Origin of the sequence: Staphylococcus pseudintermedius, from assembly GCF_001792775.2 — a bacterium.
In the GTDB taxonomy this organism is placed as follows: Bacteria; Bacillota; Bacilli; order Staphylococcales; family Staphylococcaceae; genus Staphylococcus; species Staphylococcus pseudintermedius.
In genome coordinates, this window is sequence record NZ_MLGE02000003.1 from 57,672 (window position 1) to 243,043 (window position 185,372).

Annotated in this window: 191 protein-coding genes, 1 other RNA gene, 2 riboswitches and 2 other annotated features (1 of these 196 only partly in view); of the genes, 22 read left to right on the forward strand and 170 right to left on the reverse strand. The window is 36.8% G+C overall.

What is annotated here, in order from left to right; genetic code table 11:
- From BJK46_RS03095 to cmk, 4 genes are all read right to left on the reverse strand, one after another.
- A protein-coding gene (locus tag BJK46_RS03095) for an NAD(P)H-dependent glycerol-3-phosphate dehydrogenase (protein WP_014613884.1) crosses the window boundary here: on the reverse strand, positions 1–715 show its 5' portion. 284 nt of this gene lie to the left of the window's left edge; the window shows 715 of its 999 coding nt (coding positions 1–715); its start codon is at positions 713–715; the stop codon falls past the left edge of the window.
- Between the two features lie 15 nt (positions 716–730).
- Positions 731–2,041 carry a ribosome biogenesis GTPase Der gene (gene der, locus BJK46_RS03100; protein WP_014613883.1) on the reverse strand — a complete coding sequence of 437 codons (1,311 nt, stop codon included), beginning with the start codon at positions 2,039–2,041 and terminating at the stop codon, positions 731–733.
- Positions 2,042–2,407: 366 nt separating this feature from the next.
- Positions 2,408–3,592 carry a 30S ribosomal protein S1 gene (gene rpsA, locus BJK46_RS03105; RefSeq protein ID WP_099984953.1) on the reverse strand — a complete coding sequence of 395 codons (1,185 nt, stop codon included), beginning with the start codon at positions 3,590–3,592 and terminating at the stop codon, positions 2,408–2,410.
- Positions 3,593–3,680: 88 nt separating this feature from the next.
- A complete protein-coding gene (cmk, locus tag BJK46_RS03110) occupies positions 3,681–4,340 on the reverse strand; it encodes a (d)CMP kinase (protein ID WP_014613881.1) in 660 nt (219 codons plus the stop codon).
- A gap of 73 nt (positions 4,341–4,413) precedes the next feature.
- Between cmk and BJK46_RS03115 the strand changes: the two genes are divergently transcribed.
- Positions 4,414–5,382 carry an asparaginase gene (locus BJK46_RS03115; RefSeq protein WP_063284377.1) on the forward strand — a complete coding sequence of 323 codons (969 nt, stop codon included), beginning with the start codon at positions 4,414–4,416 and terminating at the stop codon, positions 5,380–5,382.
- 296 nt (positions 5,383–5,678) lie between these two features.
- Here the strand turns inward: BJK46_RS03115 and ypdA are convergent, their stop codons facing one another.
- The 4 genes from ypdA to BJK46_RS03135 all read right to left on the reverse strand — a co-directional run bounded on the left by ypdA (position 5,679) and on the right by BJK46_RS03135 (position 10,757).
- Positions 5,679–6,665, reverse strand: a complete 987-nt coding sequence (ypdA, locus tag BJK46_RS03120) for a bacillithiol disulfide reductase YpdA (protein WP_014613879.1) — start codon at positions 6,663–6,665, stop codon at positions 5,679–5,681.
- A gap of 245 nt (positions 6,666–6,910) precedes the next feature.
- Positions 6,911–8,266: an elastin-binding protein EbpS gene (gene ebpS / locus BJK46_RS03125; protein WP_099987111.1), complete on the reverse strand. Its 1,356-nt coding sequence runs from the start codon at positions 8,264–8,266 to the stop codon at positions 6,911–6,913.
- Positions 8,267–8,440: 174 nt separating this feature from the next.
- Positions 8,441–9,817 (reverse strand): RecQ family ATP-dependent DNA helicase, encoded by a 1,377-nt coding sequence (locus tag BJK46_RS03130; RefSeq protein WP_015729143.1) that lies wholly within the window; start codon positions 9,815–9,817, stop codon positions 8,441–8,443.
- Positions 9,810–10,757, reverse strand: coding sequence for a helix-turn-helix domain-containing protein (locus BJK46_RS03135; RefSeq protein ID WP_015729144.1), 948 nt, complete (start codon positions 10,755–10,757; stop codon positions 9,810–9,812). The genes BJK46_RS03130 and BJK46_RS03135 overlap by 8 nt, the downstream gene beginning before the upstream one ends.
- A 101-nt stretch (positions 10,758–10,858) precedes the next feature.
- Here BJK46_RS03135 and BJK46_RS03140 point away from each other — a divergent pair, with 101 nt between their 5' ends.
- On the forward strand, positions 10,859–11,107 hold the full coding sequence (locus BJK46_RS03140) for a ferredoxin (RefSeq protein WP_014613875.1): 249 nt from the start codon (positions 10,859–10,861) through the stop codon (positions 11,105–11,107).
- A 262-nt stretch (positions 11,108–11,369) separates the two neighbouring features.
- Here BJK46_RS03140 and BJK46_RS03145 read toward each other — a convergent pair whose 3' ends face one another.
- The 6 genes from BJK46_RS03145 to BJK46_RS03170 all read right to left on the reverse strand — a co-directional run bounded on the left by BJK46_RS03145 (position 11,370) and on the right by BJK46_RS03170 (position 16,860).
- Positions 11,370–11,915, reverse strand: coding sequence for an ECF transporter S component (locus tag BJK46_RS03145; protein WP_014613874.1), 546 nt, complete (start codon positions 11,913–11,915; stop codon positions 11,370–11,372).
- 65 nt (positions 11,916–11,980) lie between these two features.
- Positions 11,981–12,119, reverse strand: a riboswitch (FMN riboswitch).
- A 155-nt stretch (positions 12,120–12,274) separates the two neighbouring features.
- Positions 12,275–14,032 carry an ATP-binding protein gene (locus BJK46_RS03150; RefSeq protein WP_103263550.1) on the reverse strand — a complete coding sequence of 586 codons (1,758 nt, stop codon included), beginning with the start codon at positions 14,030–14,032 and terminating at the stop codon, positions 12,275–12,277.
- Positions 14,019–14,741 carry a response regulator transcription factor gene (locus BJK46_RS03155; RefSeq protein ID WP_026066968.1) on the reverse strand — a complete coding sequence of 241 codons (723 nt, stop codon included), beginning with the start codon at positions 14,739–14,741 and terminating at the stop codon, positions 14,019–14,021. The genes BJK46_RS03150 and BJK46_RS03155 overlap by 14 nt, the downstream gene beginning before the upstream one ends.
- A 111-nt stretch (positions 14,742–14,852) precedes the next feature.
- Entirely contained in the window at positions 14,853–15,599 is a 747-nt protein-coding gene (locus BJK46_RS03160; protein ID WP_063282605.1) for a pseudouridine synthase, read from the reverse strand.
- Positions 15,600–16,142 (reverse strand): SMC-Scp complex subunit ScpB, encoded by a 543-nt coding sequence (scpB, locus tag BJK46_RS03165; RefSeq protein WP_063284382.1) that lies wholly within the window; start codon positions 16,140–16,142, stop codon positions 15,600–15,602.
- Positions 16,132–16,860, reverse strand: coding sequence for a segregation and condensation protein A (locus tag BJK46_RS03170; RefSeq protein ID WP_065520493.1), 729 nt, complete (start codon positions 16,858–16,860; stop codon positions 16,132–16,134). Before BJK46_RS03170 ends, scpB begins: the two co-directional genes overlap by 11 nt.
- A 94-nt stretch (positions 16,861–16,954) precedes the next feature.
- On the opposite strand from BJK46_RS03170, the gene BJK46_RS03175 reads away from it, so the two are divergent.
- Complete coding sequence (locus tag BJK46_RS03175; RefSeq protein ID WP_096533738.1) at positions 16,955–17,461, forward strand: DUF309 domain-containing protein; 507 nt, start codon at positions 16,955–16,957, stop codon at positions 17,459–17,461.
- A gap of 286 nt (positions 17,462–17,747) precedes the next feature.
- On the opposite strand, the gene xerD is transcribed toward BJK46_RS03175, so the two are convergent.
- From xerD to BJK46_RS03190, 3 genes are all read right to left on the reverse strand, one after another.
- The gene (xerD, locus tag BJK46_RS03180) at positions 17,748–18,635 is read right to left on the reverse strand and encodes a site-specific tyrosine recombinase XerD (protein WP_014613866.1); all 888 of its coding nucleotides are present in this window, start codon (positions 18,633–18,635) and stop codon (positions 17,748–17,750) included.
- A 39-nt stretch (positions 18,636–18,674) separates the two neighbouring features.
- Entirely contained in the window at positions 18,675–19,130 is a 456-nt protein-coding gene (gene fur, locus BJK46_RS03185; protein ID WP_014613865.1) for a ferric iron uptake transcriptional regulator, read from the reverse strand.
- Between the two features lie 104 nt (positions 19,131–19,234).
- Positions 19,235–19,777 (reverse strand): NUDIX hydrolase, encoded by a 543-nt coding sequence (locus BJK46_RS03190; RefSeq protein WP_014613864.1) that lies wholly within the window; start codon positions 19,775–19,777, stop codon positions 19,235–19,237.
- Between the two features lie 79 nt (positions 19,778–19,856).
- Between BJK46_RS03190 and BJK46_RS03195 the strand changes: the two genes are divergently transcribed.
- A complete protein-coding gene (locus tag BJK46_RS03195; protein WP_103263549.1) occupies positions 19,857–20,777 on the forward strand; it encodes an aldo/keto reductase in 921 nt (306 codons plus the stop codon).
- Here BJK46_RS03195 and BJK46_RS03200 read toward each other — a convergent pair.
- On the reverse strand, positions 20,774–21,529 hold the full coding sequence (locus tag BJK46_RS03200; RefSeq protein WP_037542980.1) for an SDR family NAD(P)-dependent oxidoreductase: 756 nt from the start codon (positions 21,527–21,529) through the stop codon (positions 20,774–20,776). The two genes, BJK46_RS03195 and BJK46_RS03200, sit on opposite strands and share 4 nt — an antisense overlap.
- Before the next feature lie 85 nt (positions 21,530–21,614).
- Here BJK46_RS03200 and proC point away from each other — a divergent pair, with 85 nt between their 5' ends.
- The gene (gene proC, locus BJK46_RS03205; RefSeq protein ID WP_014613861.1) at positions 21,615–22,430 is read left to right on the forward strand and encodes a pyrroline-5-carboxylate reductase; all 816 of its coding nucleotides are present in this window, start codon (positions 21,615–21,617) and stop codon (positions 22,428–22,430) included.
- 124 nt (positions 22,431–22,554) lie between these two features.
- Here the strand turns inward: proC and rnz are convergent, their stop codons facing one another.
- Complete coding sequence (gene rnz, locus BJK46_RS03210; RefSeq protein ID WP_014613860.1) at positions 22,555–23,472, reverse strand: ribonuclease Z; 918 nt, start codon at positions 23,470–23,472, stop codon at positions 22,555–22,557.
- Positions 23,473–23,627: 155 nt separating this feature from the next.
- On the opposite strand from rnz, the gene zwf reads away from it, so the two are divergent.
- The 4 genes from zwf (at position 23,628) to BJK46_RS12395 (ending at position 27,483) form a co-directional block, all read left to right on the forward strand.
- A complete protein-coding gene (zwf, locus tag BJK46_RS03215) occupies positions 23,628–25,112 on the forward strand; it encodes a glucose-6-phosphate dehydrogenase (protein ID WP_014613859.1) in 1,485 nt (494 codons plus the stop codon).
- Positions 25,113–25,252: 140 nt separating this feature from the next.
- Positions 25,253–26,110 carry an AraC family transcriptional regulator gene (locus BJK46_RS03220; protein WP_014613858.1) on the forward strand — a complete coding sequence of 286 codons (858 nt, stop codon included), beginning with the start codon at positions 25,253–25,255 and terminating at the stop codon, positions 26,108–26,110.
- A 181-nt stretch (positions 26,111–26,291) separates the two neighbouring features.
- On the forward strand, positions 26,292–26,561 hold the full coding sequence (locus BJK46_RS03225; protein WP_226957563.1) for an MFS transporter: 270 nt from the start codon (positions 26,292–26,294) through the stop codon (positions 26,559–26,561).
- 148 nt (positions 26,562–26,709) lie between these two features.
- Positions 26,710–27,483 carry an MFS transporter gene (locus BJK46_RS12395; protein ID WP_241536905.1) on the forward strand — a complete coding sequence of 258 codons (774 nt, stop codon included), beginning with the start codon at positions 26,710–26,712 and terminating at the stop codon, positions 27,481–27,483.
- Positions 27,484–27,540: 57 nt separating this feature from the next.
- On the opposite strand, the gene gndA is transcribed toward BJK46_RS12395, so the two are convergent.
- Both gndA and BJK46_RS03240 read right to left on the reverse strand, forming a co-directional pair.
- Positions 27,541–28,944, reverse strand: a complete 1,404-nt coding sequence (gene gndA / locus BJK46_RS03235) for an NADP-dependent phosphogluconate dehydrogenase (protein ID WP_014613855.1) — start codon at positions 28,942–28,944, stop codon at positions 27,541–27,543.
- Between the two features lie 73 nt (positions 28,945–29,017).
- Positions 29,018–30,133: a tripeptidase T gene (locus BJK46_RS03240; RefSeq protein WP_063278760.1), complete on the reverse strand. Its 1,116-nt coding sequence runs from the start codon at positions 30,131–30,133 to the stop codon at positions 29,018–29,020.
- A 170-nt stretch (positions 30,134–30,303) separates the two neighbouring features.
- On the opposite strand from BJK46_RS03240, the gene prli42 reads away from it, so the two are divergent.
- Positions 30,304–30,405, forward strand: a complete 102-nt coding sequence (gene prli42, locus BJK46_RS12150) for a stressosome-associated protein Prli42 (protein ID WP_019165260.1) — start codon at positions 30,304–30,306, stop codon at positions 30,403–30,405.
- Between the two features lie 56 nt (positions 30,406–30,461).
- Here prli42 and BJK46_RS03245 read toward each other — a convergent pair whose 3' ends face one another.
- From BJK46_RS03245 to BJK46_RS03340, 20 genes are all read right to left on the reverse strand, one after another.
- Positions 30,462–31,439, reverse strand: coding sequence for an aromatic acid exporter family protein (locus tag BJK46_RS03245; RefSeq protein WP_014613853.1), 978 nt, complete (start codon positions 31,437–31,439; stop codon positions 30,462–30,464).
- Positions 31,440–31,449: 10 nt separating this feature from the next.
- Entirely contained in the window at positions 31,450–31,887 is a 438-nt protein-coding gene (brxB, locus tag BJK46_RS03250) for a bacilliredoxin BrxB (RefSeq protein WP_103263548.1), read from the reverse strand.
- 224 nt (positions 31,888–32,111) lie between these two features.
- Entirely contained in the window at positions 32,112–33,386 is a 1,275-nt protein-coding gene (locus BJK46_RS03255) for a dihydrolipoamide acetyltransferase family protein (RefSeq protein ID WP_103263547.1), read from the reverse strand.
- 12 nt (positions 33,387–33,398) lie between these two features.
- Positions 33,399–34,382, reverse strand: coding sequence for an alpha-ketoacid dehydrogenase subunit beta (locus tag BJK46_RS03260; protein WP_014613850.1), 984 nt, complete (start codon positions 34,380–34,382; stop codon positions 33,399–33,401).
- Positions 34,375–35,373 carry a thiamine pyrophosphate-dependent dehydrogenase E1 component subunit alpha gene (locus tag BJK46_RS03265; RefSeq protein ID WP_014613849.1) on the reverse strand — a complete coding sequence of 333 codons (999 nt, stop codon included), beginning with the start codon at positions 35,371–35,373 and terminating at the stop codon, positions 34,375–34,377. The genes BJK46_RS03260 and BJK46_RS03265 overlap by 8 nt, the downstream gene beginning before the upstream one ends.
- A 21-nt stretch (positions 35,374–35,394) precedes the next feature.
- Entirely contained in the window at positions 35,395–36,813 is a 1,419-nt protein-coding gene (gene lpdA, locus BJK46_RS03270) for a dihydrolipoyl dehydrogenase (protein ID WP_103263546.1), read from the reverse strand.
- Between the two features lie 10 nt (positions 36,814–36,823).
- Complete coding sequence (buk, locus tag BJK46_RS03275; protein ID WP_103263545.1) at positions 36,824–37,882, reverse strand: butyrate kinase; 1,059 nt, start codon at positions 37,880–37,882, stop codon at positions 36,824–36,826.
- Between the two features lie 573 nt (positions 37,883–38,455).
- On the reverse strand, positions 38,456–39,349 hold the full coding sequence (locus tag BJK46_RS03280; RefSeq protein ID WP_037542962.1) for a phosphate acyltransferase: 894 nt from the start codon (positions 39,347–39,349) through the stop codon (positions 38,456–38,458).
- A 6-nt stretch (positions 39,350–39,355) separates the two neighbouring features.
- Positions 39,356–41,038: a DNA repair protein RecN gene (gene recN / locus BJK46_RS03285; protein ID WP_103263544.1), complete on the reverse strand. Its 1,683-nt coding sequence runs from the start codon at positions 41,036–41,038 to the stop codon at positions 39,356–39,358.
- A 13-nt stretch (positions 41,039–41,051) separates the two neighbouring features.
- Positions 41,052–41,504 carry a transcriptional regulator AhrC/ArgR gene (gene ahrC / locus BJK46_RS03290; protein WP_014613844.1) on the reverse strand — a complete coding sequence of 151 codons (453 nt, stop codon included), beginning with the start codon at positions 41,502–41,504 and terminating at the stop codon, positions 41,052–41,054.
- Positions 41,505–41,786: 282 nt separating this feature from the next.
- Positions 41,787–43,655, reverse strand: a complete 1,869-nt coding sequence (gene dxs, locus BJK46_RS03295) for a 1-deoxy-D-xylulose-5-phosphate synthase (RefSeq protein WP_103263543.1) — start codon at positions 43,653–43,655, stop codon at positions 41,787–41,789.
- Between the two features lie 69 nt (positions 43,656–43,724).
- Entirely contained in the window at positions 43,725–44,606 is an 882-nt protein-coding gene (locus BJK46_RS03300) for a polyprenyl synthetase family protein (RefSeq protein WP_041613228.1), read from the reverse strand.
- A complete protein-coding gene (locus BJK46_RS03305; protein WP_014613841.1) occupies positions 44,587–44,811 on the reverse strand; it encodes an exodeoxyribonuclease VII small subunit in 225 nt (74 codons plus the stop codon). The genes BJK46_RS03300 and BJK46_RS03305 overlap by 20 nt, the downstream gene beginning before the upstream one ends.
- Complete coding sequence (xseA, locus tag BJK46_RS03310) at positions 44,795–46,141, reverse strand: exodeoxyribonuclease VII large subunit (RefSeq protein ID WP_014613840.1); 1,347 nt, start codon at positions 46,139–46,141, stop codon at positions 44,795–44,797. Before xseA ends, BJK46_RS03305 begins: the two co-directional genes overlap by 17 nt.
- Positions 46,142–46,149: 8 nt before the next feature.
- A complete protein-coding gene (gene nusB / locus BJK46_RS03315; protein ID WP_014613839.1) occupies positions 46,150–46,542 on the reverse strand; it encodes a transcription antitermination factor NusB in 393 nt (130 codons plus the stop codon).
- Positions 46,543–46,562: 20 nt separating this feature from the next.
- The gene (locus BJK46_RS03320; protein ID WP_014613838.1) at positions 46,563–46,937 is read right to left on the reverse strand and encodes an Asp23/Gls24 family envelope stress response protein; all 375 of its coding nucleotides are present in this window, start codon (positions 46,935–46,937) and stop codon (positions 46,563–46,565) included.
- A 20-nt stretch (positions 46,938–46,957) separates the two neighbouring features.
- Positions 46,958–48,313, reverse strand: coding sequence for an acetyl-CoA carboxylase biotin carboxylase subunit (accC, locus tag BJK46_RS03325; RefSeq protein ID WP_014613837.1), 1,356 nt, complete (start codon positions 48,311–48,313; stop codon positions 46,958–46,960).
- A gap of 1 nt (position 48,314) precedes the next feature.
- Positions 48,315–48,776, reverse strand: coding sequence for an acetyl-CoA carboxylase biotin carboxyl carrier protein (gene accB, locus BJK46_RS03330; RefSeq protein WP_037542948.1), 462 nt, complete (start codon positions 48,774–48,776; stop codon positions 48,315–48,317).
- Between the two features lie 332 nt (positions 48,777–49,108).
- A complete protein-coding gene (gene efp / locus BJK46_RS03335; protein WP_014613835.1) occupies positions 49,109–49,666 on the reverse strand; it encodes an elongation factor P in 558 nt (185 codons plus the stop codon).
- Between the two features lie 18 nt (positions 49,667–49,684).
- A complete protein-coding gene (locus BJK46_RS03340) occupies positions 49,685–50,755 on the reverse strand; it encodes a M24 family metallopeptidase (protein WP_096535711.1) in 1,071 nt (356 codons plus the stop codon).
- A gap of 94 nt (positions 50,756–50,849) precedes the next feature.
- On the opposite strand from BJK46_RS03340, the gene BJK46_RS03345 reads away from it, so the two are divergent.
- Both BJK46_RS03345 and BJK46_RS03350 read left to right on the forward strand, forming a co-directional pair.
- Positions 50,850–51,449, forward strand: coding sequence for a coiled-coil domain-containing 22 family protein (locus BJK46_RS03345; protein ID WP_014613833.1), 600 nt, complete (start codon positions 50,850–50,852; stop codon positions 51,447–51,449).
- A gap of 20 nt (positions 51,450–51,469) precedes the next feature.
- Entirely contained in the window at positions 51,470–51,694 is a 225-nt protein-coding gene (locus BJK46_RS03350; protein ID WP_014613832.1) for an SA1362 family protein, read from the forward strand.
- A 115-nt stretch (positions 51,695–51,809) separates the two neighbouring features.
- On the opposite strand, the gene BJK46_RS03355 is transcribed toward BJK46_RS03350, so the two are convergent.
- A complete protein-coding gene (locus BJK46_RS03355; RefSeq protein WP_103263542.1) occupies positions 51,810–52,640 on the reverse strand; it encodes a lipoate--protein ligase family protein in 831 nt (276 codons plus the stop codon).
- A gap of 159 nt (positions 52,641–52,799) precedes the next feature.
- On the opposite strand from BJK46_RS03355, the gene BJK46_RS03360 reads away from it, so the two are divergent.
- On the forward strand, positions 52,800–53,177 hold the full coding sequence (locus tag BJK46_RS03360; RefSeq protein ID WP_370498505.1) for a rhodanese-like domain-containing protein: 378 nt from the start codon (positions 52,800–52,802) through the stop codon (positions 53,175–53,177).
- A 355-nt stretch (positions 53,178–53,532) separates the two neighbouring features.
- Here BJK46_RS03360 and gcvPB read toward each other — a convergent pair whose 3' ends face one another.
- The 24 genes from gcvPB to BJK46_RS03485 all read right to left on the reverse strand — a co-directional run bounded on the left by gcvPB (position 53,533) and on the right by BJK46_RS03485 (position 74,026).
- Positions 53,533–55,005: an aminomethyl-transferring glycine dehydrogenase subunit GcvPB gene (gene gcvPB / locus BJK46_RS03365; RefSeq protein WP_014613829.1), complete on the reverse strand. Its 1,473-nt coding sequence runs from the start codon at positions 55,003–55,005 to the stop codon at positions 53,533–53,535.
- Positions 54,995–56,344, reverse strand: coding sequence for an aminomethyl-transferring glycine dehydrogenase subunit GcvPA (gene gcvPA / locus BJK46_RS03370; protein WP_014613828.1), 1,350 nt, complete (start codon positions 56,342–56,344; stop codon positions 54,995–54,997). The genes gcvPB and gcvPA overlap by 11 nt, the downstream gene beginning before the upstream one ends.
- A 12-nt stretch (positions 56,345–56,356) precedes the next feature.
- Positions 56,357–57,448: a glycine cleavage system aminomethyltransferase GcvT gene (gene gcvT / locus BJK46_RS03375; RefSeq protein WP_015729161.1), complete on the reverse strand. Its 1,092-nt coding sequence runs from the start codon at positions 57,446–57,448 to the stop codon at positions 56,357–56,359.
- Between the two features lie 75 nt (positions 57,449–57,523).
- A riboswitch (glycine riboswitch) is annotated at positions 57,524–57,619 on the reverse strand.
- A complete protein-coding gene (locus BJK46_RS03380) occupies positions 57,606–58,133 on the reverse strand; it encodes a shikimate kinase (protein WP_014613826.1) in 528 nt (175 codons plus the stop codon). Its footprint overlaps the riboswitch before it by 14 nt.
- A gap of 163 nt (positions 58,134–58,296) precedes the next feature.
- Complete coding sequence (locus BJK46_RS03390) at positions 58,297–58,782, reverse strand: competence type IV pilus minor pilin ComGF (protein ID WP_080552896.1); 486 nt, start codon at positions 58,780–58,782, stop codon at positions 58,297–58,299.
- The gene (locus BJK46_RS03395) at positions 58,688–58,921 is read right to left on the reverse strand and encodes a hypothetical protein (RefSeq protein ID WP_014613824.1); all 234 of its coding nucleotides are present in this window, start codon (positions 58,919–58,921) and stop codon (positions 58,688–58,690) included. Before BJK46_RS03395 ends, BJK46_RS03390 begins: the two co-directional genes overlap by 95 nt.
- Positions 58,922–58,992: 71 nt before the next feature.
- Positions 58,993–59,454 (reverse strand): competence type IV pilus minor pilin ComGD, encoded by a 462-nt coding sequence (gene comGD, locus BJK46_RS03400; protein ID WP_234984582.1) that lies wholly within the window; start codon positions 59,452–59,454, stop codon positions 58,993–58,995.
- Entirely contained in the window at positions 59,411–59,734 is a 324-nt protein-coding gene (gene comGC / locus BJK46_RS03405; RefSeq protein ID WP_015729165.1) for a competence type IV pilus major pilin ComGC, read from the reverse strand. Before comGC ends, comGD begins: the two co-directional genes overlap by 44 nt.
- A 12-nt stretch (positions 59,735–59,746) precedes the next feature.
- Complete coding sequence (gene comGB / locus BJK46_RS03410) at positions 59,747–60,814, reverse strand: competence type IV pilus assembly protein ComGB (protein WP_014613821.1); 1,068 nt, start codon at positions 60,812–60,814, stop codon at positions 59,747–59,749.
- The gene (gene comGA, locus BJK46_RS03415; RefSeq protein WP_014613820.1) at positions 60,783–61,757 is read right to left on the reverse strand and encodes a competence type IV pilus ATPase ComGA; all 975 of its coding nucleotides are present in this window, start codon (positions 61,755–61,757) and stop codon (positions 60,783–60,785) included. The genes comGB and comGA overlap by 32 nt, the downstream gene beginning before the upstream one ends.
- Before the next feature lie 160 nt (positions 61,758–61,917).
- On the reverse strand, positions 61,918–62,547 hold the full coding sequence (locus BJK46_RS03420) for an MBL fold metallo-hydrolase (protein ID WP_096535719.1): 630 nt from the start codon (positions 62,545–62,547) through the stop codon (positions 61,918–61,920).
- 12 nt (positions 62,548–62,559) lie between these two features.
- On the reverse strand, positions 62,560–62,871 hold the full coding sequence (locus BJK46_RS03425) for an MTH1187 family thiamine-binding protein (RefSeq protein ID WP_014613818.1): 312 nt from the start codon (positions 62,869–62,871) through the stop codon (positions 62,560–62,562).
- Positions 62,872–63,858 carry an ROK family glucokinase gene (locus BJK46_RS03430; RefSeq protein ID WP_065520488.1) on the reverse strand — a complete coding sequence of 329 codons (987 nt, stop codon included), beginning with the start codon at positions 63,856–63,858 and terminating at the stop codon, positions 62,872–62,874.
- The gene (locus tag BJK46_RS03435; protein ID WP_014613816.1) at positions 63,855–64,058 is read right to left on the reverse strand and encodes a YqgQ family protein; all 204 of its coding nucleotides are present in this window, start codon (positions 64,056–64,058) and stop codon (positions 63,855–63,857) included. Before BJK46_RS03435 ends, BJK46_RS03430 begins: the two co-directional genes overlap by 4 nt.
- 1 nt (position 64,059) lies before the next feature.
- Complete coding sequence (locus BJK46_RS03440) at positions 64,060–65,499, reverse strand: rhomboid family intramembrane serine protease (protein WP_103263428.1); 1,440 nt, start codon at positions 65,497–65,499, stop codon at positions 64,060–64,062.
- A gap of 18 nt (positions 65,500–65,517) precedes the next feature.
- Entirely contained in the window at positions 65,518–66,057 is a 540-nt protein-coding gene (locus BJK46_RS03445) for a 5-formyltetrahydrofolate cyclo-ligase (protein WP_103263427.1), read from the reverse strand.
- A 151-nt stretch (positions 66,058–66,208) separates the two neighbouring features.
- Positions 66,209–66,373, reverse strand: coding sequence for a 50S ribosomal protein L33 (rpmG, locus tag BJK46_RS03450; RefSeq protein WP_256726578.1), 165 nt, complete (start codon positions 66,371–66,373; stop codon positions 66,209–66,211).
- Between the two features lie 56 nt (positions 66,374–66,429).
- Entirely contained in the window at positions 66,430–67,080 is a 651-nt protein-coding gene (phoU, locus tag BJK46_RS03455; RefSeq protein WP_014613812.1) for a phosphate signaling complex protein PhoU, read from the reverse strand.
- Between the two features lies 1 nt (position 67,081).
- On the reverse strand, positions 67,082–67,924 hold the full coding sequence (gene pstB, locus BJK46_RS03460) for a phosphate ABC transporter ATP-binding protein PstB (RefSeq protein WP_014613811.1): 843 nt from the start codon (positions 67,922–67,924) through the stop codon (positions 67,082–67,084).
- A 17-nt stretch (positions 67,925–67,941) separates the two neighbouring features.
- A complete protein-coding gene (pstA, locus tag BJK46_RS03465; RefSeq protein ID WP_172426176.1) occupies positions 67,942–68,823 on the reverse strand; it encodes a phosphate ABC transporter permease PstA in 882 nt (293 codons plus the stop codon).
- Positions 68,823–69,749, reverse strand: coding sequence for a phosphate ABC transporter permease subunit PstC (pstC, locus tag BJK46_RS03470; protein WP_037542861.1), 927 nt, complete (start codon positions 69,747–69,749; stop codon positions 68,823–68,825). The genes pstA and pstC overlap by 1 nt, the downstream gene beginning before the upstream one ends.
- Before the next feature lie 117 nt (positions 69,750–69,866).
- Positions 69,867–70,826 carry a PstS family phosphate ABC transporter substrate-binding protein gene (locus BJK46_RS03475; protein ID WP_014613808.1) on the reverse strand — a complete coding sequence of 320 codons (960 nt, stop codon included), beginning with the start codon at positions 70,824–70,826 and terminating at the stop codon, positions 69,867–69,869.
- Between the two features lie 268 nt (positions 70,827–71,094).
- Complete coding sequence (locus tag BJK46_RS03480) at positions 71,095–73,134, reverse strand: peptidoglycan D,D-transpeptidase FtsI family protein (protein ID WP_063278771.1); 2,040 nt, start codon at positions 73,132–73,134, stop codon at positions 71,095–71,097.
- 292 nt (positions 73,135–73,426) lie between these two features.
- Positions 73,427–74,026: a superoxide dismutase gene (locus BJK46_RS03485; protein ID WP_014613806.1), complete on the reverse strand. Its 600-nt coding sequence runs from the start codon at positions 74,024–74,026 to the stop codon at positions 73,427–73,429.
- Positions 74,027–74,372: 346 nt separating this feature from the next.
- Between BJK46_RS03485 and ispG the strand changes: the two genes are divergently transcribed.
- A complete protein-coding gene (gene ispG / locus BJK46_RS03490; protein WP_020219631.1) occupies positions 74,373–75,479 on the forward strand; it encodes a flavodoxin-dependent (E)-4-hydroxy-3-methylbut-2-enyl-diphosphate synthase in 1,107 nt (368 codons plus the stop codon).
- Positions 75,480–75,752: 273 nt separating this feature from the next.
- On the opposite strand, the gene BJK46_RS03495 is transcribed toward ispG, so the two are convergent.
- From BJK46_RS03495 to BJK46_RS03515, 5 genes are all read right to left on the reverse strand, one after another.
- Positions 75,753–76,160, reverse strand: coding sequence for a Fur family transcriptional regulator (locus BJK46_RS03495; RefSeq protein WP_014613803.1), 408 nt, complete (start codon positions 76,158–76,160; stop codon positions 75,753–75,755).
- Positions 76,123–77,010: a metal ABC transporter permease gene (locus BJK46_RS03500; RefSeq protein WP_014613802.1), complete on the reverse strand. Its 888-nt coding sequence runs from the start codon at positions 77,008–77,010 to the stop codon at positions 76,123–76,125. The genes BJK46_RS03495 and BJK46_RS03500 overlap by 38 nt, the downstream gene beginning before the upstream one ends.
- Positions 77,007–77,777 (reverse strand): metal ABC transporter ATP-binding protein, encoded by a 771-nt coding sequence (locus BJK46_RS03505; protein ID WP_020219767.1) that lies wholly within the window; start codon positions 77,775–77,777, stop codon positions 77,007–77,009. Before BJK46_RS03505 ends, BJK46_RS03500 begins: the two co-directional genes overlap by 4 nt.
- A 184-nt stretch (positions 77,778–77,961) precedes the next feature.
- Positions 77,962–78,855 (reverse strand): deoxyribonuclease IV, encoded by an 894-nt coding sequence (locus BJK46_RS03510; protein WP_020219766.1) that lies wholly within the window; start codon positions 78,853–78,855, stop codon positions 77,962–77,964.
- A gap of 25 nt (positions 78,856–78,880) precedes the next feature.
- Entirely contained in the window at positions 78,881–80,215 is a 1,335-nt protein-coding gene (locus BJK46_RS03515; RefSeq protein WP_014613799.1) for a DEAD/DEAH box helicase, read from the reverse strand.
- Between the two features lie 180 nt (positions 80,216–80,395).
- Here BJK46_RS03515 and BJK46_RS03520 point away from each other — a divergent pair, with 180 nt between their 5' ends.
- Positions 80,396–81,364, forward strand: a complete 969-nt coding sequence (locus BJK46_RS03520; RefSeq protein ID WP_015729241.1) for a 4-hydroxy-3-methylbut-2-enyl diphosphate reductase — start codon at positions 80,396–80,398, stop codon at positions 81,362–81,364.
- Between the two features lie 153 nt (positions 81,365–81,517).
- On the opposite strand, the gene BJK46_RS03525 is transcribed toward BJK46_RS03520, so the two are convergent.
- From BJK46_RS03525 to ccpN, 6 genes are all read right to left on the reverse strand, one after another.
- Positions 81,518–82,621 (reverse strand): Nif3-like dinuclear metal center hexameric protein, encoded by a 1,104-nt coding sequence (locus BJK46_RS03525; protein ID WP_037542857.1) that lies wholly within the window; start codon positions 82,619–82,621, stop codon positions 81,518–81,520.
- Complete coding sequence (locus tag BJK46_RS03530; protein ID WP_014613796.1) at positions 82,618–83,295, reverse strand: tRNA (adenine(22)-N(1))-methyltransferase; 678 nt, start codon at positions 83,293–83,295, stop codon at positions 82,618–82,620. Before BJK46_RS03530 ends, BJK46_RS03525 begins: the two co-directional genes overlap by 4 nt.
- Before the next feature lie 515 nt (positions 83,296–83,810).
- Entirely contained in the window at positions 83,811–84,920 is a 1,110-nt protein-coding gene (gene rpoD / locus BJK46_RS03535) for an RNA polymerase sigma factor RpoD (protein WP_014613795.1), read from the reverse strand.
- A gap of 17 nt (positions 84,921–84,937) precedes the next feature.
- On the reverse strand, positions 84,938–86,725 hold the full coding sequence (gene dnaG / locus BJK46_RS03540; protein ID WP_014613794.1) for a DNA primase: 1,788 nt from the start codon (positions 86,723–86,725) through the stop codon (positions 84,938–84,940).
- 72 nt (positions 86,726–86,797) lie between these two features.
- The gene (locus tag BJK46_RS03545; RefSeq protein WP_014613793.1) at positions 86,798–87,625 is read right to left on the reverse strand and encodes a pyruvate, water dikinase regulatory protein; all 828 of its coding nucleotides are present in this window, start codon (positions 87,623–87,625) and stop codon (positions 86,798–86,800) included.
- Positions 87,626–87,639: 14 nt separating this feature from the next.
- Positions 87,640–88,260 carry a transcriptional regulator CcpN gene (ccpN, locus tag BJK46_RS03550; protein ID WP_112424779.1) on the reverse strand — a complete coding sequence of 207 codons (621 nt, stop codon included), beginning with the start codon at positions 88,258–88,260 and terminating at the stop codon, positions 87,640–87,642.
- A gap of 494 nt (positions 88,261–88,754) precedes the next feature.
- Between ccpN and BJK46_RS03555 the strand changes: the two genes are divergently transcribed.
- A complete protein-coding gene (locus BJK46_RS03555; RefSeq protein ID WP_014613791.1) occupies positions 88,755–90,149 on the forward strand; it encodes a glycine--tRNA ligase in 1,395 nt (464 codons plus the stop codon).
- A 215-nt stretch (positions 90,150–90,364) separates the two neighbouring features.
- Here the strand turns inward: BJK46_RS03555 and recO are convergent, their stop codons facing one another.
- The 20 genes from recO to lepA form a co-directional block, all read right to left on the reverse strand.
- Positions 90,365–91,135, reverse strand: coding sequence for a DNA repair protein RecO (gene recO, locus BJK46_RS03560; protein WP_015729246.1), 771 nt, complete (start codon positions 91,133–91,135; stop codon positions 90,365–90,367).
- A gap of 24 nt (positions 91,136–91,159) precedes the next feature.
- Positions 91,160–92,056, reverse strand: a complete 897-nt coding sequence (era, locus tag BJK46_RS03565; RefSeq protein ID WP_014613789.1) for a GTPase Era — start codon at positions 92,054–92,056, stop codon at positions 91,160–91,162.
- Positions 92,053–92,460, reverse strand: coding sequence for a cytidine deaminase (gene cdd / locus BJK46_RS03570; protein WP_014613788.1), 408 nt, complete (start codon positions 92,458–92,460; stop codon positions 92,053–92,055). The genes era and cdd overlap by 4 nt, the downstream gene beginning before the upstream one ends.
- Positions 92,461–92,475: 15 nt before the next feature.
- Complete coding sequence (locus tag BJK46_RS03575) at positions 92,476–92,823, reverse strand: diacylglycerol kinase family protein (protein ID WP_014613787.1); 348 nt, start codon at positions 92,821–92,823, stop codon at positions 92,476–92,478.
- Positions 92,823–93,284 (reverse strand): rRNA maturation RNase YbeY, encoded by a 462-nt coding sequence (gene ybeY, locus BJK46_RS03580; RefSeq protein WP_014613786.1) that lies wholly within the window; start codon positions 93,282–93,284, stop codon positions 92,823–92,825. The genes BJK46_RS03575 and ybeY overlap by 1 nt, the downstream gene beginning before the upstream one ends.
- A gap of 3 nt (positions 93,285–93,287) precedes the next feature.
- Positions 93,288–94,232 (reverse strand): PhoH family protein, encoded by a 945-nt coding sequence (locus BJK46_RS03585; protein ID WP_014613785.1) that lies wholly within the window; start codon positions 94,230–94,232, stop codon positions 93,288–93,290.
- A 350-nt stretch (positions 94,233–94,582) separates the two neighbouring features.
- Positions 94,583–95,197: a hypothetical protein gene (locus BJK46_RS03590; protein WP_020219764.1), complete on the reverse strand. Its 615-nt coding sequence runs from the start codon at positions 95,195–95,197 to the stop codon at positions 94,583–94,585.
- A 13-nt stretch (positions 95,198–95,210) separates the two neighbouring features.
- Positions 95,211–96,206, reverse strand: coding sequence for a flotillin-like protein FloA (gene floA, locus BJK46_RS03595; protein ID WP_014613783.1), 996 nt, complete (start codon positions 96,204–96,206; stop codon positions 95,211–95,213).
- Between the two features lie 18 nt (positions 96,207–96,224).
- Positions 96,225–96,875: an NfeD family protein gene (locus BJK46_RS03600; RefSeq protein WP_014613782.1), complete on the reverse strand. Its 651-nt coding sequence runs from the start codon at positions 96,873–96,875 to the stop codon at positions 96,225–96,227.
- Positions 96,876–97,259: 384 nt separating this feature from the next.
- On the reverse strand, positions 97,260–98,063 hold the full coding sequence (locus BJK46_RS12400) for a hypothetical protein (protein WP_242058974.1): 804 nt from the start codon (positions 98,061–98,063) through the stop codon (positions 97,260–97,262).
- Positions 98,064–98,368: 305 nt separating this feature from the next.
- Positions 98,369–98,545 (reverse strand): 30S ribosomal protein S21, encoded by a 177-nt coding sequence (gene rpsU, locus BJK46_RS03610; protein WP_002471046.1) that lies wholly within the window; start codon positions 98,543–98,545, stop codon positions 98,369–98,371.
- A gap of 208 nt (positions 98,546–98,753) precedes the next feature.
- Positions 98,754–100,103, reverse strand: a complete 1,350-nt coding sequence (gene mtaB, locus BJK46_RS03615) for a tRNA (N(6)-L-threonylcarbamoyladenosine(37)-C(2))-methylthiotransferase MtaB (RefSeq protein ID WP_015729250.1) — start codon at positions 100,101–100,103, stop codon at positions 98,754–98,756.
- A 4-nt stretch (positions 100,104–100,107) separates the two neighbouring features.
- Positions 100,108–100,860 carry a 16S rRNA (uracil(1498)-N(3))-methyltransferase gene (locus BJK46_RS03620; protein ID WP_014613779.1) on the reverse strand — a complete coding sequence of 251 codons (753 nt, stop codon included), beginning with the start codon at positions 100,858–100,860 and terminating at the stop codon, positions 100,108–100,110.
- Position 100,861: 1 nt separating this feature from the next.
- On the reverse strand, positions 100,862–101,794 hold the full coding sequence (gene prmA, locus BJK46_RS03625; RefSeq protein ID WP_014613778.1) for a 50S ribosomal protein L11 methyltransferase: 933 nt from the start codon (positions 101,792–101,794) through the stop codon (positions 100,862–100,864).
- Between the two features lie 3 nt (positions 101,795–101,797).
- The gene (gene dnaJ / locus BJK46_RS03630; protein WP_015729251.1) at positions 101,798–102,931 is read right to left on the reverse strand and encodes a molecular chaperone DnaJ; all 1,134 of its coding nucleotides are present in this window, start codon (positions 102,929–102,931) and stop codon (positions 101,798–101,800) included.
- Between the two features lie 109 nt (positions 102,932–103,040).
- The gene (gene dnaK / locus BJK46_RS03635; RefSeq protein ID WP_103263710.1) at positions 103,041–104,873 is read right to left on the reverse strand and encodes a molecular chaperone DnaK; all 1,833 of its coding nucleotides are present in this window, start codon (positions 104,871–104,873) and stop codon (positions 103,041–103,043) included.
- A 63-nt stretch (positions 104,874–104,936) separates the two neighbouring features.
- Positions 104,937–105,578, reverse strand: a complete 642-nt coding sequence (grpE, locus tag BJK46_RS03640) for a nucleotide exchange factor GrpE (protein WP_014613775.1) — start codon at positions 105,576–105,578, stop codon at positions 104,937–104,939.
- Positions 105,579–105,592: 14 nt separating this feature from the next.
- Entirely contained in the window at positions 105,593–106,582 is a 990-nt protein-coding gene (hrcA, locus tag BJK46_RS03645; RefSeq protein WP_037542851.1) for a heat-inducible transcriptional repressor HrcA, read from the reverse strand.
- A gap of 102 nt (positions 106,583–106,684) precedes the next feature.
- Positions 106,685–107,806, reverse strand: a complete 1,122-nt coding sequence (gene hemW, locus BJK46_RS03650; protein ID WP_037542850.1) for a radical SAM family heme chaperone HemW — start codon at positions 107,804–107,806, stop codon at positions 106,685–106,687.
- A gap of 67 nt (positions 107,807–107,873) precedes the next feature.
- The gene (gene lepA, locus BJK46_RS03655) at positions 107,874–109,697 is read right to left on the reverse strand and encodes a translation elongation factor 4 (RefSeq protein WP_070407407.1); all 1,824 of its coding nucleotides are present in this window, start codon (positions 109,695–109,697) and stop codon (positions 107,874–107,876) included.
- A 322-nt stretch (positions 109,698–110,019) separates the two neighbouring features.
- Here lepA and rpsT point away from each other — a divergent pair, with 322 nt between their 5' ends.
- Positions 110,020–110,268 (forward strand): 30S ribosomal protein S20, encoded by a 249-nt coding sequence (gene rpsT / locus BJK46_RS03660; protein ID WP_014613771.1) that lies wholly within the window; start codon positions 110,020–110,022, stop codon positions 110,266–110,268.
- 173 nt (positions 110,269–110,441) lie between these two features.
- On the opposite strand, the gene holA is transcribed toward rpsT, so the two are convergent.
- From holA to BJK46_RS03820, 32 genes are all read right to left on the reverse strand, one after another.
- Positions 110,442–111,416 carry a DNA polymerase III subunit delta gene (gene holA, locus BJK46_RS03665; protein WP_015729255.1) on the reverse strand — a complete coding sequence of 325 codons (975 nt, stop codon included), beginning with the start codon at positions 111,414–111,416 and terminating at the stop codon, positions 110,442–110,444.
- Between the two features lie 67 nt (positions 111,417–111,483).
- Positions 111,484–113,604, reverse strand: coding sequence for a DNA internalization-related competence protein ComEC/Rec2 (locus tag BJK46_RS03670; protein ID WP_228064218.1), 2,121 nt, complete (start codon positions 113,602–113,604; stop codon positions 111,484–111,486).
- Between the two features lie 107 nt (positions 113,605–113,711).
- Positions 113,712–114,173, reverse strand: coding sequence for a ComE operon protein 2 (locus BJK46_RS03675; protein WP_015729257.1), 462 nt, complete (start codon positions 114,171–114,173; stop codon positions 113,712–113,714).
- Between the two features lie 85 nt (positions 114,174–114,258).
- Positions 114,259–114,927, reverse strand: coding sequence for a helix-hairpin-helix domain-containing protein (locus BJK46_RS03680; RefSeq protein ID WP_014613767.1), 669 nt, complete (start codon positions 114,925–114,927; stop codon positions 114,259–114,261).
- 53 nt (positions 114,928–114,980) lie between these two features.
- The gene (locus tag BJK46_RS03685; protein ID WP_015729258.1) at positions 114,981–115,703 is read right to left on the reverse strand and encodes a class I SAM-dependent DNA methyltransferase; all 723 of its coding nucleotides are present in this window, start codon (positions 115,701–115,703) and stop codon (positions 114,981–114,983) included.
- A complete protein-coding gene (rsfS, locus tag BJK46_RS03690; protein ID WP_014613765.1) occupies positions 115,703–116,059 on the reverse strand; it encodes a ribosome silencing factor in 357 nt (118 codons plus the stop codon). The genes BJK46_RS03685 and rsfS overlap by 1 nt, the downstream gene beginning before the upstream one ends.
- A complete protein-coding gene (yqeK, locus tag BJK46_RS03695) occupies positions 116,060–116,644 on the reverse strand; it encodes a bis(5'-nucleosyl)-tetraphosphatase (symmetrical) YqeK (protein ID WP_014613764.1) in 585 nt (194 codons plus the stop codon). It abuts the gene before it with no gap.
- The gene (nadD, locus tag BJK46_RS03700) at positions 116,622–117,203 is read right to left on the reverse strand and encodes a nicotinate (nicotinamide) nucleotide adenylyltransferase (protein ID WP_014613763.1); all 582 of its coding nucleotides are present in this window, start codon (positions 117,201–117,203) and stop codon (positions 116,622–116,624) included. Before nadD ends, yqeK begins: the two co-directional genes overlap by 23 nt.
- Positions 117,204–117,205: 2 nt before the next feature.
- Positions 117,206–117,499, reverse strand: coding sequence for a ribosome assembly RNA-binding protein YhbY (yhbY, locus tag BJK46_RS03705; protein WP_014613762.1), 294 nt, complete (start codon positions 117,497–117,499; stop codon positions 117,206–117,208).
- A 10-nt stretch (positions 117,500–117,509) separates the two neighbouring features.
- Positions 117,510–118,322: a shikimate dehydrogenase gene (gene aroE, locus BJK46_RS03710; RefSeq protein WP_015729259.1), complete on the reverse strand. Its 813-nt coding sequence runs from the start codon at positions 118,320–118,322 to the stop codon at positions 117,510–117,512.
- A 15-nt stretch (positions 118,323–118,337) separates the two neighbouring features.
- On the reverse strand, positions 118,338–119,438 hold the full coding sequence (yqeH, locus tag BJK46_RS03715) for a ribosome biogenesis GTPase YqeH (protein ID WP_015729260.1): 1,101 nt from the start codon (positions 119,436–119,438) through the stop codon (positions 118,338–118,340).
- Positions 119,439–119,966, reverse strand: a complete 528-nt coding sequence (locus BJK46_RS03720; RefSeq protein WP_014613759.1) for a YqeG family HAD IIIA-type phosphatase — start codon at positions 119,964–119,966, stop codon at positions 119,439–119,441.
- 72 nt (positions 119,967–120,038) lie between these two features.
- A complete protein-coding gene (locus tag BJK46_RS03725; RefSeq protein ID WP_014613758.1) occupies positions 120,039–120,725 on the reverse strand; it encodes a 5'-methylthioadenosine/adenosylhomocysteine nucleosidase in 687 nt (228 codons plus the stop codon).
- A gap of 249 nt (positions 120,726–120,974) precedes the next feature.
- The gene (locus BJK46_RS03730; RefSeq protein WP_014613757.1) at positions 120,975–122,213 is read right to left on the reverse strand and encodes an NRAMP family divalent metal transporter; all 1,239 of its coding nucleotides are present in this window, start codon (positions 122,211–122,213) and stop codon (positions 120,975–120,977) included.
- A gap of 3 nt (positions 122,214–122,216) precedes the next feature.
- Entirely contained in the window at positions 122,217–122,975 is a 759-nt protein-coding gene (gene pxpA / locus BJK46_RS03735) for a 5-oxoprolinase subunit PxpA (RefSeq protein ID WP_014613756.1), read from the reverse strand.
- Positions 122,965–124,335 (reverse strand): acetyl-CoA carboxylase biotin carboxylase subunit, encoded by a 1,371-nt coding sequence (locus tag BJK46_RS03740; protein ID WP_014613755.1) that lies wholly within the window; start codon positions 124,333–124,335, stop codon positions 122,965–122,967. The genes pxpA and BJK46_RS03740 overlap by 11 nt, the downstream gene beginning before the upstream one ends.
- Before the next feature lie 13 nt (positions 124,336–124,348).
- Positions 124,349–124,795 carry an acetyl-CoA carboxylase biotin carboxyl carrier protein gene (locus BJK46_RS03745; protein ID WP_014613754.1) on the reverse strand — a complete coding sequence of 149 codons (447 nt, stop codon included), beginning with the start codon at positions 124,793–124,795 and terminating at the stop codon, positions 124,349–124,351.
- Positions 124,786–125,811 (reverse strand): 5-oxoprolinase subunit C family protein, encoded by a 1,026-nt coding sequence (locus tag BJK46_RS03750; protein ID WP_014613753.1) that lies wholly within the window; start codon positions 125,809–125,811, stop codon positions 124,786–124,788. The genes BJK46_RS03745 and BJK46_RS03750 overlap by 10 nt, the downstream gene beginning before the upstream one ends.
- The gene (gene pxpB / locus BJK46_RS03755) at positions 125,801–126,535 is read right to left on the reverse strand and encodes a 5-oxoprolinase subunit PxpB (protein WP_014613752.1); all 735 of its coding nucleotides are present in this window, start codon (positions 126,533–126,535) and stop codon (positions 125,801–125,803) included. Before pxpB ends, BJK46_RS03750 begins: the two co-directional genes overlap by 11 nt.
- 255 nt (positions 126,536–126,790) lie before the next feature.
- On the reverse strand, positions 126,791–127,267 hold the full coding sequence (gene greA, locus BJK46_RS03760; RefSeq protein WP_014613751.1) for a transcription elongation factor GreA: 477 nt from the start codon (positions 127,265–127,267) through the stop codon (positions 126,791–126,793).
- Positions 127,268–127,293: 26 nt separating this feature from the next.
- A complete protein-coding gene (gene udk, locus BJK46_RS03765; protein ID WP_014613750.1) occupies positions 127,294–127,917 on the reverse strand; it encodes a uridine kinase in 624 nt (207 codons plus the stop codon).
- Positions 127,918–127,920: 3 nt separating this feature from the next.
- Complete coding sequence (locus BJK46_RS03770; RefSeq protein WP_015729261.1) at positions 127,921–129,186, reverse strand: peptidase U32 family protein; 1,266 nt, start codon at positions 129,184–129,186, stop codon at positions 127,921–127,923.
- 18 nt (positions 129,187–129,204) lie between these two features.
- Positions 129,205–130,134: a peptidase U32 family protein gene (locus BJK46_RS03775; protein WP_015729262.1), complete on the reverse strand. Its 930-nt coding sequence runs from the start codon at positions 130,132–130,134 to the stop codon at positions 129,205–129,207.
- The gene (locus BJK46_RS03780) at positions 130,127–130,771 is read right to left on the reverse strand and encodes an O-methyltransferase (RefSeq protein WP_014613747.1); all 645 of its coding nucleotides are present in this window, start codon (positions 130,769–130,771) and stop codon (positions 130,127–130,129) included. Before BJK46_RS03780 ends, BJK46_RS03775 begins: the two co-directional genes overlap by 8 nt.
- A gap of 396 nt (positions 130,772–131,167) precedes the next feature.
- Positions 131,168–131,488 carry a DUF1292 domain-containing protein gene (locus BJK46_RS03785; protein WP_014613745.1) on the reverse strand — a complete coding sequence of 107 codons (321 nt, stop codon included), beginning with the start codon at positions 131,486–131,488 and terminating at the stop codon, positions 131,168–131,170.
- Positions 131,489–131,501: 13 nt separating this feature from the next.
- The gene (gene ruvX / locus BJK46_RS03790) at positions 131,502–131,930 is read right to left on the reverse strand and encodes a Holliday junction resolvase RuvX (RefSeq protein ID WP_014613744.1); all 429 of its coding nucleotides are present in this window, start codon (positions 131,928–131,930) and stop codon (positions 131,502–131,504) included.
- Entirely contained in the window at positions 131,923–132,195 is a 273-nt protein-coding gene (locus BJK46_RS03795; protein ID WP_014613743.1) for an IreB family regulatory phosphoprotein, read from the reverse strand. Before BJK46_RS03795 ends, ruvX begins: the two co-directional genes overlap by 8 nt.
- A gap of 62 nt (positions 132,196–132,257) precedes the next feature.
- The gene (gene alaS, locus BJK46_RS03800) at positions 132,258–134,888 is read right to left on the reverse strand and encodes an alanine--tRNA ligase (protein ID WP_015729263.1); all 2,631 of its coding nucleotides are present in this window, start codon (positions 134,886–134,888) and stop codon (positions 132,258–132,260) included.
- 245 nt (positions 134,889–135,133) lie between these two features.
- Entirely contained in the window at positions 135,134–137,533 is a 2,400-nt protein-coding gene (recD2, locus tag BJK46_RS03805; protein WP_014613741.1) for an SF1B family DNA helicase RecD2, read from the reverse strand.
- A 2-nt stretch (positions 137,534–137,535) separates the two neighbouring features.
- Positions 137,536–138,210, reverse strand: coding sequence for a tetratricopeptide repeat protein (locus BJK46_RS03810; protein ID WP_014613740.1), 675 nt, complete (start codon positions 138,208–138,210; stop codon positions 137,536–137,538).
- Between the two features lie 15 nt (positions 138,211–138,225).
- Entirely contained in the window at positions 138,226–139,338 is a 1,113-nt protein-coding gene (gene mnmA / locus BJK46_RS03815; protein WP_014613739.1) for a tRNA 2-thiouridine(34) synthase MnmA, read from the reverse strand.
- Positions 139,338–140,483 carry a cysteine desulfurase family protein gene (locus BJK46_RS03820; RefSeq protein WP_014613738.1) on the reverse strand — a complete coding sequence of 382 codons (1,146 nt, stop codon included), beginning with the start codon at positions 140,481–140,483 and terminating at the stop codon, positions 139,338–139,340. The genes mnmA and BJK46_RS03820 overlap by 1 nt, the downstream gene beginning before the upstream one ends.
- Positions 140,484–140,691: 208 nt before the next feature.
- Between BJK46_RS03820 and BJK46_RS03825 the strand changes: the two genes are divergently transcribed.
- Positions 140,692–141,708 carry an LLM class flavin-dependent oxidoreductase gene (locus tag BJK46_RS03825; protein ID WP_014613737.1) on the forward strand — a complete coding sequence of 339 codons (1,017 nt, stop codon included), beginning with the start codon at positions 140,692–140,694 and terminating at the stop codon, positions 141,706–141,708.
- A gap of 464 nt (positions 141,709–142,172) precedes the next feature.
- On the opposite strand, the gene BJK46_RS03830 is transcribed toward BJK46_RS03825, so the two are convergent.
- From BJK46_RS03830 to cymR, 3 genes are all read right to left on the reverse strand, one after another.
- Positions 142,173–142,358 carry a CsbD family protein gene (locus tag BJK46_RS03830; RefSeq protein ID WP_014613736.1) on the reverse strand — a complete coding sequence of 62 codons (186 nt, stop codon included), beginning with the start codon at positions 142,356–142,358 and terminating at the stop codon, positions 142,173–142,175.
- Between the two features lie 67 nt (positions 142,359–142,425).
- On the reverse strand, positions 142,426–143,256 hold the full coding sequence (locus tag BJK46_RS03835) for an aldo/keto reductase (RefSeq protein ID WP_015729264.1): 831 nt from the start codon (positions 143,254–143,256) through the stop codon (positions 142,426–142,428).
- A 40-nt stretch (positions 143,257–143,296) separates the two neighbouring features.
- Positions 143,297–143,716, reverse strand: coding sequence for a cysteine metabolism transcriptional regulator CymR (gene cymR, locus BJK46_RS03840; RefSeq protein ID WP_014613734.1), 420 nt, complete (start codon positions 143,714–143,716; stop codon positions 143,297–143,299).
- A 109-nt stretch (positions 143,717–143,825) separates the two neighbouring features.
- Between cymR and BJK46_RS03845 the strand changes: the two genes are divergently transcribed.
- The gene (locus BJK46_RS03845) at positions 143,826–145,100 is read left to right on the forward strand and encodes a replication-associated recombination protein A (protein WP_103263708.1); all 1,275 of its coding nucleotides are present in this window, start codon (positions 143,826–143,828) and stop codon (positions 145,098–145,100) included.
- A gap of 306 nt (positions 145,101–145,406) precedes the next feature.
- Complete coding sequence (locus BJK46_RS03850; RefSeq protein WP_096535728.1) at positions 145,407–146,156, forward strand: trypsin-like serine peptidase; 750 nt, start codon at positions 145,407–145,409, stop codon at positions 146,154–146,156.
- 311 nt (positions 146,157–146,467) lie between these two features.
- On the opposite strand, the gene BJK46_RS03855 is transcribed toward BJK46_RS03850, so the two are convergent.
- From BJK46_RS03855 to BJK46_RS03965, 24 genes are all read right to left on the reverse strand, one after another.
- Positions 146,468–147,235 carry a tRNA threonylcarbamoyladenosine dehydratase gene (locus BJK46_RS03855; RefSeq protein ID WP_096535730.1) on the reverse strand — a complete coding sequence of 256 codons (768 nt, stop codon included), beginning with the start codon at positions 147,233–147,235 and terminating at the stop codon, positions 146,468–146,470.
- Between the two features lie 82 nt (positions 147,236–147,317).
- Positions 147,318–147,510, reverse strand: a non-coding RNA gene (ssrS, locus tag BJK46_RS03860) — 6S RNA.
- 70 nt (positions 147,511–147,580) lie between these two features.
- Positions 147,581–149,347 carry an aspartate--tRNA ligase gene (gene aspS / locus BJK46_RS03865; RefSeq protein ID WP_014613731.1) on the reverse strand — a complete coding sequence of 589 codons (1,767 nt, stop codon included), beginning with the start codon at positions 149,345–149,347 and terminating at the stop codon, positions 147,581–147,583.
- The gene (gene hisS, locus BJK46_RS03870) at positions 149,347–150,618 is read right to left on the reverse strand and encodes a histidine--tRNA ligase (RefSeq protein ID WP_014613730.1); all 1,272 of its coding nucleotides are present in this window, start codon (positions 150,616–150,618) and stop codon (positions 149,347–149,349) included. Before hisS ends, aspS begins: the two co-directional genes overlap by 1 nt.
- Before the next feature lie 361 nt (positions 150,619–150,979).
- On the reverse strand, positions 150,980–151,855 hold the full coding sequence (locus BJK46_RS03875) for an N-acetylmuramoyl-L-alanine amidase family protein (RefSeq protein ID WP_014613729.1): 876 nt from the start codon (positions 151,853–151,855) through the stop codon (positions 150,980–150,982).
- Positions 151,852–152,304 carry a D-aminoacyl-tRNA deacylase gene (gene dtd, locus BJK46_RS03880; RefSeq protein ID WP_014613728.1) on the reverse strand — a complete coding sequence of 151 codons (453 nt, stop codon included), beginning with the start codon at positions 152,302–152,304 and terminating at the stop codon, positions 151,852–151,854. The genes BJK46_RS03875 and dtd overlap by 4 nt, the downstream gene beginning before the upstream one ends.
- Before the next feature lie 12 nt (positions 152,305–152,316).
- Entirely contained in the window at positions 152,317–154,506 is a 2,190-nt protein-coding gene (locus tag BJK46_RS03885) for a RelA/SpoT family protein (protein WP_014613727.1), read from the reverse strand.
- 356 nt (positions 154,507–154,862) lie between these two features.
- Positions 154,863–155,381 carry an adenine phosphoribosyltransferase gene (locus BJK46_RS03890; RefSeq protein ID WP_014613726.1) on the reverse strand — a complete coding sequence of 173 codons (519 nt, stop codon included), beginning with the start codon at positions 155,379–155,381 and terminating at the stop codon, positions 154,863–154,865.
- A gap of 11 nt (positions 155,382–155,392) precedes the next feature.
- The gene (recJ, locus tag BJK46_RS03895) at positions 155,393–157,678 is read right to left on the reverse strand and encodes a single-stranded-DNA-specific exonuclease RecJ (RefSeq protein WP_041614933.1); all 2,286 of its coding nucleotides are present in this window, start codon (positions 157,676–157,678) and stop codon (positions 155,393–155,395) included.
- 116 nt (positions 157,679–157,794) lie between these two features.
- A complete protein-coding gene (gene secDF, locus BJK46_RS03900; protein WP_014613724.1) occupies positions 157,795–160,074 on the reverse strand; it encodes a protein translocase subunit SecDF in 2,280 nt (759 codons plus the stop codon).
- A 141-nt stretch (positions 160,075–160,215) separates the two neighbouring features.
- Positions 160,216–160,479 (reverse strand): preprotein translocase subunit YajC, encoded by a 264-nt coding sequence (yajC, locus tag BJK46_RS03905; RefSeq protein ID WP_014613723.1) that lies wholly within the window; start codon positions 160,477–160,479, stop codon positions 160,216–160,218.
- A gap of 16 nt (positions 160,480–160,495) precedes the next feature.
- Complete coding sequence (tgt, locus tag BJK46_RS03910; RefSeq protein ID WP_014613722.1) at positions 160,496–161,635, reverse strand: tRNA guanosine(34) transglycosylase Tgt; 1,140 nt, start codon at positions 161,633–161,635, stop codon at positions 160,496–160,498.
- Between the two features lie 17 nt (positions 161,636–161,652).
- Positions 161,653–162,678, reverse strand: a complete 1,026-nt coding sequence (queA, locus tag BJK46_RS03915) for a tRNA preQ1(34) S-adenosylmethionine ribosyltransferase-isomerase QueA (RefSeq protein WP_037542836.1) — start codon at positions 162,676–162,678, stop codon at positions 161,653–161,655.
- A 17-nt stretch (positions 162,679–162,695) separates the two neighbouring features.
- Positions 162,696–163,694 (reverse strand): Holliday junction branch migration DNA helicase RuvB, encoded by a 999-nt coding sequence (ruvB, locus tag BJK46_RS03920; protein WP_014613720.1) that lies wholly within the window; start codon positions 163,692–163,694, stop codon positions 162,696–162,698.
- 13 nt (positions 163,695–163,707) lie between these two features.
- Entirely contained in the window at positions 163,708–164,307 is a 600-nt protein-coding gene (gene ruvA, locus BJK46_RS03925) for a Holliday junction branch migration protein RuvA (protein ID WP_037542835.1), read from the reverse strand.
- Positions 164,308–164,320: 13 nt separating this feature from the next.
- Positions 164,321–164,764 carry an ACT domain-containing protein gene (locus BJK46_RS03930; RefSeq protein ID WP_014613718.1) on the reverse strand — a complete coding sequence of 148 codons (444 nt, stop codon included), beginning with the start codon at positions 164,762–164,764 and terminating at the stop codon, positions 164,321–164,323.
- A 27-nt stretch (positions 164,765–164,791) separates the two neighbouring features.
- Positions 164,792–166,084 carry a GTPase ObgE gene (obgE, locus tag BJK46_RS03935; RefSeq protein WP_037542834.1) on the reverse strand — a complete coding sequence of 431 codons (1,293 nt, stop codon included), beginning with the start codon at positions 166,082–166,084 and terminating at the stop codon, positions 164,792–164,794.
- A gap of 128 nt (positions 166,085–166,212) precedes the next feature.
- Positions 166,213–166,497, reverse strand: a complete 285-nt coding sequence (rpmA, locus tag BJK46_RS03940; protein WP_014613716.1) for a 50S ribosomal protein L27 — start codon at positions 166,495–166,497, stop codon at positions 166,213–166,215.
- Between the two features lie 10 nt (positions 166,498–166,507).
- Positions 166,508–166,828 carry a ribosomal-processing cysteine protease Prp gene (locus tag BJK46_RS03945; RefSeq protein WP_014613715.1) on the reverse strand — a complete coding sequence of 107 codons (321 nt, stop codon included), beginning with the start codon at positions 166,826–166,828 and terminating at the stop codon, positions 166,508–166,510.
- Between the two features lie 2 nt (positions 166,829–166,830).
- Complete coding sequence (rplU, locus tag BJK46_RS03950; protein ID WP_014613714.1) at positions 166,831–167,139, reverse strand: 50S ribosomal protein L21; 309 nt, start codon at positions 167,137–167,139, stop codon at positions 166,831–166,833.
- Between the two features lie 11 nt (positions 167,140–167,150).
- Positions 167,151–167,224: a sequence feature (ribosomal protein L21 leader region), on the reverse strand.
- 35 nt (positions 167,225–167,259) lie between these two features.
- Positions 167,260–167,775: a rod shape-determining protein MreD gene (mreD, locus tag BJK46_RS03955; protein WP_015729271.1), complete on the reverse strand. Its 516-nt coding sequence runs from the start codon at positions 167,773–167,775 to the stop codon at positions 167,260–167,262.
- Positions 167,775–168,611 (reverse strand): rod shape-determining protein MreC, encoded by an 837-nt coding sequence (gene mreC / locus BJK46_RS03960; protein ID WP_015729272.1) that lies wholly within the window; start codon positions 168,609–168,611, stop codon positions 167,775–167,777. Before mreC ends, mreD begins: the two co-directional genes overlap by 1 nt.
- A 210-nt stretch (positions 168,612–168,821) precedes the next feature.
- Positions 168,822–168,962, reverse strand: a complete 141-nt coding sequence (locus BJK46_RS12155) for a hypothetical protein (protein WP_015729273.1) — start codon at positions 168,960–168,962, stop codon at positions 168,822–168,824.
- Between the two features lie 85 nt (positions 168,963–169,047).
- Positions 169,048–169,524 (reverse strand): DUF4930 family protein, encoded by a 477-nt coding sequence (locus tag BJK46_RS03965; RefSeq protein WP_020219739.1) that lies wholly within the window; start codon positions 169,522–169,524, stop codon positions 169,048–169,050.
- Between the two features lie 169 nt (positions 169,525–169,693).
- On the opposite strand from BJK46_RS03965, the gene BJK46_RS12160 reads away from it, so the two are divergent.
- Entirely contained in the window at positions 169,694–169,849 is a 156-nt protein-coding gene (locus BJK46_RS12160; RefSeq protein WP_015729275.1) for a hypothetical protein, read from the forward strand.
- Here BJK46_RS12160 and BJK46_RS03970 read toward each other — a convergent pair.
- The 5 genes from BJK46_RS03970 to BJK46_RS03990 all read right to left on the reverse strand — a co-directional run bounded on the left by BJK46_RS03970 (position 169,840) and on the right by BJK46_RS03990 (position 175,590).
- The gene (locus BJK46_RS03970) at positions 169,840–170,097 is read right to left on the reverse strand and encodes a hypothetical protein (RefSeq protein WP_063278920.1); all 258 of its coding nucleotides are present in this window, start codon (positions 170,095–170,097) and stop codon (positions 169,840–169,842) included. The genes BJK46_RS12160 and BJK46_RS03970 overlap by 10 nt on opposite strands.
- A complete protein-coding gene (gene radC / locus BJK46_RS03975) occupies positions 170,087–170,770 on the reverse strand; it encodes a RadC family protein (RefSeq protein WP_063278921.1) in 684 nt (227 codons plus the stop codon). The genes BJK46_RS03970 and radC overlap by 11 nt, the downstream gene beginning before the upstream one ends.
- Positions 170,767–171,492, reverse strand: coding sequence for a prepilin peptidase (locus tag BJK46_RS12585; RefSeq protein ID WP_242442428.1), 726 nt, complete (start codon positions 171,490–171,492; stop codon positions 170,767–170,769). Before BJK46_RS12585 ends, radC begins: the two co-directional genes overlap by 4 nt.
- 187 nt (positions 171,493–171,679) lie before the next feature.
- Positions 171,680–172,948, reverse strand: coding sequence for a bifunctional folylpolyglutamate synthase/dihydrofolate synthase (locus BJK46_RS03985; protein ID WP_063278922.1), 1,269 nt, complete (start codon positions 172,946–172,948; stop codon positions 171,680–171,682).
- An 11-nt stretch (positions 172,949–172,959) separates the two neighbouring features.
- Entirely contained in the window at positions 172,960–175,590 is a 2,631-nt protein-coding gene (locus tag BJK46_RS03990; protein ID WP_063278923.1) for a valine--tRNA ligase, read from the reverse strand.
- A 38-nt stretch (positions 175,591–175,628) separates the two neighbouring features.
- Positions 175,629–175,851 (reverse strand) — a binding site (T-box leader).
- A 58-nt stretch (positions 175,852–175,909) separates the two neighbouring features.
- Here BJK46_RS03990 and BJK46_RS03995 point away from each other — a divergent pair.
- Positions 175,910–176,458 (forward strand): DNA-3-methyladenine glycosylase I, encoded by a 549-nt coding sequence (locus tag BJK46_RS03995; RefSeq protein WP_063278924.1) that lies wholly within the window; start codon positions 175,910–175,912, stop codon positions 176,456–176,458.
- An 84-nt stretch (positions 176,459–176,542) separates the two neighbouring features.
- Here the strand turns inward: BJK46_RS03995 and BJK46_RS04000 are convergent, their stop codons facing one another.
- The 9 genes from BJK46_RS04000 to BJK46_RS04040 all read right to left on the reverse strand — a co-directional run.
- The gene (locus BJK46_RS04000) at positions 176,543–177,625 is read right to left on the reverse strand and encodes an AbrB family transcriptional regulator (protein WP_020219738.1); all 1,083 of its coding nucleotides are present in this window, start codon (positions 177,623–177,625) and stop codon (positions 176,543–176,545) included.
- A gap of 257 nt (positions 177,626–177,882) precedes the next feature.
- Positions 177,883–179,169, reverse strand: coding sequence for a glutamate-1-semialdehyde 2,1-aminomutase (hemL, locus tag BJK46_RS04005; protein WP_014613706.1), 1,287 nt, complete (start codon positions 179,167–179,169; stop codon positions 177,883–177,885).
- A 15-nt stretch (positions 179,170–179,184) separates the two neighbouring features.
- Positions 179,185–180,162, reverse strand: coding sequence for a porphobilinogen synthase (gene hemB / locus BJK46_RS04010; protein WP_014613705.1), 978 nt, complete (start codon positions 180,160–180,162; stop codon positions 179,185–179,187).
- A complete protein-coding gene (locus tag BJK46_RS04015; protein WP_101457794.1) occupies positions 180,162–180,839 on the reverse strand; it encodes a uroporphyrinogen-III synthase in 678 nt (225 codons plus the stop codon). The genes hemB and BJK46_RS04015 overlap by 1 nt, the downstream gene beginning before the upstream one ends.
- 3 nt (positions 180,840–180,842) lie before the next feature.
- Positions 180,843–181,772 (reverse strand): hydroxymethylbilane synthase, encoded by a 930-nt coding sequence (gene hemC, locus BJK46_RS04020; protein ID WP_037542832.1) that lies wholly within the window; start codon positions 181,770–181,772, stop codon positions 180,843–180,845.
- Positions 181,773–181,797: 25 nt separating this feature from the next.
- On the reverse strand, positions 181,798–182,469 hold the full coding sequence (ccsA, locus tag BJK46_RS04025; RefSeq protein WP_224397735.1) for a cytochrome c biogenesis protein CcsA: 672 nt from the start codon (positions 182,467–182,469) through the stop codon (positions 181,798–181,800).
- Positions 182,470–182,648: 179 nt separating this feature from the next.
- Positions 182,649–183,989, reverse strand: a complete 1,341-nt coding sequence (gene hemA, locus BJK46_RS04030; protein ID WP_015729283.1) for a glutamyl-tRNA reductase — start codon at positions 183,987–183,989, stop codon at positions 182,649–182,651.
- A gap of 154 nt (positions 183,990–184,143) precedes the next feature.
- Positions 184,144–184,740 (reverse strand): ribosome biogenesis GTP-binding protein YihA/YsxC, encoded by a 597-nt coding sequence (gene yihA, locus BJK46_RS04035; protein WP_014613700.1) that lies wholly within the window; start codon positions 184,738–184,740, stop codon positions 184,144–184,146.
- Positions 184,741–184,976: 236 nt separating this feature from the next.
- Positions 184,977–185,372: transposase (locus tag BJK46_RS04040; RefSeq protein WP_142671671.1), on the reverse strand; the 396-nt coding region annotated here is incomplete at its 5' end.

The following is a 185,372-nucleotide window of genomic DNA, read 5'->3' on the forward strand; positions in this document are numbered from 1 at the left end:
CTTGGAATGTGAGCGGATCGGCACCAAGTTTAACGCCTAAACGTGTAATTTCTGCTAAACCACGTGTCATTAAAGCAGCTTTTGCATTATCACCAAAGCCCATACCGGCAAGGACACCGCTCGCGATAGCAATAATATTTTTAAGTGCACCACCGAGTTCTACGCCGACAAGATCATCATTTGTATACACACGTAAATAATCCGTCATGAATAAATCTTGTATCAATTTGCGTAATTCTGGATTACTTGAAGCTGCTGATACGGTGGTCGGTTGTTTGATAACCACTTCTTCGGCATGACTTGGACCAGAAAGTACGCCAATGCCTGCGTTATATTCTGGTGAAATGGAGTCTTCCAACATTTCTGAAACACGCTTAAATGTTGCATTCTCAATCCCTTTAGTAACATGAATAAAAGATTTTTTTGAAATAAGCAATTGATTGACTTGCGACATGACCTCTCTAATCGCTTTTGTTGGCAGTGCGATTAAATAAATATCTGAATGGTCAATAGCGGTCTGAATATCTGTTGTCGCTTGAATTGTCGAATTAAGCGTAACCCCTTTTAAATAATTATGATTTGTATGTTCATGGTTGATTTCGTCTATTGTTGTTGATGTTTTACCCCACATTAATGTGTTGTGGCCATTGTCTGCAAGCACATTAGCCAATGCAGTACCAAAACTTCCTGTACCAAACACTGTAATGTTCGTCATGTTTATCCCCTCCATCTAATTTCGTTTGCGTGCAATGATGTGTACCGGTGTGCCTTCAAATCCAAATGCTTGTCTAATTTGATTTTCAAGATAACGTTTGTATGAGAAATGCATCAGTTCGACGTCATTCACAAAGACAACAAACGTCGGCGGTTCAATCGCAACTTGTGTCGCATAAAAAATATTCAGTCGACGGCCTTTATCCGTCGGCGTAGGATTCATTGCAATGGCATCCGTGATCACTTCATTCAATGTTGAACTTTGAACACGTTTTTTATGATTTTCGCTCGCTTCGTTAATTAATGGGAAAAGTGTACGTAAACGCATTTTTTCTTTTGCTGATACGAAAGCGATTTGTGCATAATCTAAAAATTGGAAGTTTTTACGTACCTCATCCATAAACTTTTTCATCGTATTGCTATCTTTTTCTAAAGTATCCCATTTGTTAACAACGATCACAATCGCTTTTCCTTCTTCATGGGCATATCCAGCAACACGTTTATCTTGTTCAATAATGCCTTGTTCTGCATCTAATACAACAAGAACGACATTGGAGCGTTCAATGGCTTTCAATGCACGTAATACGGAGTACTTTTCAGTTGATTCATAAACTTTCCCCTTTTTACGCATACCCGCTGTATCAATAAGTACATAATCTTGGCCTTCATAGCTATATACGGTATCGATGGCATCTCTAGTTGTACCAGCAATATTAGATACGATAACGCGTTCTTCGCCTAGAATGGCATTGATCAAACTTGATTTCCCTACATTAGGTCGACCGATTAATGACAAACGAATTGTATCATCGTCATATGGATCTGAAGTATCTTTTTTAAAGTGTTTTGCGACCTCTTCTAATAAGTCCCCTAAACCTAGACCGTGTGAGCCCGAAAGTGGGAAAGGTTCTCCAAAACCGAGTGAATAGAAATCATAAATATCATTACGCATGTCTGGATTATCGACTTTATTAACAGCTAATACAACAGGTTTTTTAGATTTATAAAGTATTTGAGCCACAAGTTCATCATTTTGCGTGACCCCTTCACGTACATTAACCATGAATATGATAACATCAGCTTCGTCAATTGCGATTTCAGCTTGTGCGCGAATTTGAGTTTGGAATGGTGCGTCTCCGATCTCGATACCACCTGTATCAATCACATTAAATTCATGTGTGAGCCATTCACCGCTTGAATAAATACGGTCACGCGTCACACCAGGTGTATCTTCAACAATAGATACACGTTCTCCGACGATGCGGTTAAAAATTGTAGATTTTCCTACGTTAGGACGCCCCACGATAGCAACTACAGGTTTCGTCATGCTTGTTCTTCCTCTCTATGAATAACTTAAATATTAAATATATCAGTCTGTGCAAGTATATTTCGCAATGTACGATACATAACAACGTTATTATATCACGTGAAGTGTAGCGAACAAAAGCATTGGTGAAAAGTATCCCCTTACAAAGTGTAGGAATACATTTTTATTTATTTGAATAGGGTTAGAAAGATGGGTTTTGACTTTTGCGTTAAAGATGCAATGCGGTAATATAAGTGGATTTGGTATCGGGATAAGTATGAAAAAAGTTCGAGAAGTGGTACCGATAAGGCGGTAATCAAGTTTGATGGGCGAAATTTCGTAATAAAAGAACTAAGGTTACGTGAAATAACCTTAGTTCGAAATAGATTATAAATTTAAGTCTTTCAACTTATCACCGAAAACGTCACCTAAAGTTGGGTTGTTTTCGTTTTCATCAGCAGGTTGTGTATAGTGCTGTGTTGTTTCCTCAGAAGCTTCTTCCGTTTCTTCGTCAGGATTTGCTGCTTTAATTGATAGTGAAATACGTTCTTCTTCAGGATTAATACCTAAAATTTTAACTTGAACAGTTTGACCTGGTTCAAGAACTTCGCCAGGTGTACCGATATGTTTATGGCTAATTTCTGAAATATGCACAAGGCCTTGTAAGCCACTGCTGATTTCAACAAATGCACCAAATGAAGCTAAGCGCATTACTTTACCTTCAACAATGTCGCCTTCACTATATTTCTCTTGAATTGTTTCAAATGGACTTGGTAATGTATCTTTAATTGATAATGACACACGTTCAGAATCTTGTTCAACTGAACGAACTTTAACTTTAACAGTATCGCCAATAGAAACAACTTCTTCTGGTGATTTTACATGTTCGTGAGATAACTCAGAAACATGGACTAAACCATCAACGCCACCAAGGTCAATAAATGCGCCAAAGTTAGTTAAACGCGCAACTTTACCTTCAATTACGTCGCCAGCTTTAATCGATTGTAATAATTCTGCTTTTTTCTTTTCGTTTTCTTCCGCTTCTACGGCTTTACGACTTAAGATGACGCGATTTTTTTCAGGTTCAAGCTCTTCAACTTTGAGTTCAAGCACACGTCCTTCATAATCAGAGAAATCTTCAATGTAATCAGTTGAAATTAATGATGCAGGAATAAAACCTCTTTGACCTACATCCACAACTAAACCACCTTTAACGACTTCAGTTACTTTCGCTTCAATCGTTTCGTTGTTCTCTAATTTCTCTTGTAAATAAGCATAAGACTGCTCTTCTTCTAATTTACGTTTAGAAAGGATGTAACTGCCTGTTTCGTTTTCTTCATCAACTTCAATTTTAGTCACATAAGCGCCAATTTCGTCGCCGACTTTGACCACTTCGTTTGCATTTTCAACATGATATGTGGAAAGTTGACTAATTGGAATAATACCGTTGTATTTACCGCCATTGACGTGAACAACAACGTGCTTATCTTCAATTTGTTGTACTTCTCCTGTAATCTTATCGCCCTCTTTAATGTCATTAATCATTGATTCATTGAATTCTTCAGTCATCATGATTGCCTCCTTATACTACTACATAATAATAACTTCTTATAAAAGTCTTGAATTGTCAAGAAATTTAGATAAGTTAGAATAAAATAAATTAAACCGCATTTACTAAAGACAGGATCTTATCTGTGACTTGTTCAATACTCAAGCCAGTTGTGTCGATTTCAATTGCGTCTTCAGCTTTTTTTAACGGTGAAATTTCTCTGTTCATATCGTATGCATCTCGTTCAGCAATATCTTTTTTCAATTGCTCAATAGATGATTCGATACCTCTTTCTTGGTTGTCTTTATAACGACGTTCAGCTCGCTCTTCTACAGATGCAATCATATAAACTTTTACTTCTGCATCAGGAAGTACGGTTGTCCCAATGTCTCGGCCGTCCATAACGATGCCCTTGTCCGCTGCAAGTTTTTGTTGCACTTGAACTAAAAATTGACGTACCTCTTTTATAGACGAAACATAGGACACATTTTGCGTTACATCGTTTTCACGTAGAAAATCAGTCACATCATTATCATTCAAAAAGACACGTTGACCCTTTTCAGCATCATAACCGAGGCGTAAATCAATTTCGGAAATGAGTGATGTAAAGTCGGTGAATCGTTCTTTGTTATTTAAATAATAGTATGTGATTGCACGATACATTGCGCCTGTATCTACATATATCATGCCTAATTGAGCAGCTACTCTTTTTGCTATCGTACTCTTACCAGCGGCTGCCGGTCCATCTAATGCAATATTAATCGCTTTCATACGTTACCTTCCTTGTCGTTTGTTTAACAATATTTTATCATAATAATGGACTATTTTACGAGGAGGAAGCTAAATGAAAAATTTATTAGTCATCCATACGGGTGGCACAATTAGTATGTCAGAAGATGAATCGAATAAAGTGATGACGAATGACGACAATCCGATTACGCATCATCAAGATGTCATTGCACAGTACGCTAACATAGATGAACAGGTGCCTTTTAACGTCCCTTCTCCACATATGACAATTGATAATGTCAAAATTTTAAAAGAAATCATTGAGGACCCAGACCATTTAACACACTTTGATGGTTATGTGATTACACATGGCACCGATACGTTAGAAGAGACTGCTTTTTTACTAGACTTAACGATTTCGACGTCTAAACCAGTCGTTATTACAGGAGCTATGCGTTCTTCCAATGAGATTGGGTCAGATGGTTTATACAATTTTATTTCAGCTATACGAGTAGCGATTGAAGAAGAATCCGCAGGTAAAGGTGTCATGGTGGTTTTCAATGATGAGATACACACAGCGCGTAATGTCACGAAAACTCATACTTCAAACACGAATACGTTTCAAAGTCCCAACCACGGTCCGCTTGGTGTGATTACTAAAGCAGGTGTCTATTTTCACCATAGACCGTATGAGCGTCAATTTTTAACAAATATTAATGCTTCACTACAAATTCCGTTAATTAAAGCACATATGGGTATGGGATGCGAAATGTTGGATTTTTATGCAGAACGTCATGTAGATGGTCTCGTGATTGAAGCGCTCGGACAAGGTAATCTTCCTCCTACTGCCATGCCAGGTGTCAATGCATGTTTGGATAAAAATATTCCTATTGTTCTAGTATCAAGATCATTTAATGGGATAGTGAGTGCGGTTTATGCATATGAAGGTGGCGGTCATCAATTATTTGAAAAAGGTGTGATTTTTTCAAACGGTTTGAACGGCCAAAAAGCGAGATTAAAGTTACTCGTCGCATTAAGCAACGATTTTCAACATGATCAAATTCAAGATTACTTTAATGTATAAAACGACACGAGGTCTATATAAAAAAGAGATATCATTATGAAAATAGCCGCTCTTAATTGTGGAATTGAGATACGGCTATTTTTTGTGCATTTACACAGTATCATGTGTTCATTCTTTTTTAGATATGAAATGTATGAAATGCGTGAGCTACTCTCCACATTCACAACCATGGTATGATATATTGAAAAAATTACACAATAAAAATGCGTCATGTCATATAAAATTAAATGCCCTTCATCAGTAATATCAACGACGAAAGGCTTTTTGATAATATTTTGAGTAAACACTCATACAATTTATGATTCTAATGGCGATTGCTTTTTAGTCAATATATGACGGGCAATGGCTTCACCATGATATTTACCGTTTTCGATAAAAATAGTATTCGCATCATTGCCAGCCGCGATAACCCCAGCGATATAGCAGTTTTCAATGTTCGTTTCATACGTTTCGGAATTGTATACCGGTGCTGTTCCATATTCATTAGTATGAATGTCGATACCAATAGATTGCAAAAAGTCATAATCTGGGTGATAACCAATCATCGCAAACACGTAATCATTATCGATTGTGATGGTTTCTCCTTCTTTTTCAAACATCACTTGATCTTCTGTAATCTTTGTCACTTGACTATTGAAATGCATTTGAACATTACCTCGACGAACGAGTGATTCAAAATTCGGCAATATCCATGGCTTAATCGCTGGTGAATACGTCTCACCTCGATAAATAACAGTGACACGTGCACCTGCTTTTTCTAACTCAATTGCTGCATCGACTGCAGAGTTTTTACCACCGATGATGACAACGTCTTGGTCAAAATACGGATGCGGTTCTTTAAAATAATGCATTACTTTGGATAGCTCTGCACCTTCTACTTCTAACGTGTTATGTTGGCCGTAATAACCAGTCGCAACAGTTAAATAGCGACATTGATATACATCTTTAGTCGTTGTTAAAGTGAAGTGATCATGCATTTTTTTCACTGTTAACACTTCCTCAAATGCATTGACCTTAAGTTGATGATGTTTAACAACTTCACGATAGTACACTAATGCTTGATTTCGACGTGGTTTTAATTCTTCTACAATAAAAGGCACGTCACCAATACTTAATTTATCGCTAGATGAAAAGAAAGTTTGATGTGTCGGATAATGGTAAATCGCATCCACAATATTCCCTTTTTCGATAACTAGTGTGTCAATACCTTTTTTCTTTTGTTCAATGGCGGCACTCAGTCCACATGGGCCACCGCCTATAATAATACTCTCTACAGTTTTCATTTTTATACTGAAACATTAAAAATGTGCGTTCACAAACGTCAATTATGCTACTTTAATGTTTCATACTGCCTCCTAAATCTCATACTAGCATCGTATATGATAAGAACTGTGATAATCCTTGTATATTATATCAACTTTTATAGTGATTCTAAATGGAAAAGTTTGTGACAGTCACTATTGCAAATAGAACGGCAATAAAAAACAACCTTATCCATTGATTCAGGATAAGGCTGCATTTATCAAATTTATGGAATGATGAGCTGTTGTCCGTTCGAAATGTTGTTATTTTGTAAACCGTTCGCACGTTTAATTTTTTCAACATTTTCAGGTGAACCATTACCGTAATATTGAATAGCGATACGATATAAGTTTTGGTTACCATTCACGACATGAGTCTGTCCGCCAGCAGATTGGCCTTGTTGATAAGTGTTTTGTTGGTTATTGATATTGCTATTATTTACGTCGTTTTGACTATTATTCGGATTGGATGTCTCATTTGGATCTGAAGCATTTGAATTGTCACTATTATTGGCGTCTGACTCTGATTGATCATTGTCATCCTTACTGTTGTCGTCGCTATCTTTTGAAGCTGTCGCTTTATCGGAATCATCTTGTTTATCGTCTTCGTTTTTAGATTGACTTTGTTGATTGTCATCTGAATTTTTCTTCGTATCCTCTTTTTGTGCGACTTCTTGCTGATTATCATTTTGATGATCTTGATTAAAGAGATACATGCCACCGAAAATCGCAACTGTACCTAAAAGAATAATCGCCGCTAGTAACGGTAAAAGCTTTTTGAAAAATCCACCGCCAGATCCATTTGAAACAGTCGTCTCTGAAGATTCAGTTTCTGGTTGACGTTCTGGTGTTTGTTGCGCATGAGCTTTTGAAGCGCCTAAACCTGTTGCTGCGCCAGTCGACGCACCTGCCGCAGCTTTTTTTCCTTTGTTCCCTTGAGGTTTGCTGTCTTCTAAAGTTGGATTTTCGTCTTGTTTTGGACTTTGGTCATTTTTCTCCATGCCCGCTCTTGCCACACCTGTCGCGCCTAAACCTGCCCCAGTGGCCAAAGTTTTTTTACTTTTGCGGGGTTCTTGTTGCTCTCCTTGTTGATTGCTTTGTGCTTCATTTGTCACTTTAGGTTGTTGCTTTTTATTATTTGTCATTTGAACATTTGCACCAGTTCCAACAGCTGTATGGCCTGATGTTGCAGCTCTTTGACCTTTCGTATCCTCTTTCGCTGGTTCATTTTGCATTGAATCAGCTGTTTGAGCACGTTTGCCTTCAGCGTCATGTTGCGTGTGATTAAGGTGATTGTCATCACTCTTTTTAACGCCACCAATCGGACCTGTTTTTTTGTCAGCTGCTGCTTCTTGTGGGTTAGTCTGCGTATCTTTTTGTGTAGGTTTAGCTTTTGATATACCGAAATCTCTTTTTCTGTGGCGTCTAGAAGCATTTCGTGGCGGGAATTGCTGTTCCTGACTTGCTTGAGGTTGATCATCTTTTTCATTTATTGCTTCAGTTGTCTCGTCCTCGTCATGATGATGGGACTTAATTTCTTGACGACTGCGTTCAAACTCATCTTTGAAATTATCTTTTGACACTTAACATTCATCCTTTCCATATCAAATGTACAATAACGATTTGAAAGTATAAACTTTGATACGATCAATATCAATTCATCACATCTATTTAATTCTATGTTGTCGTTAAATCGCCTAATACCATTTACCCTAAATTATAACGGGTTTAAATTAAAAGTGAAAGCATTGTGAAAATTAATGAAACAAATTTTCCAACTTTTCAATGTAAGTTAACTTTCTTTTAACTTTTTTCTTATTTTTTTCATAAACTGGACTAAGTGCCTCGCATTGATCACAACATGCATCTGTCGTTTCTTTCGTCATACCAAAGTAATTCAGTAAATGTTGACGTCGGCATTGTTTGGTTAAAATATAATGATACATATGACGATAACCTTGTCTTTTCATGTCTTCATTTTGAGTGAATATTTGTCTAAGTTGTTGAAATGAAAAAGCTTCAGTTAATACATCTAAAATGGCACGTTTTTCACTATCAATCATTTGACCGACTTCATATTGGTCCACATCTGAAGCATGCATGATATTCACTAATGCCAACGTCTCCATTAAATACTGGTCGTCTGGTTGAAACAGTGCAATGGCTTGACTTGGAAGCCCATCTCTACCCGCACGTCCTATTTCTTGTAGATAACTTGAAGGTGTCGTTGAAACGTGAAAATGAATAATGGTACGAATATCTGGTTTATTGACGCCCATGCCAAAAGCACTTGTTGCAACGATAATTCGTATGTCGTTGTTTAAAAACTGTTGTTGAACGGTATGACGCTCTTGATAAGATAGATCTCCATGGTATATTCCCGTTAAATACCCTGCTTCATAAATTGAAGTTGCTAAATCTAAGCTGACCTTTTTGGAAGACACATAGACAATGGTAGGACCAGACGTCGCAATTGTATCAATTAACCAATTCACTTTTTCTTCATATGATGACATGAATTTTACAGATAAAGCCACATTTGGTCGGTCCATTGAGTGTTCAATGACATGAATTGATTTTTGAATGACACGCTGAATATCATCTTTCAAGTGTCGCGTTGCAGTGGCTGTCAGTGCAAGTATGGTGGCTTCGTTAAAATAGCGTATCACTTTACCGATCAAGGCATAGTGTGGTCTAAAATCAAATCCCCATTCAGATAAACAGTGTACTTCATCAAGCACAATCATGCCGAATCGGATATTTTTGAAAAGATGAAAATGGTGCGGCTGTAAAATGAATTCAGGACTCACAAAAATAAATCGGGCTTGTGTTAACTGTTGGAACGCTCGCTTTTTGGCCGCTTGTTCCATCCCTGAATGAATCGCGACGACATGGTGTTCTCCTTGCATTTTCATCTGCATCACTTGATCGTCCATTAACGAAATGAGTGGCGAAATGACCAAGGTCGGTTGTTGCTTCATATAAGTTGGTAGTTGATAACAAAGCGACTTACCACTTCCGGTCGGTAAAATCCCGAGTGTATGTTGCCCTTCTAGAACGCTTGAAATAATACTTTCTTGACCGGGGCGGAATGTTGTAAAACCAAAATATTGTTTTAAAGCATCTTTAAGCATGTAATTCTCCTTTTGCGCTGCCAATAATCGCGAGTTTAAGTTCAAAATAGGATAATGTGTCAAATTGTTCTTTGTACAGTTTTAATCGTTGATAGGGGTGCGCTTGATAAAATTTAAGAAATTCATTATACGGATGCGTGAAAAAATCATCATAGTTTGTTAAAAGCTGTTTCATAAACAAATCAAGAATATGATCTTTTATCGTCGTTTCCCGTACTTGCTCAATTTGTGCGACTTTTGCTATTGAATATCCTTTTTGTAGCAATTGTAACGTTTGCATTACTCGATCGGATAATTCTATAGGCATGATACATTGTGAAAGTATTGGAAACGTATCAGCATTTTGAATGAAAAGATAAATGGATAATAACTCTTCGTAATATGCAGTATACAAATCATGGATATCAATGGACTCAATCATGCTTATTTGGGCAAACGTGTACATCGGTTCGTCATATCCAGTCAATAAGTAATGCGTATATAATGTGTCATGTTTCTCGGCTAGCATTTTAAATAATGTTGTGACCTCTTCTTCAAATGCATCTTGTAATTGCTGTTGCTCAATTTCATAATAAATAAGGCGTACAACTTCGTGAATGTCGACTTGTGATGTAATAGGCAAAAATGTACGTTGATTGTGTTGAATATGAGAAACCGTTTGAACTAATAGCTGAAATGCTTTAAAAGTAGCGTCTAAAGTTGAATACGTCATACGATTGCTTGTTTGAATAGTCGTATGATGGTATGACTCATGACTAATCATTTGTTCCAACTGTTCATACTTTAATTTGGGTGCACAGCCATAGAGTGATAATATATTTAAAGAAACAGCATCAAAAAAAGTTTGATGAGATTTTTTACCTATGATAATATTAAAGATGCTTTTTTTAGTTTTGTAGGCTGATGCATGATGATAGAGATATAGAATTAATTGTTTCATGTTTAGACCTCGTTAAAAACGTATATATTGAAAAATCGGGTACACAGAACTACAATAAAATTATAATGTGAGTATGGTACTTTGAAAAGGGAGGCGAAAAAATGGCTAAATATACAATTGTTGATATGGATACTTGTATAGCTTGTGGTGCATGTGGTGCAGCTGCTCCAGATATTTATGACTACGACGATGAAGGTATTGCATATGTAATTTTAGATGACAACCAAGGTACAACGCCAGTACCAGAAGAATTGTATGAAGATCTTGAAGATGCTTTTGAAGGTTGCCCTACTGACTCTATTAAAGTTGAAGAGGAGTCATTTGATGGTGACGCACTCAAATTTGAATAGTTCATATTGAGGACACTTGTCTTTAATATTAATATAAAACAACTTAAGGTCTAAGTAAACTAAGATGAGGGTTGAGTAGAAAAATGGTTTGATTACCATGCTACTCAATCTATTTTTTATGTTTTGAATAAAAATCCGCTTTGTATTGATAGAAATCATATCCGAACATTCTTTACATCAACAGCTTTATTGTTTAACTATTGCTTCACTCATTGACTATAAAAAAGGCTGGAAACCACAATGTCCCAGCCTGTTAAGATATTTATTTCAAAATATGTCCAATGCGTTGATAGAGCAATATAAAAATAATAGATATCAATGCGCCTTTGATGATGTTAAATGGAATAATGCCTGCTGCGATAATCAACTTAAGATTATTCGCGATATCAGTAAGGTTCATTATCATGCCATAGAGTGGGAGTAACACGAAATAATTCATGACAGCTAACACAATGGTCATGACAATAGTACCAGTAATTAATCCTAAAATGAGATGTTTTGTTGATTGATTATTACGATAGATTCCATAACTTACAAGTAATAAACTCGCACCTGCTAAAAAGTTAGCAATTGGCCCAACAGGATCACTTAAGTTAAAAAAGAAATTCAGTAAGTTTTTAATTAGTTCAACGAGCAAACCCGCAACCGGCCCGAGTGTAAATGTCGCCAATAATGCTGGTGCATCACTAAAATCAATCGTTAAATATGGCGGTAAAAATGGCAACGGAAACTTTATAAATGTCAGTACAATTGCAATTGCACTTAACATCCCTACCGTTATCATTCGTTTCGTTTGCTTTTGTTTCATAAAAAAGACCTCCCATTAAATTCATCTTTCACGAATAGGAGGAATAAAGAGCAACACAAATAAACCTCCATCTTCTCCCATCCAGACTTTAACTGTCGGCTCTAGAATCTCACTAGATCAGCCACAAAGATGCTGAACATCATTTGCAGGTCGCAGGCTTATTTTACTGCCGGTTGGGAATTACACCCTACCCCGAAGATGAATTAATTTTTTATTATTTTCGTTAATAGTTTACATGAGATAACTTTTGAATACAATCTATTTGCAACAACTTAAACATCCTGAAGATATAAATAAAGAACGGCGATACCTCGATTTTAAAATGAGATATCGTCGTTCCTGTAGAAATTCATCCTTGCTTAATCGATTTCTTCTACATGTGATTTTTTAGGTAATGAAATGATAAATTTTGTTCCTTTGTCGAGTTCACTTTCTACTCGGATGTGACCACCATGCGCATTTACAATCATGCGTGTAATAAACAATCCAAGCCCTGTTCCTTGTGAGCCCCTTTTACGTGCAGAGTCCACTTTATAAAAACGCTCGAAAAGTTTCTCTAAATGTTGAGGTGGGATACCAACGCCCGTGTCTTCAATAGTTAAAATTTGATGGTCATGATCCGCCGTTGCTTTAATTGAAATTGTATCGCCGGGTTGTGTATAACGTGACGCATTATCGACAAGGTTCGTCAACACTTGTTCCATGCGATCAAAGTCATAGTACCAAAGTGAAGCCATCTCGCCGTCCATTTGAAAATCTAAGGTCAAATTTAGTTCTTGTGCTTGTTGACGATATTTCATCGCCATTTTTCTAACTAAATCTTGCATCGGTTGCACTTCTTGCGTAACATTCAACCCCTCAGCATCCATTTTCGCGACATTCAACAATTCATTGACTAAGCGACTTAATCGTTTAGACTCGTCTAATACAACCGTCAAAAATTCATTGATTTCTTCCGGTTCAGTGACGACACCATCCACGATCGACTCGGTATAACCTTGTAATAATGAAATCGGTGTGCGCAATTCGTGAGAGACACTTGCGATAAAGTCTTTTTTCACTTGTTCAAGCTCATGTTCGTTTGTCATATCACGTACGATAGCAACAAGGCCGCCTTCACCGTTAGTTTGAATTTTTTTAATATGACTCATAATAATCACATAAAAACGTTGATTCATTTCATATTCTCGATATTCCGTTTTTTGACTCTCAAATGTATCTTCAATTTGTAGATTAAACATTTCGCGGTCGGATTCGTTAAATTCTGAAAGCATCCGTTCAGCTAAAGCGTTTGAAATAATAATTTGTTTTTTATGATTGATACCTAATACCCCTTCAACCATTGAATTAATAAGGGTGTCACGAATATTTTTAGATGTCGTTAACGCATCGATATGCGTTTGAATACTGCGACTCATTTTGTTAAAAGTCATCGCGAGCTCGCCAATTTCATCTCTCGTTTGAATTGGTACACGCTTGTCATAGTTTCCTCGAGCGACTTCTTTCGCCTGGGTTTTAAGTTGACGCAGTGGATTCGTAATACGTGTTGATAAGAAAAATGCGAAAACCGTTGTAATGGCTAGGAAAACGACAGCTGTAATTAAAATCATAACCGTAATGATGTTATTCGTATCATCAATACTCTTTAAATCTTGATAAATAAATATCGCTGAAGATTGGCCGTTGTTATCTTTAGAAGGATAACCGAGTAATACATAAGTATGCGTTTTACCATCAATTTTAAAAGTGACGTGTTGTAACTCAGAATGATTATTTTTTAGTACACGGTCAAAATTTGGATGCTCACTAATTTCTTTAAGCATTTTCTTTTTAACAGTATCTTTTTCATTGATATGCGCACGGTCGGGTAAGATAATGAGGCCTTTATTATCCTCTAACAAAGCTTCACTATGTTCAATGGCGAGTTTTCGATTATCATTTTTAAGTAATACTTGGTTTACGTTTTCAGCACTTTGATAGAGCGCACGTTCAGTTTCTTGCGTGAAATAATATTGGAAAAACGTGATTAATGCAGCACTTAATAAAATTAAAACTGTCGTTACTATTAAAATAATAGTTAACCACAGTTTTACGACAACGTTATTAAGTCGTTTCATCCGACTTGCTAACTTCGAATTTATACCCTACACCCCAAACGGTTTGTATCATTTTTGCTGCATCTGCAGAAACACGATTTAATTTTTCACGCAAACGTTTGACATGTGTATCTACAGTACGTAAATCACCGTAAAATTCGTAATGCCAAACTTCTTTTAATAATTGTTCTCTATCAAATACTTTATTAGGTGTTTTAGCTAAGAAAATGAGTAATTCATATTCTTTTGGCGTAAGATTAACCGGCGTCCCATCAGCCAATACCTTATGTGCATCATTATCAATCGTTAAATGTTTAAATTCAATCATATCACGGGCATGCGGCTCATTTTGTTCAGCTTTTGAAGATTCTGTACGACGTAATAACGCTTTAACGCGCAACACAACTTCGCGTGGTGAAAATGGCTTAACGATGTAGTCATCAGCACCTGATTCAAAACCTTCAACGCGATTATTTTCCTCGCCTTTTGCAGTGAGCATAATAATAGGCGTATCTTTAAGTTCACGTAATTTAACCGCAACTTCAAGACCGTCCATTTCAGGCAACATTAAATCTAACAAAATACATGAATAATCATATTTTGTCGCCATGTCTAAAGCTTCGCGTCCATCACTAGCTTCTGCGATGACATAACCTTCTCTTTCTAAATATAATTTTAATAATTTTCTAATTCGATGTTCATCATCTACGACTAAGATTTCATTAGTCATCATGACATACCTCCCACACATGGTGACATTTCTAACTCAAAGCATATTATACCATAATGATTTCTTCGGGTAATAATAAAACAATGACGTGCGTGCTGACTTGAATAATAGTTAACGTTGTTGTTGACCGTTCTCTGCAAGGTGACGAAGTGATTTCACTTCATGTGGTGACAATACACGCCCTTCTCCAGCGCCGAGCCCTTTCAAAGTGAGCGGACCAAATGAAACGCGTGATAACTTTTGTACACTAAAACCAAAATGTTCAAACATACGACGTACTTGACGGTTTCGCCCTTCAGTAATGGTAATTTCAACAAGTGACGTATTTTTTTCTTTATTTTGCTTTTTCACTTTTACTTTTGCAGGTTGTGTGAGTCCATCTTCAAGTTGAATTCCTTTTTCAAGTTGTTTCACTTGTTCACGTAAAATATACCCTTCTATTTTTGCAACATACGTTTTGGGAATTTTATAGCGTGGATGTGTCATTAAGTTTGTAAACTCACCATCATTTGTTAATAACAGCAGTCCAGATGTGTCATAGTCTAAACGACCCACTGGATAAATACGTGTTTCTAAGTCATCAAAATAATCAGTAACGACTTTTCGACCACGATCATCTGAAACGCTCGTAATGACTTGCGCAGGTTTATAGAACAGGATATAAAGTTTGTCTTCTTGCTCAAGTGGTATCCCTTCTACGGTCACTTCATCAGATGGACGTACTTTTGTCCCTAATTCAGTGACAGTTTTACCATTGACCTGTACTTTGCCTTCTTCAATTAATGTTTCTGCTTTACGTCGAGAGGTATAACCACTGTTCGCAATACGTTTTTGTAATCTTTCTAATTGTTGACTCATTTAAGAATCTCCTTTCTGATTCACCAGTTGGCTGAAAAACGATTCAATTTCCTCTTCTTCTTCATCTGTTGTTGGGAGTGCCTCAAGACTTTCCAAACCAAAGACATTTAAAAATAAATCTGTTGTAAAGAGCTGTTGTCCACGTGCTTCGGGATTAGTTTTAGGTTCAACCAATCCTTTAGCAATCAATGTTTTAACGGGACCGTCAGATTGAATTCCGCGTATCAATTCGATATCATTACGTGTCATTGGCTGATTATAGGCTATAATGGCTAACACTTCCATGGCAGCTTGTGACAATTTGGCAGATGCTTTATTAATGATGAGTGATTCGATATACGGTTCTGCTTCTTTTTGGGTCGTTAAAACATAAGTTTGACCGAACTTTTGTACCATGAGCCCAGGTAACTCAAGTGTATCGATCGCACGGTTTAACGTTTCGTAATCCACGTCGAGTGATGCCATCAGTTGTGCCTCATCAATGCCATCCTCACCAACTGTATACAGTATCGCAGTTAGCGCTTCAGTAACTTTAAGCGTCATAATTTACTCCTTTTCTAATTTCAAAGTTGTGGAAAGCTTTCACTTGTTGCAATTGTATCATGCCTGTTTTTGACATTTCGAGTAAAGCCAGAAAATGTGTGACGACGTGTTCGATAGATTCATTAAATGTAAATAAATCAAAAAATGTAATTTGAGGAACTTTCTTTAATTTATCATAAATGTATGTCGTTGATTGTTGGATGGTATACGTTTCTTTTCGAATATCCACAGTAGTCGGTTTCTTCAAAGAGACTCGTGTTTTCATTTTTTGATAAGCGACGATCAGTTTCGTTAAATCAATCGTCGTATCTTCGGGAAGGCGCTCAGAATATTCATAATGTGAAAGGTCAGTCGGTGGTTTCGTGTAATAATGTTCACGTGCTTGGCGTTTCTCTTCTAACATTTCTGAATAAGCTTTGTAATTTTGATATTCGATTAACTTTTCAACGAGCGCCTCACGTGGGTCTTCATCTTCAACTAAATCAGATGACGTATCAGGCAACAACATTTTACTTTTAATCATCAGTAATTCTGAAGCCATCAATAAATACTCACTTGCAATATTGATCTCTAATTTTTTCATAGCGTGAACGTACTGCATATATTGTTCAGTTAATTCGCGCATAGGGATGTCATAAATATCAATTTCAAATTCATTGATGAGATGCAATAATAAGTCTAAAGGCCCGTTAAAAGCATCTAGTTTCACTTCGTACATATCTGTACCTCATTTCATAACGCATGTAATGTGCATAATAACAAAAAATATTATAACATGTTTGATGTATAACAATAAATTTTTGGAGTGAGCCATGTTGGAAAATGATTTAGTCCATTTTTACTATCAGTTTCATCATGAACAGCATTATTTTCTCTGTCATGATATTTTAGAAGAAGCATGGAAAATGCAACACGCCTTTTCAAAACAAGATGCGGTCGTTAGTTTAATTTTGCTTGCAACAGGAAGTTATCATTATCGTCGTGGTAACTTTAAAGGTGCGCATAAAACATTTAACAAAGCTTATCAAATTATAGTCAATTATTCTGAAGAGACGATGGCCACTTTAGGACTTGTACGAAAAGCCTATTTAAATATATTAACACAATTGATACAGGATACTGCACAAGAAATTCCGTTTTCACCGATTCAGCTCCCCCTCACAGCAACGATGATTGTGAAAGTTAAGATGCAGTTTCCGGATTTTCAGGTGACTGATACAGTGGTAGAGACACCAATGATCTTACATCATCATCAGTTGAGAGATAGAAGTGACGTCATTATAGCAAGAGAAGCGGCTTTAGAGGAAAGAAGGAAATAATCTCAAGCCCCTCATTTGTTGAGGCTAAATCAAGATTCTACAAGATTGTTAAATGACGCTTCTATGTAACATGTTAGGCGTCTTTAATGGCCAACTGATCCTCGGGAGTCTCGGGTGGTTCCTGTTATCTTTCTGGGTAACGTATTTCAAACACTGTGATGATTTTGAAATCATTATTGGGATGTACTAAAAATTTCGTTTGTATGATTGTGAACGATTTTTATCATTAAATACAAAAAAATGGATGGGTATGAAGTGTGAACGGTTAGCTTCTTACCCATCCATTTTACGCTCTTGGATGATAGTCTTGGTAAATTTTACGGATTTGATTTTTCGTAATATGTGTATACAACTGTGTTGTTGATATATCAGAATGTCCTAACATATCTTGTACAGCACGTAAATCAGCACCATTTTCTAATAAATGTGTTGCAAATGAATGCCGTAATGTATGTGGGGTTAAACGCTTCATAATCCCTGCTTTGACACCAGTTTGCTTAATCATTTTCCAAACGCCTTGTCTGGAGAGTGGTTTGCCATGTAAATTTAAAAATAAAACATGTGTGACCGTATGCTTTAATAACTGAGGTCTAATATTTTGAATGTAGTGTGTTAAACAATCAATGACCGTTTCGCCTAATGGGACAATGCGTTCTTTACTCCCTTTACCGAAAACTTTGACAAAGCCCATCATTAAATTGATATCCTCAACTTCAATATTGATCAATTCAGAAACACGTATACCTGTTGCATACAGTAGCTCGAGCATTGTTTTGTCTCGATAGCCGTTAACTTTCGATTCGTCAGGCGCCATTAATAATTGCTCAACTTCTGCGATAGATAAAACATCTGGAAGTTTACGATCATATTTAGGCGTTTCGATAAGTACAGTTGGATCATGTGAGGTATAGTTTTCTCTTAAAGCAAACTGATGGAAACTCCGAATTGTAGATGTAAAGCGTGCAATGGTTTTTGCTGAGCGCCCTTCATCATGTAAAAAACCAAACCACTCTTGAATCATTTGGCGGTCCACAAAGTTCAAATTCGCGACTTTATGCTCAGCCAAATAGTTCAAATAATGATTCAAATCACGGCGATAAGCAGCAATCGTATTGTTGGATAGCCCTTTTTCAATTTGAATAAATCTTAAATACTCATCTCGAATTTCTTCCATAGATTGCCCCCAATTCTGTTCAAGAACTGTACTTGATTATCATTTAGCCCCCTTGCCTTCTTTTTGACAAGTTTCGCAAATACCATGAAATGTCAGACGATGGTCTAAAATTTTAAAGTTATATTCATTTTCTACACGTTCTTCAACTTGCGGTAATAAATCTTCTTCAATTTCATCTACGCGGCCACATTCCATACAAACTAAATGATGGTGGAAATGTTTTGAGCCTTCTTTACGTAAATCAAATCGAGAAACACCATCGCCAAAACTCACTTTGTCGACAACTTTCAAATCTGCTAATAGTTCTAATGTACGGTAAACAGTTGCGAGCCCAATTTCTGGTGCTTTTTCTTTCACTTTTAGATAAACATCTTCGGCACTTAAATGGTCAGCTTCATTTTCGATCAATACACGCACGGTTGCTTCACGTTGCGGTGTTAATTTGTAAGAAGACTGTTGCAACTGTTGCTTCACGCGATTCAGTCTTTCCTCCACGGAAGCCTCACTCCTCTACTGAAAATTATAATTATTACAATTAGACATGTTTTCTTGTTATAAATTACCAGTAATTGAGAAAAAAAGCAACCTTTTTTCGATTCTTATTTAGAATGATTATAATGTAATAATAGATGTTGAAATGCAATGAATGTTTTCGCATCTTCAATCGTACGGGCTTCAACAGCTTTTTTAACATCATCTAATGAATAAAGCACTTTCTCAACAAATTCATCTTCATCTAGGTTGACTTTACCTTCAACTAAATTATCTGCAAAATAAACAGAAATTTTCTCATTTGAAAAACCAGGTGTGCCATAAACTTCACCAATTAAAGTGAGTTTCTTTGCTTTATATCCTGTTTCTTCTTCAAGCTCTCGCATCGCTGCAGATTCGCGGTCTTCTCCAGGTTCAAGTTTGCCTGCAGGTATTTCTAACAACTCTTGTTCTAGAGCTTTACGATATTGCTTCACTAAAATAACTTGTTGATCCGGTGTTAAAGCACAAATTGCGACTGCACCGTTATGTTTTACCACTTCACGATAAGCGGTCTCATTGTTTGGTAAAGACACTTTATGTTTTTCTACTTCAATAATTTTCCCTTTATAAATGGATTCTTTAGAAATAGTTTTTTCTTCAAAATGCATGGTGAGTCCTCTCCTTTTCAAATATTCATACGGTTTGCTATCATGAATATACAATGATTTTATCGGAAGGAGTGGCATCATGCAAAAAAATGTTTTGAAAAGTGGTATCGAATTATCTGAGCTCGGCCTTGGATGTATGAGTTTAGGTACAGAAGAAAATAAAGCTGAAGAAATTATTGATGCAGCAGTGACAGCAGGGATTACATATTTTGATACAGCAGATATTTATGATCAAGGGGTCAATGAAAAAATCGTTGGTCGCACACTTAAAAAGTATCAAAACCGTGATGATATTGTGATAGGCACAAAGGTGGGTAATCATTTAAAGGAAAACGGTGAAACATTTTGGGATCCTTCCAAACGTTACATTAAAGGAAATGTGAAAAACTCATTACAACGGCTTGGATTAGATACACTCGATTTATATATGTTACACGGGGGTACGATTGACGATCCACTTGATGAAACAATTAGTGCGTTTGATGAACTGAAACAAGAAGGCGTCATTCGTGCGTATGGTCTTTCTTCAATTCGTCCTAATGTGATTCGTTATTATTTACAATATAGTCAAATCGAAACGTTAATGACTCAATTCAATTTAATCGATAATAGACCCATCGATTTATTGGATGAGGTCCAAGACAAAGGTGTGAAATTGCTCGCACGCGGTCCTGTATTCAAAGGTTTATTAACGCCAAGTGCTGAAAAAGTGTTAATAACAAAATTTGCTGAGGGCATTTTTGACTACGATCATCATGCTCTGAAAGAAACTGTAACGGCATTACAGCAAATGAACCCAGAATTGACAGGATTAGCATTCAATTATTTAAAGTCATTTGATGTTTTAGGTTCTATCATTGTCGGTGCAAGTTCAGTTGAGCAATTACAACAAAATGTGACGCACTATCATCAAGAAGTCAACCCAGCACATTTAGAACAAGCCTCTGATATAGTGAAACACTTACACTATGCACAACATTGGGAAATGCCTAACAGTTAGTGCTTCTTCCCTAAGAAAAAGGGTCGTCCTATTTTCTCAAAAAAACGTGGTGCGAGTTGGTAAAGTTTAAGTAAAAAATGAACGGACTGAGGCATATTCAGTTCTTGTTGGCGATGTTGAATCGCGTGAACAATCTTTTCGGCGAGTTGTTCAGGGTTCAACATTATTTTTTTCATTTTACGTGCATAACGACCAGATGGATCTGCTTTTGCATGAAAAGGTGTCTCAATGGGTCCAACATTGACGTTGAGCACGTGCCATTGGGGTTGTTCGATACGTAAAGCGTTAAGTACATGATTAAAGGCTGCTTTACTTCCGCCGTAATGCGCTGCATAAGGTTGTGTTGCTAAAGCGGCTTGACTACTGATTCCAACAATAGAAGCATGCTTTGTTAAAAAAGGTGCGCATTGATTGATTAACATTGAGAAATGCACCACGTTCACTTGATACGTTTGTAAAATTTCAACAGGTGTATGTTCAAGTAACCCTTTAAAATAACCGAGTCCAGCTGAGTGTATCACGCCATCAAATTGCGTTTGGTTATTAAAATGTCGAGCTATTTGATTTACATCACTTTCTGTCGTCAAGTCACACTGAATTATTTGTACTTCTGAATTTGGAAATAACGATCTTGCTTTGTTTACATCACGTACAAGTAGTGTAATAGAAAAATGGGCAGATATGAGGGCTTGTGCGAGTGCATACCCTAAACCGCTCGTACCACCAGTAATTAAAAAATGGCCTTGTTGCATTGTATCTCTCCCCTATTTGACTCAATAAAATGTGGTTATATGTTACTATAAGACAAGAAAATACTTTTAGGAAGTGATAGTTCGTATGAAAATTGTATTTTATGGTGCAGGCAATATGGCGCATGCGATTTTTACAGGTATTCTAAATTCAAAAGTTGTTCCAGCAGACAACATTTATTTAACAAATCGTTCAAACGAAGACATGTTGAAAGAATATGAAGAAGATTTAGGTGTTCAATATAGTTATGACGATGCCGCCTTGTTAAAAGATGCTGACTATATCTTTTTAGGCTCGAAACCACATGACTTTGATCAATTGGCTGACAGAATTAAGCTACATGTAGAGCCAAACAATCGATTTATTTCTATTATGGCAGGGCTTCCTATTTCTTACATTAAAGAAAAGCTTGACACGACGAATCCGATTGCACGCATTATGCCGAATACAAATGCGCACGTCGGCCATTCTGTGACAGGAGTGAGCTTTTCTTCAAACTTTGGGGGTAAAGCGAAGGACGAAATTTTAGAAATTATTAATGCATTCGGTACAGCATTAGAAGTACAGGAAAATCACTTACACCAAGTGACAGCGATAACAGGAAGTGGCCCTGCATTTTTATACCATGTCTTCGAACAATATGTGATTGCAGGAACAAAATTAGGGTTAGAAAAATCGCAAGTGGAAGAATCGATTCGCGAATTAATTATCGGAACGAGTAAAATGATTGAACGTTCAGATTTAAGTATGGAGCAATTAAGAAAAAACATTACTTCAAAAGGCGGTACCACACAAGCAGGTTTAAACGCTTTATCTGAATATGACATCGAGGGTATATTTGAGGATTGTTTAAATGCTGCCGTGAATAGAAGTATCGAACTCTCAGCACAAGATGATGATTAAGTGGATAAATCAACTTAACTGTGTGCGTGCAAAGTAACTTCATAACTTAAAACTAGGAAAAGGCTGGGAAAACATGATATTGATATGCTCCCACCCTTTCTTTTTGTATAGCAATATAATGACATTAAAACTGATAGCTATCGAAATCTTCTACAAATTGGAAGGATAATGGCGAATGGACTTTCAATTTCGTTTCGATTTCATTAATATCTTCTTTCATGTAACGACTACTTATGTGTGTGAGGAGTCCGTGTTTTACGCTAGCTTTTTCAATTAACGCGAGGACATCTTCAATATGGCTATGATGATACGCATTCGCTAATGTTTTATCGCCATCAATATAAGTAGACTCATGCACTAATACATCGGCATCTTTAGCCAGCTCAAGCGCATATTGACTCGGTCGTGTATCGCCAAAAATCGTCACCACTTGCCCTTTTTTATCAGGTCCTTTAAAGTCATTGGCATTATAGATTTGACCTTCAAATTCAAAAGTATCTTGTGATTTCACTTTTTGATACTGTGGTCCTGGAGGCATACCAAGTGCTTGTAATTTTTGCACATCTAACTTACCCGGCGTATCAGGCGCTTGAATACGATAGCCAAAACACGGGATACCATGATTCAGTGGACGTGCGTTAACTTCGAATCCATTAATAGATAAATTCATTTGATCTTCTATTTCAATGATATGTAATGGATAATTAAGATGTGAATATGTGAGTGATAAATTGTATTCAACATAGTCTTTAATGCCTTTAGGTCCTATGACAGTCAATGGTTTGGATTCGCCACCTTGAAATGAACGGCTCGTCAACACACCGGGTAAACCGAATACATGGTCGCCATGCATATGTGTAATAAAAATATGACTGACTTTTCCGAGTTTAATTGAATGGTGTAATATTTGGTGTTGTGTTGCTTCACCCACGTCAAATAACCAAACATCAGTCGCATACGGTTCGAGTTTAAGCGCAATTGACTGTGTATGGCGTTCTTTTGTAGGTAATCCAGCACTTGTACCGAAAAATGTAATTTCCATGCATCGTACCTCCTTTAGCGTTATATTATCATAAAACGACGAACAAACGGCAAATTTTAAGTGTAAAGCAGAATATATGACCGAAAACGCGATATGTTCTATAATAAACACATCATTAATGTATGAACTAAAATTAAGAATTGGGGTTTTGAATCTTGAATAAGACAATTAATCATGTTCCAGCACTCATAACAATTTTTGGTGCCACTGGTGATTTAAGTCACCGTAAACTTTTTCCATCACTCTTTCACTTATATCAACAAGACAATTTAGATGAAAGAGTGGCAATTATTGGTATCGGAAGACGTGAATTAACTAATGATGATTTTAGAGCTCAAGTGAAATCGTCAATTCAAGAACACGTACAAGATACAAAACATCTAGACAAGTTTATGCAACATGTATTTTATCAACCACACGATGTCAGTGATGAGGAAAGCTACCAAAAATTATTAGAATTAAGCGAATCATTAGACCGTGAATTTTCATTAGACGGCAACCGTGTCTTCTATTTAGCAATGGCACCTCGATTTTTTGGTGTCGTAACGGATTTCTTAAAATCTTCAGGTTTAACGAATACAAAGGGCTTTAAACGTCTTGTTATCGAAAAACCATTCGGCAGTGATTTGAAATCAGCTGAAGAGCTTAATGAACAAATCCGTCGTTCATTTAAAGAAGAAGAAATTTTCCGTATCGACCATTATTTAGGTAAAGATATGGTGCAAAATATTGAAGTATTACGTTTCAGTAACGCAATGTTCGAACCATTATGGAACAATAAATACATTTCAAATATTCAAGTGACATCTTCAGAAGTGCTTGGTGTTGAAGACCGTGGCGGTTATTACGAAACGAGCGGGGCTTTAAAAGATATGGTACAAAACCATATGTTACAAATGGTTGCGTTATTGGCGATGGAGCCACCTATTAGTTTAAATAGTGATGATATCCGCGCTGAAAAAGTAAAAGTGTTAAAATCATTACACGTGCTTCAACCAGATGAAGTGAGAAACCAATTTGTTCGTGGTCAATATGATCAAGGTTTTATTAATGGTCAAGAAGTAAAAGCTTACCGTGAAGAAGATAAAGTTGCTGCTGATTCGACTACCCCTACTTTCGTGTCAGGTAAAGTAGAAATCGACAACTTCAGATGGGCGGGCGTGCCATTCTACATTCGTACAGGTAAACGTATGAAACGTAAATCGATTCAAGTCGTTGTAGAATTTAAAGAAGTACCGATGAATTTATATTATCAAAAGGATAAACATTTAGATTCCAACTTACTTGTGATTAACATTCAACCTAATGAAGGTGTGTCAATTCACCTCAATGGTAAAAAATATGTTCAAGGTATCGAAACTGAACCAGTACAATTATCTTATGCAATGAGTGCACAAGATAAAATGAACACAGTGGATGCTTATGAAAACTTACTTTACGATGTGTTAAAAGGTGACGCAACGAACTTTACACATTGGGAAGAATTGAAATCAACATGGAAATTTGTGGATTCAATTCAACAAGCTTGGGATCATTTCGAACCAGAATTCCCTAACTATGAATCAGGAACAAATGGTCCATTAGACAGTGATTTATTATTAAGTCGTGACGGCTTTAAATGGTGGAACGATATTCAATAAAGATAAGCATACATCTTCATTGATACACATCAGCTAAGTGACTCACATTTTAGTGTCACTTAGCTGTTTTTTGTTATATAATAAATTATTAGATACATCATGAGAGAAAGAGACTTTAAGAGTTATAAGGAGTGAAAATTTTGGACGTCATTAAACATTTACAACGCGCAATGGTTTATATTGAAGACCATTTATTAGAACCATTCGACTTACAAACTTTAAGTGAATACGTTGAAATTTCTCCTTATCATTTAGAACAATCTTTTACGATGATTATTGGAAAAACGCCTCAAGAATATTGTCGCGCACGCAGACTGACACTTGCAGCTAATGATTTAATCCACGGTGCGAATCGTTTGATTGATCTTGCAAAACGTTATCAGTATGCGGATGCGAATACATTTGCACACGACTTTAGTGATTATCATGGGGTGTCACCGTTACAGGCAAAGCTAAAAAAAGATCAACTTCAAATGCAGGAACGACTTTATTTAAAATTATCGACAACTTCGCAAAAGCCCTACCCTTATCGTTTAGAAACATTAGGCGATTTTTCGTTAGTCGGTTGTTCTCGTTTTGTACCATCAGCGGAATTAGAACATCATTTCATCATTCCGGATTTTCTTGAAGATTTAAAAATGGACGGCACGCTAAAAGATATCATCCGCTATAATGATATCGGACCGCATGAATTGTTTGTGGTCAGTTGCCCGCTTGAACAAGGACTTGAAATCTTTGTCGGTGTCCCAAGTGAACGTTTTCCTGGTCATTTAGAAGATCGCTTTTTAGCAGGACGTCAATACGCCGTGTTTAATTTACAAGGTGAAATTGATTTTGTTACAAGTGAGGCTTGGCACTACATTGAAACAAGTTTACAATTGACTTTACCATTTGAACGCGATGCCTTATATATTGAGATTTATCCACTCGATATTTCGTTCGAGGATCCATTTACAAAAGTGCAATTATGTGTTCCTGTGAATATTGATGAAAATTAAAGCTATAGCAAGCACAATCGTTGAGATGCGTTGTTTCAGTGACGGATGAGAAACGATTGTGCTTATTTTGTGTGTAGTTAGATGGGAAAATAAACAACTCACATATATTTCTGAATATTCACTCTTTAAATTTATTCCCGTATCGCATATGATACAAATAAGGAATGAGGAGGAAAATATGATGCAGAAGTCAGTTATTCTTATTTTGTTTAGTACCATTTCAACTATGTTTTCAGACATCTTCACTTTTGCATGCGGCTTTTATGTATTACAACTAACCGGTTCAGGCAGTCTATTTGGTACTTATTTATCGATTCTAGCTATTATTCAAGTATTGACTATGCCGATATTCGGAAATATGATTGATCGACATTCGAATCAAAAAATGCTGATTTTAGGGCAAGTTTTAAGTGTCGTTACGCTATTCATTTTTTTCAATGGCATATCATGAAGAAATTGCGAGTATTTTTTGGGTCATGATTGTTTTAGCAATTATAGATATGATTGTCAAAACCATTGTCTCATCAAACTTGTAGTACATCACACGAGACTATTTTGAGAGAGTTGTCACGACTAGACAAAACATTCAATCTGCAACGATGATAACGGTCCCTATTGTGGCAGGATTTTTAGTAACTCTTGTCCACATTAATACTTTAGCGCTATTGAATAGCTTCACTGAATTTGTTGGCTTGATTCTGATTTTTATGTTGCGTTTTAAACCAGCGAATGCGGTGAGTAAAAGCATAAAATTTACAGAAGGGATGGCAGAAAGTTTTAAATATGTCTTTAAAAATCGGAACTTGTCGACACTCTTTTTAACATCAAGCGTCATTAACTTTTTAGAACAATCTTTAACTGTCGGACTTCCAATTATTATCGTGACACAACTTTGCTATTCATCTGCACATTTAGGAACGATGGAAAGTATTTTAGGAGTGGCACTTTTATTAACATACATTACATTGAATTTCTTTAACATGAAAAATAATTTAAAAAAATTGTCTGTGCTATCTAAGCTCATTTTAATTGTATCGCTTTTCGTTATCGCATCATCAAACTTTTTTATAGCGATATCGTTTTGGGCGTATATTGTGATGATCATTGGTATCGTATTGATTGGCATTGCCATTCCTATTGACAATGTTCCATTTCAAATTATGATACACAAAACGATAGATGAAGATTACAAATCACGCGTATTCGCTTTATTGCAAAGTTTGGCCACGGGACTCAATCCACTCGGGCTCATTTTCTTTGGATTTGTCATACCGTATAGTTACGGTTTGGTTTTTCTAATCAGTGGGATATGTATGATTTTTGTCATGTTGTATTTTATTAAAAACTATCATGAGCACGAGTTGCAGTCATAAAGATGAAATGAAAAGAGGCCAGGAATGCGCCTAGCCCCTTTCATATTTGAGAAGGTTTTATTTAGTCCATTGTGTATGGAAAGTACCTTCTTGATCTTTACGTTGGTAAGTGTGTGCACCGAAATAGTCACGTTGCGCTTGAATTAAGTTTGCTGGTAAGTTTTCTGTACGGTAGCTGTCGTAGTAGTTGATACTTGCTGAGAAACCAGGAAGTGCCACACCGTTTTGGATACCTGTTGCAACAACATCGCGAAGCGCAGATTGATATTCAGTCACGATATCCTTGAAGTAACCGTCTAATAAAAGGTTTTGCAAGTTGTTGTCGTTGTCGTATGCATCTTTAATTTTTTGTAAGAATTGCGCACGAATGATACAACCTTCTCTCCAAATCATCGCTAAATCGCCTAATTGAAGATTCCATTCATTGATTTCACTTGCTGTTTTCATTTGATCGAAACCTTGCGCGTATGAACAAATTTTACTCATGTACAGTGCGCGGCGAATTTTTTCAAGGAATTCTTCTTTGTTGCCATCAAATGCAGCAGAAGGCCCGTTTAACACTTTTGAAGCATTCACACGTTGATCTTTTAAAGAAGAAATGAAACGTGCAAATACAGATTCCGTAATGATAGTTAATGGCGCACCTAATTCTAATGCGTTAATAGATGTCCATTTACCTGTGCCTTTTTGACCCGCTTTGTCCATGATTTTTTCTACAAGTGGTTCGCCATCCTCATCAAGTCTTGTGAAAATGTCACCTGTAATTTCGATAAGGTAACTTTCTAATTCTCCAGCATTCCATGATTTGAATGTTTCAGAGATTTCCTCATGTGACATGCCTAATAAATCTTTCATCATAATATAACTTTCTGCGATTAATTGCATATCTGCATATTCGATACCGTTGTGTACCATTTTGACATAGTGACCCGCACCATTAGGCCCAATGTATGTGACACATGGTTTACCGTCTTTCGCCTTAGCTGAGATAGATTCTAAGATGTCTGACACTTTATGATAAGCAGCTTCTTGACCACCTGGCATTAATGAAGGACCTGTTAACGCACCAACTTCACCGCCAGAAACCCCCATACCAATGAAGTTAATGCCACTTTCAGCCAAAGCTTTATTACGGCGAATCGTATCGAGGTAGTTTGTGTTACCACCGTCGATTAAAATATCATCATCGTCTAATAAAGGTAATAAGCTGTCAATGGTTTTATCTGTCGCTTCTCCTGCTTTTACCATTAACAAAATTTTACGTGGTTTTTCTAAAGAATTTACAAACTCTTCTACTGAATAAGTCGGTACAATGTTTTTCCCTTTAGATTCTTCAACCATTAAATCTGTCTTATCTGCAGAACGGTTGTACACAGATACACTGTATCCTCTTGATTCAATATTCCAAGCTAGGTTTTTACCCATTACGGCTAAACCAACTACACCGATTTGTTGTGTCATTATACTTAACCTCTCTTATTATAAATTATGGCCTTATTGTATCACATATTAGCGGATGAAGCCTTTGATTAGCTTACGCATTCATTTCAATGATTTTTAATACAAAATTTGTTAAATCATATAACGATTGTTTGGAAATACGTTCATCTGTTGTATGAATTTTTTCATAGCCCACGCCTAAAATGACTGTTGGGATGCCAAGATGATTAATAATATTACCATCAGAACCGCCACCACCGACATCTGCTTGCATCTCAAAACCTAATGCCTTTGCAGCTTGTTCAGCCACTTGGTAGACACGTTCATCCGATTCAACATGAAAGCCTGGATAAGATAACTCAGTTTCAACTTCAGCATGACAGTGATGTTGTGCTGCCGCATGTTCAAATGTTTCTTTCATATGTTGAACTTGTGCATCGAGTTTATCTTTAGCATGTGAGCGTGCTTCTGCCCAAATATTCACTAAATCTGTTACAACATTTGTCGGCCCCCCACCTTGGAATTTACCGATATTAGCAGTCGTTTCATGATCGATTTGGCCCAGTTTCATTTGACTAATCGCTTGAGCAGCAATATTAATCGCGCTAATCCCTTCATTTGGTGTACTGGCATGCGCTTTTTTACCATGGATCGTCGCATTAACTTTCATCTGATACGGTGCACCAATCGTGATACTGCCTACCGGTACTGCTGAGTCAATCGCATAGCCGTAATCTGCATCTAAATCTTCTTTACGTAAAGCTTTTGCGCCAACTAATCCAGACTCTTCACCCACTGTAATAACGAATTGAATTTGACCATGGGGTAACTGTTGTTCATGAATGATATGGAGCACTTCAAAAATGACAGCTAATCCTGCTTTATCGTCAGCACCGAGTACGGTTGTACCATCTGAATAAATGAAACCATCTTCTTTAATGATTGGTTTCACATTGCGACCCGGTTCCACAGTATCCATATGACTCGTGAAATAAATTTTATCTTTATTTTCTCGATTTGCAGGTAATGTACAAATCAGATTATTAGCTCCAAAACCTGTCGTTGCTTTCGCGTTATCTTCTACAACTGATAGGCCGAGCGATTCAAACTTGTCTTTCAGTATGGGTTGAATAATGTCTTCATGTCCTGTTTCAGAATCGATTTGCACTAATTCTAAAAATGTTTCAATTAATCTATCTTTATTTAGCATACCGTCACCTTCCCTTATGTTCTATACTCATTTTATCGAACTTTGGATAGATTGCAAAAAAGACATATCCATCATCCTTTTTATAAGAACTTTTGGCTTTTATTTGAATGAATGATATAATTCAGTCATTGTACATGAGATTATTATAGGTTATTTGGAGGCTTATCATCGTGTTAAACAAGAAAATAAGAAAAGTGCTCATCATTGTGATGCTTGTTGCCATCGTACTTGCGTTGATTTTAACAGGTATCGCACCATTATTGAGCATGTAACAGAAATCAAAAAACAGGCAAGGATTTAAAGTGTCCTCGCCTGTTTTTGTATACAATTAAATTTCATGATGCATTTTCAGTGAACCAAATTTTGCTTTAATCGTTAAATATTCCTCAGTATCATACAAAATTTGAATCATACTTGAACGTGTCAACAACTCTTCATGTGTCTGAGGTAAAGGCAGTTGATCGATTTCAAGACGAATTTGATATAATGTGTGTAAACGTAATGCAGTATAGTTATTTTCATTGACATTTTCTGCCATTTCATGAAATAACTGTGCCACATGTGCACTCATGACATCATTTGCATTAATGTGCCTGATGTGATTTTTAATGCGCTTAAGTATTTCTAACTGATCTTCACGCATGTCAAAATAATGATAGTAGCTATTTTCATTCCGAACAAAATGATTTTTAACATCTTTGAATGCAATCGATTTCGCCTCTTGAATTGTATGTGCCAATGAATTAAACGTCACATCAGGTCGGTTATTATGCATCGCACAGGCTGAACTAAACGTATGGAAAATGCTTTTGAATTGAAACTCAATTTCCTTTTTATATTTAGATAATTGGTGGTCCAAATTTGGCATGATTGTATTCATCGTAAACGCAATAGCTAACCCAACGATAATCAGCAATACTTCATTGACGACTAATGAAAAATCGATGACATCAGCATTGAAAAAATGGAGTAAGATGACAATGCTTGTTACGACACCTTCTTGCATATTAATCATCACAGTAACAGGAATGAAAAAGAGAACAATTAAACCAAGTACCCAGGCGTGTTGCCCTAATAGCGGAAAAATAGCCCAACCAAAGCCGATTGCAATTAAACAGGATATAAAACGAGAAATAATCGCGTGAACAGAGTGTATTTTCGTATCTTTAATACATAATACCACCAAAATGGCACTAGAAGCGTAATTATCCAACCCTAGTAGTTGTGCGATGATTACACCTAGTGCCATGCCGACAGCGGTCTTTATCGTTCTCAATCCGATGCGATATGGATTTAAACGCAACATGATGAGCACCTTACTTAGCGTTACAATAACGGTCAAATAAAGCTTGAAGTTGCGTAATTACGTCCATTGTATCGTGGCCTTCGATTTGGTGACGTTCGATCATTTCAGTAATTTTGCCGTCTTTCATGAGCGCAAATGAAGGGCTTGATGGTGCATAACCTTCAAAATAATCACGTGCACGTTGCGTTGCTTCCTTATCTTGACCTGCAAATACTGTCACAAGACGATCGGGTAATACATCATAGTGTAAAGCGTGTGTCGCAGCTGGACGTGCAATACCCCCTGCACAACCACATACTGAGTTGATCATGACTAAAGTTGTGCCGGCTTGTTTAAATACACGATCAACATCTTCTTCAGTTGCTAATTGTTCGTAACCCGCATGGTCCATTTCAGAACGGGCTTGTTTGACGATATTATTCATATATAAATCGAAGTTCATATCCATGTGAACATTCCTCCATCATAAGTATTTCAATTAATTACATTTTACTAAAGGTCATGCACAACTGCAATCATTCGGCAACATCTGCCTAGAAAAACTAGGATTTGGACCGTAGTTTCCGTGACGATTTTAATTTACCGAAGCACGCCAAACCATTAGAAAAGGCTAGGAAAACATCCCAGCCACTCCCTTATTCATAGATTATTATCCAACTTTTTTCATACAAATTAATAAACTTGTGTATGTTCAACGGTAAACGCTTCAATACGTTGTTTCACTTCATTTAAAAATTGGCCGGCTTGTAAACCATCTAAAATACGGTGATCGAGTGATAAACATAGGTTCACCATAGAACGAATCGCAATCATGTCATCAATGACAACTGGTCTTTTAACAATAGATTCAACTTGTAAAATGGCTGCTTGCGGATGATTAATGATGCCCATAGAATGTACCGAACCAAAAGTCCCCGTATTATTTACAGTGAAAGTACCGCCTTGCATATCTTCATACGAAAGTTGATTTTGTCGTGCTTTTTGTGCGAGTTCGTGAATTTCTCGAGCAATGCCTTTAATAGATTTTTCATCGGCATGACGAATGACTGGAACAAACAATTTATTTTCATGCGCAACAGCGATTGAAATATTGATGTCAGAATGTACAACAATCTCATCTTCTTGCCATGTGCTGTTAAGTAATGGATATTTTTTAAGCGCTTCTGCTACAGCTTTAATGAAAAATGCAAAGAATGTTAAATTATATCCTTCTTGCGCTTTAAATTGATTTTTGTAATGCGCGCGAGTTTTTGTTAATTCTGTAGCATCCACTTCTACAGCCATCCAAGCATGTGGAATTTCATGAACACTTTGAACCATTTTGTTCGCAATTTGACGGCGCACGCCATTGACAGGAATCACGCTATCACGATCGCTTGTTGTTAATGTATGGTGATTTTGCTTGGCTACAGGTGACGTTGGTGCAATGCGCTCTACTGTCTCTTGAGGTACAGCATTTTCTTTTGGTGTAGTAGTACCTTGTTCAATCGCACGTTCAATATCTTTTTTAGTGACACGGCCTTCAAATCCTGTCCCTGTTACTGTTGATAAATCAATATTGTTTTCGGAAGCCAATCTAAATACAACAGGTGAAAAACGGCCATTATTTTTAGATTGATTTTCTGTTGAAGGTGGTGCTGGCGGCACATTTGTTTGTTCTGTAGTTGTCGCATCAGCTTCTGGAGCTACATTTTCAGTTGTTTCGTCAGTATCACCTTCCACTTCCATTTCGCATATGACAGAACCGACTTCAACTGTGTCACCAGCAGCAGCAATAATTTTTTTAATCGTTCCTGCGTATGATGAGGGCACTTCAGCTGTCACTTTATCCGTAATCACTTCACACAATGGGTCATATTCTTCAACACGGTCCCCTTCTTGAACGAGCCACTGTTCAATTGTACCTTCATGCACACTTTCCCCGAGTTTAGGCATTTTGATTTCCATGAGTGCACCTCCTTAAAATTGTGCTAATTCACGCATTTTATTTTTAATTTTATCCGGGTTAATCATAAATTCATCTTCTAACGGTGGTGAAAATGGCATCGCTGGCACATCTGGACCCGCCAATCGCATTACGGGTGCATCTAAATCAAATAAACAATTTTCAGCAATAATCGCGGCAACTTCTGACATGACGCTACCTTCTTTATTGTCTTCTGTGACTAACAAACATTTACCTGTCTTTTTCGCGCATTCAATAATCGTTTGTTGATCGAGCGGATAGACAGTACGCAAATCAACCACTTCGACGTCGATAGCTTCACCTTTTAATAAATCTGCTGCTTGAAGACAATAGTTCACTGCTAGACCGTATGAAAATACTGTGATATCGCTACCTTGTCGTTTGACATCAGCTTTACCAAGCGGCACAGTGTAATATCCTTCTGGAACTTCTTCTTTTAGTAAGCGATATGCCTTTTTATGCTCAAAGAAAAGCACAGGGTCATTTGATGCAATTGACGCTAAAAGTAAGCCTTTTGCATCATAAGGTGTGGATGGAATGACAACAGTTAAGCCTGGAGTAGACGTAAATACACTTTCGATACTTTGTGAATGATAAAGTGCGCCATGAATACCACCGCCGAATGGTGCGCGAATCGTTAATGGTGCCTGCCAATCATTGTTAGAACGATAGCGCATTTTAGCAGCTTCACTCATAATTTGGTTAGTCGCCGGTAAAATATATTCCGCAAATTGTATTTCAGCAATAGGACGTTTCCCCATCATCGCTGCACCAATAGCAGAACCGACAATGTTGGATTCAGCAAGTGGTGTATCTAATACACGATAAACGCCATATTTTTCTTGTAATCCAGCTGTCACCCCAAAAACGCCACCTTTTTTACCTACATCTTCACCAAGAATCATCGTTTGCGCATCTTTTTCTAGCGCGACATCAAGTGCTTGTCTAATAGCTTCAAGATATGAAATTTTAGCCATGTTGACGTCCTCCTTCTTCGTAGACATGTAAGTATGTTTCAGATGGATCTGGGTATGGTGCGGCCTCAGCTTCTTTAGTCGCTTGATGAACCCACTGTTGATTTTCTTTTTCAATCGACTCAAACCACGTTTCATCAACTAATGACTGATCGATTAAATATTGTTTGAATTTAAGGTTACAATCATTTTCTTTATCCGCATTTTTTTCTTCAACTGTGCGGTAACGGTCATCATCATCTGAAGAGTGTGCTGTTAATCTTGTACACATGGCTTCGATTAATGAGGCACCTTCACCATTTACTGCACGTTCGCGAGCTTTTTTAATAGCACCATAGACAGCAATTGGGTCATTACCGTCAATCGTCTCACCGAACATGCCATATCCTTTCGCACGATCTGATAAATATTTTGCACCATATTGGAATTCTTTAGATACAGAAATCGCATATTTATTATTTTCAATTAAGCAAATAAATGGTAAGTTATGGACGCCTGCAAAATTCAACCCTTCATGAAAATCACCTTGGTTTGAACTCCCCTCACCTAGTGTCGTTAATGCGATTTGAGATTTGCCATCCATCTTAAATGTTAATGCTGCACCGACTGCATGGAGGATTTGTGTAGCCACTGAAGACCCTTGTGACATAATGCCGACTTCTTTTTTACTGAAGTGAGATGGCATTTGTTTACCTCCAGAACTGATGTCATCACGTTTACCAAAAGCGGATAACATCGTTTCTAAAGGTGTCATACCTAAATAAGTAACTAATGCTAAATCACGATAATAAGGCGATGTAATGTCTCCTTTTTGTAAAGCATAAGCCGTTCCGATTTGTGTGGCTTCTTGACCTTGACAACTGATGACGAATGGAATTTTCCCAGCACGATTTAAGAGCCACATTCTTTCATCTAACTTACGGCCTAAATCCATAGCACGGTACATGTTTTTTAAATCTTCAATTTCAAGGCCAACACTTTGATAATCTTTCATATCTATTTTCCTCCTTCTTATCTATATGTGAATAGATTGATGATTAGATTTTAATCCTAATTCCATGAGTAATTCTGAAATGGACGGATGTGCGTGTGTTGAAAGTCCTAATTCAAGTGCAGAACCATTCATAAATTGTAAAACACTTAATTCGTTGATAAGCTCTGTAACATGAGGACCAATTAAAGATGCACCGATCAAACTACCAGATGCTTGATCAAACAATAGTTCAGCAAAGCCTTCAGAAGTTGATGAAGTAGTAATCGTTGCTTTACCATTCGCTTTAAACGGTGCTTTCACGACTTCAAATTTAAGACCGCGTTGTTTTGCTGTTTCTTGATTAACACCGATTGACGCAATTTCGGGTGATGTATAAACACATCTTGGCATCAAATCATAATCAACGGGTAGTGGATTTTCATTAAACATATGTTCAACGGCAATCACACCTTCTCTAGCTCCGACATGTGCAAGTTGTAAATGGCCGATTACATCTCCAGCAGCATAAATATGTGTATCAGCCGTTTGCATATATTCGTTCGTTTCGATCATTTGCTTGTCATTCAATACAACTTTCGTATTGTCTAAACCTAAATCCGCTGTATTCACTTGTCGACCAATAGCAACGAGTACTTTTTCAGTGGAGAATGGTTTTTCAAGATTGAAGGTCACTTCCTCGTCGCTTTGTTGGATGTCGTCTCCTTTGAGCACCGTATTGATATGGAAATTGACACCTTGCTCTTCCAATTGTTTTTGAATTAATTGACTGATTTGTGCATTTTCTGTTGGTAAAATACGTGGACCAGCTTCGATAATATGTACCGTGACACCTACACTACTAAAGAAAGATGCAAATTCTAATCCGATAACACCGCCGCCAATAATCGTGATGGATTGTGGTAAAGCTTCAAGCGTCATCATATCATTACTACTATATATTTGTTGTTGATCAAACGGTAAAAACGGCAGTGCCATAGGTTTGGATCCTGTTGCAATTAATACATAGTCATTCGGTAATAGTTCAGATGTTCCGTCTTCATACTCTACAGAAACTGTGCCACTTTGAGGTGTAAAAATTGAAGCACCCATTAGGCGACCAACGCCATGAAATACATCAATTTTGTGACGTTTCATTAACCCTTGTAGTCCTTGATACATTGTGTCGACGATGCGATTTTTACGTTCCATCACTTTTGAGAAATTAAACGTCGGTGGTTCAGCAGTCACACCAAAGTCATCGGCATGTTGTACGTATTGAAAGACCTCTGCTGATTTGAGAAAAGATTTTGTTGGAATACAGCCTTGATGCAAACATGTTCCACCCATTTTTGATTTTTCAACTATAGCAACAGATTTTCCAAGTTGACTCGCGCGGATTGCAGCAGAATATCCCGCAATACCCCCGCCAAGGATAACGATATCGTATTTTTCTTTTGTCATATGTTTTCTCCTATTGATATATCTCAATTTTAATTTGCTGATTCAATGCTAATTGTGCACGTTCTGCAAGCGTGATAAGTTCATGCTCTCCTGGGAAAACTGAAATTGGAGCAATCCACTCTATATACTTCGCAAGCTGATCCATTAATTGAACACTATGGCTCATACCGCCTGTAAAAATAATTTGATCGACGTGTCCTTTTAAAACGACAGCACGTTCTCCAATCACTTTGGCGATTTGAATCACCATTGTGTCGATAATTAACTTCACATTTTCATCTTGCTCATACTTGGCCATAATTTCTCTTAAATCAGATGTCTGAAAATATGCTTTAAGTCCAGACTCACGACTTAACTGCACCTTGATTTCATCAGCGGATAACTGATGCTTCTCCATGTATTGGACTAGTAAATCATTTGGTATGCTGCCAGAACGATCCATTGCCATTGGACCTTCCCCATATAATGCTTCATTCACGTCAATGACACGCCCTTTTTCATGCGCACCAATGCTGATGCCCCCTCCCATATGTATCACAATCACATTCATATTTTCATAAGCACGATTGACTAGTGCGGCATAACGACGAGCCATCGCTTTTTGATTTAATGCATGAAAGATACTTCGACGTTGAATGGACGGCACTCCAGTATGGCGTACTTCATCGATCAATTCATCTACGACAACCGGATCAGTCGTAAAAACTGGGATATGGTATTTTTGGCCAAGTTGATAACCAATCATGGCGCTTAAATTAGAAGCATGGGCGCCATACTTAAAGCTTTTTAAGTCGTCATACATTGCTTCGTTTACTGAATATGTACCGCCTTCAAGTGGTTTGAGTAGACCGCCACGACAGGCAATGGTATCAATTTGATTCAACTGATACCCCTGTGATTCGATTTCATCTTCAATCAATTGTTGTCTCAATGACTCTTGATCAATTAAGGGTTGCTTTAAAATAGCTTCAGTGTGGCTGATATTTTCATTTACTTTACATTCATCATTTTCATATATTGCATATTTACTAGAGGTACTCCCTAAATTTAATACGAGTGTTGTTGTCATACAATCCCTTCTTTCAAAAACAAATCAAAAATGTATGGAGATGGAGAACAAAACTTCAGATGCTATAGTCGCAATATTATAGTTTAACTTGCTCTCTTTACGAATTGTGTTTTTGATTGCCTTCATGTCTTGGTGTTCCTATGGGTTTGCCCTTCAACTCACTAACGCTTGATTAAACTGTTACATTTGTTGAGGTGTTAGTGGATTATGGGAGCAGTACAGAAATCTCATGTGTCATAAAGATTTCGTCGCACTGACCCGGATGGCTGACTCGACATCTGAAAAACATGCGCCTTGAGAAGGCAGACAGCTACTGTGATAAACAGTAACCACTATTAAAGTAAAGAAGTGAACGCTAGCAGTATACACGCAATCTCTTAAGCGTCTTAGCCTTTTGGTCAAACTTACATCAAATGCAACAACTTAAGGCAAGTTGATAGAATGAGGACAAACAATAATATCCAATTCATCCACATTTTTTGACTTTTTTATCATCATTAATGGATTTGCGTCCATAATATAGATAGAGACTGGGAAAACTCAATATCCCGGTCCCATATTTTGTTTACAAGGTTAACCGACTTTTAATGCGACTAAAATAGAGTTGATTTTATTTTCAATACTGTCCGCTCTTGATGTAAGAACGATTGGAAAATGTGCGCCGAGAATAAGACTCGCAACTTTTGCACGACCAAAATATGTGAGTGATTTATATAATACATTGCCTGCATCTAATCCTGGAACTATAAGAACATCTGCATTCCCTGCAACTTTTGAATGGATACCTTTTTGAATCGCACTCTTTTTATCAATCGCATTATCTAACGCAAATGGACCTTCAACATGCACATGCGGTTCAATAGGATGTGATTGATAATATTCACTTAAACGCTCAGCTTGAACGGTAGATGGTATTTTAGGGCTGACCTTTTCAACGGATGACAATAATGCAATGTGAAGTTGTTGATATTGTAGCCTTTTTGAAAAATCAACCAAATTTTGAATAATGGCTTTCATCTCTTCTTCTGTTGGCGCAATATTGAGCGCAACGTCTGAAATCATAAGCAGTTTGTGATACGACGGGATTTCACATAACGCCACATGGTTTAAAAAAGGTTTTGTACCTTGTGCGTTACGTTTTAATACCGCAGATAAGATTTTAGCAGTTGAAATTTGCCCTTTCATCAAAATTTGTGCTTTGCCATGATGCAAATCATTTAAGCAACCTTCAATTGCAGCCTCTTCTGTATCAAAAGTTTGAATATGGATACGCTTTAAAAAGTCGGCCGACAACTCAAATGAACGAATAATTTCAGCTACATCTTGATTATTATAAAGTTTGAAGTCAGCTTCGGTTTGCTTTAAAACTTCAATGATGACTCTAATAAGTGGTTCATCCGTTGCATTAACAATCGCTATTGTCCCTGTTAGAGCTTGAGGTTCTTTAAGCAAGTCTGTAAAATTCAACTTTCATCATCCTTTGTGCTTTTGGTTTTGTTCAATCATTTCTTTCGCATTTTGTCTTGTCAATTCGGTAACAGTTGCACCAGAAATCATGCGTGCAATTTCATCTATCCGTGCATCACCTGTAAGTTCGCGTACAGTTGTAGTGGTGCGGTCATCTTTCTCATGTTTTGAAATGTACAAATGATGATCACTCATTGACGCAACTTGTGGTAGGTGAGAAATACAGATGACTTGAATAACTGAAGCAATGTCTTTCATTTTTTCAGCCATCTTTTGTGCCGCTTGTCCAGAAACACCGGAATCCACTTCATCAAATAATATCGCAGTTTGCCCGTGTGCGCGTACAAAAATACTTTTCAGTGCGAGCATAATTCGTGACAGTTCACCGCCACTTGCAATTTTGTTCAAACTTTTTAATGGCTCACCTTTATTTGGGCTAATTAAAAATTCAATGCGTTCTAAACCATCTTTTTGCGGTGTTTCATAAGGTTTAAACGAAATTTCTAAATTCGCATCCTTCATTTGTAAGTATTGGATTTCATTGACAATACGATCGCGCAACTGTCTTGCTACTATTCTACGCGCTTTTGTTAACTTTTCCCCATCTTCCTGAACTTGTTGCGATAATTGTTGGATTTCTTCACGTAGTTTCGAGGTACTTTCTTCATAATTTTCGATTTTATTAATTTCATCAGCGATTTTTTCTTGATAAATCATCAAATCTGAAATATCTTTGCCGTATTTGCGTTTTAAATTGTTCAACAAGTTCATTCGTGATTCGAGTTCATTTAAATATTGTTCATCAAATTCAGTTTGGTTGATTTCTTCATAGATTTGATGTTTAGCATCTTCTAACGTGTAATAAAATTGATCAACTTCTTCTTTTAGCTTTTCAAACGTTTCAGGTAAAATTTGATTCACATTTTGTAATTCTGAGCTTAAAGTATAAAGGCGATCTGTAATCGCATGTTCATCCGTTAAAGTCACATAAGCAGCGTTCAATGCTAAACTTAAGTTTTCGGAGTTCTGAATACGTTTAATATCGATTTCTAATTGTTCGATTTCGCCTTCTTTTAATTGCGCTTCTTTTAATTCATCATATTGGAACTTCATTAAATCTAGGCGTTGTAATAAAGCTTGATCTGCAGACTCTAGTGCTTCAAGCTCTTTTATCTTTTCTTGATGTTGTTCATAAGATTGGGCATATTGCTGAAGTTCTTTAATATATTCACCGTCAGCATAACGATCAAGTAGTTCAACGTGATACTTTTGTTTTAATAAAGATTGTGTTTCATGTTGACCATGGATGTCAAGTAAAGATTGCATGACTTGTCTTAAATCTTGTAACGTCACAGTTTGGTTGTTAATTCTACAGATACTTTTACCAGAACTAAAAATTTCTCGTTTAACAATTAAAAAGTCTTCATTAATATCAATTCCTAACGTTTCAAGTTGACGTATCGCATCTGTCGCATCATCAATATCAAAAATGCCTTCAATAATTGCTTTCTTTTCACCATGTCGTACAAATTCAGAGGAAGCACGCATACCAATCAGTTGTCCAATGGCATCAATAATGATTGATTTACCCGCACCAGTTTCACCACTAAGCACAGTGAGGCCATCTGAAAACTGAATATCTAATGTATCGATAATAGCAAATTGTTTAATGGAGAGGCTTTGTAACATCTGACATCCATCCTTATAACATATTGAAAATTCTTTCTTTAATTTCATCAGCTGAAGGGTTATCGCGACAAATAATTAAGCACGTATCATCACCACAAATCGTACCTAGCACTTCTTCCCAATCAATTTGATCCAGTATCGCACCAATTGATTGTGCATTACCTGGCAACGTTTTTAGCACGAGTAAATTATTAGCACTGTCGATTTTTACAAATGAATCCATCAAATAACGTCCTAGTTTTTCAAGTGGATGATAACGACGATCATTAGGCAAACTATAAATATATTGACCACTTGGTGCAGGGACTTTAATTAATTGAAGCTCTTTAATATCTCGTGACACTGTTGCTTGCGTGACGTTCATATCGTAATCATTTAAACGTTTCACCAACTCGTCTTGTGTCTCGATTTGTTCGTTTGAAATAATTTCTCTAATTTTTATATGTCTTACAGATTTTTTAGGCATAATAGACACCTCGTAACGAATATTTATACAATGATTTTACCACACTCGGTTATGATTTACCTACTTAAGTGATGTACGTCATCGTAAGAAACAATTGATATAACGATTGACTTTTGAAATTCAAAAACAGCGTGCGTAACGATTCAATATATACGAAAAATGTATATGATTCTCCTTTTGAGTAGGAAAATTGAATAAAGATAGAATTGAAATGAAACAAATGTGATCATTTTCGTCATTAAAAAACACGAGCAACTGTAATACATTACTCGTGTTTGGATGTTAGTCTAAAAATTGTTGAATTGTATGAACGAGCGGGTCATGCGTTAACCCTAAATCTTCTAAAATTTGCTCTACATCTCCGTGCTCAATGTACGTATCATCAATACCGAGTCTTTTGATACGATTGGTGTATCCATGATCGGTGAAGTAATTTGCGATTTGACTGCCTAAGCCACCATTTAGCATCGCTTCCTCAACTGTAACCACAGGCGTGTTTTTGGCACCTAAGTCACCTAAGACAGTCGTGTCCATCGGTTTGATATAACGTGCATTAATGACGCGTGCTTGAATCCCTTGCTCTGCTAAAGTTTTAGCAACTTCAACTAAAGTCGCGAGTGTGGGTCCATAGCTGATAAGAGCCACGTCTTGACCTTCAGTTAAGTCTTCCCATGTTCCAATAGGCAAGTGCTCACGTTTATCAGTGATTTCAACGCCTAAACCATTGCCACGTGGATAACGAATTGCAATTGGCCCTTGTGCATGATGCATCGCTGTATAAACGAGATTTTTCGCTTCATTTTCATCTTTAGGCATCGTTACAATCATATTTGGAAATTGTGTCAAGAAACCAACATCAAACACACCTTGATGCGTTTCGCCGTCTGCACCAACAAGGCCAGAGCGGTCCACTCCAAAAATGACGTTTAAGTTTTGACGATCAACATCATGTAACACTTGGTCATACGCGCGTTGTAAAAATGTTGAATAGATCGCAACATACGGTTTCATACCTTCTATCGCTAAACCAGCCGCCATCGTGACAGCATGTTGTTCAGCAATACCGACGTCAAAAAATTGCTCCGGCAACTCGGACTGGAATTTTGTAAGTTTAGAACCTACAGGCATTGCAGGTGTAATAGCAACGACACGACGATCCTTTTTCGCATATGACAGAATTTCATCACTCATTAACTGACTCCATGAAGGTCCTTGTGTTTGGCCTTTAATCTGTTCGCCAGTTTCTAATTTGTATGGTCCTAAGCCGTGCCAAGTGCCAATTTTATCATTTTCAGCTGGATGGTAACCTTTCCCTTTTTTCGTTACAACATGAATCAACACTGGTTTGTTAATAGAATCTGCTGCAGCCAAGGCAATCTCCAGTTCTTCAAAGCTATGGCCATCAACTGGACCAATATAACGAATTCCGAGCTCTTCGAAAAACGCGCCATCTACAACTAAATATTTTAAGCTGTCTTTGATACGATCAGCAGATTCACGTAATCGACTGCCCCCAGGCAAACGACTTAAAATCGATTCAGCATCAAATTTGAGTCGGTTATAACCTTGGTTCATTCGAATACGACCGAGCATGTTATGCATCGCGCCAACATTAGGTGCGATACTCATTTCGTTATCGTTTAAAATAATTGTCATGTTTGTACGGTCATGGCCGATGTTGTTTAAAGCTTCAAGTGCCATACCACCAGTCAGTGCACCATCACCAATAACTGGAACGATATGATTCTTTTTGCCTAAAATATCTCTCGCTTTTGCCATGCCCATCGCTGCTGATAATGAGGTAGAACTATGCCCAGCTTCCCACACATCATGATCAGACTCTTTTAATTTTGGAAATCCACATAATCCTCTATATTGTCTTAATGTTTCAAACTGATGACCGCGGCCTGTCAAAATTTTATGAATGTAACTTTGATGACCGACATCCCAGATAATTTTATCTTCTGGACTATTAAAATGCTTATGCAGTGCGATTGTGAGTTCAACAACACCTAAATTTGCACCAATATGGCCCCCCGTGACAGCACACGTTTGAATTAAGAACTGTCTCACATCGTGACTCAATGCTTCAAGCTCTTTAACAGAAAGACTTTTTAAGAATGAAGGATTCTGTATATTTCTTACGTCCATTGAAATCACCCTTAATTTTTTCTTTCGTACTGATTATAACACTTCAATCACATCATAGATAGACAGAACCTAATTTTGACGTTGGTAAAAAAGTGTTAACAAATAGTTTAAATCTGTTGTATCAAATTCCGTTGATAATGATGTTAAAATGGCTTCGGCTTTTTGAATATGTGCTTGAAGTTCTTGTTCAGCACCCTTCTCACCTAAAAGTGTGACATACGTACTTTTATGATTAGTGACATCACTTCCAACTGGTTTGCCTAATTTCGCTTCATTACCATACACATCTAAGAGGTCATCTTTAATTTGGAAAATGACACCTAAATGTTGAGAGAACTGAATCAATTGTTGTGCAGTTGTTTGACGAATTGATGTAATGATTGTTGCAGCTTCAATCGCAAACTGAATCAGTGCACCCGTCTTATGAATGTGAATGCTTTCGAGTTTTTCGAGTGAAATTTGTTGATTTTCACTTTGCATGTCTAATGTTTGACCGCCTACCATACCTTGATGTCCACTTGCTTGACTTATTTTTTCAATAAGTGCAACTTTAATTTGAGCGTCGATATGAGGTGTCAACGCAATCTTTTCGAACGCTTTTGTCAACAAGGCGTCTCCAGCCAATATCGCTAGCCACTCACCATAGACCGTATGATTCGTCGGTTTACCACGCCGCAAATCATCATCATCCATTGCGGGTAAATCATCATGAATCAATGAATATGTATGAATCATTTCGAGCGCTAAAGCAACATGCATACCACTCTCAAGCTTTTGATGATCCAACATTTTAATTGTAGCTAGCATGAGTAAGGGGCGTATTCTTTTCCCACCAGCTTCTAGAGAATAACGCATACTCTGTTCAAGAGAAGTACCTAGTTGAGAATCTTCAATTGCATGATTCAAGTGGCCATTAAATTGTTCTAATAACTCATTCAGATTTTGATTCATTACTTTCATCTGCCTCTTTATCCATTAATTCTGCTACTTTCTTCTCAGCATCACTCAATGTTTTTTCACATGATTTAGAAAGCGCAATGCCTTGTTGATACAATTCTAAAGATTTTTCTAGCGATATCGTATCATGATCTAGCTGATTTACAATATTCTCTAATTCTTTCATCATTTCTTCAAAAGATTTATTTTCGGTCGTCATTTTGCCACCTCACCTTTTCAATTCTTGCATCTAAAGCGCCATCTTTCATAGTGACTTCAATGCGTTCACCTTCATGTATGTCATGACTACTCGTAATGACTTCATCATCTTTTTTAACTATAGAGTAGCCTCGTAACATCGTCTTTGTAGGACTCAAATTATCAAGCGATAACAGTTGATGTTGAAAGATTTGCTTTTTAGAAGTTAAAATACGTTGAATTTGTTTATGTAACTGAGATGATAAATCTATAGATGCTTGCTTTTGACGTTGTACGTTATCATAAAAATATTTAATGCGAATGCGTTGTTGCAACATCGCTAACCGTTGTTGTTCATGTTGTAGTCGCAATTGCATAGATTGATGAAGGGCGCGATCGAGCTCGTCACGTTTTTGTATTTGCTGTTCATATAACAAACCAGGTTGCTTAAGTTTGTAATACGATTGCAGCTGCTGTAGTTGTTGTGATGTGTGTTTTAAATGTTGCTTCATATAACGATTTAAATACGCACGCGTTTGATACAACACTTGTTTGAGCTCTTGTTTGTCCGGCGTCGCTAACATCGCAGCTTGTGTCGGTGTCGCGGCACGTAAATCAGCAACAAAGTCACTAAGTGTTGTATCTGTTTCATGTCCAACAGCAGATATAACAGGTGTTTGACATGAAAAAATAGCTTTAACAACATCTTCCTCATTGAAGTTCCACAAATCTTCAATTGAGCCGCCACCCCGTCCAAGTATAATCACATCTGCACCGAGTTGATCCGCAGATTGTAATTTTTCGATGATGTCCGCTTTTGCTTGTGCCCCTTGTACGAGTGTACTGATTTTGATTTGTTGAGCAAGTGGGTAACGATTGTTCAAAGTGTTTTGAATATCTCGAATAGCTGCGCCGGTACTGGCTGTAAGTATCGCAATTTTTTGAGGATACTTAGGTATAGGTTTTTTATGAGCAGGGTCAAAATACCCTTCTTTCATAAGCTTATTTTTTAATTGCTCAAATTTTTGGTAAAGATTCCCTACCCCGTCCAGTTGCATATGATTAACGTAAATCTGATAGTTACCACGTCGTTCATAAACTGATACTCGTGCTTCAATGAGAACTTGATCTCCTTCTTTTGGGTCGAAATCAAGTTGATTTGCCTGTGTTTTAAACATCATTGCAGCGATAACACTGTTTTCATCTTTAACGGCAAAATATAAATGACCACTACTGTGACGCTTAAAATTCGACAATTCACCCTTGATGTAGACACTTTGAAGATGTGGGTCTTGATCAAATTTATATTTAATATATTTAGTTAATGCAGAGATTGTTAAATATTTTTCCATGCCATCACTCAATTTCTTTTAATGTGACTTAATACACCATTGATAAATTTATAATGATCATCATCGCTAAATTGTTTTGCCAGTTCTACTGCTTCATTAATAATAACTTTTTCTGGTGTATCACTGTGGTTCATTTCAAATGTCGCCATACGCAAAATGATACGATCAGTTTTCAACAAACGCGCAATCGTCCATCCGTTCAAATGCGGACTAATTGTTTCGTCTAAAACATGTTGATGATCTTTCACACCAGAAACAAGCCATTTAATGAAGTCGAAATCTAAATCTGGATAGTCTTCTTTTATAAAACTAATCGCTTCATCAATCGTCAACTCTGTATTTTTCATCTCTAGTTGGAATAATGTTTGAAAGGCTTGACTTCTTGCTTGTTTTCTACTCATTTTAATTCTCCGTTCATCAGTTAATCACGATTATTTTTGGCCATTTCTATATGTGTAATGTGCACATTGATTTGTTGAGGTGTGAGTGCAGTCATCGTTCGCAATGCACTATGAATGGATTCTTGAACTTTTAACGCTGTTTCGGAAACTTTAACGCCATAATTTAAAGAACAATAGACATCAATAGTGATTTCATTGTCTTTTGTTGTGATTTTAACGCCCTTACTTAAGTTTTTGCGACCAAAGCGTTCCAAAGTTGAATTTTTTAAATCCGGAAATACCCCTTCAACACCCTTCACTTCTGACACTGCAATACTTGCAATAACAGAAATGACTTCAGGTTCGATTTCAACACTTCCAAGATTTGGGTTGAAATGTTCAATTGGCTTTGCCATATAAGTTGCCCCCATTCAATTTAATGATCTTCATTCATAATATCGTAAATCTCTAAAAATTTGGTGCTAAAGAAACCTTGATTGAAGACTGGATGATTTAGTAAACGAATATGGAAAGGAATGGTTGTATCGATTCCGAGTACGACAAATTCACTGAGCGCACGTAAACCAGACATAATGGCTTCCTCTCTCGTCGGTTGATGTACAATCAATTTCGCAACCATTGAATCATAGTATGGTGGAATGACATAGTTCGTGTAACAAGCTGAATCAATCCGTACACCAAATCCGCCTGGTGTTAAATACTGTTCGACTTTACCAGGTGAAGGCATAAAGTTTTTATAAGGATTTTCAGCGTTGATACGAAATTCAATGGCATGACCTTGAATTTGAATATCATCCTGTGTATAAGGTAATTTTTCTCCCATAGCCACTTTGATTTGTTGTTTTACGAGATCCACACCTGTCACCATTTCAGTCACTGGATGCTCGACTTGAATTCGCGTATTCATTTCCATAAAGTAAAATTGATCTTCATCTAAATCATATATAAATTCAATAGTTCCTGCGTTAAAATAATTGACCGCTTTAGCTGCTCTTACAGCTGCATCACCCATCTCTTTTCTTTTCTCTTCAGTAAGAATTGGAGAGGGTGATTCTTCAACAAGCTTTTGCATGCGGCGTTGAATCGTACAATCACGTTCGCCAAGGTGAATCACGTTTCCATGCTCATCACCAAGAATTTGAATTTCAATATGACGGAAGTTTTCAATAAATTTCTCTAAATATAAGCCACCATTACCGAAAGCTGTTTCTGCTTCTTGTTGTGTCATTTTATAACCATTGATTAATTCTTCTTCATTTCGTGCGATACGAATCCCTTTACCACCACCACCAGCAGTTGCTTTTATAATAACAGGGTAACCAATTGAGTTAGCAGTTTGGATGGCATCTTCAATCGTGTGCACAAGTCCCTCACTACCAGGAACAACAGGGACATTTGCACGTTTCATTTCTTCTTTTGCAATATCTTTAATCCCCATTTTCTGAATCGATTCATAGCTCGGTCCAATAAACTTCAGTTGGACAGCTTCACACAATTCCGCAAAATCACCATTTTCAGCCAAGAAGCCATAGCCAGGGTGAATACCGTCACATCCCGTAGAAGTGGCGATAGATAAAATGTTCGGTATGTTCAAGTACGAATCCTTTGATTGCTTGGGCCCCACACAGTAGGCTTCGTCGGCTAATTGAGTATGTAATGCATCTTTGTCGCCTTCAGAATAAATCGCTACAGTTTGGATACCCAATTCGTGACATGCGCGAATAATGCGCACTGCAATCTCGCCACGGTTTGCAATTAATATTTTTCTCATATTATTTCACCTTGAATAAAGCTTGGCCATACTCAACCATTTGTCCATCTTCAACTAAAATTTCAACGATTTCACCAGCCACTTCAGCTTGAATTTCATTAAATAACTTCATGGCTTCTAATATACAAACAGTTGTATCAGGTGTCACTTGATCACCGATTTGAACATAAGCGCTCTCTTCAGGAGACGGTGATTTATAGAATGTACCGACCATAGGTGCTGTAATCGTTTTGAGTGATGTATCAGCCTCTGTTGTTGGTGTATCTACTGATGCAGCGTTTACTTGGACAGGTTCAGCTGTTACAGTTGGTGCAACCATTTGCTGAGGTGCTGAGATTTGTTGAGTTACAATTTCTTTTTCTTTTTTTAAGTTGATCGTTGTACCTTTATCTTCAATACTGATTTCAGTGAGGTTAGAATTGTCTAGAATATTAATTAATTCTTTAATCTCTTTAAAATTCATTTTGGTTACTCCCTTATGATTGATTATTTCTACCCTACTATTTTACTTGAGTGTATAAGGCAATTCAAGAAAATACATAATATCTAAAGCGTAGTAGTGACTTTTTCATTCTTACTAAATGATTCAATCGATTCGCTTTGGTTGATCGTATCGTCTTTGAAATATTCAACGATGCTATGTTAATAGATAGAATAAACAACGCTGATTATGGCTATGTATAGCTTAAAAATAAAATATGGACTAACAAGACAATCATCAGCCTCATTAGTCCAATAATAATATTCTATTGGTCACATTATCAGGAAAATCTCGTTCACCTGATATGAATTAAATTAACCACGTGATACGTAGCTACCATCTGTTGTGTTAATGACTAACACATCGCCTTCATTAACGAATAACGGCACATTCAATGTGTAACCTGTTTCAACCGTTGCTGATTTTGTTGCCCCTGTCGCTGTATCCCCTTTAATCCCAGGTTCAGTTTCAGTTACTTCAAGTTCAACAGTTTTTGGTAATTCCACACCGATTGTTTCGCCTTGGTACGTTTGGATATGTACATCCATGTTTGCTTTTAAAAACTTCAATTCGTATTCTAAGTAATCTGTGCTTAGTTCTGTTTGTTCGAAAGTTTCGTTGTCCATGAATACGTGATTGTCGCCATCAGCATACAAATATTGCATACGGCGGTTTTCAATCATCGCAGGCTCAACTTTTTCGCCTGCACGGAAAGTTTTTTCTTGGATTGCACCTGTTCTTAAATTACGTAATTTTGATCTTACAAACGCAGATCCTTTACCAGGTTTAACATGTTGGAATTCTATTACTTTCCAGATTCCGTTATCAACAGAAATCGTTAAGCCTGTTTTAAAATCATTTACAGAAATCATTCAGTTTCCTCCTCAGAATCACTCTTCTTTTAAAATAATAAGGTCTTTTGTGCAATTAGTAAAGCGTTCGCCGCCATTTTCTGTAATTAAAATATCATCTTCTATACGAACACCACCTAATCCTTCTACGTAAATACCAGGTTCAATCGTCACACAATGATTTTTTTCTAAGACGACATCTGATTTTTGAGACAGGCCAGGAAGTTCATGAATGTCTAAACCGATACCGTGACCTAACGAATGACCAAAGTGTTTTCCGTAACCCGCTTCTGTAATAATATCTCGCGCAATACTATCCATTTCTTTACCTGTCATTCCTGGACGAATCGCTGCAATGGCGGCTTCTTGACTTTTCAACACGATATTGTAAATTTTAACCATTTCTTCAGAAGGTTGGCCGACAGCGAAAGTACGTGTGATATCTGAACAATAACCGTTGTAGTAAGCACCAAAGTCTAACGTGACCATTTCTCCTGACTGAATGACTTTATCGGAAGCTACACCGTGTGGCATCGCACCTCGAATACCTGAAGCGACGATAGTATCAAATGACGTGTCGTCTGCGCCTAAATGCAACATTTTACTTTCCAAATGCGCCTTAACTTCTTTTTCAGTCATACCCGGTTTAACGACAGTGAGAATATATTTATATGCTTCATCCACAATTTGTGCTGCTTTTTGAATCGCTTTAATTTCATCTTCATCTTTCGTTTGACGAATCGTTTCAATAGCTTGACCGATAGAAATGAGATCGTGACGGCCTTGGTTTAATTTTAAAAATGAATCATAAGCGACGAGATGACCTTCAAAACCAATATTTTGTAAATTTAATGTTTTAAATTGTTCTGTTAATGCGGAGAACAAATCACCTTTTTGTAAAATGACCTCAAACTCAATGGCTTGTTGTTGTGCTTGATCAGTATATCGGAAATCAGTAATGAGTAGTGCTTTGTCCTGTGTAATGATGAGTGCGCCACTTGTACCTGTAAACCCTGATAAATAGCGGCGATTAAAGTCAGATAACACAGTTAAACCATCGAGATGTTTGTCTTGTAATAAAGTTCTTATCTTTTGAAGTCTATTTTTCATACAAAAATTCCTCCTTATATTTGTACTTAATTACATGATACCTTAAAATGTAGTCATATGTAGTGAAAAACAATTGAGTGTTTAGGAGTTTAATATGAAAAAGAGAATTTGTGCGAGTATCAGTGTTGCATTTTTATTGTCAGCCTGTGGAAGTCAAAACCTGTTACCTCTAGAAAAGAGAAGTACGGATTTAAGTGACAAAAATCATGAAATTAAATTAGAAAATCAGCAACTTAAAAATGAAAATGCGAAAAAACAAAAACAAGTGGACGCTTTGAAAAAAGACTCAGAGAATACAAAACAAGCGAAGTCTAATCAGAAAAAAGCAGATTATCTTGAAATTTCATCACAATATTATGCCTCTGTAACGGATGCGATTAATGCCTACCAACAAATTGATTCGAAAGTGTTAGCAAACAAAAAAGAGGATAAAGTGTTGGATCAATTAGATCAAATTATTGAGGATCATGAAAGTGCGATGGAAAGTTACCAAGATGCCACGGAAGATGAAAAGATTGTTAAAAAGGATAAATCAATCAAAGCACAGGACAAAGAAATTAGAAAACTACAAAAAGAAATCAACAGTGCTTTAACAATGATTCGAAAAGGTTATAAAGCGAAAGATAAAAATGAAATTCAAAAAGGACGTCAGAGCTTATCAAACATCAATGTGAAAACTACAAATGCAGGATAATATAAAGAGGAGTAATTAACATGACAACTTTCCAAAAAATGATATTCGGTGTAATAATTTTTGTCGCACTAATCGGATTAATTTTCAATTTAGATGTAGTACTTTTTAGTATTTTTAGATCAATCATTACAGTAGCTATTATTGTCGGCATCATCTATTTAGTCTATTTCTTTTTCTTTTTAACGCCAGATCAACGGGATTACAAAAAGCGTGTTTGGAAAAATAAATTCAAAGGACGTCGATAAGTGCGTGTTTAAGAATCACTTATTGAGAAAAATTGAAGTTAACAATATTATAAGGCTGGGCGCATATCATTGAGCGTTTTCCAGCCTTTTAATTTACAGTGATTAAACCTGATGATTATTTGCGATATAAAAATGCCTCTGAACGATATTTTTCTTCTAATGCTTTTACTTCATCTTGTTGCGCTACTGTTAATTCTAGCGGTTTAAATTCAATATCGAGTGCTTTTTTGAAACCTTCTTTAAACGCCACTTCCATTTGTGCTAAAGTGATTGTTTCATTTGATAAATCATTAATGGCCACTGCTTTTTCGACAAAGGCTTCTTTCATTTTTGCTTTCAATCTCTCGTTTTTGAAAATAAACATGTCGAACAAGTCATCAATATCCACATTTTGAAGAATCGAACCGTGCTGTAAAATCACGCCCTTTTGTCTCGTTTGAGCACTGCCAGCGATTTTTTTACCTTCAACAACGAGTTCATACCAACTTGGTGCATCAAAACAAACAGAACTTCTCGGTTGTTTGAGCTTCTCTCGCTCTTCTTTTGAACGTGGTACCGCGAAATGTGCATCAAAGCCTAATGATTTAAAGCCTTCTAGTAAACCACCTGAAATCACACGATAGGCTTCAGTAACGGTTTGAGGCATATCAGGATGAGCTTCTGGTACGATCACACTATAAGTTAATTCTTTATCATGTAAAACACCACGGCCTCCTGTTTGGCGTCTCACTAAACCGTAGCCCTTTTCTTTGACCTTTTCGATGTCAATTTCTTTGGAGAGTCGTTGGAAATAACCAATTGATAACGTTGGTGGATTCCAAGTGTAGAATCGAACGACCGGATCAATTTCTCCTCTTGATACAAAATTTAACAAAGCCTCATCCAATGCCATATTGTAGTATGGATGATGACTTCCTGTATTCATAAAATGCCAAGTTTCTGTCATTTGCTATAAAGCCTCCCTATGAAATCTCATCGGGCATATGTTATGTTTCAAAAAATTTAAAATTGCCAACATATGTCACACATAAAAATTTTGATAAATTAGTCTATCAGTCTTATAATAATAATATCGGTATTTTAGGGAGGATGCAAGATGAGTAACATGACATTAATCGTTTTAATTGTGTTAGCATTGGTCATCATTTGGATGGTAACGAACTTTATCATTAATAAGCGATCAGTAACAGAATTAAACCAAGAAGAATTTCAAGAAGGTATTAGAAAAGCACAAGTGATCGATCTTAGAGAAAAGGCAGACTATGATTATGGTCATATTATTGGTGCACGAAATATCCCTATGACAATGTTTCGTCAACGATACCAAGGATTAAGAAAAGATCAACCCATCTATCTTGTTGATGCAAATGGTATCGCAAGTTATCGAGCTGCACGTACACTTAAGAAAAAAGGATATACGAACTTGTACATGTTAAAAGGCGGCTACAAAAAATGGACGGGCAAGATTAAATCTAAAAAATAGTAAAAAGAGCTAGTGGATCCAGTAAAAATGTGGATAATCTAGCTCTTTTTTATGTGTTTGATTAAATCAGAATCGTAGTATGTTGACTTTCTATCACATTTATAAATTTTTGAAAAAGCATGGATAGATCGAAAAGATAAAAGTAGACAATACTACGCTTAAAAAGAAAGAATAGCCATGATGCTACGTTTTTTAAGGTTTAGAACAAATGTTCGCAATTCCTATATTTTAGCATTTTACGCTGAATCACACAATAAATATCACGTTCAAATAAAAACAGGGGTGGGCATCAAAAATTTTTATGTCCCATCCCTCTGTTTACGATTAGAAACAATAAACAGGTCGTAAAATCTAGTTACTTTTCTTCTTTTAAGTTCTCAAATTTTAAAATTGGCTTACGTGCTGCTGTAGTTTCATCCAAACGATCGATAATTGTTGTATGTGGTGCTTCTAACACTTTATCTGGATCTTCCTCAGCTTCTTTCGCAATTTGGATTAAGGCATCACAAAAATAGTCTAGCGTTTCTTTAGATTCTGTTTCTGTCGGTTCGATCATCATACCTTCATCAACAATGAGTGGGAAATAAACTGTAGGTGGATGAACGCCAAAGTCTAATAAACGTTTCGCCATATCTAAAGTACGTACACCCAGTTTCTTTTGCTTCGTACCACTTAATACAAATTCATGTTTACAATATTGATCAAATGGAATAACGAACGTATCTTTTAAACGCGCTTTCATGTAGTTCGCATTTAACACAGCCGCTTCAGACACTTCTTTCAATCCTTGATAACCCATTGTACGAATATACGTATAAGCACGTAAATAAATACCGAAGTTGCCGTAGAATGGTTTCACACGTCCAATGGAATATGGGATGTCATTATCATACTCAAAACGGTCGCCATTTTTCACAACGAGTGGTTTCGGTAAGTAATCACGCAACTCTTTTTTCACGCCGATTGGACCTGAACCTGGACCACCACCGCCATGAGGCCCTGTAAATGTTTTGTGTAAATTAAGGTGAACAGCATCAAATCCCATGTCTCCTGGACGTACTTTATCCATAATTGCATTGAGGTTAGCGCCATCGTAGTATAGTAAGCCCCCTGCTTCATGCACAATATCGCGGATTTCCATAATATTCGTTTCAAAAATACCTAATGTATTCGGGTTTGTTAACATAATTGCAGCTGTTTTATCACTCACGACTTCTTTTAGGTGGGCGATATCTACTTCACCTTTTTCATTCGACTTAACTGTGACAGATTTGAAACCAGCAAACGCTGCAGAAGCTGGATTCGTACCATGCGCTGAGTCAGGTACAATGACTTCATCTCTTTCTGCATCGCCATTTTGTAGGTGATATGCCTTGAAAATCATCAGTGCTGTCCATTCACCATGTGCGCCCGCTGCAGGTTGGAGTGAAATTTCATCCATTCCTGTAATTTCTTTTAATTCTTCTTGCAAGCTGTAAATGATTTCTAACGCACCTTGAATTTGATCCTCATCTTGTAATGGGTGTGCTTCAGTAAATCCTGGAATACGTGCAACTTTTTCATTGATTTTAGGATTATATTTCATTGTACACGAACCTAATGGATAGAATCCTGAGTCAACGCCAAAGTTTTTATTCGAAAGCTCAGTGTAATGACGAATTAAATCAAGTTCTGATACTTCAGGAAATTCAGCTTTATTTTTACGAATGAATTTTGAATCGAGAAGTTGATTCGTAACATCGTTATCAATTTCTCTTTGCGGTAAAGAATATGCAAAGCGACCTTTTCTAGAACGTTCAAAAATTAATGGACTAGATTTACTTACCATTGATTTCACCAGCTTTCTGCACAAATGTATCGATTTCTTCTTTTGTTCTCAATTCCGTTACAGCAACGAGCATGTGGTTTTCAAACGTATCATCAACTACACTTAAGTCGAAACCACCAATAATACCTTCATCTAGGAGGGCACGGTTCACTTCAGCAATTGAACGATCAAAGCGAACGACAAATTCGTTATAAGATATGCCGTCTAAAACAGTGAAACCGTTATTTTTAAATTCCTTTTTGGCATAGTTGGCATTTTCCATGTTTTGAACGGCAATTTCTTGAAGCCCTTGTTTACCTAACGCTGACATTGCAATTGAAGACGCTAATGCATTCAGTGCTTGGTTTGAACAAATATTAGATGTCGCAGTTTCACGACGGATATGTTGTTCACGTGCTTGTAACGTTAATACAAAACCACGATTACCTTCATCATCTGTCGTTTGACCTACAAGACGGCCAGGAATTTTACGCATTAATTTTTTCGTTGTTGCAAAATATCCACAGTGCGGACCACCGAATTGTGTAGGGATTCCGAATACTTGTGTATCACCTACAACGATATCTGCGCCGAATTCTCCTGGAGGCGTTAATAAACCTAAAGATAAAGGATTCGCATATACGATAAAGAGCGCTTTTTTATCAGCAATCAATGTTTGAATCGCTTCTAAATCTTCAATTGAGCCATAGAAGTTTGGATACTGTACTGCAACAGCTGCCGTCTCATCATCAATAGCTGCTTCTAACTTTTTCAAGTCTGTCACAGTGCCATCTAAATCTACTGTAACGACTTCATATTGTTCGCGAATTTTTGAATAAGTATTTAACACTTGTAAAGCTTGATAATGTAGACCCTTAGATACAACAATCTTATTTTTCTTCGTGTTACCCCACGCTAATAAACACGCTTCAGCAAAACTTGTCATACCGTCATACATAGATGAGTTCGCAACGTCCATCGCAGTTAACTCACAAATCATAGTTTGGAATTCAAAAATTGCTTGTAATTCCCCTTGTGAAATTTCAGGTTGATATGGTGTATAGGCAGTGTAGAATTCAGATCTAGAAATCATCGCATCTACAACAGCTGGTGCATAATGGTCATAAACGCCTGCACCTAAAAATGATGTATGTGTTTCTTTTGTAATATTTTTATTTGCAATACGTGTTAATCGCTTCAATAATTGTGTTTCAGGCTCTGCATCTGCAATGTTTAAATCTCTGCTTAATAGCACATCTTCAGGAACATCACTGTATAGTTCTTGAATAGATTTAACACCAATCGTCTCTAACATTTCTTGCTCGTCTTTTTCAGTTAATGGAATATAACGATGACTCACTGTATTCACTCCCTATCTTTCAATTTGATTCTTTTTAACAATTTTCGCTTTCACTTGACGCTTTCTCACTTGTACAACGACTTCTTTCCCCATTTCAAAAGCATCACGTGCAATGATGCCCATACCGATAGCATGACCTGTAGATGGTGATTGTGTACCTGAAGTCACTTCACCAATTTCGTTGCCATCTAAATCATAAATCGTGTATCCAGTTCTAGGAATGCCTTTATCAATCATACGAAGGCCTACTGTACGTCTTGGTGCACCATTCTCTTTTTGTGATTGAAGTACAGATTTACCAATAAAATCTTCCTCTATTAATGGTTTAGCTGCAAAAGCGATCCCCCCCTCATAAGGTGTGATAGATTCAGATAAGTCTTGTCCGTGAAGTGGTAATCCTGCTTCTAAACGTAACGTATCACGCGCGCCTAAACCACATGGCGTCACATCTTTTGATAAAAGTGCGTCCCATATTGTAGTGACATCCTCACTGTCACAATAAATTTCAAAGCCATCTTCACCTGTATATCCAGATTGTGAGAGAATCACATTTTTACCGAAAATTTTGACATTTTGCTTAAATTCGAACATACCCATTTCACTGACATCTTCAGAAACATTGTCTTGAATGATTCGTCTTGCATTTGGACCTTGTAATGCCAGCTGACCATATTGATCGGATACATTTGTCACTGTAGCGTCAAAGCGACTACTATGTTGTACAATCCAGTCGTAATCTTTATCAACGTTAGCAGCATTAACGACTAATAAATATTGCGTTTCTCCAAGTTGATAAATGACTAAATCATCAATGACACCACCTTCTTCATTACATAAAGCCGTGTATTGAGCTTTAGATAATGTCAGTTGGTTTGTATCGTTAGAAAGTACATATTGAACAAGGTGTGCGGCTTCTGGACCTTCAATGCGAATTTCCCCCATGTGGCTCACATCGAATAAGCCAACGTTAGTACGTACCGCGTTGTGTTCTTCTTTAATACTTGAGAATTGAACTGGCATCGCCCAACCACCAAATTCAACAATTTTAGCCCCTGCATCAACGTAATGTTGGTAAAGTGACGTTTTCTTGAGTTCTTCTGACATGTAGTCCCCTCCTAATGTGTAATAAAAAACAGAGGAGTACCTTCATACTCCCCTGTTGAGATGCCTTCAGGAATGCGTCACAATATTATCCTTTTACCTGAGAGATTCGTAATCTATCATTACTTGCTCCTTCGGTGATGAGTCGTACCCATACTCTCTAATATTGATCATTCGCAGACAATTTAATTTTAATTTCATTAAGCGTTTCTGATAACGGTGCTGCTGATGAAATCTTAATGAATGCGATTTCATTATATCTTGAAATACGCGTCGAATACAAGTGTTTTAAAGATTCGAAACTTTTTTTATTAGCATTAGGTCGATTTGTATCGTCTTTAACCCTTTCATAAAGTGCTTCAATCGGTGCATCAACCCATATGGCTTTCACTTCTGCTTCTTTAAGAAATTGATACGTCGCGTCATAAGTGAGAATGCCGCCGCCTGTCGCAATAATATCATAGGATTGTATTGCTTTTTCTAAACATTCAAATTCATGCCGTCTAAAACCTTGTTCGCCTTCTTCTTCAAAAATTTGTGGAATTGATTTTTGCGTTTCAGTTTCGATATAAGCATCCAAATCAATGAATGAACATTGATAACTCTCTGCTAGTGTTTCTGCAATGGTTGTTTTACCTGCACCCATAAATCCGATGAATAGAAGAGGTGTATCCATTTTTAATTTCATATATTACTCACCTTTGTCGATAATTCGCGCTATTTGATATTCATAGTCATCTGACAGCGCATCTATAGTTTGTAATTTTAGACTATAAATCAGTAAATAAAAAGAGATAAAAGCAAAATATGCAGATAAAATGATAAACAATAATGGCAAGGTAAAGCCGTGTTTACAATAGAATCTCTTTTTCATGTGTTGTAGTCCCTTCCTGGTAGGTTATTTTCATTAGCATTAAATCATGAGTTAATTTTTCAAAGTGAACGTCTACAACATGGTTACACATCGTAATATTTCCTCGATGACCAACAGTTTTTATAATTTTTTGATTGCGCAATTTGTAATTAATCTCTGTATTCGAATCTCTTATTTCTAGTTCTTTCTTTTTAATCATCTTTGCTTTTACATCTTTAGCATGAAGTGTATGTGAGATATCCTTAATCATCAGTTCGATATCATATGTTCGATCTTCAAATACTGTCGTTTTTAATTGACCTAAACTGAAAATAAGTAAGGGTATGAGTAATACAATAGTCATTTGAATTACTAGAGCAACGAGACTTTCAATGAGCGTGAAGCCCTGCTTTTCGATAGCAATATTTTTGTTTGGTTTGATGATTTTGTATACACAATTGATGTGCTGTCGGAATAATTTCATAATGAGACACCGTCAACTTCTTTTCTGGAATTTGATGTTGAATGACTTCAAACAATGTACGTTTTAACGTTAAATCTTCCACCGCTTCACGATATGTTTTGACCATTTGGTGCGTCATAGGAAGAAGCTGTAAAATCATGATACTGAGGAGAAACATCGCAAAAAGACTTTCTATAAAAACAAAGCCTGATGTTATTTTGAACTTGTTTACTATTGATAAGATATACGGTACCTCCCTTGTTCAATATGGAAAATAAGAGAAAAGGCACGCTGTTGATGTTCAAAACGTAATGTGCCAAATTGATTCGCTTTTCCGTCTTTATCAAAAATGAGCGCATGAATATTTGAAGTCATCTTTAATTGAAGCGGTGCAAGTGGAATCGTAGTCACTCGGTGTGGGTGAATTGTCTCAATTTTAATATCGTTACGGTTAGGACGAAAAAGTAGCATGACAGGCGCGTGACTCTTAATGGCATACGCTTGATAATAGTCGATTTCACTTGTCAGTTTTTTGATCTCATATTCTGTCGTATTATGGAACAAGTTGAATTGGGGATGCGCCATAGTTATGGAAATAAAGACAGAGATAATGGCGAGTACTAACAGCATCTCAATGAGTGTAAAGCCATCATGACGCAACTGCTTCGCCATCTCTGATTGTGATCTCTTCACCTGATTTGCATGTTTTTTGACTTTCTTTAATGTAGCCTTCACGAACTAAATCATCAATCGTATTCGGTTTGTGGTTAAACTTTAAAGCATAGGCTTCTATTTGACTATCGACCATTTTTAATTGTGCAGCACAACCCGTTTTTTGGATATGATCTGACTGCTTAGCAATATTCGGGATAATGAGAATCAATAGTACACTAATAATTAACAGAACAAGTAGCATTTCAATTAATGTAAAACCTTTCTTTTTGTTGAATTTTAATTTAAGTTGTTGAATCATTGTCAATCGCTCCTATTCTTTAATAGCTTGCATCATTTCAAAAACAGGTAACATCATAATTAAATAGACAGATAGCACTAAAATACCAATAAATGCGAACATGATAGGTTGGATCCATTTGATGTGCTGGTGAATCATTGCTTCTATACGCTCCAACAAGAATGTGCTATAGACTTCTAACTCAATATCCAATTTATCTCGTTTTTCACCTTGTTTGATATAGCTTATAAATTGAGGTTCAAAACAGTCTAATTGAAGTAATATGTGAGAAAAAGATTCGCCTTGCTGAAGATGTTCTTTCAATGTGTGTCCGATATATTGTAAAAACAGGTTTGCCTTTTGGTTCAAATAAATCTTAACAATATCATTTAATGTAATACCATTTCTAAAAAATAATACAAATTGGTTCGTCATGTGGTAAGTTGTAAAAAGTTTATAATATCTTTTGAAAATAGGCAGGTGGGTTAGAAAATGAACTTGGCGTTTAATTGGGAGATGGTTCAAACGTAATTTGACAATATAATAAGTTGAAACAATCACGAGTAATATGATTAAGAAGATGGCTGGGAAGTTTTGAATGAACATCTTAACAATATATTGCAATGAGGATTGATTCAATTGCATCGTTTCATACATTTGGTCAAATTGTTGCATGACCGTGTGATTCAAAGTCACAATCAGCGCGAGAAAGATTAAAATGAGTACGATCGGATATTGGATAGTTTTAATCAGCTGTTTTTTAAGTTTGCGGTTTTTGGTATAAAACTGATGACACAATTTTAACGTTTCGGGTAGTGATCCATACCGTTCAGCAAAATAAAGCTGCATCAAAATGGTTTCAGGATAACCAAACATCCGAAAAATGTCATAGCAATTTGCACCTCCCTTTAATTTTTCGATGAGTTGATTTTCAAATGTAGGATGTCGTATATTGAGTTGTTCATATATAAATAACATCGCTTCAGCAAAAGTAAAACCATGTAATAATAATTGATAGAGGCGCTCCATAATGAGTAAGTGTTGCACATGAAGTTGTCTTAACGTGCGTTTAAATCGTATACTTTCGTAAAATCTTTTCATCTATAACCCCCTCTTTATTCAGAAGTTGAAGCTTATGAGAAAGGCTTGTGAAAGCAGTAGGTAGTTGGAAGTTATTATTCAAAAAGTAATGAATCTCCTGTTGATCCATCGTTTCATAGACGAGTTGTCGCTGGTCGTTTTTTGTTGTAATGAGTCTTTGATTGATGATGAGATTGATAGATTGAGATAAATCTTGGTGAGAGAGTCCCATTTCAATCAGTCTAAGGAGCACCCCTTGACAATCATTGGCGTGTATCGTCGACAATACTAAATGCCCACTTAAACTCGCTTGTATAACGTCCCTTGCAATATGACTGTCACGAATCTCACCAATTAAGATGACATCTGGATCACAACGAAGAATTGCTTTTAACGACGATCCATACGTAATATCAGCTTTTTCGTTAACGGAAATTTGCGTAATGCCGTTCACAAGCTGCTCGACCGGGTCTTCTATTGTGATAATATTCAGGTTTAACTTTTGTTTAGCATAGACGACCATTTGATACATTAACGTGCTCTTTCCTGCACCTGTAGGCCCGCTAAACAGAATTAAACCTTGCTTTTTCTCCATATTAGATTTGATGTCTAATACACTATGAGCTTTCGCATTTTGAAAATATTGGGGTGTAATACGAATAACACAACTTTCAGTACCTAAGTTTAAAGGTAACGTGGACACTCTTAAATAATATAACGCTTTATGTTCATAAATATAGCGCCCACTTTGCGCTTTGTGGCGTGTCGAAATATCTAATCCAGCTTGGTATTTCAACAAAGTTAACAATTTTTGATACGTTTCTAGATTTAATGTGTCATATAATACAAGTTGATCTTTCACTCTGAGTTTCACTTCGACTTGTGATTGTGATGGGATAAAATGAATGTCTGATGCCTCATTTTGAAGTGCAAATTGTATTACATGATCTAATAGTAGTTGCATAAAAATCACCTCTTGCATATATACACGTAAGAGGCGAGGAAATTACTTGTTACTCTATTAAAAAATCATTAAATTTTTGTGCTCGTTTAGTATGACTGCATTACACATCTAAAAAGAGCAGAAGAAAAGTTTTCATAGACATTTTCTCCTGCTCTTTGATTTAACCTTGACCGTCTAAAAACGGATTCATATATTCATCTTCAACTGTTGTAGAAGGCCCATGACCTGGATATAACGGTAATTGTTCGTCTAAACTAAATAATTTATCTTTAATAGAGTCGACTAATGTTTCATAGTTGCCTTGATATAAATCTGTACGTCCAATCCCATTATTAAATAACGTGTCGCCCACTACTGCAAATTCATCAAACACATAAGTCAAACTGCCTGGTGAATGTCCTGGTGTATGCAAAGTTTGAATGTTAAATTGACCAATTTGCTGTATTCCTTCATCAAGTGCGTGTGGTTCTGCTTGACTCGTAATAATAGGAAGGCCATAATCTTTAAATTTTGCAGAACCATTTTTTTGTGGATCCGTTAAAAACGAAAACTCTTCCGCATGCATATAAACAGGCACATCATATCGTGTTAGCACATCATCTAATGCAGCGATATGATCAAAATGAGCATGTGTTAACAAAATAGCAATCAGTTGTTTCCCAGACTGTTTAATTTTATTATCAATTTTATCAATTTCACCAGCTGGATCAATCAAAATCATCTCTGTATCATTTTCCACAAAATAAGTGTTTGTGCTAACAAATCCTAAAGTAAGATTAGAAATATTCATGTGACACCCTCATTATTTCAAATGTTTTTTGACAGAATCTAGTTTATCGTTCATTTTACGTTGTTTATCACGACGGTCGTCTATACGAATGTTTGTACATACACGATCGAGCCCTTTATTGAACGGTAACTCATGAATAGCTTGAATGACTTCAAATAAATCGGCTAGCTCTCCTTCAATTAATGTATTCATTGGTGTGAGTTGATAGTCGATTTTACCTTCTTGCTTAAATTCCTCTAGTTTCGTTTGAATTTCTGCAATATATTGGCTGACACTTGGTCCTTCTGTGCCAACAGGGATGACTACTACATCAACAATCGCCATTTAAATACGCTCCTTTTCAATGATATATGTCTTAATGAGTCCTGCAGCCCCCACAATACCTGCGTCATTACCTAACTCAGCACGTACAATTTCAGTGCCTTGTTGTGAAGGCGTGAATGCAAGATGGTAATATTCTGTTTTGATATTCTCAATTAAAATATCGCCTGCATCGGACATACCGCCACCTAAAATAATGTATTTAGGGTTAGTTGTGACACTGATAATGCTTGCAAGATATGCGACGTATTGTGCGACACGTTCTGTAATGAAAATGCAGAATTGGTCACCTGCTTTAGCTGCATCGAATACTGCTTTAGCTGTGACCTTGTGTTCTTTAATGAGCGGTAAAATTGAAGACTTGAAAGTGAGCTTCGGATAGTAGAAATAAACTAAATTCATGACACCTGTCGCAGAAGCTACTGTTTCAATACAGCCTGATTTACCACAATTACATTTGAAACGTTGATCGTGGTCGACACGGAAATGTCCAAGTTCAGCACCTGAGCCGTTATGACCGTGAACAATTTCACCATTAGCGATAATACCGCCACCTAAACCAGTCCCTAGCGTAATTGCAACGACATCATCCGCATCTTTACCGGCACCATTATGTTTTTCACCAAGAGCGGCCACATTTGCATCATTATCAACATACACCGGGAATGACACAAATTGTTGCATTATTTCTGAGACGTTAACGGGTTGTGGCCAATTCAAGTTAACAGCACCATTTACAACACCAGATTCAAATTTAACAGGGCCTGGTACACCAATACCCATACCCACTACTTCATTCATATCATAGTGGTTGCGTTGCATTTCATGCACAAACGCATCATAAATTTGTTTAAGTAATACTTCACCTGTTGGATCTGAGATATCCGTCTCTATAGACCATTTAGATAATTGTGTTAAAGATTTATCAAAAATACCTAATTTACATGTCGTGCCACCAATATCTGCAGCTAAAATTAATTGTTTGTTCATTCTTTATTCATCCTTCTTTGATTAATTAATAATTTAGATTGGACAAATTCGTCTCTAGTGATTAATTCATGGCGATATAATGTTTGAATTTCTTGTTCAATCATTTCTAGCATATCACCTTTGTTATCGAAATAAATAATAAAGCCAAATTTTTTTAATAGTTGGAGTACATCATAAAACGTATTCAATTGCGTTTGCATATTAATCATCCAGTTCTTTTTTCAAATTCTGATATTCTTGATTGTTTGGGCTTGCTTTAATGGCTTTCTGGATATAAGATTTGGCTTGTTTATCATCTCCTAATGAGCGATTCGCAATGGCCATATGAAAATTTAACGTTGGAGAGTTGGGGAAATATTTCAGACCCCGCTCCCATTCAGCCATTGCTTCAGCTTTAGAATCCTGTGTAGCAATAATAATACCTGATAAGTAATAAGTCACATCATCTGCATAGCCATTTTGATACGTTTGTTTAATCATATCTTTCGCTTCGGTATATTGCCCATCATGCATTTCACGTTGAATAATTTGATTATAAATATTTGTATCAGATGTCATAAAGATTTTAATACAAATCAGTGTTAGTATCACGATTGAAATACCGAGTAAAATATAAAAATAAAGACGGTTTTGGTTGAAAAAATAACCTGAATAAACGACGAGTACACCGCCAAGTAGCCCCCCTAAATGCGCAACGACATTCACGTTTTGAATCAGAAGTGTTAAGCTCGCCATGACCACAACAGCGATTACCATTTGCAAAATCACTTTTTGATCAAAGCGACGACTAATAATCATGAGCGCAATTAAAGCACCCATTAAACCGAAAATCGCACCACTTGCACCTAATGATAAACTCGTTGTGATTAAAGCAAGTGAAATCAGGTTGCCGATAATACCTGATAATATATACGTCCCTAACATTTTCAGAGGACCGATAAATGCTTCCACAAGTTTGCCAAAGATAAAGAGTGACAACATGTTTAATAATAAATGTTGAAATTCAATATGTAAAAACATTGATGTAATGAGTCGGTACCATTCCCCATGGACCACATTAAAGTGAGCCAATGCACCTAAATTTATAATTTCATAATCGGTTTGATGTGGTGTAAACCACGTAACAATCAACCAAATTAACACATTGATTGCAACAACTGCATATGTAATCGGTGTAAAACGATACATTGCTTTTTCAACGATGTTTTGGTTAAGGACACGCTTTTGGTACTCTTTTAATGATTTTGAATCTTTTTGACCTAATTTTCGTTTGATGATGGGATGCGTTGTGGTATTGCGAAGTGCTTTGACATTATGAATACTATGGAATTGCACTTGAAGTGGTTCATGTACGTTAAAGTTCACTGTGTTAAAAGATTTATCTGTTAACACATAAACATCATAGCGTTTAATATCATATCCTAAAAACTCGGCAATCTGTTTTTGATGTTCTACAATACGATCTTTATCGAAATCAAGTTCTTGCGTAGTGAACGTCCCCTGCTTAAAAATAACAACATGTTGCCTTTTTTTATGCGCAAGCCAAACTTCATTTTTATCTTTTTCGTAATGAACACAGTCATAGTTTAAATAACGCATCCAAAGAAAACTCGTTTGCCATAAATGTTTTTCTTCAAACATATGTTACCTCCAGTCTTTTTATGTCTTTGCAATAATAAGTTCTGACACAGGATAGTCATGAGGTTCAATGTCCACTATTTCATTGAGTTGTATATCATAAATGAGACTTAAATTGGTAGGCTCATATTGTGATAGATAGCGATCAAAATAACCGCCACCATAACCAATACGATAACCGTCTTGATTGAATACAACGCCAGGCACTATGACTAAATCTAAGTCGTTTTGCACCGGACTATCATCTTGAATATAGCGAATCCCCTTGTCGTCTGTCGCTAACTGCTCAAATGTTGTGAACTGTTGGAACACCATTACTTTTTTTTCATAATCTGTTGTAGGCACATAAACAGTTTTGCCTTCGTTGATCGCATGCCGAATAATGGCATCAGTCGTAACTTCATGTGACATTGACAATACTAGGCCGAGTTGTTTGGCCTGTTGATATTTAGGATGCTGAATGAGTTGTTCGAATAACCAACGATCTGCTGCTTTCTTTTGTTCAGTTTGAAGCATTTTCATTTTTCGTAATGTCGCTTGTCGCAATGCCTTCTTAGTCATTTCATTTTCACACTCCCTCATATCTCAACCTATTATATCGTGCATTGCGCGTTGTGTCATGGAAAGATCGTCTCAAATTTACGCACAGTGTTTTGAAATAAGAGTATAAAAAATGGCTAGAACGTAATGTCCTAGCCCAAGATTGAAACAATTATTTTGTTTCGCGGTGTAATGTTTGTTTGTTTTCACGTGCACAGAATTTTTTCATTTCAATACGTTCAGGATTAGTACGTTTGTTTTTAGTAGTGATGTAGTTACGATCTCCACAGTCTGTACATGCTAAAGTAACGTTTACGCGCATATTAACCCTCCTCATCTATCATTAAAATACGACCTTATTATCATACCATTTTAAATGAAAATTGGGAAGCGTTAATTCATATAAGATTCATAACGATCTCCGGTAATAAAATAATATAAATGTTCGGCAATATTGACAACGTGATCACCAATGCGTTCTAAATATCGTGCAACAAGATGCGCCTGCCCCGCAACAAACGGATCATTATCGATTAAGTAACTCGTATTAATAATTTGCTTATATAAATCATCAATGTCAATATCTCGTTCTATAATTTCTTTCACAAGATCTAAATCATCGTTTTTAGTCGCGTCATATAAATCTTGCAGCATCAACAACGCCAAGGTACCCATTGTTTCAAGCCGTGTCATAATATAGTGGTCAGTAATTTGTGCACGCGTTCTAATTTTAGCGATATTTGCAGCATTATCTCCTATACGTTCAAATTCAGATGCGATTTTAAGTGTTGCAATCATCATTCTTAAATCTTTCGCAATCGGTTGTTGGCGAGTAATCAGCATCACAACTTTTTCGTTAATATCATATTCCATTTGATTGATTTTTCTATCGCTTTTCACAATTTGTCGTGCATGTGTAATCTCTTCATCAGATAAGACTTTTATGGATTTTTGAAGCATACTGTACGTGTGCAAGCCTAAAGCACGTAAATCTTTTAATAAATCATTGAGTTGGTCTTCATAACGTTTTCTAATGACTGTCATATTAACCAAAACGTCCTGAAATATAATCTTCTGTTTGCTTATCAGAAGGGTTTGAAAAAATCTTATCCGTATCATCGTATTCATTCACGTAACCATTTAAGAAAAAGGCCGTTTTGTCAGATACACGTGCCGCTTGTTGCATATTGTGTGTGACAATAATGATGGAATAATCTTTCTTTAAATCTTGAATCAATTCTTCCACTTTTAACGTCGAAATAGGGTCAAGGGCTGATGTCGGTTCATCCATTAAAATGACATCCGGCTCAATTGCTAAACACCGTGCAATACATACACGCTGCTGTTGTCCACCAGAAAGGCTATATGCATTTTGGTTCAGACGGTCTTTTAATTCATCCCAAATCGCCGCTCCTTTAAGTGATTTTTCAACAATTTCATCTAATATTTTTTTATCTTTAATGCCGTGAATGCGCGGCCCGTAAGTAATGTTGTCATAAATGGATTTTGGAAATGGATTCGGCTGTTGAAAAACCATCCCAACTTGTGTCCGTAACTTTTCAACCGGATAACGTTTATCGAAAATATTTTGTTCTCGATAAAAGATTTTGCCTGACGTTTTTACAAAAGGTACAAGTTCTACCATGCGATTCAGTGCTTTCACATAAGTTGATTTACCAGAACCGGATGGCCCAATAATCGCAGTGACATTCTTTTCGTAAATGTCTAAGTTAATATTTTTTAAAGAATGTTGTTCTCCATACCATAAATCTAAGTTTTGAGTAGAATATACGATAGGATGATTTTGTTCTGATTGAAGTTGTGTATGAATTTGTTGCTTTTGATGAACCATTTTAGTTTCTCTTTCTAATGTTTGAATTTCGGTCATGACTAACCCTCATTTCATTAATACTTGTTAGAATATTTGTTCCGAATAATGACTGCAATTGTATTTAAAATAAGTAGAATGGCGAGTAATACAATAATAGCAGCTGATGATAACGCTTGGAAATCAATACCTGGTTTACGTGCCCAATCATATATTTGTAAAGGTAAGGTTTGGAATGAATCTAAAATACTGTTTGGCGTGCGTAATAGAATCGTTGGAATGCCAATCGCAACTAATGGTGCTGTTTCTCCAATAGCCCGTGAAATGGCTAAAATAACACCAGTAATAATGCCGGGAATCGCTGCGGGTAACACGACTTGTTGTATCGTTTGCCACTTATTCGCACCTAACCCATAAGATGCTTCTTTTACTGATTGCGGTACAGAGCGAATGGCTTCTTGGCTAGCGACAATAATGACAGGTAAAATAAGTAATGCGAGCGTTAATGCAGCGGCTATAACCGAATTCCCTAATTGTAGTAACGCCACAAAAATTGTTGCGCCCAATAAACCATAAACGATTGAAGGAACCGAAGCTAAGTTTGAAATATTAACACGAATAAATTTAGTAAATGCATTGTCTTTTGCATATTCTTCTAAATAAATGGCACTACCTACTCCTAAAATGAGCGCAATCGGAATTAAGGTCATCATGAGCCATAATGTTCCGATTAAAGCCCCTTTCACCCCAGCTGAACTTGCTGATGATGAAGAAAAGTTTGTAAAAAAGTCAGTGCTCATGACTGGTAGCCCTTTTCTTAAAATATCAATAATAAGAATGGCTAAAACGATGAGTCCTAATAATGTACACATAAAGAAAATGGTTTTAAATACTTTGTTTTTAGTCAAACGGCCAGAGAGTTGCGCTTCGACATTTTTTTGATCTACTAAATTCATCATTAATACTCCTCTCTGAAACGTTTCGTCATCCATTGTGAAATAAAGTTCATCACTAATGTGAACATAAATAATGTGAACCCAACTGCATAAATACTGTAATAAAGGTCAGAGCCATTTGTTGCATCCCCTTGTGAAACTTGAACAATGTAGGCTGTCATCGTTTGAATTGAATGTGAGAATGACAAATCAAATGATGGACTTGAACCTGCTGCGAGTGACACAATCATCGTTTCACCAATAGCCCGTGAAATAGCCAATACAATAGAAGCCATAATGCCAGATGTTGCTGCAGGGATGACCACTTTGAATACCATTTCTAGCTTCGTGGAACCGAGGCCAAGTGCACCTTCACGAATTTTTTGAGGGACTGAAGACATGGCATCTTCACTCATACTTGCAATCATTGGGATGATCATGACGCCTACAACCAAACCTGGACTAATGGCGTTAAAACTGCCGATACTTGGAAAAATCGTTCTGAGTACAGGCGTCACTAACGTAAGTGCAAAAAAGCCGTAAACAATTGTTGGAATACCCGCCAAAACTTCCAAAATCGGTTTAATGATTTTACGCGTTTTTTTAGATGCGTATTCGCTCAAATAAATTGCGGCACCTAAACCAACAGGTACTGCAAAAATTGTTGCGATTAAAGTGATTTTTAAAGTACCTATGATTAATGCCCAAATGCCGTATCGAGGCGTGGCACTAAAAGGATTCCAATCTGTTTCAAGTAAAAAATGGGATAACGGCACACGTGTGAAAAAAGTGATTGTTTCCGTGAGCAACGTGATCACAATCCCAACTGTTGTCAAAATGGATATCGTAGCAATGATAGCTAAAATTATCGGCATGATTTTAGCACTGAGAGATGCGCCTGTATGACTCTTTTTTTGAATGAGTGCTCTAATATTATTTTGTGATTTCATCTTACTGACTCCTTTTCTAAAAAGGGTTGAAGCATTATCTTATAGTGACAATACTCAACCCTGAACAAGACTGTTTACAATTCAATTGTTTAATCAGTATAGTTAGCACGTGAGATTTTATTTACTTTCACCCGTAATCTTTTCTAATTTTTTAAGTTGCGCATCATAATCTTTTTCAGGTAATGCTACATAATCGACACCTTTTGCTTCAGCTGCTTTACCTTTATTCTCTAATGTAAACTTCATAAATTCAGCAAAAACGTCATTGCTTTTTAGTTTTTTATTGTTCGCATAAATGAATAATGGTCTACTTAATGGATATGAACCATCTTGAATTGATTTTTGATTTGGCCCAATCGCTTTACCGTCATCGCCTTTTACTTTAACCGCTTTTAAGCTATTCTCATTTTCTTTATAGAAGTTATATGCGAAGAAACCGATACCTTCTTTGTTATCTTGAACAGATTTTACAATGACATCCGTATTTTGATTTTTTTCAGCTTGAATATCCACGTCATCCATCACTTCTTCAGTAAAGAAGTCATATGTACCATGGGATTGGTCTGGAGAGAATGCTTTAATCGGTTTGTCAGGATAATCACTATCAACATCTGACCATTTTTTAGCTTCTCCAGAATAAATCTTTTTCAGATCTTCTAGTGATATTTCTTTAAGAAAGTCGTTATCTTTGTTGACTGCAATCGTTAAACCATCTCGAGCTACTTTAAATTCTGTATAATCAATCCCTTTATCCTCCAATTGTTCTTTTTCTTCATCTTTAATGGGACGTGATGCATTTGAGAAGTCAGTTTTACCTGCAATGAATTGTTTGAAACCGTCGCCTGTTCCTGAAGTCACATTTTCTACCGTTGCTTTATCGTGACTTGAAGAAAAGTCCTCATTCAATTTTTCAATGATTGGGGCTACTGTTGACGAACCGTTCCCTTTAACTGTTCCTTCAACGTTAGAACTTTTCGTATCACCTTGATCACTACTTTGTTGAGATGCACCACCACATGCACCTAAAACTAATGAGACACCAATCAGTGTACCGCCCAGTGTTTGCCATCTTTTCATTGAAACATCCTCCTAGAATTAACTTTCGATTTGCTTACGATTTAAGGATACAAATGTTTTATTAATTAGGAATGAATGAAGTGTAAAGTTTGCGTTAATTTATTGTTCGATATATTTTAATGTATTGAATTCAGTTTCGTGGAAGATGATTGTTTTGGACGGAGTGTCATGTAGAAGTTGAAGTATTTTCAAAGCCAGTAAAAAACAGGGCTAGAATGCTTTGGAGGTTCTAGCCCTGTCTAACACTTTTCAGTTATGAATGTGTGACTTATTTATCAAAATAATAATTAATAACATCGCGTCCTAAATCCCCACCGTTGAGCCAAGGTTCTGGCACAGGTTGGTTCGTATAGACGATAGAGAACGCTAGTTGAGGGTCATCTACTGGTGCGTAACCGATATATGTTGAATTAACACGTGGTTCCCCATCTTGGAATACTTCGGCTGTTCCAGTTTTACCAGCTGCACGCACTTTTGTTTTATTAAAGCTCGCATAACCGGTACCTTGTGGCTTATTAAATGCCATGTCGAAACCTTTTTGGACTTCTTTAATTTCATCCGGTGTGTTATTAACACGGTTAAGGACGTGGCCATTAATTTTATGTTTAACTGGTCCCAATTCGTCATCACTTGTCGCTTTATGAATTTCTTTACCGATATGTGGTTGAATACGGTAACCGTTATTAGCGATTGTCGATACATATTGCGATAGTTGTAGCGGTGAATAAGTGTCATATTGGCCAATTGCTAAATCTAGATAATTACCAGGATTGTCTTTTAAACGTTCAATTTGACCACTCACTTCATTAGGTAAGTCGATCCCTGTTTTGACACCGAGGCCAACTTGGTTTAATCCTTTGCGCAATTTTTGACCCGGTGCCGTCACATCTGTTGGTAATGACATATGCGGTTGATATTCGAGTCCTGCTAATTTCAAGGCCGTTTTAAACATGTATACGTTAGAAGAATGCATGAGCGCTTCTTTATCATCAATCAGTTTTTGGCCGTTTTTATTGAAATATGAACGTTTGGTTAATCCACCTTTAAATGTCAAAGGTTCGTCCACCATTTTATCGCCAACGTGAATGACATCATTTTGGTAACCTGCAAGTAATGTCGCTCCTTTGACTGAAGAACCCACTGCATATTGAGAAGTAAATGTCCCGATGTCATAGTCGGTTAAGGTGCCGTCTTTTGCAATTTTTTTACCGACCATCGCTAAAATATCACCATTATTAGGATCTTGAACGACCATCATTGCGGAATCCATATCTTGAGCGCCTTCAGACCGCAATTTCTTAATTTGTGATTCTAAATATGATTCAGCTTTTTGTTGAAGCTTAATATCTATCGTGAGCACTAAATCGTCCCCACGTGAACCTTCATTTACAACTTCCGAATCAATAATTGCGCCAGATTTATCTGTTGTATAGCGCATCTCTTTCTTTTTACCGCGCAGCACATTTTCATATTGTAATTCAAGGTAACTTTTACCTACACGATCATTACGTGAATAGCCTTTTGAAAGATAATCGTCTGTCAGTTCTTTCGGTAAACCTTCTTCAGGTGTCGAAACACTTCCTAAAATGCCTCGAAGTGTATTGCCGTACGGATACTTTCTATCCCAGTCCATTTCTGTATTAATGCCTGGTAAATCCGCTAACTTTTGAGAGACTGATGCATACTCTTCATCAGTGACCTTATCTTTTTTAATTGTTCTCGGACTTAATGTAGACCCTTGCATCATTTCTCGATAAATTGCTAATACTTGCAAGTCCTTTTTAGAAAGACTGTCGAGTTGTTGTTCGGAAATTTTTGTAAGCAACTGCTGGTCATAGTCTTCTTGAGAAATATCGCCATTTTCATACAGTTGTTGCTCTTTTTTCATTAGATCTTTCGCTTTATCAGGATGTTTTAGAATCCAAAAGTCCTTTTTATCACGTTCGGTAATTTTAGAAGTATCCATTTTAATTAATTTTGAAAGCTTCTTCGCTGTGTTCAGTATTTCTTGTTGATTGGTATTTTTACCGCGTGTATATGTAATGGATTTTTTTGATGCATTGTCTACTATCACATTGCCATTTCTATCAAGAATACGTCCCCTTGGCACAGATTCATTCACAGTCACATTCTCACTTTCACGAATCATTTGATTATACTGTGAGCCTTGAGCGATTTGTAAATAACCTAATCTTAATACAATCGCGACAAACGCAAAAATGATGATCGCAAATATAAAGTTTATCCGTTGGTTCATATGATGACGCATTTTCTCGTCATTTGTTTTTTCTTTTAATCGTTTTAACAATACAACCGACCTCTATTCACATCGTTCTCTTTAAAATGATATATGAAATACATCGTTTTTGCTAATATTTTGTGATGGATCAAACAAAAAATTCACCGTATGTTTTTAAATCCAATGGCGTTCAATCGTGTGAATGATGTGGCTATTTTTCTCTACTAGTTATATATTCAACACAACAGACATGACGAGGGATATTTAGATCAGTGAGCGTTTAAACCAAAAAGAGACTAAGCAATATCACATTGCCTAGCCTCAAACACTAATTTTACATTTGAATTGTAAAAGCTAAATATTATTTTGCAGCTTTGTATAATTCGTCAACTTTTTCCCAGTTTACAACGTTCCAGAATGTGCTAATGTAGTCTGGACGTTTGTTTTGGAATTTAAGGTAGTACGCATGTTCCCATACGTCTAACGCTAAGATTGGTGTTAAACCATCAGTTAACGGACTATCTTGGTTTGCAGTTGTAACGATTTCTAATTTACCGTTGTTAACAACAAGCCAAGCCCAACCTGAACCGAAACGGCCAGCTGCTTTGTCTGCAAATTCGCTTTTGAATTCGTCTAAAGAACCCCATTGTTCTTTAATTTTATCTACAACTTCACCTTTTTCTTCTGAGTTAGGTGCTAAGATTTGCCAGTAAATAGAGTGATTTAAGTGACCGCCACCATTATTACGAACTGCTGTACGTAAGTTTTCAGGTACGCTGTCTAAGTTTGCGATTAAATCTTCTAATGATTTATTTTCAAATTCAGTACCTTCAACAGCAGCATTTAATTTTGTTACATAAGTGTTATGATGCTTGCTATGATGGATTTCCATAGTTTCTTTATCAATGTGTGGTTCTAATGCATCATATGAATAAGGTAATTTTGGTAGTTCAAAAGCCATAATTAATCATCCTCCTAAATTTGATTCCATATTTATTGTATCAACTTTGTACCTTTAATCAATCAATTTGCTTAAAGGAAGTTGGTGCGTCATCATATTAAGACTTACATTATATATTATAGCTCATTTCTTGGATTTTTAAACATACACATTGAAAATACTCCAAAAGACTGATGTGTTATCATATCGATGAAAATAATGACGATATCGTGAAATTTTTGCGTCGTTTTAAACATATTATTTTGAATAAACACACACGCATATTGTATAATATGTAATAACGTTGATTAATGGTCTCTGAGAAGTACATTTTCAAGTTAAAATTATTTATAAAGGAGTTCCTAACATGGCTGAAATAACACATCGTAAAAATACGCGACCAGTTAAAGTTGGTGATCTAACTATTGGTGGTGCAGATGAAGTTGTTATCCAAAGTATGACAACGACAAAAACTCACGATGTTGAGGCAACAGTAGCTGAAATTAAGCGATTAGAAGAAGCAGGTTGTCAAATTGTACGTGTTGCTTGTCCTAATGAGGAAGACGCACATGCAATTAAAGATATAAAAGCACAAATTAATATTCCACTCGTCGTTGATATTCACTTTAATTATAAACTCGCCTTAATTGCGATTGAAAACGGTGCGGATAAAATTCGTATCAATCCAGGTAATATCGGTAGACGTGAAAAAGTAGAAGCTGTAGTAGAGGCATGTAAAGCAAAAGGTATTCCGATTCGTATTGGTGTGAATGCAGGCTCACTAGAAAAGCATATCCTAAAAAAATACGGATACCCTACTGCAGATGGTATGGTAGAGAGTGCTTTACATCATATTAAAATTTTAGAAGAACTTGACTTCCATGACATTATCGTCTCAATGAAAGCGAGTGACGTTAACTTAGCTATTGAAGCCTATACAAAAGCAGCAAAAGCTTTTGAATATCCATTACATCTCGGCATTACAGAAAGTGGTACGTTGTTTAATGGTACAGTAAAATCTTCAGCAGGTTTAGGTGCGATTTTATCTTTAGGTATCGGTAACACAATGCGAATTTCTTTATCAGCAGACCCTGTTGAAGAAGTCAAAGTGGCTAAATCATTATTAAAATCATTCGGTCTTGCAAGTAACGCAGCGACATTGATTGCATGCCCAACATGTGGACGTATTGAAATTGACTTAATTTCAATTGCGAATGAAGTTGAAGAATACATCGAAAAACTACAAATTCCATTAAAAGTTGCGGTATTGGGCTGTGCTGTTAATGGTCCAGGTGAAGCACGTGAAGCAGACATCGGTATTGCCGGTGCTCGCGGTGAAGGATTACTTTTCATGAAAGGTAAAACTGTGCGTAAAGTTCCTGAAGAAACAATGGTTGATGAATTGAAGATGGAGATTGATAAATTGGCTGCTGAATGGGAAGAAAACAAGAAACAAGAAGCGGCTCAAAATTAAAAATTCCAATTCCCACATAAAATATATGAAAGACAATTTAGCTTCCTACTTTTGTGGGGAGCTTTTATATTTGATTGATTTGCAATTGACTGAACTGGCCTCACGTTTCCTAAAGGCTGCCCCCTCTTACAAATACACGATTTGATTTTACTGTTACAATTGTAGCAGGCGCGTCGTGGATGTATTAAATTTTTGAACAACAGTTGTGTATGTCCTTGTACTAAAATTAAAAAAGCACTCAATGTTTCTTCATGCTACATTGAGTGCTTTTTATTATTTACATTTTTCGCACATACCGTATACTTCTAATTTGTGCATTTCAATCTCTACATTAGGCAATGATGCTTTAATTTCTGTCATTGGACAAAAATCAATGACTTTCGTATCACCACAAACAGTACAAATAAAATGATGATGGTGATGTGACGTACATGCCGCACGGAATTTCATTTCTCCATCCAACTCAGTTCCCTCAATGATCCCCAAAATTTTAAATAGATGGAGATTACGATAGATCGTATCAAATGAAATTCCTGGATAATGGTTGTTCATTTGTTGTTGCACTGTTTTTGCATTAATATATTTATCTTCTTTGATAAACATTTCAATCATATCTCGACGTTTATCTGTATATTTATGCCCATTATTTTTCAATATACGAATGGCTTCTTCCATTTTCATTACGCTTCACTCCTTTTAGCTTCCCAGTAACAAAGGACTGATAGAAAAGTGTTAAACCTAACATGATGACTAAAATAACTACGATGATTCCACCAGGTGAGATATTTAAATAAAACGCTGTAACTAGCCCTACAATAACTGAAAACTCTCCGATAATGATACTTATTAATATAAATTGTTTAAACCCTTTTGTCCAACGCATTGCAATAGCAACAGGTAAAGTAATGAGTGCACTCACTAACAGAACACCAATGACACGCATCGATGCAGAAATAACAAGTGCGACAATAACAATAAACAAAAATTGTATCCATTTCGGAATGCCAATCACTTGGCTATATTCTGTATCGAAAGACAGGATGAACAACTCTTTATAAAACAACATAATGAACGCTAACACTAAAACAGAGATGGTTACAATAGTAATTAAATCACTAATGGATACCGCACTGATTGAACCGAACAATAAACCGACAAGTTCTTGGTTAAACCCTTTAGCCAACGAAATAAAAATAGCACTTAAACCAATACCTGTACTCATAATAATCGGTATCGCAATTTCTTGATAATTTTTATATGAAGTTCTCAAATATTCAATGAGCAGTGCACCAATTATCGCAAATAGAATCCCTGTCCAAATTGGATTAACGAATGCAAATAGCGGAGAAAGTGTAATTAAAAACATCCCGAATGAAATACCGCCTAACGTGACGTGACTCAATGCATCGGCAATCAATGAGAGACGCCTCACCACGATAAATGTCCCGATGAGTGGTGCAATCAAGCCAATGAGTATCCCACTAATAAATGAGTATCTGATAAATTCAAAATTTAATATTGCATCAATCATACACAACAATCCCTATCATGTTTATGGTCTACAAATTTAATGGGGTGACCATAGATTTTTGATATTTCTACTTCATCTAATGATTTAAATTCACTGACTGCGCCATGGAAGTGAAGATGCTTATTTAAACAAGCCACATCAGTAGCTGTATCGGCAACGACACCGATATCATGTGTCACGAGAATAATCGTCACACCTTCTTGTTTGAGATGATTTAATGTTTCATAAAACTCACCTACATGTTTGGCATCGATCCCATTCGTCGGTTCATCTAAAACGAGTACAGCAGGATCAGACACTAATGCACGTGCGATTAATACGCGTTGTTGTTGACCACCAGAAAGCTGTGCGATATTTTTATGTTTTAATGTTGAGATATTCAGCCTTTCTAATACTTGGTCCACTTTGTGATCGTCTTCTTTACTAAACCATTTAAACAGCTTTTTCCTACGTGTAAGACCGCTCAATACAACCTCTTTCACGGTTGCTGGAAAACCTGCAGTAACGGACGATGCTTTTTGAGACACATAACTAATTTTATCAGTCGTTAATTTCTTATTGTAAGATTCACCATCAATATAAATCTCACCTTTTTGAATGGGTAAAATGCCTAATATTAATTTAAGGAGCGTTGATTTACCTGCCCCATTCGGACCGACAATAGCTAAAAACTGGCCATGATGAATACAAATATTAATATTTTCTAGCACTTTTTTATGTTCGTAAAAGAAATCTATATTTTTGAGTTCGAATACAGGTTGTGACATTTTTTCACCTCAATTTCTAACTATAACGCGCCTATACGGAAATGTAAATAGTAACGTTTACGATAAGACTTTATCATTATACCACAATTTGAATGGGTTTAAAGTGAGAAAACAAGTGTAGCTGATGTTGTGAAAATAAAAACAACCATACCCCTTTTGAGGTACAGCTGTTTTAAAAATTTGATTATGCTTGTGATAAAATTTTGTTTTTCATATTTGGATCAAACGTTTCATTTTTGAATGCTTCAATTTCATAACGATACGGTGGCTTTTTATTTTTCTTGTCTTCACCCACATATGGTGTTTCTAGAATTTTAGGGATATTTTCAAATTGTTCATGATGTACCACGTAATTTAATGCATCAAATCCGATATGTCCAAAACCGATATTTTCATGACGGTCTTTATGTGCTGATATCGGATTTTTACTATCGTTAACGTGGACAACTTTAATACGGTCGACACCAATAATACGGTCGAATTCATTTAAAACACCATCAAAATCATTGATGACATCATAGCCCGCGTCGTGAATATGACACGTATCGAGACAAACAGATAAGCGTTCATTATGGGTTACACCATCAATGATTTGTGCGATTTCTTCAAAAGTTCTACCGATTTCTGAGCCTTTACCTGCCATCGTTTCTAATGCGATTCTGACATCGTTTTGATTCGTTAAAACTTCATTTAACCCTTCGATAATACGCTTAATGCCCACATCAGCTCCAGCGCCGACATGTGCACCTGGATGTAACACAATATCTTTTGCACCAAGCGCTTCAGTACGTTCAATTTCATTTTGTAAAAAGTTAACACCTAATTCAAACACTTCTGGCTTTTGCGTATTCGCGATATTAATAATATAAGGCGCATGCACGACAATATTTGAAAGATTGTAACGTTCCATCACTTTATGACCTGCTTCGATATTCAGCTCTTCTATCGCTTTACGACGTGTGTTTTGAGGTGCACCTGTATAAATCATAAACGTTGAAGCGCCATATCGATGTGCTTCTTCTGCTGATGCTTCTAACATTTTTTTACCACTCATAGACACATGTGATCCGATTAACATATTTATCCTATCCTTTTTTAATGAACTATTTTTTTCGAGATTGACGCTTTTTCATACGACTAAATTGACGTTTTTCTTGGCGTTTCAGTTGTTCGAGTTCTTGTTTGTACTTCTTCTTATAGCCTGGTTTTACTTTCTTTTTCGTATTGCGCTTTACTTTATGCTTTACTTTTTGAGTAATATGGTCATCCTGTTTTTGACGCAATTGTCGTGTATTGTGCGCTTTGATTGGCTTAAATTCGCCATCTTTAATATCGACATTTTCAAAGAGATAGCCTTTGTTTTCGATAGCCGCGATTAAACCATCTTCTTCAGGTGTATAAAGTGTTATCGCCACACCTTTATAATTCCCTCTGCCTGTACGACCAACACGGTGCGTAAAGAAATCAATATCTTTAGGAACGTCAAAGTTTATGACATGACTGACTCCTTCAATATCAATACCACGAGAAGCAAGATCACTCGCAATCACATATTGAAATTCAAGGTTACGAATGCGTTTCATTTGTTGTTTACGTTCACGAGGCGTTAAGCCACCATGAATCATACCCACTTGAATGCCTTGATGTTGAAGTTCATTGGCAAGTTGATTGGCACTATCTCTACTGTTACAGAAGATAATCGCTAAGTATGGATTCAACATTTCAAACAATGCAACTGCTTTTTCGATTTTTTGAGACCCTTTAGTTGGGATGAGATAAAATTCGATACTCTTTTTGTTTTTCGTCTCGCTTTTCACTTCGACAAATTCAGGGTGTTCTAAATATTTGTTTAAAAATGGATGTAGTGACTTGGGAATGGTAGCACTAAACACAGCCATTTTTGCGTCATCATCAAGTTTTGCAGCGATTTGATCGACTTCCTCAATTAAACCTAAGTCAATCATTAAATCCGCCTCGTCAATGACTAAATAATGTGCAAGATGAACGTGGAGTGCACCAATTTTAGCCAAATCGTTAATACGTGTCGGTGTCCCAATAATTAATTGGGGTTGTACTGTCGTTTTTTGCTTGTCTTTTTCAAAATCCGTTCCACCGATAAACAGACTCACTTTAATCCCTGTTTTATATTCACTTAATTGTGTAGCTGCTTGATATAATTGTGTGGCAAGTTCACGTGTTGGTGCTACAATGATAGATTGTGGCTCGTGAATTTCTGGGTCGATTTGTTGGAATAATGGTAAAAGAAATGCATGTGATTTACCTGTCCCTGTTTGTGATTGACCAATAAGATTGACTTGCTTCATAATTTTAGGGATAACACGTTGTTGTATTTCTGTCGGTTGTTTAAAATTTAATGCCGTTATTGCTTCAATTAAAGTTGAATCAAAACGAAATTGGTCAAATGGATGCTTTGCCATGGTTTGGCCTCCTTAAAGATTCGTCTCTATATTATAAATGAATTTATGGTTAATGAAAACATACAAGTAAATGTTTTTGGTTTTTAATGTCCTTGACTTTACAAATCGCTAGTTGTGTATTAATTTTAAAACTGCTGTGTAATTGGTATAATGAGTTATTAAAGGAGGTTCGCTTACAGAATGGAAATCATTAAAATTACCCCACGTGGTTATTGTTACGGCGTGGTCGATGCGATGGTGATTGCACGTAATGCATCACTTGATCCAAACTTACCACGTCCGATATATATATTAGGAATGATTGTGCACAACAAGCACGTGACAGATGCCTTTGAATCAGACGGAATTATTACATTAGACGGACCGAATCGTTTAGAAATATTAGATCAGATTAATGAAGGAACAGTTATCTTCACTGCACATGGTGTATCACCTGAAGTTAAAAGACGTGCTAAAGATAAAGGACTGACATGTATTGACGCGACATGTCCAGATGTTGAAAATACCCATCAACTCATTCGTGATAAAAAAGCGCAGGGCTATCATGTCGTCTATATTGGTAAAAAAGGACATCCTGAGCCAGAGGGAGCTGTTGGTGTCGCACCTGATATCGTTTATCTCGTGGAAACGAAAGAAGACGTGGAAGCGTTGCCTGATACACTGAACGACTACCCTTTAATCGTGACAAATCAAACAACCATGTCGCAATGGGATGTCTCACATTTAATGGATGATTTACAAGAACGATTCCCTCATGTCGAGCAGCATAAAGAGATTTGCCAAGCGACACAAGTACGTCAAGAAGCAGTTGCAGATCAAGCAGGTGCTGCAGATTTACTCATCGTTGTAGGCGATCCAAAAAGTAATAATTCAAATCGTCTCGCGCAAGTGTCAAAAGATATTGCACATACAAATTCTTACCGTATTGCAGACTTATCACAGCTTGATTTGCGTTGGTTAAAAGACGTAGAAACTGTAGCGGTGACGGCGGGGGCTTCTACGCCTACCCCAATTGTTAAAGAAGTAATTAATTTCTTAAAAGATTATGATCCAATGAAATCTGAAACACATGTCACTGCCTCTAACGTGCCGGTTGAAAAAATCTTACCTAAAATTAAAAAAGCTAAGCCGGTTAAAATTATGGAATAAATCACGTTTAATTGAGTAAAGGAGCATTATAAAAAGCCTGGGATGTTGCATCTCAGGCTTTTTACTGTTTAAACTTTTTGAATGTAAGTTTTCTGGTAAGCGTTTGAACATATCATTGCTTTTAGTCAATCATGCCGAAATGAACGTCCTTATCTACATATAATCATAAGGGTCAGTGTGCACGGATGATGCTATCACTGGTATTTGTGTTGATACATCTGCTAACCAATCTTGCAATAGTGATACTAAGCCTTCTTTCATTACATATTCACTATAATGGTTGATGTCTAAAAGATTGATTCCAGCCATTTTAGCATCTAACGCTTCATGATGCTTAATATCTCCTGTGATAAACAAATCTGCACCGCGTTGATGTGCAAGGTTTTCAAAACCAATCCCTGCACCGCCCACGATTGCAACACGTTGAATTGTCGTATCTCGATTACCAATATAGCGCACACTTGGCATCTTGAGCACTTTTTTCACTGATTGAACAAAACTTTCAACTGACTGCGGTTCTGGTAAATCGCCTATCATGCCGAGGCCATACTGACTCATTTTTTTCATCGGTATAAAATCGTATACAGGTGTTTCATATGGGTGATTAGCTTCAATAATTTTTTGAACGCATGTCATTTGACTGCCAGGAATCATAAACTCAATTTTTAATTCATTAACTGTTTCAATATCACCAATTTGTCCAATATGTGGATTCGCTTCTCCCACTGGCTTAAATTGACCCTCTCCTTCAGAATTGAAAAAACAATATTCATAATTGCCCTCAGTCGCCATACCATGGTCAGCTAAAGTATCTTTAAAAGCCTGTGCGTTTTCTTTTGGAATGAACACTTGAACTTTATAATACATCGTTGTTTGTCTATCTAATAGTTCATTATTTTTTAAGCCCAACTTTTTAGCTAGCATCGCATTGACGCCTTTTGGATGGACATCCAAATTCGTATGTAATGCTATCAAATTAATATTGTTTTGAATGAGACGATATAAAATCGAACCGTATCCACCATCTTCTGTAATGTGTTTCACACCTTTAAAAATAAGAGGATGGTGTGCGATAATGGTGTTAATATTTTGGTCTATTGCTTCCTCTACAACATCTAACGTACAATCTAATGCTGTCAAAATGCCGTTAACTACACTTTGTTTATCACCGATGAGTAAACCGACATTATCCCAAGATTCAGCAGTATCAAACGGTACTTCTTGATTTAATGTTGTTAACAATTCATGTAATTTCATTGTGATAACACCTCTTTAATGTCGTTTTCTTGAGCTTCAATTTCATGATAACGATGATGATGCTTATCAGGATCTAATTGCTTCTTAATATCTGCTAGTGCTTCGAGTTCACGCTCCCATTTTTCTACAAACAATGCATTCGGTTCTGGATGAAGATATGGACCAAATTTAAAGTCTCTGTCAGATAATTGCATTTTTCCTGGGTCTGCAACGATAATTTCATAAATATGTGCACGTTCTTTCACCAAAGTTTCTGTTGTAATGCGATAGCCATGTTGTTGTAAAAAGCGGCGAATCGGTTCGCTTTGAATATTGGATTGGAGGACGAGTCTCGGTTGATTCGGTATATATGAAATCCCTTCAGTTAAAATACGCGTGATGAGTGGACCTCCCATACCGCAAATCGTTACAGTATCGGCGCGGTCTGTCGGTTCTAATATTGTTAAGCCGTTGCCTAAACGGACATCAATCTGTTCTTGATAGCCATGTGTCGTTACATTCGTTAATGCAGATTGGTAAGGGCCTTTGATGACTTCTCCAGCAATCGCCCGTTGAATCTTGCCCTTTTGAATGCAATAAATGGGTAGAAATGCATGGTCAGAACCAATATCTGCAAGCACTTCCCCTCGCACGAACTCGCTTACTTTATCCAGTCGTTTATTAATAGGAATCATGATGTTTCTCCTTCATATTGATAATCATAATAAAAAGGGACCGGGATATTGAGTTTTCCCAGTCTCTATCTATTTTATGGACTCAAATCCATTAATAATGATAAAAAAGTCAAAAAAATGTGGATGAATTGGATATTATTGTTTGTCCTCATTCTATAAACTTGTCTTAAGCTGTTGCATTTGATGTAAGTTTGATCAAAAGGCTAAGACGCTTTAGAGATTGCGTGTATGCTGTCTGCCCTCTCAAGGTGCTCGCTTTTAAGAAGTCTAGTCAGCCATGCGGGTCAGTGCGACGAAATCTTTGTTACACATGAGATTTCTGTACTACTCCCAAAATCCACTAACGCCTCATCAAATGTAACAGTTGAATCGAGTGTTAATTCATTGTATGACCGACCACTAGGAACGCGAAACCATGAAGGAAATCAAAAGCCACAATTCATAGGGAGGACAAGTTTAACAAAAAAATGATCAACAGCATCAAAAATTTTTATGCTTCATCTCTTTTAATTGTATTAGTCCATAAAGTCTTTTAAGCGTTTGCTTCGACTTGGATGTCTTAATTTGCGTAATGCTTTAGCTTCGATTTGACGAATTCGTTCACGCGTAACACCGAACACTTTACCTACTTCTTCAAGTGTACGTGTACGACCATCATCTAAACCAAAACGTAAGCGTAATACGTTTTCTTCACGGTCAGTTAATGTATCGAGAACATCTTCTAACTGTTCTTTTAACAATTCGTAAGCCGCATGATCAGAAGGACTTTGTGCTTCTTGGTCTTCAATAAAATCTCCAAGATGGCTATCGTCTTCTTCGCCAATTGGTGTTTCAAGTGACACTGGTTCTTGAGCAATTTTAAGAATTTCTCGAACTTTTTCTGGTGGTAAATCCATTTCTTCACCAATTTCTTCAGGTGCGGGATCACGACCTAAATCTTGCAATAATTGACGTTGAACACGAATCAGTTTGTTAATCGTTTCAACCATGTGTACTGGAATACGAATCGTACGTGCTTGGTCAGCAATCGCACGTGTAATCGCCTGTCGAATCCACCATGTCGCATAAGTAGAAAACTTGAAACCTTTACTAAAATCAAATTTTTCAACTGCTTTGATGAGGCCCATATTACCTTCTTGAATTAAATCTAAAAATAGCATGCCACGACCGACATAACGTTTAGCAATGCTGACAACAAGACGTAAGTTCGCTTCAGCTAACCGTGCTTTCGCTACTTCATCACCTTGTTCAATGCGTTTGGCAAGCTCAATTTCTTCTTGTGCACTTAACAAATCGACACGACCGATCTCTTTTAAATACATACGTACAGGGTCATTAATTTTAACGCCTGGAGGTGCACTTAGATCATTGGGGTTCAATTTATCATCTGTATCAGAACTGTCTTTTTCATTAATAAGTTGAATGTCATTGTCGTTAATCATGTCGAAAAATTCGTCCATTTGATCAGAATCCATATCAAAATTTTGTAATTTATCTGCTACCTCTTCATGACTTAGATGACCTTCTTTTTTACCTTTTTCTATAAGTTGTTTTTTTACATCTTCTAATGTGAGTGTCGGATCGATGGTTTCTTTTTTGATTACTTTTACCTGGTTATCTGACATAAAAAGGCCTCCCAAAATTATTCTTGACTCTTCAATCTAGCTCTATTTTTGTTAACAATCATCTCTAAAAAGTATTTTTGAGATGCAATATCTCCTACACGTGTCGCTTCTCGCAATTTTTCGTGGAGTGATTCAATCGATTCAGAATAGCGATGTTCAGTCATCACTTGAATATAGTCAGCGATCTCGTTTTCATACGGTTCCCGGTTAAGTGGATAATCCCATAAATATATCAACACTTCTTTTAATATGTCGTGATCTATATATGTGACAAATTCGCTCATCGTAAACGAATCAAATTTTGAATAAAATTCTCGTAAGGTAATAAATATACGTTTAAAATATTCATTTGTAAAGTCTGTTTCATCAATATCTTGATAAAAACTTAAAAATACTTCTTTATCCATAATGAAATGCTTTAAAATTGCACGTTCAGCTTTTTCATATTTATTATGTTGCATCCACTGCGTCGTTTGTATCGGAATAGGTCCGGCTTGTTCAAAATGTTGTTGTGGGTGAACACTTTCTACTTCCTTATTTAGACTATCAGCGCTCACTTTAAACAATTCTGAAGCATTTTGTACGACTTTATTTCTTAAAATATGAGATGAAATCAACGCAGCATCTTCAACAAACATGTGATAGTACTTTTCATATGCTAAATCATTGTTTTGAATCTCATGCTGATGTTGTTGAAGTTTGAAGCTAACAAATGCCTTTTTCTCGGTATTCACAAAACTATTAAACTTCTCCGCACCGTATTTCATAATATATTCATCTGGATCCATTTTTGACGGTAATTGTACGACATAAACGTTAAACTGTTGTTGTAAAAGTTGTTGTCCTGTTTTCATTGTCGCTTCGATACCCGCAAAGTCCCCATCAAACATTAACGTGACGTGACTACAGAGCTTCTTTAAAAATGTGATATGTTCATTAGAAAGCTGTGTGCCCATACTTGCTACCACATTTTTCAAACCTGCATCATCTGCTTTAATCACATCCATAAAACCTTCAAGAAGAATGACTTCATCTTTTTGACGAATACTTTTGCGTGCTTCAGACAAGTTGTATAACAGTTTGCGCTTTTGGAAAATAGGTGATTCTGGACTATTCAAGTACTTCGGTTCTTGCTCTGTGTACGTTCGACCAGAATAGCCTACGATACGTCCTTGTGCATTAGCAAGTGGGAAAATAATACGATTCCGGAAGCGATCGTAGTAATTAAAATCTGTGTCATTACGGGACAAAATGCCAGCCTCATAGCCTAGCTGTAAATCATAACCTTTCTTTTCCATGAAATCCGTAGCAAAATGGGATGAATCAGGTGCAAAGCCAATTTTACGCGCATCAATCATATCATCTGTAAAGCCACGTTCATATAAATAATTTAAAGCTTGTTCACCTTCAACAGTTTTTTTCAACAAATAATGATAATATGACAATATCTCTTCATGCATTTGAATCATCTTTAAATCATCAGAAGCGATATGCATATCATCATTTGTTTCCTCAATATCAACCTTTATATTGACACGTTCGCCGAGATGTTGGACAGCTTCTGTAAAGGATATATTTTCAATTTCTTGAATAAACTGAAAGACATTGCCTCCCTTTTTACACCCAAAGCAATGACAAATTTGCTTATCTTCAGAAACAGTGAACGATGGGGTCTTCTCATCATGAAAAGGACACAAACCGATATAATTGCGCCCTCTTTTTTCAAGCTTTACATATTCACTTACAATGTCGAGTATATCAGACTGCTGCTTAATTTCTTCAATCGTATTTTGTGGTATTCTCATGTCATCACCTTGTATCACCATTCATCTCTATGTTATAGGTACAATTTACACATAGTTGTAACATTATACAACTTATTCGCTCGTAAAGGAATGATTATGCTCAATAATTTGAATAATGTTATTCGCCGTCTCTTCAATTGCTTTATTTGAAACATCGAGTACTGGGCAACCAATACGTTCGACGATTTGATTGAAATACGCTAACTCTTCAGCGATACGTTGGTCAGTTGCATAACGTGCTGAATCTGATAAGCCAAGTTGTTTTAATCTCTCTTTTCGAATAGCATTTAATTTATCGGAACTAATTTTGAGCGCTACACATTTTTTCGGGTCCACTTCAAATAATGATTCCGGCGGTGTCACTTCAGGGACAATCGGGACATTCATCACTTTATAACGTTTATGCGCTAAATATTGTGAGATAGGCGTCTTTGATGTACGAGAGATACCGATAAGCACAATGTCCGCTTTAGGCAACCCTTTTGGATCTTTACAATCGTCGTATTTCACTGCAAATTCCATTGCTTCAATTTTTTTAAAGTAATCCTCATCTAATTTATGCACGACACCCGGCTCATTCAATGGTTTTTTGTGAAATGTATCTTCCATTACATTGAGCATTGGTCCCATGACATCAACGGATTTGAGGCCATATTTGTCGATATTTTCTTGAATATGCGCTCTAATATCTGGTTTCACGAGTGTATAGATAATAATAGATTCTACTTCTCTAGCAACCGCTATGACTTCATCTATATTTTCTTTCGTTTCAATATAAGGATAGCGAAGAATATGATTTGAACAATCGCTATAATTAAATTGAGACATACACGCTTTTGCGACTAACTCAGCTGTTTCTCCCACTGAGTCTGAAGCAATAATGATTTTTACATTCGTCATAGATTATCCTCCTACTAATCGAACAACGATACAAATAATTTCGTAATCGTTGTTTTGGAGATACGGCCAGTGACTTCAAATTTGCCGTTATCTTTTTCTCTTACAATAGGTATTGAGTCGATTTCTTTATGAATCATCTGTCTCGCAGCATAAAGTACGAGGTCATTTTCTTTAAGTAATACAATATTCGGCATACGTGTCATAATGATATTAACAGGCATCGAATGAATATCTTGTCCTGCCATCGACGCTCTAAGCAAATATTTTCTTGAACATACGCCGACAAGTTCATTATCTTCATTAACGATAAATAATGTTCCTACATCTTCAATAAAAATTGAACAAATCGCTTCATAAACGGTAACATTACTTTTTAAAATGACGGGCTGGGATTGGTAATCTTTAACAACATATTTTTTAAATTTTTCGGTCAAAAGTTGCGAGCTCGATTTTCCTGAATAAAAATAACCGACGCGTGGTCTTGCCTCTAAAAATCCTGCCATTGTTAAAATAGCAAGGTCTGGGCGTAATGTTGCACGTGTTAAATTCAGTTGTTCCGCAATTTTTTCTCCAGTAATAGGTCCATCAGACTTTACAATTTCAACAATGTGTTCCTGTCTTGAATTGAGTTCTATCTGAGTCTCTGTCTATTTAAAACCGACAAATAAGCGGTTATGCTAATTAAATAGCAGAAGTGCCCCCTTTTTACATATTAGCACTATATTTTTTACATTTCGTATCATCATTTGTTACTCGAATTGACTCCTTTCTGATGCGCATCTATGTTCATCATCGAAAAAACAATAAATATGTCACATCGCAAGGAATAATCATGTGGCGTAAATCAATGCATCTTTTTATTGAATACAATTTCCATTATAACTTGTTATGGATTATCAGACAATTATGTTTTTCCTTGCCTTTCCTTTTCGTATAATTTAAAATTAAAAATAAAGCGAGTTAAGGACGGTGAAAGCTTAACACTTTGATTTGGCGTAACGATTCAATTTAAATAAAAGTGAGTGGCTACACTAATTTGGGTGGAACCGCGGATTATTCTAATAATTCGTCCCAAGGCAAAGTTAATTCTTTGGCTTGGGATTTTTTTAATTTTTAAGGAGTGTAAAATATGGAAAAGAAAAACATGGATACGATTGTACAACTGGCTAAGCATAGAGGGTTTGTTTTCCCAGGTAGTGAAATTTATGGTGGCTTAGCAAACACTTGGGATTACGGTCCTCTAGGTGTTGAGCTTAAAAACAACGTTAAAAAAGCATGGTGGAAAAAGTTTATTACACAGTCCCCTTATAACGTTGGTTTAGATGCTGCTATTTTAATGAACCCTAAAACTTGGGAAGCTTCAGGTCACTTAGGTAACTTTAACGATCCGATGATTGATAATAAAGACAGTAAAATTCGTTATCGCGCGGACAAGTTAATTGAAGATTATATGGCTAACGTGAAAGGTGACGAAAACTTTATAGCGGACGGTTTAAGTTTTGATGAAATGAAACGTATTATTGATGAAGAAGGCATTACGTGTCCTGTTAGTGGTACTGCAAACTGGACAGACATCCGTCAATTCAACTTAATGTTCAAAACATTCCAAGGTGTAACTGAAGATTCTACAAACGAAATTTTCTTACGTCCAGAAACTGCACAAGGTATTTTCGTTAACTATAAAAATGTTCAACGTTCAATGCGTAAAAAATTGCCATTTGGTATTGGTCAAATCGGTAAATCATTCCGTAATGAGATCACACCAGGTAACTTCATTTTCCGTACACGTGAATTCGAACAAATGGAACTTGAATTCTTCTGTAAACCAGGAACTGAAATTGAATGGCAAAACTATTGGAAAGATTTTGCGGCAAATTGGCTTGAAAGTTTAGGGTTGGCTAAAGAAAATACGCGTTTACGTGACCACGATGAAGATGAATTATCACATTACTCAAACGCGACAACTGATATCGAATACCGCTTCCCATTTGGTTGGGGCGAACTATGGGGTATCGCGAGTCGTACAGATTTTGACTTAAAAAAACATAGCGAACATTCTGGTGAAGACTTCAGCTATCACGATCCTGAAACAAATGAAAAATATATTCCTTATTGTATCGAGCCTTCATTAGGTGCAGACCGTGTGACATTAGCATTTTTATGTGATGCCTATGATGAAGAAGGGGTTGAAGGAAACAAAGATGCACGTACTGTTCTTCACTTCCACCCTGCTATCGCGCCGTATAAAGCTGCTGTATTACCGCTAAGTAAAAAATTGTCTGCAGATGCGATTAAAGTTTACGAACAATTGAGTGAAGACTTTGTAGTAGACTTTGACGAATCTCAATCTATTGGTAAACGTTACCGTCGTCAAGACGAAATCGGAACGCCATACTGTATTACATTTGACTTTGATTCATTAGAAGATCAACAAGTGACTGTACGTGACCGTGACACAATGGAACAAGTCCGTATGCCAATTAGCGAACTTAATGCATTCTTAGCTGAAAAAGTTAAATTCTAATTAATATCGAATAAAAAACCTCGTCCAATGATGCGAACTATCGGGCGAGGTTTTTGATATGAATGACAAATTTGAGAAATAACGGTTTAATCTTTAATTTGGGTAGACCATTAAGTTTTCCTACCCTCTATCTACTATGTTTATATCTATAGTTAAAAATCAATTGAAAACTGAAGATGATGATGACAAAATTTTTTATCTCTCCCCTCAACATATCAATCATCAGTGCTATCCGTGACCTTTAGTCGATTCAATTGATTAATCAACCGTTGACTTTTAAAATACATCCCTGCATATTCTTTATATAACAATAAGATGAACTTAGACATTTCTTCAACAATTGCATCTTGAATACGCAATGCATTGATTTTGTCTAACGGTAAATCTTTTAAAACATACGTTAAATAAATGGTTTTATTTGATAGAGGTAATGCATGTGGATCGCGATGTGTGACTTCTGTTGCAATAATACCATCAAATTTAAAACTAAAATGCGTCAACTTTGCAGGATTGGTCTCACCTGTCATGACGCATTTCGATAAATCTACATCAAAGCCAAAACGAGGCATACATTTTAACATCACAATATTTGCAATCAGTTGTGGTGATACACCTTGTTGAAAACGATCAAAAGCGAAATCCAACAATCGATACATTGTTGGATTGATTTCATCGGTTTCCATCGCACGATCAATCGTTTCCAAACATAAACTGGCATAACTGTGCGCATAAATGTCTTGGCGAAGTTCATAATTAAGATTGAGGACGTCAACGGAAGTGAGCGTCCCCATCCCTTTCCACTGATTATAAATAAACAAACCTTGTACAAAAATTTGAGTTGTAGCTTGGAGACCGGATTTAATCTTTTTAGCACGGCGGACCATGAGCGGCACTTTTGCCCCATGTTCATTTAAGATAGTAATGATTTTGTCAGACTCACCATAATCGACTGCTTTTATAATGATGCCTTTTTGTTTAACGAGCACTTCATCACCACCTCTAATTAACGATTATTCATCTTCTACATAGCCCATTTGCTTAATAAAGCTTGATTTGTTACGCCAATCTTTTTGAACTTTCACCCATAAATCTAAATAAACTTTAGAACCTAGCAAATGTTCAATATCCAAACGCGCGCGCTTACCTACTTCTTTCAGTTTTTTACCGCCTTTACCAATAACGATGCCTTTTTGTGAGTCACGTTCCACATATATGACCGCTTCAATATGCACCCGATCTTCGGATTCCTGAGTCATACGTTCAACGTTGACACCAATAGCATGTGGAATTTCCTCACTAGTCGTTTGTAAAATCTTTTCACGAATGAGCTCACTCACTACAAATTGTTCAGGATGATCTGAAATTTGGCCATCAGGATAGTATTGCGGGCCTTCTGGTAAATAGGATTTAAGTACATTGATGAAATGGTCGACGTTATGTCCTTCTAAAGCAGAGATAGGGATAATTTCTGCAAAATCCATATAACGTTGATATTGTTCGATTCTTGGCATTAAAGCATCTGGATGAACTAAATCGATTTTGTTCAGCACTAAAAAGACAGGTGTTTTAACCGTTTTTAACATTTCCATAATGTATTCATCTCCGCGACCAATTTCTTCATTAACATTGACCATAAACATGACCGCATCAATTTCAGAAAGTGTGTTTTTAGCAACTTTCATCATATAGTCACCTAATTTATGTTTTGGTTTATGAATACCAGGTGTATCTAGAAAGACGATTTGTGCGTCTTGTTGTGTCATCACACCTTGAATTTTATTACGCGTTGTTTGCGCTTTATCCGACATAATCGCGATTTTGTGACCAATAACACGATTGACAAACGTTGATTTCCCTACATTCGGGCGTCCAATAATGGTCACAAATCCTGACTTATATTCACTCATAAATTTAAATCCTTTCCTGAAAATCCATATGGTAATAGTTCGGCTACTGTTGCTTCACGCATTTCACCCGTTTGGTTCGTCATATACACTGGCATATCGTCATCACAAAGCTCATGAATTACTTGTCGACAAGGTCCACATGGTGATGCAAGTTCTGGACTGTCTACTGTGATAGTGATTGATTCAAAATCTCCTGGTTTGTATCCTTGCGAGATTGCCGCCACTAATGCGGAACGTTCTGCACAAATACATGAGGGATACGCGGCATTTTCAACGTTGGCGCCATGGAAAGTTTGTCCATCTTTAGTGACTAAGTATGCGCCAACTTTAAATTGACTGTATGGCGCATAAGCTTTTTGTTGTGCTTTTCTAACCTCTGTGTAATGTTTATCTGTATAGCCCATGTTTATCTTCTCCTCTTAAAAAAATGAAACGAATTTCGGTATAAAAATGATGCAACCTACAATAAATGCAAAGAGTGATGCAAGTAAGACACTAAATGCTGCCACGTCTTTAGCATGTTTTGCGAAAATGTGAAAATCTTGCGTCGCCAAATCGACAACATATTCTATTGCAGTATTGATAGCTTCCGTAATAATGACAAGAAATATCGCTAAAATGATGAAGAGCCATTCTATTGTACTTAATGGCAGTGCCCATCCTAAAATGAGTATTAAGAATGCTATGATAAGATGATATAAAAAGTTTCGATCTTTAATTAAAATCGTTCGGCACCCTTGAAAGGCATATTTAAAACGGTTGAACATTAGTCTCTCGTCAATCCAAATTGATTTAAAATGTCTTTTTGGCGCCCAAACATGACCTTTTCGTCTTCTTCTGTCATATGATCATAGCCTAACAAATGTAAAAAGCCATGAAGTGCTAAAAAGCCGAGTTCACGTTCAAAAGAATGTCCGTATTGTTCTGCCTGTTCCGCTGCGACATCCGTACAAATAATGATGTCTCCTAACACGCGGGGGACATCCATACCTTCAAAAATGTCTTCCTCTTCTTCAAAGGCAAACGAAATGACATCTGTGACTTTATCCTTTTGACGGTAATCACGATTAATCTCTTGAATCTCAGCTTTATCTACAAAAGTGACAGAAAGTTCGGCGTCTTCATCAATGCCCTCTTCATTTTTAGCGAATTCTAACACATCTCGAATCTGTGTGTACCAGTCATCTTTCACTTGATCGGTATGGTCACTAAAATCAATTGTAAACATCAATTAGTCCTCCTCATATCTACTGATGATTTGACCTACTAGCGGATGACGGACCACATCAGCTTGGTCTAAATGTTGAATCGCGAGCCCTTTAATATTTTTTAAGCGTTGTTCAGCTTCAATCAGACCACTTTTAACACCACGAGGTAAATCGATCTGTGTTTTATCTCCAGTGACAACCATTTTAGAACCGAATCCAAGTCGCGTTAAAAACATTTTCATCTGTGCATGTGTCGTATTTTGCGCTTCGTCTAAAATGACAAACGCATCTTCTAACGTTCTACCACGCATGTAGGCAAGTGGTGCAATTTCGATGACGCCACGTTCAATGAGCCGTGCCGTTTGTTCCGTCCCTAAAACGGTATTTAAACCATCATATAGCGGACGTAAATATGGATCCACCTTCTCTTTTAAGTCACCTGGTAGAAAGCCAAGTGATTCCCCCGCTTCTACGGCTGGACGTGTTAAGACAAGACGTTTCACTTGTCCTGCACGTAACGCTTTTGCAGCAAAAACGACGGCTAAAAATGTTTTACCTGTTCCAGCAGGCCCAATTCCGAACACTAAATCATTATTTTTCATTGCATGGATATACATCCGTTGTCCCATCGTTTTAGCTCGAATCGTTTTGCCGAATGCGTCTTTAGTAATCTCCTCTTCGTACAAATCAATGAGATGCTCAATTTGTCCGTTTTTAGCCATTTTAATTGCAGCTTGCACATCTTTAACAGTAATAGATGCCCCTTGCTCGATGACTTTCAATAAGTTGATTAGCACAGATTCAGCTTCTGTTACAGCGCTGACCTTTTCGCCCTTAACTGCAACTTCTTGTCCTCTGGCATGAATGACAACATCAAATGCTTCTTCAATAAGTTGAATATGTTCATCATTGTTTCCTAATAAAGCTTGTGCTTGGTTGATGTCGTCGATCTGAATCAATTCCGGCATAAAGTAACTCCTTTGCTCATATTGTTTATTATCAATGTATCAAATTGTCATGTATGATGCGTTTTATATTTTTGCGACTGCTACATACTTATTATAGCACGTTTACGCCGTTTGTTACTTGTTATTCACATTCAATTCATATGTTGAAAGATAACTTGTCAGCATTTTTATAGGGAATCTATTTTAACATTTTAAAGGTTGAAAAGCTATGTACATTTTTCATTGAAGAGATACCGTGCTTCATGAAATATTTCTACATTTATTTAATAATTAAAGAGCAAAACAAATGAGGCAAGCGACAATCTCAGCTGCTCTACTGAAATCATTTCTTGCCTCATCTTAAGAGAGTTTTATAACTGCTTTGGTCGGTTTAAAACTTCTGACCAAATGAGCCCATTCACGACCTCATTATTAGAAAATGTTAAATCGCCTTGTTGGATAGCAGTTGTATTGTTTTCTTCCAACAATTGCTTTAATTTAAATTGCTTTGTACGATGCGATAAATAATCATCTTGAATGATATTTTTGGCGCGTCTTTCAATGTGTGCAATTCGCTTTTGTCTTTCTTTATCAAGTTGTTGATCGAGTTCACGCATATGTTGATCCAACATTTGTTGCATTTCTATAGCCTGCTTTTGATTTTCTTGCGTTTTTGGCTTTGTCGCTTCAGCTTGTTTTTCGAATTGAGTAGGTTCAGGTCTTACCGTCTTTTTACGTTTCAGTTGTTGTGCTGGTTGTGGCTGAGACGGTTCGTTTGGTTCATCAAAATCTGAAAGTTCTCTTTCAAACTCTTCAAGCTTTTGTTGGACATTCTCTAGGAAACCGCCACTTTTTTGAGGTGCTGTTTCCTTTTTGTTGTTTTGAGGTTTGTTTTGTTTTTGGCGTTTCTCATGACTTTTATCACTAACTGCACTAAATAAAGAAATAGCAATGGTGATAATAAATATAATCGTTCCAATGCTCATCTAATCACCTCAATTACTGTTCAGGTGTTGAGTTATTGTTTTGAGTGCTTTTATTAATGGCTTCTCTCATCCCTGTATCTGCTTCAATATTTTTTAGATTATAATAATCTTTTACACCGATATTACCAGAACGCAATGCTTCTGCTAATGCTAGAGGTACTTGTGCCTCTGCTTCGACTACTTTAGCATGCATTTCTTGTACACGTGCCTTCATTTCTTGCTCTTGTGCAACGGCCATCGCACGACGCTCTTCCGCTTTGGCTTGTGCAATGTTTTTATCTGCAATGGCTTGTTCAGTTTGTAAGTCGGCACCAATGTTTTTACTAATATCTACGTCAGCAATATCAATAGATAAAATTTCAAAGGCTGTTCCTGAATCTAAACCTTTACTTAAAACAGTTTTAGAAATGTTATCAGGGTTTTCTAAAACTTGTGTATGGTGTTCACTAGAACCAATTGTTGAGACAATCCCTTCACCTACACGGGCAATAATCGTATCTTCACCCGCACCACCGACTAAGCGTGAAATGTTTGCACGTACAGTAATACGCGCTTTTGCCTTTACTTCAATCCCGTTCATCGCAACACCCGCAATAAATGGTGTTTCAATGACTTTAGGGTTGACTGACATTTGTACAGCTTCTAATACGTCACGACCTGCTAAATCGATAGCTGCACCACGTTCGAACGGTAAATTAATATCCGCACGTTGCGCCGCGATATTCGCATCAACAACACGATCCACGTTCCCACCTGCTAAATAGTGAGACTCAAGTTGGTTTGTTGTTAAATGTAAACCTGCTTTATGCGCTTTAATGAGTGGGCCAATGACTTTACGCGGTGACACACGACGTAAACGCATCCCTACTAATGTACCAATTCCTACTTTTACACCAGCAGCTAATGCAGAAATCCATAAGCCGACTGGGACAAACGAAAATAAAATTAATAACGCAACAATTATTAATACGGCAATAACAATGAAAGTAATTAATCCACTTGTTAACATGACATTCGCTCCTTATATTTAAATTTCTCTTACAACGACACGTGTACCCTCAACCTCAATGATTGCAACTTTCATGTCTTTACTAATAAAAGAACCTTCAGAAACAGCATCAATACGCTCGTTGTTCAAAATAATAATACCTGAAGGACGTAAATCAGTATAACTCACTGCAATTTCGCCAACGAGATGAGAGCGATCATTATGAGATGTGTAGCCAGATTCTTTACTCGTTGAATCTTTTAATACTACTTTGTCAAATATCGCTATACTTTTTTTGAAAAATTTCACTAAAACCACCCACTCGATTAATGTCAAAATTGATGCAAACACGACATTAAATAACATCATTGATAAATTATCACCAAGCGTAACAAAGCTTATAATAATAAGTGTAATGCCAATAATACCTAACACTGCACCAAATACAAACAATTCAACCAAAAGTAAGAGCACACCAATAACAAACAACATCAATGTAATCAATGTAAAACTACCTTGGATGATAAAACCTAAAAATAAAAACAATAAGGCAAAAAGCGCTATAATTCCAGAAAAATTAATTCTCCGTGAATAAAGTTGATACAAACATCCAAGAAAAACAATACAAATTAAAATAAGAGAAAGCATTTGAGAAGTTAAAATCTCTCCTAGTTGATTGAAAAAAAGCAATTGGCATTCCTCCAGTGTCAAGGCTCATATATAAAGCATTATACACATTTAACTCTCCTCTATGTAGTATACATTAAAAAAGTGTATTCTAATAGAATTTCATACAAAAACCTTTCAGTAAAGTATTGATATATCCAAATGTAGTAGAATGAATTTTCAAATATTTATTGTTAATATAAGTCTAGTTTAAACACATCCACTAGTAGACGTAAGCAGTATGTAATCAATATAGTATCAGATATGTTAGGTAAAACGAAGCAAAGCCACATCATGTCATAAAAGGACAAGATGTGGCGATATTTAATAATTAATTAAACATAATAATCACGATAACTCTAAATTTACACGCTTAATAAAATAACACATATAGTATATGCTATCAAATTAGTTAATCATGTCATATGCTGAAAAAATGTTCTCGTTGTGTGTACGGCTCGTTGCTTTTGTTGATTGTGTTGCTGTTTTAGGTTGTGCTTGTTTTAATGCTTCTTCATTGATCATATCGTATTGTGAAAAAACGTTCTCGTTGTGTGTACGGCTCGTTGCTTTTGTTGGTTGTGTTGCTGTTTTAGGTTGTGCTTGTTTTAATGCTTCTTCATTAATCATATCGTATTGTGAAAAAACGTTCTCGTTGTGTGTACGGCTCGTTGCTTTTGTTGGTTGTGTTGCTGTTTTAGGTTGTGCTTGTTTTAACGCTTCTTCATTAATCATATCGTATTGTGAAAAAATGTTCTCGTTGTGTGTACGGCTCGTTGCTTTTGTTGATTGTGTTGTTGTTTTAGGTTGTGCTTGTTTTAACGCTTCTTCATTGATCATATCGTATTGTGAAAAAACGTTCTCGTTGTGTGTACGGCTCGTTGCTTTTGTTGGTTGTGTTGCTGTTTTAGGTTGTGCTTGTTTTAACGCTTCTTCATTGATCATATCGTATTGTGAAAAAATGTTTTCATTGTGTGTACGGCTCGTTGCTTTTGTTGATTGTGTTGCTGTTTTAGGTTGTGCTTGTTTTAACGCTTCTTCATTGATCATATCGTATTGTGAAAAAACGTTCTCATTGTGAACATAGTTAACTCCATCAAAATCATTTGATTGTGTTTCCGGTGTTCCTTCTGCTGCATAAGCTTGAGACCCCGCTAAGCCGACTAATCCTAGTGAAATAGAAAGTGCTGAAACTTTAAAAATATTTTTCATTTTCTAATTACCTCCTACTCTTGATATAAAAAGTATACCAATAAATGGATAAATTGTAAATCATGATGCTTTGAAAAACAAACAATTTCATAAGCATAATAATTATTTATCTGTCTATATATTGCTAGATAATTTTATAGTTCATACAAAAAGGAGATCAAGCAACACTTTTTGCCTAATCTCTGTATTTTACACTTCAAACCTATTTGAAAATAGCAAAATAAAACAACACACTCTCTTATTAGTGAGAGTGTGTTGCAATATATCATTATTTGAATGTTGAGGGAGTTCAACACATTGAATGATTATCTGAACTTACGTTTACGCGCAGCTTCAGATTTCTTTTTGCGTTTTACGCTTGGTTTTTCATAAAATTCGCGTTTGCGAACTTCTTGAATTGTACCGCTTTTTGAAACTGAGCGTTTAAAACGACGTAAAGCATCTTCTAATGATTCGTTTTTGCGGACTACTGTTTTAGACATCTGTATTTCCCTCCCTCCAAATATCAAAAAAACTTTTATTCATCATTTACACAGTAAGTAACCATGTAATGAATAGTATAAATTAAATCTTTTTCTCGGTCAATCTTCAAATTTACATTTTTTTACAGAATATGAATCTTTTTTACGTGATAATAAAAAATGTAAATAAAAGCAAACAATTTACTCGAGTAGTATGTTAAATTATGGGCTAATTTAACACCTTTTCATTTTCTGAAGCATTCGTCGCATGTTCAACGACACGTAGTAATGTCCCTTGATTGATTGGATAACCGGCTTGTGTCACTTTCACTTTGCAAATTTGTCCAATAAGAGATTCGTCACCTACAAATTCAACTTTCATATAGTTATCTGCATAGCCAACGAGTAAGCCGTCTTGAGAACCTTTTTCTTCCGGAATTACTTCTAATACATCATTTTCAAATTTTGAAGCATAAGTTTTAGCAAGTTGATTGCTCAATTCAATCAATTTATGGACACGTTCATTTTTAATTTCTTCATCAATTTGATCATCCATACGTGCAGCAGGTGTACCAATTCGTGGTGAATATGGAAAGACGTGTAATTCAGAAAAATGATGGTTAACGATAAAATCATACGTTTCTTGAAATTCTGCTTCAGTCTCACCTGGGAAACCAACAATAACATCGCTTGTAACGGCTAAACCAGGTAACGCAGCGTGTAATTTTTGAATACGTTCAGAAAAATGAGCCATTGAATATTTACGGCGCATACGTTTGAGCACACTGTCTGAGCCCGATTGAAGTGGAATGTGTAAATGACGTACTACTTTTTGTGACTGTTGCAATACTTCAATCACTTCATCCGTTAATTGGCTCGCTTCGATTGAAGAAATACGAATACGTTCTAAGCCATCAACTGTTTCTAAATCTCTTAACAATTGTGCTAGGTTGTAGTCTTTCAAGTCTTGACCGTAGCCCCCAGTATGAATACCAGTGAGCACAATTTCTTTATACCCTGAGTTAACGAGTTGTGTCGCTTGTTCAATTACCTTTTTTGGGTCTCTTGAACGCATTAAACCACGTGCCCATGGAATAATACAGAACGTACAAAAGTTATTACAACCTTCTTGAATTTTAAGAGATGCACGTGTTCGATCTGTAAAATATGGGACATCTAACTCTTCGTATGTACGATTTTTCATAATATTGCTTACACCGTTAATCGGTTGACGTTCATCTTGATACGTATCGATGTAATCTAATAATTTATGACGATCTTGAGTACCGACAACAATATCGACACCAGGAATTTCCATAATTTCAGCTGATGACGTTTGTGCATAACATCCTGTCACACATATAACCGCATCAGGATTTTGTCGAATCGCACGTCGAATAATTTGGCGACTCTTTTTATCACCTGTATTTGTTACTGTACATGTATTAATCACGAATACGTCCGCATTTTGTTCAAAATCCACACGGTTATATTCTGCATCTTTAAATAACTGCCAAATTGCTTCAGTTTCATAATGGTTTACTTTACACCCTAATGTATGAAAGGCAACTGTAGACATAGATTCACCCCATTAATTCTATTTCGTAGCTTATGGCACTTAATGCATAAAGTGGCGCTGTTTCAGCACGTAAAATACGAGGTCCTAGCCCTACGCTTTGTGCAACATCTTCAAAAAGTGCGATTTCATTTTCAGAAAAACCACCTTCTGGGCCGAATAATAATAATACATGGGACCCGTGTTTGAATTGACGTAATTGTTGCTTAAACAGAGCGCGTTCATTTTGTTTAGCAGCCGCTTCATATGCCATAAGCACACAATCATATTGACCTATCATATCATATATTTCGTGTAAATTCGAGACAAATTTCACTTGAGGCACGGCTTGACGATAACTTTGTTCTGCCGCTTCTTTCACTATTTTTTGCCAACGTTCAACCTTTTTGGCAGCTTTTTGTTGATTCAGTTTCACGACAGAACGATCCATTTGGGTAATGATGAACGATGTCGCTCCAAGTTCAGTCGCTTTTTGTAGTAACCATTCGTATTTATCGCCTTTAATTAAACCGCTACAAATTGTAATATTCAAAGGGAGCTCCGTTTCTACTTCAATACGTTCCACAGTTTCAATCGTAATACGTTGCGCTTCAATATCAATAATTTTGCAGCGATACGTGACGGCATTTAAAAAGTTAATAATGAGTGCGTCGCCAACGTTTTGTCTCATCACACTTTTAATATGATGTATATCATTATTGTTAGTGATAAAAAAACGCTGATGCTGCTCAGCGTTTTCATTTAAAAAGTATCTTTGCATGTTAATTCACCTTCTGACCGATGATACAAATCCAACCTTCATCGTTTTTAACTTCTTTAATTGTGAACCCTGTTTCTTCCATTAACGTTTGAACAGACTCACGTTTCTCTTCAATAATACCAGAAGTGATAAAATAGCCTTCAGGGTTTAAATGATCATATGCATCTTGAACCATTTTTTCAATGATGTGCGCTAAAATGTTAGCAATAACGACATCATATTGGCCCTTTTCTTCTGTCAGTAAATTACCTGTTGCCGTTTCAATCGCGTCTAAACAATGATTCTTTTCAAAGTTTTCTTTTGCAACTTGGACAGCCATTTCATCTAAGTCTGTCGCTTTAATTGATTGCGCCCCTAATAAATATGAAGCGACACTTAAAATACCTGAACCCGTGCCGACATCAATGACACGGTGCTCTGGTTTGACAATCTGCTCAAGCGCTTTGAGACACATACTTGTCGTTGGATGATCTCCAGTACCAAAGGCCATACCTGGATCCAATTCAATATAAAGCTGCGTATCATCACGCTCGACAGATTCCCAACTAGGTACGATGAAAAAGCGTTCAGATGCTTGAAATGGATGAAAGTAATTTTTCCATTCGTTTTCCCAATCAGACTCTTGGACGAACTTTTGTTCTATCATCAACACATCTGGGTCTATTAAGGGTGAAGCTTGAAGTTTTGAAAATATGTTATTTTTCAATGTTTCGTCATATTGTAAATCATTAAAATAAGCTTTAACAATCATATGTTGCTCTGGATAGTCAGCTGGATTAAGTTCAAAAATTTCTCCAAAACGATCTTCTCGAATTTTAGAAATCTCACTTGAGTCTTCAATCGCAACACCGTTAGAACCTGCTTCTTGTAAAATTTCAGTGGCGATAGATTCTGCCGCTTGGTTAACAGTTACTGAAAGTTCGATCCAATTCATGGGTTATTCTCCTTTAAAAAAACGACGTGCTTTATCTTTAAAATTTGAAGGTTGTTCGTTCACTGTTTCTCCAGACATTTCGGCAAATTCTTTTAACAATTCACGTTGGCGCTCGTTAAGGCCAGTTGGTGTTTGAACACGGATGTTAACAAATAAATCACCATAGCCATAACCGTGGACATTTTTAATCCCTTTACCTTTAAGTCTAAATTGTTTACCTGTTTGCGTTCCCTCAGGCACTGTTAGCATAACATGCCCTTTTAATGTTGGAATTTTAACTTCGTCACCTAACGCGGCTTGTGCAAAGCTAATATTGTGATTGTATAGAATGTCATCGCCTTCACGTGTGAATTTATCAGATGGCTGCACACGGAAAATCACAAAAAGATCACCAGCTGGTCCGCCATTTTCACCTGGTCCACCTTGTCCTGCTAAACGAATTTGTTGATCATTATCGACACCTTCAGGCACCGTCACTTCAAGTTTAACATTTTTTAATTCTGTACCTTTACCGTGACATGTTGGACATGGTTCTTCAAATTCTTCGCCAGTACCATTACATTCAGGACAAACTTTTTCAGTTCTCACACGTCCTAAAATAGTATTTTGTTCGACAGAAACGTGACCTGCCCCATGACAGTATGAACATGTTTTCTTTTTAGTACCTGGTTTAGCACCTTCGCCACCACATGTATGACATGTCACTTCTTTTCGAATTGAAATTTCTTTCTTTGTACCGAATACAGCTTCATCAAAAGTGACAGTCATTGTGTATTGAAGATCGTCTCCGCGACGTGGCGCATTCGGATCACGTTGACGTTGTGCACCACCAAAGAACTGGCTAAAGATATCTTCAAAGCCGCCACCACCGAATCCAGAGAAGTCTTGACCACCAAATCCCTGTCCAAAGCCACCTTGAGGGCCACTATGACCAAACTGATCGTATTGCGCACGTTTATTTTCGTCACTTAATACTTCATAGGCCTCAGAGATTTCTTTAAATTTCTCATCTGAACCTTCTTCTTTATTAATATCTGGATGGTATTTTTTCGATAATTTACGGTAGGCTTTTTTGATTTCATCTTTACTCGCACTTTTCGACACGCCAAGGACTTCGTAATAATCTCGTTTTGCCAATGCACTCTCTCCTTTTGATTTGATTTTTTGAATAAAAAGAGGCTGGGACGATTGAATGTCCTAGCCCCTTTGAGCGACCTTTTACAGTCAATTTATATGATCGAATGACCTATTTTTGTTGATTGTCGTCGTCGTCTACTTCTTTAAATTCTGCATCTTCAACAGTACTATCGTTTTGAGAAGTATTCTCGCCACCCTGTTGTGCAGCTTGTTGTGCTTGCTCATAAACTTTCATTGATAATTGTTGCACGACTTGTTCTAAAGCTTCTTTTTTCGCTTTAATGTCTTCAATGTCGCTACCTTCTAATGCAGTTTTTAGTTCGTCTTTTTTCGCTTCAGCTTCTTTTTTATCTTCTTCGCTCACATTGTCGCCTAAGTCTTTCAATGTTTTGTCGACTTGGAATACAAGTTGATCCGCATCATTTCTTAAATCTACTTCTTCACGACGTTTTTTATCTGCTTCAGCGTTTTGTTCAGCATCTTTTACCATACGATCGATTTCTTCATCAGATAATGCAGAAGATGATTCGATTGTAATGTTTTGTTCTTTATTTGTACCTAAGTCTTTTGCAGTTACATTTACAATACCGTTTTTATCGATATCAAATGTTACTTCGATTTGAGGTACGCCACGTGGTGCTGGTGGAATATCAGTTAATTGGAAACGACCTAATGTTTTGTTATCTGATGCCATTGGACGTTCACCTTGTAAAACGTGAATGTCTACAGCTGGTTGGTTATCTGCTGCTGTAGAGTAAACTTGAGATTTAGATGTTGGAATCGTTGTGTTTCTTTCAATTAACGTATTCATACGACCACCCATAATTTCGATACCTAATGATAGTGGTGTTACGTCTAATAATACAACATCTTTAACATCACCAGTGATAACCCCACCTTGGATTGCTGCACCCATCGCAACAACTTCATCAGGGTTAACACCTTTGTTTGGTTCTTTACCAATTTCTTTTTTAATTGCTTCTTGTACTGCAGGAATACGTGTTGAACCACCAACTAAGATGACTTCATCAATGTCAGCGTTTGAAAGACCGGCATCTTTCATTGCTTGACGTGTAGGTCCCATCGTTTTTTGTACAAGATCATATGCCAATTCTTCAAATTTCGCACGGCTTAAAGTTGTTTCTAAATGCAATGGACCCGCTTCACCAGCTGAGATAAATGGTAATGAAATTTGTGTTGAAGATACACCTGATAAGTCTTTTTTCGCTTTCTCAGCAGCATCTTTTAAACGTTGTAATGCCATTTTATCTTGTGATAAGTCGACACCATTTTCAGATTTGAATTGTTGTACTAAGTAATCAATAATCACTTGGTCAAAATCGTCCCCACCAAGTTTATTGTCACCAGCTGTTGCTAATACTTCGAATACACCGTCACCTAATTCAAGAATAGATACGTCGAAAGTGCCACCACCAAGGTCGAATACAAGTACTTTTTCATCTTTGTCAGTTTTGTCTAAACCGTAAGCTAATGCTGCAGCTGTTGGTTCGTTGATGATACGTTCAACTTCAAGACCAGCGATTTTACCCGCATCTTTAGTCGCTTGACGTTCTGCATCATTGAAGTAAGCAGGAACTGTAATAACCGCTTTTTCAACTTTTTCACCTAAGTAGCTTTCTGCAGTGCTTTTTAAGTTTTGTAAAATCATTGCAGAAATTTCTTGAGGTGTATAAGATTTACCGTCAATATTTTCTTTATGGTCTGTACCCATGTAACGTTTAATAGATTGGATTGTATTAGGGTTTGTGATTGCCTGACGTTTAGCAACTTCCCCAACTTGTGTTTCACCATTTTTAAATGCAACAACAGATGGTGTAGTTCTAGCGCCTTCAGGGTTTTGAATAACTTTAGGTTCGTCACCTTCTAATACTGATACACAAGAGTTTGTTGTACCTAAGTCAATTCCAATTACTTTACTCATAGTCAAATTCCTCCTAATTTTCAAACACAATTATTTTCACATAAATGGTTTTCTTCGTCAAAATTATTGATTTACTTTTACCATTGAAGCACGTAACACTCTATCTTTCAACTGATAGCCAGCTTGTAATTCTTCGGTAATTTGTCCAGATTCAAAATCCGGATTTTCATCTTGCATGACTGCTTGATGGAAGTTCGGATCAAACTGTTCACCTTCTGTTTTGATTTTTTCTAATCCATTATCTTCTAGTGCTTTTAATAGGCTCTCGTAAACCATTTCCACACCTTTTTTCAGTGCGTTAAATGATTCATCATCACCTTCAATTTTTAGAGCACGTTCAAAATTATCAAGTGCTGGCAATACATCAGTAAGTACTTTTTGTGCCTGATATCTCTTTTGTGTTTGCGCTTCGTTTTGAATACGTCTTTTATAATTTTCAAATTCTGCATATAAACGCAAATATTGTTCTTCTTTCGCATCAACTTCAGCTTTTAAAGAAGCAATTTCCTCATCTTTAAGATCTTGCTTTTCATCATTGCTTGCATCATTTTCGTTCTCAGAGTCTTGATTTACTGCAACTTGTTCATTTTCCACTTCTAGTTCTGAAGTTTCTGTTGTTTCTTGTGACTCAGTTTCTTTGATTTCTTCGTCCTTACGCACGTCTTTTTCCTCTGACATTTTCAAACCTCCATTACGTTTAAACATTTCGTATCACCTCGTTATGAAATCCGACTCAACAATTGTATCACATTATGATAATGCATAGCAGTAGGACCAATAACAGCAATATGACCTGTTAAATCTTTATCTATTTGATATGATCGGCTTAATATCGCAATGCCGTGTAAATTTTGTTCAATATCGGTCCCAATACGTACATTAATCAATTGGTCAGACATATGATGAATCACATCAGCAATACGATCGGACTCAATATATTTTAATATAGGTTGTATGGACGCCACAGTCGACTCGTTTAATCCTTCAATGAGTTGATGTTTACCACCTAAATAAACACGCGTAGATTGATTGTTACGGTACTGATGCAACATGTGTAAAATACGAACGATTAAATCTGCCTCTTCTGCATTAAATCCCAGCATGCGATACACTTCTATGGATTGCACATCATTACCATCAAAAAATTGACGCACGTTCGCAGATAGATAGTTGGATACTTTAATGATCGAATGATCAGCATAAGGTTGATCGCTTGTCACATGCAGATGTTTCACTTGTCCCGTCTCATCAATCATCACTACGATTAAATGGTGTGGATTTAACTTCATCAAATGCACATCCAGTATAGAGGCCTTTGAGTGATCAGGTCCTATAACAAGAGTGGTATAATGTGCTTGATTTGAAAACACTTTTGCAAAGGTGTCTAATGTCGATGATAAATCATAATGATGATTCACTAACATCTGATGAATATCAAGACTACCTTGCATTTCAAAATTATAGGGTTGTTCTAACAAATGATTGGCATAGAGTCTAAATCCTGCTTCTGAAGGGATTCGACCAGAAGAAAAATGTGTTTTAGTGATGAGTGAATTTTCTTCTAGTGTCTTCATGTCATTACGAATCGTCGCAGGACTGACATCCACATTGTGCCTTTGTATTAATGTGTTAGATCCAATAGGTTGTCCTAAGTCAACATAATCTTCAACAATTGCAGTTAAAATCTTCAATTGCCTTGGCGTAATCATGTTTTTCACCTCATTAGCACTCTTTCTCTGTAAGTGCTAATTATAATTTATCAAATTGGTCAAAGTAAGTCAATGTTAAAGCATCATTTCTCAAAAAACTTTTTATACTTGAATAAATGCCTCAAACACCGTGTTTCCGACAATTCTTCCTTTATCCGTTAAAGCGATGTGTGTATCGGTTTGGTCAATGAGATTTTGACCTTCCAAAGAGATGATTTCTTTTGCATAGATAGCTTCAATTGTTTGATGATATTTCTTTTGGAACTTTATTTTATCAACACCGGTATTCATTCTTAATCCTAGAAACATTTCTTCTTCAATTTGTTCTTTAACAGTCGGAGTCGTTTCAGTTAAACGCGGAAATTCATGTTGTTGGATTTTTTTAATGTAGTGATTGACCGGATTAACATTTGTATAACGTACCCCACCAATATAACCACTCGCACCTGCACCAAAGCCATAATAGCTTTCATTTTTCCAATAGACTTGATTGTGGATAGATTCATGCCCTTTTTTAGCAAAGTTAGAAATTTCGTATTGCTGCAATGGGCTATTTTTCATACGATTCATTAAATATTGATACATTTCTGCACCGACATCTTCGTTAGGCATTTTTAGTTTCCCTTTACGATACTGATTATAAAACTGTGTCTGGGGTTCTAGAATTAAGCCATAACTGGATAAATGGTCGATATCAAGGCGGAGTGCTTCTTCTAAACTCTCTTGAAATTGTTGCATACTCTGACCAGGCAAATGATACATTAAATCTAAACTAATGGATGAAATACCTTGTCGACGTGCATTGTCTATCGCTTGATAAATATCAGCTTTACGATGACTGCGACCTAATGTTTGAAGTAAAGTATCGTCAAAAGTTTGTACGCCAAGTGAGAGTCGATTCACACCGTATCGTTTCAATAGCGCCACTTTTTCTTCTGTCAGTTCGTCCGGATTCGCTTCAAAGGTGTATTCCCCTTTAATATCAAACTGGTCTTGAATTGCTTGTAATAAATATTCTAATTGGGATTCAGATAATGCGGTAGGCGTGCCACCACCGACAAATAACGTCTCTAATTGAGATGCTTTGGATTGTTTCATCTCCTCGACCAAGCACGCCAAATATAGATCGACAGGCTGATTTTGGATGAAATATTTATTGAAATCACAATACGTACAGATTTTTACACAAAAAGGAATATGAATATAAGCACTTTTTGCCACCATTAGTATTCACCTCATAAAATATGCCCCCTCGACACCTCAAGATGCGCGGGAGCATGAAATTTTCACTTTATTCATCGTCCATTTTCAGTACAGCCAAGAAAGCATCTTGTGGAATTTCCACACTACCGACAGCTTTCATTTTGGCTTTACCGGCTTTTTGCTTTTCTAATAATTTACGTTTACGGCTAATGTCACCACCATAACATTTCGAAAGTACATTTTTACCCATTGATTTAATGTTTGTTCTAGCGACAATTTTATGTCCTACTGCAGCTTGAACAGGCACTTCGAATTGTTGTCTAGGGATTAACGTTTTTAATTTTTCTACAAGTGTTTTACCACGTTCATATGCAAAATCACGATGTACAATAAAACTCAAAGCATCTACCTTATCGCCGTTAAGTAAAATGTCCATTTTCACAAGGTTACTTTCTTTATTCTCGATAAATTCATAATCAAATGAAGCGTAACCTTTCGTGTTGGACTTCAATTGGTCAAAGAAATCAAAAACGACTTCTGACAATGGTAATTCATAAACGATACTTACACGAATATCATCCAAGTAATCCATATTGACAAACTGACCACGTTTACGTTGACACAGTTCCATAACCGCTCCAACATAATCATTTGGCACCATCATCGTTGCACGTACATAAGGTTCAAACACTTTATCGATTTGATCTCTGTCAGGCATTTGTGCTGGGTTATCTACATGAATCTCATCACCATTTCTCAAAATAACTGTGTAAATAACGGATGGTGCTGTTGCGATAAGTTCAATTCCAAATTCACGTTCGATACGTTCTTGAATGATTTCCATATGCAACATACCGAGGAAGCCTGTACGATAACCAAATCCAAGTGCTTTTGAAGATTCTGGTTCGAATTCTAATGACGCATCGTTTAACTGCAATTTTTCTAATGCTTCACGTAAATCATTGTAGTCTTTATTGTCAATTGGGAAAAGACCACAATACACCATTGGATTCATTTTCTTATACCCTTTTAAAGGGGTCTCAGCAGGTCTATTAGCGTGGGTAATAGTGTCCCCAACACGTGAGTCATCTACATTTTTAATGCTTGCGATGATATAACCTACATCACCAACAGTTAACTCTTCAACCGGTAATTCTTTCGGTGTATTAATGCCGACTTCAGTCACTTCAAAAATTTTACCAGTCGCCATCATTTGAATACGGTCACCCGCTTTAACTACACCGTCAACAACACGAATCGAAGAAATGACACCGCGATATGGGTCATATTCAGAGTCAAAAATCAATGCTTTCAATGGTGCAGCTGGGTCCCCGTCTGGAGGTGGAATCATTTCAACAATCTTTTCTAAAATTTCTTCAATACCAATGTTAGCTTTCGCACTCGCTAGTACGGCATCATCTTTGTCTAAACCAATAACATCTTCAACCTCTTGTTTCACACGTTCTGGTTCAGCAGCTGGTAAATCGATTTTATTAATGACGGGAATCAGTTCTAAATCATTGTCGAGTGCTAAATATACATTCGCTAAAGTTTGTGCTTCGATACCTTGTGCAGCGTCTACAACTAGAATCGCGCCTTCACAAGCAGCTAACGAACGTGACACTTCGTATGTAAAGTCGACGTGTCCTGGTGTATCGATTAAATGGAACGTGTAGGTTTGTCCATCTTTAGCATCATATTTTAAACGTACAGCATTTAATTTAATGGTGATACCACGTTCACGCTCTAAATCCATTGAATCTAACAGTTGTGCTTGCATTTCTCGAGATTCAACAGACTTTGTATTTTCTAAAATTCGATCGGCTAAAGTTGATTTTCCGTGGTCGATATGCGCTATGATCGAAAAATTCCTGATATTTTCACGTCTATTTAAACGTTGTTGGTTATCCATATCATCATACTCACTTTCATAAGTTTACCCGTAAATTAACGATTACATCTTTGCTATAATAACGTTTTTAAGCATTAATTGCAACTCTATCATGACGCAAAATGATAAGTGAAATGCATTAATTCAATACTTCAAATAGAAATCATTTTCGTCATGGTCACACTTGCATTAAAGAAATGATATTGTCACGTCAGTACATGTCGTCGAAAAAAATAATTCAACGGTTCAATTAATTATTGCACTATGAATAGAGTTTTGATAGAATGAATCTTGTTGTAATCAAATTATTTTGATACGAAGTCGATTATAGGAGGTGTCTTTCATGCCAAATATCAAATCTGCAATTAAACGTGTGAGAACAACTCATACAGCAGAAAGCAAAAACATTTCACAAAAAAATGACATGCGTTCTGCAGTGAAAAGCGCGAAAAAAGCAATTGAAACTAATGCTGATAATAAACAAGAATTAGTAAGCAAAGCAGTGAAACGTATTGATAAAGCTGCCCAAAAGAATTTAATTCATTCTAACAAAGCTGATAGAATGAAATCAAAATTAATGTCAGCAAAATAATGAAAAAGAGCTGTGCCATTTGAGGTATAGCTCTTTTTCATTGTGCGCTCTCCCAACTTTCATTTTTATAGAGTGAGAACGACACGTGTGCATATATCACACTCATATGCTGAAGTGATACACGTGTCTATCTATCATATCGCCTTCCTAAAGCCTTTTGTTATATTCATCCTTTACAATTTCATAATAAACAATTCTAAAATCAACACCTTATCCATATAAGACGATTTCAATTGATAGTCTGTTTCTGTACAAACATCCATAATGGTCAACAACGTGTCTAAATCATATTTTCGTGCTTGATTCAATGCGAGTTTTACGCGATAAGGATGGACACCTACCGTTTTGGCAATCTGCTGACCAGAGTATCCTTTTTGATTGAGAATTTTACTTTGGTAATATAAGCGATAGTTACTTGTAATTAACGCCAACAGTTTAATCGGCTCTTCTTTTAATTGGATTAAATCTTTAACGAGCGAAATAGCTTGTGCCTTTTGTCCTTTTTGAATATAATCCGTCAATAAAAAAACGTTTTGCTCCAAACTTCTATTCACTATCGTCTGGACATCTTCTTTATTAATCGTTGGGCGATCACCGACAAACAACAACAACTTATCTAATTCTTGCTTAATCATTCGATAATGAATGCCTGTCAACTGAATCAACGCTTCTAATGCATCTTGTTTAATTTCTTTATAGGACTGATTCAAATATTGATGAATCCATTTTTGCATTTCTTGTTCAGTCATTTGTTCAATTTTCTTGATGTTCGCCACTTTTTTCAATGCTTTAACAACTTTTTTTCTTTCGTCTAACTTCACCGCTTGAACTTGAAAAATAATTAAAGAAGCCTCATCATACTTTTCAATAAACTCTAATAAGCTGTCAGCGTTTGTCTGTGCCTCTTTAGGTGGTTTTTCACCGGTAAATATATAGCTATTTTGTACAACAATAATCTTTTTATCCGAAAAAAATGGAAGTGTCATTGCTTCTTCAATGATTGTATTTAAAGTCGTTTCATACAAGTTGTATTTAACATAATTAAAGTCATCTTTAGGTTCATTGCCCAAATACTTTTGAGTAAGTTGTTCTGTTTCACGATCTATTAATTCTGGGACTTCACCGTGAATGACATGAATATTTGACATGATGTGATTCCTCTCTATCTCATTGCTTTAGCTGTATTATAACATGAATGTTAAGCCGACTTCATTATCAGTTCAACGGTTCTGTGCGCAACGTATAACCTGCTTCATTGAACGCATCAAATCGGACATGAATATGATGATTATCTGCGGTGTTATAAATTTTCGCATGAATGTCATGTAATTTTTGTAGCGTTAAAGGATGTGGCAAATGATACATATTTTGTTTACCAGCAGAAATGAGTGCGATGTCTGGATGAATTTGACTCAGAAAGGTCTTAGAGGAACTTGTCCGACTGCCATGATGACCTACTTTTAATATTTGAATTCGTGGTAACGAATATTGCTTTAACAAGACATCCTCATTTTTTGTCGTAGCATCGCCCATCAATAAAACATGAATATCGTGAATTGTAGCTAATGTCACAATAGAATGCTCATTGGGGTCCTCACTTTCAGGAATGTCAGTGTTGAAAAATTGAAATTGAAAATCACCTAAGACAATACGAGAAAGGTCCTCATATGAATACAATTGTGCATGTTCACTTGCAATCACATGTTGAACCTTTTGAAACTTCTCATCATCAAAATGTGATGGATTAATAACCACATTTTTGATGTTCACATATTGTGATAAATGTTCGATTTCTCCCATATGATCTTGATGTGCATGTGTAATGACAAGATAGTCGATTTGGTGAATCCCTAATTTCTTAAACAATGGATAAATATTTTTCTTTGTAATATTAATATTCGACTGTTTGCGTTGATGATGTTCATATGCGCCACCCGTATCAATCATGAGTGTTTCACCCGTTTGGCTTTGGAACAATATAGCATCACCTTGACCCACATCAATCATGGTCATTTGGTTAGTAAAACGAGGATGAACTTGCCATAGTAAGATGCACAGACAACAAACCAGAACGATAGAAATGATATATCGACGTTGAGAAAGCAAATAAAGTAGTATAAACGTTGCTATCGTACAACAAAGAAATCCAAACTCTCCAAAGTCTGGTATTGGAAGTGTGAACCTTTCTAGCACTGTGAGTCTTTTTAATAAAAAAGCTTGGATATCAAAAATAACGTGTGTGAAGTGCGTGAACATAGATAAAAAGGCAGGTGTAACAATCGCAATGATGGCAAGTATAAACGACAGTGGAATGATGATTATACTGTAAAGTGGGATGAAGAATAAGTTTGAGATTAACCCTTGCCATTGAATCTCATTAAGTTGCACATAGTTTAAAGGAATGGCTGCAATAACAGCAATATAAGAACCTAAAAAGAGCGATTGATAAATAGGACGCTCTGTAAAAATATCTTTCATCAAAATCAATATCCCTGAAATCAAAAAAGAGTATAAAAAGCCTAAATGATAGTGATAGTCGCTATTCATCAGACTCATAACAAAATAAACGAGTAAAAGCGACTGTAGTGACGTCATATGAAAGTACCTTGAAACTATGAGTAGGAGCAACGTCATAGCTACCGCACGTGTCGCACTTGGACTGGTACCTACAAAGATTAAGAATACCGGTAAAAAGAGTATTAATCCCACTTCGGTATAATACATAGGTAAAGGGAGACGTTTCCCAATTGCATAAAACATGAAAATGAATATACTCACGTGGGTCCCGCTCACAGCAAACAAATGAGAAATACCCAACTGTTGTGCTAATGACTTCATATCTTTATCTAAATAATTCGCGTTTCCCGTTGCAATCGCGATCAGTTCGCCTCTTCCGAAAAGTTGTGAATTTAACAGTCTTTCAGTTACAACACTTCTTACATACGTTATGCGTTGTTTTAACGTCGGGGTTGTCATATGACATTGGTCAAATGTTATTTTTTTAACGGCAAAGAGCGGTCGTTGTTGGCGATAAAGTGGTGGTTGAAAAGAACCTGTTAATTGACATTGGTGATTGAGGAGAAAATGCGCATCTGGGATAAATTGTTGTGGTTTGATACGCCCTTTAATCAGTATTTCTTGTTTATTGAATGTTGCTTGAACAGTTAAAAGTTGGTCTGTCACAATAGGTAACGTCGTCAAATGGACGCTAATCGTTTTGTGGGATGACGTCGGGGTTGCTGTTAGGATTGAAGGCTCATTTTTATGTTGTATCGTCTCGATGGTATAACCAATGAGCACAACAATCAAGGTTGAAATGATGAATAACCATGACATTTTCTTTAAGTATAAACTGCATGCTAACACGCTATATATGAAGCATGCAGTTAACAAATGATGATGAGCAATATTGCCGATAATATATGTAATTAACCAATAAGTCATTATGATTCCAATAAATATTCCGCAATGTGTTGACGATTAAAACTGATTTTTTCATAGTGCACACCAGATTGTTCTAATAGCTTCACTGCGTAATCATGATTATGGTAATCTTCCGCATAATAAATCGTTTTAATCCCAGCTTGAATAATCGATTTTGTACAGTTCAAACAAGGGAAATGCGTGACATAAATTGTTGCATTTTCAGTAGAGACACCTTGTTTCGAACATTGCAAGATAGCGTTCATTTCAGCATGTATCGTTCTAATACAGTGTCCACCTTCCATTAAACAGCCTTCATCTATACAATGGACTTCACCTGAAACTGAACCGTTATAACCTCCCGCGATGATCCGATTATCTTTAGTAATTGTTGCACCTACAGAGAGGCGTGTACAAGTAGATCTCAATGCTAATAAATGAGACTGTGCCATAAAATATTCATGCCATTGAATACGTTTCATACTTTTTGTCACCTCGTATCATTGTTGATTTTATTCTTATTATAAAGGATTCGACTTGCTTCGACTAGTTACACCCTATTTAGGATTAAACTGTTAAATAGTTCTTTAGTTTTTCAAATGTTTTTTCCCCAATTCCTTTGACATTTTTTAAATCTTCAACACTTTGGAAAGGTCCATTTTCTTCACGATGTTTAATAATCGTTTGCGCTTTTGAAGGCCCTATGCCAGGAATTTGGGTCAGTTCCTTCTCGTCGGCAGTATTTAAATTAACAGAGATGTTTTGTGAAGTAGACGCAGCTGACGTATCATCTTGTTGTGATGCATGACTAGAGTTAGAGGTTGTCACTTCACGTTGATCCGGAATATAAATCATTTTTTGATCTGTTAACTTTTCCGCTAAATTAACACGACTCAAATCAGCAGTATTCAACGGTTCTGCCTTATCTAATAGCTGTTTCATTCGATCATCTGATTGCATTTCATACGTATTCGGTTTTTTTACTGCGCCTTTAATATCGACAATAATTTTTTGAGGCGTCTGTGAATTTTGCTCTTTTTTATCTTTACTTTTCGATTTTGCTTGATGCACCTCAATCGGTTGCGTTTGTTGCATTGCTAAATTATCTTTTGCAGGGTCTTCCTCACCAGAATTAAAGACAAGCCATCCTCCAATCGCGATGAAGATTGCAATAACAACAGCTGTTTGCAATTTGTACTGTTTGACTAACGCGATGATTTGATTTACAGAAAACATAAATAAAACCTCCTATCATACGTATTACACGCATGATGGAGGTTTTTTACTTGTTATTTTTTTACAATAAAGAATAAGCGGTCACTTTCTGGGGCTTGTAAAGCTTTATTAAAATCATAAAATGTTTCGATATGATTAAAACCGACTTGTTTCAGCATATCGATATACTGATCCTTTTCAAAAGTGCGCTGATATTGTGATTCATCTTGTCTGACGTAAGTTTGTGCTTCATTTAATATAAAGAATGTTAAATCATGCCAAACACTGTATGGTGCTTCAGCAGGTTCAGTTTGCCATACTAATGTTAAATCTTCACGGTCATCAAGATAAACTTGTCCGTTAAACTGATGTGTCATTTTATGCGTCGTATGGACGTCGAAAATGAAGTAGCCATCTACATTCAAATGTTGGTAAACATGTTCAAACGTTGCCACCACAGCCGTTTCATCAGCTAAATAATTCAAACTGTCACAAAGAATTGTAATTAAGTCAAAGTCGGTATTCAGATTAAAATCCGACATGTCACCTTCAATCCATTGCACTTGACTTGATTTTTGTTTGGCTAAAACTAACATTTCAACACTTAAATCCATACCCATGACTTCATCAGCAAATTGCGTAAAATGCTGTGTCAAAGTTCCTGTGCCACAACCGATGTCGAGCACACGAGAAACCTTTTGTTGTTGAAGTGTCTGTTGTATCAAATCGAGCCACAGATCATAGGGTTGATCATCGGTGAGTCGATCGTAAAATGCACTTAAGTTTTCATATTGCATTATGAGTTAATAACCTCTTTATAACCTAACATCTCAACATCTTGATACAATTTTTCAAGGTTGTAATAGCTACGTTCGTCCTTATGGAAGACGTGTACAACAACATCCGTTAAATCTACAAGTATCCAACGCGCTTCATTAAAACCTTCCATACGCTTCACTTCAATTTGGTGTGACTCAGCACTTTCTTTAACAGCACGAGCAATCGCTTGGACTTGTCTTTCGTTATTCCCATGACATACAACAAAGTAATCAGTGAGATCAGAAACACCACTCATATTAAGCGAAATAATTTCTTCCGCTTTTTTTGCATCGGCTGCTTCAACTGTTAACATTAATAAATCTTTTGCGTTCATTTAATCATCCTTTATTTTAGAGTCATTAAAATTATAGTAGTTCAGACAATCAATAGTGGATTGGTACACGCTAACATCTTTTTTGACGAGGTACAAGACAGTTCTTTTTGAAATTTCATAAATTGTTTTATCTAACCCACCGCCATTGTATACCAAATCACGAATTTCTTCCACTTTTGGCGTATTTCGACCAGGTTCAATATAGTCAGCAATAAAGACTAATTTTTCGGTTTTAGTCATGTGCTTACGGCCAGTTGTGTGGTTGTATATTGCTAATAAAATTTCGTCATCTTGGATACCATATTGATGCTTCATTATTGCTGCACATACAGGTCCATGTAAAATCTCTGAGCCATAACTTAATAAATCATGGCCGAGATCATATCGTGTCACTTGCTGGTATAAAAAGCTTAAATCATCATATTTACAAAAGTCATGCAAAATCCCTGCAAGTTCGGCTTTTTCTTTATCTCCCTCATAAATCTCTGCCAATTTGACTGCCGTTTCAGCTACGCGTAAAGAATGTTCAAATCTCTTTTTCGGTAGCTTTTGTTCGACAAGTTCAATCGCAAATGTTCGATCCATATAACCCCTCCTTCAATATGTAGTGCTCGACATTGAGCGGCACCCACATATGAATTGTTTGTTGTTGAGACCTTCTCTGACGAATTTCAGTTGAGCTGATCGCCATCTCTGGTATGTTAACCATCATGATTGCATCGTCATCTGATTGAATCACAGCACCACGATTCACGACGACAAATGTTACAAAAGATTTCAGAGCATCAATTTCATACCACCGATCAAGTTGCTCATATTGGTCCGTTCCGATGACAAAAAATAACTTTGCATCCGGTGATTCTTGACGTATATTCAACAAAGTATCGTAAGTGTAGCTTTGGCCTTTACGTTCAATTTCATCTAAACGAAGCGTTCCAAACCCCAAATTTTCTATGACCAACTTAACCATTTGAATACGATGTTCAACCTCAATTAATTCATCATGCTTTTTCAGTGGTGACATAAAACTAGGCATAAAATAAAAGTGATCCGGTTGAATAGTTGCATTCACTTCACTTGCAACCATTTCATGTCCACTATGAATCGGATTGAATTGTCCACCATAAACAACGATTTTTTCCATATTTATGGTAACTCGATTTGTTTATTTTCTCGAGATTCTTTATAGAGGACAATCATCGAACCGATAAGTTGGACTAATTCACTATCCGTTGCTTGACTAATATTTTGTGCCAATTCGCTTTTATCATCCATATTGTTTTGTAAAATATGAATTTTAATCAATTCGCGATTTTCGAGTGTTTCTTTTAATTGCTCTACCATATTTTCGTTAATCCCAGACTTACCGATTTGGAAAGTAGGATCAACATGATGTGCTTTACTTCTTAAAAATCTTTTTTGTTTACCTGTTAATGCCATAATGGCCTCCTTAAGTCGTTGTTGGATTTAATTTATTTAATACTGCGTTGCGCATCGTCGTAATATCACTCTCTAAACCTGTCCATATTTTAAAACTTTCAGCACCTTGATAAATAAACATATCTAATCCATTATAAGTCGAAAATTCTTTTTCAGCGGCTTCTTTTAAAAATGTCGTCTGAAATGGAATGTAAATAATATCACATACAAGCACATCAGCTTTTAACTGTGCAAATGACATGACACTGTCTTGAGATTGATGCATCCCAAGAGGTGTCGTGTTAATAATAATATCAAATTGATGGGCAATAGATGCGACATCTTCAAGTGAGTGCGGTTGAATTTGAAGTTGCCAATCATTGAAACGAGACATCGTACGATTTGCAACGGCTATTCTTTTATCAGACACTTGAGATAACGCATAAGCAATACCTTTACTTGCGCCCCCTGCACCGAGTATTAAAATGTGCGCACCAGTTAAGTCACCATATTTCACCTGTAATCCTTTGACAAATCCGGTACCGTCCGTGTTATAGCCCATCCATTTCCCGTTTTCCACTTTAACTGTATTCACTGCACCAATGGCTCGCGCTTCATCTGACATGTCATCTAAATAGTTGATAATGCGCTCTTTATGCGGAATCGTCACATTAAAACCGTCAAGTTCTTTTTCACTAATAATATCGCGAATATGCTCAAAATGTGTTGGTGGAATATTAAGTGCTTCATAGTCGTAATCTAAGTTTAAACTTTTAAAATTCGCATGATGCATCAGTGGAGACAATGAATGGTCAATCGGATGTCCAATTACTGCAAATTTCATTGAATCTCACACTCCTTACATAATTGAAGGTCTCAATGTCACTTCGACATTTTGAGGTACAATCACTTGTAATTCTGCACCTGCGTCCACAGTGACAAAGCCTAAACCTGAAATCATAATGTCTTTTTTCTCATTTTCCGTCGTTAAACGAACTGTTTTTAACTGTTCAAAGTCAAAACGATCTTTCGGGGACGGTGGTGATAATAATGTACCAATTTGTTTGCGCCACAATTCATCTGCTTTTTCTAATTTTGTGCGATGGATGTTCAATTCATTTGAAAAATAACAAACGAGCGGACGTTTACCACCTTTTAAATAATCGACACGCGCTAAACCACCTATAAATAACGATTGCGCTTCATTTAATTGATATACACGTTGCTTAATTTCTTTTTTAGGCATAATCGTATTTAATGCCTTTGTCGACACATAATGGGTCATTTGATGTTCTTGAATAATCCCTGGCGTATCATACATATAGTGATTATCATCAATCGGAATATCAATCATATCCAATGTCGTACCTGGAATACGCGAAGTTGTGACGACATTTTTTTCGCCTACTGTTTGTTCAATCAACTTGTTAATCAACGTTGACTTTCCGACGTTCGTTGTACCGACGATATAGACATCTTGGCCATTACGATGCTTTTCAATTGTTTGTAATAAACCATCAATACCAATGCCTTTATATGCAGAAATTAAACATACATCTTCAGGATATAAACCGTATTCTTTAGCTAAACGTCTTAGCCATTCAGAAACACGACGCTTATTGATTTGTTTCGGCAATAAGTCAATTTTATTAGCAACTAAAATAATCTTTTTATTGCCGACAATACGCTTGACCGCATGAATAAAAGAACCTTCAAAGTCAAATACGTCGACTAAATTTACAACAATACCCGGTTTGTCTGATAAGCCGTTTAATAATTTTAAAAAGTCGTCACTTTCCATGCCCACATCTTGCACTTCATTATAATTTTTCAATCTAAAACAACGACGACAAATGACATCTTCTTTTTCTAAACTTGTTTTTGGAACGTAACCCGGTTTTTGTGGGTCGTCAGATTGTAATGTTGCCCCACAACCAATACATTTTAAAGTTTCAGTCAATTACGATTCCTCCCATTTAATATAGCCTTTTCTTTTAAAATGCTTTAATAATCGTCGTTCAACTAAACGATTAAATTTTGTGATAAAACCATCTGAATTTTTCACCGGTACGACCATAATTGTATAAAGGCCATGTCGATTACCACCAAATACATCTGTTAACATTTGGTCTCCAATCACTACCACTTCATCCTTTTGCATGCCCATTTGTTCGGTCGCACGGCGCAATGCTTTCCCTCTAGGTTTTTGCGCTTTAAAAATATAATCCACTTTTAAATTTTGGCAAAAGGATTTCACGCGTTGTTCATTATTATTAGAAACAACAGTCACTTTAAATCCTTGCTCATCTATAGTTTTAAACCAATTTTCAACTTTAGGTGTCGGTTGCGCTTCATCCCAGCCGACCAATGTATTATCCAAATCTGTGATAATCCCTTTGATATTCAATTGTTTCAGTTTGTCAAAATCAATTTCATAAATCGAATTCACATATTGATTTGGTAAAAATAATTGCTTGATGATACCCATGTTCATCCTCCACTTTAAAAGACTTCATTCGTTATATTATAGCATATTTATGTGCAATCATAGTGTGTTTTGTCAGAGCACTTTCACAAGTTCGTTGACCATTTGACTTGATGACTTTGCTGCTACTTTAAGGAAAGCTTCAAATGTCATTCCCGCTTCACCGTCAGCTAAATCAGAAATCGCTCGTGTCACGATAAAAGGCACATTAAACTGGTAACATGTTTGCGCAATGGCAGTGGCTTCCATTTCGACAGCTAATGCATTAGGAAAATATTCCAAAATAGCTTGACGCTGTTCGTTTGTGCCGATAAAGCTATCACCTGAAACGATTAGGCCCTCTCTACCGTTTTGATTTAAAGATTTTAAGACGTTATCTACTTTTTCAAATAATGACGTATCTGCTTCAAAATAAGTTGGCATACCTGGGATTTGTCCCATATCATAGCCGAACGCCCGTGCATCAGCATCGTGATATGCGACTTGTCGACTAATGACCACATCGCCAAGTGCTAAGCCAGGCTGTAATCCTCCTGCAGATCCTGTGTTAATGATACATTGGGGTTGAAAACGATCAATCAGTAAACTTGTAGAAATGGTTACATTCACCTTACCGATACCGCTTTGAGTTAAAATAATATCTTTGTCGTTCAATGTCCCTCTATAAAAAATGGCATGTGCGATTTTAATTTCTTCTACCGCATCCATTTGAGATTTTAAAATTGCTACTTCTTCTTCCATTGCACCGATGATTCCGATCATTCATATGCCTCCTCAATCCATTAGCTGTTTCATTTTATGTTTACCGTTGTTATTTTATCATATTTATATATTAGCGTTCAGTTTTATCATTGAGATGTTGCTGTCATTTAACGAAAGCAAATGATTAAACAACGATATCCAAAGCTATTCTTTCATACTCATACTCGATTTCAATAATCAATCTTATAACAAATTGAGGGCCAAGACAACTGAATGTCCTAGCCCTTAATCATTAATCGGATTGAATTTTTATTGACTCCACAATGCAGCTAAACCTTGTAACGAGAAGAAGCCGGTAAAGATAGTAACGATAACTGCAACAATACCGAATAATAACATCCAAGTGGGGTGTTGATAATCTCCAACAATACGTTTATTTTTCGAAGCAATCAATACAGTTCCTAAAATAATAGGAAGAATCAAACCGTTTAATGCGCCTGCAACAATTAATAATTTCACCGGTCGACCGATAAATAAGAAAATCAATGTCGATACAACGATAAATGTCACGACGACATAATTATCATACGTTCTCAATTTGTTGTGCATTGTTTTAATAAATGTCGTACTCGTATACGCTGAACCAATAACAGATGACATCGCCGCCGCAAACAGTACGATACCAAAAATATTTTTACCGATTGGCCCAATAGCATGTTCAAAGACAGAAGCTGGTGGGTTTTCAGGATTTAAAGCGACACCTGTGACAACAACACCAAGTACGGCTAAAAATAGTAAACTTCGCATCACACCTGTTGTTAGAATCGCTGAAATAGCTGAATGATTCACAAATGGTAAGTAGTCTTTCCCTTTAATCCCTGCATCAAGAATACGGTGCGCACCTGCAAATGTAATATAGCCACCTACAGTTCCACCTACTAATGTGATAATGGGTAGAACAAGTGCTGAAGGATTTTCTGGCAATACCATACGTTGTGCTGCTTCTACATATGGCGGATTGGATTGAATCATAACGTAAGCAACAATTAAAATCATGAGTACTCCGAGAATCATCGTAATGACATCCATGATTTTCTGGCCATTTTTAGAAATAAAAACGAGAATCGCAATAACCGCAGTAATCGCGGCACCTACACGAACATCTAAACCAAAGATGGCGTTCAAACCTAGTCCAGCTCCGGCAATATTTCCAATATTAAAAGCCAATCCCCCTAATGCGATAAGGAGAGAAATAAAAGTACCTAAACCTTTAACAACTTCATTAGCAATTTCTTGGCCACGATAACCCGTTACAACTAGGACACGCCAAATGTTAATTTGTGCCCCAATATCAATAATGATAGATAATAAAATTGCAAATGCAAAACTTGCTAAAAATTGTTCAGTAAACACTGCAGTTTGTGTTAAAAATGCAGGCCCAATTGCAGAAGTGGCCATTAAAAATACAGAGCCGAGTAACAACCTTCGATGCGCTTTAGTGAATACAAATTCACCTGTTTTTTTAATTTGATTGGACTGTTTCTTCATCGCTTAACCCCCTAAAGTTACAATATCGACATTCACCTCTGATAAACGCGAACGAATTTCTTTAACGAATTCAAGTGCATGTGCCCCGTCACCATGAACGCAAATTGTATCCGCTTCAATTTCAATCACTTCACCTGAAATCGCTTTAACTGTGCCTTCCGTTACCATTTGTACCACTTGCGCAATGGCTTCTTCACTCTCTTCAATCGTTGCGCCTTCTTTTTTACGGCTCACTAATTGTCCATCACTTTCGTAACGACGATCTGCAAATACTTCAGACGCGACTTTAAGACCTTGTGCTTTACCGGCATCAATGAGTAATGATTTTGATAATCCGACTAAATACAGATTCGGATCAATATCATAAACTGCTGAAGCAATCGTACGTGCAATGGTTTCATCTCTGACAGCCATTTGATAAAGTGCGCCATGCGGTTTGACATGATTAAGCACAACACCATTAATATCACAAAACATTTTTAAAGCGCCCACTTGATATACGACCATGTTATAAATCTCAGTTAATGACATATCCATATTGCGTCGGCCAAATCCTTGTAAATCTGGAAATCCGGGGTGGGCACCTACACGCACGCCGTTTTCTTTAGCACGTCGTACAGTTTCAGCCATCACATTTTCATCACCCGCATGAAAACCACATGCAACATTGGCAGAGGTAATCAATGGTAAAACTTCTCGGTCATTGCCGATTTGATAATTACCAAAACTTTCTCCTAAATCACAGTTTAAATCAACTTTCATCTTCATTCCCCTCCTTAAAAATACGATGACGATCTAAGAATTTAATGTCCACATCGCGTGCATCGCCTTCATAATATGGTGGATAAGATAATACTGCATATAAGAAATCTGCTGTCGTTGTAAATCCATCAATCACCAGTTCATCCAATGTGACTTTTAATTTTTCAATCGCATGCGCACGATTTTCACCTTTAACAATCACTTTTGCGACGAGTGAATCATAATATGAAGAAACAGTATATCCACTATAAAGTAAAGAGTCAACACGTACATTGAATCCTTGGGGTAAATGCAACCTTTGAACTGTGCCAGGTGTCGGACGAAAGGCTTTTTGTGGATCTTCTGCATTAATTCTCGCTTCAATGACATGCCCATAAAAATGAACATCGTCTTGTGTAAGTGAAAGTGTGCCCTCTTGCATAATGCGTAGTTGTTCACGTACTAAGTCGATATCTGTACGCATTTCCGTCACTGTATGCTCAACTTGAATACGTGCATTCATTTCAATAAAATAATATGCATCTTCCGTGACGAGAAATTCAATCGTACCCGCACTGCGATATTGTGCTGCTTTTGCGACTTTTACAGCATCATTACAAATTTTCTCACGTTTTTCTTCAGTTAATGCACTACATGGTGACTCTTCAATCAGTTTTTGGTTTTTACGCTGCACTGAACAGTCACGTTCCCCTAAATGAATATATCGTGATTGTCCATCTCCAAGCACTTGCACCTCAACATGTTTCGCAACAGGTATAAATGCTTCAACATAAACGCGGTCATCATTGAAATATTTGTTGCCTTCGCTTTTCGCCTCTTTAAATGCGCGTTCAAGTTGTGACTCTTCTTTGACGATACGAATCCCTTTTCCACCGCCACCACTCGCTGCTTTAATGACAAGTGGATAACCAATTTCCTCAGCAAGTGCTTTAATTTCATCAACGGATTCGACTGACGATTTAGAGCCAGGTATAATCGGCACACCTGCTTTATCAACCGTTTGACGTGCAGTAATCTTATCGCCCATTCGTTGCATCGTTTTTTTCGTTGGTCCGATAAAGTAGAGCCCTTCATTTTCTACCTTTTCAGCAAACACAGGACTTTCAGATAAAAAGCCATAACCGGGGTGAATGGCGTTTGCTTTTGTAATTTCAGCAGCAGCTAATATTTTACGTATATTTAAATAACTGTCTAAAGGGTTCGCTTGACCGATACAAACTGCCTGATCTGCTAATTTAACATGTAGACTATTTTCATCACCCACGGCATAAATAGCGACAGACTCCATTTTCAGCTCTCTTAACGCACGTATAATACGAACCGCAATTTCACCTCTGTTTGCAACTAATACTCGAAACATGTAATCCCCCCCTTTACTTCAATGTTAAAATAACTTGATTAAATTCAATATTTTCGCCATGACCAACCAACACTTCTTGAACTTCACCTGATTCATCTGCTGTTACTTCATTCATCACTTTCATCGCTTCAATGTAGCCGATAATATCCCCTTTATTGACTTTATCGCCTACTTTTACAGCAGGTTTAGTTAATTCTTTTTCATCTTGTAAATAAAATGTCCCAATCATCTGAGAACGAATCACTTTAGTATTATCTTCTGCAGATTCATCAGTTTGCTGAGTTTGTTCTACGTGTTGGTTTGACCGCTGCGTGCTTTGTGGTGGGTCTACAGGCGCTTCTGTTTGTTGAATGGACGATAAATCCAATTCTAGCTCCATCTCGTCATTCCGATATTTAAAATGCTTCGCGCCGTATTGTTTTAATAAATTTAACGTTTGCTCAATTTGTTTTAAATCCATGGTATACTATCTCCTTTTAGAACCTTTTTAATTTTTTGTTGTGTAGGTCTAATGTTGTGCAGTAAACGTTGAGGCCGTTGACGAATTTGTGCTTTTGCCTCTTCTAACTTTCTATTTTTTCGTGCTAAAATTTCATTCGCTTCGTTAAATGTCATCCATTCGAATTTCACCTTATCACCAGGTTGTTTTTGGACAATATCGACAATATCAGAATCAATCACAGTGCCAATTTTAGTGTAGCCCCCTACTGTCTGCCGGTCATTAAGTAGAATAATCGGATGACCATCTTTAGGCACTTGGACACTTCCTAATGCGACTGGCTCAGAAATGATGTCAGCATCTGTAAAAGGTTGTATCGATGGCCCTTTAAGTCTGTAGCCCATGCGATCTGAATTTTCTGAAATAGTGAATTCGAGCTGCTCAAGTTCTTTAATCGTACGTCGTGTAAATGATTCTAGCTGTGGTCCATCCATTAATCCAATCGGCAATTGTCGCGCTTTCGTAAAACTTGAAAAATCACTCGAACGACCGATGAGCTGATAATCTAAAAATGATGGTTGTGTAGGAATGATGTCATTGACTTTCAATGCACGACCTTTGAAACCTCCAATTCCTGTCCGTGTATGTGTCGCATAGCTACCTTCAAAAAGTGGAATATCTAATGGTTTCGCAAATCCGATATAACCACGCATCCCATGAATGACATGTCCTATTTCTAAAACATCATTTTTTTCGACCTTGATAACAGTTTGATGTGAGACAGGTTGCCCATTCAACGTGGCTGAAAATGGTGCACCAGTCATCGCAAATAAGTTTTGATCGAGAAATTTGATCGTTGGGCCAATCATCGTAATTTCTAATGCGGGTTGTCCCTCTGTTTCTAATAAAGTGTTTAAAATCTCATAGCTCGGGCGATCCATTACACCAGCAGGAGAATAACCTTCAAACTGATGACCTAAACGTCCTTTGTCTTGAACTGTCGTAAACAATCCAGGTTTAATTATTTTAATGGCCATCTTCTATCATCACCCATTCATCATAGTCTAATTGATTTTTACGCACATACTTTTGAATATGTAAAAATTGTTCTTCATTAATGGAATAAAATTTAATTCTGTCACCAGGTTGATATAAAATTTTAGGCTCCCGTTTCGGATTAAAAACATCTATCGGTGTACGCCCTATAATTTGCCAACCTCCTGGTGAATCGGATGGATATAAACCTGTTTGATTATTCGCAATCCCAACTGAGCCTGCATCGATTTTAATTCTTGGTTCTTCTTTTCTCGGCGTATGAAGGCGAGGACTCAAACCACCTAAAAATGGAAATCCAGGCATAAATCCAATCATATAAACAAGATAATGATTTTCTGTATGATATTGTATCACTTCATCCACCGTTAAATGGTTATGATCCGCGACAATCTCAATATCCGGTCCCCATTTCCCACCATAGAGAACTGGAATATTCACGATTCTCTTTTGAACCATATTTACCTTCGTTTGTTGCATGTCCAATGTATCAAGTTGTAGTGCTTGAATTAACGTTTCGAAATCTGTCTGAATGCCATCGAAATATACCATAATTGCACGATAAGAAGGTACAATTTCATGTATGTGCGGATGGTTCATCTTTTGAATATGTTCCACTACAGCATTGACATGTTCATAAACCGATTCACTAATTTCTGCTTTGAAGTAGATTATAAAAGATTGCTCGCTAATTTGTCGAAAATACATGTACATCCCCCTTTTCGGAAAGCCCTTACAATTATATATATTATCATTATACAGTATCAGTGACAATTAAGTATTGACGAATATAAGAGAATAGCGCTCGGAATTATAATCTTTACAACCCAGTTAACTTATAAGTATAAAAATAAGCTGGGATACAATGAAGTTTTCCCAGCCGCTTTTCTTCCGATGCCTCACATCAAATATTTAATTATATATTGAGATGATGCTTGTACGCATACAGATTTGGCGAATTGATTAATGAATATCTACAATTTTAACATTCATTTCGCCACCATTTGGAAGAGGAACACGTACTTCGTCATCTACTTGTTTACCAATAAGTGCTTGTGCCATTGGAGATTCGTTTGAAATCTTGCCATTAAATGCATCAGATTCAGCTGAGCCCACGATTTGATAAGACTCTTCGTCGTTACCTGGAAGCTCAACGAATGTTACCGTTTTACCAATTTGGACAACATGGTTATCGCCAGTATCTTCAATGATTAAAGCATGACGTAACATTGTTTCAATACGTTGAATATCCTGCTCGATAAAACCTTGTTCATCTTTCGCTGCATCGTACTCTGAGTTCTCAGATAAGTCACCAAAACTACGTGCAACTTTAATTTTTTCAACCACTTCAGGGCGTTTGACTGTTTTTAATTCTTCTAATTCTTTTTCAAGTTTTTCGTATCCTTCTTGCGTCATTGGATATTGTTTTTGGTTTTCCATTGTCTGCATCTTCCTTTAACTATGATTTAATCTTTTTTACGTACAAGTGCTTGAATCTTAGTTGTCATGATGTCAATAGCAACTTTATTTGAACCACCTTCAGGAATAATAATATCCGCAAATTTTTTCGTTGGTTCAATAAATTGGTTATGCATTGGCCTCACAACAGTAAGATACTGATCAATTACAGATTCCATTGTACGACCACGCTCTTTAGTGTCTCTCACAAGACGGCGCAAAATTCTTAAATCTGCATCAGTGTCTACGTATATCTTAACATCCATCATATTGCGCAATTCTTCATTCTCGAGCGCAAATATACCTTCTACGATAATAACATCTTTAGGTTGAAATGCAATCGTTTTATCACTGCGTGTATGATTTGTATAGTCATAAGTCGGTACTTCTACACTTTGACCTGACTGTAATGATTTAAGATTTTGGATTAACAAATCATTATCAAACGCAAATGGATGATCATAATTTGTTTTAAGACGTTGTTCAAATGTCAGATGTGATTGGTCTTTGTAATAATAGTCTTGTTCAATGAGTGCAACACTATGCCCTTCTAAATTATTCATTATTTTATTTGTCACAGATGTTTTACCCGAACCAGAGCCTCCAGCAATACCAATGATCGTTGTTGCCATTCTTTAAACTTCCTTTCTCATCATGTTGTTTGGATAAATAGGCTGGTCAACTTTGATTTGCACGACTTGTAATGGGTGTCGTGCCGCATCAAGTTCATTTCCTTCTTCATCATAAATCTTATCGACGACTTGTTTAAAGGTTTGAATTTCAGGTCCGAAAAACTCTACTTCTTGACCTGGTTTAAAGTGATTTCTTTGTTGTATTGTCGCCATTTGACTGTCTTTATCATAGTCTAATACTAAGCCGATAAAGTCAAATGGTGCTTTTTTACTTGATTCATTTCCAAACATTTGTTCTTCATAACCTGGTGTCCCTTTGAAAAATGCGGGTGCGGTATCGCGGTTCGCACATTTATCTAATTCAAAGAGCCATTCCGGTTTAATTTTGAAATTTTCTGGGTCTGCAGCATACGCATCAATCACTTTACGATAAACTGAAACGACTGTTGCAATATAGTGAATAGATTTCATTCGGCCTTCGATTTTAAGTGAGTCAATTCCTAAATCCATCATGTTCGGAATTGATTCAATTAATTTTAAATCACGTGGACTCATTGCAAATGGCACGGCATTACCATCTTCATAATAGACATCTAGTTCGCCGTCATTATCAACTGTTAATAAATCATAATCCCAACGACAACTTTGGCAACAACCCCCACGGTTAGAATCACGTGCTGTCATATGGTTACTCAATGTACAACGGCCTGAATACGCAATACACATAGCACCGTGAATGAAAGCTTCAATTTCGATATCCACTTTATCTTTAATTTCTTGCATTTCCATCGCACCTGTTTCACGGGCAAGTACGACACGGTCTAAGCCTTCTTCTTTCCAATATTCTACGGCTTTATAGTTACTTAATGATTGCTGTGTAGATAAATGGATTTCTAACTTCGGTGCAACACGTTTACACGTTTCAATAATTAATGGGTCTGCTACGATAATACCTGTTGCACCTGTTGCTTCTAATTGCTCTAAATAGTCATCTAGACCCTCCATATTTTCATCATGTGCAATAATATTTGTCGTTACATAAATTTTAGCACCGTAACGATTTGCAAATTCAACACCTTCACGAATTTCGTCCATAGTAAAGTTGTCCGCATTTGAACGCAACCCATACTCTTGACCGCCGATGAATACAGCATCTGCACCATAATGAACGGCGATTTTTAACTTTTCTAAATTACCAGCAGGCGCAAGTAACTCAGGCTTTTTCATTTTCGCATGCGTTGCTGGTTTAACTTCTTCAAGTACCTTCATCCATGCTCTCTCCTATCTTTAGTATACTGTTTGCTTGTAATAGAATCCTTCATCAAACGGTCGATGCTCTGGTTGTATTGCTTCAATTGGGTCTACAAGCATAAATTTTTCATCTTCATACGTATCTGGATCTTCTTCATATAAATCAATCGCTTCACGATATTGCTCAGTCGCTATATTGATATATTCTTCTGTTTGGAGTACCCCATCAATTTTCAAGCTATCGATTCCCGCTTCAAATAGTGGTTCTAACTCCTCAATTAAACAAATATCGTTCGGCGACATAATATGCGTACCATTATAATCTTCAAAAACAGGGTATTTATTATCACGCTCTTCATCGTAAAGTAATAATTGACTGTCCGTTGCTGCTTCATTACGTTGAATTTTCATTTGACGGTCTTGGAATGTATAGTAGTTTCCTAATAGCATACGTTTCGATTGGAACATACACGTCATACCATGGACCTGCACTTCAATCTCAACATCACTATTTTCTTTGATGTTCAAAATTTCTTCTAAACTTAACTCCCGCGCAAGCACCGCTCTTTTCGCACCACGTCTTCCCCAATAATTACATTGAAAGTGGTTCGTAACGAGTGTTTCTGCATTCCAGTTTAAAGGTATAGGGTTTTCTTGTTGCTTTACAATCATCACTACTGCAGGATCACCAAAAATAATACGATCTACTCTAATTTCATGCAAAAACGCGATATAATCTTCAAGCGCTGGAATATGATAGTTATGGAAAATACCATTTACTGCAGCGTATGCTTTTTTACCAGCATGATGAATGATTTCAACCGCTTTTTTCATCTCTTCTCGATTGAATTCCCCGGCTAATCTTAAGCCAAACTTTTCTTCACCGATAACAAATGCATCTGCTCCCTTTTCAATTAAGGTTTCGATGTGACTTAAAGACTTCGGTGTCACTAATAACTCAGTCATGTTTACTCTCCTTTATTGATATCGCTAGCCCATCATCCATATGAATAAAATTCGTTGTAAAACCTTGTTGTTGACTTAACCATTGATTGTATCGTTGTACCTTTTTTACCATTTGTTTGACATTGCGACTTCTTACTACATCGATGTCCGCAACGAAACCATGGTATAAAATATTATCTGTTATCATAACACCTTTTTCGCGTAACAAAGGACAATAAAGCTCAAAAAAGCGTTGTGATTGTGCCTTAGCAGCATCGATAAAAATCATATCATAAATACGGTCATTCACGAGTTCAAATGCTTCTGTCGCATCTGCTTCAATTAAACGAATTTGATCCGCATAACCATATTGACGAATATTTGTTTTCGCTTGTTGAATCATTTCTTCATTGCGTTCAATGGTCGTCACGTTAATCGATTTATCCACTGAAGCGAATTGCATCGCACTGTAACCAATTGCACTACCGACCTCTAAAATTTCTTTCGGCTGATGTAGACGAATGATTTGTTGAATGAGATCTAAAGAAAGCTGATCGACAATAGGCACTTGATGTGTCTCGGCGTAGTTACGCAATTGGTCGATATCATTGTCATATTGTTTTAAGCTTAAAAGATATGATTGATTTTTATCTTCCATGTATTCTTGACTTCCTTTTTATATTCTAAAAATCATCAAAAAATAAACCAGCCAAGTTGGACTGATTTAACTTTGATGTCTGTATATGCATCACGGAAATAATGTTCGTTTATCCGTTCTTTCATAGCATTTTAAAATGACTTCTATACATTTTATCACATAATCGCTTGACTGATAAGCTCCAATCATCATTTTAGTGAAAGATTTCATGGAATTCAATACCCCTTCTTTATAATAGTTTAGTAATAAAGGTGACGAAACGAACTTATATTACAGATTTGTTATCATGCATCACAAATTAAACTGTGATTTTTATCCTAAAGAGAACAATCGTTTAAAACAACTAAAAAGAGCAGGCACATCTTTCAATGCCTACTCTTTAATTCGCATCAGCAATTAATGCTCATGATCATCATCCAATTTCGTATTGACAACTTCTTCAATCATATCCCATTCTTCATCTGTCTCAACAGGTAAAAAGCGTCCGCCTTCTCCTGATTCGTCTGGCTCGTTAATCATAGGAATCAATTCAATTAAATCATCGTCATCTGCTTGTGCGCCTTCTTCTGCAAGGATTACATACTCTTTTTCAAAACCTGGGTGATAAAACTCTAACATTTTACGATATAAGACTTCATTACCTTCTTCATCAAACAAAGTTAATAAAGTTTCGTCATTTTTAATTTCAATTTCTTGATTATGGTTTTCGTTTGTCATATTCGCTCTCTCCTTAATTCAATCCATCTAAATAGCCTTGTAAAATGAATACCGCAGCCATTTTATCAATCACTTTTTTTCTTTTTGCTCTCGATACGTCGGCTTCTAACAATGAACGTTCTGCAGCCATTGTACTTAAACGTTCATCCCACATAATAATTTCTAGATTTGGCATCCGCTCTGCAAGTGCATCTTTATATTTTAACGAAGCTTCACCACGAAAGCCAATAGAATTGTTCATGTTTTTCGGTAATCCAATGACAACCGTACCCACATTTTCCTTTTGTATGATGTCAATTAAGGCATCGATGCCGAGCTCATTTTCTTCTTCGTTAATTTGGAGTGTATCTAAACCTTGTGCTGTCCAACCCATCAAATCACTAATCGCAATACCAACTGTACGGCTTCCAACATCTAACCCGATAATTTTATGTTTAAGCATGCTCGTCCTTACTATGGTTTTGTAAGTAGTATGACACTAACTCTTCCATAATATCATCTCGATCGATATGTCTAATTTGGTTGCGTGCTTCGTTATGACGAGGAATGTACGCGGGATCACCTGAAAGTAAATAACCTACAATCTGATTGACAGCATTATATCCGCGCTCTTCTAGGGTATTGTAGACATTGTTTAAAACTGTTTCGACATTGTCTTTTGGAAGTTCATCATAGTTGAATTTCATTGTTTTATCAAAATTAGCCATAGTCTAACACTCCTTAAACCATAATGAGATTGCTCTTTCATTTTACATGAATTCAACACTCATTATAACGATTTAATATAATTTTTAATAAATTGTAATGCTTCTGTTATCTTGCCAGGTTCAGTACCGCCACCTTGCGCCATATCAGGACGGCCGCCACCTTTTCCACCAACGACTGGTGCCATATTTTTAATAATGTCTCCAGCTTTCACACGATCCGTCAAAGCTTTTGGTACACTTGCAATTAATGAAACTTTACCACCGACATCACTTGCTAAAACGATAATACTATCTTGTAATTTTGATTTAAAGTCATCCATCGTTGTACGCATCGCTTTTGCATTGTCAACCTCAACTTCAGTAATGAGTACAGACATGTCGTTAATCGTTTCGACTTGATCTTTAATATTGCCCATTTTCAATTCATTTAAGGCTTTGTTTTTGTCTTCAATCGTTTGCTTTAATGTTTTTTCATTATATTGCAGCTGTTCAACTTTTTCAATGACTTGTGCATCCGATTTTGCTTTCACTTGTTGCTTAAGCGCATTGAATTGATCTAAGTAGTGTTCTAAATAAAGGAATGCATTTTGTCCAGTCACCGCTTCGATACGACGGACACCCGCACCTGTACCTGATTCACTTGTGATTTTAAATAAGCCAATTTCTGATGTGTTGCGCACATGTGTCCCACCACAAAGCTCGATTGAAAATGGTTGCATATTTACAACACGTACGATGTCGCCATATTTTTCACCAAATAACGCCATTGCACCTTTAGCTTTCGCATCCTCAATGTTCATTTCTTGAATTTCAACCGGAATGCTGTTCCAAATTTCTTCGTTGACCATTTGTTCCACTTGTTTCATTTCTTTGGCTGTCATTGGTGCGATATGCGAGAAGTCAAAACGGAGACGGTCACTATCGACTAATGAACCAGCTTGATTGACATGCTCACCTAAAACTTTTTTCAATGCCGCGTGTAATAAGTGAGTGGCACTATGGTTTTTCATAATTGCCGTTCTTGCTTGACGATCGATCGTTGCTGTGACTTCGGCTGCTTCACGGACTTCACCAAATTGAACGACACCTGTGTGTAAATGTTGGCCATTTGGCGCTTTAATGACTTCTGTCACTTGAATTTCAAATTGCGCATTGCTCACTGTTCCTTTGTCGGCCACTTGACCGCCGCTTACTGCATAGAATGGTGTTTGATCCAAAATAAAATGAATCGTCTCACCTGCATCAGCCATCGTCACGCGTTCACCGTCACGTACGATGTCTGTAATTTTAGCATGCGTTTCAAACGCTTCGTAACCTAAAAACTTGCTCACTGTGTTAATCTCTTTTAACACTTCGCTTTGAACTTGCATCGATTGACTGCTTTGTCTCGCTTTACGTGCGCGATCACGTTGTGCTTCCATATGATCGTTAAATGAATCCATATCAATCGCTAATCCTTCATTAAGCGTAATTTCTTCAGTTAACTCAATTGGGAAACCATATGTGTCATATAATTTAAATGCATCTTCTCCCGCAATGGTCTCGTTTGAAGATTTAGCTTGTTTGATTAAATCATTTAAAATCGCTAGACCTTCCTCTAGCGTTTCATGGAAGCGTTCTTCTTCAGATTTAATGACACGTGCAATAAAATCTCCTTTTTCTTTTACGTTTGGATAGTAAGGTTCCATTATGTCTGCCACAATTTCTACCAATTGATACATAAATGGTTCGTTGATTTCTAACGTTTGGCTAAATCTGACCGCACGACGTAGTAAACGACGTAAAACATAGCCTCGGCCCTCATTCGCAGGTAATGCACCATCAGAAATAGCAAAAGCAATCGTACGAATATGATCAGCAATGACTTTAAATGCGACATCGTTATCTTTATCGACTAAATATTTTTTGCCTGAAATAGCTTCAACTTGACCGATAATCGGCATGAATAAGTCTGTTTCATAGTTTGTACGTACGTCTTGGGAAATAGAAGTCATGCGTTCTAATCCCATGCCCGTATCAATATTTTTACTTGGTAATGGCGTATACGTATGATCTTTATTATGATTAAACTCACTAAATACAAGGTTCCATACTTCTAAATAACGTTCGTTTTCGCCACCTGGATACATTTCTTCAGCGGAATCATCTTGTCCATACGCTTCACCACGGTCATAGAAAATTTCTGTATTGGGTCCAGATGGTCCTTCACCAATATCCCAAAAGTTCCCTTCAATACGAATGATGCGGTCTTCAGTCAAACCAACCACATTTGTCCATAAATCGTATGCCTCAGTATCTTCAGGGTGAATCGTTACATACAGTTTTTCAGGTTCCATCGCCATCCAGCGTTCACTTGTTAAAAATTCCCATGCAAATTCAATCGCTTCACGTTTAAAGTAATCGCCAATCGAGAAATTACCCAACATTTCAAAGAACGTATGGTGACGTGCAGTGAAACCTACATTTTCAATATCGTTCGTACGAATCGATTTTTGTGCGTTGACGATACGTGGTTTTTTCGGAACTTCACGACCATCAAAATATTTTTTTAATGTCGCAACCCCTGAGTTAATCCATAGTAATGAATCATCATCAATAGGAACTAATGGCGCTGAGGGTTCAACCATATGGCCTTTCTCAACAAAAAAGTCAATATACATTTGACGAATATCACTTGCTTTTAATTTTTTCATCTTTACAACTCCTTGATTCAAATAGATACAAAAAAACACCCGTCTCTCAAAAAGGGACGAATGTTTCGCGGTACCACCCTAGTTATGGCTATATTGCCATCACTCATTATCATATACGTGCTCATACATAGTAGCGTTCAATGAATCACACTCGTACATTCTCAGCAACTTGTACGTCTCTGTATAGTGGATACTCATTTACTCGGCTATGCACTTGAACTTAACTTTGATTATATAAAAAAGGTTTAAACTTTGTCAATTTCTAAAAAGTCATAAGGTGTCACTTCACCCATATTAATCATCGGATGGATTTTAAACATAGTCGCTTCAGTTAAAATAAACTCAGCCGAAGCTGTATCAGTATCTGTTTTATCATCAGTATCTTCCGGAGTAAAATATTGCATTAAGAACGTTTGTAATTGTGTTAATCGCGTTTGACCCGCAGTCGCTAACCCGATATTAAAAGCATCTGCATCACCAAGAAAAACGAGCGATTGTTTGGCACGCGTTAATCCAGTATATAAAATCGGTTTTTGTAACATTCTAAAATACTGCTTAACAATCGGCATGATGACAATTGGAAACTCTGAACCTTGCGCTTTATGAATCGAAGTACAATATGCATGTGTCAATTCCGTCAAATCAGAGCGTAAATAAGTAATTTCGTTCCCATCATAATCAACGACCACGACATCTTTATTTAAAGCATTTTCCTTTGCCCAAAAAATACCGACAATAACACCAATATCACCATTAAACACATTATCGTTTGGACGATTAATCAGTTGCAATACTTTGTCGCCTTTACGAAATAGAACATCACCAAATTCAATCTCACGTTGCGATTCGTCTGACAAAGGGTTCAAAATGCCTTGTAAAATTTGATTGAGCTTTTTAATCCCTGCATTACCACGATACATCGGCGCGAGCACTTGAATATCTGCCATTGTATACCCTTTTTGCACGGCATTGTTGACGACTTTTTCTACGACTTGTGGAATTTGATCGGTTTGACATGGAATAAACGAACGATCGTGAAAACGTTGGGTAATATCAACTTTTTCACCGAGTTTCATACGATGCGCTAAATCAATAATACTGGAGCCGTCCTGTTGGCGATAAACTTCAGTTAAATTGATGCGCGGTAATACATTTGCATCAATGAGATCTTTAAAAACTTGTCCAGGGCCAACTGATGGAAGCTGGTCTTCATCACCGACTAATACGACTTGGGCATCTATAGGGACTGCATCCATAAATTGATGGAATAGCCAAGTGTCGACCATAGACATTTCATCAATAATAATCAATTTCGCATGAATTTCATTGTCTAATTTGTCTTGCGGCTTCGTATCTTGATTCCAACCAATTAAGCGGTGAATCGTCATTGCTTCTAACCCTGTCGCTTCATGTAAACGTTTAGACGCTCTTCCGGTTGGTGCAGCTAATACGACCGGATAATCATCTTCATCTGAATAGTCATCGTAATCTAATGAGATGCCGTGAATTTCTGCATATAACTGGACAATTCCTTTAATGACAGTTGTTTTCCCTGTACCTGGTCCACCCGTGAGAAGCATGACTTTATGTTGAATCGCATATTCTAAAGCCTCTTTTTGAGAAGGGGCATAATGTACTTCATTGACCTCTTCAATTTCCCCAATATGTAATTGAATATCTGAAGCATCAAATGTAGTTAAATGCTCTCGATTGGCAAATATTTTATATAAATTTTGTGTGCTTTTAATTTCCGAATAATAAAGACTTGGGATGGCCACCATTTCCTCTTGATTCACTAGTCGTTTTTCTTCAACTAATTCAGCTAAAATTTGCGTCATGGTGTCATAGTCGACACTTGAATCTTTGCCCTGAGACAGCAGTTGAATCGTTTCATTGATTAACGCTTCTTGTGGGAGGTACGTATGACCTTGTTTAATACACGTATCTTCAACTAAATAAAGTAAGCCGGCTTTTAAACGGTCGGGGTGCTCTGGATGAATACCGAGCTGTTGTGCCAGTTGGTCCGCTTTGTTAAAACCAACCCCTTTAATGTCATAAACAAGTTGATACGGATTTTGGTCGAGTACCGTTAATGTATCACTTTTATAAAACTTGTAAATGTCCATCGCAAGCTTTGAACCAAAACCAAGTTCGTTCAATCGAATCATCACTTGTTCACTTTCTTGGTTGGCATAAATCTGCTCGACAATTTGTTGTTGTTTCGCTTTAGACAGTTTAGGCACTTGTTCGATGACAGATTCATCTTTCAAAATGTCATGAATCGCATTTTCACCTAATGTATTGACAATGGATTCTGCTGTTTTTTTACCAATCCCTTTAAACAATTCACTAGATAAATATGCAATAACAGCATCTTTGGTATGAGGAATTTCTTTTTGAAACGTCTCAGCTTTTAATTGCTGACCATATCTTGCATGTTGCACGATTTGGCCTTTAAAAGTGTACGACTCATCTTCTACCATATTCGGAAAATATCCAACCACTGTTGCCATATCATCAAAGTCACCATTTGTTTCTTCTATTTCAACTTTAAGCACTGTGTAATGATTGTCCGTATTCTGAAACAAAATCATCTCTACGGTGCCTTTAATAAATGTATGGTCAAACAGTGTTGGATTTTCCATGGTTACGCCTCCTCTTCGGCTTTTATTAATCGAAATGTTTTCAGTGCGTGCTGACTGAGTAAATGTTGCGAATCCATTTGTACTGCACGTTCAAAGCCTTGAATGGCCGCATCGATATTTTCATTGAGCATATAAAGCGCTAATGTTAAGTTGTATTGTGCGTCTGCATGTTGTGGATCGCGTTCTAATATTTGATTCAAAACCGGTATCGCTTGATCAAACATTTCCAGCTCACACATAAGCAACGCAAATTGAAATTGGACTTCAAGATCTTCAAATTGAGCATCTAACTCTGCTGCACGCATTATATAAGGTAGGGCTTGCTTCTTAGCGTCGAGCTGGATCAAGGACAGCCCTAACATATAATAGGTATCTTTGTGATCGACATGATGCGACAAGGCTTCTTGATATAATTTGAGCGCTTCTTGAAAACGACCTTCATTAAAGTAAACATTCGCCAAATTATAATAAATCACACCATTATCTGGTTTAATCGTCAGTGCACGTTGAAAAAAACGTTCAGCTTTTTCAATTTCACCTGCTTCTGCTAATAACACACCTGAATTGATATAATTTTCGACTTCATCAGGATGTGCTTCTATGTTGTTAAAACTTTCTTGTAATGCACGTTCGAATTGTCCTTGTTGAATGAGTTGATGAATCTGTTCAAGTTCCATTTGAATCACCTTTTCCTATACGACATAATCTAGTTGTCCGTCTTTTTTATAGACGTCATCAATCGTTGCACCGCCTAAACATACATCACCATCGTAAAACACGACAGCTTGGCCAGGTGTAATGGCGCGAACTGGCTCGTCAAAAGTCACTTTAACTGCATCGTCACCATGTGCAGTCACAGTGACACCGACATCTTTTTGACGGTATCTAAATTTAGCCGTACATTTCAACGGCTCTGTTAAGTCTGTTGCATTCACAAATGATACATCAGAAGCGATTAAATAGTCACTGTATAATGCATCGTGATGGAAACCTTGTTCAACGTATAAAATGTTGTCTTCTAAGTTTTTACCTACAACAAACCAAGGATCCCCATCGCCACCAATACCGAGACCATGTCTTTGGCCAATCGTATAATACATAAGCCCGCCATGTTGACCTTTTAATTCACCATTAAGTGTACGCATTTCACCGGGTTGCGCAGGTAAATATTGTGATAAAAATGTTTTAAAATTACGTTCACCGATGAAACAAATCCCTGTTGAATCTTTTTTCTTCGCTGTGGCTAAATCTTGTTCCAATGCGATTTCACGGACTTTTTGCTTATCGATATCACCAATAGGAAACATCACTTTACTCAATTGTGCTTCAGTCAATTGATTTAAGAAATACGTTTGATCTTTATTATTATCGACGCCACGTAACATTTCTACTGAACCATCTTCATGATGACGTACACGTGCATAATGGCCAGTCGCCACATAATCCGCGCCGAGTTTTAACGCATGGTCTAAAAAGGCTTTGAATTTGATTTCTTTATTGCACATGACATCTGGGTTCGGTGTACGCCCTTTTTTGTATTCATCTAAAAAGTACGTAAACACTTTATCCCAATACTCTTTCTCAAAATTAACTGCATAATATGGAATACCGATTTGGTTACATACAGCAATCACATCATTGTAATCTTCTGTCGCTGTACATACGCCAAACTCATCCGTATCATCCCAGTTTTTCATAAATATACCGATCACATCGTAGCCTTGTTCTTTCAATAAGTGGGCAGTTACGGAACTATCTACACCACCTGACATGCCAACTACGACACGTGTGTTTTGATTGGTCACTATTGTTCCTCCTTAAATTTTAAATATATTTTCTGTATTTCAATGACAATTTCTCTAATATCTGCTTCAGTGACTTGTTCATTTAAACTAATCCGAATCGAATGATCCACACGTGATGATTGTTCACCATACATCGCTAACAAAACATGGGAAGGAATCGTTGAACCAGCCGTACAAGCGGATCCTGATGACACATATACGCCTGCTAAATCGAGTAACGTTAACAATGTTTCTACATCAACAAATGGGAAATGCAAATTAATAATATGATTTGTCGTATCAATCATTGAACCATTGTATTCAAAAGGAATCGAACGTTGTTGTAAACCGACAATCAATTGTTCTTTTAATCGTGTCAAATGCACGTTATTATCATCGCGTGAAGCTTCAGCTAAAGTTAACGCAGTCGCAAGTCCTACAATTTGAGGTACGTTTTCAGTTCCAGCACGACGTTTCGTTTCTTGTTCGCCACCTAATTGCGGATATGTGATGCGTGTGCCCGTTTTAACATAAAGAACGCCGATGCCTTTAGGACCACCGAATTTGTGCGCCGTCATACTTAAAGCATCAACAGCTAAATCCTCCACATCGATAGGCAAATGACCAACTGCTTGAACGGCATCCATATGAAAGTAAACGTCATGGTCTGCTAATACATCTTGAATGTCATACACATGCTGAACTGTACCGACTTCATTATTTACGAACATGATTGACACGAGCGTCGTATCTTCACGTATACTTTGCTTTAACTGTTCTAAATCAATGATTCCTCCAGCATCAACGTCTAAATAGGTCACTTCAAATCCTTGTTGCTCGAGGTATTCGAAAACGTGCAGTACAGAGTGATGTTCAATCTTTGTCGTAATGAGATGCTTCCCTTTTGCCTCATTTGCATAAGCAATACCTTTAATGACAGTGTTGTTAGACTCGGTTGCCCCACTTGTAAAAATTACTTCATTCGGTTTCGCATTCAAATATTGTGCGACCGTTCTTCTTGATTCATCTAGTAATCTTCTCGCATCTCGCCCTTGAGAATGTATTGAAGAAGGATTACCAAAATGTGTTTGATAGACAGCCATCATTTTTTCAGCAACTTCAGGTTTTACCGGGGTTGTTGCCGCATAATCTGCATAAACACCCATCATTACGTCAGCCCTTTCTTATAATCAATGTTCCTATTTTAGCACTTGCTTTCTAAAAATTCTAGTACAGTGATTACGTGTTTTTTACGGTTATAGTCATTTCTATTGTAATCTTTACACCTTCAGAATTCAATGTATGCCAAAAAGCAGTTTTTGTGAGTTGATGATGAAACTAATGTTATACTAGCGCTATAAAAAGGAGTGTATTATGATGCCAAAATCAATGAAATACTCAGCATTAAATCTTGTTCCGATTAGAGAAGGAAATAACGAAAAAGAAGCAATCTCACAAATGGTAGCACTCGCTCAGCATTTAGAACAAAATCAATACGAGCGATTATGGATTGCAGAACATCACAACGCACCAAACCTTGTAAGTTCAGCAACTGCATTGCTTATTCAACATGCATTACACCATACGAACGAAATGAGAATTGGCTCTGGAGGTATTATGTTACCGAATCATGCCCCGCTTGTCGTAGCTGAACAATTTGGTACGTTAAACACGTTATATGGAGATCGTGTAGACCTAGGATTAGGACGTGCACCTGGGACAGACATGGCAACCGCAAGTGCGCTCCGTCGTGATCAACATCAAGGGGTGTATCAATTTCCTGATGAAGTGCAACAGTTACTGCAATATTTTGGTCCTGATACGATACAAGGCTATGTCAAAGCCATTCCTGCAGTTGACAAAAACGTACCGATTTATATTCTCGGCTCTTCAACGGACTCTGCACATTTAGCTGCTAGAAAAGGATTACCTTATGTTTTTGCAGGTCATTTCGCACCACAGCAAATGCAAGAAGCCATTGCAATTTATAAAGATCTCTTTGAACCATCCGAATATTTACAAGCGCCGTATATTATCGTTTGTTTAAATGTCATTATGGCAGACACTGATGAAGAAGCGCAGTATTTGGCTACAACCCAATCGCAAATCTTTGCAAGTATATTAAGAGGTAGAATGAATAAAATGCAGCCACCTACTGAAGATTTGAGTCAACTGTTATCACCGAGAGAAATCGCAATGGCTGAAGCACGTTTACAGCATTCACTGATTGGCAATAAAGCATCAGTCAATCAACAATTAGACGCCTTTTTACAAAAACACGGGTGGATTGATGAGATTATGGCCATCAGTTATATTTATGACACCGACTTGCAACATCGCTCATATCGCTACTTTAAAGCATTGATTGACGAACGTAATCAAAAGCAATAAAGCGTCACGATATTCACAGGAATCATCTATTTTAGTACACGCCATTGAAGTTGCCAACGTTTCATGTTTGATGAGAAGCGTTGGCAAGTTTATTTTGCCTAATAAACGAAATCATAGAGCGTCATACCTTATCTCAGTGCCGAATCAGTTGTGAAAAAAGGTACATTCCTTGAACTTCACATGTTCAATCTTGTTATTCAATAAACACCCCAAAATATAAAAAACGGCTGCAGGCACATACCTACAACCGCTATTATCAATCTGATTATTTATTACCGCCAGTAAATTTATCCAAAGCATCTTTCGCTTTATCAACTAAACTACCGCCATCTTTAATATCTTTGGCGTCACTTTGTTGACTATTTTGATACTTATCATAAGCGTCTTTTGCTTTGTTTAAATATTCTTTACCTTGTTTTTTTATCTATTACACTTATTCTTTCATCATGATTTTTAACTAAAAATTATTTCTTAAACTTATCAATCATGTCTTGTGCTTTGTCTTTTACATTTTCAACGACTTCTTTAGCTTTACCAGAAGCTTTATCTTGCTTACCTTCATTTTCTAATGATTGGTTATCTGTTACATTACCAACTGTTTCTTTGAAGTTTCCTTTAGCTTGTTCGAATTTATTCTCTTGATTTGCCATTTATAATGCCTCCTTATGAATATTTCAATATACTTATTCCACATTTTATATAGGCCTAAACATCTTATTAAAATTCTTCGTAAACAGCAGGATCTTGGTTCTTGCGTCGACCATCAGCACGAGTCAATTGGTCAATCGCTTGTAAATCTTCATCTGTGATATGAAAGTCGAAAATGTCAAAGTTCTCAAGTTGGCGTTTTGATGATGTTGCTTTCGGTATCGGCATGACACCATTTTGAATATGCCATCTTAAAATGACTTGAGCGACTGTTTTGTCATATTTAGATGAAAGTTGTTTTAATGCAGGTTCTTCCATCACACCATTGTCTCGACCTAATGGGCTCCACGCTTGTGTCAAAATGCCTTTCTCTTCATGATAGGCAATCATCTCTTTTTGGTTAAAATAAGGATGTAGCTCAATTTGGTTAATTGCTGGTAACACACCTGTTTCTTTTTCAAGTTGCTCGATATGTTCAGGTAGGAAATTACAAACACCGATATGTCTGACTAATCCAGATTTTTGTGCTGCGATCATTGCTTTCCATGCTTCTACAAATTTACCTTGTTTCGGATTAGGCCAATGAATTAAGTATAAATCAAGATAATCTAAACCGAGACGATATAATGATTCTTGAATCGTTTCATAAACATGCGCTTCACTTTGGTAACGTCCAGGTAATTTTGAAGTGACCCAAATGTCGTCTCGCTGCACGTGACTCTGTTGAATCGCTCTACCAACAGCACCTTCATTTTCATAATTATATGCGGTGTCTAATAAACGATAACCCAAATTCAGGGCATCCGTCATCGCATGCGCACCTTTTTTTCCATTTAATTTATACGTGCCGAAGCCTAATTGATCGATAAATTGTCCATCTTTCAAAGTAAACTGTTCCATAATACCCTCCTTAAATTCTAGCAAATTGCACCTAATGAGATTAAATATAAAACATGTAGCCTTCTAAAGCATCTTTATCCTGATAGTCTGCGAGTGATTGTAATGTCGTTTGATCAAGTACCTCTCTCACCGCATTGCGCATACGTAACCATAATTGTTGTTGTCCAGGCGGTTCAGATTCCATACGTTCTACGATAGTCAATGGGCCTTCAAGTAAGCGGATAATATCACCCGCAGTAATTTCAGTCGCTGACATCTTTAATTCATACCCACCTTTTGCACCTCTCACACTTCTAATGAGACCTGCATTTCTAAGTGGGCCTACGAGTTGTTCTAAATAGAGATCACTTAAACCATTTTCTTCTGCGATCGTTTTCAATGACACACAACCAGTTCCGTGTCGTTTGGCTAGAGCGATCATTAATGTTAAACCATATCTTCCTTTAGTGGATATTTTCATTTTTACCTCACCTTACATCATCCGATTTATTTTTATTTTAGCATTTTTTATATTAATATAATACCATTGTATATAAGAGTACAAAACTAATAACAATGGAGGGAAAACGATGTTGACTGAACCACTCGCTTCTAGAATGCGTCCACGGAATATTGATGAAGTCATTGGACAACAACATCTCGTTGGAGAAACAGGGATTATTCGTCGTATGGTCAATGCGAAAAGGTTGTCATCTATGATATTTTACGGTCCTCCAGGCATCGGAAAAACAAGTATTGCTCAAGCAATTGCAGGCAGTACTGCTTTCAAGTTTAGACAATTGAACGCTGTAACGAACACGAAAAAGGATATGCAAATGATTGTCGATGAAGCGAAAATGTCAGGACAAGTCATTTTATTACTGGATGAAATTCATAGATTAGATAAAGCGAAACAGGATTTTTTATTACCTCATTTAGAAAACGGGAAGATTGTCCTTATCGGTGCAACAACTTCCAATCCATATCATGCAATTAACCCAGCGATTCGTTCAAGAGCTCAAATTTTTGAATTATTTCCGCTCGATAAAAATGATATTAAAGTCGCTTTAAACCATGCATTGGAAGATGAAGAAAGAGGTCTAAAGCAATTCGATGCTTCCATTGACGATGATGCGTTTGAATATTTTGCAACACAAAGCCAAGGTGACGTGCGGAGTGCTTTGAATGCTTTGGAGTTAGCTGTATTAAGTGCAAACAATCAACCCCCGCACATCACATTACAAGACGCGGAAGATTGTTTACAGCGTGGGGCGTTTTTAAGTGATAAAGATGGGGATATGCATTATGACGTCATGAGTGCCTTTCAAAAGTCTATTCGTGGGAGCGATGTCGATGCGGCACTTCACTATTTAGGACGTCTCATACAAGCAGGAGACCTTCCTACAATTGCGAGAAGGCTGCTTGTGATCAGTTATGAAGATATCGGTTTAGCTTCTCCAGGTGCCGGTCAACGGACATTAGCTGCAATCGAATCCGCTGAAAGGTTAGGGTTTCCAGAAGCACGTATCCCGCTTAGCCAAGCCGTAATCGAACTGTGCCTTTCTCCAAAATCCAATTCGGCTATCCGTTCTATTGATGCTGCTTTAAGTGATATTCGTAAAGGGCATGTCGGTCAAGTACCAGACTATTTAAAGGATGGGCATTATCAAGGCGCTAAAGCATTAGGACGTGCAATAGGCTATCAATATCCACACAATCATCCAAATGGCTTCGTAGCACAACAATATTTGCCTGACTTGCTGAAAAGTAAACAATATTACACACCTAAAGAGACATCTAAAGCTGAGCAACAATTTAAACAAGTATATGAAAATATTAAACAGCAACAAAACGAATTGGCATAGTGAGAAAAGAATATCGAAACAATTTTTTTAGTTCTGTGACACATTCATTACGAAACGACTATTTATATTTTTAGTAATCAAATACAAAACAGCCAATAAATGACATTATAAAAACTTCATTTATTGGCTGTTTTTTTTGATTTTAATTACATATGCTTCTTTCGCAGGGTTCATTAATATGTTTTATAGTCATTTGATACCTTATTTCCAACTGTTCGAATTAAAAATCAATATATAAAATAATAATACTATTTGCATTTTATCTTTTTATATGATAATTTATAATTACAAAAGGAGGTTTATAAAATGAAAAAATCAAAGAAATGTTATTTAGCTTTAATTGTCGTATTATTTATCACTCTAGTAATGCCAAATGAAAATACCCCCTCTACTCCCGTCGCTTTTGCAGAAAAGGGCAATAGTTATATAATTAAAGATTCTGATCGCCCACCTCATAATGTTGTTGGTAAATTGCTTGAAGGCAATGTTTATGGGACAGGTTTTGTAATTGGTGATAATACTGTACTGACAAATAAGCATGTGGCTAAAAAAATGAAAGTAAATAGCAGTGTGTTTAAACTAGGATTGAATGGTGGTAATCATGGAAAAAAATTATTAGGTGAATACATAGTCACTGGCATGAAATACCCTCCCAATGCGCATGATGATGTTGCTATTCTAACGGTTAGAAGCAAAAATGGAAGTTTACCATTGAGCAAAGTAGTCAAGCCTGCCAATATTGCTAATGCAAATTTTATTAATAAAGATTGGATGAAAACAGAGCAAAATAATTTACATATTGCTGGCTATCCTGGAAATAGAAATACGAATATGATGTGGGGATCAAGTGGCCATTTGTTAGATTATGCATTTAAAAGTGATCGAATTTTTGTAGCCGATTTTGATGGGTATCGTGGTTCCTCAGGTTCTCCAGTGTTTGACAGTCAAAATCAAGTTATAGGCATACATAACAGTGATTACGGTGCAGATAGTGGTCGTACCGGAGGCTTTTTATTCAAAGATGATTTATATGAATTTATAGTTAATAACAGATAACATCAAAAGATTTTGAGAATCAAAGCGCTAAGATATGACTTTCAATTCTCTTAATAAAAAGAAACTAGGACATAAGCTCTCAGTTCCTTCAAGAAAAAAGCCATTAAAATCCTTTTTTTAGAATTTAACGCCTTTTTTTGCTTATAGTTCTTTGTCAACGTCAATGGGTGAGAACAAAAACGCATTAAGCAACATTATTGTGTTGTTTCGTGCGTTTTTTATATTCACTTACAAATACCTGGAAAGCATTAAAATAACGGTCAGTGCATATGTCACCAACCGTTAAAAATATACAGTCTAAAAAATCCATTTTATTTATCTTTAATACGTTGTACAGTAATATCTTTCAAAATGTTATTACATACATAGCTTGCACAAATTAAACCGACGACACTTGGCACATAAGCATTGGATGATGGCGGCATTTGTGCTTTACGGTTTTTACCTTGCGCATCCCCAACTACCGCTTTCACATCCTCACGAATCACAATTGGGCTTTCACCTGAAAATACAACTGGAACCCCCTTTTTAATCCCTTTTTGCTTTAATTTATTTCGAATGATACGCGCGATAGGATCCGTATGTGTTTTTGAAATGTCAGCAATTTCAAATTGTGTTGGATCTGTTTTGTTCGCTGCACCCATACTAGAAATGATTTGAATGTCCCGCGCTAAACATTGTTCCATTAAGTGCACTTTATAAATAATAGTATCACTCGCATCAACAACATAATCGATATCATAATCTTCAAAAAGTTGTTCGTACGTTTCTTCCGTGTAAAACATATGTAATGGGGTCACTTTACAATCAGGGTTAATTAAGCGAATACGTTCTTCCATCAAACTCACTTTACTTTGTCCTACTGTTGTCGTTAACGCATGCAATTGACGGTTTACATTTGTAATATCTACATCATCTTTATCTATTAAAATAATATGCCCGATGTTCGTACGCGCTAAAGCTTCTGCAGCAAAAGAACCTACCCCACCGACACCTAATACAGCGACTGTTGTTTGTTTTAATTTGTTGAGCCCTTCTTGTCCGATTGCCAGTTCGTTACGAGAAAATTGATGTTTCATATTAAACTCCTTTAATTACAAATTCACATACCATTTTAAATAAGCACATAAAAAATACGCAAGACACGAAGCCTTGCGTACCGATAGATCCGTTATGCCGTAGTTGTAAAGTGCTTGATCATTTTGGCCTGCTATATACAGGTGGGTGCCCTGTTTCTTGTTTTGCACGTCCTCCTAAAGAGGCGTGTGCGCTGCAAGAAAACCCATTGGGCTCCCTGATCAAAGAGTGTTAGGTCAAAATACATAAAGCGAACTTACGAACACTACAGATGACTATCTTATGAATTAATCATATCACAATTTAATGATTATTCAAGAAAAAAGTTTGCACACTGTGTATTTAAATTAATGTTTGATACGTAATGATAATTCGTCTAATTGTCTTTCTGATACCGGACTCGGTGCATCTGTCATTAAATCTGTCGCAGATGCTGTTTTAGGGAACGCAATCGTATCACGTAGGTTTGTACGGCCACTTAAAATCATGACGAAACGGTCTAAACCTAGAGCGATACCGCCATGTGGAGGCGCACCATATTTAAACGCATCTAATAAGAAACCGAATTGTTCTTGCGCTGCTTCATCAGAGAATCCTAATGCTTTAAACATACGTTGTTGAAGTTCACCATCATGAATACGAATCGATCCACCACCTAATTCGAAACCATTTAATACAAGGTCATAAGCTTGGGCTTGCGCTTGTTCAGGTGCTGTTTCTAATAAATCAATATCTTCTACTTTAGGTGATGTGAATGGATGGTGTGCTGCAACGTAACGACGTGCTTCTTCATCGTATTCAAGTAATGGCCAATCTGTCACCCATAAGAAATTATATTGTTCTGGGTCAATGAGTCCACGTTCTTTTCCAAGTTTATTACGCAATGCACCTAAACTTTGGGCAACGACATCTTTAGAATCAGCAACAAATAAGACTAAGTCTCCTGCTTTAGCGCCTGTTAATGCTTGTAATTTCGTAACATGAGCGTCTTCAAAGAAACGAGCGATTGGACCGTTTAAACCATCTTCTACTACTTTCACCCATGCTAAACCTTTGGCACCATAAATATTTACAAATTCTGTTAAACCGTCAATATCTTTACGTGTATAGTCAGCTGCAGCATTTTCAACAACGAGCGCTTTCACTTGACCACCACTTTCCACTGCACCTTTGAATACTTTGAAGTCCATAATTTGACCTAATTCTGAGACGTCTAACAACTCCATACCAAAACGTGTATCAGGTTTATCTGTACCATAGCGTGACATTGCTTCAGTATACGTCATGCGTGGGAAGGCATCAGTCATCTCAATGCCTTTTACATCCGCTAGCACGTTTTTCACCATCGCCTCACCTAATTGCATCACGTCTTCTTGCTCAACAAAGCTCATCTCAATATCGATTTGCGTAAATTCAGGTTGGCGGTCAGCACGTAAGTCTTCATCACGGAAACATTTGACGATTTGGTAATATTTATCAAAACCACTGATCATTAACAGTTGTTTAAACAATTGTGGTGATTGTGGTAACGCATAAAATTCACCGTCATGTACACGTGAAGGCACGAGATAGTCACGCGCACCCTCTGGCGTAGATTTTGTTAATACAGGCGTTTCAACATCATAGAAACCATCGCCGTCTAAAAATTGACGGATTGAACGTGTGATTTGGTGACGCATCTTAAAAGTTTGCGCTAATTTTTCACGACGTAAATCGAGGTAACGATATTTTAAACGGATATTTTCATCAACATTTAAATTTTCTTCATTAATTGAAAACGGTGGTGTTTCAGATTGATTAATTATTTCAATAGATTTCGCTTGAACTTCCACTTGTCCTGTTTTAATTTTAGGATTAATTGTTTCATCGTCTCTTTTTGTAACAGTCCCTGTAATTTCAACAACATATTCAGAGCGGATTCGTTCAGCGACTTCAAGCGCTTCTTTTGAAAAGGCTGGGTTGAATACGACTTGTACATAACCTTCTCTATCTCTTACGTCTACAAAGATAAGGCCACCTAAATCACGACGATTATGCACCCACCCTTTCAACGTAACTTCTTGTTCTAATAATTCTTCTGTCACTGAACCACAGTATGTCGTGCGCTTTGCCATTATTCTTTACCTCCATGAATATAACTTTCTATTTCTTCAAATTTCATCGTTTGTGATTCACCTGTCGCCATATGTTTCACAGCGACTTCCCCGGCTTCAAGTTCTTGATCTCCAATCACAATCGTATACGTTGCATTCAATCGATCTGCTTGTTTCATTTGACCTTTTAACTTGCGAGATAAATAATCTTTATCTACTGAAATGCCAGCGTGTCTGAGGCGATTAAGAAGTGTTACTGCGAAATCATCTGCTTTTTCTCCCATCGTTGCTACAAACAAATCAATGTGCTGCATTTGTGGGAATTCAATCCCTTCTTCTTCTAGTGCTAATAATAATCTTTCAATACTTAACGCAAAACCGATACCCGTTTCGCTTGGTCCATCTAACAATTCAAGCAAGCCATTGTAACGGCCACCACCACATAAAGTCGTAATCGCACCATCATAGGCTTCATTATCCATCATCAATTCAAATGCAGTGTGCGTGTAGTAATCCAAACCTCTTACTAATTTGGGATCCACTTCATAAGGCACACCTAGACGATCTAAGTGTGATTTGACCGCTTCGAAATAATCTTTGGAGTAATCATTTAAAAAGTCAGTAATTGACGGAGCTGTTTGAATTTCAGGCTGATGACGATCCACTTTACAATCTAAAATACGCATAGGATTCGTTTTGATACGTTGTTGACAGTCCTTACAATAATTGTGAATCACTGGTTGGAAATGTTCACGTAATGCATTTTGATAATCCACGCGTGACTCTGCATCCCCTACACTATTGATCACTAATTTTAATTTTTTCAAACCGAATGATTGATAAATGTGCATGACCATAGCTAGCACTTCTGCATCCATACTTGGGTTTTCAGCACCAATCGCTTCTACGCCAAATTGATTAAATTGACGGTAACGCCCCTTTTGTTTTCTTTCATAGCGAAACATTGGACCATTATAATACAATTTCACCGGCTGGTTCGGTAAGCCTTGCATTTTATTTTCAATATAGCTACGTACGACCGCAGCTGTTCCCTCAGGACGTAACGTAATACTACGATCACCTTTATCTTTGAACGTGTACATTTCCTTTTGTACAACATCGGTAGAGTCCCCCACACCGCGCGCAAATAAATCGGTACTTTCAAAAATAGGCGTTCTGATTTCTTGATAATTATAAACTTCCATCAATTTGTGCAATTGGTTTTCGATATAGCGCCACTTTGTCGTTTCTTCAGGTAAAATATCTTGTGTCCCACGTGGAATGTGAATCATCTTTATCGCTCCTTTTCATCTCTATTCTTAACTTCAGCCATTTGTGCGAATAAAAAAATGCCCCCTGTATGCACTAAACATACAAGGGACGTACTTTATTATGCCGTGTTGCCACCCTAATTAAGAACAATCAAATAGAGACTGTTCTTCACTCTAGGCTCTTAACGCGAGCGACACGACCTTACTTTCATAAAGTACCTTTCCTTGTGTTCATCTCACTAAGCACGACGGTCTATCTTTCAGCCATTGGATAGACTCTCTTCTGACATCGTTGGTTGCTTAGTTCATTCAAGAATACAAACGGTGTTAAATATAAAATTCATTGTTAATCATACCTGTTTTTTCAATTAGTTTCAAGACATTAACTTAAAAAATAACTTTCTAACCCGTCGACAATCGCTTGTTCAACGATTTGACGATGATTTTTGTCTTTCATCATCACGGTGTCAGTCGGGTTACTAATATAACCCAGTTCAAGTAACACTGCAGGCATTTCTGTTTGTCGTAACACTTGATAATTTTCTTGTCTCGTGCCTCTATTCGATAACATTGCTTTCTTTTGTATGCTTGCATTTAATGTTTGCGCGAGACCTTCTTGTTGCTCATGAAACCAATAGACAGTCGCACCATTGGCATTCGGTGTTTCTAGAGCATCATTATGAATACTAATAAAAACATCACCTTTAAGATTACGGTCTTTTAATTTAACATATTCATCCGTTGAACGCGTCATTTTCACTTTTGCGCCCTTCTTTTCAAGCAACGATTTCAGTTCTAACCCTGTTTTCAATGTGATATCTTTTTCTAAAGTTTTGTCACCTTGTCGACTCGAAGCACCTTGATCGCTACCCCCATGACCTGGATCAAGGACAATCGTTTTATCTCTCAATGGATTCGCATGTGGATTGACATCTGCGGGTATGTCGAGATTCGTATGCCATCCCGCAATCCATCCCTTTTGCTTGCCATTAGCTGAACGGACTTCAATCCATTTACCTTGCTTACCAATTTGAAGAAATTCATCGCCTTTATGCACTTGATACAGTACTGGATACGCTGCGTTTGGACCTGTTCGTATTTCCGCGTCCTCGATTAAATTGATATGATCATCATCACTATGCCTCAACACAAAATATGACACGACAAGAATGCCCACTAATGCAATCGTGAAGCACGCGCCATAAAAACGTTGCGGATGGATGCGTTTTTGTTTTAACCACTGATCAACCTTTTTCATACGACTTTGCCATCTACACTCTCATAAATAATCGTTACAGGACCATCATTTTGTATACTGACAAGCATATCTGTTCCAAATTCACCTGTCTCAACTGGAATTTGAAATGCACGTAGCTGGTCATTAAAATACTCATACAGTTCATTTGCTTGATCAGGTGCCATCGCTTGTGTAAAACCTGGGCGATTTCCTTTTCTCACATCCGCATACAATGTAAATTGCGAAATAGATAAAATCTCGCCATTGATTTGTTGAATATTTAAATTAAGTTTTTCGTTCTCATCTTCAAAAATTCGAGAGTTCGCAATTTTTTTCGCTAAAACTTTCGCATCTGCTTGAGTGTCCCCTTCACCAATACCGACGAGTAGACAAAATCCTTGTTGTATTGTGCGCTCTATTTGATGATTTTTCACACTTGCAGATTGAACTCTTTGTACAACGATTTTCATCCTTATGCACTCCTAATTCCAAACTCGCGTCACTGTGTAAATATCCCCGAGTTGTTTAATTTTATCTGCAACTTTATAAACTTCATGTACATTTTTTACCATAATACTTAAATTAATAACAGCATTTCTATCGACGTCCGATTTTCCTGCGACTTTTATCAATTGACTTGAAGTACTGTTCACTGCTTGAAGTACCTCATTGAGTAAGCCATTGCGATCATATGCAGTCACTTCTAAATCAACTTGATATTTTTGTGAAGCATCTTTAGATTTCACCCATTCTACATCGATTAAACGTTCATTTTCGTTTTTAATATTCGGGCAATCTGTACGATGAACTTTAATGCCATGACCTTTCGTAATATAGCCGACAATTCGGTCACCAGGAATCGGATTACAGCATTTTGATAATTTAATAAGCACATTATCTAGTCCTTCTACATAGACGCCTGAATCTGTCGTAATCGAATCTTTAATCGGTGCAGCTTTTGTCACTTCTTGCGCTTGATTCAATGCTTTTTGTTTATGTTCAATGCGTAAGCGCTCAGACAGTTTATTTACAATTTGTAGTGCTGTCACACCACCAAATCCAACTGAAGCATATAAATCGTCTTCATTAGCGAAATTGTATTTATCATTCACAATCTTAATATTTTTTTCAGTTAATAACTCTTCTGGTCTAAATCCTTGTTCTTTCAATTCTGCTTCGACCATAAACTTCCCTTTTTCAATATTGGACGAGCGGTCTTGCTTTTTGAAGAAACTTTTTATCTTACTTTTCGCACTTGAAGAACGGACAATTTTTAACCAATCTCGACTTGGGCCATACGAATGTTTACTCGTACGAATTTCAACAATGTCCCCAGTTTGGAGTACATAATCAATCGGTACAATTTTTCCGTTAACTTTGGCACCAATCATTTTATTTCCCACTTCACTATGAATGGCATACGCAAAATCAATAGGTACTGCACCATAAGGTAACTCGATGACATCACTTGCCGGCGTAAAAGCATACACTTTATCACTTTGTAAATCGAACTTCATCGACTCGATAAATTCTTGGGCATCTGAGGACGTATGATCCGTTTCTGCAATATCTTTTAACCAGTTTAACTTTTTATTATAGTTTTCGTTGTCTTTATCAACTTGCTTGCCTTCTTTATAAGCCCAGTGTGCCGCAACACCATGTTCTGCAATTTCGTGCATCTCAAAAGTACGAATTTGAATTTCAAGGGGATCTCCATTAGGGCCTACTACAGTCGTATGCAGAGATTGATACATATTTTGCTTTGGCATCGCAATATAATCTTTAAAACGCCCTGGCATCGGTTTCCATAGAGTATGTACCAGGCCTAAAACAGCATAACAATCTTTAATCGAATGGACGATGACGCGGACAGCAAGTAAATCAAAAATTTGATCGAATTGCTTTTTTTGCTTCATCATTTTGCGATAAATACTATAAATATGTTTCGGACGGCCATTAATATCACCAGCAATATCCATAATATCCATTTCTTTGCGGATATTTTCAATCGCATTTTCAATATACGCCTCACGCTCACTCCGCTTTTTCTTCATGAGATTAACGATTCTGAAATACTGTACATTGTCAATATACCTTAAAGCAATGTCTTCAAGTTCCCATTTAATTGTATTAATCCCTAAACGATGTGCTAATGGCGCATAAATCTCTAACGTCTCTTTAGAAATGCGAATTTGTTTCTCACGTGGCATCGCACGCAATGTTCGCATATTATGTAAACGGTCTGCCAATTTCACTAAAATGACACGCACGTCTTTAGCGATGGCAATAAATAATTTTCTATGATTTTCAGCTTGTTGCTCTTCTTTAGAACGGTACTTCACCTTTTTCAATTTGGTTACGCCATCTACAATCGTTGCAATTTCTACATTAAACATTTCCGCGACATCATCAAAAGTATATGGCGTGTCTTCAATCACATCATGTAAAAAACCAGCAACAATCGTAGGCCCATCAAGATGCATTTCTGTTAGGATACCTGCGACTTGGATGGGGTGCATAATATATGGTAAACCGTTTTTACGAAATTGTCCTTCGTGTGCCTTATAAGCGATATGATAACTTTTAAGCACGTATTCATACTGCTCTTTATCTAAATATTGTTTCGCTTTATGTAAAACTTCGTCAACACTATATGGATATTCGTTATTCATATGGTCACCCCCACGTTATCAATAATAATACTATCATACTACATGATTTGAAATAATTGAACCGAATCATAACGCATTATTCAGAGAAAGTCCGTAATTTATAAAATATCTTTCATTTTCCGTACAGAAAGCCATCAAAATATATCATTTATAACGAAAAAGCCCTGTTTTGTGCCAAGAGTCTGCGAACGATAAAAGGAAAAATGACACCAAAGTTCGATATGAGAAGTGATAAAGAACAACACAATATCATTCAAGTCAAGATACTCGTATATACCTCACAAACTTATCCTTTTCTTGATAAATAAAAACAACTCCACACATCACTGCATGAAGTTGTTTGAACATATTAACAATTATTCGTCATATTTAATTAAGCACATTACATCATAATCTTTAATTTTCTCCATACCATTTAAATACGTAAGCTCAATAATAAATGCAATACCCGCAACGATACCACCTTGTTTTTCAACGAGATTGATCGCCGCTTCGATTGTGCCACCTGTCGCCAATAAATCGTCTGTAATTAAGACACGTTGACCAGGTTTAATCGCATCTGCATGCATCGTTAATACATTACTACCGTACTCTAAATCATATTCATAGCGAATGACTTCACGTGGTAATTTCCCTTCTTTACGTACAGGTGCGAATCCAATCCCCATCGCATAGGCCACTGGACAACCGATAATAAAACCACGAGCTTCTGGTCCAACGACGATATCTACATTTTTTTCTTTCGCAAACTTAACGATTTGATCTGTGGCATATCCGTATGCTTCACCGTTATCCATAATTGTCGTAATATCTTTAAAATTAACCCCTGCTTTTGGCCAATCTTTTACTTCTGATACATATTGTTTTAAGTCCATTAAAATCCTCCTCATTCATTCCGTGCCAATTCATTTTCTATCCAAGACTTAATGGCGCCAAATTCTTCATAAAGTAACTGCTTCTCTACCTCAATCCGCTGTACACGCGCTTGATAAACACGGCTAGAGGTGATGGGTTGTTTATCTGTTGAATGCACAATCTCGATTATACCATTTTTTTGAGAAATGATTCCAAGATCAAGGAAAACTTTTAAAATAAATTTGAGCATCATCGGTTTAACGTTAATAAATTGACTTAAAGCCACCCCGTCTTTTTGTAAATCGGTTTGTCCTTTTTGATACAATGCTTTATAACAATTTTTTAAATCTGCAGGCTGTGGTAATCCTTCAAAATAAATCGAACGGTCATGTTGAAACACTAAATACACTTGAGATGTATTTAAATAATGACAAGATAACTTAATATCCTCCATCGTTAAAGGTAAGTCACGCATCACACATTTGTCATACTGCTGTGGTATGTTTTCACCGTAGTAATATTCATGCGCTGATGTTTTGTCTTGATTCGGATGGATTAAATAACAAACATGTTGATCATCCTCAAATACTGGCAAACGTTTATTTTTACTACGATAATCTAAAATTTGACGTTCATTACTTTTCATATCTGTTAAAACCATTTGTGCCGTACGATTGCCATTCCATTCATTAATCTGAAGTTCGCCTGTGACATCAACATGTTGGTTAGGCATTAACTCACTTGATAACGCACCTTGATTCCAAAATAATGCTTGTAAGTTTTGTTCGACAAAGGTCATCTTTAAGTGCGCTTGTTGTTGTCCAATACCTTTACTTTGTAACACAGTCAGACCGTTAACTTGAATAATCGGTCGTTTAAAATCTGTCCCAAACGGTCGTAAACGCTCAATGGATTGAATTTGTTCCACTGTAATGTGACCAACATCTATAGTGACGTCCACTTTTTGAATCGGTTGTAACGCGGTCGTATCAATGTGCGTGCGCATCCAATCGTTTAATCCTTCACGCAATGCAGAAACTTGGTCGATAGGTAAAGTTAAACCTGCCGCCATATGGTGTCCACCAAATTTTGAAATTAATGTTTGTTGTGATGATAATGCTTCAAACATTGACACTTGCGTAATACTACGAGAAGAACCTTTTGCATGTTGTTGTTCGTGGTCAATATTTAATACCATTGTTGGTAAATGGAAGGTTTCCACAATTCTTGAGGCAACAATTCCCAGGACGCCTTCATGCCAGTCTTCTTTTGCGAGAACTAAAAAGTGTTCGCCTGCTTGGATTGCATCTTCAGCCATGACCATAGCTTCATCAACAATCGTTTGTACAATATCTTTCCGTTCAACATTGAAATGTTCGACTTGCTCAGCTAAAAAGAGTGCTTCTTCTGCATCATCTGTCATGAGCAATTCTGCCGCAAGTGCCGCATCGTCTAACCGTCCTACAGCATTTAACCTCGGTCCAATGATAAAGCCGATCGTTTCTTCAGTCACTGTATCATTAAATTGCGCTTGATTGAGGATAGCCGCAATTGAAACGGGTGGACTTTCATTCAATAATTGCAAACCATGTTGAACAATAAAGCGATTTTCATCTGTTAAAGAAACAAGATCCGCAATGGTACCTATCATGGCATAAACCCAAAATATATTCGGAACATCCCCGAGCAAACTTTGAGCTAATTTCAATGCTACACCGGCACCACACAAGCTAATAAATGGATAGTCATAATCTGGATGCATCGGGTGAACAATCGCATACGCCGCTGGTAATGTATCACCTATTTCATGGTGATCAGTTACAATGACATCCACACCTAAATTTTGAACCATTTCAATTTCTGTATGACCTTGTATGCCATTATCTACCGTAATGATGAGAGAAACCCCTTCATCATACGCATTTTTGAACGCAGGCTCACTCGGGCCGTAGCCTTCAGTAAAACGGTTAGGAATATACCAACCAACAATTGCTCCAAGTTGCTGGAGTGTCTTGACCATAATCGTTGTAGACGTCACACCATCTGCGTCATAATCCCCGTACACTAAAATTTTTTCTTGATTTTGAATCGCTGTATGTATACGTTTGACGGCTTTATCCATGTCACTCATCAAACTTGGATTATGCATATTGTCTTTAGAAGCTGATAGCACTTGTGCGAGTTGTGTTGCCTCAGTATAGCCTTTACTTTCTAAAATATAGCGCATCAAAGGGGTTAATTTATATTGTTCAACCAATACGTCGTCCATCGATTGACGATTTGTATCGGTTTGCCATTGAAATTTAGATTTTATCATATCATTCACCGCCACTTTCTCCACACAGTATTATATCGAAAATTCATCAGAATAAAAAGAACGAGAGGCTAAGACATCTGATCAGTCTTAACCCCTCTTTGTAAAATGTGTGAAATCTATACTAATACTTTTTCTTCATTCGTACGTTTACGTTTATACACGACAAGTTTATGATGAGGTGATTTACGTAATTCGCGTTTCTTCAACATGCCCCATAGTGGTACGGCAATAATGATTGAAGAATATACACCAGACAATAGTCCGATTAATAGCGCGAGTGAGAAGTTGAAAATACTTGACGCACCTAACACGAGTAAGGCGATAACCACGATGACTACTGTCAACACTGTATTAATGGAACGCGTCAATGTTTGGCGAATAGAACTATTAACAATGTAGTCAATTTGGTCCTCTTTCGTAATGACTTTTATTTTCGATAACATCTCACGTACACGGTCAAACGTTACAATCGTATCATTGATCGAATAACCGATAATCGTCAGTACCGCTGCAATAAACGTAATGTCAACCTCTAGTCTGAACAAACTGAAGACCGCAATAATCATAAATGCATCATGTAGCAAGGATATGATAGAGGCAATACCCATACGCCATTCGAAACGTAACGAAATGTAAATGATCATGCCGATTGAAGCAATAATTACGGCTAACATCGCATTTTTCGCTAATTCTTGTCCAATGACTGGTGAAACCGTATTGACTGACGGTTCTTTACCATATTGCGATTTCAATGTATCTGTTACTTTTGCGACTTCATCTTTATTCAAGTCACGTTTAAATTGCATTGAAGCATTTTCATTATTGCTACCACCGATAGATAGTTGATTTGGTTTAAGATCAATCGATTCCATCGTTTTTTCAACTTGTGCTTGTGTCAATTTTTGGTTACTTTGTAAGTCAACACGTGTACCTGATGTAAAATCAATCCCTAAATTCAACTTGAATATCGCAAGAATGATGACACCTGCTACAATCACGACGCCACTCAATGCAAATAACGGTTTTGCCCATTTCATGAAATCTACTTTATCATAAGGCGTGCTTAATTCATGCACATCATAACCTTTGTTAATATCATGAATTTGTGATTGTTTAACACCAAACCACCATAATTTTTTCTTAAAGACATTAGAATGTACCACGAGTGATAATAAAACACGTGTTAAAAATACAGCTGTTACGAAACTCATCAGAATCGCAAGTAATAACATCGTCGCGAAACCTTTGACTGAACTTTCACCAAAGAAGAAAAGTACCGCTGCCGCTAATACAGTAGTTAAGTTGGCATCGAGAATTGTAATAAACGAACTTTTATTCGCTTTCTTATACGCTTGCTTTAATGTGCGACCGATACGAATTTCGTCTTTAATCCGTTCGTACATAATGATGTTTGCATCGACGGCCATCCCGACACCAAGAACGAGTGCGGCTAAGCCTGGTAATGTCAGCACACCAGAAATAAAGTTAAATGCAACCATAGTTAAGTAAATGTACGTCGTTAACGTAATCACAGCTACAATACCTGGTAAGCGATAGAATAGTAGCATAAATAAGAAAATAATGCCGATACCAATCATAGATGCATTAATTGTTTTATCTAAAGCATCTTGTCCAAATTGCGCACCTACTGATGTTGAGTAAATTTCTTTTAATTCTACAGGAAGTGAACCTGAATTTAATAAGTCAGCAATTTGTTTCGCTTCAGAAATACCTTTTTCACCTTGGAACCCACCAGAAATTTCAACGTTAGTCGAATTGATCGGTTGGTTTACAGAAGCGGCAGAAATAAATTTAGGATCTTCTTTCGTTTTTTCTTTTTCATAACTGTCGCCTTTTTCGAAATCTAACCAAACGACCATCACATTTTCTTGCTTTTTAGAAATTTCTTCTGTCACTTTTTTAAACTTATCACTGTCTTTTAATTTGAAAGTCACAGCGGGTTGATTCGTATTTTGTTTAAACTCTTGCTTAGCTGAACCTTGCACAAGATCTTTACCTGTTAATAAAACTTTGTCATCTGCATCACGAATCGTTAAGTTCGCTTGTGAAGACAAAATTTTACGCGCTTGGTTTTGGTCTTGTACCCCTGCCAGCTGAACGCGGATTCGGTTTTGATCTTCAACTTGAATTTTAGGTTCTGATACCCCGAGAACATTGACACGACGTTCTAACGTTTTAGCTGTCGATTGTACTGCAGTGTTATCAATTTTTTCACCATCTCCAAGGGGATTAACTTGGTACAACACTTCAAATCCACCTTGAAGGTCAAGTCCTAAGTTAACATTTTTGATTACACTTTTATATGTCGCACTCATGCCCGCAAACAAGAGTACTACAAGTAATATAAAGGTAATCAGTCTACTTACTTTTTTCACATGAACACCTCATTTAATCTTATGTCACAAGCATACTTGAATTATTCCGTTTAGTGCAAGTCATTTTGAGCAACCAATAAAAAAGACATGGTGTTAAGCCATGTCCTTTATTGTATGCAAACTTACGGATACAATCAATGTTTATGAAGGGTCAACTTGCTTAATGGCTTGCTTTTCAAAAGTCAATTCTGTACCTTTACCGTTTACAGTAATAACCGCTGATGTTTCATCTACTGCACGAACTGTACCTTTGATGCCGCCGATTGTAGTCACACGTTGACCTGCTTGTAATTGTTCAACCATTTGGCGATGCTCTTTCGCACGTTTTTGTTGTGGACGAATCATAAATAACCACATCACTACAAACAGTAAGACTAATGGCAATAAACTAATAAGTGAAGACATAAATCATAACTCCTATCTAGAAATTTTTCGGATTATCAACATTCAGACCGTATTGTTCGAAAAATTCCTCTTTAAAATCTAAAAGACGGTCTTCTCGAATAGCCTGTCTAATGTTCTCCATTAATTTTAACAGAAAATGAAGATTATGGTAAGTAGTAAGACGAATACCAAATGTTTCATCTGCTTTAATCAAGTGTCGTAAGTATGCACGCGTATAGTTTTGACACGTATAACAATCACAATTCTCATCTAAAGGACGGAAATCATCTTTAAATTGTGCATTTTTTACGACGAGGCGCCCTGTTGATGTCATACAAGTCCCATTACGTGCGATACGTGTAGGCAACACACAGTCAAACATATCCATACCACGAATACTACATTCAATCAAGGCATCTGGTGAACCCACACCCATTAAATAACGTGGTTTATCTTTCGGCATAAACTGCTCCGTATGTTCTACCATTTCGTACATGACAGGTTTCGGTTCGCCAACTGACAATCCACCAATCGCGTAACCAGGAAAATCAAGTTTCACAAGTTCTTCGGCAGACTGTTGACGTAAATCTTTATATTCACCACCTTGAATAATGCCAAATAGCGCTTGATCTTCAGGACGTTGGTGCGCTGCTAAACAACGCTCCGCCCATCGTGTTGTACGCTCTAATGAGTTTTTCACATAATCGTATTCAGCAGGCATCGGTGGACATTCATCAAATGCCATAATAATATCTGAGCCTAAGTCGTTTTGGATTTTAATAGAATCTTCAGGTGAGAGAAATAATTTCGAACCATTTGTATGATGTCGAAATTCTACACCTTCTTCTGTGATTTTCCGCAAGTTACTTAAACTGAATACTTGGAAGCCGCCTGAATCTGTTAAAATCGGTCCATCCCAGTTCATGAACTTGTGTAATCCTCCAGCTTGTTTCACGATATCATTGCCAGGTTGCAACCATAAATGATACGTATTACCAAGCAAAATTTTAGTGTTCATTTGTTTTAATTCTTCAGGGCTCATTGTTTTCACCGTTGCTTTCGTTCCTACTGGCATAAACATCGGTGTTTCAAAAGAACCATGAGGCGTGTGCACAATTCCTAAACGTGCACCCGATTGTTTACAAGTTTTTATATGCTCATATGTTACTGCAGGCATCATATTCTCCTCTCAAACTAAATAATAATCATCGCGTCACCGAAACTAAAAAATCGATACTTTTCAGCAACTGCATGGTGATACGCTGATAACACAAATTGACGTGAACTAAATGCTGACACAAGCATCACCAATGTTGATTTCGGTAAATGAAAGTTTGTAATTAAACCGTCAATTGCCTTAAATTCAAATCCAGGATAAATAAAAATATTGGTCCAACCACTCGTTGCTTGGAATGTATCAAACTGACTCCGAATCGTTTCAAGTGTACGTGTGGACGTCGTTCCTACCGAAATAATTCGATGTCCTGCCGCTTTCGTTTGATTTAAAATATCGGCAGTTTCTTGTGACATTTGATAATATTCACTATGCATTTCGTGATCATCAATATGGTCAACACTGACAGGTCTAAATGTGCCTAAACCGACATGCAGTGTAATAAATGCAATTTGAACACCTTGACGTCGGATATCGTCCAATAAAGCATCTGTAAAATGTAGTCCTGCTGTCGGTGCGGCTGCTGAACCTGCTGCTTTAGCGTAAACCGTCTGATAGCGTTCTTTTTCATCTAAACGTTCTTTAATATATGGCGGTAATGGCATTTCACCGAGTTCATCTAGTCTTTCTTGCAAAATGCCTTCATAACTCAAACGCATGATACGCCCGCCTTGATCCAACTCTTTAATACAAGTTGCTTTAATTTTACCTTCACCAAAGCTTAACGTTTGTCCAAGCTTAATTCGCTTCGCCGGTTTTAAAAGGACTTCCCAATCGTCACCTTCAATTTGTGTCAGCATTAACATTTCTACTTTGGCGTTCGTTTCTTCTTTTATCCCAAACAAACGTGCTGGCATCACGCGCGTGTCATTGAGCACTAACGTATCTCCAGGTTGGAAAAAACGGGTGATATCCTTGAAATGTAAATCCTCAGTCTCGCCTGTGTCGCGGTTCAAATATAATAAACGACTTTGATCTCGCTGTTTAAGCGGAGTTTGAGCGATGAGTGATTCAGGTAATACATAATCAAATTCTTCTATGTTCAAAATAATGACTCCTTCACTTATGGGCTCGTATATTTAAAATGTTCGTACGCATAAGGTGTTGCTTTTCGGCCTCGAGGGGTACGCTCTAAAAACCCTTTCTGAATGAGAAATGGTTCATAAACATCTTCAATCGTCACTCTTTCCTCACCAATTGAGACAGCAATCGTGTCCAAACCAACAGGACCACCTCGATATTGTTCAATAATACAAGCCATCATTTTATGGTCGATATAATCCAATCCTTCATCGTCCACTTGAAGTAATTTCAACGCATGCTTTGTTGTTTCAATATAAATCATATCGTCTTGTTTCACTTGTTGAAAATCACGAATCCGTTTCAACAAGCGATTGGCGATACGTGGCGTCCCTCGGCTTCTTTTCGCAATTTCAAAAGCACTTTCTTCATCAATGGCAGTTCCTAATACTTCTGCTGTTCGTATAATGATTTGTGTTAGTTCTTCTTCAGTATAATATTCAAGCCTTAAATGCACGCCAAAACGATCTCGTAGTGGACTCGTCAAACTACCGGCACGTGTCGTTGCACCAACTAAAGTAAATGGAGGTAAGTCAATACGAATACTTCTTGCTTCGTCGCCTTTACCTACGATGATATCTAAGAAAAAGTCTTCCATTGCTGGGTAAAGCACTTCTTCAACAACGCTACTTAAACGATGAATTTCATCAATAAAGAGCACATCACCGGGTTGCAGAGCTGTTAAAATGGCAGCTAAATCACCTGGTCGTTCAATCGACGGACCGGAAACAGTACGCAAATTGACATCCATTTCATTTGCGATAATGTGTGACAAAGTGGTTTTACCTAAACCAGGTGGGCCAAAAAGTAAGACGTGATCTAATGGCTCCTCACGAATTTTAGCGGCTTGTATAAACACATCAAGGTTTGACTTAATTGTAGACTGACCTATGTATTGTCTTAAACGCTCGGGTCTTAATGACAACTCAAATGTGTGTTCATCTACTTGTTCATGTCCATCCATCATTCGGTCTCGATCCATATCCATCACCTCTTTATGAAATCAATTGTTTTAAGCCATACTTAACAGCTTCATCGACATCACTAAATATTTGTTGCTGCATCGCTTTTTCCACTTTTTTCAGTTCACGTTTAGAGTATCCTAACGCCTCTAACGCAAGTAAAGCTTCTTGTACAGCAAGATCCTCATGTTCTGTCGCTATATCTAACAAGCCTTCGCTCACTTCTTCCGTAACAACGACTTTACCTTTTAAATCAAGCACAATTTGACGGGCAGTCTTTTTACCGATACCTGGAAATTGTGTCAAATAGGCATCATTTTCATTTTCAATCGCACGTTTCACTTCATTTGGCGAACTTGCTGCTAAAATGGCTAACGCTGACTTAGGACCTATCCCTGTTACTTTAATCAAACTTAAAAACATATCCTTTTCTTCTTGATCAATAAAACCATAGAGCAATTGCGCATCTTCACGTACAATGAGTGACGTATACACTTTCACCGTTTGATCTAAGTTTTTTTGAAAGCGATAAGAGTTCGGTGTTTGAATTTCATACCCGATACCAGATGTCGTTTCAACAATGATATGCGTTGGATGTAGAGCTGTTAATTTTCCAGAAATATATGCATACATTCAATAGCGCTCCTTACATGTTCATTCCAATAATGTCTACGTTATATACATTTTCCATTTGGCGTAGTTCATTAATGATTTGATATGGTCCCCACTTCGCATTTCGACCGTCTAAAGATAACGTAATTGATGCTTTTTGATCAGTAGGGACACTTTGATGAATCGTTAATACAGAAAGGTTTAATTCGGAAAGTTTTTCGAGAATTTGAGCTAATATACCCACTTTATCTGTCACAAATAAAATAATCGTAAAAACTTCGGTCTGTTGCTGAACATCTTCTAACGGAAATATGGTATCTCTATATTTGTAAAACGCACTACGCGAACAATCATGCATATCTACAGCTTCTTGAATCGTAAGTGATTGATCCGCTTTTAAAGAGGATTTCACTTGGAGCACACGTTTTACAACATAAGGTAATACATCTTCACGAATAATATAAAATTGATGTTTCATCTACCATCGCAACCTCCACTCTCAATATTATTCGACAAATTCAAATTCTCCACCTAGAATACGTACAATATCTCCATTTTCAGCGCCACGTTCTCTCAATGCATCATCAATACCCATTGAGCGCATTTGTCTCGCAAAACGACGAATCGCTGGTTCACTGTTGAAATCAGTCATTTTAAACATACGCTCAATGGCATTACCACTTACGACATATGCACCATCATCATCACGTGTGATTGTAAACTTATCTTGAGACGGTGTATGTTTATAAAGGACACGGTTGACGCCGACCTCTTCTTCTTTCGCAGAGAAATCAATATCTTTAACTTCTTCAAGTGTATTGGCTATTTCATAGAGCAATTGATCAATATTTTCTCGCGTATAAGACGAAATCGGTACAATGGTTACCGTCTCATCATTAAGTTGTTCTTTAAACATTTCGAGTTGTGCTTCAGCATCTGGCATGTCCATTTTATTCGCAACAACAATTTGTGGACGATCTTCTAAACGTTGCGCATACGCTTTAAGTTCTTGGTTGATAATTTGATAGTCTTCATACGGGTCACGCCCTTCCATGCCACTCATATCAATCACATGCACAATGACTTTCGTACGTTCCACATGTCTTAAAAATTGATGACCTAAGCCTACACCTTCAGAGGCACCTTCAATTAACCCTGGTAAATCGGCCATAATGAAGCTACGTTGGTCACGTGTTTCTACTACACCGAGGTTCGGTTGAATCGTAGTAAAATGATACGCCCCAATTTTAGGTCTCGCTTTAGAAACAATCGATAATAATGTAGATTTACCCACACTTGGAAAACCAACTAAACCGACATCTGCCAACAATTTAAGCTCTAATGTTACGTCAATCTCTTCACCTGGCTCACCATTCTCACTAAAATCAGGCGCAGGGTTTTTAGGTGTCGCGAAACGAGAATTACCACGTCCGCCACGTCCACCTTTAGCAACAACCGCACTTTGACCATGTTCAACGAGATCAGCTAGCGTTTGACCCGTCTCAACATCTTTAATAATCGTTCCAGGTGGTACTTTTAACACGAGATCCTCAGCATTTTTACCATGCATGTTACTACTTTGACCATTGTCACCTTTTTTAGCTTTAAAGTGACGTTGATATCTAAAATCCATTAATGTCCGCAAGCCTTCATCCACTTGAAACACGACTGAAGCCCCACGTCCACCATCACCGCCAGCTGGACCACCAAATGGGACATATTTTTCACGACGGTATGCAGTAATCCCATTACCGCCATCACCAGCTTTTAATGATATTTTTACTTGATCGACAAACATGTTTTCACCTCTTTTACTTTAATTTCTTTAATAATGCTTATCTATCACGTTATATTATATAACGATAAGTTCATTTAATATAAAAAATAAACACCAGAAGTTACCTTCTGGTGTCAAAGATTGACAAATTATTCAGCAACTGCATAAACAGAAACTTGTTTTTTGTCTCGACCTTTACGTTCGAATTTAACAACGCCGTCGATTTTAGCGAATAATGTATCATCGCCACCACGACCTACGTTTTCACCTGGGTAAATCTTAGTTCCACGTTGACGGAATAAGATAGAACCACCAGTAACGAATTGACCGTCAGCACGTTTAGCACCTAAACGTTTAGATTCAGAGTCACGACCGTTTTTAGTAGAACTTACCCCTTTTTTCGATGCGAAAAATTGTAAGTTTAATTTTAGCATGAGTTACACCTCACTTCAGATTTAATTTAATATACTCATTATATTCTTCTTCAATTGTTTGTAAAGAAATAAGTAATGATTGGAGTATTAACTGAGCCTGCTCGTTATTCGTATCCACAGCCCTCACATGAAAATACCCACCATCTTCAGAATAATCAATATCTGGACGTTCAGAAGTTAAGCCAATAATGGCATTCACACTCCCAAAAACAACTGCCGATGCACCTGCACAAACAATATCTTGTCCGTGTTCACCATAATCTGCATGACCATCCATAATGACATCTGTGATTTGACCTTCGTCATTTAACTTAATATCAACATTAATCATAATTATGCATTAATCTTGTCGATTGTTAATTTAGTGTAAGGTTGACGATGGCCTTTTTTACGTTTAGAGTCTTTACGACGACGGTAAGTGAAAACAGTGATTTTCTTACCACGACCTTGTTTGTTAACAGTTGCTGTCACTGTAGCACCTTCAACTGTAGGCGCGCCAACTTTAACGTTGTCTCCACCAACAAATAAAACTTTATCAAAAGTGAAAGTGTCACCTTCATTTACGTCTAATTTCTCAACGAAAATCTCTTGACCTTCTTCTACTTTGATTTGTTTTCCACCTGTTTCAATAATAGCAAACATACTCTGCACCTCCTATTTATAAGTCACGCCATACATAGGTGACATAATGTACTTAAAACCTATGTTTGAGCGGTTGTATGTAGCTACGAACTACTCAACTATTGCATCATACCATTCGTTTTACTTCGTGTCAATAGAACGTTTAGGATTTAAAAAATAGTTTGCAGCAAAGTAAAGGAATATCAGTAAAATCGCATTGAGCAATAATGTCGGCAGTATGCGAAATACGATAAATTGAATGAGATTGAAATCAACTAAGCCGACAACTAAATAAAGCATAACAACAAAAACTTCTAAAAAAACAATACCAATCAACGTCATCACATAGACCATCACATGATCACGGAAAAATACTTTTAAAAACTTATCAGCAAATAGAATGGATACGATATAACCAAATAGGTAGACACCATAAATTTGTCCGAAAAACAAGTCGTGGACGGTACCTAATAATACACCAAGAATTAAAGCGATACTGGTATTTTTATAAACCGTAATCAACACTAAAAATAAAAACACGAGATGGGGTACTAAAATGAAGCGATGCCCCCCTATGATAATCGGTGATAAGAAAGTTAAAACAGTATCTAAATAGAACATGAGTATCGCAACGAGAATATAGTAAATAGATTTCATTATGAGCCGTCACCCTCATCATTAACAATCGTTTTAGGATCTCTCTTTGCAATAAAGACATGGTCAAAATGGTTAATATTCGCACCGGTTTCAATCGCAACTTGTTTAGACAAACCGTATTGATCATTTTGAACTTTTTTCACTTCTCCTATGTAAAGCCCTTTAGGTAACTGATCACCTAAGCCACTCGTCACGACTTTGTCTCCAGCTTTAATCTTTTCATTATTATCAATATCACTAATAATGAGATGATTCGTTTTCTCATCGAAATGATCAATTAAACCAAAAACTTCATGCCCATCATGTTGTACGTTCACAGATAAGCGATTTGTGCGCCCTTTAGTCGTGATTAAATGAATTTGAGATGAAAATTGGTTCACTTTTGCGACGCGGCCGACTAAACCATCTGCTGTCATTACTGCCATATTTTCTTTGATGCCAGATTTTTTCCCTTTATCAATGACAATCGTATTTAACCATTGGTCAGGTTGTCGCGCTATGACAGCTGCAGTAATGGGTTCATATTTAGAAATATCACTCATATCTAATTCTTTTTTGAGATTTTTATTTTCTGATTTAAGACGTTCATTTTCAGCTTCTAATTGTTTTTCTTTATTCGTTGGCTTTTCAGTCTTATGAAAAATATCCGAGATTGACCCAGCAATAAAATGAATTGGATAGGAGAAGACCCTCTGTCCAAAAGAAGTGGTATCACTAACATACTGTTCAGGAACTGATTGTGCGTGCGAACGAATTGATAATCCAATTAAAGCGATAAATAGTATTAATGCACAAAACAACACAACGAGTTTGTTGTTTTTAAAAAAATTGGACAACCTCAACACCTCAAACTATATTTCAATGTATGTACTGTTATCATTTTATATTACTCTGGAAAGTAAATAAAGTCCCATGCTGTACAATATTGATAAATATCTGTATGAACATGATTATCTCGTAACAATTGACACGGATGATAATAAAATTAAAACGAGATAGAAATAGCTATTACACCTTAAGCCTTCTATCCCGCTTCAATCTAACTCCTATGATGATTCTTCCGATTGTTGTGCATGAGATTTTTCTTCATCTTCTTTATACAACGTTTCATCTTTACGCCATTTCGCAAATAAGTTTTGAGCTTTTAACTGCTCATTGCTTTGTTGCGCTTGATGGTTGTCAGACATCGCAAAATCACCTCTCAAAAATTTGTCTCATCCATAGCCTAACTTATCAAAAGCGTTATCTCAAGCTGCACACCTCAATATCTGATTAATCATCGTCAGCTTGTTGGTACGCACTTAGAGGCTTCATTTGAATGGATGCACCAAGTTGATTAAGGTCATAATAAAGATCATGCTCTGTTGTATAGACACGCATCGCATCATCACCAAAACGATATAAAATAAACTGTGTATCGCGTTCTGCAATTAAAAATTCTTGATCATATCCCATACGTGTCATTTCATTGACTTGCATAAATTCATATTTATCAATCCAGTTAAATACATTCCTCATCTGACTTTTAGGTATATTTCTAAAAATGTCGTTTTCACTTTGAATATAGCGCCGTCCATTTAATGGTACGAGATACCCTTCATCATCAGTCACTTGGTACACTTCTTCATTTCCAACAGGATTCCATGGTTCATTTTTGAAATTCGGTACAAACTTTAATACAGCAAAAACGAGGGCGATGAGTAATACAATCATCATAAATAATTTAACAAGACTTTTAATTATCCGCATGAATGCCCTCCTTAAAATTATCTCTCATCAACACTACTCCCATCATTATACGTTATATTATAATAAATAAGATATTTAAAGACATCCATCCGAAGCATGATAAATATAACTTTAGAATGATGTGTTTGTTTCATAAAAATACTACAATATCAATGAAGGAGTGACATGAATGAACATTATCGCATTATTTATAATGATTTTACTTGCCGTAGTTCTTTTTAGAATCAGTGTTTCAATCATTGGCTTTTTAATTAGACTCGGCTTGATGATACTAGTTGTCTATCTTGGCTATCAATTGTTCTTATGGTTTGTGAGCTATATTTGATGACGAGAAGATAACGCTTCATAAAGGGGATTGGGGCATGAATATTTAAAAAATGAGTCGTATTGATTTGCGATTTGAATTTCATAATTGGCATTAGATGGCTCCCATTTTAGGAGAAAATCTCTCAGGCGTTTCAACACTTTGAGCGCTTCAATATCAAAAAAACGGAAATCATTAAGAACGACTATTTGATGATGAAGCAATGCTAAAATTTTCATACCCCGCCCCTTTCTATTTTTACGCTTCATTTGTTTCACTCATAATCGAAACATACGATTCTTCCCCAATCACAATATGATCAAGTAACTCAATCCCCATTGCCTCTCCACATGCAACCAACCGTTTTGTCGTTTCAATGTCCGCTTCTGATGGTGTTGCGTCACCTGAAGGATGGTTATGAATCACGATAATCGCATTAGCAGACCATTTCAAAGCTGTTTTAAACACTTCTCTAGGATGTATGATGGCACTATTTAAGGTTCCAATAAAAAGCGTTTGTTCATGAACAATTTGATTTTTCGTATTTAAGATGAGTAAAACAAAATGTTCTTGATCATAATCCTTAAATTTTGCATAATAGCGTTCTGCAATTTGGCTCGGAGAATGAATAGGATCAGATAAGTATTGCTTTTTATCCTCTGCTAAACGTCGTGACAATTCGAATACAGCGAGCAACGTTGTCGCCTTATTACGCCCTATTCCTACAAACTTTTCTAATTCAACTAATGACATGTTTCTAAGCGCTGTTAATGACTGACATTGCGCTAAAATATGTGAAGCAACTTGTATGCTAGAACGTCCTTTACTGCCGGTATTGATAATAATTGCAAGTAATTCTGTGTTCGATAATGCCTGACTACCAAATTGAATTAGGCGCTCTTTTGGTTTCTCATTAGATGATAAATCTTGAATGCGTGTCATAAAAATCCTCCATAAAATGAAATCAACTGTGGGTATATCGTAGAAACGGTTACAAATGCGGTGAAAATAGCAGGCGCAAGTGGTACTCGGCGTTGGTGTATCCAATTAAACATAAATGAAATCGGTAATAGTATACAGCCTATTGGAAAAATGAGTTCTAAAAAGAAGAGTAAAAACGGTACAGGAAAAAAGAAAATGATGATAAGAAATAATTTAATATCGCCCATACCCACATAATTTTGTTGAATGCACCCTATCAAAAAAGTAGTAACCCAAAGTAACAGGTGTGGCACATCTATATAGAAAGACGGATGAAGTGCGACTAACAAAATGGATATTAAACAAAGGAATCTGTGAAGAATCAACTGTGTACGTATATCAACAATTGCAATTGTGAGTAATAGTAACGCCATGACATAAAACGTCTCAAGCGGAATGTATACAGGTAGTAATAGCGGATAAATAATAATGCACCCCCCTAAAACTTCGCCTATAAAAAGGGATATTGGAATGCGTTGTCGACAAAAACGGCACCTTCCCTTTAACGCACAGTAACTTAGGATAGGTACTAAATCGAGCAGCTTTAACTCATGCTGACATGTTTGACACTTTGATCTTTGTAAGCAATGTCGCATGCTTAATGAAGGATGATCAGCGAATTGCAGTAAAAAACTCATTAAAATACTGCCTACAAAAAATAAGGCGACGATTATTCTAGACACCTCCTCAACACCGTCGAAACTTTAATTCACGACAGCAACATTTCATTGAATGCACTTATTATATGCGCATCCATATGAAGAGTCAAATCGCCAAAAAACACTTTTTAAGTCGAAAAAAACGTATATGATAAAAAACCACCTTATATGTATCTCGATTTTTCGGAATACATACAAAGTGGTTCGATTTTTATGAATTAAAGTCAACTTTAGATTTCACTTCACTGATGAAATAAAGACTACCTGTAATGAGCAATGCATCACCATCGTAGTTGTTTATAAATGAGATGTAATCATCGACTATTGATTTTTGTCCAAATTCAATTTCATCATATAACGTTTGCTTAGGAAGTGCTTTTGGAAAATCAAATCCTGTCACATAAATATGCTTTGCGATACTTTGGAAAGCATCTAACATATGATGAATCGGCTTCCCCTCAATAGCTGCAAATAAGACGTCTACTTTCGCTACATCGTAATACTTCTCAATTGTGTCCACTAATGCGTCAACACTTTCTTTATTATGTGCACCGTCAATTATGATAAGCGGTTCTTTAGAGACACGTTCAATACGACCTGTCCAATACGCATGTTCAATCCCTTCAATCATTTTGTTGAAGTCTAATTGAATTTTTTCTTGCTCATACAACTCAATTAACGCAGTAATTGCAAGTGCTGCATTTTCCTTTTGGTGTTCGCCGACCATGTGTAATGCTAAGTTCTCTAATTCGTAATCTTTATAACGATATGTAAATTCATCGTCTTCTGATTTGATAAAAATATCACGATCGAATTCTAAAGCTTTCGCATCTAATCGTTCAGCGATATCTCTAAAATACTTCAATGCTTCTTCATTTTTAACAGCGTAAACAATTGGCGTATGCGGTTTAATAATTGCCGCTTTATCTTTAGCAATGTCTAGATACGTTTGACCGAGAATGTCCGTATGATCTAAACCGATACTCGTCAAAATACTCATCAATGGCTGTATCACATTTGTAGAATCATTTTTGACACCTAGACCTGCCTCAACGATAACGATATCAACTGGATGAAGCTCGCCGAAATAGAGATACATCATTGTTGTAATGATCTCAAATTCGGTCGCAACTCCTAACTCAGTTTGTTCTTCCATCATTTCACTGACAGGTTTCACACGAGCCACTAGCGCTACTATATCTTCGTTTGTAATTGGTAAACCATTTAAACTGATTCGTTCATTAAATGTTTCGATATATGGAGACGTAAAAGTACCCACTTGATAATCATTTTTGAGTAAAGCTTCACGTAAATAAACAACCGTAGAACCTTTACCATTCGTCCCACCGACATGAATAGCTTGGATATTCTGTTGTGGATTACCAAGTTTATCGAGCATCCATTCCATACGTTTTACACCTGGTTTAATGCCGAATTTTGTTCTTTCGTGTATCCAATATAAACTGTCTAGATAATTCATAACTAAGACTCCTACGCTTTTAATTGTTCAATTCTCGCCTTGACACCATCATATTTCTCTTGATATTTCACTTGCTTTTCTTTTTCTTCATTAATGACGTGCTCAGGTGCTTTATTCACAAAATTCTCGTTTGATAATTTCTTATTAACACGATCTAACTCTTTTTGCCATTTTTGTAAATCTTTCTCTAGACGTTCTAATTCCTTGTCCATATCAATCAAACCTTCAATAGGTAAAATGACTTCACCAGCAGCAACGACTGTTGTCATCGCTTTATCAGGAATGTCGATTTGTGTTTCTATTTCAAGCGTACTTGGATTACAGAAACGTTCCAAATAATGTTGATTCGTCTTCAATAATTGTTGGATCGTTTCATTTTTAGCTTGAATTTTAATTGGAATTTCTTTAGATAGTGGTGTATTCACTTCTAAACGCGATTGACGTACTGCTTTAATGATTTCAACTAATTGTTCCATCACATCTTTACTTTCTTCAAACACGAACGATGCATCCACTGTTGGCCATGCACTTGTCACGATAGATTCACCTTCATGCGGTAAATTTTGCCAAATGTGTTCAGTGACAAACGGCATAAATGGATGTAATAGACGCATAATACGATCTAAAGCATAACTAAGTACAGAGCGTGTAACGTTTTTCTGAACCTCATCGTCACCGTTCATTGGAATTTTACTCATTTCAATGTACCAGTCGCAGAACTCATCCCAAATAAAATTATACAATACGCGTCCCACTTCGCCAAATTCATACTTGTCGCTCAGCTGTGTGACAGTGTCAATCGTTTCATTCAAACGTGTTAATATCCATTGATCTGCAACTGATAAATCGCTCGATAAATTAATATCTTCAAATTTGAATGAGTCACCAATATTCATCAAACTAAAACGCGCGGCATTCCAAATTTTATTAATAAAGTTCCAAACAGACTCTACTTTTTCTGTTGAATAACGTAAATCGTGACCTGGTGAAGACCCTGTTGCCAAGAAATAACGTAAGCTGTCGGCACCATATTGATCAATGACGTCCATTGGGTCCACACCATTACCTAATGATTTACTCATTTTACGACCATCTTCAGCACGGACTAAACCATGTAATAATACATCGTTAAATGGTTTTTGACCTGTGAATTCTAAACCTTGGAAAATCATACGCGCAACCCAGAAGAAAATAATGTCGTAGCCTGTCACTAACACATTCGTTGGGTAAAAACGTTGATAGTCTGCTGCGTCTTCATTTGGCCAACCAAGAGTTGAAAACGGCCATAATGCACTAGAGAACCACGTATCTAGCACGTCTTCATCTTGTGTCCAATTCTCAATATCTACAGGTGCTTCTTCGCCTACATAAAGCTCTCCAGTTTCATTATGGTACCACGCTGGAATTTGATGCCCCCACCAAAGCTGTCTCGAAATTGTCCAGTCACGGATTTCTTCCATCCAACGATTAAATGTCTTTTCAAAACGCGGCGGTACAAATTCGATGCGGCCATTTGTTTTTTGATTATTTAAAGCTTGTTCTGCTAGTGGAGCCATTTTAACGAACCATTGTGTTGATAAGTATGGCTCAACAACAGCGCCCGAACGTTCAGAGTGGCCTACCGAATGGACATGGTCATCGATTTTAATAACTAAACCTTCTTCTAACAAATCTTTAACGAGCTGTTTACGGCATTCAAAACGATCCATGCCTTCATATTTGCCCGCTTCAGCATTCATGCGCCCTGCTTCATCCATGACAACAATACGTTCTAAATTATGACGATTCCCTATTTCAAAGTCATTCGGGTCATGTGCAGGTGTTACTTTCATTGCACCACTACCAAATTCTTTATCGACATAGTCATCTGCAATAATTGGTAATTCACGACCAACGACAGGTAAAATCACAGTCTTACCGATAACATCTTGGTAACGTTCATCATCTGGATTCACGACAATCGCCGTATCTCCTAACATCGTTTCAGGACGTGTCGTAGCAATTTCCATGTAGCCTTCACCGTCAGCAAACGGATATTTAAAATGATAAAACTTGCCATTGACGTCTTCGTGAACAACTTCAATATCAGAAAGTGCGGTTCTCGCAGCTGGATCCCAGTTAATGATACGTTCGCCACGATAAATCAATCCTTTGTTATACATATCAACAAAGACTTTACGGACAGCTTGACTTAATCCTGAATCCAATGTAAAGCGCTCTCTAGAATAGTCTAAACCTAGACCTAACTTTGCCCATTGTTGGCGAATAAATGACGCATATTCTTCTTTCCATTCCCATGCCTTTTCAAGGAACTTTTCACGACCAATATCATGACGAGAGATACCTTCTTCTCTCATTTTCGCTTCTACTTTCGCTTGAGTTGCGATACCTGCATGGTCCATGCCTGGTAAGTAAAGCGTTTCATAGCCTTGCATACGTTTCATACGTGTTAAAATGTCTTGTAATGTCGTATCCCACGCGTGACCTAAATGCAACTTTCCTGTCACATTCGGTGGTGGAATCACAATAGTATATGTAGGTTTATCTGAATGATCACTTGGTTTAAAAAGTTCTTGGTCTAGCCATTTTTGATATCGACCCGCTTCAACTTCTTGCGGGTTATACTTCGGTTTCATTTCCATTAAAAATCCCTCCATTAAAATAAAAAAACACCTGTCCAAAATAGGACGGATGTTCCGCGGTACCACCTATATTCAATAGTGCAAACAAATCTCTACACTACTGCTCTCTTATGATTAACGCTCATGACACGCTTTAACCTACTCTTAGTTCAATTAAAGTTCAAAACGGGCTACCTTCAGTTATAGCTTTTATGCATTTCCAGCTCCCATGCACTCTCTATAAAAAGCGAATAACATACTCTTCCCTAACACTATTTTTAATTTCATTCTTATAGTATACTGAAACGACAATGAAGTCAATACAAGGAGGAATGAAAACGTGAACCCATGTGCATTTGGTACAAAAGATCCACTTTATCTCGATTATCACGATCACTGCTGGGGCAAACCACTCTATGATTCACGCGCTTTATTTGAGTTGTTAGCCCTAGAATCACAACATGCGGGACTTTCTTGGTTAACGATTTTAAAAAAGAAAGAAGCCTATCAACAAGCATTTCATCATTTTGATCCCCATCAAATTGCACAAATGCGTGATGAAGATATTGATACATTAATGGCATTTCCAAATATCGTACATCATCGTCCAAAATTAGAAGCCATCGTCGCACAAGCGAAAGGTTATATTCAAATTGAACAAGATTACGATAGTTTCAGTTCGTTTTTATGGTCATTTGTCGATGGGGCACCGATTGATTTTAAATATCAATCTGTAGAAGAACGCATCACCGTCAATGATACAGCTATAACATTATCAAAAGCATTGAAAAAATATGGTTTTAAATTTATTGGTCCTGTTACTACATTTTCATTTATGGAAGCTGCCGGCCTTTATAATAGCCATTTAGTATCATGTCCCAACCGCTAAACCATATTAGATCAATCTATTTCAACATCACCATCAATACATTGCGCAATATAAAAGGACTTGGACGTGACATTATCCAAGCCCTTAATTGAAATCATTTTTATTGTTACGCTCTAAACATTTTAAATACACACTGACTAATGGTGCTATTAAAAATAAAATAAAGAATATACGGAAAATATGATAACTTGAAATCATCGCAACGTCCGCTCCGATATCCAATGCGACTAAGACGATTTGACTCATCCCACCTGGTGCCGCGCCGAGGAATAATTCATCAATAGAAGCATGGTTAATGAATTGTACAAGATAAACCATTGCTAACGCTCCAAAAATGAGCATGACATTTTGATAAGCAATTGCTACTGCAATTCTCCCTTTTAATTGATCGGTTAAATGCGCAATTTGAATACCGACACGAATCATATAAATAATTTGCGCACCTGCAATAATAGGTGCATCAAGTGTGAATGTAAGGTTCGTTACAAAATTCCATATGACTAACACAACAATAGGTGCCATCAACATTTTTGTAGGGAAATGGATCCACTTCATCAGTATATAAACGACTGCAATCCCTAAAGCAATGATTACAATATGTTGTATCGTTAAAACATCTGTTAAATATTGTACATTTGCTTCAGTGACACGATTCGAATGATCAGTTTTAAAGAAAAATGATATTAATGGCACTAATAACACGACAAAAATGACACGTGACGTTTGTGTCAGACTCACGACAAGGATGTCTGCTTTTTTATTTTCTTCAGCCATTACAATCATCTGACTCAACGCCCCTGGGATGACGCTTAAAATTGCCGTTTCACGATTGACATGTGCAATTTTTCTAAAACCAATGGAGACGACAAGTGCTAACAATAATATGAGGACACTCACTAAAACAATTGCGAGCCAATCATCTTTAATATCACTTGTCACGCTTCTTGTAAATGAAGTCCCTATTTGAACTCCGAGCATAATTAAACCCAGTTCACTCAACCAAAGCGGCCATTGAACATCGCGTTTTAGTACTTTTACGACAAAAATACTTGCCAAAATGGGCCCGAACATCCATGGCAACATGATATGCAATGCAAACAAGAGCCAACCAAACAAAATCGCAATGACGAGTACAAGTAAATTATTGAACATTTTATTTTGTGCCATGGCCTCGCCTCCTAATTTTTTATCACAATGAGGAGTAAGGTTAACACAGTTGCGGAATGACCTCACTCCATTCATAGCAACCATATATTATACGCTTTTCTATTGAACATGCAATTCGTAAAACTTATACGCTAGAATTGCGATAAATGATGATCACTAGCATACAAAAAACGTATGATAGTAGGCTTCAAATTTACACCATTAGAAAAAAGAGGTCGGGACCACATCAATCCCCACCTCATCTAAGTTGTATTTAATTATTTTCCGAGACGTTCTAACGCAACATCGAAAGCATGCAATGTTTTTTCAATGTCTTCTTTTGTATGTGCTGTCGATAAAAACATACCTTCAAATTGTGATGGTGGCAAGAAAATACCTTGTTCAGCAAGTTCACGATACAATTGACCAAATAATTCTAGATCAGATTGATTTGCCTCTTTAAAGTTTGTGACTGGCCCTTCATTTAAGAAGAATCCAATCATCGAACCTGCTCGATTTACTGTTAACGGCACTTGATGTTTGGCGAAGATTTCAGTTAAACCTTCTTCTAACATATCACCAAGTTCATTAAAGTAATCATAGCTTTCTGGTGTTAATTGGCTTAAAGTCATATAACCACTCGTCATTGCAAGCGGATTACCTGATAATGTACCTGCTTGATAAATATCGCCGCTTGGTGCAATATGATCCATAATTTCTTTACGCCCACCGAAAGCACCAACAGGTAGACCGCCGCCAATCACTTTGCCTAGACACGTTAAATCAGGAATGACGTTAAAGTAGCCTTGTGCACAATTGTAACCTACGCGAAAACCTGTCATCACTTCATCAAAAATAAGTAAAGCGTCATTTTCTTTCGTAATGTCGCGTAACCCTTGTAAGAAGTTGTTAATCGGTGGTACGACACCCATGTTTCCTGAGACTGGCTCTACAATGACCGCTGCGATATCATCACCAAACTCTTCAAATGCGTATTTCACCGCTTCAAGATCGTTATAAGGCACCGTAATTGTATTTTTCGCCGTACCTTCTGGAACACCAGGTGAATCTGGCAAACCTAACGTTGCAACTCCTGAGCCGGCTTTAATTAATAACGAATCACTATGACCGTGATAGTTACCTTCAAATTTAATGATTTTATTTTTGCCAGTATAACCACGTGCTAATCGTAATGTATCTAATGTTGCCTCTGTTCCTGATGACACCATCCGCACTTTTTCAATGGAAGGCACACGTTCAATCACTAATTCAGCCAAACGGTTTTCTTCTAATGTTGATGCGCCAAAGCTTGTACCACGTTCGACAACATCATGAATCGCTTCAATTACTTTAGAATCACGATGACCTAAAATAAGCGGTCCCCAACTGAGCACATAGTCGATATATTCATTTCCGTCAATATCATAAATACGGCTTCCTTCACCACGTGACATAAAAATCGCTGGTGTGTCTACTGATTTAAATGCACGTACAGGGCTGTTCACACCTCCAGGCATCAGTTGTTCTGCTTTTTCAAATGCTTTAATTGATTCGTTATAACGCAATATTGCCGCCTCCTATTATTGTTGATCTAAATATTGACAAATGTCTTTCGCAAAGTAAGTGATGATCATATCTGCTCCTGCGCGTTTCATAGAAATCATTTGCTCCATCACAACTTTTTCTTCATCTATCCAACCATTTAATGCTGCTGCTTTTGTCATGCTGTACTCACCACTCACATTATAAGCAATAATCGGTACGTTGCTATTGTTACGTACATCACGAATAATATCAAGATAACTTAACGCTGGCTTGACAATCATCATATCTGCCCCTTCGTTAAGATCAGATTCTAACTCTCGTAACGCTTCAAGACGGTTCGCTGGGTCCATTTGATACGTTTTTCTATCACCAAATGATGGTGCGGATTCCGCTGCATCACGGAATGGGCCGAAGAAGCTTGACGCATATTTAATCCCGTAACTCATAATTGGAATATGGTAGTATCCTGCTTCATCTAAACCTTGGCGAATTGCTGCCACAAATCCATCCATCATATTACTAGGAGCAATAATATCTGCGCCCGCCTTCACTTGAGAAACAGCTGTTTGAACAAGTAAAGGCAATGTTTTATCATTATCGACATCATGTGTATGTGTGTCAATCACACCACAATGACCATGATCCGTATATTCACATAAACATGTATCGGCAAGAATTAATAAATCATTATACATGGACTTTGCCAAACGTGTTGCTTTTTGAATGATGCCATCTTCAATAAATGCGCCGGTCCCACATGCATCTTTTTCATTCGGAATTCCAAAGAACATAATGGCACGAATCCCTAAATCATATGCCGCTTTCAATTCTTCATGTAGTAGGTTTAAGCTGATTTGATATACGCCTGGTAATGATTTGATTTCTGCTTTGACATCATCTTTCTCTACAACAAAAATAGGATAAATCAAATCTTCTTTTCTCACATGTGTTTCTCTTACCATATCACGCATCACTTTTGATGAACGTAATCGTCTATGTCTATCGAATTGCATTATTGAACCCTCTCTTCTAAAATTTTTGTCACCATTGATTCTAAAGTTTGAATGTCAGCAATAGAACATGAATAGCCGTAATCTTGAATCTGTCGTGCTGTTTGTTGACCAATTGCATAATACGAGTCGAAATTTAAAGACGTATCATCGTGAAAAAACGCCTTGACAGCAGAAGCACTCGCAAACGTCAATGCATCCACTTGACCTGTTTCGATACGTGCTTTGGCTTCTTTCACATTTTCCAATAAAAAACATGAAGTATACAAATCAATTTTTTCAACATTGAAACCACGTACTTGCAACACTTCTTGCAGTAATGGCCGTGCGCGTTGACTGGATGGAATCAAAATATGCTGCCCTTGTTGTGTGGGGAATGCATCGAGAAATCCTTCTTGTGAGTAATCTGCTGGGAAGAAATCCACTCGCAACCCTTGTGATTCACAAAATGCTTTCGTTTTCTCGCCAATGACCGCTAATCTATTAAAATTTAACAACTTTAAATAAGGTTGAAAATGCGTAACGGCATTTTGAGATGTAAAAACAAGCCAATCATAGTGACGACCTAGCACTGATTGATCAAAAGGAAGTGGTTCAGTCGTCACAAATGGAAGATGAACGATTTCAGCGCGCTGATCATTATAACGCTTGGTTTGGGTCATCACTATAATAGGCTTCATCATTTACACCTCTTTCTCATTTAAAGCTTGAATAATCTTATCCGCACCTTGAGATTTAAGAACACGACTCACTTCGCTACCGACTTGTATTGGATCTTGACCTGAAAATGTGTACTCAAATCTTTGTTTACCATCTGGAGACATAATCAAACCCGTAAATTGAATCTCTGTATCATTTTTACGGGTTGCATAGCCCCCGATAGGGACTTGACAACTCCCATTCATTTCTTTTAAAAACGTGCGCTCTGCAGTGACACATGCCGCCACGTCTTCATTATGTACTTTTGCAAGTAATGCTAACAATTCATCATCATCTGCACGACATTCGATACCAAGTGCACCTTGGCCAATAGCCGGTACGAGTAAGTCTTCATCTAAATATGTTGTCACTATGTCATCAGACCAACCCATGCGTTTCAAACCTGCTGCCGCTAAAATAATCGCATCGTAATCTTCTGTTTCTAGCTTTTTCAAACGTGTGTCAATATTCCCTCTTATCCATTTGATTTCTAGGTTCGGATACTTCGCTAAAATCTGTGCACCACGTCTTAATGAACTTGTTCCGATAATACTACCATCAGGAAGTTCGTCCAACGGAATATGATTTTTTGAAATGAAAGCATCAAATGGATTTTCACGGTCTGGAATACACCCTAAAGTGAGGCCTTCAGGTAATTCGCTTGGAACGTCTTTTAATGAATGAATGGCCATATCGATGTCTCGGCTAAAGAGTTCGTTTTGTATTTCTTTCACGAATAACCCTTTACCACCGACTTTAGATAATTGACGATCCACAATTTGATCCCCTTTTGTTACAATTTCTTTAATTTCGATATCTAAAGTAGGATCAACTTCTTTTAAACGATCAATAAATTGTTGGCTTTGAGTCAATGCGAGCTGACTTCTTCTTGAGCCGACGATAAGTTTACGCATAGTGCTTTCCTCCAATTAAAATAATTTAAACTCCGGTCCATTGGTGAAATGTTGATAATTGAGTCACCACAACTAAATTGATCATACAGCATAAAAATAACATGATATTTAAATTCATTAAAAATGACTGTTTAAAACGACGCGTCAATCGTAATGTAATAAAAATAGAATAGGCAATAAAAATAATAATTGACGAGATCACTTTCAAGTCTAAAAAGATATCATAGCCAATCGATACCATACCCCATTGAATTCCTAGCACGAGACTAATGAACATAAATATGACACCAATCAAAGAACTGTAAAACACTAACTTTTCAAGTGTTGCGATACTGCTCATTCTAAAGAAATTTTGCGTAAATCGCTTTTCTTTTAAATTTCGATATTGTATTAAATAAATAATCGCATTTACAAACGCAACTGCGAAAACCACATAACTCAACAATGCGAGTGAAATGTGGAAAAATAGTAATTCATTCAAAGCTGTGAGTCGTGCACCGTCCAATTTAAATTGTCGCGGGTGGAACGTGTGAATCGTCATGAAGACAAACCCAATCACATTCAAAAAGGCGATCATAAACTCAGACTGACGCAACACGGACATCACAAAAGTAATCGTCAAAATCAACCACGTTAATACGTAAAAACTCTCGATTAAAGAGGTTAAAGGGAGTTGCTTTTGCCATATAATAAACATAGTTAAAGAGATTGTTTGACAAAACCAAACAATCCCTAAAGCATAGAACCCTATGTTTTGTAGACGATAATTCTTTTGAAATACATCTATTATCAAACCCACCATACTGACTAAATAAATCAATAAAATGACTTCATGAAAACGTATGAAAAACGCTTCTTCCATAGCATCACCGTTCTTTAAGTTTCTATACTTAATAATCTTTCTTTCAACACAGATTTTTTCTTTTTAATCGCTTGTGTTTTATAATCTGCTTCAACTTCTAAATCAAAAATTTCTTGGAATAGTGCTAACTTCGCATCCGCATGCTTATCATCACTAATCTCTTTCGCTTGTTTGATCGGATCTTTTAGCATTTGATTAATGATGCTCTTCGTATGCTTAGAAATCACTTTTCGTTCGCGCTCTGACATGTTTGGTAATTTTCGACTAATACTATCCATCGTATCTTGTTGGATTTGCATTGCTTTTTCACGTAACGCACGAATGACCGGAATGACACCAAGCATACGCACCCATTCATTATGTTTATCAATTTCTGTTGGAATACGTGATGCAATTTGTTCTGCTGCAAGTTGACGTTCACGCAAGTTGGCATCAACGAGACCTTTTAAATCATCTACGTCATAAATAAACAACTCTGAATGTGAAACGTCGACAGGTTCAATATCTCTTGGTACAGCAATATCAATCATGACTTTTTGAGATGATTTTGCAACACTTTGACACATTTCTAACATCTCTTTTGTAATGATAAATTGTTCTGCACTTGTTGAACTGATCACGATATCCGCTGAAACAATGGCTTCCCCTAGTGATGCCCACTCTCCAACTTGTACACCATGTTGATCTGCTAATGCTTGTGCGCGTGATAATGTACGGTTAATGACTGTAATGTGACGCACGCCAGCACCTTTTAAGTTTAAAACAGCTAATTCTGCCATTTCGCCCGCACCAATGACTAATGCTTGTTTTTTATTCATTTTACCGAACATTTTTTTCGCAAGTTCAACCGCACCGTAAGACACACTAATTGTATTATTAGCAATATCTGTTTCATGATGTGCTTTTTTACTAAATGTGATTGCTTGTTTGAACAGTTCATTAAAAATAGTACCTGTTGTTCCTGCTGCTTGTGCTGTGAAAAACGCATCTCTCATTTGACCTAAAATTTGTGTTTCACCTAATACGATTGAGTCTAAGCCTGCTGTAACTCTGAATAGATGTTCAATTGCTTCGTCTTCGGTTTTCACTTCAGACATCGCCTTGATATCATCTAATTCAAAATTAAATTGTCGCGCCAAAAATCTTTGAATATAGTAACGTCCCGTATGAATTTGGTCAACTACCGCATACACTTCAGTACGGTTACACGTTGATAAAATCACGTTTTCTAAAATAGATTTTGTCTCGAACAACGCTTCATGTACGTGTGTCAAATTTTCTTCTTGAAATGAAAGTTTTTCACGACATGCTACATCAGCTGTTCGATGATTCACACTAACTGCTATTAAGTACATGCTTATGCCCCCATATATTCTACAATGACTACATTATAACACAGATTAGAGTCATTCTAATTAAAAATGCATAATCATGTTAAGATTTTTAATCATCCTTCCAAATTTTTGTCATAATTGTAGTCGTGCATGATTTTCATCTGTTGATAATAGGTTATTCTTCAGCAATGAACGCACTAATGGCTGCCCAGATTTGATCTTGTTTCTTTTTCTCAATTGATGAGTAACTGATAATTTGATCGCCGGATTCTAACTCCAATTTTTCTTTAATGATTTTAATATGCTTTTGCACTTTACCTTTAGGGATTTTATCTTCTTTCGTTGCGATAATGAGTGTCGGAATGTCGTAATACTTCAAAAAGTCATACATTAACACATCATCTTCAGTTGGCGGATGGCGTAAATCGACTAATTGAATCACGAGTTTTAATGCTTCTCGTGTTGTAATATAAGTTTCGATCATTTTACCAAAAGCTTCACGTTGCTTTTTACTTACCTTCGCATAACCATAACCTGGAACATCGACAAAAATCAATTGGTTATCAATATTAAAAAAGTTTAAAGTTTGCGTTTTGCCGGGCTGTTGAGACGTTCTCGCCATATTTTTTCGCCCAATCATACTGTTAATAAATGTTGATTTTCCAACATTTGAGCGACCACTTAATGCAACTTCAGGCAAATCTAACTCTGGGTATTGCTCTGGTTTAACAGCACTAATTAGAATGTCTACTTCATTTGGGTTGATATTCATCAGTTTTACACCTCGTTTATGTATCATCATACTCTTTTTAGATTACCTTAATTGCTCAAAGCTTTTCAACAAATGTACGGTTTCTCTTTATCGAAATAATGATTATTTATATTTTTACATGTTGGATATTTATACTAAAGCGAAATAAAAAAGCCGAGCCATAATCTGACCTGATTATGAAACCCAGCCTTTTTAAAAGGTTCTTTGTCAACGTCGGTTGGTGAGACGATAACGCATTAAGCAACGCTATTTTGTTGTTTAATGCGTTTTTTATATTCACTTACAAATACCTTAGAAATCATTAAGATACGATTCCTAAAATTCCAGAAATTTCTATAACCATAAGAAACACGTTTAATCAGTTTTATTTTATTATTAATCCCTTCAATGGGTCCATTCGTTAAATGTCGATGACGCATAGTACTTGAGATATAAGGCATGTATTTGATGAATGTGTGGATGACACGCTTGAGCCCTTTCGAAGTATCTTTTATCTTTGCATCCTGTAAGATGAACCGTAGTTGCTGGATATCGTTTGCTTTCAAAGCACTTAAAAGACGGTGTCCTGTTTCATATGTCTCTTTGAGCGTCTCATCAAGATTTAACAGGTATTGAACTAAACTGTACTGGCT

Bases quoted from the DNA above. Each gene is read 5' to 3' on its own strand.
- der (WP_014613883.1), bottom strand. From the start codon at position 2,041: ATGACGAAACCTGTAGTTGCTATCGTGGGGCGTCCTAACGTAGGAAAA.
- rpsA (WP_099984953.1), bottom strand. From the start codon at position 3,592: ATGATGACTGAAGAATTCAATGAATCAATGATTAATGACATTAAAGAG.
- cmk (WP_014613881.1), bottom strand. From the start codon at position 4,340: ATGAAAGCGATTAATATTGCATTAGATGGACCGGCAGCCGCTGGTAAG.
- BJK46_RS03115 (WP_063284377.1), top strand. From the start codon at position 4,414: ATGAAAAATTTATTAGTCATCCATACGGGTGGCACAATTAGTATGTCA.
- ypdA (WP_014613879.1), bottom strand. From the start codon at position 6,665: ATGAAAACTGTAGAGAGTATTATTATAGGCGGTGGCCCATGTGGACTG.
- BJK46_RS03130 (WP_015729143.1), bottom strand. From the start codon at position 9,817: ATGCTTAAAGATGCTTTAAAACAATATTTTGGTTTTACAACATTCCGC.
- BJK46_RS03135 (WP_015729144.1), bottom strand. From the start codon at position 10,757: ATGAAACAATTAATTCTATATCTCTATCATCATGCATCAGCCTACAAA.
- BJK46_RS03140 (WP_014613875.1), top strand. From the start codon at position 10,859: ATGGCTAAATATACAATTGTTGATATGGATACTTGTATAGCTTGTGGT.
- BJK46_RS03145 (WP_014613874.1), bottom strand. From the start codon at position 11,915: ATGAAACAAAAGCAAACGAAACGAATGATAACGGTAGGGATGTTAAGT.
- BJK46_RS03150 (WP_103263550.1), bottom strand. From the start codon at position 14,032: ATGAAACGACTTAATAACGTTGTCGTAAAACTGTGGTTAACTATTATT.
- BJK46_RS03155 (WP_026066968.1), bottom strand. From the start codon at position 14,741: ATGACTAATGAAATCTTAGTCGTAGATGATGAACATCGAATTAGAAAA.
- BJK46_RS03160 (WP_063282605.1), bottom strand. From the start codon at position 15,599: ATGAGTCAACAATTAGAAAGATTACAAAAACGTATTGCGAACAGTGGT.
- scpB (WP_063284382.1), bottom strand. From the start codon at position 16,142: ATGACGCTTAAAGTTACTGAAGCGCTAACTGCGATACTGTATACAGTT.
- BJK46_RS03170 (WP_065520493.1), bottom strand. From the start codon at position 16,860: ATGTACGAAGTGAAACTAGATGCTTTTAACGGGCCTTTAGACTTATTA.
- BJK46_RS03175 (WP_096533738.1), top strand. From the start codon at position 16,955: ATGTTGGAAAATGATTTAGTCCATTTTTACTATCAGTTTCATCATGAA.
- xerD (WP_014613866.1), bottom strand. From the start codon at position 18,635: ATGGAAGAAATTCGAGATGAGTATTTAAGATTTATTCAAATTGAAAAA.
- BJK46_RS03190 (WP_014613864.1), bottom strand. From the start codon at position 19,777: ATGCATTTTGAAGAAAAAACTATTTCTAAAGAATCCATTTATAAAGGG.
- BJK46_RS03195 (WP_103263549.1), top strand. From the start codon at position 19,857: ATGCAAAAAAATGTTTTGAAAAGTGGTATCGAATTATCTGAGCTCGGC.
- BJK46_RS03200 (WP_037542980.1), bottom strand. From the start codon at position 21,529: ATGCAACAAGGCCATTTTTTAATTACTGGTGGTACGAGCGGTTTAGGG.
- proC (WP_014613861.1), top strand. From the start codon at position 21,615: ATGAAAATTGTATTTTATGGTGCAGGCAATATGGCGCATGCGATTTTT.
- rnz (WP_014613860.1), bottom strand. From the start codon at position 23,472: ATGGAAATTACATTTTTCGGTACAAGTGCTGGATTACCTACAAAAGAA.
- BJK46_RS03225 (WP_226957563.1), top strand. From the start codon at position 26,292: ATGCAGAAGTCAGTTATTCTTATTTTGTTTAGTACCATTTCAACTATG.
- BJK46_RS12395 (WP_241536905.1), top strand. From the start codon at position 26,710: ATGATAACGGTCCCTATTGTGGCAGGATTTTTAGTAACTCTTGTCCAC.
- gndA (WP_014613855.1), bottom strand. From the start codon at position 28,944: ATGACACAACAAATCGGTGTAGTTGGTTTAGCCGTAATGGGTAAAAAC.
- BJK46_RS03240 (WP_063278760.1), bottom strand. From the start codon at position 30,133: ATGCTAAATAAAGATAGATTAATTGAAACATTTTTAGAATTAGTGCAA.
- BJK46_RS03245 (WP_014613853.1), bottom strand. From the start codon at position 31,439: ATGTTGCGTTTAAATCCATATCGCATCGGATTGAGAACGATAAAGACC.
- brxB (WP_103263548.1), bottom strand. From the start codon at position 31,887: ATGGATATGAACTTCGATTTATATATGAATAATATCGTCAAACAAGCC.
- BJK46_RS03255 (WP_103263547.1), bottom strand. From the start codon at position 33,386: ATGGAAATCAAAATGCCTAAACTCGGGGAAAGTGTGCATGAAGGTACA.
- BJK46_RS03260 (WP_014613850.1), bottom strand. From the start codon at position 34,382: ATGGCTAAAATTTCATATCTTGAAGCTATTAGACAAGCACTTGATGTC.
- BJK46_RS03265 (WP_014613849.1), bottom strand. From the start codon at position 35,373: ATGAAAGATTATCAAAGTGTTGGCCTTGAAATTGAAGATTTAAAAAAC.
- lpdA (WP_103263546.1), bottom strand. From the start codon at position 36,813: ATGACAAAAGAAAAATACGATATCGTTATCCTTGGCGGGGGTATTGCG.
- buk (WP_103263545.1), bottom strand. From the start codon at position 37,882: ATGACAACAACACTCGTATTAAATTTAGGGAGTACCTCTAGTAAATAT.
- recN (WP_103263544.1), bottom strand. From the start codon at position 41,038: ATGTTACAAAGCCTCTCCATTAAACAATTTGCTATTATCGATACATTA.
- ahrC (WP_014613844.1), bottom strand. From the start codon at position 41,504: ATGCCTAAAAAATCTGTAAGACATATAAAAATTAGAGAAATTATTTCA.
- dxs (WP_103263543.1), bottom strand. From the start codon at position 43,655: ATGGACGTAAGAAATATACAGAATCCTTCATTCTTAAAAAGTCTTTCT.
- BJK46_RS03300 (WP_041613228.1), bottom strand. From the start codon at position 44,606: ATGAATCAAAATCTGAATGAGTTATTAGAACAATTTAATGGCCACTTG.
- BJK46_RS03305 (WP_014613841.1), bottom strand. From the start codon at position 44,811: ATGACGACCGAAAATAAATCTTTTGAAGAAATGATGAAAGAATTAGAG.
- xseA (WP_014613840.1), bottom strand. From the start codon at position 46,141: ATGGAAAAATATTTAACAATCTCTGCATTAACTAAATATATTAAATAT.
- nusB (WP_014613839.1), bottom strand. From the start codon at position 46,542: ATGAGTAGAAAACAAGCAAGAAGTCAAGCCTTTCAAACATTATTCCAA.
- BJK46_RS03320 (WP_014613838.1), bottom strand. From the start codon at position 46,937: ATGGCAAAGCCAATTGAACATTTCAACCCAAATCTTGGAAGTGTTGAA.
- accC (WP_014613837.1), bottom strand. From the start codon at position 48,313: ATGAGAAAAATATTAATTGCAAACCGTGGCGAGATTGCAGTGCGCATT.
- accB (WP_037542948.1), bottom strand. From the start codon at position 48,776: ATGAATTTTAAAGAGATTAAAGAATTAATTAATATTCTAGACAATTCT.
- efp (WP_014613835.1), bottom strand. From the start codon at position 49,666: ATGATTTCTGTAAATGATTTTAAAACAGGCTTAACGATTTCTGTTGAT.
- BJK46_RS03340 (WP_096535711.1), bottom strand. From the start codon at position 50,755: ATGAAAAATAGACTTCAAAAGATAAGAACTTTATTACAAGACAAACAT.
- BJK46_RS03345 (WP_014613833.1), top strand. From the start codon at position 50,850: ATGAAAAAGAGAATTTGTGCGAGTATCAGTGTTGCATTTTTATTGTCA.
- BJK46_RS03350 (WP_014613832.1), top strand. From the start codon at position 51,470: ATGACAACTTTCCAAAAAATGATATTCGGTGTAATAATTTTTGTCGCA.
- BJK46_RS03355 (WP_103263542.1), bottom strand. From the start codon at position 52,640: ATGACAGAAACTTGGCATTTTATGAATACAGGAAGTCATCATCCATAC.
- BJK46_RS03360 (WP_370498505.1), top strand. From the start codon at position 52,800: ATGACATTAATCGTTTTAATTGTGTTAGCATTGGTCATCATTTGGATG.
- gcvPB (WP_014613829.1), bottom strand. From the start codon at position 55,005: ATGGTAAGTAAATCTAGTCCATTAATTTTTGAACGTTCTAGAAAAGGT.
- gcvT (WP_015729161.1), bottom strand. From the start codon at position 57,448: ATGTCAGAAGAACTCAAGAAAACGTCACTTTACCAACATTACGTTGAT.
- BJK46_RS03380 (WP_014613826.1), bottom strand. From the start codon at position 58,133: ATGAAATTAAAAATGGATACACCTCTTCTATTCATCGGATTTATGGGT.
- BJK46_RS03390 (WP_080552896.1), bottom strand. From the start codon at position 58,782: ATGAAATTATTCCGACAGCACATCAATTGTGTATACAAAATCATCAAA.
- BJK46_RS03395 (WP_014613824.1), bottom strand. From the start codon at position 58,921: ATGATTTTACAGCTTCTTCCTATGACGCACCAAATGGTCAAAACATAT.
- comGC (WP_015729165.1), bottom strand. From the start codon at position 59,734: ATGATTCAACAACTTAAATTAAAATTCAACAAAAAGAAAGGTTTTACA.
- comGB (WP_014613821.1), bottom strand. From the start codon at position 60,814: ATGAAAAGATTTTACGAAAGTATACGATTTAAACGCACGTTAAGACAA.
- comGA (WP_014613820.1), bottom strand. From the start codon at position 61,757: ATGCAACTACTATTAGATCATGTAATACAATTTGCACTTCAAAATGAG.
- BJK46_RS03420 (WP_096535719.1), bottom strand. From the start codon at position 62,547: ATGAATATTTCTAATCTTACTTTAGGATTTGTTAGCACAAACACTTAT.
- BJK46_RS03425 (WP_014613818.1), bottom strand. From the start codon at position 62,871: ATGGCGATTGTTGATGTAGTAGTCATCCCTGTTGGCACAGAAGGACCA.
- BJK46_RS03430 (WP_065520488.1), bottom strand. From the start codon at position 63,858: ATGAACAAACAATTAATTTTAGCTGCAGATATTGGTGGCACGACATGT.
- BJK46_RS03435 (WP_014613816.1), bottom strand. From the start codon at position 64,058: ATGCAAACGCAATTGAATACGTTTTATGATGTACTCCAACTATTAAAA.
- BJK46_RS03440 (WP_103263428.1), bottom strand. From the start codon at position 65,499: ATGTTTGAAGAAAAACATTTATGGCAAACGAGTTTTCTTTGGATGCGT.
- BJK46_RS03445 (WP_103263427.1), bottom strand. From the start codon at position 66,057: ATGACTAAGAAGGCATTGCGACAAGCGACATTACGAAAAATGAAAATG.
- rpmG (WP_256726578.1), bottom strand. From the start codon at position 66,373: ATGAGGAGGGTTAATATGCGCGTAAACGTTACTTTAGCATGTACAGAC.
- phoU (WP_014613812.1), bottom strand. From the start codon at position 67,080: ATGACAGTCATTAGAAAACGTTATGAAGACCAACTCAATGATTTATTA.
- pstB (WP_014613811.1), bottom strand. From the start codon at position 67,924: ATGACCGAAATTCAAACATTAGAAAGAGAAACTAAAATGGTTCATCAA.
- pstA (WP_172426176.1), bottom strand. From the start codon at position 68,823: ATGATGAATTTAGTAGATCAAAAAAATGTCGAAGCGCAACTCTCTGGC.
- pstC (WP_037542861.1), bottom strand. From the start codon at position 69,749: ATGAAATCACAAAATAATATTAGAGCACTCATTCAAAAAAAGAGTCAT.
- BJK46_RS03475 (WP_014613808.1), bottom strand. From the start codon at position 70,826: ATGAAAAGATGGCAAACACTGGGCGGTACACTGATTGGTGTCTCATTA.
- BJK46_RS03485 (WP_014613806.1), bottom strand. From the start codon at position 74,026: ATGGCTTTTGAACTACCAAAATTACCTTATTCATATGATGCATTAGAA.
- ispG (WP_020219631.1), top strand. From the start codon at position 74,373: ATGGCTGAAATAACACATCGTAAAAATACGCGACCAGTTAAAGTTGGT.
- BJK46_RS03495 (WP_014613803.1), bottom strand. From the start codon at position 76,160: ATGAAAATGGAAGAAGCCATTCGTATATTGAAAAATAATGGGCATAAA.
- BJK46_RS03500 (WP_014613802.1), bottom strand. From the start codon at position 77,010: ATGATTGATGCAATATTAAATTTTGAATTTATCAGATACTCATTTATT.
- BJK46_RS03505 (WP_020219767.1), bottom strand. From the start codon at position 77,777: ATGTCACAACCTGTATTCGAACTCAAAAATATAGATTTCTTTTACGAA.
- BJK46_RS03510 (WP_020219766.1), bottom strand. From the start codon at position 78,855: ATGTTAATCGGATCACATGTGTCTATGAGTGGTAAAAAAATGTTAGAA.
- BJK46_RS03515 (WP_014613799.1), bottom strand. From the start codon at position 80,215: ATGGCAAAGCATCCATTTGACCAATTTCGTTTTGATTCAACTTTAATT.
- BJK46_RS03520 (WP_015729241.1), top strand. From the start codon at position 80,396: ATGGAAATCATTAAAATTACCCCACGTGGTTATTGTTACGGCGTGGTC.
- BJK46_RS03525 (WP_037542857.1), bottom strand. From the start codon at position 82,621: ATGAAATTACATGAATTGTTAACAACATTAAATCAAGAAGTACCGTTT.
- BJK46_RS03530 (WP_014613796.1), bottom strand. From the start codon at position 83,295: ATGATTCCTATTAATAAACGACTGGATAAAGTAAGCGAGTTCGTGCGA.
- rpoD (WP_014613795.1), bottom strand. From the start codon at position 84,920: ATGTCAGATAACCAGGTAAAAGTAATCAAAAAAGAAACCATCGATCCG.
- dnaG (WP_014613794.1), bottom strand. From the start codon at position 86,725: ATGAGAATACCACAAAATACGATTGAAGAAATTAAGCAGCAGTCTGAT.
- BJK46_RS03545 (WP_014613793.1), bottom strand. From the start codon at position 87,625: ATGACGAATGTAAAAATCATTATTGCTTCAGACTCAGTGGGAGAAACA.
- BJK46_RS03555 (WP_014613791.1), top strand. From the start codon at position 88,755: ATGGAAAAGAAAAACATGGATACGATTGTACAACTGGCTAAGCATAGA.
- era (WP_014613789.1), bottom strand. From the start codon at position 92,056: ATGAGTGAATATAAGTCAGGATTTGTGACCATTATTGGACGCCCGAAT.
- cdd (WP_014613788.1), bottom strand. From the start codon at position 92,460: ATGGGCTATACAGATAAACATTACACAGAGGTTAGAAAAGCACAACAA.
- BJK46_RS03575 (WP_014613787.1), bottom strand. From the start codon at position 92,823: ATGTTCAACCGTTTTAAATATGCCTTTCAAGGGTGCCGAACGATTTTA.
- ybeY (WP_014613786.1), bottom strand. From the start codon at position 93,284: ATGTTTACAATTGATTTTAGTGACCATACCGATCAAGTGAAAGATGAC.
- BJK46_RS03585 (WP_014613785.1), bottom strand. From the start codon at position 94,232: ATGCCGGAATTGATTCAGATCGACGACATCAACCAAGCACAAGCTTTA.
- BJK46_RS03590 (WP_020219764.1), bottom strand. From the start codon at position 95,197: ATGAGCATTGGAACGATTATATTTATTATCACCATTGCTATTTCTTTA.
- floA (WP_014613783.1), bottom strand. From the start codon at position 96,206: ATGTTAACAAGTGGATTAATTACTTTCATTGTTATTGCCGTATTAATA.
- BJK46_RS12400 (WP_242058974.1), bottom strand. From the start codon at position 98,063: ATGAAAAATATTTTTAAAGTTTCAGCACTTTCTATTTCACTAGGATTA.
- rpsU (WP_002471046.1), bottom strand. From the start codon at position 98,545: ATGTCTAAAACAGTAGTCCGCAAAAACGAATCATTAGAAGATGCTTTA.
- mtaB (WP_015729250.1), bottom strand. From the start codon at position 100,103: ATGTCTACAGTTGCCTTTCATACATTAGGGTGTAAAGTAAACCATTAT.
- BJK46_RS03620 (WP_014613779.1), bottom strand. From the start codon at position 100,860: ATGCAAAGATACTTTTTAAATGAAAACGCTGAGCAGCATCAGCGTTTT.
- prmA (WP_014613778.1), bottom strand. From the start codon at position 101,794: ATGAATTGGATCGAACTTTCAGTAACTGTTAACCAAGCGGCAGAATCT.
- dnaK (WP_103263710.1), bottom strand. From the start codon at position 104,873: ATGAGTAAAGTAATTGGAATTGACTTAGGTACAACAAACTCTTGTGTA.
- grpE (WP_014613775.1), bottom strand. From the start codon at position 105,578: ATGTTTAAACGTAATGGAGGTTTGAAAATGTCAGAGGAAAAAGACGTG.
- hrcA (WP_037542851.1), bottom strand. From the start codon at position 106,582: ATGATTACGCCAAGGCAATTGAAGATTTTAACTGCAATTGTTGAAGAT.
- hemW (WP_037542850.1), bottom strand. From the start codon at position 107,806: ATGGTGGCAAAAAGTGCTTATATTCATATTCCTTTTTGTGTAAAAATC.
- lepA (WP_070407407.1), bottom strand. From the start codon at position 109,697: ATGGATAACCAACAACGTTTAAATAGACGTGAAAATATCAGGAATTTT.
- rpsT (WP_014613771.1), top strand. From the start codon at position 110,020: ATGCCAAATATCAAATCTGCAATTAAACGTGTGAGAACAACTCATACA.
- holA (WP_015729255.1), bottom strand. From the start codon at position 111,416: ATGTCAAATATTCATGTCATTCACGGTGAAGTCCCAGAATTAATAGAT.
- BJK46_RS03670 (WP_228064218.1), bottom strand. From the start codon at position 113,604: ATGTCATGGTTATTCATCATTTCAACCTTGATTGTTGTGCTCATTGGT.
- BJK46_RS03675 (WP_015729257.1), bottom strand. From the start codon at position 114,173: ATGAAACGTATTCAATGGCATGAATATTTTATGGCACAGTCTCATTTA.
- BJK46_RS03680 (WP_014613767.1), bottom strand. From the start codon at position 114,927: ATGTTTTCTGTAAATCAAATCATCGCGTTAGTCAAACAGTACAAATTG.
- BJK46_RS03685 (WP_015729258.1), bottom strand. From the start codon at position 115,703: ATGCAATATGAAAACTTAAGTGCATTTTACGATCGACTCACCGATGAT.
- rsfS (WP_014613765.1), bottom strand. From the start codon at position 116,059: ATGAACGCAAAAGATTTATTAATGTTAACAGTTGAAGCAGCCGATGCA.
- yqeK (WP_014613764.1), bottom strand. From the start codon at position 116,644: ATGGATCGAACATTTGCGATTGAACTTGTCGAACAAAAGCTACCGAAA.
- nadD (WP_014613763.1), bottom strand. From the start codon at position 117,203: ATGGAAAAAATCGTTGTTTATGGTGGACAATTCAATCCGATTCATAGT.
- yhbY (WP_014613762.1), bottom strand. From the start codon at position 117,499: ATGGCATTAACAGGTAAACAAAAAAGATTTTTAAGAAGTAAAGCACAT.
- aroE (WP_015729259.1), bottom strand. From the start codon at position 118,322: ATGAAATTTGCAGTAATTGGACATCCGATTGACCATTCATTGTCTCCA.
- BJK46_RS03720 (WP_014613759.1), bottom strand. From the start codon at position 119,966: ATGGGTATCATCAAGCAATTATTTTTACCAAATCAATATGTGAATTCG.
- BJK46_RS03725 (WP_014613758.1), bottom strand. From the start codon at position 120,725: ATGATCGGAATCATCGGTGCAATGGAAGAAGAAGTAGCAATTTTAAAA.
- BJK46_RS03730 (WP_014613757.1), bottom strand. From the start codon at position 122,213: ATGAAGAAACAGTCCAATCAAATTAAAAAAACAGGTGAATTTGTATTC.
- pxpA (WP_014613756.1), bottom strand. From the start codon at position 122,975: ATGAAAGTTGATTTAAACTGTGATTTAGGAGAAAGTTTTGGTAATTAT.
- BJK46_RS03740 (WP_014613755.1), bottom strand. From the start codon at position 124,335: ATGTTTCGAGTATTAGTTGCAAACAGAGGTGAAATTGCGGTTCGTATT.
- BJK46_RS03745 (WP_014613754.1), bottom strand. From the start codon at position 124,795: ATGGATTTAAAACAAATTGAGCAAACGTTAAATTTATTAAAACAATAC.
- BJK46_RS03750 (WP_014613753.1), bottom strand. From the start codon at position 125,811: ATGGCCATTAAAATAATTAAACCTGGATTGTTTACGACAGTTCAAGAC.
- pxpB (WP_014613752.1), bottom strand. From the start codon at position 126,535: ATGTATTTTCGACAAATTAGCGAGCAATCTTTTATAATCTACTTCAAA.
- greA (WP_014613751.1), bottom strand. From the start codon at position 127,267: ATGGAAAACCAAAAACAATATCCAATGACGCAAGAAGGATACGAAAAA.
- udk (WP_014613750.1), bottom strand. From the start codon at position 127,917: ATGGCAACAACGATCATTGGTATTGCTGGAGGCTCTGGTTCGGGTAAA.
- BJK46_RS03770 (WP_015729261.1), bottom strand. From the start codon at position 129,186: ATGAAGGTACTTGAAGAAGTTAAACCAGCAACGCATGCGAAAATGAAA.
- BJK46_RS03775 (WP_015729262.1), bottom strand. From the start codon at position 130,134: ATGACTGAGTTATTAGTGACACCGAAGTCTTTAAGTCACATCGAAACC.
- BJK46_RS03780 (WP_014613747.1), bottom strand. From the start codon at position 130,771: ATGGAAGATAAAAATCAATCATATCTTTTAAGCTTAAAACAATATGAC.
- BJK46_RS03785 (WP_014613745.1), bottom strand. From the start codon at position 131,488: ATGACAAACGAAAACCATAATCAAGAAATTGAAATTAAAAATGACGAA.
- ruvX (WP_014613744.1), bottom strand. From the start codon at position 131,930: ATGCTTAAACATAAAATTATCGGGTTAGATGTTGGAAGCCGTACAGTT.
- BJK46_RS03795 (WP_014613743.1), bottom strand. From the start codon at position 132,195: ATGGCTAATTTTGATAAAACAATGAAATTCAACTATGATGAACTTCCA.
- alaS (WP_015729263.1), bottom strand. From the start codon at position 134,888: ATGAAAAAATTAAAAGCAAGTGATATTCGTCAAATGTATATTGACTTT.
- recD2 (WP_014613741.1), bottom strand. From the start codon at position 137,533: ATGGAAAATCCAACACTGTTTGACCATACATTTATTAAAGGCACCGTA.
- BJK46_RS03810 (WP_014613740.1), bottom strand. From the start codon at position 138,210: ATGGAACTTGAACAGATTCATCAACTCATTCAACAAGGACAATTCGAA.
- BJK46_RS03820 (WP_014613738.1), bottom strand. From the start codon at position 140,483: ATGGGTGTTTATGCAGATTATGCGGCAACAACCCCGGTAAAACCTGAA.
- BJK46_RS03825 (WP_014613737.1), top strand. From the start codon at position 140,692: ATGATGCCAAAATCAATGAAATACTCAGCATTAAATCTTGTTCCGATT.
- BJK46_RS03830 (WP_014613736.1), bottom strand. From the start codon at position 142,358: ATGGCAAATCAAGAGAATAAATTCGAACAAGCTAAAGGAAACTTCAAA.
- BJK46_RS03835 (WP_015729264.1), bottom strand. From the start codon at position 143,256: ATGGAACAGTTTACTTTGAAAGATGGACAATTTATCGATCAATTAGGC.
- cymR (WP_014613734.1), bottom strand. From the start codon at position 143,716: ATGAAAATATCCACTAAAGGAAGATATGGTTTAACATTAATGATCGCT.
- BJK46_RS03845 (WP_103263708.1), top strand. From the start codon at position 143,826: ATGTTGACTGAACCACTCGCTTCTAGAATGCGTCCACGGAATATTGAT.
- BJK46_RS03850 (WP_096535728.1), top strand. From the start codon at position 145,407: ATGAAAAAATCAAAGAAATGTTATTTAGCTTTAATTGTCGTATTATTT.
- BJK46_RS03855 (WP_096535730.1), bottom strand. From the start codon at position 147,235: ATGAAACATCAATTTTCTCGTAACGAACTGGCAATCGGACAAGAAGGG.
- aspS (WP_014613731.1), bottom strand. From the start codon at position 149,347: ATGGCAAAGCGCACGACATACTGTGGTTCAGTGACAGAAGAATTATTA.
- hisS (WP_014613730.1), bottom strand. From the start codon at position 150,618: ATGATTCACATTCCACGTGGGACACAAGATATTTTACCTGAAGAAACG.
- BJK46_RS03875 (WP_014613729.1), bottom strand. From the start codon at position 151,855: ATGAAAAAGGTTGATCAGTGGTTAAAACAAAAACGCATCCATCCGCAA.
- dtd (WP_014613728.1), bottom strand. From the start codon at position 152,304: ATGAAAATCGTTGTACAAAGAGTTCAATCTGCAAGTGTGAAAAATCAT.
- BJK46_RS03885 (WP_014613727.1), bottom strand. From the start codon at position 154,506: ATGAATAACGAATATCCATATAGTGTTGACGAAGTTTTACATAAAGCG.
- BJK46_RS03890 (WP_014613726.1), bottom strand. From the start codon at position 155,381: ATGGACTTAAAACAATATGTATCAGAAGTAAAAGATTGGCCAAAAGCA.
- recJ (WP_041614933.1), bottom strand. From the start codon at position 157,678: ATGATAAAATCTAAATTTCAATGGCAAACCGATACAAATCGTCAATCG.
- yajC (WP_014613723.1), bottom strand. From the start codon at position 160,479: ATGTCTTCACTTATTAGTTTATTGCCATTAGTCTTACTGTTTGTAGTG.
- tgt (WP_014613722.1), bottom strand. From the start codon at position 161,635: ATGCCTGCAGTAACATATGAGCATATAAAAACTTGTAAACAATCGGGT.
- ruvB (WP_014613720.1), bottom strand. From the start codon at position 163,694: ATGGATCGAGACCGAATGATGGATGGACATGAACAAGTAGATGAACAC.
- ruvA (WP_037542835.1), bottom strand. From the start codon at position 164,307: ATGTATGCATATATTTCTGGAAAATTAACAGCTCTACATCCAACGCAT.
- BJK46_RS03930 (WP_014613718.1), bottom strand. From the start codon at position 164,764: ATGAAACATCAATTTTATATTATTCGTGAAGATGTATTACCTTATGTT.
- obgE (WP_037542834.1), bottom strand. From the start codon at position 166,084: ATGTTTGTCGATCAAGTAAAAATATCATTAAAAGCTGGTGATGGCGGT.
- rpmA (WP_014613716.1), bottom strand. From the start codon at position 166,497: ATGCTAAAATTAAACTTACAATTTTTCGCATCGAAAAAAGGGGTAAGT.
- BJK46_RS03945 (WP_014613715.1), bottom strand. From the start codon at position 166,828: ATGATTAATGTTGATATTAAGTTAAATGACGAAGGTCAAATCACAGAT.
- rplU (WP_014613714.1), bottom strand. From the start codon at position 167,139: ATGTTTGCTATTATTGAAACAGGTGGAAAACAAATCAAAGTAGAAGAA.
- mreD (WP_015729271.1), bottom strand. From the start codon at position 167,775: ATGAAATCTATTTACTATATTCTCGTTGCGATACTCATGTTCTATTTA.
- BJK46_RS12155 (WP_015729273.1), bottom strand. From the start codon at position 168,962: ATGTCTGACAACCATCAAGCGCAACAAAGCAATGAGCAGTTAAAAGCT.
- BJK46_RS03965 (WP_020219739.1), bottom strand. From the start codon at position 169,524: ATGCGGATAATTAAAAGTCTTGTTAAATTATTTATGATGATTGTATTA.
- BJK46_RS12160 (WP_015729275.1), top strand. From the start codon at position 169,694: ATGAACATTATCGCATTATTTATAATGATTTTACTTGCCGTAGTTCTT.
- BJK46_RS03970 (WP_063278920.1), bottom strand. From the start codon at position 170,097: ATGAAGCGTAAAAATAGAAAGGGGCGGGGTATGAAAATTTTAGCATTG.
- radC (WP_063278921.1), bottom strand. From the start codon at position 170,770: ATGACACGCATTCAAGATTTATCATCTAATGAGAAACCAAAAGAGCGC.
- BJK46_RS03985 (WP_063278922.1), bottom strand. From the start codon at position 172,948: ATGAATTATCTAGACAGTTTATATTGGATACACGAAAGAACAAAATTC.
- BJK46_RS03990 (WP_063278923.1), bottom strand. From the start codon at position 175,590: ATGGAAATGAAACCGAAGTATAACCCGCAAGAAGTTGAAGCGGGTCGA.
- BJK46_RS04000 (WP_020219738.1), bottom strand. From the start codon at position 177,625: ATGGCACAAAATAAAATGTTCAATAATTTACTTGTACTCGTCATTGCG.
- hemB (WP_014613705.1), bottom strand. From the start codon at position 180,162: ATGCAATTCGATAGACATAGACGATTACGTTCATCAAAAGTGATGCGT.
- BJK46_RS04015 (WP_101457794.1), bottom strand. From the start codon at position 180,839: ATGAAGCCTATTATAGTGATGACCCAAACCAAGCGTTATAATGATCAG.
- hemC (WP_037542832.1), bottom strand. From the start codon at position 181,772: ATGCGTAAACTTATCGTCGGCTCAAGAAGAAGTCAGCTCGCATTGACT.
- ccsA (WP_224397735.1), bottom strand. From the start codon at position 182,469: ATGTTTATTATATGGCAAAAGCAACTCCCTTTAACCTCTTTAATCGAG.
- hemA (WP_015729283.1), bottom strand. From the start codon at position 183,989: ATGTACTTAATAGCAGTTAGTGTGAATCATCGAACAGCTGATGTAGCA.
- yihA (WP_014613700.1), bottom strand. From the start codon at position 184,740: ATGAATATCAACCCAAATGAAGTAGACATTCTAATTAGTGCTGTTAAA.